Annotated in this window: 228 protein-coding genes, 1 tRNA gene and 1 riboswitch (2 of these 230 cut by a window edge); of the genes, 104 read left to right on the top strand and 125 right to left on the bottom strand. The window is 55.7% G+C overall.

Annotation, left to right across the window (positions count from 1 at the left end):
* The 4 genes from dnaA to mutM all read right to left on the bottom strand — a co-directional run.
* A protein-coding gene (gene dnaA, locus ACXAIA_RS00515; protein ID WP_475347620.1) for a chromosomal replication initiator protein DnaA crosses the window boundary here: on the bottom strand, positions 1-438 show its 5' portion. 1125 nt of this gene lie to the left of the window's left edge; 438 of the gene's 1563 nt are visible here — the first part of the coding sequence; it begins with the start codon at positions 436-438; the stop codon falls past the left edge of the window.
* Between the two features lie 392 nt (positions 439-830).
* Positions 831-1091, bottom strand: a complete 261-nt coding sequence (gene rpsT / locus ACXAIA_RS00520; protein WP_475347621.1) for a 30S ribosomal protein S20 — start codon at positions 1089-1091, stop codon at positions 831-833.
* 185 nt (positions 1092-1276) lie between these two features.
* On the bottom strand, positions 1277-2053 hold the full coding sequence (locus ACXAIA_RS00525) for an enoyl-CoA hydratase (protein WP_475347622.1): 777 nt from the start codon (positions 2051-2053) through the stop codon (positions 1277-1279).
* Between the two features lie 269 nt (positions 2054-2322).
* Complete coding sequence (mutM, locus tag ACXAIA_RS00530) at positions 2323-3162, bottom strand: bifunctional DNA-formamidopyrimidine glycosylase/DNA-(apurinic or apyrimidinic site) lyase (protein ID WP_475347623.1); 840 nt, start codon at positions 3160-3162, stop codon at positions 2323-2325.
* Positions 3163-3338: 176 nt separating this feature from the next.
* Here mutM and ACXAIA_RS00535 point away from each other — a divergent pair, with 176 nt between their 5' ends.
* Positions 3339-4142 carry a TSUP family transporter gene (locus tag ACXAIA_RS00535; protein WP_475347624.1) on the top strand — a complete coding sequence of 268 codons (804 nt, stop codon included), beginning with the start codon at positions 3339-3341 and terminating at the stop codon, positions 4140-4142.
* A 75-nt stretch (positions 4143-4217) separates the two neighbouring features.
* Here the strand turns inward: ACXAIA_RS00535 and ACXAIA_RS00540 are convergent, their stop codons facing one another.
* The 8 genes from ACXAIA_RS00540 to aroA all read right to left on the bottom strand — a co-directional run bounded on the left by ACXAIA_RS00540 (position 4218) and on the right by aroA (position 12767).
* Entirely contained in the window at positions 4218-5426 is a 1209-nt protein-coding gene (locus tag ACXAIA_RS00540) for an MFS transporter (protein WP_475347625.1), read from the bottom strand.
* Between the two features lie 195 nt (positions 5427-5621).
* Positions 5622-6344, bottom strand: coding sequence for an orotidine-5'-phosphate decarboxylase (pyrF, locus tag ACXAIA_RS00545; RefSeq protein ID WP_475347626.1), 723 nt, complete (start codon positions 6342-6344; stop codon positions 5622-5624).
* A gap of 238 nt (positions 6345-6582) precedes the next feature.
* Positions 6583-6891 carry a LapA family protein gene (locus ACXAIA_RS00550; protein WP_475343500.1) on the bottom strand — a complete coding sequence of 103 codons (309 nt, stop codon included), beginning with the start codon at positions 6889-6891 and terminating at the stop codon, positions 6583-6585.
* A 239-nt stretch (positions 6892-7130) separates the two neighbouring features.
* Positions 7131-7406 (bottom strand): integration host factor subunit beta, encoded by a 276-nt coding sequence (gene ihfB / locus ACXAIA_RS00555; RefSeq protein ID WP_475343498.1) that lies wholly within the window; start codon positions 7404-7406, stop codon positions 7131-7133.
* 71 nt (positions 7407-7477) lie between these two features.
* The gene (gene sppA / locus ACXAIA_RS00560) at positions 7478-8401 is read right to left on the bottom strand and encodes a signal peptide peptidase SppA (protein WP_475347627.1); all 924 of its coding nucleotides are present in this window, start codon (positions 8399-8401) and stop codon (positions 7478-7480) included.
* Positions 8402-8760: 359 nt separating this feature from the next.
* Complete coding sequence (rpsA, locus tag ACXAIA_RS00565; RefSeq protein WP_475343494.1) at positions 8761-10464, bottom strand: 30S ribosomal protein S1; 1704 nt, start codon at positions 10462-10464, stop codon at positions 8761-8763.
* A gap of 232 nt (positions 10465-10696) precedes the next feature.
* On the bottom strand, positions 10697-11341 hold the full coding sequence (gene cmk, locus ACXAIA_RS00570) for a (d)CMP kinase (protein WP_475347628.1): 645 nt from the start codon (positions 11339-11341) through the stop codon (positions 10697-10699).
* An 82-nt stretch (positions 11342-11423) separates the two neighbouring features.
* Positions 11424-12767, bottom strand: coding sequence for a 3-phosphoshikimate 1-carboxyvinyltransferase (gene aroA, locus ACXAIA_RS00575; RefSeq protein ID WP_475347629.1), 1344 nt, complete (start codon positions 12765-12767; stop codon positions 11424-11426).
* A 361-nt stretch (positions 12768-13128) separates the two neighbouring features.
* On the opposite strand from aroA, the gene ACXAIA_RS00580 reads away from it, so the two are divergent.
* Positions 13129-13434 carry an FYDLN acid domain-containing protein gene (locus ACXAIA_RS00580; RefSeq protein WP_475347630.1) on the top strand — a complete coding sequence of 102 codons (306 nt, stop codon included), beginning with the start codon at positions 13129-13131 and terminating at the stop codon, positions 13432-13434.
* A gap of 96 nt (positions 13435-13530) precedes the next feature.
* A tRNA-Ala gene (locus ACXAIA_RS00585) sits at positions 13531-13606 on the top strand.
* A 52-nt stretch (positions 13607-13658) separates the two neighbouring features.
* Here the strand turns inward: ACXAIA_RS00585 and ACXAIA_RS00590 are convergent.
* A complete protein-coding gene (locus tag ACXAIA_RS00590) occupies positions 13659-14141 on the bottom strand; it encodes a hypothetical protein (RefSeq protein WP_475347631.1) in 483 nt (160 codons plus the stop codon).
* Positions 14142-14321: 180 nt separating this feature from the next.
* Here ACXAIA_RS00590 and ACXAIA_RS00595 point away from each other — a divergent pair, with 180 nt between their 5' ends.
* Positions 14322-14786, top strand: a complete 465-nt coding sequence (locus ACXAIA_RS00595) for a YtoQ family protein (RefSeq protein ID WP_475347632.1) — start codon at positions 14322-14324, stop codon at positions 14784-14786.
* A 32-nt stretch (positions 14787-14818) separates the two neighbouring features.
* On the opposite strand, the gene ACXAIA_RS00600 is transcribed toward ACXAIA_RS00595, so the two are convergent.
* From ACXAIA_RS00600 to ACXAIA_RS00610, 3 genes are all read right to left on the bottom strand, one after another.
* Positions 14819-15988, bottom strand: a complete 1170-nt coding sequence (locus ACXAIA_RS00600; protein WP_475347633.1) for a pyridoxal phosphate-dependent aminotransferase — start codon at positions 15986-15988, stop codon at positions 14819-14821.
* Positions 15985-16692 carry a TetR family transcriptional regulator C-terminal domain-containing protein gene (locus ACXAIA_RS00605; protein WP_475347634.1) on the bottom strand — a complete coding sequence of 236 codons (708 nt, stop codon included), beginning with the start codon at positions 16690-16692 and terminating at the stop codon, positions 15985-15987. The genes ACXAIA_RS00600 and ACXAIA_RS00605 overlap by 4 nt, the downstream gene beginning before the upstream one ends.
* A gap of 126 nt (positions 16693-16818) precedes the next feature.
* A complete protein-coding gene (locus ACXAIA_RS00610) occupies positions 16819-17775 on the bottom strand; it encodes an NAD(P)-dependent oxidoreductase (RefSeq protein ID WP_475347635.1) in 957 nt (318 codons plus the stop codon).
* Between the two features lie 163 nt (positions 17776-17938).
* Between ACXAIA_RS00610 and ACXAIA_RS00615 the strand changes: the two genes are divergently transcribed.
* The 3 genes from ACXAIA_RS00615 to ACXAIA_RS00625 all read left to right on the top strand — a co-directional run bounded on the left by ACXAIA_RS00615 (position 17939) and on the right by ACXAIA_RS00625 (position 20749).
* Positions 17939-18727 carry a class II aldolase/adducin family protein gene (locus ACXAIA_RS00615; protein ID WP_475347636.1) on the top strand — a complete coding sequence of 263 codons (789 nt, stop codon included), beginning with the start codon at positions 17939-17941 and terminating at the stop codon, positions 18725-18727.
* Positions 18728-19337: 610 nt separating this feature from the next.
* A complete protein-coding gene (locus tag ACXAIA_RS00620) occupies positions 19338-19556 on the top strand; it encodes a hypothetical protein (RefSeq protein ID WP_475347637.1) in 219 nt (72 codons plus the stop codon).
* A 275-nt stretch (positions 19557-19831) separates the two neighbouring features.
* Positions 19832-20749 (top strand): class I SAM-dependent methyltransferase, encoded by a 918-nt coding sequence (locus ACXAIA_RS00625; protein WP_475343476.1) that lies wholly within the window; start codon positions 19832-19834, stop codon positions 20747-20749.
* An 87-nt stretch (positions 20750-20836) separates the two neighbouring features.
* Here the strand turns inward: ACXAIA_RS00625 and ACXAIA_RS00630 are convergent, their stop codons facing one another.
* From ACXAIA_RS00630 to ACXAIA_RS00640, 3 genes are all read right to left on the bottom strand, one after another.
* Positions 20837-21811, bottom strand: a complete 975-nt coding sequence (locus ACXAIA_RS00630) for a class I SAM-dependent DNA methyltransferase (protein WP_475347638.1) — start codon at positions 21809-21811, stop codon at positions 20837-20839.
* A gap of 146 nt (positions 21812-21957) precedes the next feature.
* Positions 21958-22617 carry a hypothetical protein gene (locus ACXAIA_RS00635; protein WP_475347639.1) on the bottom strand — a complete coding sequence of 220 codons (660 nt, stop codon included), beginning with the start codon at positions 22615-22617 and terminating at the stop codon, positions 21958-21960.
* Entirely contained in the window at positions 22614-23273 is a 660-nt protein-coding gene (locus tag ACXAIA_RS00640) for a hypothetical protein (RefSeq protein WP_475347640.1), read from the bottom strand. Before ACXAIA_RS00640 ends, ACXAIA_RS00635 begins: the two co-directional genes overlap by 4 nt.
* A 419-nt stretch (positions 23274-23692) precedes the next feature.
* Here ACXAIA_RS00640 and ACXAIA_RS00645 point away from each other — a divergent pair, with 419 nt between their 5' ends.
* The 6 genes from ACXAIA_RS00645 to ACXAIA_RS00670 all read left to right on the top strand — a co-directional run bounded on the left by ACXAIA_RS00645 (position 23693) and on the right by ACXAIA_RS00670 (position 28664).
* Entirely contained in the window at positions 23693-24130 is a 438-nt protein-coding gene (locus ACXAIA_RS00645) for a YeeE/YedE family protein (RefSeq protein WP_475347641.1), read from the top strand.
* Positions 24130-24555, top strand: coding sequence for a DUF6691 family protein (locus ACXAIA_RS00650; protein WP_475347642.1), 426 nt, complete (start codon positions 24130-24132; stop codon positions 24553-24555). Before ACXAIA_RS00645 ends, ACXAIA_RS00650 begins: the two co-directional genes overlap by 1 nt.
* Positions 24556-25076: 521 nt before the next feature.
* Positions 25077-25802 (top strand): glutamine amidotransferase-related protein, encoded by a 726-nt coding sequence (locus ACXAIA_RS00655; protein ID WP_475347643.1) that lies wholly within the window; start codon positions 25077-25079, stop codon positions 25800-25802.
* A 212-nt stretch (positions 25803-26014) separates the two neighbouring features.
* Positions 26015-27685, top strand: a complete 1671-nt coding sequence (locus ACXAIA_RS00660) for an adenylate/guanylate cyclase domain-containing protein (RefSeq protein ID WP_475347644.1) — start codon at positions 26015-26017, stop codon at positions 27683-27685.
* 198 nt (positions 27686-27883) lie between these two features.
* Positions 27884-28381 (top strand): Hsp20 family protein, encoded by a 498-nt coding sequence (locus tag ACXAIA_RS00665; protein WP_475343372.1) that lies wholly within the window; start codon positions 27884-27886, stop codon positions 28379-28381.
* Positions 28382-28397: 16 nt separating this feature from the next.
* On the top strand, positions 28398-28664 hold the full coding sequence (locus tag ACXAIA_RS00670; protein WP_475343370.1) for a DUF1150 family protein: 267 nt from the start codon (positions 28398-28400) through the stop codon (positions 28662-28664).
* A gap of 89 nt (positions 28665-28753) precedes the next feature.
* Here ACXAIA_RS00670 and ACXAIA_RS00675 read toward each other — a convergent pair whose 3' ends face one another.
* The 7 genes from ACXAIA_RS00675 to cobA all read right to left on the bottom strand — a co-directional run bounded on the left by ACXAIA_RS00675 (position 28754) and on the right by cobA (position 36517).
* Positions 28754-29506: an MBL fold metallo-hydrolase gene (locus ACXAIA_RS00675; protein ID WP_475347645.1), complete on the bottom strand. Its 753-nt coding sequence runs from the start codon at positions 29504-29506 to the stop codon at positions 28754-28756.
* Between the two features lie 200 nt (positions 29507-29706).
* A complete protein-coding gene (locus ACXAIA_RS00680; RefSeq protein WP_475343365.1) occupies positions 29707-31197 on the bottom strand; it encodes a methyl-accepting chemotaxis protein in 1491 nt (496 codons plus the stop codon).
* Positions 31198-32050: 853 nt separating this feature from the next.
* Entirely contained in the window at positions 32051-32515 is a 465-nt protein-coding gene (locus ACXAIA_RS00685; protein WP_475347646.1) for a YcgN family cysteine cluster protein, read from the bottom strand.
* 88 nt (positions 32516-32603) lie between these two features.
* Complete coding sequence (locus ACXAIA_RS00690; protein ID WP_475347647.1) at positions 32604-33929, bottom strand: cobyrinate a,c-diamide synthase; 1326 nt, start codon at positions 33927-33929, stop codon at positions 32604-32606.
* A 104-nt stretch (positions 33930-34033) separates the two neighbouring features.
* Complete coding sequence (locus ACXAIA_RS00695) at positions 34034-34648, bottom strand: SCO family protein (RefSeq protein ID WP_475347648.1); 615 nt, start codon at positions 34646-34648, stop codon at positions 34034-34036.
* 114 nt (positions 34649-34762) lie between these two features.
* Positions 34763-35545 carry a sulfite exporter TauE/SafE family protein gene (locus ACXAIA_RS00700; RefSeq protein ID WP_475347649.1) on the bottom strand — a complete coding sequence of 261 codons (783 nt, stop codon included), beginning with the start codon at positions 35543-35545 and terminating at the stop codon, positions 34763-34765.
* 117 nt (positions 35546-35662) lie between these two features.
* Positions 35663-36517, bottom strand: coding sequence for a uroporphyrinogen-III C-methyltransferase (gene cobA, locus ACXAIA_RS00705; RefSeq protein ID WP_475347650.1), 855 nt, complete (start codon positions 36515-36517; stop codon positions 35663-35665).
* A gap of 223 nt (positions 36518-36740) precedes the next feature.
* On the opposite strand from cobA, the gene ACXAIA_RS00710 reads away from it, so the two are divergent.
* The 3 genes from ACXAIA_RS00710 to ACXAIA_RS00720 all read left to right on the top strand — a co-directional run bounded on the left by ACXAIA_RS00710 (position 36741) and on the right by ACXAIA_RS00720 (position 41210).
* On the top strand, positions 36741-37859 hold the full coding sequence (locus ACXAIA_RS00710) for a cobalt-precorrin-5B (C(1))-methyltransferase (protein ID WP_475347651.1): 1119 nt from the start codon (positions 36741-36743) through the stop codon (positions 37857-37859).
* A 96-nt stretch (positions 37860-37955) separates the two neighbouring features.
* Positions 37956-38741 carry a cobalt-precorrin-6A reductase gene (locus ACXAIA_RS00715; protein ID WP_475347652.1) on the top strand — a complete coding sequence of 262 codons (786 nt, stop codon included), beginning with the start codon at positions 37956-37958 and terminating at the stop codon, positions 38739-38741.
* Positions 38742-39062: 321 nt separating this feature from the next.
* Complete coding sequence (locus ACXAIA_RS00720) at positions 39063-41210, top strand: methyl-accepting chemotaxis protein (RefSeq protein ID WP_475347653.1); 2148 nt, start codon at positions 39063-39065, stop codon at positions 41208-41210.
* A gap of 76 nt (positions 41211-41286) precedes the next feature.
* On the opposite strand, the gene ACXAIA_RS00725 is transcribed toward ACXAIA_RS00720, so the two are convergent.
* Positions 41287-42294 (bottom strand): complex I NDUFA9 subunit family protein, encoded by a 1008-nt coding sequence (locus ACXAIA_RS00725; RefSeq protein ID WP_475348227.1) that lies wholly within the window; start codon positions 42292-42294, stop codon positions 41287-41289.
* Between the two features lie 208 nt (positions 42295-42502).
* Positions 42503-43408, bottom strand: coding sequence for an SDR family oxidoreductase (locus ACXAIA_RS00730; RefSeq protein ID WP_475347654.1), 906 nt, complete (start codon positions 43406-43408; stop codon positions 42503-42505).
* A gap of 289 nt (positions 43409-43697) precedes the next feature.
* On the opposite strand from ACXAIA_RS00730, the gene ACXAIA_RS00735 reads away from it, so the two are divergent.
* Together ACXAIA_RS00735 and ACXAIA_RS00740 are read left to right on the top strand one after the other, a co-directional pair.
* A complete protein-coding gene (locus ACXAIA_RS00735; protein WP_475347655.1) occupies positions 43698-44513 on the top strand; it encodes a tetratricopeptide repeat protein in 816 nt (271 codons plus the stop codon).
* Positions 44514-44565: 52 nt separating this feature from the next.
* Entirely contained in the window at positions 44566-45648 is a 1083-nt protein-coding gene (locus ACXAIA_RS00740) for a substrate-binding domain-containing protein (RefSeq protein WP_475347656.1), read from the top strand.
* A 49-nt stretch (positions 45649-45697) separates the two neighbouring features.
* On the opposite strand, the gene ACXAIA_RS00745 is transcribed toward ACXAIA_RS00740, so the two are convergent.
* From ACXAIA_RS00745 to cobU, 9 genes are all read right to left on the bottom strand, one after another.
* Complete coding sequence (locus ACXAIA_RS00745) at positions 45698-46510, bottom strand: class I SAM-dependent methyltransferase (protein ID WP_475347657.1); 813 nt, start codon at positions 46508-46510, stop codon at positions 45698-45700.
* Positions 46507-47181, bottom strand: a complete 675-nt coding sequence (locus ACXAIA_RS00750) for a glutathione S-transferase family protein (protein WP_475347658.1) — start codon at positions 47179-47181, stop codon at positions 46507-46509. The genes ACXAIA_RS00745 and ACXAIA_RS00750 overlap by 4 nt, the downstream gene beginning before the upstream one ends.
* A 206-nt stretch (positions 47182-47387) precedes the next feature.
* Positions 47388-48911, bottom strand: a complete 1524-nt coding sequence (locus ACXAIA_RS00755) for a cobyric acid synthase (protein ID WP_475347659.1) — start codon at positions 48909-48911, stop codon at positions 47388-47390.
* Between the two features lie 39 nt (positions 48912-48950).
* The gene (gene cobO / locus ACXAIA_RS00760; RefSeq protein WP_475347660.1) at positions 48951-49577 is read right to left on the bottom strand and encodes a cob(I)yrinic acid a,c-diamide adenosyltransferase; all 627 of its coding nucleotides are present in this window, start codon (positions 49575-49577) and stop codon (positions 48951-48953) included.
* Positions 49578-49630: 53 nt separating this feature from the next.
* A complete protein-coding gene (locus ACXAIA_RS00765; protein ID WP_475348228.1) occupies positions 49631-50443 on the bottom strand; it encodes an endo alpha-1,4 polygalactosaminidase in 813 nt (270 codons plus the stop codon).
* 137 nt (positions 50444-50580) lie between these two features.
* Positions 50581-51282 carry a hypothetical protein gene (locus ACXAIA_RS00770; protein ID WP_475347661.1) on the bottom strand — a complete coding sequence of 234 codons (702 nt, stop codon included), beginning with the start codon at positions 51280-51282 and terminating at the stop codon, positions 50581-50583.
* A gap of 186 nt (positions 51283-51468) precedes the next feature.
* Entirely contained in the window at positions 51469-55233 is a 3765-nt protein-coding gene (cobN, locus tag ACXAIA_RS00775) for a cobaltochelatase subunit CobN (RefSeq protein WP_475347662.1), read from the bottom strand.
* 99 nt (positions 55234-55332) lie between these two features.
* Positions 55333-56373: a cobalamin biosynthesis protein CobW gene (cobW, locus tag ACXAIA_RS00780; protein ID WP_475347663.1), complete on the bottom strand. Its 1041-nt coding sequence runs from the start codon at positions 56371-56373 to the stop codon at positions 55333-55335.
* A gap of 44 nt (positions 56374-56417) precedes the next feature.
* Positions 56418-56957 carry a bifunctional adenosylcobinamide kinase/adenosylcobinamide-phosphate guanylyltransferase gene (gene cobU, locus ACXAIA_RS00785; RefSeq protein WP_475347664.1) on the bottom strand — a complete coding sequence of 180 codons (540 nt, stop codon included), beginning with the start codon at positions 56955-56957 and terminating at the stop codon, positions 56418-56420.
* Positions 56958-57015: 58 nt separating this feature from the next.
* Positions 57016-57206: riboswitch (cobalamin riboswitch) on the bottom strand.
* 520 nt (positions 57207-57726) lie between these two features.
* On the opposite strand from cobU, the gene ACXAIA_RS00790 reads away from it, so the two are divergent.
* On the top strand, positions 57727-58401 hold the full coding sequence (locus ACXAIA_RS00790; protein WP_475347665.1) for a hypothetical protein: 675 nt from the start codon (positions 57727-57729) through the stop codon (positions 58399-58401).
* Positions 58402-58411: 10 nt separating this feature from the next.
* Here ACXAIA_RS00790 and ACXAIA_RS00795 read toward each other — a convergent pair whose 3' ends face one another.
* On the bottom strand, positions 58412-59014 hold the full coding sequence (locus tag ACXAIA_RS00795; protein ID WP_475347666.1) for a histidine phosphatase family protein: 603 nt from the start codon (positions 59012-59014) through the stop codon (positions 58412-58414).
* A 32-nt stretch (positions 59015-59046) separates the two neighbouring features.
* Positions 59047-59871, bottom strand: coding sequence for an adenosylcobinamide-GDP ribazoletransferase (gene cobS / locus ACXAIA_RS00800; protein ID WP_475347667.1), 825 nt, complete (start codon positions 59869-59871; stop codon positions 59047-59049).
* A 194-nt stretch (positions 59872-60065) separates the two neighbouring features.
* Between cobS and cobT the strand changes: the two genes are divergently transcribed.
* Entirely contained in the window at positions 60066-61100 is a 1035-nt protein-coding gene (cobT, locus tag ACXAIA_RS00805; RefSeq protein ID WP_475347668.1) for a nicotinate-nucleotide--dimethylbenzimidazole phosphoribosyltransferase, read from the top strand.
* A 45-nt stretch (positions 61101-61145) separates the two neighbouring features.
* Here cobT and ACXAIA_RS00810 read toward each other — a convergent pair whose 3' ends face one another.
* Positions 61146-62375, bottom strand: a complete 1230-nt coding sequence (locus ACXAIA_RS00810; protein ID WP_475347669.1) for an EAL domain-containing protein — start codon at positions 62373-62375, stop codon at positions 61146-61148.
* 232 nt (positions 62376-62607) lie between these two features.
* On the opposite strand from ACXAIA_RS00810, the gene ACXAIA_RS00815 reads away from it, so the two are divergent.
* Genes ACXAIA_RS00815 through rfaE1 form a run of 3 tightly spaced genes read left to right on the top strand, consistent with a single transcriptional unit; the run spans position 62608 to position 65707 of the window.
* Positions 62608-63564, top strand: a complete 957-nt coding sequence (locus ACXAIA_RS00815; RefSeq protein ID WP_475347670.1) for a UDP-glucuronic acid decarboxylase family protein — start codon at positions 62608-62610, stop codon at positions 63562-63564.
* A 31-nt stretch (positions 63565-63595) separates the two neighbouring features.
* Entirely contained in the window at positions 63596-64180 is a 585-nt protein-coding gene (locus ACXAIA_RS00820; RefSeq protein WP_475347671.1) for a D-sedoheptulose 7-phosphate isomerase, read from the top strand.
* A 54-nt stretch (positions 64181-64234) separates the two neighbouring features.
* On the top strand, positions 64235-65707 hold the full coding sequence (rfaE1, locus tag ACXAIA_RS00825) for a D-glycero-beta-D-manno-heptose-7-phosphate kinase (protein ID WP_475347672.1): 1473 nt from the start codon (positions 64235-64237) through the stop codon (positions 65705-65707).
* On the opposite strand, the gene ACXAIA_RS00830 is transcribed toward rfaE1, so the two are convergent.
* Both ACXAIA_RS00830 and cbiB read right to left on the bottom strand, forming a co-directional pair.
* Positions 65704-66339 carry a nucleotidyltransferase family protein gene (locus ACXAIA_RS00830; RefSeq protein WP_475347673.1) on the bottom strand — a complete coding sequence of 212 codons (636 nt, stop codon included), beginning with the start codon at positions 66337-66339 and terminating at the stop codon, positions 65704-65706. The two genes, rfaE1 and ACXAIA_RS00830, sit on opposite strands and share 4 nt — an antisense overlap.
* Positions 66336-67379, bottom strand: coding sequence for an adenosylcobinamide-phosphate synthase CbiB (gene cbiB / locus ACXAIA_RS00835; RefSeq protein WP_475347674.1), 1044 nt, complete (start codon positions 67377-67379; stop codon positions 66336-66338). The genes ACXAIA_RS00830 and cbiB overlap by 4 nt, the downstream gene beginning before the upstream one ends.
* A 429-nt stretch (positions 67380-67808) precedes the next feature.
* Here cbiB and ACXAIA_RS00840 point away from each other — a divergent pair, with 429 nt between their 5' ends.
* The 10 genes from ACXAIA_RS00840 (at position 67809) to ACXAIA_RS00885 (ending at position 78366) form a co-directional block, all read left to right on the top strand.
* Complete coding sequence (locus ACXAIA_RS00840) at positions 67809-68831, top strand: sirohydrochlorin chelatase (RefSeq protein ID WP_475347675.1); 1023 nt, start codon at positions 67809-67811, stop codon at positions 68829-68831.
* Positions 68832-68864: 33 nt separating this feature from the next.
* Positions 68865-69548: a precorrin-8X methylmutase gene (locus tag ACXAIA_RS00845; RefSeq protein WP_475347676.1), complete on the top strand. Its 684-nt coding sequence runs from the start codon at positions 68865-68867 to the stop codon at positions 69546-69548.
* Positions 69545-70798, top strand: a complete 1254-nt coding sequence (gene cbiE, locus ACXAIA_RS00850) for a precorrin-6y C5,15-methyltransferase (decarboxylating) subunit CbiE (protein ID WP_475347677.1) — start codon at positions 69545-69547, stop codon at positions 70796-70798. The genes ACXAIA_RS00845 and cbiE overlap by 4 nt, the downstream gene beginning before the upstream one ends.
* Entirely contained in the window at positions 70795-71532 is a 738-nt protein-coding gene (cobI, locus tag ACXAIA_RS00855; RefSeq protein ID WP_475343300.1) for a precorrin-2 C(20)-methyltransferase, read from the top strand. Before cbiE ends, cobI begins: the two co-directional genes overlap by 4 nt.
* A complete protein-coding gene (gene cobJ / locus ACXAIA_RS00860) occupies positions 71529-73478 on the top strand; it encodes a precorrin-3B C(17)-methyltransferase (RefSeq protein WP_475347678.1) in 1950 nt (649 codons plus the stop codon). Before cobI ends, cobJ begins: the two co-directional genes overlap by 4 nt.
* Positions 73478-74239 (top strand): precorrin-4 C(11)-methyltransferase, encoded by a 762-nt coding sequence (gene cobM, locus ACXAIA_RS00865; RefSeq protein WP_475347679.1) that lies wholly within the window; start codon positions 73478-73480, stop codon positions 74237-74239. Before cobJ ends, cobM begins: the two co-directional genes overlap by 1 nt.
* A gap of 173 nt (positions 74240-74412) precedes the next feature.
* Positions 74413-75816 carry a circularly permuted type 2 ATP-grasp protein gene (locus ACXAIA_RS00870; RefSeq protein WP_475347680.1) on the top strand — a complete coding sequence of 468 codons (1404 nt, stop codon included), beginning with the start codon at positions 74413-74415 and terminating at the stop codon, positions 75814-75816.
* 17 nt (positions 75817-75833) lie between these two features.
* On the top strand, positions 75834-76781 hold the full coding sequence (locus tag ACXAIA_RS00875; protein ID WP_475347681.1) for an alpha-E domain-containing protein: 948 nt from the start codon (positions 75834-75836) through the stop codon (positions 76779-76781).
* A 1-nt stretch (position 76782) separates the two neighbouring features.
* Positions 76783-77601 carry a transglutaminase family protein gene (locus tag ACXAIA_RS00880; RefSeq protein WP_475347682.1) on the top strand — a complete coding sequence of 273 codons (819 nt, stop codon included), beginning with the start codon at positions 76783-76785 and terminating at the stop codon, positions 77599-77601.
* Positions 77602-77616: 15 nt separating this feature from the next.
* The gene (locus ACXAIA_RS00885; protein ID WP_475347683.1) at positions 77617-78366 is read left to right on the top strand and encodes a proteasome-type protease; all 750 of its coding nucleotides are present in this window, start codon (positions 77617-77619) and stop codon (positions 78364-78366) included.
* Positions 78367-78436: 70 nt separating this feature from the next.
* On the opposite strand, the gene ACXAIA_RS00890 is transcribed toward ACXAIA_RS00885, so the two are convergent.
* Complete coding sequence (locus ACXAIA_RS00890; protein WP_475347684.1) at positions 78437-80923, bottom strand: plasma-membrane proton-efflux P-type ATPase; 2487 nt, start codon at positions 80921-80923, stop codon at positions 78437-78439.
* Positions 80924-81051: 128 nt separating this feature from the next.
* On the opposite strand from ACXAIA_RS00890, the gene ACXAIA_RS00895 reads away from it, so the two are divergent.
* Positions 81052-81705: a GntR family transcriptional regulator gene (locus tag ACXAIA_RS00895; RefSeq protein ID WP_475347685.1), complete on the top strand. Its 654-nt coding sequence runs from the start codon at positions 81052-81054 to the stop codon at positions 81703-81705.
* Between the two features lie 535 nt (positions 81706-82240).
* On the opposite strand, the gene ACXAIA_RS00900 is transcribed toward ACXAIA_RS00895, so the two are convergent.
* On the bottom strand, positions 82241-82810 hold the full coding sequence (locus ACXAIA_RS00900) for a CHAP domain-containing protein (protein WP_475347686.1): 570 nt from the start codon (positions 82808-82810) through the stop codon (positions 82241-82243).
* A gap of 59 nt (positions 82811-82869) precedes the next feature.
* Entirely contained in the window at positions 82870-84084 is a 1215-nt protein-coding gene (locus tag ACXAIA_RS00905) for an MFS transporter (protein WP_475348229.1), read from the bottom strand.
* A gap of 401 nt (positions 84085-84485) precedes the next feature.
* Between ACXAIA_RS00905 and ACXAIA_RS00910 the strand changes: the two genes are divergently transcribed.
* The 3 genes from ACXAIA_RS00910 to ACXAIA_RS00920 all read left to right on the top strand — a co-directional run bounded on the left by ACXAIA_RS00910 (position 84486) and on the right by ACXAIA_RS00920 (position 88072).
* Complete coding sequence (locus ACXAIA_RS00910) at positions 84486-86846, top strand: alpha/beta fold hydrolase (protein ID WP_475347687.1); 2361 nt, start codon at positions 84486-84488, stop codon at positions 86844-86846.
* 143 nt (positions 86847-86989) lie between these two features.
* On the top strand, positions 86990-87604 hold the full coding sequence (locus ACXAIA_RS00915; RefSeq protein WP_475347688.1) for a GntR family transcriptional regulator: 615 nt from the start codon (positions 86990-86992) through the stop codon (positions 87602-87604).
* Between the two features lie 9 nt (positions 87605-87613).
* Positions 87614-88072 (top strand): OsmC family protein, encoded by a 459-nt coding sequence (locus ACXAIA_RS00920; protein ID WP_475347689.1) that lies wholly within the window; start codon positions 87614-87616, stop codon positions 88070-88072.
* A 3-nt stretch (positions 88073-88075) separates the two neighbouring features.
* On the opposite strand, the gene ACXAIA_RS00925 is transcribed toward ACXAIA_RS00920, so the two are convergent.
* Positions 88076-88870 carry a class I SAM-dependent methyltransferase gene (locus ACXAIA_RS00925; RefSeq protein WP_475347690.1) on the bottom strand — a complete coding sequence of 265 codons (795 nt, stop codon included), beginning with the start codon at positions 88868-88870 and terminating at the stop codon, positions 88076-88078.
* Between the two features lie 164 nt (positions 88871-89034).
* Here ACXAIA_RS00925 and ACXAIA_RS00930 point away from each other — a divergent pair, with 164 nt between their 5' ends.
* The 5 genes from ACXAIA_RS00930 (at position 89035) to eutC (ending at position 94377) form a co-directional block, all read left to right on the top strand.
* Positions 89035-90165, top strand: a complete 1131-nt coding sequence (locus tag ACXAIA_RS00930) for an ABC transporter substrate-binding protein (protein WP_475347691.1) — start codon at positions 89035-89037, stop codon at positions 90163-90165.
* Positions 90165-91226, top strand: a complete 1062-nt coding sequence (locus ACXAIA_RS00935) for a FecCD family ABC transporter permease (protein ID WP_475343265.1) — start codon at positions 90165-90167, stop codon at positions 91224-91226. The genes ACXAIA_RS00930 and ACXAIA_RS00935 overlap by 1 nt, the downstream gene beginning before the upstream one ends.
* Complete coding sequence (locus tag ACXAIA_RS00940; RefSeq protein WP_475347692.1) at positions 91220-92044, top strand: ABC transporter ATP-binding protein; 825 nt, start codon at positions 91220-91222, stop codon at positions 92042-92044. Before ACXAIA_RS00935 ends, ACXAIA_RS00940 begins: the two co-directional genes overlap by 7 nt.
* Before the next feature lie 167 nt (positions 92045-92211).
* A complete protein-coding gene (locus ACXAIA_RS00945; RefSeq protein ID WP_475347693.1) occupies positions 92212-93603 on the top strand; it encodes an ethanolamine ammonia-lyase subunit EutB in 1392 nt (463 codons plus the stop codon).
* Positions 93604-94377 (top strand): ethanolamine ammonia-lyase subunit EutC, encoded by a 774-nt coding sequence (eutC, locus tag ACXAIA_RS00950; RefSeq protein ID WP_475347694.1) that lies wholly within the window; start codon positions 93604-93606, stop codon positions 94375-94377.
* Here the strand turns inward: eutC and ACXAIA_RS00955 are convergent.
* The 30 genes from ACXAIA_RS00955 to ACXAIA_RS01100 form a co-directional block, all read right to left on the bottom strand.
* Complete coding sequence (locus ACXAIA_RS00955; protein WP_475347695.1) at positions 94374-94658, bottom strand: YciI family protein; 285 nt, start codon at positions 94656-94658, stop codon at positions 94374-94376. The genes eutC and ACXAIA_RS00955 overlap by 4 nt on opposite strands.
* 89 nt (positions 94659-94747) lie before the next feature.
* Positions 94748-95182 (bottom strand): rubrerythrin family protein, encoded by a 435-nt coding sequence (locus tag ACXAIA_RS00960; RefSeq protein ID WP_475347696.1) that lies wholly within the window; start codon positions 95180-95182, stop codon positions 94748-94750.
* A gap of 214 nt (positions 95183-95396) precedes the next feature.
* Positions 95397-95837, bottom strand: coding sequence for an iron response transcriptional regulator IrrA (gene irrA / locus ACXAIA_RS00965; protein ID WP_063086087.1), 441 nt, complete (start codon positions 95835-95837; stop codon positions 95397-95399).
* Between the two features lie 190 nt (positions 95838-96027).
* Positions 96028-97422, bottom strand: a complete 1395-nt coding sequence (locus ACXAIA_RS00970; protein ID WP_475347697.1) for an NAD(P)H-dependent flavin oxidoreductase — start codon at positions 97420-97422, stop codon at positions 96028-96030.
* A 98-nt stretch (positions 97423-97520) separates the two neighbouring features.
* Entirely contained in the window at positions 97521-99644 is a 2124-nt protein-coding gene (gene pnp / locus ACXAIA_RS00975) for a polyribonucleotide nucleotidyltransferase (protein ID WP_475347698.1), read from the bottom strand.
* Positions 99645-99854: 210 nt separating this feature from the next.
* On the bottom strand, positions 99855-100124 hold the full coding sequence (gene rpsO / locus ACXAIA_RS00980) for a 30S ribosomal protein S15 (protein WP_062957144.1): 270 nt from the start codon (positions 100122-100124) through the stop codon (positions 99855-99857).
* 17 nt (positions 100125-100141) lie between these two features.
* On the bottom strand, positions 100142-101068 hold the full coding sequence (gene truB, locus ACXAIA_RS00985; RefSeq protein ID WP_297018396.1) for a tRNA pseudouridine(55) synthase TruB: 927 nt from the start codon (positions 101066-101068) through the stop codon (positions 100142-100144).
* Positions 101068-101487 carry a 30S ribosome-binding factor RbfA gene (gene rbfA, locus ACXAIA_RS00990; RefSeq protein ID WP_475343243.1) on the bottom strand — a complete coding sequence of 140 codons (420 nt, stop codon included), beginning with the start codon at positions 101485-101487 and terminating at the stop codon, positions 101068-101070. The genes truB and rbfA overlap by 1 nt, the downstream gene beginning before the upstream one ends.
* Positions 101488-101504: 17 nt before the next feature.
* Complete coding sequence (gene infB, locus ACXAIA_RS00995; RefSeq protein WP_475347699.1) at positions 101505-104177, bottom strand: translation initiation factor IF-2; 2673 nt, start codon at positions 104175-104177, stop codon at positions 101505-101507.
* 80 nt (positions 104178-104257) lie between these two features.
* A complete protein-coding gene (locus tag ACXAIA_RS01000) occupies positions 104258-104848 on the bottom strand; it encodes an RNA-binding protein (protein ID WP_475347700.1) in 591 nt (196 codons plus the stop codon).
* Positions 104849-104860: 12 nt separating this feature from the next.
* The gene (gene nusA / locus ACXAIA_RS01005; protein ID WP_475347701.1) at positions 104861-106423 is read right to left on the bottom strand and encodes a transcription termination factor NusA; all 1563 of its coding nucleotides are present in this window, start codon (positions 106421-106423) and stop codon (positions 104861-104863) included.
* Positions 106424-106432: 9 nt separating this feature from the next.
* Complete coding sequence (gene rimP, locus ACXAIA_RS01010; RefSeq protein WP_475347702.1) at positions 106433-106933, bottom strand: ribosome maturation factor RimP; 501 nt, start codon at positions 106931-106933, stop codon at positions 106433-106435.
* Between the two features lie 200 nt (positions 106934-107133).
* Positions 107134-107730, bottom strand: coding sequence for a biliverdin-producing heme oxygenase (locus ACXAIA_RS01015; RefSeq protein ID WP_475347703.1), 597 nt, complete (start codon positions 107728-107730; stop codon positions 107134-107136).
* 134 nt (positions 107731-107864) lie between these two features.
* Positions 107865-109214, bottom strand: a complete 1350-nt coding sequence (locus ACXAIA_RS01020; protein WP_475347704.1) for an HlyD family type I secretion periplasmic adaptor subunit — start codon at positions 109212-109214, stop codon at positions 107865-107867.
* A complete protein-coding gene (locus tag ACXAIA_RS01025; protein ID WP_475347705.1) occupies positions 109211-110893 on the bottom strand; it encodes a type I secretion system permease/ATPase in 1683 nt (560 codons plus the stop codon). Before ACXAIA_RS01025 ends, ACXAIA_RS01020 begins: the two co-directional genes overlap by 4 nt.
* A 167-nt stretch (positions 110894-111060) precedes the next feature.
* Complete coding sequence (locus ACXAIA_RS01030) at positions 111061-111789, bottom strand: calcium-binding protein (RefSeq protein ID WP_475347706.1); 729 nt, start codon at positions 111787-111789, stop codon at positions 111061-111063.
* A 180-nt stretch (positions 111790-111969) separates the two neighbouring features.
* Entirely contained in the window at positions 111970-114696 is a 2727-nt protein-coding gene (locus tag ACXAIA_RS01035) for a TonB-dependent receptor (protein WP_475347707.1), read from the bottom strand.
* A gap of 173 nt (positions 114697-114869) precedes the next feature.
* On the bottom strand, positions 114870-115778 hold the full coding sequence (locus tag ACXAIA_RS01040; protein ID WP_475347708.1) for a FecR family protein: 909 nt from the start codon (positions 115776-115778) through the stop codon (positions 114870-114872).
* Positions 115779-115918: 140 nt separating this feature from the next.
* A complete protein-coding gene (locus ACXAIA_RS01045) occupies positions 115919-116428 on the bottom strand; it encodes an RNA polymerase sigma factor (protein ID WP_475343218.1) in 510 nt (169 codons plus the stop codon).
* A gap of 231 nt (positions 116429-116659) precedes the next feature.
* Positions 116660-117379, bottom strand: coding sequence for a tRNA (guanine(46)-N(7))-methyltransferase TrmB (gene trmB / locus ACXAIA_RS01050; protein WP_475347709.1), 720 nt, complete (start codon positions 117377-117379; stop codon positions 116660-116662).
* Positions 117380-117521: 142 nt separating this feature from the next.
* Complete coding sequence (metK, locus tag ACXAIA_RS01055; protein ID WP_475347710.1) at positions 117522-118694, bottom strand: methionine adenosyltransferase; 1173 nt, start codon at positions 118692-118694, stop codon at positions 117522-117524.
* A gap of 307 nt (positions 118695-119001) precedes the next feature.
* Entirely contained in the window at positions 119002-119472 is a 471-nt protein-coding gene (locus tag ACXAIA_RS01060) for a helix-turn-helix domain-containing protein (protein ID WP_475343210.1), read from the bottom strand.
* Positions 119473-119583: 111 nt separating this feature from the next.
* Positions 119584-121161 carry an apolipoprotein N-acyltransferase gene (lnt, locus tag ACXAIA_RS01065; RefSeq protein ID WP_475347711.1) on the bottom strand — a complete coding sequence of 526 codons (1578 nt, stop codon included), beginning with the start codon at positions 121159-121161 and terminating at the stop codon, positions 119584-119586.
* Positions 121154-122140, bottom strand: a complete 987-nt coding sequence (locus ACXAIA_RS01070) for a hemolysin family protein (protein ID WP_475347712.1) — start codon at positions 122138-122140, stop codon at positions 121154-121156. Before ACXAIA_RS01070 ends, lnt begins: the two co-directional genes overlap by 8 nt.
* Positions 122141-122185: 45 nt before the next feature.
* Complete coding sequence (gene ybeY, locus ACXAIA_RS01075) at positions 122186-122782, bottom strand: rRNA maturation RNase YbeY (protein WP_475347713.1); 597 nt, start codon at positions 122780-122782, stop codon at positions 122186-122188.
* Positions 122766-123869: a PhoH family protein gene (locus ACXAIA_RS01080; RefSeq protein WP_475347714.1), complete on the bottom strand. Its 1104-nt coding sequence runs from the start codon at positions 123867-123869 to the stop codon at positions 122766-122768. The genes ybeY and ACXAIA_RS01080 overlap by 17 nt, the downstream gene beginning before the upstream one ends.
* Positions 123866-125257, bottom strand: a complete 1392-nt coding sequence (miaB, locus tag ACXAIA_RS01085; protein ID WP_475347715.1) for a tRNA (N6-isopentenyl adenosine(37)-C2)-methylthiotransferase MiaB — start codon at positions 125255-125257, stop codon at positions 123866-123868. The genes ACXAIA_RS01080 and miaB overlap by 4 nt, the downstream gene beginning before the upstream one ends.
* A 169-nt stretch (positions 125258-125426) precedes the next feature.
* Complete coding sequence (locus ACXAIA_RS01090; RefSeq protein WP_475343194.1) at positions 125427-126332, bottom strand: lysophospholipid acyltransferase family protein; 906 nt, start codon at positions 126330-126332, stop codon at positions 125427-125429.
* Complete coding sequence (locus tag ACXAIA_RS01095; RefSeq protein WP_475343192.1) at positions 126329-127123, bottom strand: GNAT family N-acetyltransferase; 795 nt, start codon at positions 127121-127123, stop codon at positions 126329-126331. The genes ACXAIA_RS01090 and ACXAIA_RS01095 overlap by 4 nt, the downstream gene beginning before the upstream one ends.
* A gap of 162 nt (positions 127124-127285) precedes the next feature.
* Positions 127286-127708 carry a Fur family transcriptional regulator gene (locus tag ACXAIA_RS01100; RefSeq protein WP_475343191.1) on the bottom strand — a complete coding sequence of 141 codons (423 nt, stop codon included), beginning with the start codon at positions 127706-127708 and terminating at the stop codon, positions 127286-127288.
* 252 nt (positions 127709-127960) lie between these two features.
* Here ACXAIA_RS01100 and ACXAIA_RS01105 point away from each other — a divergent pair, with 252 nt between their 5' ends.
* Positions 127961-128209 carry a sulfurtransferase TusA family protein gene (locus tag ACXAIA_RS01105; protein ID WP_475347716.1) on the top strand — a complete coding sequence of 83 codons (249 nt, stop codon included), beginning with the start codon at positions 127961-127963 and terminating at the stop codon, positions 128207-128209.
* 167 nt (positions 128210-128376) lie between these two features.
* On the opposite strand, the gene rimI is transcribed toward ACXAIA_RS01105, so the two are convergent.
* A complete protein-coding gene (rimI, locus tag ACXAIA_RS01110; RefSeq protein ID WP_475347717.1) occupies positions 128377-128895 on the bottom strand; it encodes a ribosomal protein S18-alanine N-acetyltransferase in 519 nt (172 codons plus the stop codon).
* On the bottom strand, positions 128892-129641 hold the full coding sequence (gene tsaB / locus ACXAIA_RS01115; RefSeq protein ID WP_475347718.1) for a tRNA (adenosine(37)-N6)-threonylcarbamoyltransferase complex dimerization subunit type 1 TsaB: 750 nt from the start codon (positions 129639-129641) through the stop codon (positions 128892-128894). Before tsaB ends, rimI begins: the two co-directional genes overlap by 4 nt.
* A gap of 70 nt (positions 129642-129711) precedes the next feature.
* Between tsaB and ddpX the strand changes: the two genes are divergently transcribed.
* A complete protein-coding gene (gene ddpX, locus ACXAIA_RS01120) occupies positions 129712-130272 on the top strand; it encodes a D-alanyl-D-alanine dipeptidase (RefSeq protein ID WP_475347719.1) in 561 nt (186 codons plus the stop codon).
* A gap of 93 nt (positions 130273-130365) precedes the next feature.
* Here ddpX and ACXAIA_RS01125 read toward each other — a convergent pair whose 3' ends face one another.
* The 4 genes from ACXAIA_RS01125 to ACXAIA_RS01140 form a co-directional block, all read right to left on the bottom strand.
* On the bottom strand, positions 130366-131439 hold the full coding sequence (locus ACXAIA_RS01125; RefSeq protein WP_475347720.1) for an ABC transporter ATP-binding protein: 1074 nt from the start codon (positions 131437-131439) through the stop codon (positions 130366-130368).
* A 5-nt stretch (positions 131440-131444) separates the two neighbouring features.
* Positions 131445-132299, bottom strand: coding sequence for a carbohydrate ABC transporter permease (locus ACXAIA_RS01130; protein ID WP_475347721.1), 855 nt, complete (start codon positions 132297-132299; stop codon positions 131445-131447).
* A gap of 2 nt (positions 132300-132301) precedes the next feature.
* The gene (locus ACXAIA_RS01135) at positions 132302-133252 is read right to left on the bottom strand and encodes a carbohydrate ABC transporter permease (protein WP_475347722.1); all 951 of its coding nucleotides are present in this window, start codon (positions 133250-133252) and stop codon (positions 132302-132304) included.
* Positions 133253-133343: 91 nt separating this feature from the next.
* Complete coding sequence (locus ACXAIA_RS01140) at positions 133344-134588, bottom strand: ABC transporter substrate-binding protein (RefSeq protein WP_475347723.1); 1245 nt, start codon at positions 134586-134588, stop codon at positions 133344-133346.
* Positions 134589-134827: 239 nt separating this feature from the next.
* On the opposite strand from ACXAIA_RS01140, the gene ACXAIA_RS01145 reads away from it, so the two are divergent.
* Together ACXAIA_RS01145 and ACXAIA_RS01150 are read left to right on the top strand one after the other, a co-directional pair.
* Positions 134828-136159, top strand: a complete 1332-nt coding sequence (locus ACXAIA_RS01145; protein WP_475347724.1) for a GH1 family beta-glucosidase — start codon at positions 134828-134830, stop codon at positions 136157-136159.
* A gap of 50 nt (positions 136160-136209) precedes the next feature.
* Entirely contained in the window at positions 136210-137250 is a 1041-nt protein-coding gene (locus ACXAIA_RS01150) for a LacI family DNA-binding transcriptional regulator (RefSeq protein WP_475347725.1), read from the top strand.
* Positions 137251-137288: 38 nt separating this feature from the next.
* Here ACXAIA_RS01150 and ACXAIA_RS01155 read toward each other — a convergent pair whose 3' ends face one another.
* Both ACXAIA_RS01155 and ACXAIA_RS01160 read right to left on the bottom strand, forming a co-directional pair.
* Positions 137289-137816 carry an MgtC/SapB family protein gene (locus tag ACXAIA_RS01155; protein WP_475343158.1) on the bottom strand — a complete coding sequence of 176 codons (528 nt, stop codon included), beginning with the start codon at positions 137814-137816 and terminating at the stop codon, positions 137289-137291.
* Between the two features lie 95 nt (positions 137817-137911).
* Positions 137912-138799, bottom strand: a complete 888-nt coding sequence (locus ACXAIA_RS01160) for a LysR substrate-binding domain-containing protein (protein WP_475343155.1) — start codon at positions 138797-138799, stop codon at positions 137912-137914.
* Positions 138800-138916: 117 nt separating this feature from the next.
* On the opposite strand from ACXAIA_RS01160, the gene ACXAIA_RS01165 reads away from it, so the two are divergent.
* Positions 138917-139597 carry a LysE family translocator gene (locus ACXAIA_RS01165; protein WP_475347726.1) on the top strand — a complete coding sequence of 227 codons (681 nt, stop codon included), beginning with the start codon at positions 138917-138919 and terminating at the stop codon, positions 139595-139597.
* A 12-nt stretch (positions 139598-139609) separates the two neighbouring features.
* Here the strand turns inward: ACXAIA_RS01165 and ACXAIA_RS01170 are convergent, their stop codons facing one another.
* The 7 genes from ACXAIA_RS01170 to ACXAIA_RS01200 form a co-directional block, all read right to left on the bottom strand.
* Positions 139610-140041 carry a DsrE family protein gene (locus tag ACXAIA_RS01170; RefSeq protein WP_475347727.1) on the bottom strand — a complete coding sequence of 144 codons (432 nt, stop codon included), beginning with the start codon at positions 140039-140041 and terminating at the stop codon, positions 139610-139612.
* Complete coding sequence (locus ACXAIA_RS01175) at positions 140031-140834, bottom strand: HesA/MoeB/ThiF family protein (protein ID WP_475347728.1); 804 nt, start codon at positions 140832-140834, stop codon at positions 140031-140033. Before ACXAIA_RS01175 ends, ACXAIA_RS01170 begins: the two co-directional genes overlap by 11 nt.
* Before the next feature lie 213 nt (positions 140835-141047).
* The gene (gene cysK, locus ACXAIA_RS01180; protein WP_475347729.1) at positions 141048-141998 is read right to left on the bottom strand and encodes a cysteine synthase A; all 951 of its coding nucleotides are present in this window, start codon (positions 141996-141998) and stop codon (positions 141048-141050) included.
* A gap of 203 nt (positions 141999-142201) precedes the next feature.
* Positions 142202-142657 (bottom strand): RrF2 family transcriptional regulator, encoded by a 456-nt coding sequence (locus ACXAIA_RS01185; RefSeq protein WP_008888834.1) that lies wholly within the window; start codon positions 142655-142657, stop codon positions 142202-142204.
* 94 nt (positions 142658-142751) lie between these two features.
* Complete coding sequence (gene dut / locus ACXAIA_RS01190; RefSeq protein WP_475347730.1) at positions 142752-143216, bottom strand: dUTP diphosphatase; 465 nt, start codon at positions 143214-143216, stop codon at positions 142752-142754.
* Between the two features lie 86 nt (positions 143217-143302).
* Positions 143303-144535 carry a bifunctional phosphopantothenoylcysteine decarboxylase/phosphopantothenate--cysteine ligase CoaBC gene (coaBC, locus tag ACXAIA_RS01195; protein ID WP_475348230.1) on the bottom strand — a complete coding sequence of 411 codons (1233 nt, stop codon included), beginning with the start codon at positions 144533-144535 and terminating at the stop codon, positions 143303-143305.
* Positions 144536-144720: 185 nt separating this feature from the next.
* Positions 144721-145968 (bottom strand): polysaccharide deacetylase family protein, encoded by a 1248-nt coding sequence (locus tag ACXAIA_RS01200; RefSeq protein WP_475347731.1) that lies wholly within the window; start codon positions 145966-145968, stop codon positions 144721-144723.
* A 252-nt stretch (positions 145969-146220) separates the two neighbouring features.
* Between ACXAIA_RS01200 and ACXAIA_RS01205 the strand changes: the two genes are divergently transcribed.
* Both ACXAIA_RS01205 and ACXAIA_RS01210 read left to right on the top strand, forming a co-directional pair.
* Positions 146221-146802 (top strand): malonic semialdehyde reductase, encoded by a 582-nt coding sequence (locus ACXAIA_RS01205; RefSeq protein WP_475347732.1) that lies wholly within the window; start codon positions 146221-146223, stop codon positions 146800-146802.
* 272 nt (positions 146803-147074) lie between these two features.
* Positions 147075-148484 (top strand): ATP-binding protein, encoded by a 1410-nt coding sequence (locus ACXAIA_RS01210; RefSeq protein ID WP_475347733.1) that lies wholly within the window; start codon positions 147075-147077, stop codon positions 148482-148484.
* A gap of 17 nt (positions 148485-148501) precedes the next feature.
* Here the strand turns inward: ACXAIA_RS01210 and ACXAIA_RS01215 are convergent, their stop codons facing one another.
* The 3 genes from ACXAIA_RS01215 to hslV all read right to left on the bottom strand — a co-directional run bounded on the left by ACXAIA_RS01215 (position 148502) and on the right by hslV (position 151164).
* Positions 148502-148981 (bottom strand): GNAT family N-acetyltransferase, encoded by a 480-nt coding sequence (locus ACXAIA_RS01215; RefSeq protein WP_475347734.1) that lies wholly within the window; start codon positions 148979-148981, stop codon positions 148502-148504.
* A gap of 130 nt (positions 148982-149111) precedes the next feature.
* Complete coding sequence (gene hslU, locus ACXAIA_RS01220; RefSeq protein WP_475343129.1) at positions 149112-150422, bottom strand: ATP-dependent protease ATPase subunit HslU; 1311 nt, start codon at positions 150420-150422, stop codon at positions 149112-149114.
* Positions 150423-150603: 181 nt separating this feature from the next.
* On the bottom strand, positions 150604-151164 hold the full coding sequence (hslV, locus tag ACXAIA_RS01225) for an ATP-dependent protease subunit HslV (protein ID WP_475343127.1): 561 nt from the start codon (positions 151162-151164) through the stop codon (positions 150604-150606).
* A 240-nt stretch (positions 151165-151404) separates the two neighbouring features.
* Between hslV and ade the strand changes: the two genes are divergently transcribed.
* From ade to ACXAIA_RS01280, 11 genes are all read left to right on the top strand, one after another.
* The gene (gene ade, locus ACXAIA_RS01230) at positions 151405-153135 is read left to right on the top strand and encodes an adenine deaminase (protein WP_475347735.1); all 1731 of its coding nucleotides are present in this window, start codon (positions 151405-151407) and stop codon (positions 153133-153135) included.
* Positions 153136-153277: 142 nt separating this feature from the next.
* Complete coding sequence (locus ACXAIA_RS01235) at positions 153278-155413, top strand: cache domain-containing protein (RefSeq protein WP_475347736.1); 2136 nt, start codon at positions 153278-153280, stop codon at positions 155411-155413.
* A 157-nt stretch (positions 155414-155570) separates the two neighbouring features.
* On the top strand, positions 155571-156170 hold the full coding sequence (gene hisB / locus ACXAIA_RS01240) for an imidazoleglycerol-phosphate dehydratase HisB (RefSeq protein WP_475347737.1): 600 nt from the start codon (positions 155571-155573) through the stop codon (positions 156168-156170).
* An 82-nt stretch (positions 156171-156252) separates the two neighbouring features.
* Positions 156253-156696: a DUF2628 domain-containing protein gene (locus ACXAIA_RS01245; protein ID WP_475347738.1), complete on the top strand. Its 444-nt coding sequence runs from the start codon at positions 156253-156255 to the stop codon at positions 156694-156696.
* Positions 156693-157343, top strand: coding sequence for an imidazole glycerol phosphate synthase subunit HisH (gene hisH, locus ACXAIA_RS01250; protein ID WP_475343114.1), 651 nt, complete (start codon positions 156693-156695; stop codon positions 157341-157343). The genes ACXAIA_RS01245 and hisH overlap by 4 nt, the downstream gene beginning before the upstream one ends.
* Positions 157340-157894, top strand: coding sequence for an N-acetyltransferase family protein (locus ACXAIA_RS01255; protein WP_475347739.1), 555 nt, complete (start codon positions 157340-157342; stop codon positions 157892-157894). Before hisH ends, ACXAIA_RS01255 begins: the two co-directional genes overlap by 4 nt.
* The gene (hisA, locus tag ACXAIA_RS01260) at positions 157891-158619 is read left to right on the top strand and encodes a 1-(5-phosphoribosyl)-5-[(5-phosphoribosylamino)methylideneamino]imidazole-4-carboxamide isomerase (protein ID WP_475347740.1); all 729 of its coding nucleotides are present in this window, start codon (positions 157891-157893) and stop codon (positions 158617-158619) included. Before ACXAIA_RS01255 ends, hisA begins: the two co-directional genes overlap by 4 nt.
* 22 nt (positions 158620-158641) lie before the next feature.
* A complete protein-coding gene (gene hisF / locus ACXAIA_RS01265) occupies positions 158642-159403 on the top strand; it encodes an imidazole glycerol phosphate synthase subunit HisF (protein ID WP_475343109.1) in 762 nt (253 codons plus the stop codon).
* Between the two features lie 4 nt (positions 159404-159407).
* On the top strand, positions 159408-159746 hold the full coding sequence (locus ACXAIA_RS01270; RefSeq protein ID WP_475347741.1) for a phosphoribosyl-ATP diphosphatase: 339 nt from the start codon (positions 159408-159410) through the stop codon (positions 159744-159746).
* Between the two features lie 207 nt (positions 159747-159953).
* Entirely contained in the window at positions 159954-160325 is a 372-nt protein-coding gene (locus ACXAIA_RS01275) for a histidine triad nucleotide-binding protein (RefSeq protein WP_475343100.1), read from the top strand.
* Positions 160326-160407: 82 nt separating this feature from the next.
* Entirely contained in the window at positions 160408-160893 is a 486-nt protein-coding gene (locus ACXAIA_RS01280; protein ID WP_475347742.1) for a DUF6314 family protein, read from the top strand.
* A 48-nt stretch (positions 160894-160941) separates the two neighbouring features.
* Here the strand turns inward: ACXAIA_RS01280 and ACXAIA_RS01285 are convergent, their stop codons facing one another.
* Complete coding sequence (locus ACXAIA_RS01285) at positions 160942-161889, bottom strand: LysR substrate-binding domain-containing protein (RefSeq protein WP_475347743.1); 948 nt, start codon at positions 161887-161889, stop codon at positions 160942-160944.
* A 119-nt stretch (positions 161890-162008) separates the two neighbouring features.
* Here ACXAIA_RS01285 and ACXAIA_RS01290 point away from each other — a divergent pair, with 119 nt between their 5' ends.
* The 3 genes from ACXAIA_RS01290 to ACXAIA_RS01300 all read left to right on the top strand — a co-directional run bounded on the left by ACXAIA_RS01290 (position 162009) and on the right by ACXAIA_RS01300 (position 164211).
* Positions 162009-162437: a VOC family protein gene (locus tag ACXAIA_RS01290; protein ID WP_475347744.1), complete on the top strand. Its 429-nt coding sequence runs from the start codon at positions 162009-162011 to the stop codon at positions 162435-162437.
* 168 nt (positions 162438-162605) lie between these two features.
* Entirely contained in the window at positions 162606-163553 is a 948-nt protein-coding gene (locus tag ACXAIA_RS01295; RefSeq protein WP_475347745.1) for a 2-hydroxyacid dehydrogenase, read from the top strand.
* 151 nt (positions 163554-163704) lie between these two features.
* On the top strand, positions 163705-164211 hold the full coding sequence (locus ACXAIA_RS01300) for an SRPBCC domain-containing protein (RefSeq protein ID WP_475347746.1): 507 nt from the start codon (positions 163705-163707) through the stop codon (positions 164209-164211).
* Here the strand turns inward: ACXAIA_RS01300 and ACXAIA_RS01305 are convergent.
* The gene (locus tag ACXAIA_RS01305) at positions 164197-165114 is read right to left on the bottom strand and encodes a LysR family transcriptional regulator (RefSeq protein WP_475347747.1); all 918 of its coding nucleotides are present in this window, start codon (positions 165112-165114) and stop codon (positions 164197-164199) included. The two genes, ACXAIA_RS01300 and ACXAIA_RS01305, sit on opposite strands and share 15 nt — an antisense overlap.
* 126 nt (positions 165115-165240) lie before the next feature.
* Between ACXAIA_RS01305 and ACXAIA_RS01310 the strand changes: the two genes are divergently transcribed.
* The 5 genes from ACXAIA_RS01310 (at position 165241) to ACXAIA_RS01330 (ending at position 168226) form a co-directional block, all read left to right on the top strand.
* Complete coding sequence (locus ACXAIA_RS01310) at positions 165241-165981, top strand: SDR family oxidoreductase (RefSeq protein WP_475347748.1); 741 nt, start codon at positions 165241-165243, stop codon at positions 165979-165981.
* Between the two features lie 265 nt (positions 165982-166246).
* Entirely contained in the window at positions 166247-166729 is a 483-nt protein-coding gene (locus tag ACXAIA_RS01315; RefSeq protein WP_475347749.1) for a GNAT family N-acetyltransferase, read from the top strand.
* A 115-nt stretch (positions 166730-166844) separates the two neighbouring features.
* On the top strand, positions 166845-167138 hold the full coding sequence (locus tag ACXAIA_RS01320) for a phosphoribosylpyrophosphate synthetase (RefSeq protein WP_475343082.1): 294 nt from the start codon (positions 166845-166847) through the stop codon (positions 167136-167138).
* 70 nt (positions 167139-167208) lie between these two features.
* Positions 167209-167505 (top strand): phosphoribosylpyrophosphate synthetase, encoded by a 297-nt coding sequence (locus ACXAIA_RS01325; RefSeq protein WP_475347750.1) that lies wholly within the window; start codon positions 167209-167211, stop codon positions 167503-167505.
* Positions 167506-167638: 133 nt separating this feature from the next.
* On the top strand, positions 167639-168226 hold the full coding sequence (locus ACXAIA_RS01330; RefSeq protein ID WP_475347751.1) for a class I SAM-dependent methyltransferase: 588 nt from the start codon (positions 167639-167641) through the stop codon (positions 168224-168226).
* Between the two features lie 32 nt (positions 168227-168258).
* Here the strand turns inward: ACXAIA_RS01330 and ACXAIA_RS01335 are convergent, their stop codons facing one another.
* Positions 168259-168828 (bottom strand): AraC family transcriptional regulator, encoded by a 570-nt coding sequence (locus ACXAIA_RS01335; protein WP_475347752.1) that lies wholly within the window; start codon positions 168826-168828, stop codon positions 168259-168261.
* Between the two features lie 33 nt (positions 168829-168861).
* Positions 168862-169452, bottom strand: a complete 591-nt coding sequence (locus tag ACXAIA_RS01340; RefSeq protein WP_475347753.1) for a TetR/AcrR family transcriptional regulator — start codon at positions 169450-169452, stop codon at positions 168862-168864.
* 80 nt (positions 169453-169532) lie between these two features.
* On the opposite strand from ACXAIA_RS01340, the gene ACXAIA_RS01345 reads away from it, so the two are divergent.
* On the top strand, positions 169533-169943 hold the full coding sequence (locus ACXAIA_RS01345; RefSeq protein WP_475347754.1) for a DUF4345 domain-containing protein: 411 nt from the start codon (positions 169533-169535) through the stop codon (positions 169941-169943).
* Between the two features lie 56 nt (positions 169944-169999).
* Here the strand turns inward: ACXAIA_RS01345 and ACXAIA_RS01350 are convergent, their stop codons facing one another.
* The 5 genes from ACXAIA_RS01350 to ACXAIA_RS01370 all read right to left on the bottom strand — a co-directional run bounded on the left by ACXAIA_RS01350 (position 170000) and on the right by ACXAIA_RS01370 (position 173860).
* Positions 170000-170689, bottom strand: a complete 690-nt coding sequence (locus tag ACXAIA_RS01350) for an AbiU2 domain-containing protein (RefSeq protein ID WP_475347755.1) — start codon at positions 170687-170689, stop codon at positions 170000-170002.
* Between the two features lie 30 nt (positions 170690-170719).
* The gene (locus ACXAIA_RS01355; protein ID WP_475347756.1) at positions 170720-172231 is read right to left on the bottom strand and encodes a YifB family Mg chelatase-like AAA ATPase; all 1512 of its coding nucleotides are present in this window, start codon (positions 172229-172231) and stop codon (positions 170720-170722) included.
* Between the two features lie 105 nt (positions 172232-172336).
* Positions 172337-172816 carry a GNAT family N-acetyltransferase gene (locus ACXAIA_RS01360; protein WP_475347757.1) on the bottom strand — a complete coding sequence of 160 codons (480 nt, stop codon included), beginning with the start codon at positions 172814-172816 and terminating at the stop codon, positions 172337-172339.
* Between the two features lie 119 nt (positions 172817-172935).
* Complete coding sequence (locus tag ACXAIA_RS01365; protein ID WP_475347758.1) at positions 172936-173166, bottom strand: hypothetical protein; 231 nt, start codon at positions 173164-173166, stop codon at positions 172936-172938.
* A gap of 94 nt (positions 173167-173260) precedes the next feature.
* Positions 173261-173860 (bottom strand): TetR/AcrR family transcriptional regulator, encoded by a 600-nt coding sequence (locus ACXAIA_RS01370; RefSeq protein WP_475347759.1) that lies wholly within the window; start codon positions 173858-173860, stop codon positions 173261-173263.
* Positions 173861-173976: 116 nt separating this feature from the next.
* On the opposite strand from ACXAIA_RS01370, the gene ACXAIA_RS01375 reads away from it, so the two are divergent.
* Positions 173977-174543, top strand: a complete 567-nt coding sequence (locus ACXAIA_RS01375) for a carboxymuconolactone decarboxylase family protein (RefSeq protein WP_475347760.1) — start codon at positions 173977-173979, stop codon at positions 174541-174543.
* Between the two features lie 148 nt (positions 174544-174691).
* Here the strand turns inward: ACXAIA_RS01375 and ACXAIA_RS01380 are convergent, their stop codons facing one another.
* Both ACXAIA_RS01380 and ACXAIA_RS01385 read right to left on the bottom strand, forming a co-directional pair.
* A complete protein-coding gene (locus tag ACXAIA_RS01380) occupies positions 174692-175348 on the bottom strand; it encodes a glutathione S-transferase N-terminal domain-containing protein (protein ID WP_475347761.1) in 657 nt (218 codons plus the stop codon).
* Between the two features lie 24 nt (positions 175349-175372).
* Entirely contained in the window at positions 175373-176830 is a 1458-nt protein-coding gene (locus tag ACXAIA_RS01385; RefSeq protein ID WP_475347762.1) for an alkaline phosphatase D family protein, read from the bottom strand.
* Positions 176831-177051: 221 nt separating this feature from the next.
* Here ACXAIA_RS01385 and ACXAIA_RS01390 point away from each other — a divergent pair, with 221 nt between their 5' ends.
* Positions 177052-177345: a cupin domain-containing protein gene (locus ACXAIA_RS01390; RefSeq protein ID WP_475347763.1), complete on the top strand. Its 294-nt coding sequence runs from the start codon at positions 177052-177054 to the stop codon at positions 177343-177345.
* Between the two features lie 83 nt (positions 177346-177428).
* On the opposite strand, the gene gshB is transcribed toward ACXAIA_RS01390, so the two are convergent.
* Complete coding sequence (gene gshB, locus ACXAIA_RS01395) at positions 177429-178373, bottom strand: glutathione synthase (RefSeq protein ID WP_475347764.1); 945 nt, start codon at positions 178371-178373, stop codon at positions 177429-177431.
* A 234-nt stretch (positions 178374-178607) separates the two neighbouring features.
* Here gshB and ACXAIA_RS01400 point away from each other — a divergent pair, with 234 nt between their 5' ends.
* The 8 genes from ACXAIA_RS01400 to ACXAIA_RS01435 all read left to right on the top strand — a co-directional run bounded on the left by ACXAIA_RS01400 (position 178608) and on the right by ACXAIA_RS01435 (position 187078).
* On the top strand, positions 178608-179306 hold the full coding sequence (locus ACXAIA_RS01400; RefSeq protein ID WP_475347765.1) for a LolA family protein: 699 nt from the start codon (positions 178608-178610) through the stop codon (positions 179304-179306).
* 514 nt (positions 179307-179820) lie between these two features.
* Positions 179821-180498, top strand: coding sequence for an EI24 domain-containing protein (locus tag ACXAIA_RS01405; protein WP_475347766.1), 678 nt, complete (start codon positions 179821-179823; stop codon positions 180496-180498).
* 283 nt (positions 180499-180781) lie between these two features.
* Positions 180782-181279 carry a bactofilin family protein gene (locus ACXAIA_RS01410; RefSeq protein ID WP_475347767.1) on the top strand — a complete coding sequence of 166 codons (498 nt, stop codon included), beginning with the start codon at positions 180782-180784 and terminating at the stop codon, positions 181277-181279.
* A 12-nt stretch (positions 181280-181291) separates the two neighbouring features.
* A complete protein-coding gene (locus tag ACXAIA_RS01415; protein WP_475347768.1) occupies positions 181292-181804 on the top strand; it encodes a hypothetical protein in 513 nt (170 codons plus the stop codon).
* A gap of 225 nt (positions 181805-182029) precedes the next feature.
* A complete protein-coding gene (locus tag ACXAIA_RS01420; RefSeq protein ID WP_475343066.1) occupies positions 182030-182593 on the top strand; it encodes an invasion associated locus B family protein in 564 nt (187 codons plus the stop codon).
* Positions 182594-182825: 232 nt separating this feature from the next.
* Positions 182826-184082: a dual-specificity RNA methyltransferase RlmN gene (gene rlmN, locus ACXAIA_RS01425; RefSeq protein ID WP_475347769.1), complete on the top strand. Its 1257-nt coding sequence runs from the start codon at positions 182826-182828 to the stop codon at positions 184080-184082.
* Positions 184083-184274: 192 nt separating this feature from the next.
* Positions 184275-185129, top strand: coding sequence for a phosphate/phosphite/phosphonate ABC transporter substrate-binding protein (locus ACXAIA_RS01430; RefSeq protein ID WP_475347770.1), 855 nt, complete (start codon positions 184275-184277; stop codon positions 185127-185129).
* Positions 185114-187078 (top strand): sensor histidine kinase, encoded by a 1965-nt coding sequence (locus tag ACXAIA_RS01435; protein ID WP_475347771.1) that lies wholly within the window; start codon positions 185114-185116, stop codon positions 187076-187078. Before ACXAIA_RS01430 ends, ACXAIA_RS01435 begins: the two co-directional genes overlap by 16 nt.
* Positions 187079-187173: 95 nt before the next feature.
* Here the strand turns inward: ACXAIA_RS01435 and ACXAIA_RS01440 are convergent, their stop codons facing one another.
* The 3 genes from ACXAIA_RS01440 to ACXAIA_RS01450 form a co-directional block, all read right to left on the bottom strand.
* Complete coding sequence (locus tag ACXAIA_RS01440; protein WP_475347772.1) at positions 187174-187539, bottom strand: Dabb family protein; 366 nt, start codon at positions 187537-187539, stop codon at positions 187174-187176.
* Positions 187536-188816 carry a murein transglycosylase A gene (mltA, locus tag ACXAIA_RS01445; protein WP_475347773.1) on the bottom strand — a complete coding sequence of 427 codons (1281 nt, stop codon included), beginning with the start codon at positions 188814-188816 and terminating at the stop codon, positions 187536-187538. The genes ACXAIA_RS01440 and mltA overlap by 4 nt, the downstream gene beginning before the upstream one ends.
* A 170-nt stretch (positions 188817-188986) precedes the next feature.
* Entirely contained in the window at positions 188987-189682 is a 696-nt protein-coding gene (locus ACXAIA_RS01450) for a Tim44/TimA family putative adaptor protein (protein ID WP_475347774.1), read from the bottom strand.
* Positions 189683-190059: 377 nt separating this feature from the next.
* Between ACXAIA_RS01450 and ACXAIA_RS01455 the strand changes: the two genes are divergently transcribed.
* Both ACXAIA_RS01455 and secB read left to right on the top strand, forming a co-directional pair.
* On the top strand, positions 190060-190662 hold the full coding sequence (locus ACXAIA_RS01455; RefSeq protein ID WP_475343059.1) for an FxsA family protein: 603 nt from the start codon (positions 190060-190062) through the stop codon (positions 190660-190662).
* Between the two features lie 553 nt (positions 190663-191215).
* On the top strand, positions 191216-191716 hold the full coding sequence (gene secB, locus ACXAIA_RS01460) for a protein-export chaperone SecB (protein WP_475343058.1): 501 nt from the start codon (positions 191216-191218) through the stop codon (positions 191714-191716).
* 124 nt (positions 191717-191840) lie between these two features.
* On the opposite strand, the gene hemJ is transcribed toward secB, so the two are convergent.
* The 3 genes from hemJ to hemE form a co-directional block, all read right to left on the bottom strand.
* Positions 191841-192269 carry a protoporphyrinogen oxidase HemJ gene (gene hemJ, locus ACXAIA_RS01465; RefSeq protein ID WP_044829906.1) on the bottom strand — a complete coding sequence of 143 codons (429 nt, stop codon included), beginning with the start codon at positions 192267-192269 and terminating at the stop codon, positions 191841-191843.
* Between the two features lie 360 nt (positions 192270-192629).
* Positions 192630-193745 carry a ferrochelatase gene (hemH, locus tag ACXAIA_RS01470; protein ID WP_475347775.1) on the bottom strand — a complete coding sequence of 372 codons (1116 nt, stop codon included), beginning with the start codon at positions 193743-193745 and terminating at the stop codon, positions 192630-192632.
* Between the two features lie 200 nt (positions 193746-193945).
* Positions 193946-194986, bottom strand: a complete 1041-nt coding sequence (hemE, locus tag ACXAIA_RS01475; protein WP_475347776.1) for a uroporphyrinogen decarboxylase — start codon at positions 194984-194986, stop codon at positions 193946-193948.
* Between the two features lie 691 nt (positions 194987-195677).
* On the opposite strand from hemE, the gene ACXAIA_RS01480 reads away from it, so the two are divergent.
* The 10 genes from ACXAIA_RS01480 (at position 195678) to ACXAIA_RS01525 (ending at position 204022) form a co-directional block, all read left to right on the top strand.
* A complete protein-coding gene (locus ACXAIA_RS01480) occupies positions 195678-196502 on the top strand; it encodes a pyruvate, water dikinase regulatory protein (RefSeq protein WP_475347777.1) in 825 nt (274 codons plus the stop codon).
* A gap of 47 nt (positions 196503-196549) precedes the next feature.
* Complete coding sequence (locus tag ACXAIA_RS01485; protein ID WP_475347778.1) at positions 196550-197155, top strand: Maf family protein; 606 nt, start codon at positions 196550-196552, stop codon at positions 197153-197155.
* Between the two features lie 44 nt (positions 197156-197199).
* Positions 197200-198066 (top strand): shikimate dehydrogenase, encoded by an 867-nt coding sequence (locus tag ACXAIA_RS01490; protein ID WP_475347779.1) that lies wholly within the window; start codon positions 197200-197202, stop codon positions 198064-198066.
* 21 nt (positions 198067-198087) lie between these two features.
* Positions 198088-198672 (top strand): dephospho-CoA kinase, encoded by a 585-nt coding sequence (gene coaE, locus ACXAIA_RS01495; protein ID WP_475343052.1) that lies wholly within the window; start codon positions 198088-198090, stop codon positions 198670-198672.
* 18 nt (positions 198673-198690) lie between these two features.
* Positions 198691-199404, top strand: coding sequence for a DNA polymerase III subunit epsilon (gene dnaQ / locus ACXAIA_RS01500; RefSeq protein ID WP_475347780.1), 714 nt, complete (start codon positions 198691-198693; stop codon positions 199402-199404).
* Between the two features lies 1 nt (position 199405).
* Complete coding sequence (locus ACXAIA_RS01505) at positions 199406-200347, top strand: substrate-binding periplasmic protein (RefSeq protein WP_475347781.1); 942 nt, start codon at positions 199406-199408, stop codon at positions 200345-200347.
* Positions 200348-200575: 228 nt separating this feature from the next.
* Complete coding sequence (locus ACXAIA_RS01510; RefSeq protein WP_475347782.1) at positions 200576-201226, top strand: Smr/MutS family protein; 651 nt, start codon at positions 200576-200578, stop codon at positions 201224-201226.
* Entirely contained in the window at positions 201223-201582 is a 360-nt protein-coding gene (locus ACXAIA_RS01515) for a helix-turn-helix domain-containing protein (RefSeq protein ID WP_475347783.1), read from the top strand. Before ACXAIA_RS01510 ends, ACXAIA_RS01515 begins: the two co-directional genes overlap by 4 nt.
* 342 nt (positions 201583-201924) lie before the next feature.
* The gene (gene rho, locus ACXAIA_RS01520) at positions 201925-203190 is read left to right on the top strand and encodes a transcription termination factor Rho (RefSeq protein ID WP_475343048.1); all 1266 of its coding nucleotides are present in this window, start codon (positions 201925-201927) and stop codon (positions 203188-203190) included.
* A gap of 181 nt (positions 203191-203371) precedes the next feature.
* Entirely contained in the window at positions 203372-204022 is a 651-nt protein-coding gene (locus ACXAIA_RS01525) for a LysE family translocator (protein ID WP_475347784.1), read from the top strand.
* A gap of 32 nt (positions 204023-204054) precedes the next feature.
* Here ACXAIA_RS01525 and ACXAIA_RS01530 read toward each other — a convergent pair whose 3' ends face one another.
* A complete protein-coding gene (locus ACXAIA_RS01530; protein WP_475347785.1) occupies positions 204055-204213 on the bottom strand; it encodes a hypothetical protein in 159 nt (52 codons plus the stop codon).
* Between the two features lie 131 nt (positions 204214-204344).
* Here ACXAIA_RS01530 and ACXAIA_RS01535 point away from each other — a divergent pair, with 131 nt between their 5' ends.
* Complete coding sequence (locus ACXAIA_RS01535) at positions 204345-204938, top strand: HD domain-containing protein (protein WP_475347786.1); 594 nt, start codon at positions 204345-204347, stop codon at positions 204936-204938.
* 50 nt (positions 204939-204988) lie between these two features.
* Here the strand turns inward: ACXAIA_RS01535 and ACXAIA_RS01540 are convergent, their stop codons facing one another.
* The 3 genes from ACXAIA_RS01540 to ACXAIA_RS01550 form a co-directional block, all read right to left on the bottom strand.
* Positions 204989-205963 carry a quinone oxidoreductase family protein gene (locus ACXAIA_RS01540; RefSeq protein ID WP_475347787.1) on the bottom strand — a complete coding sequence of 325 codons (975 nt, stop codon included), beginning with the start codon at positions 205961-205963 and terminating at the stop codon, positions 204989-204991.
* 125 nt (positions 205964-206088) lie between these two features.
* A complete protein-coding gene (locus ACXAIA_RS01545) occupies positions 206089-206592 on the bottom strand; it encodes a methylated-DNA--[protein]-cysteine S-methyltransferase (RefSeq protein WP_475347788.1) in 504 nt (167 codons plus the stop codon).
* Between the two features lie 18 nt (positions 206593-206610).
* Positions 206611-208650: a thioredoxin domain-containing protein gene (locus ACXAIA_RS01550; protein WP_475347789.1), complete on the bottom strand. Its 2040-nt coding sequence runs from the start codon at positions 208648-208650 to the stop codon at positions 206611-206613.
* A gap of 604 nt (positions 208651-209254) precedes the next feature.
* Here ACXAIA_RS01550 and ACXAIA_RS01555 point away from each other — a divergent pair.
* From ACXAIA_RS01555 to ACXAIA_RS01585, 7 genes are all read left to right on the top strand, one after another.
* Positions 209255-209512 carry a DUF6489 family protein gene (locus ACXAIA_RS01555; RefSeq protein WP_475347790.1) on the top strand — a complete coding sequence of 86 codons (258 nt, stop codon included), beginning with the start codon at positions 209255-209257 and terminating at the stop codon, positions 209510-209512.
* A 20-nt stretch (positions 209513-209532) separates the two neighbouring features.
* Positions 209533-209856 (top strand): (2Fe-2S) ferredoxin domain-containing protein, encoded by a 324-nt coding sequence (locus ACXAIA_RS01560; protein WP_475347791.1) that lies wholly within the window; start codon positions 209533-209535, stop codon positions 209854-209856.
* A gap of 292 nt (positions 209857-210148) precedes the next feature.
* Positions 210149-211522 (top strand): tRNA uridine-5-carboxymethylaminomethyl(34) synthesis GTPase MnmE, encoded by a 1374-nt coding sequence (mnmE, locus tag ACXAIA_RS01565; RefSeq protein WP_475347792.1) that lies wholly within the window; start codon positions 210149-210151, stop codon positions 211520-211522.
* A 133-nt stretch (positions 211523-211655) separates the two neighbouring features.
* Positions 211656-213557: a tRNA uridine-5-carboxymethylaminomethyl(34) synthesis enzyme MnmG gene (gene mnmG, locus ACXAIA_RS01570; RefSeq protein ID WP_475347793.1), complete on the top strand. Its 1902-nt coding sequence runs from the start codon at positions 211656-211658 to the stop codon at positions 213555-213557.
* 383 nt (positions 213558-213940) lie between these two features.
* On the top strand, positions 213941-214576 hold the full coding sequence (gene rsmG / locus ACXAIA_RS01575) for a 16S rRNA (guanine(527)-N(7))-methyltransferase RsmG (protein WP_475347794.1): 636 nt from the start codon (positions 213941-213943) through the stop codon (positions 214574-214576).
* On the top strand, positions 214573-215400 hold the full coding sequence (locus tag ACXAIA_RS01580) for a ParA family protein (RefSeq protein ID WP_475347795.1): 828 nt from the start codon (positions 214573-214575) through the stop codon (positions 215398-215400). The genes rsmG and ACXAIA_RS01580 overlap by 4 nt, the downstream gene beginning before the upstream one ends.
* Positions 215397-216599, top strand: a complete 1203-nt coding sequence (locus ACXAIA_RS01585) for a ParB/RepB/Spo0J family partition protein (RefSeq protein ID WP_475347796.1) — start codon at positions 215397-215399, stop codon at positions 216597-216599. The genes ACXAIA_RS01580 and ACXAIA_RS01585 overlap by 4 nt, the downstream gene beginning before the upstream one ends.
* Before the next feature lie 255 nt (positions 216600-216854).
* On the opposite strand, the gene holA is transcribed toward ACXAIA_RS01585, so the two are convergent.
* The 4 genes from holA to ACXAIA_RS01605 are packed head-to-tail and all read right to left on the bottom strand — an operon-like array spanning position 216855 to position 219703.
* Positions 216855-217886, bottom strand: a complete 1032-nt coding sequence (gene holA / locus ACXAIA_RS01590) for a DNA polymerase III subunit delta (RefSeq protein ID WP_475347797.1) — start codon at positions 217884-217886, stop codon at positions 216855-216857.
* A gap of 59 nt (positions 217887-217945) precedes the next feature.
* On the bottom strand, positions 217946-218452 hold the full coding sequence (gene lptE, locus ACXAIA_RS01595; RefSeq protein ID WP_475347798.1) for an LPS assembly lipoprotein LptE: 507 nt from the start codon (positions 218450-218452) through the stop codon (positions 217946-217948).
* 4 nt (positions 218453-218456) lie between these two features.
* On the bottom strand, positions 218457-219134 hold the full coding sequence (locus ACXAIA_RS01600) for a hypothetical protein (protein ID WP_475347799.1): 678 nt from the start codon (positions 219132-219134) through the stop codon (positions 218457-218459).
* A 5-nt stretch (positions 219135-219139) separates the two neighbouring features.
* On the bottom strand, positions 219140-219703 hold the full coding sequence (locus tag ACXAIA_RS01605) for a DUF3576 domain-containing protein (protein ID WP_475347800.1): 564 nt from the start codon (positions 219701-219703) through the stop codon (positions 219140-219142).
* A 250-nt stretch (positions 219704-219953) separates the two neighbouring features.
* Between ACXAIA_RS01605 and ACXAIA_RS01610 the strand changes: the two genes are divergently transcribed.
* Together ACXAIA_RS01610 and ACXAIA_RS01615 are read left to right on the top strand one after the other, a co-directional pair.
* Complete coding sequence (locus ACXAIA_RS01610; protein ID WP_475347801.1) at positions 219954-220973, top strand: porin; 1020 nt, start codon at positions 219954-219956, stop codon at positions 220971-220973.
* A gap of 502 nt (positions 220974-221475) precedes the next feature.
* The gene (locus ACXAIA_RS01615) at positions 221476-222498 is read left to right on the top strand and encodes a porin (protein WP_475343024.1); all 1023 of its coding nucleotides are present in this window, start codon (positions 221476-221478) and stop codon (positions 222496-222498) included.
* A gap of 93 nt (positions 222499-222591) precedes the next feature.
* Here ACXAIA_RS01615 and ACXAIA_RS01620 read toward each other — a convergent pair whose 3' ends face one another.
* Positions 222592-223821, bottom strand: a complete 1230-nt coding sequence (locus ACXAIA_RS01620) for a glycosyltransferase family 9 protein (protein WP_475347802.1) — start codon at positions 223819-223821, stop codon at positions 222592-222594.
* A gap of 18 nt (positions 223822-223839) precedes the next feature.
* The gene (locus tag ACXAIA_RS01625) at positions 223840-224490 is read right to left on the bottom strand and encodes a thiamine phosphate synthase (protein ID WP_475347803.1); all 651 of its coding nucleotides are present in this window, start codon (positions 224488-224490) and stop codon (positions 223840-223842) included.
* Between the two features lie 66 nt (positions 224491-224556).
* On the opposite strand from ACXAIA_RS01625, the gene ACXAIA_RS01630 reads away from it, so the two are divergent.
* Entirely contained in the window at positions 224557-225252 is a 696-nt protein-coding gene (locus ACXAIA_RS01630; RefSeq protein WP_475347804.1) for a YggS family pyridoxal phosphate-dependent enzyme, read from the top strand.
* 228 nt (positions 225253-225480) lie between these two features.
* On the opposite strand, the gene ACXAIA_RS01635 is transcribed toward ACXAIA_RS01630, so the two are convergent.
* The gene (locus ACXAIA_RS01635) at positions 225481-226170 is read right to left on the bottom strand and encodes a response regulator transcription factor (protein ID WP_475347805.1); all 690 of its coding nucleotides are present in this window, start codon (positions 226168-226170) and stop codon (positions 225481-225483) included.
* Positions 226171-226550: 380 nt separating this feature from the next.
* On the opposite strand from ACXAIA_RS01635, the gene ribA reads away from it, so the two are divergent.
* Both ribA and ACXAIA_RS01645 read left to right on the top strand, forming a co-directional pair.
* The gene (gene ribA, locus ACXAIA_RS01640; RefSeq protein ID WP_475347806.1) at positions 226551-227708 is read left to right on the top strand and encodes a GTP cyclohydrolase II; all 1158 of its coding nucleotides are present in this window, start codon (positions 226551-226553) and stop codon (positions 227706-227708) included.
* 170 nt (positions 227709-227878) lie between these two features.
* Positions 227879-229336, top strand: coding sequence for a hypothetical protein (locus ACXAIA_RS01645; RefSeq protein ID WP_475347807.1), 1458 nt, complete (start codon positions 227879-227881; stop codon positions 229334-229336).
* 84 nt (positions 229337-229420) lie between these two features.
* Here the strand turns inward: ACXAIA_RS01645 and trpS are convergent, their stop codons facing one another.
* Both trpS and murJ read right to left on the bottom strand, forming a co-directional pair.
* Positions 229421-230422: a tryptophan--tRNA ligase gene (trpS, locus tag ACXAIA_RS01650; RefSeq protein WP_475348231.1), complete on the bottom strand. Its 1002-nt coding sequence runs from the start codon at positions 230420-230422 to the stop codon at positions 229421-229423.
* A gap of 161 nt (positions 230423-230583) precedes the next feature.
* Positions 230584-230686: the final stretch of a murein biosynthesis integral membrane protein MurJ gene (gene murJ / locus ACXAIA_RS01655; RefSeq protein ID WP_475347808.1), read on the bottom strand. The gene runs 1448 nt beyond the window's last position; the window shows 103 of its 1551 coding nt (coding positions 1449-1551); its start codon lies off the right edge, out of view; it ends in the stop codon at positions 230584-230586.

Consider the following 230686-nt stretch of genomic DNA (forward strand, 5'->3'; position numbering starts at 1 on the left):
TGATTTGGCACGCGACGCGACCGGGGCAGCATTTGACGCCGGGGCGGGGGAAGATGCGCCCTGCTTGCTGCCATTGGTGGCGGTGTTACCGGTGGCGCCGGATTTGGTGCCCGATACGATGTTGATTTCAACGAAATGCACATCGGAATCTTCAGCGTGCCAGAATTTCTGGATACGGTCGAGATAGTGCTGGGTCACCCAGTCGCGCATGGCACGGGTCGGCGCACCCAAACGCGCCACACCGGCCTCAACTGCGATCAAGGCAACCGGTTCAAGCCAGTAGCGATAGGCCGTTGCGCCAAATTCAGCGCGCAGCTTTTCGCGTACCACCTGCCAGGTTGCAACTGCATGATCGTCAAGTGCTGCGTGCTGGTCACCCGCAATCCCCCCGCTGGATTGCCCAAGTGCCGATTGTGTGTCCCTCACGGCGTGCTGCACTGTTAAACCTTTCCCCGAATATCCCTATTTTACCACCACAAAGACCGCAAAAGACAAAATGGTACTGCGTCGCGTTGATCACCGCGGTGATCAACACGCTGGCCTTCCACAAAATCAGGGAAGTGTACTCGCGCCTTTTGTTTTTTTGGTTCTTCGTTGCCAGTCGCTTTGCGCGACCTGCAAAGTCCAAACACTGTACTGATGTGACCCACATCAGGCAAGGCGATCTTTAACAGAACGTTAAAAGGATTTCGCAACCAAAACGGCCCTTGTTTTCTGCGGTTTCTTGCACCCGCGCAACCAAGGAACAAAAGGTGATTCTGCGAAATCCGGGCAGCGAAAAGGCCGCACCAGAGGTGCGGCCTTCGACTCGCCATCCCGTAAGGGATAAATTAAAGCGCGGCGATGCGTGCGGTCAGACGCGAAACCTTGCGAGCAGCGGTGTTCTTGTGCAGAACGCCAAGCTGTGCGCCACGTGCCAGTTCCGGCTCGGCGATTTTCATCGCAGCCTGAGCAGCATCTTTGTCGCCAACGTTCAGCGCAGCCTCGACCTTCTTAACGAAGGTACGAATGCGACCGATACGTGCACCATTAACTTCTGCACGTGCGGCGTTGCGGCGAATGCGCTTCTTGGCCGATTTATGGTGAGCCATTGCGAACCTGTCTCTTCAAACAAATGTTACGTAATTCGGAGCGCGGCTTATAGCTCCGTCCGACACCCCCGTCAACCCCCGATACAGCCATAACGCCTCAATTTCTGCGGCTTCTGAGTCTTTTGCCCCGCAACACAGATATGCGCACGCGGAATCAGGGGTCAAGTTGACCGGTGATTAAACAATCAACGGTGCTTGAAATCTGCCTTGCGCTTCTCGCTGAAGGCTTTCATGCCCTCGGCGCGGTCTTCAAGCGCGAAGGTCGAATGGAATTCACGACGCTCGAACATCAGGCCTTCGGTCAGGGTCATCTCATAGGCCTTGTTGACCGATTCCTTGACCTTCATCGATACCGGACCGGAGAAGGAGGCGATTTTTTCGGCCAATTGCATGGCCTCGTCCAGAAGCGAGTCGGCCGGGACGATTCGCGCGACCAGGCCCGCACGTTCGGCTTCCTCGGCATCCATCATGCGTCCGGTCAGACACATTTCCATCGCCTTGGCCTTGCCTACTGCGCGCGTCAGGCGCTGGGTCCCGCCCGCACCGGGGATGGTGCCGATGGTGATTTCCGGCTGCCCGAACTTGGCGGTGTCAGCCGCAATCATGATGTCGCACATCATCGCCATTTCACAGCCACCGCCAAGCGCAAAGCCGGCAACTGCGGCAATGGTCGGCTTGCGACACGATGCAACACGCGTCCAACCCTTGGTGATGAAGTCGTTTTTATAGACATCCATATAGTCGTAATCGGCCATTTCCTTGATGTCTGCCCCGGCAGCAAAGGCCCGTTCCGACCCGGTAATGACAATCGCGCGGATGTCTTCATCGGATTCGAAATCATCAAGAGCAGCCCCAATATCCTTGATCAGCGCCTCACACAGCGCATTGAGCGCCTTGGGGCGATTAAGCGTGATCAGGCCTACATTGCCCTTTTTCTCGGCGATGATGTTTTCATAAGACATGTACGTGATCCTTTATGCGCTGTTCGGCCCGGGGGACTCCGATTGCGGATTCCTGTGGCGTGACCGGACCGATTCGGCTGAAACCATATTTTGATACTGTTTTACCGATTTTGCCCGCGCGCCGCAACCAACCCTGTCAGTGATTTCGCCACGTTCGGATGCGTGACGGCCCTGGTGAGATCCCCACCAGCCAGAATGCCGCTACGACAGTCTGGCACATTGGCCGGCACATAACGTGTGGCAATCCCAAAAAGGTTTTGAGGCGCCGCCTATTTCTGGCAGCCGGGGCAGAAGAAGGTTGATCGTCCAGCCTGAACGATACGTTCAATCGTGGCATCACAGCCATCGGCGATGCAGGCTTCGCCTTCGCGGCCATAGACGCGGAAATTATGCTGAAAATAGCCAAGCTCGCCATCGCTTTGGCGATAGTCCTTCAGGCTTGAGCCACCCGCAGCAATCGCATCTTCAAGGACAAGGCGAATTTCGCGGTAAAGCCGATCAATCTCGCCGGGTTTGAGATCCTTTGCCAGACGGTCGGGTGCGATGCCGGATCGAAACAGGGCCTCGCAGACATATATGTTGCCAAGACCGGCAACCAGTTTCTGATCCAGCAAAACGGTCTTGATCGGGCTCGCGCGTTTGGCGATCCCGGCAGCCAGCACGGTGGCGTTAAACGCATTGCCCAGCGGTTCGGGCCCGATGCCCGCCAGCATCTTGTGGGTGGCGACCTCATCGCCATCGATCAGGGTGATGACACCAAAGCGCCTTGGATCGTTAAACCGTACCACCGCGCCATCGGCCATGACGAAATCGACATGGTCATGCTTGCCCGGTTCCGGCACGCCGACCGTCGGGTCATTATGGATGGTCATGCGGCCAGACATGCCAAGATGAACCAGCAGCACCTGACCATCATCAAGATAACCGAGGATGTATTTCGCGCGCCGGGTCAGCTGATTGATCCGGCGCCCGGCCATGCGATCAACAAACCCGTCGGGAAATGCAAAACGCAGGTTTGCACGCCGTTGCACAACATGATCGACAACCCGTCCTTCCATGACGGGGATCAGACCACGGGTGACTGTTTCGACCTCTGGCAATTCGGGCATATCTGGAACTCATACAAAGAATGGTATGACGCTTTTAGACCACTGGTTCATGGCAATTCAACGCCTGAAATCAATCCGACTGGACGTGGGGGTGCAAAGCCATATGATGTGCGCTGTTTTGACAGACTGTATCGCCCCCACCGTGCAGTCGCGCCCCCTTTTGTGAAGGCCCGCCGATGGAATTTGGTTTTGATCTTCTTGTGATCCTGTTTGCCGTTGCCACCTTTGCCGGCTTTGTCGATGCCATTGCCGGCGGCGGCGGGTTAATCACCATTCCGGCCCTGCTGTGGGCGGGCGTCACCCCGGCCCAGGCATTGGCGACCAACAAACTGCAAGGCAGTTTTGGCAGTTTCAGTGCGTCACTGAACTTCATTCGCAAGGGGCATGTTGATCCGCGCGACATGGTGCTGGCGATTGTTTTGACCTTTGCCGGGTCGGCCGTGGGCACGGTTCTGGTGCAGATGCTGGACCCCGGCATTCTGATGACCATCCTGCCGGCTCTTTTGATTTTGATTGCGCTTTATTTCCTGTTTTCGCCGCGCGTGGGCGACATTGATGCCCATCAGATCATTGGCAAGACGACCTTTGCCTTTACCGCCGGGTTTGCCATTGGCTTTTATGACGGCTTTTTCGGGCCGGGCACCGGGTCGTTCTTTTCCATCGCCTTTGTCGCCCTGCTTGGTTTCAACATGACCCGGGCGACCGCGCACACCAAGATCCTGAACTTCACATCCAACTTTGCGTCGCTTGTGATGTTTATTGCCGGGGGTGAGGTCGTGTGGATCGTTGGCGGGGTGATGGCGGTTGGTGCCCTGATCGGCGCGCAGGTCGGATCGCATATGGTGATGAAGGTGGGCGCGCGTCTGGTACGGCCGCTGCTTGTCGTGACCTCGATCGCGATTTCGATCAAGCTGATCATTGATCAGTACGGAACGACCATCAGCCAAAGCTGGGATCAACTGCGTCACTGGATCGGTTAAAGAAAACACGGACCGGCCAAAGAAAAACCCGTCAGCCATTTGGATGACGGGTTTTGCATTTGATCGGGCAATTTATCAGGCGCTGGCGCCGTTTTCGGCAAAGACCTCGTCACGGCGATCCAAAAGATGACTCCAGACCGTGAACAGCAGGGCCAGAACAGAAATTGCTGCCCCCAGCCACGGGATATGCTGATAGGAGACGCCCTGGGTGATGGCGATACCGCCAAACCACGCCCCCGCCGCGTTGCCAAGGTTAAAGGCCCCCTGATTAAGGGTGGAGGCCAGGTTGGGCGCATCGGATGCTTCGTTCACGACGCGCATCTGAAGCGGGGAAACCAGTGCAAAGGCCACCACACCCCACAGCATCACGGTTGCGACGGCCGGAATGACCGAGGTCAGGGTTTCGGTAAACATGGCAAGGATGGCGATCAGCAACACAAAGGTCATGATGATTGCTGGCATCAGACGCCAGTCTCCCAAACGGCCACCGATATAGTTACCCAGCGTCAGACCGACACCAAACAGCAACAGCACATAGGTCACCTGACGCGGGGTGATGCCGGTGATTTCCTGGAGCATCGGGGTGATATAGGTAAAGACGCTGAACATGCTGGCCGAGGCCAGCACCGAAATCAGCATGGCCAGCAATACCTGCGTTTTGCCAAGCGACTTGGCTTCAAGCCAGAGACTGCCGGTCGATGCGGCAATCTTGCGCGGCAGGGCGATATAAAGTGCGCTGGCCGCAAAGACACCGATGGCGACCACCGCCCAGAAGGTCGACCGCCAACCAAGTTCCTGCCCGAGTGCAGTTCCAAATGGCACACCCAGCACATTGGCCAAGGTCAGGCCGGAAAACATCAGGGCGATTGCCTGCACACGTTTATGGGGCGCGACAAGGTTGGAGGCAACAACCGCCCCCAGACCAAAGAAGGCGCCATGGCAGAACGCGGTCACCACACGGGCAGCCATCAACAGCCAGTAATCCGGGGCAATCGCACACAGAAAGTTGCCAAGAATAAAGATCGAGATCAGCAGCAGCAAAGCTCGACGACGATCCATGCGCGCCGTGGCAATCGCCAGAAACGGGGCACCAAAGGTCACACCCAGCGCATAACCCGTCACCAGCAGTCCGGCATCGGGAATGCTGACACCAAGATCCAGGGCCACATCGGGCAAAAGCCCCATGATGACAAACTCGGTGGTGCCGATCCCGAAGGATGCGAGGGCGAGCGCAAGAATCGGCAGGTTCCCGAAAAATCCGGGGCGGGTGGCGGTAGTCGTCATGTCAGAATTTCCAGATCAACATTGGCCCGCGCGATGCTGGTGGCGCAAACCGCACGGCCAAGTTTTGTGCAACTGCGAGATACGCATCATGCACCAATTTTTGAAACGATTCAATTCTGGGGTAATGCCTACCCGCAAATCCATCGCGAAATTTGCATGGCAGCCTGTTACCGCCAGGACGGATCAAAAGATGGATCAGGAAAGTTCGGCGACGATTTTCTTTGCCGCCGCGACTGGATCATCGGCCTTGGTGATCGGACGGCCAATTACCAGAACATCACTGCCCATGGCAACCGCATCAGCCGGGGTAACGATGCGTTTCTGATCGTCGGTTTCCGCCCAAGCCGGGCGAATACCGGGCGTGATCAGTTTGAAATCAGGGCCCAGGGCCTTGCGCACCGGGGTGATTTCCTGTGCGGAGCAAACAACCCCGTCCAGACCGGCCTTTTGCGTCAGTTCGGCCAGTTTAACGACGCGATCCTCGATCGGGCCTCTCAGGCCAACATCATCAAGGTCACCCTGATCCATGCTGGTCAGGATGGTGACAGCAATCACCCATGGCACATCAACGCCGGCCTTGTCGGCGGCTTCGCGCGCGGCTTCACCGGCACGTTTCATCATTTCCAGACCGCCGGCCGCATGAACATTAACGATCTTGAGCCCAAGCGGCGTTACCGCCCGCACGGCCCCGGCCACCGTATTGGGGATATCGTGATATTTGACATCGAGAAAGATCGGCATGCCGGCCTTGGCGACCGCTTTGACACCCTGCGGTCCGTGGGCGGCAAAGAATTCCTTGCCCAGCTTGGCCCCGCCAATGATGCCCGAAAGACTTGATGCCAGATTGATCGCGTGATCAAGGTCGGTGGTATCAATCGCACAGAAAATGCGGTCTTTGGCGTCAAGGGTCTGGGTCATGCGGTCCTCCTTCATGCGGGCAGTGGCAAGCGTGCAGAAAGCTTGCAGTTTATCGGCCCACAACTGTCAGGATGACGGACAGATTTCCCTGCGCGGGCGGACCGGAGATGGCTTAGCCGATTTGAGCGCAAAGGCCAATGTCAAATCGGGGCGATGTACGCAGGGGCGCCATGCAGCACGGGATCCGGATCGGGTCGGGCAGATAGCAAAAGGGCCCCGAAACGGAGCCCTTTGACGATTAGCTGTGACCGATGGCCTTTTGATTGCTATCGGGTGCGTCGTGTACTGTGTCATCGGTTTTGATGCGCTTGAGTTCGCTATCCATCCGTCGGGCGGCCCGTCGGTGCTTGCCCTGGAGCAACCATTCAAAAGCAAAGCCGATTCCAAGCCCAATCAGAAGTGCGATCATGATCGGCAGGAACAGTGGCAGGTCGACTTCAAACGGCAACGGCCAGAGGGAAATCGTTACCAAGGCCCGGTTGGAAACAGCAAAAACCGCAATCAGTACAGCAAGCGGAATGGAAATAATCCAGTACAGGAAGCGCATTACTTAAGCTCCTTGTGCCGCCCCCGACCCTCCCCCGCAAAGGATGGTTCAGGACCCGGCAGAGGTCACGTTTGATGATCAGGCTGATCAGTATGGGGTAAGAACCGGACAAAATCCATGGCGACAGTCACACAGATTTTGTGAGTCGCACACAGGCCAGATCAGGCGGATTGCGGGTGACGCAGGTGACTCTATTGCCATACACGCCCGATCACCGGTCAGAAAAGATCAGACGGAAATCAATTCAAACGTTCGCGAAGCTGCTTACCGGTTTTGAAATAGGGAACCTTTTTCTCACCGACAGGGACGGCTTCCCCGGTACGCGGGTTACGGCCGACACGTGCATCGCGCTCCTTGACGGAAAACGCGCCAAAGCCGCGAAGCTCGACCCGGTCGCCGCGCGCAAGCGCATCGGTGATCTCGTCAAAGATCGTCGCAACAATCCTTTCAACGTCGCGCTGAAAGAGATGCGGGTTCATCTCGGCAAGGCGGGCGATCAATTCAGATTTTGTCATTTCCAGTCCCCATCCTGTTGATGCTGACAGTCTCACTCAACCACAGATTAGATTATGTCTTAGAAAAGCTATCACTCAGGTTGCCAGACCGTCAGCAAACCGTCAAGTTTAAGCCCCTCAGATGACAGTACTTTTCCAAGGTTTCCCTCCAGAACAGCACTCATAAAATCGTCTTCCGGGTACTCGATTTCAAGTGGCACTACCTGCGCATCCGTCGTGACACCGGATTCCTCTTCCAGCCAGCGCAAGGCTTCACGACGGCCTCCAATTTCGTCAATCAATCCGTTGGCAACCGCCTGCTGACCGGTATAAACACGGCCATCAGCAAGGGTCGTAACGGTGTCCACCGGCATATCGCGGCGGGTTGCAACCATCTCAACAAACACATCAAACATGTCCGAAATCAGGCCCTGCATGGCCGATTTTGCAACATCATCAACGGGTTCGAACGGGTTGGGTGCAGCTTTCAGCGGACCGCTTTTCACGGTCAGTGGCTCAACGCCGAGTTTCTCAAGGGTTCCATTGAAATTCATCGACTGGAAAATAACCCCGATTGACCCGGTAATCGTGCCACGCCGCGCAATGATGTGGTCTGCGGCAATCGCCGTCATATAACCGCCAGACGCCGCAACCGTTCCCATTTCAGCAACAATCGGGCGGGTTTCACCAATGCGGCGCAGCGCTTCAAACAGCGTTTCACCGCCAACCATGGTGCCGCCCGGGCTGTTGATATGAACGATCACACCGACAACGTCGCTGTCTTCTTCGATCGCGCTCAGCGCATCAAGAAGATAGGGGTCTTCGGTAATCACACCTTCGATGGTGACTTCAACAATCCGCGGACCCAGTCCGCCCAGAACACTGTCCTTCACACCGGTGCCCGACAGGCCGACCACGATCACCGCAAGCACGGCAATCACCGCCACCACGCGCCAGCGAAAGATGGATTTTTTCAGTCGACGTCGATCCAGCAGGATATCGGCATCCAGCGCCATAGAGGTATTCCGGTTCTAATTGTTCAATCAAATACTTAGAAGAGTGTGACCCCTTAAACCTGTCTCTTCAAATGGTTTTTCTCGCCCCGGAAGGCAAGAACAAAAAGCGTTTAAAATCAAAATTTTCGCGAAATTCGCCGATATCAGCAGAGTCGGGCGAAAAATCCGGCCCATAAACCTGATGATATACAATTTCGGCAGGTAAAAATGCCCGTCCGGCTCGGGACAAGATATGCGTTGATGGCACCCGGAGGATCAGGCTGCAGACGCAAAAGTCAGGCAAAAGAAAACGGGCCGCGCAAAGCGCGACCCGTCTTTTCGTTCTGCAAGACTGCAGAGCGTATTTCGTCGGAAAAGGCTTATTCGCCGGTTTCCTGTTTCTTGCGCAGAGCTTCGCCGAGGATATCGCCGAGCGATGCGCCGCTGTCTGCCGAACCGTAATCCGCCATTGCTTTCTTCTCGTCAGCAACTTCAAGAGCTTTGACAGAGAGGGAAACCTTGCGGGTTTTGGAATCGATCGCGGTAACGCGTGCGTCGACTTTTTCACCAACTGCAAAGCGTTCCGGACGCTGCTCAGAACGCTCACGCGCCAGCTCAGCTTTACGGATGAAGCCTTTGAGTTCGGTGTCGCCAACGGAAACCTCGATGCCACCGTCGTTTACTTCGGTAACTTCACAGGTTACAGCGTCGCCACGTTTGATGCCGGTGACGGCTTCTTTGAACGGATCGCCAGCAAGCTGTTTGATGCCGAGCGAGATGCGTTCTTTTTCGACGTCAACATCAAGAACCTTGGCTTTGACGATGTCGCCTTTTTTGTATTCCTTGATGACTTCTTCACCAGCGCGGTCCCAGGACAGGTCCGAAAGGTGAGCCATACCGTCGATACCGCCCATGAGGCCGATGAACAGACCAAATTCGGTGATGTTCTTGACTTCGCCTTCGATCTCGGACTCGACCGGATGAGCTGCCAGGAAGGCATCCCACGGGTTCGAGGTGCACTGCTTGAGGCCAAGCGAGATACGACGCTTCTGGGCATCGACGTCGAGCACCATGACTTCGACTTCCTGCGAGGTCGAAACGATTTTGCCCGGGTGGATGTTTTTCTTGGTCCAGGACATTTCGGAAACGTGGACCAGGCCTTCGACACCAGCTTCGAGTTCGACGAATGCGCCGTAATCGGTGATGTTGGTGACACGACCTTCGAATTTCGAACCGACCGGGTATTTGGCTTCGACGCCTTCCCACGGATCAGCTTCAAGCTGCTTCATGCCAAGCGAGATACGCTGGGTTTCGCTGTTGAAGCGGATAACCTGGACTTTGACAGTCTGGCCGATCTGAAGAGCTTCGGACGGATGGTTGATACGTTTCCAAGCAATGTCGGTAACGTGCAGCAGGCCGTCAACGCCACCAAGATCGACGAATGCGCCGTAATCGGTGATGTTTTTGACAACGCCGTCAAGAACCTGACCTTCCTGAAGGTTCTGGATCAGTTCAGCACGCTGTTCTGCACGGGTCTCTTCGAGAACGGCACGACGCGAAACAACGATGTTGCCGCGCGAACGATCCATTTTCAGGATCTGGAACGGCTGCGGGTTGTTCATCAGCGGGGTGACGTCACGAACCGGACGGATGTCAACCTGGGAACCCGGCAGGAACGCAACAGCGCCCGACAGGTCAACGGTGAAGCCGCCTTTAACACGACCAAAGATGGTGCCGTCGACGCGTTTGCCATCGGAGAACTGTTTTTCCAGCTCAACCCAAGCTTCTTCGCGGCGCGCTTTTTCGCGCGACAGGACGATCAGGCCATCCTTGTTTTCATAGCGGTCGACATAAACATCAACGGTATCGCCAATGTTTACTTCGCCTGCGCCAAATTCTTTAAGCGGAACGCGGCCTTCGGATTTCAGGCCGACATCGACGATGGCATCATCGTCAGTTTTCTTAACGACCGAACCGGTCATTACGCGGCCAACAAAACCTTCGTCTTCAGAACCAAGGGTTTCAGCCAGCAGGGCGGCAAAATCTTCGCCAGTTGAGAATTGTGCTTCTTCAGCGGTGGTCATAAACCAGACTTCCTTTCGAGTATCGTCACTATATTCTGGCCAACCGGTTGTGTCCGGTGGTCTTTGCCGCAAAATCGCGGCGATTTGTCATTCACTGTTCAAACCCGAACGCATGTGAAGGCGAACCTTCCATACACGAAAAGGTGAACGCACAAGTCGTTCACCTTAGGGACAGGCCATAGGACCGGTACCTCGGAGTTGTTCAACGCCTGACGGTTAAAACGCCCTTTGATCAGTCATCCGCACCCATATGGGTATGGATATGTGCCATGACGGCATCGAACACTGCGTTGGCATTCAGACGATCCGTATCAATATGGATTGCGTCACCTGCCATCTTGAGCGGTGCGACATCGCGAGCACTGTCTCGGGCATCCCGTTCTTCAAGCTCTTTAAGAACGCGCTCGTATATAGCAGCGGGATTTTTATCCTGCAACTGTTTGAACCGACGGTTTGCACGTTCTTCTACACTGGCGGTCAGGTAAAACTTGATCGGCGCATCCGGACAGACCACGGTTCCGATGTCCCGACCGTCCAGAACAGCCCCGCGCTTGCCGCCCGGTGGCGTGCTGGCAAGGGTGCGTTGGAAATCAAGCAATACGGCGCGAACCCTTGGAATCGCTGCAACTTTCGAGGCAGCCGTGCCGACTTCCTCGCTGCGAAGCGCGTCGCCTTCGAGATCAGCAGCACTGAGATTTTCTGCCGCATGAACTGCCGCGGCCTCGTCGGCCGGGTCGCCATTTTCGGCCAGAACTTTCGCACCGGTCGCACGATAAAGAAGGCCGGTATCAAGATAGGCATAGTCCATTGCGTCTGCGACTCGACGCGCCAAGGTCCCCTTGCCGGACGCGGCCGGCCCATCAATGGCGATGATCATGTGGGTCACTCCCTGTGATTAATTCTGCTTATATAAGTGCCGGTCAGTATTGCCGCTGTGACTTATATATTGGTCGGCCGGGTCAGGAATGCAGGGCGAATTTTGCGCCCATGTCATCCATCAAGCCTTCGAAGTTCGGGAAGCTTGTCGCAATCGGGTTGGCATCATCGACCGCAACCGGCTTTTCAGCACCCAGCCCCAGAACCAGGAACGACATCGCAATACGATGATCCAGATGGGTTTCCACCAAGCCACCGCCCGGCACAACACCGCCGGTCACGATCAGATCATCACCTTCGATCCGGTGGATCACGCCATTGGCTTCAAGACCAGCCGCCACCGCCGCCAGACGATCCGATTCCTTCACGCGCAGTTCTTCAAGATCGCACATGCGGGTTTCGCCCTCGGCATAGGCTGCTGCCACCGCCAGCACCGGATATTCATCAATCATCGATGGCGCGCGTTCGGCCGGAACGACAATGCCCTTGAGCCGGTTCTTGCCGGTGACCACCAGATCGCCGATGGTTTCGCCGGCTTCTTCGCGCTCATTGGTGATGGTGATATCGCCGCCCATTTCAACAAGCGTCGTGATCAGACCGGTGCGCAGCGGGTTCAGGCAAACATCACGAATGGTGACGTTGCTGTCGGGGTTGATCAGGGCAGCCACCAGCGGGAAGGCTGCCGAGCTTGGATCGGTCGGAACGACAATGTCGGCGGCCTTCATTTCGACCGGGCCGGTCAGACTGACGGTGCGGCCACCATCGTCATTGACCTTCACATCGACATCCACGCCAAAGTGACGCAGCATACGTTCGGTATGATCACGCGACGGTTTGGGTTCGATCACGGTCGTGGTGCCCGTGGTATTGAGACCCGCCAGCATGACGGCCGACTTCACCTGGGCGGATGCCATCGGCAGGGTATAGGTCACAGGCTTTGCTTCGTCGGTGCCAATCACCGCCATTGGCGGACGGCCACGATCCCGGGTGATGAACTTTGCACCAAATTCGGACAACGGATCGGCAACACGGCCCATCGGGCGTTTGCACAGCGACGCGTCACCCGTGAAGAAGGTCGTGATCGGATGGGTGGCCACAATACCCGCCATCAGACGAATACCAGTCCCGGCATTGCCCATATCAATCACACTGTCAGGTTCGCGCAGCGCGCCAACACCGACGCCGGTGACATGCCAGGTGCCATCGTCATCGCGGGTGACGGTCGCGCCCAGTTTGCGCATCGCATCCGCAGTTGCCAGAACGTCTTCGCCTTCGAGCAAGCCGGTCACCTTGGTCGTACCGATTGCCAGACCACCAAACATCAGGGAGCGATGAGAAATAGATTTGTCACCCGGCACCCGGATATCACCCGTAAGCGGCCCGGCCTTGGCCGAGGAAAGCGGGCGTTTGGTTTGCGAAGAACTCATGGTTCGTACCTGCCAATCACTGTTTTACCATCAACAAAAAGGCTGATTGAAAAAGCACTGCGCAGCGGCCACATTTTCAGGCGCGCGCGGGCCGTTCAATCAGGGGACCAATGCTCTAGCACAAGCGGTTGGCACGCACCAGTATCGAACCCGAAATTCGGGATGGGAATTTGCCGCAATGTGAGGCAGATTTATCCTAGGGTCAGGACCCTAGGATAAATCGCGCAATTTCCTTTTGACAAGGGGCCGACAAGATGGCAATTGGGCCTTTCAGACAAGACGCTGTGCGCAGCCTTGCTGCGCGTTTGCGACACACAGTCTTTTTCTTAATTGATAACGGTAATTAAGAGGATTTGCCGTAATGTCAGCACGCGGTAAGAAACGTCACTGCCTCGCCTGTGATACCAAGTATTACGACCTGAACCGGACCCCGGTTGTCTGCCCGAAATGCAAGACGCCCGACGGGCTCACCAAGGTCAAGAAATCCGCGGTTGCCAAACCGGCACCGGAAGAAGACGAAGACGTTGATGACGTCAACGACCTTGATGATGATGTGGATGGCGATATCGACGAAGATATCCTGGAAGATGCATCTGATCTTGGTGAAGACGACGACGATCTGAACGAAGTTTACGAGCACGTCGAATCTGAAGACGACGAACGCTAAGAAATTTTGAAAAAGGGTCTTGCCAACATTTGGCGAACCTTCTAAATATGCGCCGCACCGCAGAGCCTGCTTGTCAGACTGCGTCGCGGACAAAGTGGGGCCGTAGCTCAGTTGGGAGAGCGCTACAATGGCATTGTAGAGGTCGTCAGTTCGATCCTGATCGGCTCCACCATTCAAAACCCGTTGCCTTTGGCGACGGGTTTTGTCGTTTTGAAGCCGAATAGTTAAACTAGCGCTCTTACATCAACAACAGATGCAAGCAAGACAGAAAGCCAGATAAGAACAAAGAGATAAGCTACGTACTTAAATACGCTGCTGCAATTGAAGACCTTAGGGTCGGACGCACTCCAAATTCCATCAACCTTTTTATAGAATGCTCCTTCGAAAGAGTTCTCTGTTGCAATACCAACATCAATACAAACACGTAAGTAAGCAATGAACTTGCCAATTATGTGAATTGAACCAATGCTAGAAATTAGTCCAACACAGCATATTGAAGAAATTGCAACAGCGACCGTATTTTTTCCCAACAGCAATTCGGTTTCTCTGACATTTAGCGCAATTGCACCGTAGATAGCGAACAAAACCCCTTGCATAAGCAAATATGTCTTAGCCACCGAGAAGAGAGTAGAAAAACCAACCCCAAACAGTTCTGAAACGGACTGGTACTCGACAATCTGCGATTGAACGTCATTATCTGAACTCATAGTTCTTCACTCCGCCTTGGCTCAAGCATTACCATTAATTGCATTAAATTCTAATTAAATCAACTTTTTGCCAGATTGGTGACCAATGAAAAACCCAAAAAATGAGCAAGCGATATTGCACTAGCATAAAATATTGTGTGCAGATCGTCCCATCGCTACGAACAAGTACAGGAGAGAAAGATGAGCAAAGTCTGGACCGTTTATTTGTCGGGCGAAATTCACAGTGACTGGCGCGAGCGCATTGAAACCGGTGTGAAAGAAGCCGGCCTTCCGGTTGAGCTGGTTGCCCCGATCACCGTACATGAAGATTCCGATGATTGCGGCGTTGCCGTGTTTGGCGCCGAAGAAAACAAGTTCTGGCATGACCGCAAGGGCGCGCAGCTAAATGCCATGCGCACCAAAACCCTGCTTGAGGGTTCCGACCTTGCCGTTATTCGCTTTGGCGAGAAATACAAGCAGTGGAACGCGGCCTTTGACGCCGGTCAGGCGTCGGCCCTGGGCATTCCTTATATTACGCTGCATCCGGCCGAGCATGATCACGCGCTTAAGGAAGTGGATGGTGCGGCCAATGGTGTCGCCCGCGAACCCGAACAGGTGGTTGCGGCACTGGCCTATATCATCCGTGGTGACATGCCCAAGGCGTAAGCCAAAGCATTGATTGAGTCCGGGCCTTTACTTTAGGCCGATTTTTCGGCGAAGGCCCGGATGCGTTTGATGGCTTCGCGGAGTTCGTCGTCAGGCACCGTGAGCGCCACGCGGATCAGGTTTTTGGCGTTTTCGCCAAAGGATGCGCCGGGCATGACCGCGACGTTTTGGTCATCAAGAAGGCCCCAGGCAAATTCTTCGCCATTCATACCGGTTCCGCCAACATCGATCATGGCGAACATGCCGCCTGATACCTTGCCCGGTTTCAGGACGGTGCAGCCGGCCAGTTCCGTTTCGATCATGTCGACGCGTGCGGCGTAGCTTTTGCACATGCGTTTGGCGGTATCGAAATTGCCACGAAGGGCAACTTCGGTCGCATCGGCAATGAACGGCTGATTACCAAACAGGATGGTTTCGGAAATCGGCAGCACCTTGGTGCAGAGTTCTTCGGGCCCAACGCACCAGCCACTGCGAAAGCCGGTGGCGGCATAGGTTTTCGAGATCGAGGATGTGACGATGGTGCGATCACGCAGCTCTGCGATTTCAAGCGGGGAGGCAAAACTGCCTTCAAACACCAGATCCTCATAGACCTCATCACAGACAATCCACAGATCATGTTCAATGGCGATCTTGCCAAGTTCGACCAGCGTTGCACGATCAAGCAGCGCGCCGGACGGATTGTGCGGCGTATTGAGCAGCAACACGCGGCTGTCCTTGGTAATCGCGGCGCGCAAATCATCGGGCTGCATGATAAAGCCATGCTCGATCGACAGCGGAACCGATTGCAATTCCGCCCCGGATGCGCGAATCACCCCGGCATAGGTCGCATAATAGGGGTCGCCCACCAGCACCCCTTGCCCGGCATCCACAAGGGCTGTCATCACGGTATAAAGGGCGGTCTGGGTACCCGGGAAACACAGGATGTTTTCGGGGGTAATTTCGGGCCAGACGGGTTTGTATTTTTCCACCAGCGCATCGAGCAGGCCAACCTCACCCCGGCCATTGGAATAATGCGTGCGCCCGCGGCGCATGGAGGCCTCGCAGGCGTCAATCAGGGCCGGATCGACCGGGATATCGGGCTCGCCAATCGTCAGCTCGATGATTTTCGCGCCTTCGGCTTCGCGATCGCGCGCGGTGTTGTGAACGGCCCATTTCGCCCCGCCCAGTTCGGCAAGACGGTCGGTAATTTTCGCATATCTCATGACGGCTTACTTTGTTGTTCGGGGTGGGTGGGATGTGTGGGATGTTGCGCGGAGTGCGGTGCAAGTTCGGACGCGGACAACGCCCCGGACGGCAATTCAAGCAGGCGTTCGGCAGCACCCGTGATCAAATCGGGCAGGATATCCTGAGCATACAGACCGGAATTGAGCGCCCCTTCCATCCAGAGCCCGTCAATCAGACCATTGAGCGCAATCGCATGGTTACGGCAAATCGCCACACTGTAGGGGCAGCCGTGATGGATCAAGACCGGCTCGATCAGGGTTTCAAGGGCACTGAGAAATTCGCGATAGCCATCGCGATGAATTTCGGCAAAACCCGGATCATGACGCACCCGGCCAATGAAGGTCGCCCAAAGCGACACGGTTTCTTCGTCCATGTTGGGCATGGTCATGTTGGCGCGCAGGAAGCTTGCCAGTTTGGCTTCGGGTGTGCCTTCGGTCGCACGCGCACTTTCACTGGCCTGCGCTGTCAGCTGCCCGACCAGATAGGCATAGGCATTGCGGATCATGTCATCCTTGCTGCCGAAATAGTGGCGCACCAACCCGACAGTGACCCCGGCCTCCTCGGTAATCCGGCGCACCGATGCCCCGTGCAGACCATAGCGGGCAACACAGGTCAGCGTTGCCTCCATCAAACTGCGGCGGCGCACATCAAGCGACAGACGTTGAAATGTTTTTCGGCTCATTCCCGGTTCCCGGATGGCTGACAGGGCACGTGCCGACATCATCCTGACGGCACCTTGTTATACAATTGAATAATTTCAATTTTGTTTCAAGCCCGCAGTTTCATGCAAGCCAGTCAAACGCGCCGGTCAGTAGCCCTGACCGCGGCTGACAGCAAGGCTGAGCGGTTTGCCGGCGTGCAGTTCGCGGGCCGATTGCAAGGCCTGCTCGGCGACGATATGCGGGGTCGTATCACTGGCGATATGCGGGGTGATGCGCAGGCGCGGATCCGCCCAGAAGCGATGATCGGACGGCAACGGTTCAGTGCGAAAGACATCAAGGGTCGCCCCGGCAAGCTGTCCGCTATCAAGGGCGGCAACCAGATCATCCTCGACCAGATGTTCGCCGCGCCCGATCTGGATCAGCCAGCCGCCCTTGGCCATTTTGGCAAACAGATCGGCATTCAGGACATCTTCGGTCTCAGCCGTTAGCGGCAGGACATTGATGACGACATCCTGCCCAGCGACCGATTGCAGGACCGAGTCGTCGCCGGTGAAATACTTTACCCCTTCAACCGGATCACTCGGATCCCGTCGGCAGGCAACGGAAACACTAAAGCCAGAAGCCGCCAACGCCTGAACCACCGCAGCCCCCATGGAGCCATGGCCAAGCACCGCGACCTTAAGATCACGTGGTGGACGAATCGCCGGGGGCGCCCATTCGGCCTTGGCCTGGCTTTGTTGCATCTGGGCAAAGCCGCGCTCGACATGAACGACTTCATGCACCGCATAGCCCGCCATCAGATCGGCCTGATTGGGATCGCGGACTCGGCAAATCGCGATGTCTTTGCCCAAGCCCGGATGTTTGAGCAAATCATCCACCCCGGCGCCGACCGACATCGCCATTTCGATATTGCGATAGGGCGAAAAGGCTACCTGTCCCGGCAGCCAGCACACGGCAAACCGGATCAGATCCGGGTTGGTGACTTCATCGGGATTGAGAAGGCGGACATCCGGGGCCGCATCCCCGAAATCAAGCGAATAATAGCTTTTGAGATCCATCGAATCGCTAAGAAGAACACCGTAAATCGGTTCTGCTGCCGCCATCAGTCAAAGCCCCCTGAACAGTCAATTTCTGCGCTTCTGATCCCTGTCACGGCACCCGGTTTGCGAGCAGGATGACAAGAAAATTTGCGCTTTGGTTTCATCCTCAGTTAAACAAGTGTATATCAAAGAGTAAAGCCGTTTGATCAGATCAATGGAGTCCGGGATGCATATCGCGACACAAAAGGACGCCGACACCAGCGTCATGAGCGACACCGAAATCAGCGATGCTGAAAAGCAGTGCCGTATCGAACTCGCCGCCTGTTACCGGTTGGCCGCCCACTACAAGATGACGGACACGATCTATACCCATATCTCGGCCCGGGTGCCGGGCGAGCCGGGTCATTTTCTGATCAATCCCTATGGGCTGATGTGGGAGGAAATTACCGCCTCCTCGCTGGTCAAGATTGATGTTGATGGTAACAAGGTCGCAGACAGCCCCTATCGGGTGAATCCGGCCGGCTTTACGATCCACAGTGCCGTGCATATCGGGCGCCATGATGCCGCGTGGGTGATGCATACCCACACACGGTCGGGATTTGCGGTTTCCTGCCTCGAAGAAGGTCTGATGCCGCTGAACCAGATCGCGCTGCAGTATTATGGCCAGATCGGCTATCACGATTACGAAGGCATCGCGCTTGATCTTGATGAACGCGAGAGAATCGTTGAAGCGCTTGGCACGAAAATCGCGCTGATCCTGCGCAATCATGGTCTTTTGACCGTGGGCGCGACCGCCGGACAGATGTTTTCGAACATGTTTTATCTGAACCGCGCGTGCGAGATTCAGGAATCCACGCTGGCGATGGGGCGCCCGCTTCGGGCCATTGCTGACACCATCATCAAACGCGTTTCCGATCAGTTCAGCCAGATGGCCTATGACGATGGGGATGTTGCATTGGAATGGGACGCACAAATGCGCCTTGCCGACCGACTGGACCCCGGCTTCCGCGCGTAGAGTTTCACGCCACCGCACTGCAGTCCGGCCTTTCGCAGGCGCGGTAAATGCTTGCGGGTTTTCACATTTTTGACACCACCGCTTGGCCGGTCCAACTCCCTGGACCGGGACAGGGAGAATTGTGATTAAAATTTAATCTTTGTGGTGAATTGCGCAAAAGATAATCAAATCGCTGCTTGACACCCTGCCGCCGACTGCTACGATTGAATTCAACAAGGTCGATCCGGAGAATTTTCCGGTGTGTTTTGGTCAGGGTTCGAACAGCGATCACGCAAGGTGATTTTGGGATCTACCGCATTGAAAATAATGACTTGTGCTGATGCGCGACAGTCGCAATGCGATACGAGATTTAAGGCCAAAACGGGTTAATTGCCAAAATTGACCCTCGAGACCGCCCAGCCGACAGCGTTGACCTTTTGATCAGGTCGCCTGTCACGCCAGAGACACCGCCCAAAGGGTGGCTTGATGCTGGAATCGCGCAAAGGTCGAAAGTGTTTCTGTTCGTCTGCCCGCATTTGATGTGGGCATTGGGAACACGTCATGCTGCGGCATTTCTTACCGTCCCCGGCGGTGTGCCGAAGCTCCTGCTCGCCAGACAAGGAGAAGACACATGCAAGTATCGAACACAATTGATTGTAACGGTTTGTCCCCGGCCCCGACCCTTCTGCGGATCATGCAGGCACTGGTCGGTCGCGAAGACGGCGCATCCCCGCTCAATGTTCTGGTCGGATCAGATTGCAATTGTGAACGCCTGGCGGACTCGCTTGGTCCACTGGCCGAAGAGGTTCAGCTGGCAAGTGATGCAAAACAGTTTGCGACGGTAAACTGAGCGGCGCCAAGCAGCGCCTTGCCCATGCCGGCACATCGATGCCGGCAAACTTTCCCGTCCATGATGCCAAAAGGGCATCCCGTCGCTTTGAAGTGGGCGCGACGGTCCTAAAATAAAGAACTGCGCATCGGCACAGGAGTGTCGATCACGGCTGCCCGCCACACGGGCCTGTCACACCAAAGTATCTGGTTGCCTTGTCGCCACGTCCTTTGGTGGTTTTGACATGCCCGCTTGTGTCCCGCGACCGGCTGATGCGCAAGATAACAGGAAGCACCATGTTAGAAGATCCCACTGACGAGAGCAGCGAGACACCCAGTCGATACGAAAGTGACCCCGAACGACCCGACTTCGCCTTTGATCCCGATGATCCGTGGACACAAACCTTTCAGGAAGGCCTTGCACGGTCCAACCTGAAGGGAAAGACCGTCTATGAGGTCGGTGTCGGGACAGGCATCAATGTGGCGTTCATTTTGCGCAATTGCGGGGCAGCCACCGTTTATGGCAGCGATCTTGATCCCCGCCTTGTGGTTCTGGCAGAGCGCAATATCAAAAGCCTGTCCCCCGAACATGCCAAACATTTCAAACCGGTCCATGGCAGCGTCAGCCTTGTCGATACCGACGAGGCACGCGAAAAAGTCGGCAAGACCGATGTGGTGATCGCCTGCATTCCACAGGTGGGCGAACCCAGTGACGAACGCCTGACCGCCTTTCGCGAAGCGCAATCGATTGAACTGGCCGAAGGGGCCGGCGATGAGGCCGAAGACCACATCGCGCATTACTACCCCTGGAGCCTGTTTGACGAGTATCCATACAACTCGGTCGGGCTTGGCCTGAACGAGGCGCTGATGCGCCGTATTCGCGAACATGCGCCGCAGGCCGAACTGGTGATGAATTTCGGCTGCCGCATCGGCACCGAGATCATTTGCGAATGCTTCAAAGCCAATGGCTATCGCCCAGAGAAAATCGCATCGAAAATCGTGCTGCAACATGCTGGCACGGATATCTCGTTCTTTGTGATGCTCGAAAAGGCGCTGAGTGGCACCGGGCTTGAAAAGCAGCTGGTCTGCAAATTCTATGGCGACCCGGAAGGCAAACAACCGCTTTCGGCCACCAAGGCCCAGGAAATGATCAATAAGGATCCGAATGTGCCGCTTTATCATGAAGTGGCGGTCATTCGCGGCGTGCCGGTCTAGGATCGATCACAATTCAGATCAAAAACAACAACACCCCGCAGCCCTAGGTTGCGGGGTGTTGTTCGTTGGAACCGACAGGCTGGTACCTTAATGCAGGGTCTGGCCAGAGGTCTGATCGGGTTCACCCGGTATGATCAGATCGCCTGCCAAAAGCTCCAAATTGTCACTGGCGCGCGCAACGATAATCCGGCCTTCGACCGGGGTACTTTTTTCCTGTCGCAGAACCCCAAGCGTGTCTGAAACCACATCAAACCCGCATTCAGCCAACCATTCGCCAATGGCGCGCTGGTGATGGCGGAACCGTTGCCCGGGGCCAAGGTCAAACGGGAAGGCATCGCCATGTTCGAGCGTGAAGACCAGAAGCGCGCCGGGCCGCATCCGCGCATGCGCCGCCCGCAGGGCCGGCGCCAGATCGCCCAGATAGTTCAGAACATCTGCGGCAATCACCAAGCTGTAATCAGTGCCGATTTCAGACGGCATCTCAGTGATGTCACCGGCGACCAGGGTTCGATACAGCCCCTTGGCGCGCGCCCGGTTGATCATGCGCGGCGACAGGTCGATACCATCAATCGCATCGACATGGGCGGCAAAGATCTCGGCCACGAGGCCGGTGCCACAGCCAAGATCAAGCACTTCAAGCGGGCGCAACATATCGGGCAAAAGAGGCCGGATGGCCTCAAACAGCAATTCCGGACCACGATAGGCCAGACGATCCCGCAGGCTGATTTCAAAGCGCGGCGCATAGTCATCAAACAGGGCGCGGACATAATCGGGCGGCAAGCGATCGCGAAGGGCGGCGGCGCCCAGCAAGGTCAGGCGGACTTCTGCGCCCATGCGATCCTTGGGATCGAGTATAAGATACTGACGGAAAGCCTCGATGGCGTTTTCGGTTTCGCCGGCACGTTCATAGATGTCGCCCAGTGTAAAATGGGCTTCGTCCCATTCACTGTCCGCAGCCAAAGCGGCACGCGCAACCTCAATCGCAGCGACATGGTCGCCCTGCGAGACCAATGCCAGTGCGACATCAAGCCGCCGACTGGCCGACAGACGATCTTTGCTCATCTATGTACAGATTTCCGAAAAAGGGGGTTTAGGCAACATGCCGAAACCACAACCAAAGATAACGCTATATCTGCCTATTTCCGGAATTTGGCAAGATAGATAAAATCGTTCAAATTCAGATTGTTGTCTGACTCACAGATTTTGTCTCAGGCCAAATCAGCCTTGGCGTCCAGTGTTCGGCGAATCCAGGGGATAAAACCATAGAGAAAGCGTGTGGTTGCTGGCATGAACCACGCACCGTGGTGATACATCGGATCGAGTGAGGTCACGACAAGATGACCGGCAAAACTGGTGGTGTCTTCATACAACACCGACCGCCCGTCCTTGAAATCGACCAGCGATTGCGCACTCGGCGGGACATCAAACAGATCATGCAGATGCCAGCTGACATCACCCTTGCCAAGATCGGTGAACATGTCGTGCTCGGGTGCTGCGATTTCGAGGCCAAGGTCAGCCCCCGGTTCCAGCCACCACCAGAAATTGGTTTCGACCTGTTCGCGCGAGACATCCGGCAACCATTTTTCCTGCTCCGTATCGCCCATGGCGACCACCATGCCGCCGCGACCAAGAAATGCCCGAATGCGCTTGGCGTGCGGCACGATGACCTCGGCCGGGGTTCGGCATGAAATGATCAGACCGGCTGCATCTTCAAGGTCTTCATCGCCAAGATCGCGGATATAGATGACCTCATCGATATGCGGCGCAATCTGGGGATCCTCTAGCGTTGCCTTGTGATAGCCCATGCCCCCGTCAAGGGCGATCAGCTTGGGGCGGGATGGGTTTGCAGTCTTCATGGTCGTGCTCATACCCGTTCCTCCTGCAGTGCTGTTGCTTGCACCTGACCGGTCAGCCATTTGGCGAAGTTGGGCGCAAGCCGGTCGGCCGTCGTGCCGACACCGGCCTGGGCAAAGATCAGAAAATCGTTTCCGGCATGGCAGATGACAATCCCGCCGCCCGGACGTTCCCAGATCCAGTCAATCGGGGCCTGTTCGGGTTCTGCGTCCATCCCGTTGAGCAACACGGCCCCGTCGGGTGCGGGGTTATGGCCGCGGCCCCAGAAACCGGCAACGCCGCGCCGAAATGTCAGGTCTTCGTCGGTTACGCCATCAAACAGCGGATGTTCGGCCAATCGGGTAATCTTGAGCCCCGCCAGATTGCGTTTCGGGCGCGGGATGAATTCGCCAACACCGTCAATCACCGGATAGGCCATCGGGCCGCTCCACAGGATGACACCCCCCTGATCAAGGTAGCGGGCCAGGACATCCTTGTTGGCGAGCAAAAAGCGCAAATCGGCATGAATGGAAATCGCCAACGCGGCATAGTGCGCAAGATCAACATCGGGCAGGTCATATTGCCCCAGACGTTCAAAAATCACCGGTGCGAAGCGGTCCCGATCGGCAAGTGACGGCGCCATCTTATCGGGCCCGATACAGGCAACATGGATGTTCTGATCCGGATGCACGTTTTATATCCGCCTTGTTGAAATGCCCGCCCGGCCTAATAAGCGAGCGCAGTCAGTAAATCATGGTACCCGCACATATGGCGGAGACTTTCGGGGTAGCATCGGCATCGCAATATTGCAATTTATTTTGCGAACCATTCGCATATTTAAACATCAATATGGTCTGTTTTTCATACGGTATTGAGATATGCTGACCGGTTGATCAGGTCTGCTGCGCGGTTTGAATTTCTGGGACAATTATGGACAAGACCGCGCGGCGGAGATGCGGAATTCCACAACAGCTCGCCCGTTTAAAACGGTTCTTAAAATCGCCTGTACATTAGTCTTTCCTTGGCGTTGCGATAAAATTTTATCCTGCCCCATTGATAAAATTAATGCATGCGAATACATTAATATAAATTTTGATTTCGATGGATTGAATGATGGAAAACTTCACGCCGATTTCCGCCCTGATTGGCGGCGGACTTATTGGTCTGGCATCGGGCCTTTATCTTTTGCTTAACGGCAAGATTGCCGGCATCAGCGGCATTCTTGGTGGGTTGCTGACCCCGACCAAGGGTGGCTCGGCCGTGTTTGAACGCCTTGCCTTTGTCATTGGTCTGGTTGTCGGGCCGCTCATCCTGATGAACGCAACCGAAATTGCCGCCCAGAGTGTCGTGACCAGTTCACTTCCGGTGATCATTGTGGCCGGCCTTCTGGTGGGTCTTGGCACCACGATCGGCAGCGGCTGCACCAGTGGCCATGGCATTTGCGGCCTGTCACGCTTTTCGCTGCGGTCGCTGGTTGCGACCCTGTCCTTTATGGCGGCGGGCTTTGTCACCGTTCTCGTCACCCGTCATATGATGGGAGGCATGTAATGCGTACGCTTGTTTCCCTGATTTGCGGCACGATTTTCGGCTTTGGGCTTTATATTTCGGGCATGATCGACCCGCAAAAGGTTCTGGGCTTCCTTGATATCTGGGCGATTGCCGATGGCGGCTGGGATCCGAGCCTGGCCTTTGTCATGGGTGGCGGTCTGGCGGTTGCCATTCCGATCTTCCAGTTTGCCAAAAATCGAAGCCAAGCCGTGTGTGGCGGCGAAATGAGCCTGCCGACCAACCGCTCCATCACCACCAAACTGATCGCGGGTGGTGTTTTGTTCGGCACCGGTTGGGGTCTTGTCGGCTATTGCCCGGGCCCGGCACTGAGCGCGCTGGCATTCGGGCATAGCGACACGATCATTTTTGTCGTCGCGATGATTGTCGGCATGGGTGGGGCCCGTGTTGTTGGCCTGAACAAATAAGTCTGATCACATCATCTGTGGCCGGTCTGGTCCCCCCGACCAAATGGCCGCAGGTTTTGCAACCGCCCGTGCGTCACGCCGGGCGGTTTCGCATTTCCGGTCAAGATTTGCCTAGGCTCAAGACCTATTAATTTGGTTTGAATGGTCGCTCAGATTTGTGCGGATACGCGGAGCGAAGCCGCCGAAAGATATATATCTTTCAAGGTTTTGCGACAAAGTGGCCCGTGCAAATCTGAGCGATCCGAAGGACAGAGTTCATGTTTGCAAACTCCGACGTTAAACCCCTCGCGCGGGATACCAACCCGCCCAGCGGGCTTTTCCTTGGATTTCACAAACATAAACTCTGCCATTCCAATCAAATTAATAGGTCCTGACCCTAAATTCTCGCAGCACCGGGCTTGTCTTTGGCGCTAAAATCCCATAACTGAGCTTCAGGGTTGAAACGCATGCACATGGTCGCCTAGCGCTTATGTGCAGCATTTTGACGCTAGCGCCACATTGACGTCCAAAAAGGTTTCCGCATGAAGATCGGCATTCTTGAAACTGGGTTCGCCCCGGAAGAACTTCGCAAAGATTTCGCATCCTACCCCGGCATGCTTGAAAAACTGCTTGGTGATGTTGACCCGAGCCTTGAATTCGAAACCTGGACGGTGCTTGAAGACGTATTTCCGGCTTCGATCCATGATGCGGATGGCTGGGTGATCATGGGCTCCAAACACGGGGTTTATGAAAACACGCCCTGGATGATCCGCCTGCAGGACTTCCTGCGCGATGCCGTTGGTGCTGGTCAGCCGGTCTTTGGCATCTGTTTTGGTCATCAGATTCTGGCCACGGCGCTCGGCGGCAAGGTGATCAAGTCTGATAAGGGCTGGGGCGTTGGCGCCCACGACTATGCGGTTGATGCCAGCAAAAGCGACTGGCTTTCAGATAGCCCGGCAACCATCCGTATCAATGCCTTTCATCAGGATCAGGTTGTCGAACTGCCGAAAGGTGCCACGGTCTGGGCAAGTTCGGATTTCTGCCCTTATGCCGGTTTGCAATACGGGGAAAATGCCGCCTCGATCCAGCCGCATCCGGAATTCATGAAACCCTATGAAGAGGCCCTGTTGCAGGCGCGCAGTGACCTGATCCCGGAAGATGTGCATCAAGCCGCGGTGAAATCGCTTGAAACGCCAATCACGAGCGTTGATTTCGCGCGTTCGATGGTGAAATTCATGACGCGAAAGCGGGTGAAATCCGCGGCCTGACCACAAACCGTTCCGACACCATATACCAATGAACAGAAGCCATCAGAAACTCTGATGGCTTTTTTCGTGCCTGAAGACATAAAACACTTTATCAACCAAAGGTGTTGCATGATCCTGTCAAAACAGGACTGTACCAGCCGGCACCGGTCGACCGCAGAAGTCGACGCCCGATTGGGACGCTTAGGGACAAATGAAAACGGGCACCCGAACCGATGATCCAGAATTTGCGGCTGTATTCCGGCCTGACCATGTTTGCCTATGTGCTGACTCATCTGTTGAACCATGTCGCAGGCATCGTTTCACCGGAATTGATGGAGATCGTTGGCGACTACACCACCGGGATCTGGAAGTTCCCGCCGCTTGAAATCCTGTTGCTGGTCGCACTTGTCACGCACTTCTTGCTGGCAACCGGCCGCCTGACCAGCCGTCGGACCTTGCGTCTGCGCAAATCCGAATGGGCGCAGATGATTTTGGGTCTGTGTATTCCGTTCCTGTTGTTTCGTCATATCATTGCGACCCGGGTCATTGATCTGGGCTTTGACGTGGCATCGCCATATGAACGCGTTCTGCTTGATCTGGCGGTCTTCATTCCGTTTCAGGGGGTGTTGCAGGCGATCACGGTCATTGTCGTCTGGGCCCATGGCTGCATCGGCATTCATTTCTGGCTTCGGGTCAAACCGTTCTATCCGAAATGGCGCAACACACTTGGGACGCTATCCATCCTGATCCCGACACTGGCACTTGCGGGTTACGGCGCAGCCGCAGCCGAAATTGCCCGTCGTGCCGAAGAAGGCGGGCGCAAATATGTGTTTGGCGTGCTCGATGCCGCCAATGTCAATCAGGCCGCCATCACGTTCTATGAAAACGCCATTCTGCCCTTTACGATTGTCAGCATCGCACTTGCGCTTGCGCCCTTTGGCGTACGGCAAATCCGCCAGACCATTGACCGGGTCAAACGCGGCCCGATGCTGAGCCTGCCAAACGGGCGGTTTATTCGGGTTCCACCGGGTGCCACAGCCCTTGAAGCCCTGCGCGATGCGGGCGTTCCTATGGCATCGGTTTGTGGCGGCCATGGGCGCTGCACCACGTGCCGCATTCACTGTGGGTCTGGCACCGATCAGCTTGCCGCCCCAGGCCAGATCGAGGCCGCCGCCCTTAAAAGCATTCAGGCGCCCAAGGGCATGCGCCTTGCCTGTCAGATCCGCCCGCAAAATGATCTGGCGGTTGCACCGCTGTTGCCGCCAAACGCCACCGCGCGAGACGGAAGACGCCCCGGCGGGCTTTCAGGCAGTGAAAGACAGGTTGTCTGCATCTTTATCGATTTGCGCGATTCGACCAAGCTTGGCGAAAGCAAGATGCCCTATGACGTGCTTTTCATCTTAAACCAGTTCTTTGCCGAGATGACCGAAGCCCTGCGTGCCACGGGTGGGTATTACGCGCAGTTTACCGGTGATGGCCTGATGGCCCTTTACGGGCATGAAAGCGACGATACCGAACGCACCATCATGCAGGCCTTTGAAGGGGCGGCCGAAATGCTGCGCCGGATTGAGGGGCTTAACGAGCATCTGGAATCGGAATTGCCCCACCCGCTTCGCATCGGCATTGGCATTCACATGGGCAAGGCGATTGTCGGTGAGATGGGCCCGCCCGGCCGCGAAAACATCAGTGCGATCGGCGACACCATCAACACAACCGCCCGGCTGGAGGCCCAAACCAAGGGACATGGCGTGCCGCTGGTGATTTCCAAGACGCTGTTTGATCACGGGCCGATTCCCTTGCCGGAAAATGCGGTGATGCATGAGGTTGCCCTGCGCGGCAAGGACCAGTCGGTGGCGTATTATGCGCTTGATACCATGCCGGATCTGACACAGACCGGCAAATAGGCCCCATGCGGGTCACGCAATGCAGGCAAGGCTTGACTATTGGCGGGAAAACCACATTTATTTGTTTAAGGTTTGGGTTTAAACCTAGATGAAACGTCCGGTGCCGAATGGCTCGGGTCGGACACCCGGATGCCCAGAACGCAGATTGCGTGGGATCCGAATATAACCACACTCGCTCTGACGGAGGAGGTGCTGCAAATGTCGCGAATTTCAATGTTCAACAGCCCGTTGCTTTTGGGTTTTGATCAGATCGAACGCGTTCTTGATCAGGTCTCGAAAACCAAGGCCGAGGGCTATCCGCCCTATAACATCGAGCAGATCGGTGAAAACAAACTGCGCATTACGGTCGCGGTTGCCGGATTTGCCGAAGACGATCTGTCGGTAACCACCGAAGACAATCAGCTGATCATTCGGGGCAAACATACCGATGATGACAGCGAACGTGTCTATATCCACCGTGGCATCGCGTCACGCCAGTTCCAGCGCTCCTTCGTTCTTGCCGAAGGCATCGAAGTTGTCGGCGCGCATCTGGATAACGGTCTTCTGCATGTTGACCTGAACAGACCCCTGCCGGAACCGGTCGTGCGTGAAATCGCGATTGGATCGAACAAGAAAAAAGCTGTGCCTTCCAAGACCATTGACATGAAGGTCTCCGAAGAGGACAGCGCTGCCGATAAAGAAGACGGCAAAGCCTAACCAAGGAGTGGTTCAAATGACAAATCGAACAGCCAACCACGATACCAAAAGCGATCAGCGGATCGGCCAGGATACCGGGCTTCTTTCCAATGGTGATTTTGCCCTGCTGGGTATTCATGACTTTGCCTATGTCCGTCAGGTCCCCAATACCGAGGAAGACAGTGACGAACTGGTTTATGGCGTGTTTACCGCAGACGGCACCCATATCGCATCGTTTGAAAATCATGCCGTCGCGGATGCCGCCATCCGCCAGCACGATATGGAACCACGCGCCGTTCATTGATCAGAAGCGCGCCTGAGAGAAATGCAAAATGCCCGGCTGTGTGCCGGGCATTTTTTTGCTCGATCCTTCTGGCAGGCAATCGCGAAACGTCAGCGAATTTCGATGACCTCGCCCGGAACGGCGATGCGGACCTGTTCATTGCCCTGAATAACCTGGGCCATTTCGGCCCGCACATCGCGTTTGACATGATAAAGCCAGAACCGGGCACCGGGCATGTCGGATGCCAGCTTCAATACGGTTTCCAGATCACAATGGGCGGCATGCTGGGGATCATGTTTCAAAAGATAGGTTTCCTGAAACACAAGATCGGCACCGGTAAACAGGGCAGCGGTATCAGCCGTCACATTACCATCACCGGAATAGGCAAATCCCTTATCGGCATACCGCAGCAGGATGGCGTGGTTCTGAACACTATGGTCCGAGCGGGCAAAGCGGCATTCAAACGGTCCGATCTTTGATGTATCGGCAATTGAATGCCAGATGATGGTAAAGGGCCAGGCCGACCCGAGACCGGTAAAGCCAAGCTCCATCAGTTTTTCAAGATGGCTGCGCAATTGGGGCGAACACAGAATGCGCAGCGGTTTGGACCGCCCGTCATCGCGCCAATTGAGCATGATCGGCACCAGACCGAAAATATGATCCGGGTGCATGTGGGTAAAATAGATCGCATCGATCGCGTCTGGATCGGGAAATTTGCCCATCAGATGGCCGGCAACCGTCGCCCCACAATCAATCAGCAGCCGAAAGTCACCCGCCGACACCACAACAGACGAATTTTCAAAATTCGGGTCAAACGCCTCGCCGACGCCCAGAACATCAATGCGCAGATGATCGCTGTTCATTGCCTTATTGCCCCGCCATTGCCCCTATCGGGTTCAACTATACCAGTTTCAGACCGACATTCTTGTGATTTCGAGCATCACAAGGCAAGGGGTTCTGCGTTTGTCACAATGATCATCTTCGAACTGTCATATTCCAAAAGGAAGGGGCGGAACCAAACGGTCCCGCCCCAAAAGGCATTTTCAAAGTGACTTGGCCGGATTTAACGCGCAAGCACCTCGGCAGCTTCACGGGTTCGACGAACCGAAGCAGCTACGGTGTCAGTTGTCGTGCGAATGGCTTCAAGGTTCTGGGACATGCCTTCAACCGAATGTGCCATTTCACGCACGCTTGAGCTGACATTTTCCGTCACGGCAGTTTGTTGAGTGACAGCAGAAGAAATGTTTGTCACGTCATTGCGCACCGTCTCGACCGAGCCACGAATGGTCTCGAGCGCACCAGCGACTTCCGCAGAGATATCTTGAATGCCGCTAATTTCCTGCGTGATGTCCTCAGTCGCACGGGCAGCCTGATTGGCAAGGTTCTTGACCTCGTTGGCGACCACGGCAAAGCCTTTGCCAGCTTCGCCAGCACGCGCACTTTCGATCGTCGCGTTCAGCGCCAGCAGGTTGATCTGGCCTGCAATATTGCGAATAACCTCAACGATATTGCCCATTTCATCGACCACACCGGTCATGCGTTGGGTCATTTCGTTAGCGGTGTTGGTCTGAACATAAGCCCGTTCGGTTTCACCTTGGGACTGCGACATACTCTGCGAGATTTCAGCAATAGATGCCGCCATTTGCTCTGCACTGGCCGCAACATTGCGTGTCAGGTCCATGGTATTGGTCGACGCATCGACGCTTTGTAGCGTACGTGTGTTGAGCTCTTCGATATTATCGTTAATCTCGGAGAAGTTGCCATCAATCATCTGTTTGAGATCAATCAGAAGCTTGGTCTGCTCGGTAATGTCCGTGGCGAACTTGATCACCTTGATCGGATTACCGACGGCATCAAGAACAGGGTTGTAAGTGGCCTCAATCCATACTGGATTGCCATTCTTGCTAACACGCTGGAACTGACCGGCCTGGAATTTACCCTGACTAAGGTTCTGCCAGAATATCCGGTATTCGGAAGAATTGCGCTGATCGGCCGGAACAAACATGCTGTGATGCTTGCCTTTGATTTCATCAAGGCTGTAGCCGAGAACAGACAGGAAGTTTTCGTTGGCAGTCAGAACCGTGCCGTCCAGATCAAATTCGATCACGGCCTGCGACGTGCTGATGGCGTCAAACACGCTTTGCAGCAAAGCACGCTCGTTGCGGCGTTCGGTAATATCAGTCGCAAATTTGACGACTTTAGTAACCCGACCTTTTGAGTCAAAGATCGGGTTATAGGTTGCCTCAAGCCAGATCAAAGATCCGTCCCGACGTTTGCGCGGAAATGCACCGCTCAGAAACTCACCGGCCGCGAGTTTCTTCCAGAAGTCTTTGTATTCTGCCGAATTGACGATTTCTTCGGGAACAAACATCGCATGGTGTTTACCGATGATATCGGACGCCTTGTAACCCATCGTCTTTTCGAAATTTTCGTTAGCGCGTAGAATATTACCGTTGGCATCAAACTCGATGCGCGCCATTGAGCGTCCGAGCGCGGCAGCAACCTGCTGTTCGCTCCGCGCTTCCTTCTCACCCTTAAAGATTCCAATACCCACTTCGATACCCTTTTGGTTGACGGGATTTTCCCGTTTATCCCGTCATTTTTTCCGGGATCGCTTTTGTTCGACCGTTTGGTCAAGATTGTGCTTATGTAAAATCCCGACACACATGCGGGACGTGTGACCGAGATTACAGCAATGCTGTTCTATGCGTCGTTACAGGTTATACGGTTCGTTCTTGCGGGAAGATCATGACTTCTCACCAACCCAAAATAGGTGGCGACCAGTCAGTATCGGGACATTTGACGGTTCTTCGACCTTTGCGCCGGATATCCTGAATGATCTGGCATTCTGTACGAACGGCGGAAAACTGCACCGACGATCAATTACCCTACCCCGGAGCAACTGATCACCAGACAAAATCATATACATTAGTGTAGCGCAAGAAAAATTGAACTTTTGCCCCTTGAAAACCAATCTATGATACCCTTTGGCGGGCGAGAACGAGGTAATTCCAAAAACTATTTCATTTATTACAGCCTGTTGTTTCACAAATTATAGTAATTTAATAAACGGCCTATACCCGTAGAAATCTGCGTTGTTCATCCTGCCGACACAGTCATTTTCCAAAAAACACTTCTTTTGGATAGTACTTCGGTTGCATTAATGAGTGCGGGTCATCTTTGAGGTTGTCCGGGGATTTTTGATCGGGTCGAGTCTTCAGGGATTCGTCTTTGAAATTTGATACCGGCGGCACCCGATTCAAACCACACGCGGCCATGACGTGCCGATGCTTTCAGCCGGTTTTGCGCAGCGTTATGCGGCAAGTACAGCGGCCGCATTCTGGCTATTATTGACCGAGCCCGCATCCTTGGAATGCTATCGAGTTCCCTGACAACGCCAAATCGTATCAGGCCGGCCATTTGACAATATAGCGGGTCAGATCCGGATGCGCTTCGTCTTCGGGGATAGCCATGCCGCGCACCGACATGCCCGCCATGATGGCAGAGTCCGGAAAGCCGGTTTTAAGCGGATGCCAGTCGGGCAGTGGTTTGCCCTCGGCCAGCAGGCGATAGGCACAGGTGGATGGCATCCAGGTCAGGGTTTCGACATTTTCCTTGGAAAGCTGAACGCAATCGGGAACGTGTTCGGTGCGATTGGGATAGTCCTTACACCGGCACGAATGGCAATCAAGCAACCGGCACGCGACCGAGGTATAATAGACGAAATCGTCCTCTTCATCCTGAAGCTTGTGCAGGCAGCATTTGCCACAGCCATCGCACAGGGATTCCCATTCTTCCTGCGTCATTTCAGCAAGTGTCTTGGTTTCCCAGAACGGTTCAGGTCCTATTGCAGCGGGGGCTTTTTTAGTCATGGTCTCTCTCAAACGGGCCGTCGATCAGACATAACACACTCTAACCCGCACGTATGCCCCGATGAAATCACGTCCAATGATGGTGTGATCAACTCTGTGCGATCATATGGAAGAAGGAGCCAAACACTGACCCTTCCACCAGACCGGCCGGGCCCAGATCAAGGCCCGTCGCCGTTTTCATCCGACAAAACGGCATACCGTTTTCAGAAACTGTCGTCGCATAATGAAATTCATGGCCGCGCAGTTTCATGCCCGCCGGACCAAACGGCGTCGGCATGCCAAGCTGCGCCTCGCGATAGCCAAGATGCAGCCGGCGAGAGGCAAAACTGGTTTCAAGCGGCAGCAAACCCAGCATCTCATGACGCGTGCCACTGGCATCGACAAGGCCCTTGCCAAGGGTCATATAGCCCCCGCATTCGCCGTAAATCAGCACACCCCGGCTTGCTGCATCCTGCATCCCGGCCTTAAACGCATCTGCATTGGCGAGTGTTTCGGCATGAAGCTCGGGGTAGCCACCGGGCAGATAGATCGCATCGCAATTGGGGTTGGGGGCGTCGTTTGCCAAGGGTGAGAAGAATGAAACCTCTGCCCCCGCCTTACGCCAGCCATCGAGAATATGTGGATAGCTAAAGGCAAAGGCCGCATCACGCGCCACCGCGATCTTTTGACCAAGCGGGGCAATGGCCGGGGCCCGCACCGCGGGCGCTTCAGTCCGGTCGTCTTTTTGATCGAGCAAACCGATCAGGGCATCCAGATCGACATCTTCGCTGATGATATCAGCGGCGCGACCCAGAAACGCATCCAGTTCGGAATGCTCGCCGGCCTGCACCAGACCAAGATGGCGTTCGGGCAGGATCAAATCTTCGCTGCGTCGGACCGCGCCCAGAACCGGCAGGTCGGGCAGATGTTTGGCGCAGGCATCCACGATCATTTGCCTGTGGCGGTCGCTGCCAACACGATTAAGGATCACACCGGCGACATTGATGTCATCGCGAAACTTGGCAAAGCCCGAAATCACCGCCGCTGCCGAGGCCGACTGGCCTTTGACATCGACCACCAGAACCACCGGCCACCCGGCAAGGGCCGCAAGATCGGCGGTTGAGCCATCGCCATTCGCCGCCCCGTCAAAAAGGCCCATCACCCCTTCACACATCAAAAAGGCTTTGCCTTGGACATGGTCGGAGGCAAGGGCGTTGATCTGATCGGGCGTCATCGCCCATGGATCAAGACTGATGCAGGTGTCGCCACACGCGGCTGCCTGAAAGGCCGGGTCAATATAATCCGGCCCGGTTTTGGCCGCGGCAACCGCATGGCCCTTGCGCGTCAGGGCACGCAAAAGCGCCAGTGTGATTACGGTTTTGCCGCTGTTGGACGCGGGGGCCGCGATTACGACCCCCGGAATGGTGTCAGGCATTTAGGGTCAGGACCTATAAATTTGCTGTGAATGGCTCGCCCAGCCGAATTCATCTGCCATGATCATGGCATTGCGCGGCTTGGGAGCCAAACTCAATCACATCATCAGCCGTTCTTTTTGACGGCCTCGGTTACGCCCTTGGCCATGTCTTCGGGGCTGGTGCCGTAATTGAAATGGCGGACAAACTGCCCATCACGGTCCATCAGATAGACAAAGGACGAATGGTCCATCAGATAGCTGTCGGTATCTTCGGGCTGACCTTCGGGGATCGCCTTGGCGTAATAGACCCGATAGGCCTTGGCAGCCGCCGTCGTCTGTTCGACCGTGCCCGTCAGACCAACCATGCGTTCATGGAAATAGGGAACATATTCGGCAATGGCTTCGACCGTGTCGCGTTCGGGATCAACCGTAAAGAAGACCGGGGTGATTTCATCTGCGATGTCTTTGGGCATCATATCAAGTGCTGTGCCCATGACCTGCAATTCGGTCGGGCACACATCCGGGCAAAACGTATACCCAAAGTAGGTGAGCATGTATTTGCCTGCAAAATCTTCCTGGGTGACGGTTTCACCATCCTGATTGACGAGTTCGAACGGACCACCGATGGATGCCGATCCCGACGAACTGGTTTCCGTACCCATCATCATCAGGCGATAGGTCAATCCGATGCCAAGCACCAGGGCAATTGCCACAATTGCCAGAAGCGTCTTTTTGCTCACGCGTTCACCTCATTTCATAGCCAGCCAAGCACCGCCAGCCTCTGTGCATCACGAACTATTTCCGCACTATAGATATCCTGGTCATTCTTGCAAGCACGCCCCCTGTGGGAAAGCTCACACCCAACCCATTGCCGATGCTGCCAATGCAAACAGGATCAGACCATTGACGATCATAAGCCCGCGCCCAACGGGCGCCATCACGGCGCGCAAACGTTGTGCGGCATATTGCCCGACAAAGCCGATGACAACCATCATCGGCACCGTGCCAAGACCGAAAACCAGCATCACAGCGCCACCATTAAGCGCAGCCCCCGTGGCCGCCGCCAAAACAAGCGCCCCATAAACCAGCCCACAGGGAATAAAACCCAGCATCACGCCAAGCAAATAGCCGCGCAAACCAAAGGGGGCCGCAAACAAAGGCCGCGCATGATTGCCCACCAATTTGTTCCACCAACGGGATTCCCCCGTGGATGGAAACAAACCACCCAGATGGGGCATCAGGCCCAGAACACCGAAAACAAGAAAAAACAGACCGGCTGCAATCAACAATACAGGCCCGATCCACCAGATCCGCGTAAGGGCGGAAATACTGTCTGTGAAATAGCCGGCCAAAACACCCAGCAGGCAATAGGTCGATAACCGTCCGAACTGATATGGCAAAAGGGCCGCCCCGGTAAGGCGGCGGAGCTCGCTCATTTTTTCAAGCGGCACCTGTTCCATCCGGCTGGTGACCTGACTGACAACGAACGGGCCGCACATCCCCGCACAGTGGGTAACGCTACCGACAAGCCCGGCCACCAGGGCCGTCAAAAGCACGCCGCCATCGGTACTGACAATTTCAGCACATTGCGCCCAGCCGCTTTCAATTATCCTTATCAGTACCTGCTGTTCGTCCATGATCCATCCGGCTTAAAGCTGTGCGCGATTGTACAAATGCCTTGCCGGGCGGCAACGATATAAATCAATTCGTTGCCATCATAATTGGAGTCTTTGCGATTAGATTGAACCGTTATTTTAAGGATCAGCCGGTGTCGTGATCAGATCAAGCACCTGTTCGAACGGCACATGACGCACGGCGGTCACATCATCTTGTGGCGAAAGCCAGTTCAGACGATCGCGCAAGCCAACAACCTTGCCCAGAATGCAGACCGCAGGCGGTTCAACGCCTTCGCGTTCGACATCATCGGCCGCCTTTTCAAGCGTGGTGATCAGAATGCCCTGGCCCGGTGTGGTTGCCTGACTGATCACCGCAAGCGGTTCATCCGCCGCCCGGCCATTGGCCATCAGTTCCGAGGAAATCCGACGCAGATGTTTCATCGCCATATACATGACCAGCACCGGTGCACCCTTGGCGAGGGCTGCCCAGTTGATGTTGTCAGGGACTTGGCCACTGGACCCGTGGCCGGTGACAAAGGTGACCGATGAATTGCAATCGCGATGGGTGGTCGGAATACCGGCATAGGCTGCGCCTGCGATCCCGGCGGTAATGCCCGGCACAACCCGGAAGGGCACATTGTGATCGACAAGCGTCATGCCCTCTTCGCCGCCACGGCCAAACACAAACGGATCGCCGCCCTTCAGGCGCAGAACACGCAGGCCCTTTTTGGCCAGTTCGACAAGCTGCAGGGAAATGTCGGTTTGCTTGGATGACGGACGACCGCCGCGCTTGCCGGCATAAATGCGTTCGGCATCCGGGCGCAGCAGGTTGAGGATACGGTCATCGACCAGCGCGTCATAGACAACGACATCGGCCTGTTGCATGGCATTGACGGCATGCAGCGTCAAAAGACCGGGATCACCGGGCCCCGCACCAACAAGCCATACCCAACCCGGCTCAAAAACCGGAAAATCAACACCAAGCTTCGTCATCACGCATTACTTCTACTTAAATGAAATGCAGCCCTCTGTGCAGGACCACATCAAGAAGATATGTTAAACAGCAATCAAACGATACGCACAACATATTTCCGAGATTTTTTCGTATAACTTTTCAAATAACATAAATATTCATGTTTAATTGAGTTTCCGATAGGGATCTCGCCCGCCCTCAATAGCGAAAACACCGGCAGGATTAACAGGAAAAAATCATCTGATGACGCGAAAACCGGACGGACCACTGCGCAAGGGATGGACGACGGGGGCCTGTGCCACCGCCGCAACCCGTGCGGCGTGGCAGGCATTGCTGTCCGGTGATTTTCCTGATCCGGTCACCATCACGCTGCCGCGTGGGGAAACCCCGTCATTTACGCTGATCAAGGCAGAAAAGGGCGATGGCTGGGCACGGGCGAGTGTGATCAAGGATGCCGGTGATGACCCCGATGTCACCCACGGAGCGGAAATCATATCAACCGTCCGCCATGGGAAACCCGGAAGCGGCATAACATTTCATGCCGGTGACGGGGTGGGAACCATCACCAAGCCGGGCCTGCCATTGCCACCAGGCGAAGCCGCGATCAATCCCAAGCCACGTGAAATGATGGTCGGGCAGATCACGGCCCTTTGCGATCAGTTTGGCGCAACAGCGGATGTCGAGATCGAGATTTCCATTCCCGGCGGTGCGGAAATTGCCAAACAAACATGGAACGGGCGCCTTGGCATTGTTGGTGGCTTGTCGGTTCTGGGCACGACGGGGATTGTCATTCCGTTTAGCTGTTCGGCGTGGATTCATTCGATCCATCGCGGCATTGATGTCGCGCGCGCCACCGCCCGCGAACATGTTGCCAGCGCGACCGGCAAAACGTCCGACGCCGCCATTCGCAGCTTTTATGGCCTGCCCGAAGAAGCCATTCTTGATATGGGCGACTTCGTTGGCGGCATGTTGAAATATCTGCGCAAAAACCCCGTACCGTTCGTCAGCATCGCGGGCGGTTTTGCCAAACTGGTCAAACTTGCCCAAGGCCATCTTGATCTGCATTCAAGCCGATCTCAGGTCGATTTCGACCGGCTCGCACAAACCGTGGCAGCATGTGGCGGGGATGAAGGCCTGCAAGATCAGTGTCGCACGGCCAATACCGCCAAGCAGGTTCTGGAACTTTGTCAGGCGGCGAACGTTAAGATTGAAGACACCATTGCCCGTCAGGCCTGCGAATCCGCACGCGCAACGCTTGATGGCGCCTGTGCCGTGGAAATCGTCATCACCGATCGCAGCGGCACCATCATCGCCCGCCATGGCATGGGCGATTTTGAACAGTTCAGGCCAACCGCACCATAGTGGCGCCCGTGCCATCTGGCGGTTAAAATATGGCCCCACGTGCCCGTAAGACAGGTCCACACGGACCCCACAAAGCAACAAAAAGGTTTTCTGCCCATGTCCCTCTCCCGTCCTGCCAGCCGTCCGAAACACATCCTTATTTTTGGCGGGACCGGAGACGCAAATCGCATTGCCGAAGACCTGATGCATGAGTTCGGGCGCGATATTCGCCTGCAGCTTTCGCTTGCCGGACGTACCAGCGCGCCCAGCCTGCCCGATGGCGTGCCGGTGCGGATTGGCGGTTTTGGCGGACCGGAAGGCATCATTTCCTATGTCAAAAGCGAACAGATTGATCTGGTGATCGATGCCACCCATCCCTATGCCACCGAGATTTCGCACAATATCGCTCAGGCCTGCCACGCGGTTGCCATGCCCTGCATTCAGTTCCACCGCCCGGCCTGGGAAAAGACCGAACAGGACAACTGGATTTCGGTGAAATCGATTGAAGAAGCCGCCGAAATCCTGCCCGACGTTGGCACACGCGCGCTGATCGCAAGCGGGGCAAAGAACCTGCATGCCTTTGAGGGACTTGAAAAAACCTGGTTGCTTGTACGTACGGTCGATGCGCCGCGCGACCCGTTCGATCTCGAACATGGTGAATGGCTGTTTGCCCGTGGCCCGTTCAGCGTTGAAAGCGAGACCGAGCTTCTTGAACGTCACGAGATCGATGTCATCGTCAGCAAAAACAGCGGCGGCGATGCAACCTTTGCCAAGATCGAGGCAGCCCGCAATCTGGGCATTCCCGTGATCATGATCGAACGCCCGGGCGGCGAGCCGGTCATTCAAGCGCCATCGCGCCGTGAGATCATTGAAAATGTCCGCCAGATTCTTGATCAGGCCTAATTCGACAGGGTTCCAGTCGAATCTGCGGCATCCAAAGCCCTTCCCCAGATAGAATAGTTCCAGCCCAAAACTCCCCGGGGTGGAATTTCAGTGCGATGAGGGGCGGAATTCTCAAACATTTCACTAAACTCTTCCACGCGAGACGATTAATCTTGCAAGCGCTTCGCGGCTTTTGAATAGTTCCCCCGTGGGGCGGATAACACGTTTCCGCTGCAATCATAATTGCGCGATCTGTTATCCGACATTGGGAAAACGTCCTTAGGTCCGAAGCAAAGGCAAAAGCCGCCGGACAAAATATGTGCCGTTGGGGGAACTTTATAAATGACTGGCAACCTTGGTTTGCGAGGACGCTTGATGATGGCAATTGTGCCCATCGCGTTGCTCGCCGTTATTGCAGCAGCACTGGCCGTTTTTGCCTTTCGCATCACGCAAACACAACAATCCGTCGTCTCGAACGAAGCCATTCCGGCCCTTGTCACTGGACAGGGGCTTTATGCGCGTAGCAACCTGGTCAGCAACATCGCGCGTAACGTTGCGGTCGCCCAGAACGCAGAAGAAATCGAAGCCGTCAGCGCCGAACTGGATCAGATTGCATCTGCACTGAATGAAGATATCGCGGTCCTTGGCGCGCTTGGCGTTGATGCCGGCATTCTTGGCGAGTTTTCCAGTCAGACGGAAATGCTGGTTGGCAATATCCACGACCTTAAAGACATGCAGACGTCCCTGTTTGCCAATGCGGTCGAAACCCAGGCTTTGCTTGAGCAAATCGTCACCGGCGCCAATGCAATCGAAGCATCGGCACGTACACTCAACACCGATGCCAATATGGCGCTGACCAACAGTGCGTCAGCACTTTATGCCTTGGTCGGACGCCCGGAGCAGACAAACGAGGCGTTTGATACGCTTGATAAGCTTCTCGATGTTGATGCGCTTGATGCCCAGAATATGAGCGATCTGCGCGCCATCGCGTTTCAGATCCCGGGCCTTGCAGAACAGGTCGTCGCCGCGCGCGACAATGATGCCCTTGATAAGGTCAAGTTCGCCATCAACCCGATCCTGACCCAACTGCAAAAAGGCATCGATCTGATGCCCAACCCAGAGGCCAAGGAAGCAGCCCAGGCGACCCTGGCCGAATTGCAAGCAGCCCTTGATCCGGCCAAGCCCAAAAACCTGTTTTCGCTACGTCAGGCGGAATTTGCCACGGTGGCCGAACTCAACACCATTCTGAATGAAAATGGGGCGATCACCGAACAGATCGCCCAAACGGCCGAGCGCCTTCTGGGCGACATGCGCACAAAGATCGACGTCGCCAATAGCGGCGTGGCAACGACCATTGCAACAGCCGAAATCATCATGATCATCGTGGCGATTGCCGCCATCGTCATTTCGACCCTGATCCTGTGGCTTTATGTCAGCCGCAACCTTTTGCGTCGCCTGATTGGTCTTAATGGCGCGATGACGCGTCTGACCAAGGGTGACCTTGACGCCGAGGTCAAAGACAGCGGATCGGACGAGATTGCTGATATGGCCCGTTCGGTTGAGACATTCCGTGAAAACGCTCGTGAGGCCGAACGCCTGCGCGCGCAAAACAAGGAAGCCGAGGAACGCGCCGAAGAACAACGTCGTACGGCCCTAAATGAAATGGCCGACGGATTTGAAAGCTCGGTCAATTCGCTGGTGACGGAGCTTCTGACGGCCGTCAATGAAATGCGCGACACGGCGGATAATATGGAACGCAATGCGGGCGATAACGTCACCCGCGCGGCCGAGGTCAACGAGGCATCCCAGAACGCATCAAGCAATGTCAGTTCGGTGTCATCTGCGACCGAGGAACTATCAGCCTCCATCCGCGAGATCGAACGACAAGTTGCCAAGGCCGAAGAGATTTCACAAACCGCCGTCACCGAGGCCCAGAAATCCGATGAAACCGTTCGCCAGATGTCAGAAACGGCCGATCGCATTGGCGAGGTGATCGAACTGATCACCACCATTGCCGATCAGACCAACCTACTGGCGCTGAATGCTACCATCGAAAGTGCGCGGGCCGGGGATGCTGGCAAGGGCTTTGCCGTTGTCGCCAACGAGGTCAAAAATCTGGCGTCGCAAACCCAGCGCGCCACCGAGGATATCAGCCAACAAATCAGCGAAATGCGCGAAGTCAGCAACCAGGCCGTCGAAATGATTTCGACAATTGCCCGAACAATCGGCGAAATTGACAGCATTTCAAGCTCGATCGCGGCAGCCATGAGCCAACAGGGTGCTGCGACGGGTGAAATTGCCAGCGGATCGGAAGAAGCCGCCAATGGTGTGCGCCATGTATCGGAAAACATGGCCAACGTTTCGCGTGCGGCCGAAGAATTCCGCGAAATGTCGGGCTCTGCCCGATCGGTTGCCGAAGACCTTCTGGCCAAGGCACACAGCCTGCAGACAGAAGCCAACAACTTCGTCACCCGTGTGCGCAGCGAATAGAGTTCGCCAAGGGTATCTCAATAAAAAACCCCGCCGATATGTCGGCGGGGTTTTTCGTATCTTTGGCTTTCCGGCCTTAGACGAAACGGCGGAACTCGCCGGATTTGCGCGGCGGGCAGAAACGTTTCAGATAGGACGGTGCAATCGCTTCGAGGCTGTTGGGCGTAATGCCAAGTTCGGCAAAACCTTCTGCGCTTTCGGACACCACGTTATCGGTTTTCAGCAACCGGACCTGATCGGGGGTCAGCGGCGGGACCGGCAGGAATTGCAGGAAGAATGCCTTGATCGAGGCCAGCCAGAACGGAACCGGCATCAGAATGGCGCGTTGACGGGTGAAGCGCAGCATGTCCTGAAGCAGTGCCATGAAGGACAGGGTTTCCGGCCCGCCCAGCTCATAGGTCTTGCCAGCAGACTTGCCTTCGGTAAGCGCAGTAACAAAGGCATCGGCAACATCGCCAACATAGACCGGCTGGAATTTCGGACCACCTTCGCCATGCAGATCGACCTTGCCTTCGCCAAGATCAACTTTTGGCAGGCCCGGCGCACCGACAACCGGCAGAACCGGCGAGAAACGCGCCATTGTGGCGAATTTGTTCAGGAAGTTGTCATTCGGACCAAAAATGACCGACGGGCGGAAAATTATCGCATCCGGGAAGACCTCGCGCACGGCCTTTTCACCGGCCAGTTTCGAAGTCGCATAGTTGGCAGAGGTGTTTTTATCCACACCCAGGGCCGACATGTGCAGAAGCGTTCTTACGCCCGCTGCCTTGGCTTCCTCGGCAATACGTTTGGCCGCCTTGACGTGGATGTTGAGGAAATTCTTGCTGGCGCGCTCATAAAGAATACCCAGCAAGTTAATGACTGCTTCGGACCCTTCGATCGCGTCCTTGATGCTGTCTTCGTCGCGGACATCGCAATGGACCGGAACAACCTGGCCCAGATAGCCCATCGGTTTGAGCTTTTTGACGCGCTCAAAACTTCTGGTCGGGACACGAACGATAAAATCACGTTCCAGCAGACGCTTGACGATATGACGTCCGACAAATCCGGTGCCGCCAAAGACGGTTACAATACGACGATCCATGCTTGCTCTCTCCTTGCCGGTCGGGAAGATGCGGACGATATCCACATCAGGTGCCGATACGCGGTGGCTTTGGGGTTCGGAAGACCACGCCATCCGAACCGAATTTGATCCTGTGGACAATCATATTGTGCCCTAACAGAAGACGATATGAGTGTCCGCAGGCACTTGCGGTTATATACGACGCAAAACCCGCGTCAACAATGCGGTTTTATGAAACAATTTCGTCTTTGACCTGCGATTTGGCCAATATTTCATCATAAAGTGCCATCAAACCGGCCCGATAATCCGGATAACGCAGCTTTACGCCCAGTTCCTGCTTGATCCGTGCATTTGAAACCCGCTTGTTGTCTTCATAAAAGCTTGCCGCCATCGGGCTGAGCTTGGCGGTGGCGAAATCCTGTTCGGGCGGCGGATCCACACCCAAAAGGCCGCAGGCATGGGCAATGACATCCTGCGGCGGGGCCGCCTCATCGTCACAAACATTATAAGCCACCCCGCAATTGGGGTGCTTTAACGCGGCCAGAACCGTCTGGGCGATGTCTTCGACATGGATGCGCGAAAAGACCTGACCGGGTTTGACGATCCGGCGCGCCCGGCCCGCGCGCAAGGTTTCAAGCGCATTGCGCCCCGGGCCATAGATGCCCGCCAAGCGGAAGCTTTGCACACACAAATCGTGACGACGGCCAAGGTCAAACCATGCTTTCTCTGCTGCGACCCGCCTGCGTCCGCGCTTGCCACTGGGGACAAGTTCATCTTCCTCGGTGACTTCGGCACCATCCCAATCGCCATATACCCCGGTGGTCGACAGATAACCAACCCATGTGCCTGCAGGCAGGCTTGCCAGATCGCCACCGTGATGATGGATCACCGGATCCCCCTGCCCGCCGGGCGGGGCCGAGGCCAGAACATGCGTCACGCCCTTAAGGGCCGATGCGATGTCTTTGATCGGGTGGTCGTCGGCAAAGATGAAGGGCTCGATGCCTTCAGCCTTTAGCTGCGCGGCCTTGTCGGTGCTCCGCGTGGTTCCGGCAATTTCCCAGCCGTCCGCCTGCAACGTGCGGGCAACAAGACGGGCGGAAAAGCCCAATCCGAAACAGAACAGCTTATTGGTCATCAAGGCACCTTTTGTAACGGCGAACATAGCGTTTGGGCACAGTAACGGCCCAGCGACTTACAAACAAAACCTTTTGGCAGCATGATTTGTTCCCGAAAACACACACACGTGTCAGGAACAACAATCATGATCTTGCCGTTTTCATGGTGTGAGACATGGTGTGGGACTCTGGGACTGTGAGACTTTCAAACTGTCAGTTTTCAGATATGCGCATTCAGGCATGGTCGATCGACCGACTGATCTTCTATGCTGGCGACCAGCAATTTTTGCCAAAGACGGAGCTTTATTCATGTCACGACTTTCCGGCACCTCGTTCCTTGCACGCGCCACAGGTTTGCTGTGTCTGGCGGGGGTGGTTGGCATCAGCGCTTACATGCCTGATGCCCGTGCCCAGACCGAAAGCAACGGCGGCATGACACAGGAAGAAAGCCAGCAATATCGCGACTGCATCAAGCTGGCCCAGCTCAAACCCGAAGACGGTTTCGAAAGTGCGATTGCCTGGCGCGACCTTGGCGGCGGGGAACCGGCTCGCCATTGCGTTGCCGTGGCCCTGATATCGCTTGGCAAATATGAAGAGGCCGCCACCCGCCTTGATGCGCTGGCCAAAGACAGCACCGCCGGACCGGGCGTGGTTGCCGGGATGCTGGCCCAGGCTGGCCAAGCCTGGATGATGGCCAATAACCTTGAATTTGCCTGGCGTGATCAAAGCCGCGCGCTTGAGCTGGTGCCCAATAACCCGCAGCTTTGGGTAGATCGTGCCATGGCGCTTGGCCTTGCCGGGGAATACTGGGAGGCGATTGATGACCTTAATGCCGCCCTTGATCTTCAGCCAGGCTATACCGAAGCCTTGATTTACCGGGCATCGGCATGGCGCCTGCTTGAAAGTTACGAATTGGCAATGACCGATATCAACAATGTTCTGGGGCAGGAACCCCAGAATGTGCAGGCACTTTTTGAGCGCGGCAAACTGCACCGGATTGCCGGCGATGATGATCTGGCACGGCGCGACTGGCTAACTGTCATAGAACTTTCAAACGGAACCCCTGTTGCCGACGCGGCAAAAGCGAATATAGAGAAGATGGATGTTCGCACCGGATCGGACTGACGGGGAACCGCCGGTTCAGAAAACAGGTTCGCGGTGATCGATTTCCTTGTATATGACCGGTAGAACCATTTACCGGACCATCACCGGCTACGTTTTGGGGGACGAAATGCGTCGCACGCTTGCCTTGGCTACCCTTGCCGCATCGATTGCACTTCTGACAGCACCTGCTGCAGAGGCCCGTGATCAGATCCGGATTGTCGGATCCTCGACCATTTTTCCGCTGACCACCAAGGTCGCCGAGCATTTCGCCAAAACCACCGGCGAACCGGCCCCTGTGGTTGAAAGCACCGGATCGGGCGGCGGTTTCAAGCTGTTTTGTGGCGGCATTGGCGAACAGTTCCCCGATATTGTGGATGCCTCGCGCCCGATCACGGGATCGGAAACGGCGATTTGTGCGGCGAACTCGGTCCGCGATATCAGTGAAATCAAGATCGGCTATGACGGCATTGTCATGCTGGGCTCGCGCGATGCACCAGCCATGTCGCTGACTGCCCGCCAGCTTTATCTGGCCCTGGCACGCACGGTTCCGGTCAAGGGTGCAAGCGTTCCCAACCCGCATGAAAAATGGTCGGATATCGACTCGAGCCTGCCGGATCTTAAAATCCGGGTTTATGGCCCGCCGCCAACATCGGGAACGCGCGATCTGATGGGGCAGCTGTTGCTTGATCAGGGCTGCTCGACATTTTCCGATATCGCAAGCCTTGAGGCATCGGACCCTGACAGCTTCCGCCTGCTGTGCCGCACACTGCGCGAAGATGGTGCCTATATCGAGGCCGGTGAGAATGACCGTCTTGTCATCAGCAAGCTTGAAAAAGACCCGACATCATATGGCGTGATGGGCTTTAACAACTTGGAGCGCAACCGCGAACGCCTGCAGGGGGTTCCGATCAATGGTATCGAGCCGGATTACGAAACCATCCTGGATGGCAGCTATCCGGCATCGCGCGCGCTGTATCTTTACGTCAAGGATGACCATCAGCAACTGGTCCAGAGCCTGGGCGCGTTCATTTCGACCTATGTTTCGGAAGCGGTCATTGGCGATGAAGGTTTGCTTGCCGATAATGGTCTGGTGCCGCTGACCAGTGACGAGCGCACGGAAACCATGACCAGTGCCGCGAAGTTTGCCGGCAACTGATCAGCACACTGATCGACACCGAAGTATATCCAAGATGAGCGGCCGGACATCAGTCCGGCCGTTTTGCCATCCAGACCTGATTGCTGGCATATTTCGGTGGATTGCCCTGAAAATCAGAAAATTCCGTTATCGAAATGAAACCGGACAGTTCCAGCATCAATCGCATTTCACTGCGATGCACCCAGCGCAGATGATGCCAGCACTCCTCACGCTTAATGACATCACCCTCATCGTTGATTTCTTCAAACCGCCAATGTTCGCTGAACTTCTGGGTCAGGGGATCGTTGGTGCGTTCCATCGCCGTGATGCGCAACCGACTGCCCGGCTGGCCGACACCCTCTGGCATCGGAAAGATCGGAAGTTCGACATGCTCCGGATCCCCTTCGGGCAGGCAATAGCGTAAATCCGGATCCATCAGGTCCAATGCAATCGCCCCACCCGGTTTCAGATGGGCAAAGGCGCGTTCAAGGGCGCGTCGCTGATCGGTTGCATCGGTGACTTCCTGAAGCCCGCGAAACGGGATAATCACCAGATCAAATTGCCGGCCCAGATCGAAGTCGCACATATTGCCGAGATGCCATGTCAGATCTGGGTAATTTGCGCGCGCCTGACCAAGCATCGCGGGGGATAGATCAAGCCCCTCGACCGCGATGCCGAGTTTGGCAATTGCGGCACTGATCCGCCCGGTACCACAGCCCAGTTCAAGCACGCCGTTTTCATGCGCAAGGCTTTCTGCCAGACGGGTATAGAAAGGAATGGGATCTTCAAAAATCTTGCGATCAAGATCAGCGCGAAGATCGTAACTGGCCGTATTTAGGCCTCCGGCAGGGTAGAATTCATCTGATACGGATGAATTCGTCATTCAAAATCCAGTTCCGCATAATGGCTCGACGGCGGGAAACTGGCCTGTCGGTCTGCCAGGATATCGCGCATGGCAGGACGGCTTTTGATCCGCATGTACCAGTCCTTGGCACGCGGATGTTTGGACCAGTTGATATCGCCCATATAGTCGATCACGGAGACCTGTGCGGCGGCAGCCAGATCGGCCATGGTCAGATGGTCCCCCGCCAGCCAGTTCCGGCGCTCAAACAGCCAGCCGATATAATCCATGTGATAGGCCGCATTGGTGCGCCCGGCGCGCAAGACCTTGGTATCGGGGGTGCCGGTCGAAAAGAAGCGTTTCAAAAGCTTCTCGCCCAACAAATGCTCGGTGACCTCGCGGTTGAATTTGCCATCAAACCACGCGACAAGACGGCGGATTTCGGCACGTTCCTTGGCGTCGGATCCGAACAGTTTCGGCTCGTCCTCATAGACTTCGTCGAGATATTCGCAAATCACAACGGAGTCACAGAAAACCGCCCCGTCCTCTTCGACAAGAACAGGGACTTCGCCTGCCGGATTAAGCAGCAGGAAATCGTCACGCCGCTCCCAGACCGGTTCAGCTGTGAGTTCAAAATCAAGCTTCTTCTCGGCCAGAACCAGGCGCACTTTGCGCGAAAAAGGTGAAAGCCAAAAATGATATAACTGACGCATAAACGTGAAGATACCCGATCAAGAATGAACGTTTCGCAAAGACCCGGCATGCGGGCGAAAACATTCCAATAACCGCAAATACATGGGTTCGTTTCCAACCCGGAACTGCAAAATATCTCAAACCATGCAACGCGGTTGAAGTAAAGGCTTAGAACGATTGTTGAATGCGAATTTCACGCCGACAGCTTGGAAAAACCGAAAACCCGCTATGACGTGCGGCTTTTGGCCAGTTCCAGCATGCCATCCAGATCAAGGCAGGCTTCCAGATGATCGGCCAGTTCATCGAGGGCGGCATCAATGCCGGCCTCGAAATGCATCGTCTGATGGGCATCCCCCGAGCGCAACCGCCCCAGAAAGGCATGGCGGAAATCATCGCTGCCAAAAAGGCCATGCAGATAACATCCCAAAACCCGGCCACCAGCACTGATGGCACCATCAGAAACGCCGTTGAGATCAAGCCAACTGCGTGCCCGATCCGGCCCATCTGTTTGACCCATATGGATTTCATAGCCCTCAACAGGTGTTCCGGTGGTAAGCCCGGCATGATCGCCAATGGTTATGCCGGTTGTTTTGCGCAGCGTCTTGTCGCCGGCCATGACGGTTTCAAGATCAAGCAGGCCAAGCCCGGCTTCGCTACCCGGGGCGCCTTCGACCCCATCCGGGTCATGGACCATGCGACCCAGCATCTGATAGCCGCCACAAATGCCGATCACATGTCCACCGCGCCGGTGATGGGCGAGAATATCGATGTCCCAGCCTTGTTCTTTCAGGAACCGAAGGTCAGCCATGGTGGATTTTGAGCCCGGCAGCAGCACAAGGTCGCAATCGCCCGGGATCACCTGACCTGGCTTGATCACCAGCAGCTCCACATCATCCTCGGCCGCCAGCGGATCAAGATCATCAAAATTGGCAATGCGGGGCAGATGCGGCACGGCAATGCGCAGAACTTCGCCTGCCTCATCCCCGGCTTCGCGGTGATATTTCCCGGCCTTTTCAAGCGCAACGCCATCTTCGGCCGGCAGCTTGTGTGCATTTGGCCAGTATGTTGCGATACCGTAACTTTTAAGACCGCAGGTGTCATGAATGATGCCGGTCGCCGGCTCAAACAGCGACACATCGCCGCGAAACTTGTTGATCACATAGCCCTTAAGCCAGCGGCGGTCATCGTCAGACAACAGCGCATGGGTGCCAACGATCGAGGCAATTACCCCACCGCGATCAATGTCGCCAACCAGAAGGACGGGAACCTGAACGGCCTCGGCAAAGCCCATATTGGCGATGTCGGATGCGCGCAGATTGACCTCGGCCGGTGATCCGGCGCCTTCGATCAGGACAAGGTCGGCATCACTTGCCATGACCTCGAAGCTTTCGACCACCTTGGGCAGAAGGTCGCGTTTGAGCCGGTAGTAATCACGGGCCTTGGCACTGGTCATGACCTTTCCCTGCACGACGACCTGCGCGCCGATATCACTTTGCGGCTTCAGCAGGACCGGGTTCATATGAACCGTTGTCGCAACGCCTGCCGCGCGGGCCTGAAGTGCCTGCGCGCGGCCAATTTCGCCGCCATCGTCGGTGACGGCAGCATTGTTGGACATGTTTTGCGGTTTGAACGGGCGCACCCGCAGGCCCCGACGCGCGTAAGCCCGGCACAATCCGGCCACCAGCAAGGATTTCCCGACATCGGAACCGGTACCTTGCAACATCAGGGCGGGAACAGATTGCGCACTCATTCCGGGTTCAAAACTTTCATACAAATGATCGGCGTCCGATCAAAATTCGACGCCGATCTGAGCCTTGATACCCTGTTCGCGGAACGGGTGTTTGACCATGGTCATTTCCGTCACCAGATCAGCCGCCTCGATCAGGGTATCCGGGGCATTGCGCCCGGTAAGCACGATGTGCTGATCAGGCAGTTTGTTGGCGAGTGCTTCAAGCACATCCTCAAGCGGCAGGAAATCATAGCGCAGGACGATATTGATCTCATCAAGGATGACCATCGCGTAGCTCGGATCACGCAGCATTTCCAAGGCCTTGTCCCAGGCTTCACGTGCCAGCGCGACATCCTGTGCACGGTTCTGGGTTTCCCAGGTAAAGCCCGCCCCCATGGCGTGGAATTCACAAAGATCGGGGAATTTTTTCAGAAGCTTGGCCTCGCCGGTTTCCCAGCCGCCCTTGATGAACTGAACAACCCCGACTTTCATGTCATGGCCGACACAGCGCATCGCCATGCCAAAGGCCGAGGATGACTTGCCCTTGCCCTTGCCGGTATGGACAATGATCAGGCCCTTTTTATCGATCTTCTGGGCCATCATCTTGTCGCGCGCAGCCTTGATTTTCTTCATTTTTTCATCATGGCGCGCGTTGACATCAACGTCAGCCTGGCTTTTGTCAGTCATTGTTTCTTCCCTTTGAAATGCCGCCCCAGAATGCGGCGAAAGGCCCCCCGGGATCAAGGGCAGTTTTGCGGTGCGTGATCAAGGTCTGTGCGCGCAATCACCCCTTGGAATCCGTGGGCATCCGACGCCGGGCAAAAGGCCGCCGCTTCGGCCCCTTCATCGACGTATTCGACAGCAAAAACCGGCTTTCCCTGCGCGACATAGGGATCAAATTCACCCATGAAACCCAGCCGATGGGCAGATTCCAACAAGGCAAAATCCATCTGATCGACAAGATCCGGCACAAGGTCGGCGGCATTTTTCTGCCCGATGGCAAGGCCGCGCCTGTGGGCTTGCTTGATCAACCAGTTCACATAGCGCAGCTGGTCTTCGCGCGTGATGTCAAAACCGGTTGGCTTGCTGCTTTGATCCGCTTCAAAGGCATCGATGTTATCAGGCTCAACCGCCAGAAACCCCTTGTCACGGCACAGATCAAGACGAGCTGTAATCACATCGGCAAAGCGTTCAAACCGGCTGATATCAAGCCAGTTTTCACCGTCCCATCCCCAATAGGGAGCGCCAATCACATCGCGTGGGTAGTCCCCGGCGTCATCCCTCCAGTCTTCAACCGCCCCGACATTGATATAGCAAATCGGATAAAGCCCAGAGGCCCGCCAGGCCGCGACCTGTTCGGCCAGTGTATCGAAAAGATCGACGCCGACCACGCGGATATTGTCATCCACATTAACCGGTCCTTGCAGTTGCCAGTGAAACGGGCCGCTTGGGATAGAAACCCGTTGCTTTGCATCCTCTGCCTCCGCGACTGCACCATGCGCCAGCAGAACGATACATATCGCTGCCGGTAGCCAAAAGGTTTTTGAAATCAAATTCTTCACGCGGTGTATCTGCCTGACCTGAAATGTTGGAGGCCAAGTTTGCCCGCCCACATCCGCCAAGACAATCCCGCAAACAAAAAGCGCGACCCGGAAGGTCGCGCCTTTGAAGTCGGTGAGAACAACCTGCGTTACAAGCTGACACCTTCACCGGTGGTCAATCCAAGGTCGCCGGTTACCAGGTCGGCCCATTTGTCGGGCTCGCGCATGTCGATATTGCGCAGTTCCGGGCGGCGCATCCGGGCCTTGTTAAACAGTTGCAATCGGTCACCGGGCGACATGCGGCGCAAACGGTGCAGCGCCTTGCGAACTGCGTCATTGCGGGCGGCAGGCGGGCTCTGGAAGCTTTTTTCGACCACCTCAAGGCGCTTTTCGAGCCAGTCACGACTGATTGCCACCTGTTCGATCAGGGTTTTGAAATCCCGTACCACCGGGAAATGATCAAGGCGCAGATGGGCAACGGCAATCGCCGTACGCCAGACCTGGCGTTCAACCCCTTGCAGGTAGCGCCAGTAAATCTTCACCTTGGCATTGATCTCAAATTTGCTCTGATCCGGACCGGGAAGATGGTGGGCAAGTTCCGTCATGCCAGCATGAAATTCATCGAATGTTACCGGGCGATGCACACCGTTAAAGCGTTCGCGGACGTCAAGGACCGCACGAATGGCCCCGCGTGCCGGGCGATAGCGCCCATTGCCGTGCAAGTCTGCACGCAGCCAGTCGGGCATATCGAAATCAGAAAGCAGGAAGTTGATGATATCTGCGTGCCTGCTGTGGGCAGGCATTGGAGTTTGCAGATAATCAGGCAAACGAACGTTGGTCTTGATCTCCATCGCGGCCTCCGATCTGTTCAATCAACCTGCTTCCCATGCAGGCGATCCGATAGGGGTGCCCCGTCCCTCACAACTTATTAACAGTTGGTTAATTGAGATATGGTGCGAAAACGTAACGTTTCAACTGCCCGGTTTGTTCCGACGGTAAAATTCCCGTGATTCCAATAACTAGGAACAGTTGCGCCTTTATCCCCCGAGATCGGCAGAAACACTGTTGCGGCGCGGTTGCCACAGCCCACGTTCAATCGCCTCATTCAGGCGATCCTTGATATCCTGAAGCGCATCGGGATTGTGATCGGCAATGAAATCGCGCACCTCGGCATCGCCAAGATAGGCGTCATAGACCAGATCAAAGTGATGATCGGCGACGCAGCGCGCCGTCGCGGCAAAGGCAAAAAGATAATCAACCGTTGCCGCCATCTCGAACGCGCCCTTATAGCCATGGCGCATCACGCCCTTGATCCATTTGGGGTTCACCACACGTGCCCGCACAACACGGGCGATTTCTTCTTCAAGGGTGCGGATTTTCGGGCTTTCGGGACGGGAATGGTCGCTGTGATAAACTGTGGGCTGTTTGCCCGAAAGGCTGCGCACCGCCGATGTCATTCCACCTTCGAACTGATAATAATCATCGGAATCCAGCAGATCATGTTCGCGGTTATCCTGATTATGGACAATCGCATCAACCTTGGCGAGACGGGTTTCAAACAGATCGCGGGCCGCTGTGCCCTCGGCCCCGTTGCCATAGGCATAGCTGCCCCAGGCAAGATAGGCATCGGCAAGATCGTCTTCGTCTTCCCAAAGCTTTTCGTCAATCATCGCCTGCAGACCGGCACCATAAGCACCGGGCTTGGAGCCGAATACGCGGAAGCCAGCCTGTCGGGCGGCCTGATCATCCGTGATACCTTGGTTGCGAAGTTTTTCGGCCTCGGCCTTTACACGTACGGCAATCGGATTGGTATCAGCCGGTTCATCGGTTTGGTCAGCCACCGCACGCACCGCACTGTCAAACAGATCAATCAGGCCCGGAAAGGCATCGCGGAAGAAACCGGAAATGCGCAAGGTCACATCAACACGCGGACGCCCCAGCACCGATGCCGGCATGATTTCAAACCCGGTCACCCGGCGCGATGCGCTATCCCATGTTGGACGAACCCCCATCAGGGCAAGTGCCTGTGCGATATCATCACCACCCGTGCGCATATTGCTGGTCCCCCAGACCGACAGGCCCAATGCATTGGGCCATTCACCGTGATCCTGCACATGGCGTTCCAGCAACAACTCGGCCGATTTCCAGCCCAACTGCCAGGCCGCCGGGGTTGGCACGGTGCGGGTATCGACCGAATAGAAATTGCGCCCGGTCGGCAACACATCCGGACGGCCACGGGTCGGCGCACCGGATGGGCCAGGTTCAACAAACTTGCCAGCAAGACCACGCAGAAGGCCTTCGATCTCGGCCGGGCCACAGCCGGTTACTGCGGGGCGGATATTTGTTTCGATATCAGAAATAACGTCACATACCGCCGACCAAGCCGGATTGGCCTTCACCGTGCCGTTCACCAGATCGCGTGCCAAAAGCTCAATCCGCTCCACGGTATCGCCGGTGGTGCGCCACGGCCCGATATCCCCCGCATCGTAGGCGGCCAGCACATCAGGCTTGGCACCCGGCCAGAATTCGGCAAAGGCACAATCAAGTGGATCAAAGGCCGGATCAGACAGAATATCCTTGGCAATCGCGCGATGCAGGGACGCCTTGGGACCGGTTTCCAACCCTCGCGGCAAACGGGCGAGGGCGACGAGAAGATCGGTCAGAAGGTCATCCTCCGGGGCCTTGCCATAAATATGCAGGCCATCACGGATCTGCAGTTCCTTGAGCTCGCACAGATAGTTATCAAGCTTCGCTAGCGCGCTTTCTTCGTCTTCGCCCGCTTCGATGCCGCAATCACGATCAAGTCCGATGCGGATCGCAAGTTCAAGGATGTCGCGTTTCAGGATCGCAAGGCGGCGGGGATCAACCGCAGCGGCATCATAATATTCATCGACCAGCGCTTCCAGATCCTTGAGCGGGCCGTAACTTTCTGCGCGCGTCAAAGGCGGGGTCAGATGATCAAGGATGACAGCCTGCGCACGGCGCTTGGCCTGTGTGCCTTCGCCCGGATCATTGACGATAAACGGATAGAAATGCGGCGTCGGACCAAAGACGGCCTCCGGAAAGCAGTCTTCGGACAGCGCCAGTGACTTGCCCGGCAGCCATTCCATATTGCCGTGCTTGCCAAAATGAATAATGGCATCGACGCCAAACACATGGCGCAGCCAGATATAAAAGGCGAAATAGTTGTGCGGCGGCACCAGGTCGGGCGAGTGATAGCTTTCAAGCGGATCGATGTTATACCCGCGCGCGGGCTGCAACCCAACCACCACATTGCCGAGCGGCAAGATCGAAAGGGCAAAGGCGTCCTGACCTGCCAGATAGAATGGATCCCTTGTCGGGTCGCCCCAGGCCTCAAACACCTGATCGCGGATGGATTGCGGCAGGGCATCAAACGCCTTTTGATAGTCCGTCCGGGACAAGGTCACGCGGATTTCACGGGTCGCAAGCGATTTGAAATCGTTGGTCGGCCCGGCCTTGATCGCCGCAATCAGGGCATCACCATCCGCAGGCAGATCATCAAGCGCGTATCCCTCGCCCTGCATGGCACGCAGCGTTTCGATCATGCCAGCCGGGGTATCAAGCCCCACACCATTGCCAAGCCGGGCATCCTTGTTGGGATAGTTCGCCATGACCATCGCAACCTTGCGCGCACTGCTGTCGGTTCTGCGCAAACGCACCCAGTTAGCAGCAAGTTCGGCGGTAAAGGCCACGCGATCGCGCACCGGGATGTATTTCACCAGATCAATCTGGGTCAGGTCATCCTTGCCCGCCGACCCCTTGAATGACACGGCACGTGACAGGATACGACCATCGACCTCGGGCAGGGCGACATTCATCGCGATGTCGCGCGCGGCCAAGCCATTGACGCCATCGCGCCAGGCTTCCTCGCCACCGCCGGACAACACCACCTGAAAGACCGGTGCATCGACCGCATCAAACGGCCCGCCTTTTCGTTCTGATCCCGGAACAGATATGGCAAAGCCGGTGGTATTAAGGATCAAATCCGCACTGGTTTCGGCCAGCCAATCCTCGACCAATGCGGCGGCCACCGGATCCTTGAGGCTGGCGACAAAAATCGGCAATGGATTCAGGCCGTTGGCGCAAAGTTCCTCAACCAGCGCGTCAATGACATCCAGATTGGCGGCCTGCACCAGCGAACGATAAAAGACAATTGGTGTAACCGGTTGATTCTTCACCCAGTTCGCCGTGATGTCATCAAGACTTGCCTGTGCCTTTCCCGGCCAATAGCCACCGGCCTTAACCAGCGGGGCGGCGGGTGACCAGTTCCAATTCACGTTTGAATTCAGGTTTTCATATATAAGGCGCAGTAAATTCTCGGAATTTTGTGGTCCGCCTTCGATCAGGTAGCGCCAGATATTCTGGTATTCACGCCCCTTGATGGTCGAAAGCAACAACAGCTCCGCATCAGGTTGATCATCACCGGGCAACAGGACCAAGGGAATGTCTTTGGCGCGCACAAGGGCAACCAGTTGTTCGATGCCATAATCCCAATAGCCACGCCCGCCCAGGATGCGCACGATGATGAATTTGGCATCAGAAAGCACATCCTCGATATAAAGATCGACCGACATGTTGTGGCCAAGCTGCAGCAAGCTTGCCAAACGCAAGGATGGTGTTGCATCCCCGAACGCCTCGACCAGACGGCCCTGTGCCCCGGCAAGACAGGCCAGCTCAGACTCGGCCGCAGACAGGATCACCACATCGCCGGGTTGCTGTCCAAGGTCGACGGCCTCACTGCCGTCGGTGACCATTCCGGGCTGGGCTGCCAATAGGTGCATTTGGGGATCCGTATCCTTGCGTCGTCAGGTCGAAAAAGGTGCCGAGACCGGATGCATTTTACAGCCGGTCTCAGGCAGGTTTCATCAGATCAAACAGGATCAGGCAGCCTTGATGGCAGCCACGATCGCATCGCGATCCAGGCCATGCAGACCAATCACCACCAGTTCCGACCGGCGCGTTTCCCCATCCGCCCACGGGCGGTCGAAATAGCGCTGGAAACGTTCACCAACACCCTGAACCACATGACGCATCGGTTTGCCCGGCACATCAAGGAACCCCTTGATCCGCAGGACATCGAACTGGCGCACAACATCAATCAGACGCTTTTCAAGGCTGGCCGGATCGCTGATCGCATCAAGGGCGACAACAAAGCTGTCGAAATCGTCATGGTCATGTTCGTGACCATCGTCATGATGGCTGGGCCGGCTATCAAGATCGTCTTCAGCTGCGGCACCAAGGCCCAGCAGGATCGCGTTTTCAACCCGTGAATGGTCGGTGGCGATGATCTTGACCGACGGCTTTTGAAGCTCCGCCCGGATATCGGCTTCGACCTTGCTGCGTTCGGCATCGCTCAGAAGGTCGGTTTTGTTCAGAACCACCATGTCCGCACAGTGAAGCTGCTCTTCAAACAGTTCTTCAAGCGGGCTTTCATGATCAAGATTGTCATCGGCTTCGCGCTGGGCCTGCACCGCATGATGATCATGGGCAAACAAGCCATCGCGCAGGGCGGCGCCATCAAGCACAGCCACCACACCATCGACTGTGACGCGCGAGCGGACTTCGGGCCAGTTAAACGCCTTTACCAGCGGTTTTGGCAGGGCGAGGCCAGATGTTTCGATAACGATATGGTCTGGTGGCGTATCACGATCAATCAGGTTCTGGATGGTTGGCAGGAAGTCATCGGCCACCGTGCAGCAGATGCAGCCATTGGCCAGTTCGACCACATCATCCTCTTCGCAGCCTTCGATGCCACAACCGTTGATGATGCCTCGATCAACACCGAGATCGCCAAATTCGTTAATGATCAGCGCAATGCGTTTGCCATCGGCATTTTCCAGCATGTTGCGGATCATGGTTGTTTTGCCAGCCCCCAGAAAACCGGTAATCACGGTTGCCGGGATTTTGCCCAATTGTGCCATTTCTGAAATCCTTAAAAATCAATTCTTTGAGTTGCTATATGTTGCTATTTGACCTGCATCGGAATGCCGGCCACCACAAGGGTGACCTTGTCTGCCAGCTCCGCGATGCGTTGATGCAGGCGCCCGGCATGATCACGAAAACTGCGCGCCATTGCATTTTCCGGCACGATGCCAAAGCCGACCTCGTTTGAAACAAAAAGGACCGGAACGATAAGTGTTGGCACCAGTTCACACAGTGCTGAGATCTCGGCATCAATGTCGCGATCTTCAAGCATCAGATTGGTCAGCCACAGGGTCAGGCAATCGACCAGAACCGGCTTACCGCCCGCGACGTTACAGGTCTGCAAAGCTGCACAAAGCGCAAGCGGTTCTTCGACAGTCTGCCAAAGATCGCCGCGCGATTGTTTGTGAAGATCGATGCGGTTGGCCATTTCATCATCCCAGGCTCGCCCGGTTGCGATATAGGTTCCCCCGCCCGCCTGATTGATGATGTTTTCGGCAAACCGGCTTTTGCCGGAGCGCGCCCCGCCAAGGATCAGATGCGTCCCGCCAAGGGGTGCAGAGGGGGGTAAAGTCTGGGTCATCCCGTTTATTCCTCGCCATGGCCTCCCACCGAGGCCCGATTGCGTCGCCACCATCAAAAGAATAGTGACACCTTCGGCAGGTTTCCTGGCTGCGGGCATGAAAGCGATCCGCCTTCCCGGTTGCCCGGTGGCTGGTCTGGCGCCATCGCGCCGACCCGGATCTCCCAACCCGATACAGTTGCGGGGGCAGCATCGGCCTTGCACCGATTTCCCATCACCGAACGGTGCGCCGAACCTATCAGGTTTGCCAAAAATGCCAAAGGTCATTCTGGGGACTTAACCCTTCGTTGCGCACACACCCTAATCGGAAGGTCAGTATTTGTAAGAATTGTCTGCTTGAGAGGTCATACCATTTCAGCCAACATCAAAACCGTTGCGCTGGAACTAGGGTCAGGACCTATTAATTTGATTTGAATGGCAGACGTTATATTTGCGAAATCCAAGGAAAAGCCTGCCGGGCGGGTTGGTATCCCGCACGAGGGATTTGACGCTGGAGTTTGCAAATATAACGTCTGTCCTTCGGATTAATCGGATTTGCACGGGCTAATTTGTCGTAAAACCTTGAAAGATAAATATCTTCCTGCAGTTTTACTCCGCGTATCCGCGCAAATCTGTTTAACCATTCAAACCAAATTAATAGGTCCTCACCCTAAAGACGGAAAAATCCGCAATCTGGCGAAAACCCGGGATTGAAAAGCACAAAACCCGGCTGGCAGCAGAAAAATCTGCGCCGAAACTCTTGGGGTAAACTGGAAGTTTGCAAGAACACATGGCTATACGCTCTCACCTATCGAAAATCCGACAGTTGAATGCGCCAACCTGGACCACTTCCTCTCGCAAGGACATGTGGCTGGGTTTGCTTGGTCGTTTGAACAGCCCGAACCCGTCCTTTCAGGACTTTCTTGAGGAATACGCCAACGAGGGCGAAGTCACGCTGGCACGGCGCGATGTCCGGGAAATCTTTGCAAAGGATGCCTCAAAGGGCGTGATCGCGACCATCATCTGGTCCCATGAACGGGGCATTCGGGTGAATGCGCTATCGCTGCTTGTACGCGACATGCCGACCCTTGTGACCCTGATGTCGATTGCCGATTTCGGGCAGGAAGAACTGAACGAACTGCTTTCACAGCCAGGCATTTCTGTTCCGACCGCAAGCAAGATGCTGTCGGCCTGTGGCAAAACCTATTGCGGCATGCCGGCCGCCATCATTGACGACACCATCATTCAGGTGATCGAAAGCGCGTCCTTTGCCGGCGACTTTCCGAATGTCGCCAAGCTCCGCGCAAAATCACGCAGTCGGCCGGTACCATACTATCAGGCCTATCTGCGGGATGTTTTCGATATTTGCGAAAAACATGACCTGAGCCCGGACATGGTGGACCGCTATCTGGCCGAACATGCCCTTGATGACATGGCATCAGACGTCGAACTGGCTTCTGCGTAACACGGCTTGGTTAAAATCGCTGATTAACGGCTGTCACGCGCCAACCGGGTTCTTCGACCTCGTCGATATATTCGAGTGTGGTCAAACCCAGCGTATCGACATGAAACGCCAGTGCCGCTTCAAGCGACAGGCCAAGTGCGTTGGCCAAAACCGCACGCACCGTACCGCCATGAAGAACAGCGACAATATCACGCCCGGCGAACGCATCGTTCAATCGTCCGAATACGGGCCCAACGCGCCCGACAACATCGGCGAAACTTTCACCCTTCGGGGGGTGCTGACGGGCAAAGTCCGTCCAGAAGCGTGTTGTTTCGCCCTTGGGCAAATCATTCCAGTTTTGCAGTTCCCAATCACCGAAATGCTGTTCGGCAAAACCACTTTCGCCCTGTGGGGCGACGTCGATATCCATGAAACTCTGCAGGCTTCGGGCCGTATCATGGGTCCGCGACAGGTGGCTGGTTACCCAAACCGCATCCCTTGGCAACTGCCCGGCAAGGGATGAGAGCGCCTTTTGATCCGTCAGATCAGCGGGCATATCGCTTTGGCCATAAACCAGTCGTTCGGGGTTTTTGACCGGGGCATGACGCACCAGCCACCAGCGTGTTGTTCTCATTGACTTCGTTATCCTTCGTATTCAGCCCACCATCAAATGACAGCGATAAAGGCAATCGCGACAAAAAGCTCGCTTACCAATTGGGTGGCGCCCAACACATCCCCTGTTTGACCGCCGATCTGCCATTTCGCCACCACCGCGACAAGACCAACAGCCAGAACCGCGCCCGCCAGAACCGCGATGGTCGCAATCAAGCCCGCCAAAACGAATGACAGGATGGCTGCGATAAGCACCGCAAGGCACGCCATCACCGGTTTTGGTGATCCCGCACCTTTGCCCAAACCATTGTCGCGCGCCGGCGGCAAAACATGCATCACAGCCGGCATGGCTGCGCGTGATGTTATGGCCATGACCAGAAACAGGATCGCTGCCTGTCCACTGTCACCGGCAGCAGATAACAGAACGATGCGCAGCCCAAAACACAGGATCACGGCAACGACGCCATAAGTCCCAATATGGCTGTCGCGCATGATTTCGAGTTTGCGCGCGCGTTCAAACCCGCCGCCAAACCCGTCCGCACAGTCGGCCATGCCATCTTCATGCATAGAGCCCGTCAAAAGCACCATACCTGCCAAGGCGATGATTGCGAAAATCAGGAGGTTGTCGGTCAATTGATAGACCAGCATTGCCGGCAGCATCGCAAACCCGGCCAGCAACAAGCCGACCAGCGGCCAGGACCATACCGATCTTGCGATCAATTCGGGGCGAAAGTCATGAATGCCGGTAACTGGCACCCGGCTCAGCAACGCCAGCGCCCGCCAAAAATCAGAAATAGGAGATGTCTTGATCGCGGCATCAGATCCTTTGCCAATATCCGCATCCGGGCCATTGCTGGCCTTCGAATCTGCGCTTTGCAAATTTGTTTCGTTTTGGTTATGATCTTTGGACACCATAAATTTCCGATTTTCAAACTGGCAATCTGTTGCGCCCGGGCCTAGTTTGGGCTGACTTCCTGAACCGCTTTAAACAATTGGTTTCCGAGCCTAATCCTTACCATCGCGGAAGCCAAGCGGAACACATCAAGCACCGATGCCGCCAGCCGGAGACCCACATGTTCAACCCGAAACATCCGCCGCAAAATCTTGCGGAAATTCGTGCCCTTCTCGCCGAACTTCCCGATGTCGACCAAGACGCGCAGGCCGCCGTTGCCGCGCGTGAACCGACATTGACCAAGCCTGCCGGGTCGCTGGGTCGGCTTGAGGATTTCAGCAAGTGGCTGGCCGGTTGGCAGGCCACTTCACGCCCGCGCATGTCACGCCCGCGCGTCACGGTCTTTGCTGGCAGTCATGGTGTGGTCGCCCAGGGCGTTTCGGCTTTCCCGGCCAGTGTGAACCAGCAGATGGTGGAAAACTTCATCAATGGCGGGGCGGCAATCAACCAGATTTGCAAATCGGTCGATGCGGAACTGCGCGTGATGGAAGTCGCCCTTGAAATACCGACCAACGATTTCGCCACCGAGCCGGCAATGGATGACGAAGGCTGTGCTGAGGCGATGGCCTTTGGCATGAGCGCGATTGAAAAGGGGCTGGATCTTTTTGTGCCCGGGGAAATGGGTATTGGCAACACCACCGCAGCGGCGGCAATTTCGCACGCGCTTTATGGCGGCGATGCCGCCGACTGGACCGGGCGCGGCACAGGGATTGATGACACGACCCTAAATCGTAAAACCCGTGTTGTGGGCGATGCCATCATTCTGCATAAAAACCAGATGCATGACGGGCTTGATGTTTTGCGCTGTGTCGGGGGTCGTGAAATTGCTGCCATGGCCGGTGCCATCATTGCCGCACGTTTTTCACGGGTTCCGGTCTTGCTTGATGGCTATGTTTCCTGTGCGGCGGCGGCGGTATTGGCCGCGATGCGCAATGACGCCCTTGATCACTGTCTGGTTGGGCATGTATCGGCAGAACCCGGTCATGCGCGCCTGATCGAGAAGCTCGGCAAGGAAGCGCTGATCAATTTCGGCATGCGTCTTGGCGAAGGATCGGGTGCAGCCCTTGCCATCCCGCTTTTGCGTGCATCGGCAGAATGCCACACCGGCATGGCAACCTTTGAGAAAGCCGGGATCGATGGCAAGGAAGATGCCTGATTTTCGGTTTCGATAGATCAAAAACCAATAGCGCCGTTACCGGCGCTATTTTTTTGTCCGTTCGTTCATCAGATGCTCGACATGGCGGCCCTGAAACATGGTGATGTTGATCGAATGGCCAAACTTGATGGCCCGTTCGTCATCACATCGGCACAGAATGACGCGGGTATCCCCAGATTCTGCCACGGCGGCGCGCATCGTTTCACGATGTTCGTCATCCATGTTTTCCATTTCCGGGTCCCACAGCATCTTGATCATATCAACGCCAAGCTTGTTGCGGTTGATATAGGGCAGGGACAGATGGCTGATGCCATCAATACAGATGCGATAACCACGATCCCGGCAGAAATCGCGGGCAAAGAAGAACGCCCCAAGGTCGGCAAAGATATCGATCTTTTGCAGCTCAAGCACAATCGTGCCGCGCTGACCGGCCTTGACGTTACTGTCAAAGGTCAGGAAATCCGGCGACAGCAGGGTAGATACATTCAGATTGATACTGACCGACCCGGTCACGGATGCGTCATTCGATCGCGTCAGAAGCGACAACATCCGACGATCCAGAATTTCGGTCAGATGCTGAAACAGCCAGCGGTTTGACAGCACATTGACGTCAGGCAGCAGAGTTTCCTGCAAATCCTTGATCGAAATGAACAATTCATGGAACACCGGCGTTGGATGGGCATCACCGACCACCGCACAAATCGCCTGGCGCCGCATCAGGTTGGACAGATCTGCCCGACGAAGCGATTCATCGATGCGCCCCAGAATTTTCGGGGTCAGCGGCGCGCGATCATCACTGAGTTCCGGGTGATCATTGTGACGTTCGGCGGCCTTGCTGACGATTTTGGGTCGATTGGCATTGGCGCGCACCAGCATCTGGGTCAGATGCAGGAATTCCTTATATTGCTGACCGACATCGTAATAGTCGGTGAAGGTTGCGGGAGCACCGCTTTCGTCCTTGCCGTCACTGATCAGCGGATCGTCATTGAACAGGAATTTCAGCCGGAAGATGACGGCATTGACCTCGTCCATCTCGGCTGCATCAAAGATGAAAATCAGATCCTGGTTGGACAGGGTGAAAATGCGTCCGGTGACTTCCGGCACGATTTCTTCAAACGCGCCAATGGCTGTCCGGATGTGATGGTCACGCCGGTTAAAGGGCAACAATTTGGAAAAATGCACATGGATCGCACCAACACCTTCCTTGCGCCGCTCAAGGCGTCGCACATAGTCAACGAGGAAGGCTTCGGGCGATGGAATTGAGCTATCAGACATGAATGCAATAACCAGAAGGTTGTTTTGACGGAATCACAGCCGCTAATCTGCCCGAACCACGATAACGCCCGTCCATTAACAGGTTATGTATTAGCATTCATAACCTTTGAAACCAAACGTGAATATCGGGCAATTTCGGACATATCGAGGAAACGATAAGTCGTAGCTTTCCGCCAACCAAGCTGCTAGTTTCAGCCCGTTTTGATGTCAGAGCGATAAGGTTAAAGACGATATGTGGCGACGCAAGCGCGTTTTGGTGACCGGTGGCGCAGGTTTCCTTGGTTCTCATCTGTGTGAACGCCTGCTTGAAGAAGGCAATGACGTCCTGTGCGTCGACAATTTCTTCACCGGCACCAAGGACAATATCGTCCATCTGCTCGACAAGCCGCATTTCGAGCTGATGCGTCACGATGTCACCTTCCCGCTCTATCTGGAAGTCGACGAGATTTATAACCTCGCCTGCCCGGCATCACCGATCCATTACCAACATGATCCGGTTCAGACGACAAAGACCAGCGTGCATGGTGCGATCAATATGCTTGGGCTTGCCAAGCGTGTTGGCGCAAAGATTTTCCAAGCCTCGACCAGCGAAGTCTATGGTGACCCGGAAATCCACCCGCAGACCGAAGATTACCGTGGCAACGTCAATCCGATCGGGCCGCGCGCATGCTATGACGAAGGCAAGCGCTGCGCAGAGACGCTGTTCTTTGATTACCATCGCCAGCACGGCTTGGATATCAAGGTCGCCCGCATCTTCAACACCTATGGCCCGCGCATGCATCCGCAAGACGGCCGTGTCGTTTCAAACTTCATCATTCAGGCACTGCATGGCGAAGACATCACCATTTATGGCGATGGTGAGCAGACACGATCCTTCTGCTTCTATACCGATCTGATCGAGGGATTTGTGCGCCTGATGGCGACGGATAAATCTGTTACCGGCCCGATGAACCTTGGCAATCCGCATGAAATCACCATTCGCGAACTGGCCGAACGTGTGATCGAAATGACTGGTGCCAAGTCCAAGCTGATCTTCAAGGATCTTCCGGCGGATGACCCTTTGCAGCGCAAACCCGACATTACCTTTGCGCGCAATACCCTTGATAGCTGGGAACCGACCGTGAAGCTTGAAGCGGGTCTGGGATCAACCATCGAATATTTCCGCGATTTGATTGCGAAACACGGCTGAGACGATTTAGCGAGCAGGACCTGAATTACCCATGGATATCAAAGCCTTTTTCGAAGCCGAGTTTGACGAGCATCTTGATCTGGTCAACAAGACCCGCGAAGCCACGCGCGATGCCTTTATCGAACTGGTCGAGATTTGCACCGATGCGCTCAATGACGGCAACAAGCTGTTGTTTTTCGGCAATGGCGGCTCTGCTGCGGACGCTCAGCATATCGCAACTGAATTTACGGTTCGCTACATCAATGATCGGCGTGCACTTCCGGCAATTGCACTGACCACCGATAGCTCCGCCCTGACCGCGATCGGCAATGATTTCGGGTTTGATCATCTGTTTTCGCGCCAGATCGAAGCGCTTGGCAATCCAGACGATGTCGCAATTGGGATTTCGACATCAGGCAACAGCAAGAACGTCAACCTTGGTCTCGCCAAAGCCAAGGAAATGGGTCTGATTGCGACCGGCTGGACCGGCAAGACCGGTGGCGACATGGTGGGTCTGTGTGATCCGCTGATGATCGTGCCGAGCAACACCACTGCACGCATTCAGGAAATGCACATTCAGATTGGCCAGATGCTGGTCGGTGCACTTGAACACACGCTTGGCCTGACCAAAAACTAGCCTGCAAGCAACCAAAACCACCTGAATACTCCGACAGAACAAAGAATTGCGACCATGACCGATCTTAGCCATCTGGCCCGCCAGGTTGAACAACTGACCGATGCCAAAGTACTTTGCATTGGCGATGTCATGCTTGACCGGTTTGTCTATGGATCGGTCAACCGCATCTCTCCCGAGGCCCCCATTCCGGTTATCCGGGTCGAGCGCGAAAGTGCGATGCTGGGCGGGGCGGGCAACGTCACGCGCAATGCCACCGCCCTTGGCGCGTCAGTGCAGTTCCTGTCGCTGGTCGGGGATGACTTGCCCGGCCGCGAAGTCATGGAATATGTCGCAAATGACACGGGTGTTGAGCCCTATATCCAGACGGAGCGCAACCGTCCGACCACGATCAAAACCCGCTATATTGCGGGCGGACAGCAATTGTTGCGATCTGACAACGAAACCACAAGCGACATTACACCTGCCACCATCAGCAACATCTCGACCCTAGCCGGTCAGTTGGCCCCGGATGTTGCGGCAATTGTTCTTTCAGATTATGGCAAGGGCGTTTTGCATGCCGATGTCGTTGCCGCAGCGATTGAGGCGGCACGCGCCGCCGGAAAGCCGGTTATTGTTGACCCAAAGGGTCATGATTACAGCATCTATCGGGGGGCGACTGTCGTCACCCCCAACCGCGCAGAAGCCGAAGCAGCAACCGGTATTGCGGTTAACAGCGACAAAGATGCGGTTGCGGCTGCGACCAAAATCATTACCGAATGTGGCATCGAAAATGTCCTGCTTACCCGCAGTCAGGATGGCATGACACTTGTTACCAAGGACGGCGAGGCGCTTCATCTGCCGACAGAAGCCCGCGAAGTTTTTGATGTTTCAGGTGCTGGTGACACGGTCGTGGCCTGCCTTGCATCGGCCGTTGCGGCCGGGTCAAGCCTTGCTGATGCCGCCCGCATCGCCAATGTTGCCGCCGGGATCGTGGTCGGCAAGATCGGCACCGCAGTTGTCTATCCGGACGAGCTGATTTCGACCCTGCATCATCATGATCTGATGATTGGCGAAGCCAAGCTGATGCCGCTTGACCGCATGGTGGATCGCGCAGAGCGCTGGCGGCGCAAGGGATACACCGTCGGGTTTACCAATGGCTGCTTTGATCTGCTGCATCCAGGGCATCTCAGCCTGCTGAAACAGACGCGGGCAAATTGTGATCGCCTGATTGTCGGGCTCAATTCCGATGCATCGGTCAAACGTCTTAAGGGCGAAGCCCGCCCCGTTCAATCCGAGGCCGCACGTGCCGCCGTTCTGGGGTCGCTTGAAACCGTCAGTGGGGTGGTGATCTTTGACGAGGACACGCCGATTGAACTGATCTCGACGATCAAGCCTGACATTCTGGTCAAGGGTGCGGATTACACCATCGACAAGGTTGTCGGCGCCGAAATCGTTCAGGCCTATGGTGGCAAAGTGGTTCTGGCCAATCTTGAAGATGGCTTTTCGACCACATCGACCATCGCCCGGATGAACAAGGGCAAGGATTAAGCGTCCGTTCCCAAGTCATCCTCTTCCGGCCAAGGTAAGATGATCAGATCAGGCCAGGTTTTCTGCCACCGGGCCACCTTGGCTTCATAAACCGTTTTGGTCGGCGAAACCGTGTTTGGGATAACCCGGCCTTCCATCACGGCCGAAAGGCCGAACGGTGCATAGATGCGATAGGCATCGATCCCGTCCTTGTCCGCATCCTTGCGAACGCCAATCGCACTGGTCTGATAGGCAAAGCGATCTATGCCGTCGCTGGCAGCATACACGGCACCATAGGGCACACCAAACTTTTCCGGATACCAGATCGGGACGCGTGCCTGATTGCGGATCTCGACCGATACCGCGAGCTCGGCAAATATCTCAGCACCTTGGGCGATCACGCGATCTTCGGCCTGCCACAACGTATCGGGATCGAAATAAAAGAGATCATAGTCGGCAATATCAGATTCCGGGACGCGGTTTGCATTGATGTTCCAGATGCTCTGGGCAAGACATCCTGCGGTCAGCCACCAGTCTGCGATCCCGAATTTTGCAAACCGGTCAAGGATCATACGATTGATCGGATTTTGCAGGATGCCTTCGAGAAATTCGGCTCCCAGCGGAATGTTACTGGCGCGTTGCCTACTACTCATAGCGCGACCCAAATCACTTTAAGAACAATCGGCCAAGCCCCATTGATCAAACAGGACGTGGTGAAAAGCCGCAATGCGCGGTCGATATCAAGGGCTGTCAGATCGCGGCGCCCATTGCCAATATAAGGATCATCCACGACTTCGGTGCCATATTGGCGGGGTCCGGCAAGGGCGATTTCAAGCGCCCCGGCAAAGGCCGCTTCCTGCCAACCGGCATTGGGGGATTTGTGTTTTTTGGCATCGCGCAACATGGTCTGCCAAGCAGATTTGCCACTGGTTTTCCTGCCAATCCACGCGGCAAGGCAAATCACACCCCCGGCAATCCGGGCGGGGATGAAGTTCACCGCATCATCAAGGCGCGCGGCAAAACGTCCAAAATAAAGATAGCGGTCGTTGCGATGGCCAATCATCGAATCAAGCGTATTGATCGCCTTATAGACGCAAATTCCAATCGGCCCACCCACCACATACCAGAACAGTGGTGCGACCACCCCGTCCGAGAAGTTTTCCGCACAGCTTTCAATCGCCGCCCTGCTAACCCCGGCCTCGTCCAGCGTATCGGGATTGCGCCCGACAATCATCGCGACCGCCTTGCGCCCACCCGCAATGCCATCCTTCTTGAGCGCGACCGAGACGGCTTTGACATGCTGATAAAGCCCTTTTTGCGCGATCAGAACCGCGACCAGAAGAACTTCGGGCGCCCGGAAAACATCACCCATTGAGGACACGAACTGCACCAGACCACCCGCTGCCGCTGCGACCGCGATGACGGCGATACTTGTCATCGTGCCGCGCAGCAGCCGGTCAGCATTGCTGCGATCTGTGCGGTTCAGGCGTTTTTCAAACCACGCAATCAGGTTGCCAACCCAGACCACCGGATGCCCGATGCGTGAAAACAGCCACGGGAAATCACCAAACACCGCATCCAACACCAGTGCCAGCACCAGCATTGTAAAAAGCGGCCCGAAAAATGCGGGTTCCGGGATGAGAAAATCGGTGAAGTTCGGTTCCATGGCGGCAATGTGCGCGGTGATCGCCAAAGCGTCAATCACAATGACGGGGAATACAGGTAAGTGCCCGTCTGATCACGAAATTTGCCATCGGGTTTTGGCTTTGCTAGAAATAAATTCATACGAATTTTTATTTTATCATAATTTCTTCTTGCAAATCTGCCTGCCAAGAACTGCGTATGCAGAACATCATCAATCGGTCCCCACCAGTCCGGCCGCACAAACCACCTCAACAACCAAAGGTCTGAACACCACCCCACAATATCTTCGATATCGGGCCAATAGCGACCCACAATAAGTAGTATTTTCGTCGCCCATGCCCCTTGCACATCATCTTGGCGTAGCTGCCGCTTGCATTCCGCAGGCCAATCGGTGAAAACGGGGGTGGCATCGGGTACCGCATGGCAAAAAATGTCGTGCGTGGAACACCATCAGAGAGAGACAAAGGAGCAGCCTTTTATGTCCCCCAAAGGCGCAGTACTGATTTGCGGTCACGGTTCGCGCGACGAACGCGCGGTTTCACAGTTCAACGCCATGGTTGAAGCGATGAAACAAACCCACCTGGCTGAATACGATGTCGAAAGCGGCTTTCTCGAATTTGCCCACCCGATCCTGCGTGACGGCTTTGAAAAGCTTAAAGCCATGGGCCACAAAAAGATTTATGCCCTGCCTGGCATGCTGTTTGCCGCCGGTCACGTCAAAAACGACCTGCCGAGCGAAGTAAACAATTTCGCCCACGAAAACCCGGATATCGAAGTCCTGTTTGGCCGTGATCTTGCCATTGATCCCAAGCTTTTGATGGCAGCAAAAGAGCGTATCGAAGAAGCACTGGTCGACGCTGATGACAGTGTTGCGCGTGAAGACACCCTGTTAATGGTGGTCGGGCGCGGCACCAACGATCCGGACGCCAATTCCAATGTCTACAAGGTCGCGCGCATGCTTCAGGAAGGCATGGGCTTTGGCCGGACCGAAATCAGTTATTCTGGTGTTGCCCATCCGCGCGTCAATGCCGGCCTGCGCGAAGCGATGAAGCTTGGCTACAAGCGCGTTGTCGTTTTCCCCTATTTCCTGTTTGCCGGCATTCTGATTGACCGCATCTACACACATACTGACGAGGTCGCCGCAGAATTTGCTGATGTCGAATTCATCAAGGCGGGTTACCTCAAGGACCATCCGATGGTGCTTGAAAGCTTTGCCGAGCGCCTGGCCGAGATTGATACCGGCGACAACAACATGAACTGCCAGCTGTGCAAATATCGCGAGCAGATCATTGGCTATGAAGGCGATGTCGGCACCCCGCAGGTCGGCCATCACCATCATGTGATGGGCATCGGCACGGATGGACACAGCCACGATCATGGTCACCACCATCATCATGGACACGGACATCATCATCACGGTCATAGCCATGCCCACAGCCATGATCACGGGCACAGCCATAGCCATGATCATGACGATGCCAAAAAGCCGACCGGTTCCTGACCGGTCGATCCTTGTCCCCTGAAAGGCGCGGTAATGTTTGACTATCTGCGTGACCCGCAGGAAATCTACGCCAAAAGCTTTGCCACCATCGAGGCCGAGGCAAAGCTTGCGCGCTTTTCAGAGGATGAACGCCCGATCGCCATTCGCATCATCCATGCCTGTGGCATGGTCGAGATGGCCGATCAGATTGCCTTTGGCCGCGATGTCGCCGCTGCGGCAACCGCATCACTCCAGGCCGGAAAACCCATCCTGTGTGATGCGGAAATGGTCCGCCACGGCATCATCACCCGGCTTCTGCCCGCCGAAAACCAGGTGCTTTGTACCTTGAATGACGGCGACACACATGGTCTGGCAGCGGAGTTGGCAACCACACGATCCGCCGCGGCTGTCGAAAGGTGGAAAGATCATATCGAAGGCGCAATAGTTGCCATTGGCAATGCCCCAACCGCGCTTTTCCATCTGCTTGAAGCCATCCATGATGGCCGTATGGCCAAGCCAGCTGTCATCATCGGCATGCCGGTCGGGTTTGTCGGTGCGGCAGAAAGCAAGGAAGCCCTGATTACCGACGCCAACGGCATTCCGTTTGTCACGCTGCGGGGTCGCTTTGGCGGCAGTGCCGTAACTGCGGCCACGGTCAATGCACTGGCCCGCATGGCGCGCGACGATAACACCACCCCGGACGGCACGCTTGATCGCAAGAAAGGTGGGGTGTCATGAACGAACAATCCCCGATCAAGGGCCGCATCACAGTGATTGGCATCGGCGAGGATGGCTATGACGGACTTTCGCCGATTGCCCGCCAAATCCTGGAGAAAGCCAGCATCATCTTTGGCGGAAAGCGCCATATTGCCATGCTGCCCGGCACCAACACCGCCACCCAGAATAAATGGATCACACCGTTTGAAGCCAACCTGCCCCTGATCGAGGATTGCCTTGATCAAAACCCGGTGGTGCTGGCCAGTGGCGATCCGATGTATTTCGGGGTTGGCAATACGCTGATTAAATATTTCGGACCCGAACCGGTTTATGCCATCCCGGCACCTTCCAGTATTTCACTGGCGGCGTCGCGCCTTGGCTGGCCGCTTTCCGATTGTGATGTCATTACCCTGCATGGCCGTGATCCCGAAAGCCTGCGTAGCCATCTGCGCCCGCATGGCAAGCTGATCGCGCTCAGCGCTGATGGATCGACCCCGGCCCTGGTGGCCGTGATGCTGTGTGAGGCTGGGTTTGATCAAAGCCGCATGTCGGTGTGCGAACGCCTTGGTGGGGCTGAAGAACGCATTACCACCCAGACCGCACAAACCTGGCAGTCACGGGCAACATCCATGCCCGATATCAAACCGATTGATCCGCTCAACCTGATCATGATTGATCTCGAAGCTGGCCCCAACGCCAAGCCACTGCCCAAGGGCCCCGGTCTTCCTGATGATGCCTTTATCCATGATGGCATGATCACGAAATCCGAAATTCGTGCGCAAACACTATCCTCGCTTGCCCCGTTTGCCGGGGGCGTGCTTTGGGATCTTGGCGCTGGATGTGGCTCCATCTCGGTTGAATGGAAACGTATGGGCGGTCTGGCGGTTGCGATTGAGCGCGATGCCGAACGCTGCGACCTGATCCGCAAGAACGCCATTCGTCTTGGCGTGCCGACCCTGGCGGTCGAGCAGAAATCAATCGAAGAGGCCCTTTCCTTTGCCGATCGTCTGCCAAAACCCGATGCGATTTTCATCGGTGGCGGGATTACGATTGATGGCCTGCTTGATACCTGTTGGGATCTATTACCACGGCATGGTCGACTGGTCGCCAATACGGTCACGCTTGAGGGCGAAGAAAAATTATTACGGTTTTACAATAAAAACGGTGGCAGCCTGACGCGCCTGTCGGTTTCCCGACTGGTGCCGCGCGGCGGTTTCAAGGGGTGGAGCAATCTGGCCCCGGTCACCCATTACCTCGGAGTAAAAGCATGAGCAGTGCGGAAAGTCCAGCAACGGCCCTTCCGGTGGCTGGCACGGCCTATGGGCTTGGTATCGGGCCGGGCGAACCGGATCTGATCACGCTCAAGGCCTACAACGTTCTGCAAAAGGCCGATGTTATTGCCTATCCCGCCCTTGAAGATGGTGTCAGCCTAGCCCGCCAGATCGTTGACCCGCACATCCCAAACGGCCGGATTGAAATCGCCATTCGCATTGAAATGGGCAAGCCCGCCGATCCGGTCTATGACGCAGCAGCGATGGAAATCGGCAAGCATCTGGCAGATGGCAAAACCGTCGCTGTGCTCTGCGAAGGCGACCCGTTCTTTTATGGCAGCTTCATGTATCTGTTTGGCCGGCTGGCCGAGGCCGGATATCCGGTCAAGACCGTGCCAGGGGTCAGTTCCATGATGGCTTGCGCCGCCCAGCTTGGCGCACCACTGGCCGCCAAGAACGACGTCTTGCAAGTCATCCCCGGCCCGCTGGATGCCGATCGGCTGCGCGAACAGCTGGCTAAGACCGATGCGGCCGCCATCATCAAACTAGGCCGCCATTTTGCCAAAGTGCGTGCTGTGATCAATGAACTGGGCCTGACAGACCGGGCGCGCTATATCGAACGCGCGACGCTTGAAACCCAGAAGATGGTCCCGCTTGGCGAATTGCCAGAGGATGCCAAGGCACCATACTTTTCCATGATCCTGATCCACCGTCGCGGAGACGCATGGCGATGACCGCCCAAAACAACAATAATAATCCGATACTGCCGACCGATCCGATTGCCCCGATTGCGGTGATCTGTCTCACCCAGCGCGCCCTTCCGACCGCGCGCAAGATTGCATCCAGCCTGCAAGGGGCGACTGTGCATGGCCTGCGCACGCGTGTTTCGACCGGTGATGTCGATTTCGCCTTTGATGATACCATTGCACATCTGCAACAAACCTTTTCAACCGGGCATGTCATTATCGGTGTCTGTGCATCGGGCATCCTGATCCGCGCCTTGGCACCGCTTCTAAGTGGCAAGTGGCAGGATGCGGCTGTGATCGCTGTTGATGAAGCGGGTGATACCTTTATCCCGCTCCTGGGTGGGCATCACGGGGGCAACCGGCTGGCGCGCGATCTGGCCGACCGGCTGGGGGGCTTTGCCGCGATCACCACACCGGGTGATGCGATGCTGGGTCTTGCCCTTGACGAGCCGCCGGCAGGCTGGAAACTCGGAACTCCTGAAACTGTCAAACCGGCGACCGCCGCCCTGCTGGCAGGGGCATCTGCCCGGTTTGAGATTGAGGCGGGATCAGCCGCATGGTTGACCAACAGTGCGATTGCCCAATCTGATGACGGCAGTGTCGTAATCACGGCGACTGCTCGCGCCACCGACCAAACCGACTCTGATGACTCCGGACCGGAAACCGCCATCACCTATAACCCGCCGGTTCTGGCATTGGGTGTCGGTTGTGAACGCGGCTGCCCGGTCGATGATCTTTATGATCTTGTGATGGAAACACTGGCCGGACAATGTCTGAGCCCCAAGGCAATTGCCTGTGTCGCCTCGATCGATCTCAAGGCCGATGAAGCGGCCGTGCATGAACTGGCAAACCGTCTTGGTGTGCCGGCACGGTTCTTTGATGCCAAAACCCTTGAGGCCGAGGCAGATCGCCTTGTCACCCCGTCTGACGTCGTCTTCGCCGAGACCGGCTGCCACGGCGTTGCCGAAGGTGCGGCACTGGCCACGGTGGGTGCCAAGGGCAAACTGATCGTCCCCAAACACAAGACCAAGAAATCCACCTGTGCCGTTGCCCTGTCTCAGGATGACATCATCCCGGAGAATACCGGAACCGCACAGGGCAGGCTTTCGATTGTCGGCATCGGCCCCGGTCAGATCGGCTGGCGCAGCCCCGAGGCCACCGCGTTGATCGGCCGCGCCACCGATATTGTCGGTTATCAGATGTATCTGGATCTACTGGGGCCGCTGATTGATGGCAAGAATTGCCACCATTCCGATCTGGGTGCCGAAGAAGCCCGTGCACGTCATGCACTGGAACTGGCTGCGACCGGCAAGGACGTTGCCCTGATCGGGTCGGGCGATGCCGGGATTTATGCGCTTGCGACCCTGGTGTTCGAACTGCTTGATCGCGAAGATCGCACGGATTGGAACCGGGTTGCGGTGCAGGTGTCACCCGGCATTTCCGCCCTGCAGGCCGCTGCATCGCGGATCGGGGCGCCGCTGGGTCATGATTTCTGCGCGATCTCACTTTCGGACCTTTTGACCCCGCGCGAAGATATCCTGCGCCGGCTCAAAGCCGCAGCCGAAGGCGATTTCGTGATTGCCTTTTATAACCCGGTATCGAAACGCCGCCGCGATCTGCTGACCAAAGCACGCGACATCCTGCTTGAACATCGCCAGGATGACACACCGGTGGTTCTTGGCCGTCAGCTTGGCCGCCCGGATGAGGAAATCACAGTCGTTCCGCTTTCGAAACTAGAAGTCGACATGGTCGACATGCTGACCACCGTGCTGGTCGGATCCAGCAACAGCCGCCACATCACACGCGGTGAAAACGAATGGGTTTACACCCCGCGCGGCTATGCCAAAAAGGGCCCGGATGCGGCAAAGGCCCCGGTACTTAGCACATCTGCGCATAGCACCTCTGACACCTCAAAAAACGACAAGGCAGACTAATGACTGTTCATTTTATCGGCGCCGGTCCCGGCGCCCCGGACCTGATCACCGTGCGCGGCTTGCGCCTGATCGAAAAATGCCCGGTCTGTCTGTATGCCGGATCACTGGTGCCCGAGGAAATCGTCACAGCGGCCCCCGATGGCGCGCATGTGATTGATACCGCGCCGATGAACCTTGATGAAATCATGGCCGAGATCGAGGCCGCCCATGCCAAGGGGCAGGATGTTGCGCGCGTCCATTCCGGTGATCCGTCAATTTATGGCGCAATTGCCGAACAGATCCGCCGTCTTGATGATCTTGGGATTGCCTATGACATTACGCCGGGTGTTTCGGCCTATGCCGCAACAGCAGCGGAAATCGGGGCGGAGCTGACCCTGCCTGATATTTCCCAAACCGTGATCCTGACCAGAACCGCCATGCGGTCGTCCAGCATGCCTGATGGTGAAAGCCTTAAGGAACTTGGCAAATCGCGTGCGACACTGGCCGTGCATCTGTCGATCAACAATCTTGTCAACGTGGTGCGTGATCTGACTCCGCATTACGGTCAAGACTGCCCGGTTGTAATTGCCTATCGCGCCACCTGGCCTGATCAGCAATATATTTTCGGCACCCTTGGGGATATCCGGGCCAAGGTCAAAGGCAGCGGCATCACGCGCACCGCGCTGATCATGGTTGGCGAAGTTTTCGGTCGCAAGGATTTCACCGACTCTAGGCTTTATGCCGCCGATCACACCCATGTTCTGCGCCCGGCAAAAGCATGATTGGGGCGGGCGGATGGGAAGTCCGCCCGTTTTTTGTACAAACCCTTTAATCACCAAGTTTATTTTTTCATCAGATCAGTAGTTTGCTGAAAAATATGTCATTTCAACTTTGAACATCCTTGACCGTCCCCACCCCGCACCCTTTAATCAAAGGGTAATAAAGGGGAGTATGCATGTTCAATGAGATGAGTGTAGACGACCAAATTCGCGAGCCCTATCGCGCTTTGGTTGACTGGATGGAAGCAAGCGGCCCCGAGGTTCTCGAACAAAAGCGCCTTGAAGCCGAAACCCTTTTCCGCAAGATCGGCATCACTTTTGCCGTCTATGGCGAGGGTGGCGATCCTGAACGGCTTATTCCCTTTGACCTAATTCCACGCATCTTCACATCCCAGGAATGGCGCAAGCTTGATCGCGGCGTCAAACAGCGTGCCCGGGCACTGAATGCGTTTCTGTACGACGTCTACCACAATGCTGAAATCATCAAGGCCGGCATTGTCCCGGCGGATCTGGTGTTTCGCAACGAGGCGTTTGAGCCGGCCGTGATCGGCATTGATCCACCGCGCAATGTCTATAGCCACATTGTCGGCGTCGATATCGTCCGTACCGGCCCCGAAGATTTTTATGTTCTCGAAGATAACTGCCGCACGCCATCGGGCGTGTCCTATATGCTTGAGAACCGCGAAATCATGATGCGCATGTTCCCCGATCTGTTCAAAAGCCTGCGGATCGAGCCGGTTGAAAGCTATCCGGACATGCTGCTTAAGACCCTTAAAAGCATCGCGCCGCGCAAATGTGACCGCGACCCCAACATTGTCGTTCTGACCCCGGGTGCGATGAACAGCGCCTATTATGAGCATTCCTTCCTGGCCGATCAGATGGGGGTTGAGCTTGTCGAAGGTCAGGACCTGTTTGTTCATGAAGATCGGGTCTATATGCGTACCACACGCGGCCCGGCCCGGGTTGATGTGATTTATCGTCGTATTGATGATGCCTATATCGATCCGCTGTGCTTCCGGTCTGACTCGGTTCTGGGCATCCCCGGCCTGATGAATGTCTATCGGTCCGGCGGGGTGGCGATCTGTTCGGCACCGGGGGCCGGTGTTGCCGATGACAAAGCGGTTTATACCTTTGTGCCTGATATGATCCGCTTTTATCTCGGCCAGGAACCGATCCTTAATAACGTCCCGACCTGGAAATGCGGCAAGCCAGATGACCTGAAATACGTTCTTGAGCATCTTGGCGAACTGGTGGTCAAGGAAGTCCACGGGTCGGGGGGCTATGGCATGCTGGTCGGACCGGCATCGACCAAGGAAGAACAGGCGGCCTACGCCAAACGGATCGAAGCTGATCCCGGCGATTTCATCGCCCAACCGACTTTGTCACTTTCGGCCTGCCCGACATTCGTTGAAAGCGGTATTGCCCCCAGACATGTCGATTTCCGGCCATTTTGCCTTGTGGGTGATGATGTCCGCCTGACACCGGGCGGGTTGACCCGTGTTGCCATGCGCGAAGGGTCGCTTGTCGTGAACTCGTCGCAGGGCGGCGGAGTCAAAGACACCTGGATCATGAGCGATTAAAAGGAAAGGGTTGAGAGATGCTTAGTCGTACCGCAGACAACCTTTTCTGGCTGTCGAGATATGTTGAACGGGCCGAAAATATGGCCCGCCTGATGGAAATGGGCTATCGCATGGCCCTTATGCCCGCAGCGGCAAGCGGCAACCGGTCGGAATGGGAATCTGTCCTGTCAGCATCGGGTTGCGCGGCGGGGTATGATCCCGATGCGCCGCTGCGTCAGGAAGAGGTCGCCAATTTCCTGATCTTTAACCGTGACAACCATTCATCGATCATCAATTGCTTTGAATATGCGCGGGCCAATGCGCGCGCCATGCGCACCGCCATTACCGCAGAAATGTGGGAAGCATTGAACAATGCGATCATGGAGCTAAGGCGCCCGTCGATGCACAATCTGGCCAAGAATGAGCTGCCGGAATTCATCGACTGGGTCAAAAAGCAGGGCGCGCTGTTCCGTGGGGCCACAGATTCCACCATTCTGCGCAATGACGGGTATGACTTCATCCGTCTGGGCACCTATATCGAGCGGGCCGATAACACCGCCCGGCTTCTTGACGTCAAATATTACGTCCTGCTGCCGGAAACCAGCATGGTTGGCGATGGTGTCGATAACTATCAATGGACGACGGTCTTGCGTGCGGCGTCATCACTGCGCGCCTTCCACTGGGTTTATCGCGATGATTATTCGCCGCACCGGATTGCGCATTTCCTGATCCTTAATCCGTTCAGCCCACGGTCGCTGGCCCATTGTGCCGAACAGATTACCCAGCATCTTGAACGGCTTGCCCGCCATTATGGCCAACGCCATAGCGTGCATCGTCAGGCGGTCGAGATGTATTCCCTGCTGACGCAAAGTGACATGGACGAGATCTTCTCGACCGGACTGCATGAATTCCTGAACGATTTCCAGGGCCGCAACCGCATCCTGTCGCTGGCGATTGCTGATGCCTATCATTTCGGGGGGCAGTAAGATGCGCTTGAACGTCGAACACAGAACCCATTACCGCTATGAAAGCCCGGCCTATCATGCGGTGCAAAGCCTGAAGCTGACCCCGGCTGAATTCGAAGGCCAAAAAATCATCAACTGGTCGATCACGGCTGAGGGATGCGCCATCGGATCGGAATTCACCGATGGCAATGGCGATGTCATCAGCACGCTGACCTCAAACGGCCCGGTCGAGGCGATTGAAATCGTTGTGAAGGGTGAAGTGGAAACAACCGACACCGCTGGCGTTTTGCGCGGTCACAAGGAACGTGCCTTTCCGGCCGTGTTCCTGCGCACCACCCCAATGACCAAATCAAGTGCCGCCATCCGCAAACTTGCCGACAAGGTCGCCAAAAAGTCCAAGGATGGCTCGATGCTTGATCTGGCACACGGTCTTGCCGGTGCCGTGGCAGAGGCCATTGAATATGCCCCGGGCACAACCCACGTCCATACTACGGCGGCCGATGCGCTTGCCGATGGTAAGGGGGTTTGTCAGGATCATGCCCATGTTCTGATCTCTGCGGCCCGCCATCTTGGCATTCCGGCGCGCTATGTATCGGGATATCTGTTTGCCGATCACGAAGGCAAACCGCATGAAGCATCCCATGCATGGGCGGAGCTGCATCTACCGGAATTTGGTTGGGTGGGGTTTGATCCGGCCAACAAGTGCTGCCCGACCGATTATTACATCCGGCTCGGAGCGGGACTTGATGGACAGGTCGCAACACCCGTGCGTGGTGTACATACTGGTGGCGCGAATGAGAATTTGGATGTAACAGTCGTCATTTCGCAGTCACAACAATAATCGGACTACAAAAAGATGACCTACTGTGTCGGGTTGATGCTGAACGAAGGGTTGGTTTTCCTTTCGGACACGCGGACCAATGCGGGCCTTGATAACATTTCGCGTTATCGCAAGATGTTCACTTGGGAAGTCCCCGGTGAACGCGCGATTGTCGCGCTTTCGGCTGGCAATCTTGCCATCACTCAGGCGGTAATGAGCACCCTGCACGAGGCCATCGACGATCCCGACACCGAACCGGGCAACTGCATCCTGAGCGCGCCCAGCATGTTCCGCGTCGCCGAACTGGTCGGCGAAGCCATGCGCAAGGTTCAGCTGAAATACCATGACACGCTTGAACAGCATCATGAAAGCAGTGCGGCCTCGATCATGATTGGCGGGCAGCGCAAGGGCGGGGACCAACGCCTGTTTCTGGTTTATGCCGCGGGCAACTTCATCGAAGCGACATCCGACACGCCGTATCTTCAGATCGGCGAGCATAAATACGGCAAACCGATCCTTGATCGCGTAATCACACCCGACACACCGATACAGGACGGGGTCAAGGCGGTGTTGCTATCGATGGATTCAACGCTGCGCTCCAACCTGTCGGTCGGCATGCCGCTTGATCTGGCGGTACTGCCTGATGACATCTGCCAGTTTTCCGAAATCCGCCGCATTGAGGCCGATGACCGGGGTTTCCGTGCGCTGTCGGAAGCCTGGTCAAATGCACTGCGCGATGCCTTTGCCGATATGCCTGATGAGCATTGCGACATCGCCGCCGAATAAGCGAAATCACGATCACCCTTCAAAGCCGGACCGACATGGGTCCGGCTTTTTGTTTATGGGCATGCCAATATCATCTGCCGCGATGCAGGAACCCTTCAACCCGGGCCAGATGGCTGTGATGGCTTTGATGCCGGTGGGTCAGAAGACGATAGACCCAGACCTTGATGATGCCTGCAACCACAAACCAGCACAGCGCATAACCCCAGACGACCAGCGCGTGATACCAGCCAATCGGCGGCACGAACCAGCCATAAACTGCAGCCAGCGTGCCAATAACCTGGGTTATCTCGGTTGCCAGAAACAGTTTCATGCTTGGATAGGGCTTCTGCCAGAAGAACCCCTTGTGCCGGGTGAGATAGATTGTCAGATGCCCTGCCACCAGAAGCTTGAGGAACACCAACGTCTGGACCTCTTCCGGGGGCAGGTGCAGCCAGATTTCCGAAACCCATAGCAAGGTGAAGGACGAAACCACCCCGATGGCCCCCAGAAGCGATGCCATGGTCAGCGTATTGCCCATATTCCATCGCACGGGATGCTCGGCAACATCGGCATTGTCATAGGCGATCATCATGATCGGAAAATCATTGAGCAGTGCCAGCAACACGATCATCACCGCTGTCACCGGATAGAAATCGAACACCAGGATCGAAATTGTCATGAACAGCAAAACGCGGATCGTTTCGGAAATACGGAAGGTCGCGTAACTGCCCATGCGTTCGAAAATACGCCGCGATTCTTCAATCGCACTGGTAATCACCGAAATCCCCGGCGCGGTCAGAACAAGATCGGCCGCCGCACGCGCCGCATCGGTGGCATTGGACACGGCAATACCGATATCGGCCTGTTTGAGCGCGGGGGCATCATTCACCCCGTCGCCGGTCATGCCGACAATGTGTTCGCGGTCCTGAAACTGACGGACAATCGCGTATTTATGTTCGGGAAAGACACGGGCAAAGCCATCCGCGTGCTCGATCATAACCGGATCGCGAGCCTGATTGTTGCGGTCAAACACCGCATCCGCCGGCAAGATATTCTGCCCCAAGCCCAATTCGCCAGCAACTTCACGACCAATCGCCTCGTGGTCGCCGGTAATCATGCGGATATCAACACCCTTGCTGCGCAGCTCGGCAATCGTCGATGCCGCATCTTCGCGCGGCGGATCAAATAGCGGCAACAATCCCAGAAAGCGCCAACTGCCGTCTTCATCCGTGCTGGCCACACCAAGGGCACGGTATCCGTGATCTGCCATGGTTTTGATTGCATCCATCACCGGACGATAGGCCGCGACACTTTCAATATCGGATGGCTCATCCCCACACAGAAGGGCAAGGACCGCCTGTGGAGCGCCCTTGGCCACCAGAATGGCCTTTCCGTCCCGGGTGACTTCGGCCTCGGCCCGTTTGCGAACCGGATCAAACTGGCGGAAGGTGGTGACGTCATAACCATCAAGCTTTGCCGTATCGCCAAGGGTGGCAAAGACCGCGCTATCAATCGGGTCGTGACTGTCAGCCTCTGACGCCAGGGCAGCCGCACGTATGAGCGCATCTTCATCTTCGGCATCAATCAGAACCGGCGTTCCAACCGTCAGATGGTTTTGCGTCAAGGTGCCAGTCTTGTCCGAATACAGGATATCCATACCTGCCAGTTCTTCGATCGAGACCAGCCGTGAAACAATGGCCTTCATCCGGGCCAGTTTTTCCGCCCCGACCGCCAGTGTCACCGACAGAACCGCTGGCAAGGCAACCGGAATGGCCGCCACAGCCAGGATCAGGGCAAACAGCAGCGTTTCCATCAATGGGTCGCCGCGATGCAGGGCGACGGTCATGATCAGCGCAATCAGGCCCAGCGTGATCAGGATCAGGAAGTTACCAATGCGCAAAACTGCGCGCTGAAAATGTGATTGCTTGCCCGCCCCTTTGACCAGGCTTGCCGTTCGACCAAGATAGGTCGCCATGCCGGTCGCTGTCACCATGGCGGTCATTTGGCCCTGACGCGCCACCGCGCCGGAATAGACCTCATCGCCGACCTTCATATCAATCGCCAGCGACTCACCGGTCAGAGCCGACTGATCAACCCGCAAATAATCGCCCGCCAGAAGTTTGGCGTCGGCGGGGATGATATCACCAAGCTTGGTGCGGATAATATCGCCCGGCACCAGTTCCCGTGCCGGAAGATCCGACCATGCGCCATCACGTAACACACGCGCATCAGGGGCAAGGCGCTGCTTAAGCGCCGCGATGGCGTTATCGGCCTTGAATTCCTGCCAGAAGCCAACCCCGGCATTGAGCACCAACATCACCATAATGATTGTAAAGTCCGACCAGTGCTGCACCACCGCTGACAGAATGGCGGCCCCTTCGATCATCCACGGGATCGGCCCCCAGAAGAATGACAGAAGTTTCTTGAGCGCGCTGGTCTGATCATCCTTCAGCCGGTTTTCGCCGAACTGCTCGGTCCGGCGTTTTACGTCCTCTGCGCCAAGACCCGTTTTCGGGTCTGTTTGCAGCAGGGATGGATCAATTTCGGGAAAATCACGTTTGGTCGTCTGTTCCATCATGATGGTGCCCTCTGAGGCCCGGTTGACGATATCGGGAACGCCAATAGTTCTAGATTATATTGCACCGCACAACATTGTTGCACATCAATCTGGTCGACAAATCAATTGTCACAAATTATCTATAAAACATGACAAAACGCAGCACAGACACCACGGTCGCAGGCCGCATTACCCGCGCCCTGGCCGAGCGGATTATTTCCGGTGAGTTTGAACCGGGAATGAAACTGCGTCAGGACCATTTCGCCGAGGAATTCGGCGCCAGTCACGTTCCCGTCCGTGAGGCTTTTCGCAGGCTCGAAGCCCAAGGTCTTGCTGTCAGTGAACCGCGCCGTGGCGTTCGGGTTGCCAGCTTTGACATTGCCGAAGTGCGTGAAGTTGCTGAAATGCGGGCATCCCTTGAAGTGCTGGCTCTTCGCCATGCGGCCCCCAATCTGACACCCGAAATTCTCGATCAGGCGGAATCCCATAACCGGGACGGCGAAAACGCCGCCGACGTTCAGGCGTGGGAACAGGCCAACAAGGCATTTCACCGGGTGATTCTGGAACCGTGTGGCATGCCGCGCCTGCTGGCATCAATTGATGATCTGCATGCCGCCAGCGCGCGGTTTCTGTTTTCAGGCTTTCGCATGGAATGGGAAGCCCCAACCGATCAGGACCACCGTGCGATCCTCGCCGCACTGCGCAGCAATCAGATCGACGTCGCCGCTGCCACCCTTGCCCGTCACGTCAAATGGATCGGCAACAAACCTGGCAAGGTCGGGCGCCCCATGGCGCCAAACTAAGACCGACCGTTCCCCGTTATCTGACCCCCAAAACCGGCAAATGTACGTGTAATGCCACCCGATTCAGAACGAACGGGCGCCTTTACGCACGACCAAGCTGTCACAGTGGCCAAATTACGATATTTTATAGATAATTTTTATATATAAAAATCAAGTATCTAGATTGAATCATCTAGAAATATGCCTCTAACTGCTTCTAAAAGATAATTTTGACGTTGATTTCAACGCGGGATCGCGGCGTAATTAACGCAGAAAACGTCATTTTATAGATAGTATTGAATTCAAGCTGCGTCGAACCGGATCGGAATGGCATTTGCGTAGCGGTCACCGCACAGAAATGCGCTGTAATCATCGCACTGCGCAATGATGCCCGCCGGGCCACAACGGCCCTCCGAACAGCTTGTCGGGTTCAACCCCCGAACCCGTGCCGCCCGCACGGGTTTAATTGGCGAAGCTCTCTATCCGTGGGGGCTTCGCCACTTTTCTTTGTAATGCGGGGAGTATGTGGTGCTCGCTGAACACCGGGACCGAAGGCCTAGTTTGCCTCGGCGGTTTCGCGCGGCTGATAGATAAAGCCGTGGGCCGGATAAACACTGCCGAATGACCCAAGCGTGTTCATCATCCGGACCTCCGACCAGTCATTATTGGGTGACACATCCACCACCGGCTGACGGTAATGCACCTTGCCACGCGTACGCGAATCGCTGCCCCAGTTGGCGTGATTCACAAGGATCTTGCGATCATCAAGGATGGCGGAGACCACCGCCACATGACCGAGCTTGAGACGCGATGTCTTGCGTAGCGCAAGAACGGCACCGACTTGCGGACGATTGCCGCGTTGGAAGTTTTTCTGGCCCGCCTGGCCCCACCAGGTCCAGGCATCGCCATAAATCTGAATGCCGGAAACTTCGCGCGCATAGGGCACGCATTGCAGGAACTTGTTGGTCGGGGCGAAGTTGTTCAGCGGTGAGGACGGGATGGTGACGCTGGCAACCGATTGCACCGTATCACTTGGCATCGGGCCCGTCGGACGACTTGCGGTATTGCCCGTACTAAAACAGGCCGAAAGCAACAAACACAGTCCGACAACACCAACCAAACGCATCTGGAAATCCCCATCTTCTCGCGATGGATCACCATAGGATGGCAGGCCTTAAGAATCCTTTACCGCAACACACCGGCACGCGGCAGCGCACCGATGCGATAAAGTCGCCAAAACCCGACGCAGGCCGCGCACAGGATCAGGACACCGGAGCCGCGCGCGGTATATTGAATATGACCCGCTTCGGAAATCGCACCCAACAACGTCCCACCAAGCGCCATGCCGCCAAAGCTGGTCGCGCTCCAGAAACTCATCACCCGACCGCGCAGGCGATTGTCCACCGTAAGCTGCAAGGCGGTTTGCGACCCAACCCCGACCAGCGTCAAACCACCCCCGGTAAGCGCCACCAAAACCACCGCAAGCTCATACCTTGGCGCAAAGCCAAGTCCCGTCATACCGATTGCGGCGGCGAAGGCCCCGATAATGGTCACCCGTTGATAGGCGATGGCATCCGATGCAATCCGCGACAGGATAAAGGTCGATGTCACCGCCCCGATCCCAGCACTCGATGCCAGCATGCCAAGCCCGGTCACACCGCGATCATAGACCGCCTCGGCAAAGACCGGCATCAGTTCGACCATGCCAGTCCCGACCAGCGAAACGAAACAGGAAAGCGCCAGCACCGAGCGGATCATCGAATGGTTCAGCGCATAACGTGCCCCATCAACAAGCGACGTCCAGATACGTCGGCTTTTGGCATCCGGTGCACGTTCCATGTGAATGGTCACGACCGAGATGACAAACACCATCGGCAGATAGCTGATCGCATTGATCATAAACGCCGCCCCGGTGCCCCAGGTGGCAATAACAACACCACCCACCGCCGGCCCGACCAGCCGCGAAATATTGAAATTCATCGCCGCATAGGCCACCGCCCGGTTCATGAAGGCGCGCGGCACAATCACCGGCACGAGTGACAGGCGAATTGGGGTCATCGCACTGCCCAGAATCCCCATCGATCCGGCCAACACCACCATCCAGGGCAGGGTCATCATGTCGGCAAAGGACAACCCCATCAAAAGGAACGAAACACCCGCCTGACCAAGATTGATCAGCATGGCTGTGCGCCGCAAATCGACCCGGTCCGCCATCACCCCGAAAATAGGCCCCAGGAAAAAGGCCGGTGCGAAATTAAGCGCTGCAATCACCCCGGTCCAGAAGGCAGACCCGGTCAGCGACCATGCCAGCCACGACATGGCAATTTTCTGAATCCAGAGCCCCTGGGTCGTGATGCATTGCCCGACCAGAAACAAAAGGAAATTGCGATCAGAAAAAATCGATCCTTTCGCCGCGTCCGGCTTGGCAGCTTGGTTGGCTTGGTCGGGATCTGGGGCAGGGTCGGAGTCAGGAACGGGCACGAGGCCTCCTTGTCGGTGGGCGGGGTAAACCGGGTTTCTTGATCATCAATATGGTGCCAAGTTGGTGACGCGGCGATGATGACCGATCCGGTTTTGACAGGTGCAGGCGGGCAGGGTGCGGCCCGAAAGATCCGGGAACTATACGAAAGACAGATCGTTGTGGCACCAAATCTTCGCAAATCGAATACGGTACGCCTTCCAAAACCGCGACGTGCGACACATATCTATCTTAAGCACAAAGTCATGAATAACAGATAAAATCGTCCAAGAAACCAACGCCTTATATCAGGGTTTCCGCCCTGGCCGGGATATTGCCAAGCATGGTTCAGACATTCCGCGACATCGAACGTGAAAAGTTCGCCATCAGCCCGAAGACCTGCGAATGGACCATTCGCGCGATGACGGCATTGCGGGCCAATATTGACATCAATATCAAGATGCACGGCCCGCGCGATCATCTGTCGCAGGGCGACATTTTCATGTTCAACCATTTCGCCCGGTTTGAAACCTTTATCCCGCAATTCCTGATCGCGCTTGAAACCGGGGTCTATTGCCGCTCCATCGCATCGGGCGAGTTTTTTGCCCAGGACAACAGCTTTTCACGTTATCTGCGCGCGCTTGGCGGCGTGCCCAATGACTATGAACGCCTGTTGCCGTTTCTGGCCGAGGAAATCCTGCGCGGCGGCAAGGTCGTGGTCTTTCCCGAAGGTGGCATGGTCAAAGATCGCCGGGTTCTGACCGATACCCGGCCACACCCCAAACGCCCGGATTACAGCATCTATTCCAGATCGGCTGATACAAGACGCGCACATCACACCGGTGCCGCCCTGCTTGGGCTTTGTATTGATGGCTTCAAGATCGGGCTTTCCACCCTGATCAAGAAGGGCAAAACCGATGAACTCAAACGCTGGGCGGCCCTTCTGGAGCGCAGCGAAGATGATTTGCGCGCAACCCTAGCCAAGCCGACCCTGATGTTTCCGGCCAATATCACCTTCCATCCACTGCGTGTGGATCAGAACCTTTTGGCCCGCGCCGCCGACATGTTTACCGGCGGGCTCAGCCCCAAAATGGCCGAGGAAATGATCATCGAAGGCAATCTGATGTTCAAGAAGACCGATATGGACATCCGCCTTGGCAATCCGGTCGATCCACGCGATCAGTTCAACTGGCTTGATCGGCGGTTGCTGGCCAAGCGGGTGGAACAGGCCGCCTGCATGGATGATCTGTTCAAACCGGCCAAGACCCTTGAAAAGATCACCGAGCGCATCCCGCAATTTGCCATTACCCACAATATCAAGCCCCTGCGCGATCATTGCATGTCAGTGATGTATTCGAACCTCACGATCAATGTCAGCCATCTGGCGTCGCGCCTGATCATGATGTGGCTTGAGGATGGCGTGACCGAGATTGATATCAGCCATTTTGACCGCACACTTTATCTGGCCATCAAGAACATCCAGCAGGCTGAAAATGTCCATCTGCATCGCGGTATGCGCAATCCGGCCGATTATGCCGGCATTTTCGAGCTCAATTGCCCGCAAATCCGCTTCTTTATCGATAGTGCTGTTCAGCTTGGCCTGATAGAGCGCCGCGATCATGAATATTGCTTCCTGCCAAAATTGCAGACCGAAGCCAGCTTTGATCAGATCCGCATGGACAATCCGATCATGGTCTATGCCAACGAAATGGCACCGATCCATGCAGCCTGGCAGGCGCTCGAACGCGCGCGGATCGAGGTGGATCATCTACGCCCGACCGACATCGCCCGGCGTCGCTTTGATGATGAAATTCTCGCTTGGCAATGGAACCACAGCAAATTCCAGAAACCGAAATACGACGCAATCAACAGTCAGGAAACCGCGACCGCCGATAGCCGCCCCTATTTGCTGCTGCCCAACGGGCAGACGCGTTTTGCCTGTGGTGTGTTGCTGGTGCATGGCTTTCTGGCGTCACCGGCGGAACTCCGCGATCTGGGCGACAAGTTTGCGGCCATAGGTCATGCGCTGATGGGGGTTCGGCTTGCCGGGCACGGAACATCACCGCATGAGTTGCAAAAGCGCAAATGGACCGATTGGCTGGCATCGGTCCGGCGCGGCTATGAAATCCTCAGCCCGTTTTGCGAGCAGGTGATCATTATCGGTTTTTCGACTGGCGGCGCACTTTCTGCCATTCATGCCGCCGACAGGCCCGAAAAACTGCGCGCACTTGTTCTGGCGGGCACGCCGCTTAAATTCCGCAATCGTAATCTGATGTTTGTGCCGTTGCTTTATGGTGCGAACAAGCTGATGGGCTGGATGCCGTCCGCACAGGAATTGCTGAGTTTCCGACCCAACGAATCCGAACATCCCGACATCAATTACCGCAATATTCCGATTGGCGGGCTACACCAATTGCGCCAAACCGTGGCCGAGATGCAGCGACGCCTGCCCGATCTCGATTGCCCGACCCTGATCCTGCAGGGGGACGGGGACAAGGTCGTCGACCCCGCCAGCGCCAGCATGATCCGGCGCCTTGCCACCAGCAAAAACAAAACCGCCGAGATCGACGTCCAGATGCTGAAATCCGAGCGCCACGGCATCGTCAATGAGGATATCGACGGTGCCCATACCCGCATCATCACGTTTGTCCAAAATCACTGCGATACAGCGGATCGGGAAACGGAAGCCATTCCCGCCGAGTGATCGCGGATGGCATCCCCGTATTGGCACACCCCCCCTAACGACCGCACGACTCAACCCTTCGCCGCCCCATCACCTTCGGCCGGCACGCAGTTCTTCTTGACGCAAAACCCGCCCTGTCATAGTTTGGATCCATGGATCCAAATATGATCACACATGCACTGCGTGAAGAAATCGAAGCCGGGAGCTTGCCGCCCGGAACGGTGCTTAAGCAGGAGAGCCTCGCCGCGCGCTTTGGCGTCAGTCGCCAGCCGATCCGTCACGCCCTTGAACGGCTCCATGAATCCGGCCTGCTTGAAAAACGCCCGGACAGAAGCCTTGCTGTCACCGGCCTAAGGCGCGAGGACGTGCGCGAGCTTTGTCAGATTCGCATCTCGCTTGAGGTGACGGCCCTTGAGCTGTCCGCCCCCAATTTGAGCCCGTCGGCATTGCGCAAGGCCAAACGCCTGAACGCGGATCTGTTTGAAGAAGACGATCCCGACATGCTGGCGGAGCTCGATCAGGAATTTCACGCGACCCTCTATGGCGCTTGCGGCAATCAAAGGCTGCTTGCGATGATTGAGGGATTTCGCGGCGAGGCAAAGCGCGCCTATGCCCTGCAGCCCAAGGGATCGCGGCCGCGACGCGCGTTTTATGAAGAACATCAACAGATCCTTGCTGCCCTTGAGGCCGCCGATATCGCCACCGCGTGCAAGGTTTTGAGCACCCATATCGGCGTCACCGCCGGAACCCTGATCCCGATTGATCAATCCAGACCTTAGGAGCCCCACATGAGCAGTTTTGGCGCAGAAGTCATCTGGCAGCGCAAGGACAGCGAAATTTTCACCGACCGGCGTTATTCACGCGGTCATGTCTGGCGCTTTGATGGCGGGGTCGAGGTCGCGGCATCTTCATCCCCGCATGTGGTGCCGCTGCCATATTCCCTGGAAGAAAATGTCGACCCGGAAGAAGCCTTTGTCGCCGCCCTTTCAAGCTGCCACATGCTGTTTTTCCTGCATTTCGCATCTGATGCCGGGCTTGTGGTCGATCATTATGCCGATGCGGCGATGGGCGAGATGAAAAACGTCGATGGCAAAACCATGATCACCAAGGTGACACTGCGCCCCGATATCCGCTATGGCGGCAGGGCACCCGACGCAGAACTTGTCGCCGACCTGCATCACCGCGCACATGAGGCCTGCTTCCTTGCCAATTCGGTCAAAACTGAAGTCGTCGTCGAAACAGCTTGAAAGTCAGTTTGAAACTGGCTTTTGCGCGCAGATGGCATAGCGGTGCTGGGCACCACGCTCCAGCCCCTTGGCAAAGCTGATGTGCTTTTTCTGGGCGCTGTGAATCTGTTTCAGATCGAAATCCACGGTAATCGGGTCAAACCCGGTCTGACCCAGCATAGCTTTGACGTCATCGGCCCGTGCCCCGTTTGAAAAATGCACGCGGGCGAGAATGTCATGATGGGTCTGCATGTGTGCGACCGGCTCAACCGGTTCGCGCAGGCCCAGGTTTTCAAGGAAACCTGCCATTGCCTTGTTGAATTTCGTCGCCCAGGTCGGGGAGACGAAATCACCATCGACCACCAGAAGCGTGCCACCGGGTTTAAGCACCCGGAACCATTCGGCAAAGGCCGCCGCCGGATCAACCAGCGTCCAGACCAGATGACGGGTGACGATCACATCATAGCTGTCGTCATCTTCAAGGGTACTTTCGGCATCGCCCAGCAGGAAGCGGATATTCGATCCGCGCTGCTTTGATTTTGCGCGTGCCTTTTCAAGCATGGTTTCCGACCAGTCCATGCCGGTCACATCAAAACCAAGATCATGCATCAGATGGCTGATCACGCCAGTACCGCTGGCCAGATCAAGCGCCTTGCGCCCGTCACCCTTGCCAAAATGGCGTTCAAACAGGGCATGCCATGCACTGCGCTCGGACTCTGAAAAGATTTCGTGTCCGGGCTGCTGATCAAAGGTTTCTGCGCGCATCGACCAGTATTCCTTGATCTCTTCGCGCAGATCGTAGTTGCGAGCCTGATTCATGTTTTGCTCTGCTCTCGGCGAAACTATGGTTTTTTTACTATCACAAAGAAAACTGCGCATCCCAACGAACAAATGATTTGCATTTTCATTGCGAAAAATATTGATTTTCATTCTCAATAACTGGTAAATCCCTCCGCAGGCAATCCTAATCTGAGGAAACGGGAATGAAATTTTTGGGTGTATTTGCTGCGCTGACAATGCTGGTTACCGGCACTGCACAGGCAGCAGAATCGGTCACTGTAACCGATGTTACAGGACGCGAAGTCAAAGTCGAAGTACCAGTCCAGAAGGTCATTCTGGGCGAAGGTCGTCTGGTCTATGGTCTGGCAACGCTTGACAGCGAAGACCCATTCCAGCGTGTCGTTGGCTGGCGCGATGACCTCAAAAAAGCCGACCCGCAAGGATACGGCCTTTATGCTGCGAAATATCCGCGCATTGACGACATTCCGACCTTTGGCGGCATGAAAGACGGCACGTTCGACATCGAACAGGCCATTTCGGTCAATCCGGACGTCGTGATCATGAACCTGGAAGCCAAAAGCGCCACCGAAGATGGCGGTTTTGACGAAAAACTCGCCGCTGTTGGCATTCCGCTGGTCTATATCGACTTCCGCGAAGCGCCGATGAAAAATACCGACACCAGCATGAAAATCCTTGGTCTGCTGACCGGCAAGGAAGACCGTGCGGCGGAATTCATCAAGTTCCGTGCCGACAGCATCAAGAACGTCACCGATCGTATTGCCAAGGCAAACCCGGAAAAGCCGCAGGTCTTCATTGAACGTGCGGCAGGCTATTCCGAGGAATGCTGCATGTCCTTCGGGAATGAAAACTTCGGCAAAATGGTCGAAATCGCTGGTGGCGTGAACATCGCAGCATCAATTATTCCGGGCACATTTGGCACCATCAACCCTGAACAGGTAATCGCATCCAACCCGGACCAGTTCGTTGGTACCGGCGGTGACTGGGAAGCCTATGCACCGGGCATGGGATGGGTTCCGGTTGGACCGGGCGCTGATATGACCGAAGCAAAGCGCAAGCTTGACGGTTTGATGGACCGTCCAGCCTTTACCGGCATTGATGCCACCAAGAACGGCAACATTCACGTGGTCTGGCACCAATTCTATAACAGCCCGTATCAGTTCGTGGTGATCGAACAGATGGCAAAATGGTTCCACCCTGACCTGTTTGCTGACATCGATCCCGAAGCAACTTTCAAAGAGCTTCATGATCGCTTCCTGCCGCTCGATTATACGCCGGGCTATTTCATCTCGAGCAGCGATACAGCCACAAACTAATGGCGACCAACCAACTCAGCGTCGAAGCCGGGAGCGTGCATTACAAGGCACGCTCCCTGCGTCGTTTTCTGCTCCTGCTTGCAATGGCGGGGGCATTGTTTCTTTCGTTTGCCATCGATCTGGCGACGGGCCCGGCGAACTATCCGTTATCGGACGTGATCGCCACCCTGCTTGATCCATGGTCAGCCACCGATCAGATGCGCGTGGTGATCTGGGATATCCGCATGCCGGTCGCACTGATGGCGCTGACTGTCGGTGCGGCCCTGTCAACCGCCGGCGCACAGATGCAAACCATCCTTGCCAACCCGCTGGCCAGCCCGTTTACGCTGGGCATTTCGGCCGCTGCCGGGTTTGGCGCGGCACTGGCATTGGTCCTTGGTGTGGCGCTTCTGCCGGCCTTTGTGGATTTCATCATTCCGCTTAATGCCTTCATCATGGCGATGGGCACGGCACTGATCATTCATTTCTTTAGCCGCCTGCGCGGTGTGACGGTCGAAACCATCGTGCTGCTTGGCATCGCGCTGGTCTTTACCTTCAACGCGCTTTTGGCCCTGTTGCAGTATCTGGCAAGTGAACAGGCGCTGGCGGCTGTTGTCTTCTGGACTATGGGGTCACTGGTCAAGGCAACCTGGACCAAGGTGGCTGTCACTGCCGTTGCGGTCGTGATTGCCATTCCGCTCTTTACCCGTCAGGCATGGGCATTGACCGCCCTTCGTCTGGGCGATGCAAAGGCGGAAAGCTTTGGCGTGAATGTGCAGGGGCTTCGACTGCGTACCATGCTGATCGTAAGCCTTCTGGCCGCCATTCCGGTCTCGTTTGTTGGTACGATTGGGTTTATCGGCCTTGTCGGGCCGCATATTGCCCGCATGCTGGTCGGTGAAGATCAACGCTTCTTCCTGCCAGCATCGGTTCTGTGCGGGGCTTTGATCCTGTCGGCCACTTCGGTGCTGTCGAAATTGCTGATCCCGGGTGCGATCCTGCCGATCGGGGTGATTACCGCCCTTGTTGGTGTCCCCTTCTTCTTCTCGCTGATCTTCGCAAGTCGGAGGAAATCATGGTAACGCTGCGTCTTGAAGATATCGGAACCCGCTATGGCAAGGTGCAGGTGGTATCCGGTGTCACCACTCCGACCATCCAGCCGGGCACGGTAACCGCCGTCATCGGCCCGAATGCGGCCGGTAAATCCAGCCTGTTTCGCCGTGTCGCCGGCCTGGCCCAAGGCGGCGGCGTTGTCGATCTTGGATCACATAGCCCGGATCGCAACACGATCTGCTATATGCCCCAGGATACCGGTTCGACCGCGGTTCTGTCGGTCTATGAATCGGTTATTCTCGCCGCCAAGCAGGGCTCAAGCCTGCGTGTGCGCGCTGAGGAACTGGCTCGCATTGATGATATTCTGTCGGCTTTGCGCATTGGTGATCTTGCCGGGCGTAATCTGGGTGAGCTGAGTGGCGGGCAGCGCCAGTTGGTCGCCATTGCCCAGACATTGGTGCGTGATCCTAAGATCCTTCTGATGGATGAGCCGACATCGGCCCTTGATCTGCATCGGCAGATGGAAGTCCTGTCCTTCATGCGCGACGTGGCAAAAAATCAGAACATCATCGTCCTGATCGCCATTCACGACCTGAACCATGCCCTGCAATATTGCGATCAGGCCATGGCCATTCGCGATGGCAGGATGGTGGCGTTTGGCCCGTGTTCGGATGTCATCGACAGCGATCTTCTGCGCGATGTCTATCAGGTCGACGGCCATGTCGAGCTCAACTCGCTTGGCCATCCGCATATCGTGCTGCGCGGCCCAAGCGATGAAACCAACAGCCGTCACAATACCGCCGTTGGTCACAACGAACTGGCAGACACCGCATTGGCTGCTCAATAGGAAGGCGCAGCTTTCCTTGTGATTAAAAACTTTGCATTTAAGGCATTTTCTGCTTCCATGGAAGAATGATGATCATGCATCGCAACAGCGTCATGTTTGGCGCTGTTTTCCTTTGCGGACAGGGGGAAATTCCCTTGCGATGTTTTTCATGCTTCAGGAGGCAGAATTTGCAGACCGGCGCGCCATTCAGTTTTGAACGCTTTACCTTTCCCGACCTGAAAACCTTGTTGGCGAAGGCAAGTCCGCTTCGGTCGGGCGATGTGCTGGCGGGGCTTGCCGCAAGCTCGGATGAAGAACGGGTGGCGGCACGCTTTGCGCTGGCCGAAGTACCGCTTAAACGGTTTTTAAACGAGGTCCTTGTTCCTTATGAGGATGATGACGTCACCCGCATGATCATTGATGATCATGATCCCAATGCCTTTGCGCCGGTATCGTCCATGACCGTGGGTGAATTTCGCAACTGGCTTCTGACCGATGATGCCACCCCCGAAGCGCTGAAACATCTGGCCCCCGGCCTGACGCCGGAAATGGTGGCGGCTGTTTCTAAGCTGATGCGCAATCAGGATCTGATTGCGGTGGCCAAGAAATGCCATGTCGTGACGGCCTTTCGTAATACGGTCGGCTTGCCCGGCCATCTTTCGGTCCGGCTGCAGCCCAACCATCCGACCGATGATCCGGCTGGGGTGGCCGCCTCGATCCTTGATGGGTTGATGCATGGCAGTGGGGACGCGGTAATTGGTATCAATCCGGCGACGGATAGCCCGGAAGCCATGATCGAGCTTCTTAAGCTGATTGATGAAGTCCGCGAACGGATCGATATCCCGACCCAGTCCTGCGTTCTGGCCCATGTAACCACGGCAATTGATGTCATGGCGCGCAATGCACCGGTTGATCTGGTGTTCCAGTCAATTGCCGGCACGCAAAAGGCCAATGAAAGCTTTGGCATCAATCTGGCCATGCTGGCCGAGGCCGAAGACGCCGCCAAGGGCCTTAAACGTGGCACGGTTGGCGACAATGTCATGTATTTCGAAACCGGACAGGGGGCCGCCCTTTCGGCCGATGCCCACGAAGGCATTGATCAGCAAACCGTCGAGGCACGCGCCTATGCGGTCGCACGCAAATACTCGCCGCTTCTGGTCAATACGGTGGTCGGCTTTATCGGGCCGGAATATCTGTTTGATGGCAAACAGATCACCCGTGCGGGCCTTGAGGACCATTTCTGTGGCAAGTTGCTTGGTGTGCCGATGGGGTGTGATGTTTGCTATACCAACCATGCCGAGGCCGATCAGGATGACATGGACAACCTGCTGACCCTTTTGGGTGTTGCCGGGTGCAACTTCGTCATCGGGGTGCCGGGTGCGGATGACATCATGCTCAATTACCAAAGCACAAGCTTCCACGATGCGATGTATCTGCGCTCTGTCCTGGGGCTGCAACCGGCCCCGGAATTTGCCGCCTGGCTGCGCAAGATGGAAATTCTTGATCAGAATGGCCGCACCCGTCCGCAGCTTGACGGGCAGGCCGCCCAGAACCTTCTGGCATGGTCGGGGGCCGCTTAGATGAGCAACCTGACCGACAAGAAAATCCCGAGCGGCCTTGATCCGTGGAACACATTGCGCGTGCATACCGATGCCCGCATCGGCCTTGGCCGGGTGGGCGACGGGTTACCCACCGAACGGTTGCTGGAATTCCAGATGGCGCATGCGCGCGCCCGGGACTCGGTGCATATGGCCTTTGATGCCGGATCCGTCCGTGCCCAGCTTGATGGGTTGGATCAGCCGATCGTTGATGTCCATTCCGCCGCCCCGGATCGCCCGACCTATCTGCAGCGTCCCGATCTGGGTCGTTTGCTTGATGACGAGTCGACTGCGGCGCTTGGCAAACATGCCGGGGAATATGACGTCGCCTTCATTCTGGCTGATGGCCTGTCGGCACGTGCCACCCATGACCACGCGGCCAATACCCTGTCGCTGATCCTTGATCAATTGGGTGAAAGCTGGTCGGTCGCACCGGTGACACTCGCGACGCAATCACGCGTCGGTCTGGGCGATGAAATCGGTGCGGCGTTGGGGGCAAAACTTACGGTGATGCTGATCGGTGAACGCCCGGGTCTGTCGAGTGCAGACTCGCTTGGTTGCTATCTGACCTGGGGACCCAAGCGCGGCCGTTCGAACGCGGATCGTAACTGCGTATCAAACATCCGCCCGGCCGGCCTGAACCCGCAAAAGGCTGCGAAAAAGATCGCCTATCTGATGAGCGAGTCGCGCAAGATGGGCCTGTCGGGTGTGGCTCTAAAGGACAATTCATCCAACCCCGACCTGATCGAGGGCTAAGCCCTAAGCGGTTCAAGACCGTCTGCGACCATCACCGGATCAAATTCCGTGATGTGATAGTCAGCCAGATCATGCTGGTGAAACGGATCGCGTGTCAGTTCGTCTTCCAGCGCTGCGCGGTCGCCCTTGGCCAAAATCACCCCGCCATCGCGCGGGATCTTGCGCCCGGATGCCAGAAACATGCCCTTGGCATAGGCCTGCTTGAGCCACGCGATATGGCCTTCAATATGGGCATCAACCTGATCGAGTGGAACCTTGTAGCTCAGCGAAACGACAAACATCGGTTTTCCTGTCTTCGGTTTTGGATGCTCCAAAACTCTGTGGTTTTACACTTGATCACAAATCACGTTCTGGCGATCAGAACCGGGGATCAGGTCGCATCCGCCTGACTTCCCATCCGGGCAAGAAGGCGTTCAATCCGATCCGCATGCGCACTTTCGACCCGCGCCAGGCTTTCAAACCAGGCAGCGACATCTTCAAGGCCCTCTTCACGGGCAATGCGCGCCATTTCCGGATAGGCCGTTTCGGCCTCATCCTTTTCCTGTGCGATGGCAGCTTCAAGGTTAAGGCGCGTCGTGCCCATATCCTTGCCCGTCAGCGGATCGCCCGCGGATTCGAGAAATTCCAGATGGCCGAATGCATGGCCTGTTTCCGCCTCGGCCGCGGTGCGAAACAGCTCAGCAGCCTCGGCCTCGCCTTCGATATCGGCCTGCTGGGCAAAGTAAAGATAGCGTCGGTTGGTTTGCGCCTCGGCGGCGAAGGCCGCGCGCAGGTTTGCCTCGGTACGTGTTCCCTTGAGCGCCATGTGCGCTGATCCTTGTTATTGTTCGCCCGTTACACTGACGGTGTAAGGGCAAAAGTCGCAAAAAATAAGGCGGCAGAACCAAGTGGTTCTGCCGCCCTTTATTTGTTGTCAAATCCACCGTCGTCAAGCAGAGCAGGGGCAATTGCACTGATCAGACGTCAGATTTCATCTGCCTGTCACCTGCGCAAGAGTACGCAAGGGACGGCGCATTATGTCAGGCCGCGTCTTTTGCCGCCTGATTGCGACGCAGACGGAAGACCAGATCGACCGATGCCAATTCCGTACCGTTCGGCATGTTCGGAATATTGGCGATCTTGACGTCACCAGCCGGGATATCGGACAGCATGCCGTCTTCTTCGCAATAGAAATGGTAATGCGGTTCGGTGTTGGTATCGAAATAGGACCGACCCGAATCAATCACGATTTCATTGAGAAGGCGGGCATCGGTGAACTGGTGCAAAGTGTTGTAAACCGTTGCCAGCGATACCTTTATATTGTTGCTCATGGCTTCGGAATGCAGCTGTTCTGCCGTGACGTGACGATGACCATCATCAAACAGCAAACGTGCCAGTGCCAAACGCTGACGCGTGGGACGCAGATTGGCATCCTTGAGCCGGTTAAGCGCGTTGGTATATGGACGCGATGTATGTCCCATAGCTTTGCCCCTTTGTCGTGGTCGGGCCAAAATCCGCATGGCCCTGTTGAATTCTTGGCATAGACTAAAGAACCCCGACGCGTTGTTCTTTGATTTTGATCAACTATAATCGCAGGGTGAAATAACGCTAAATACAAACAAAAAGGGCCGGTAAAAACCAGCCCTTTTTTTATTTGATCCGAGATCAGGATCAGTCGCCCGTCATGATGCGATCGACCAGTTCCTTCACGGTCGGAATATTGCCGTTGGCATAGAACGGATCTTCGCCAAACTTGTAGGCATTGTGACCGGCAAACATCAGCTCATGTTCGACATCGGCACCATGCGCAATATTCTGCAGCGTCTTCTGAATGCAGAAGGAGCGCGGATCGGCACGCTTACCGGTGGTGCCTTCATGCTGTTCCCAGTTGGAGAACTGGCACTGCGACAGGCAGCCCATGCAATCGATCTGGTCTTTCTTGATCGTCAGCGCGCTTTCCGGGGTGACAAACACCATGGTGTCATCCGGGGTCGGCATGCCTTCGGTATAACCGGCTTCAAGCCAGCCCTTGACCTTGTCGGCATCATCTTCACGCACATAGATCGGACGACCGCGACGGCCCAACGGAATACCGACATGCAGATCTGCCTCGGCGGTACGCGAATAGCGGACCTGACGATCAGAACGCTGATGCAGATCTTCGAGGAAGTCGTTGCGTACAGCCGAGCTATAGAAGCCCGTCGGGCTGAATTTATGCAACGACACATCGCCGTTCTGCAGACTGGTCAGACGGGATTTCCAGTCATCGGAAATCTCGCTTTCCTGGGTCAGAAGCGGACGCGTCCCAAACTGGAAGGCCACCGGGGCGACTTCCGGATTGTCGATCCAGTCTTCGAAATCGCGCAGGTACCATACCCCACCGGCCATGATGATCGGAACATCATTGAGGCCAACGGAATTCATGAATTCACGAAGGGCGGCCACACGCGGGAACGGATCTTCGGGGACCAGCGGATCTTCGGAATTCGAAAGGCCATTATGGCCACCGGCACGCCACGGATCTTCATAGACCACGCCGCCCAGCCATTCCGGGATCTTTTTGTACGAACGCAGCCACAACGCACGAAACGCACGCGCCGAAGACACGATCGGATAATAATGCACGCCATACTGTGCAGAAATCTGCGCAATCTTGTATGGCATACCCGCACCACAGGTCACACCGTGGATGAGACCTTTGGCACCTTCGAGAACACCATGGAGAATGGGTTCAGCACCGCCCATTTCCCACAAAACATTCATATGCAAGCGGCCTTCGCCATTGCGCATTTCATGTGCAATCTGCGCCTGCGCAATCCCGCCACGAATGCCATAGGCGATCAGTTCCTGATGACGGTCACTACGGGTTTTTCCTGCATATTCGATCGGGACCAGATTGCCGTTCTCGTCATAAGAATCGGCATTCACAGCGGAAAAAGTCCCGATACCACCGGCAGCAGCCCATGCGCCGGAACTTCTACCCGTCGATACAGCAACGCCTTTGCCACCTTCAATAACTGGCAAGACTTCTTTACCCGACATGACGAGCGGTTTAAGGGCTTTCAAATTCGTCTCTCCCATTCGGCATTTGCCCGCGACACCAAGGTATCGCGCAGAGTGCCGGACGACGTCGCGTTTTTATCGTCGTCCGGCATCCCGTTAGCTTATTCGGCGTCGCCTGCTTCGAGGTCGGCACCGGTTTCCTGGTCAACACGTTTCATCGACAGTTTGATTTTGCCGCGATCATCGAAACCGATGACTTTGACCTTAACCTGGTCGCCTTCTTTCACGATGTCCGAAACCTGTTTGACACGCTCAGGTGCCAGTTCCGAAATGTGAACAAGACCGTCGCGCGCACCGAAGAAGTTTACGAATGCACCGAAATCAACAGCCTTAACGACCTTACCGTCATAGATATGATTCAATTCAGGTTCCGCAACGATGGATTTGATCCAATCCACTGCCTGCTTGCCTTTGGCACCATCGGTATGTGCGACAGTGATCGAACCATCATCTTCGATGTCAACTTTTGCACCGGTTTCTTCGCAGATTTCGCGAATGACCTTGCCGCCCGAACCGATGACGTCACGAATTTTGTCTTTCGGGATCGAGAACTGGGTGATGGTCGGTGCGTTGCCCGAAACTTCACCACGTGCTTCCGGCAGTGCCTTGGACATTTCGCCAAGGATGTGCAGTCGGCCATCACGTGCCTGTTTCAGCGCAATCTGCATGATTTCCGCAGTCACCGAGGTGATCTTGATGTCCATCTGCAGCGAGGTAACGCCGTTCTCGGTACCGGCAACCTTGAAGTCCATGTCGCCAAGGTGATCTTCGTCACCCATGATGTCGGACAGGACAGCAAAGTCTTCGGCTTCCTTGATCAGGCCCATGGCGATACCGGCAACCGGACGTGCCAGCGGAACACCGGCATCCATCATCGCAAGCGAGCTTGCGCAAACCGTCGCCATCGAGGACGAACCGTTTGATTCGGTGACTTCCGAAACGATACGGGTGGTGTACGGGAAGGCATCCTTGCTCGGCATCAGCGGATGCAGCGCACGCCATGCCAGTTTACCGTGACCGATTTCACGACGGCCCGGCGAACCCATACGGCCAGCTTCACCAACCGAATAGGGCGGGAAGTTGTAATGCAGCATGAAGCCTTCACGGTATTCACCGTCAAGCGCGTCAACGATCTGCTCGTCCTGACCGGTACCAAGGGTAACAACAGCCAGTGCCTGGGTTTCACCACGGGTGAAGATCGAGGAACCGTGCGAACGCGGCAGAACCGAAACTTCGCCCATGATCGGACGAACGTCGGCACCGGTACGGCCATCGATACGCTTGCCGGTTTTCAGGATCGCACCGCGAACGATGTCTTTTTCCAGATCCTTGATGATCGAGGAAACCTTGCCTTTGAGTTCGTCAGGAACCTCATCACCAAGTTTTTCAACGATGTCGGCTTTCGCCGCAGCAACAGCAGCTGAACGCTCCTGTTTTACAACGTTTGCGTAAGCTGCGGTCAGGCCTTCGGTGCCCAGTGCAGCAACTTTTTCGACCAGCGCGTCATAGCCATCCGGAAGACCGGCAACTTCGCGCGGCTCTTTGGCAGCTTCTTCAGCCAGATCGATGATCAGGTCGAGAACGCCCTGGAACTGTTCGTGACCGAATTTGACCGCGCCAAGCATGACGTCTTCGGACAGTTCGGATGCTTCGGATTCAACCATCATCACGCCGTCGCGGGTACCCGCAACAACAAGATCAAGGTCGCTTTCCTTAACCGCTTCGGTCGACGGGTTGAGGATGTATTCGCCATCCTTGTAACCAACGCGGGCCGCACCGATCGGGCCGAGGAACGGCAGACCGGAAATGGTCAGTGCCGCCGAGGTACCGATCATTGCAACCACGTCCGGATCGTTTTCCATGTCATGCGACAGAACGGTACAAACGATCTGGGTGTCATTGCGATATTGCGGGTGGAACAGCGGACGGATCGGACGGTCGATCAGACGCGAAACAAGGGTTTCTTTTTCGGACGGACGGCCTTCACGCTTGAAGAAGCCACCCGGGATTTTGCCGGCAGCAAATGCTTTTTCCTGGTAGTTAACCGTCAGCGGGAAAAAGTCGACATCCGGGCGCGGCTGTTTTGCGCCAACAGCAGTACACAGGACAACGGTTTCACCGTAGGTGACCTTGACGGCACCATCTGCCTGACGGGCAATTTTACCGGTTTCAAGAACCAGTTTGGCATTGCCCCACTGCATTTCCTTACGGACGACATTAAACATTATTTTCTCTTCCTCTTACAAACCTCTGGCGGACCCGAAAGTGTACACGAGTTCCGAACACATTACTCATGAGGCTTGCATGACAGCGTCATGAGTAATGGGTCCGGCGTAAGCATCGGGTCGGCCCATCCGACCCTGCTTCTCGTGCTCCGATCCACCGGAACAATAAAAAAAACGACGGCGGAGGTCACCCTCCGCCGCAGTTCGATATCAGCGGCGAATACCGAGGCGTTCGATAACGCTCTCGTAACGCGACTGGTCTTTGCGCTGCAGGTACTTCAGCAGGCGGCGACGCTGACCAACCATCATGAGAAGACCACGACGGCTATGGAAGTCGTGGTTATGTTCTTTCATGTGCTCGGTAAGGTTCTTGATCCGTTCGGTCAGGATAGCAACCTGGACTTCGGGGGAACCGGTGTCACCGTCTTTCTGAGCGTATTCCTTGATCAGCTCAGCTTTGCGTTCAGCAGTAATCGACATCAGGCATCCTTTCGCCTTTAGAGATTAAAAACACGCACAGGACGGATTTCGCCACCATTGATCTCAGCCAACGCTACCGCGCGGTCATCGAGCATGGCACAGACGATTTCGTCCTGCACGACGGGGTTTTCAAGGGCATTGCGCTTTGCCACCGGCAACAGCCCGACAGGCTGGCCAGAGGAAAGGCGTTGCGCCTCGACTTCGGTCAGGGCCAGCGCCGGGATGTCGTCCAGCGCGGTCTCAACCGGAAGCAGTTTCTTCATCACCTCGTCCGGGTCCATATCCAGCAGTTCCTGCAGGGGAATGGCGTTCCCTTCCGAAAACGGCCCCGCCGAAGTCCGGCGCAGCGCGGCGATATAGCCGACAGTCCCAAGGCGCAGCGCGATATCGCGCGCCAAAGATCGCATATACGCACCTTTGCCCGACACAACGTCAAGCACGGCATGATCGCGATCTGGCATGTCGACCAGTCGAAGATCCTTGATCAGAATCGGACGTGGCTGCAACACCACATCTTCATCGCGACGGGCAAGATCATAGGCACGCTTGCCATTGACCTTGATCGCCGAAAACTTTGGCGGCACCTGCTGGATTTCACCGATGAATTCACCCAGCACAGCCTTGATTTCGTCTTCAGTCGGACGATGGTCGGAAGTTTCGATCACCTCGCCTTCGGCATCATCCGTACTGCGCGCTTCGCCGAATTTCAGCGTCACGCGATAGCTTTTACTGCCATCCATGACATAAGCAACCGTTTTGGTTGCTTCGCCAAAGGCAATCGGCAGAACGCCGGACGCCAGCGGATCAAGTGTCCCGCCATGTCCGGCCTTGTTGGCATCCAACAGACGGCGCACCTGATTGACCACGGTTGATGACGTGATCTCCAGGGGCTTGTCGACCGCCAGCCAGCCATTAATGCTTTTACCGCGACGGCGACGCGCCATCAGTCGTCCTCATCTTCCGGGTCACCCGACCGGTCATCCACAAGATCCTGCGCGACATGCGGGTCACGAAGGAGGGCACCTATATGGTCAGCGACATCAAAACTCTTGTCTTCGACAAATCGCAATGCAGGCACATATTTCATATGGACCGTATGGGCCACATGATTGCGCAGGTGTCCTTTCTGACGCATCAACGCCTTCATCGACGTTTCCGCTTCACCGCCGCCAAGCGGGGTAAAGGATACCATTGCATTACGCATATCCGGGGAAAGATTGACACCCGTGATGGTCACCGGGCGCCGGGTCAGTTCCGGATCGTAAATGTCTCCACGCTCCAATGCCTGCGACAGCGCCTGACGGATTTCTTCCGCCACGCGGAGCTGTCGCTGACTTGGTGCTTTGGCCGGTTGCTTCGCCATTTCAGTTCCTCACCGTCTTACAGTTCGACGGCAATTTCCTCGTTCTCGAAGCACTCGATGACATCGCCAGCCTGGATATCGTTGTATTTGGCAAACGACATACCGCACTCATAGCCCTCGCGGACTTCCTTGACTTCGTCCTTGAAGCGACGGAGCGTCGAAAGTTCGCCGGAATGAATGACGACATCGTCGCGCAGCAGGCGCACACCTGCGCCGCGTTTGACGATACCCTCGGTGACCATGCAACCGGCAATCTTGTTGCCAGAGATGGTGAAGATGTCGCGGATTTCTGCGTAACCCAGGAATTTCTCGCGAACTTCCGGGGAAAGCATGCCCGACAGCATCTTTTTGATGTCATCAGCAACATCGTAAATGATCGAGTAGTAACGAATATCGACGTTGTCACGGCGGGCCTGTTCACGGGCCTGCTGGTTTGCACGCACGTTAAAGCCGATGATCAGCGCATTGGATGCGCGCGCCAGCGTAACGTCGGATTCGTTGATACCACCGACACCGCTATGCAGAACGCGGACCGAGACTTCCTCGTTACCAAGTTTCTGCAAGGTGCCGATAAGCGCTTCGACAGAACCCTGCACGTCACCCTTGATGACGATCGGGAGTTCTTTGACCTCACCGCTCTGCGAGAACATGTTCTCGAGCGCGGATTTCTTCATCGCGGCAGCCTGGGTTTCACGAATGCGGCGCTGACGGAAGTCAGACACTTCACGTGCCTTGGCTTCGTTTTCAACAACCACAAAGTCGTCACCGGCAGACGGCACACCGTTCAGACCGGTCACCTCGACCGGCATCCCCGGGATGGCTTCGCCAACACGGTTACCGTGATCATCGATCAGGGCACGGACACGACCCCATTCCGGGCCGGTGACAAAGATGTCACCCGTGCGCAGCGTACCGCGCTGAACCAGAACGGTTGCGACCGGACCACGGCCTTTTTCCATACGGGCTTCGACAACAACACCATCGGCAACACGTTCCGGGTTGGCTTTAAGGTCAAGCACCTCGGACTGCAGCAGAATGGCTTCTTCCAGTTCGGTCAGGCCAGTGCGCTGTTTGGCTGAAACTTCAACCGCTTGAACGTCGCCACCCATTTCCTCGACCACAACTTCATGCTGAAGAAGTTCGGTTTTCACCTTGTTGGCATTCGCGCCCGGCTTGTCGATCTTGTTGATCGCGACAATCATCGGAACGTCGGCTGCCTTGGCGTGGCTGATCGCTTCAATCGTCTGCGGCATGACCGAGTCATCGGCAGCAACAACCAGAACCACGATATCGGTAACCTGTGCACCGCGCGAACGCATTTCGGTAAATGCGGCGTGGCCCGGGGTATCGATAAAGGTAATTTTCGAGCCGGTTGCCATGGTGACCTGATAGGCACCAATATGCTGGGTAATGCCACCGGCTTCGCCACCGGCAACGTCGGTAGAACGCAGCGCATCAAGCAGCGAGGTTTTACCGTGGTCAACGTGGCCCATGACGGTCACGACCGGCGGACGACCGACCAGCTGTGCGTCGTTGTCGTCAGCACTGACCAGTGCTTCTTCAACGTCGGCATCGGAAACACGGCGCATGTTATGGCCAAATTCCTCGACCACGAGCTGTGCGGTATCTGGATCAAGGCTCTGGTTGATGGTCGCCATAACGCCCATGCTCATCAGGGTCTTGATCACGTCTGCCGCACGTTCAGCCATACGGTTGGCGAGTTCCTGGACAGTAATAACGTCCGGGATAACCACATCACGCACGACTTTTTCCTTCGGTTTCTGCGGCCCTTGGGCACGCGCTTTTGCTTTGGCCTGCTGGCGCTTGATCGATGCCATGGAACGACGGCGACCACCTTCGTCACCGCTCATTGCATTGTTGATCGAAAGCTTGCCACGGCGGCGGCCATCGTCACCCTTGCCGCGCGCTGCGCGACCGGCTTCTTCTTCTGCACGCTTGCGCGCTGCCACACGGGCGTTCTCTTCTTCAATTTCCTTGCGGCTTTTGGACTTGCCATCTGCCGGGGCAGCACGGCGACGCTCTTCGGGGACGAGCGGCTCTGCCGGCTCACCCTGAATAACGTTTTCCTCAGCCTTCGGCTTGGCAGCCGGTTTCGGCTTGGAAGTCTTGCCCTTGGCGGTCGAGGCAGCAAGCTGCTGTTCAACTTCTTCCACAGACGGGGAGTCGCCTTTGGCCTCAGCCGGTGCTTCTTCCTTCTTGGCCTCTTCTTCGGCCTTTGCCTTGGCTTCTTCTGCCTTGCGGGCTTCTTCCTCGGCCTTGCGTGCCGCTTCTTCACGAGCGCGAATTTCGGCGCCCGCTTCGTCCTGCTTGCGGCGCTCTTCAGCAGCCTTCAAAGCAGCCATGCGGGCAGCACGTTCGCTATCGGTCAGATTGCCGTGATCATCAACGGTCGGACGCGATTTCGGCTCTTCAACCGGCTCTTTCTTGACTTCCGGTTCCGGCTTTTCTGCCGCCGGTGCCTGCTCTTCAACGAGATCCTTCTTCACTTCACGGAAGCGACCGGATTCGTTCTTTTCGAATGTACGCTTCTTACGCACTTCGACGGTCACAGATTTTGACCGTCCATGCGAGAAGTTCTGGCGAACCTGCCCGGCCTCGATCGTCTTGCTCAATTCAAGCTTCGATCTGTTGAGGCTCAGCGGTTTCTTCTCCTGTTCGCGATCACTCATAATCCGTCCAACTTCCTCATTTCCTGCGGGATCGGGCACATCTGCCGATCCTGTCCTGTCCGTCTGGCGCTTGTCTGATCTCAGACAGCGCGAAATCCTTCAAGCCGCTTGCATGAACGCCCCAACCGGTTGGCAAGGCCTCCTGGCGCAACGGCCACATGTACTGCTTTTTCGCGACCAAAAGCCGCGCCGATTTCAGCAGCATCCAGAACGGAATAAATCGGCAGATCCCGGGCCTTGGCCTCGATCTTGGATTTTCCGTCTGCGGCACCATCGCGTGCCGCCAATATCAAGGCTGCGCCCTCGGCAATCTGGGCACGGGCCTTTTCAAATCCTGCAACAGCCTGTCCGGCACGTCGCGCCAGCGACAACAGATCGATACATTTGCGCGTCAGCAATTCCTCGATCCGGTCTGCAAGTGCGGTGTCGACCACGACTTTTTGCCGGGCCGCCCGGGCAAAGGCGTTCTTTGCACAGGCGGTATTTATCACATCCCGCGACGGGCACAACCATAATCCCCGTCCCGGCAGCCGTTCCTCAAGGTCGGGAACAACCGAACCATCCGGCCCGATTACAACCCTGAGAAGATCTTCCTTGTACCGGACTTCGCCGGTGACAATGCACCGGCGTTCCGGAACCTCGGCTACCTTGCCGCCTTTACGATGCGACATGGCATCCTCCGATCAGGCTTGCGCCTCTTCGCCTTCGGCAGTTTCTTCGGTCTCTTCTTCAAGACCATCGAACCAGCCAAGCTTGCGACGGGCTTCCATGATCATGTCGTTGGCCTGATCCATGGTAATGGTATCGGCATCTGCGACATATTCGATCAGCTCGTCACTGGCGAGATCAGCAAAGTCTTCAAGGTTTTTGACGTCGTTTTCGCCAAGGCGAACAACAACGGCAAGCGACAGCCCCGGGAATTCGACCAGATCGTCGGCAACCTTGAGCTCCTCACGACGCTTCTGAAGGCGCTCTGCCTCTTCGGAAAGGAAGGTACGTGCGCGGTTGCGCAGTTCTTCGGCGATTTCTTCTTCGAAACCTTCGATCTCGGCCAGTTCTGCCAGCGGCACGTAACCGACTTCCTCGATCGAGGTAAAGCCTTCGGCAACGAGGAGATGGGCTATAACTTCGTCAACATCAAGGGCCTTGATGAACATTTCCGCACGCTTGCGTGCTTCTTCCTGACGACGTTCGCTTTCGTCTTCCTCGGTCAGAATGTCGATATCCCAACCGGTCAGCTGGGAAGCCAGACGCACGTTCTGACCGCGACGGCCAATGGCGAGGCTCAGCTGATCGTCCGGAACGACGACTTCGATACGGTTGGTTTCTTCATCAATAACAACCTTGGTGACCTCGGCCGGGGCCAATGCGTTCACAACGAAGGTCGCCGGATCTTCCGACCACTGGATGATGTCGATTTTCTCGCCCTGCAGTTCGGCAACAACAGCCTGCACGCGCGAACCGCGCATACCGACACAGGCGCCAACCGGGTCAATCGAGTTGTCCGAGGACAGAACCGAGATTTTGGCGCGCGAACCCGGGTCACGGGCAACCGACTTGATCTCGATAATGCCGTCGTAGATTTCCGGAACTTCCTGGGCAAACAGTTTTGCCATGAAGGTCGGGTGGGTACGCGACAGGAAGATCTGCGGGCCACGCTGTTCACGACGGACATCAAGGATCAGGGCACGTACCCGGTCCCCCTGACGCACGGTCTCGCGCGGGATCAGTTCTTCACGGCGCAGGATCGCTTCGGCACGGCCGATATCAACAAGAACGTTGCCGAACTCGACACGCTTGACGACGCCGTTGATGACTTCGTCTGCACGGTCCTTGTATTCCTCGAACTGGCGTTCGCGCTCTGCGTCGCGCACTTTCTGCACGATGACCTGCTTTGCGGTCTGGGCAGCGATACGACCAAAATCGATCGGCGGCAGCGGATCAACAAGGAATTCACCAAGATTGATGTTCTCGTCACGGATACGCGCCTGTTCGAGCGACATCTGGGTGAAATCGTTTTCGATTTCATCGGTGACTTCGATGTAACGGGCGAGTTTGATTTCGCCGGTTTTACGGTCGATATGCGCACGAATGTCATGCTCGTGACCATATCTGGAACGACCGGCCTTCTGAATGGCCTGTTCCATGGCACCGAGAACTTCGTCACGATCAATGCCCTTTTCACGGGCAACGGCATCAGCGACCTGCAAAAGTTCCGGCCGCGGCATTCCCGAAGTTGCTTCCATATCCAACCTCTATTCTGCGTTATCGTCAGTCCGGCGATCACCGGTGACGTGCGCGATCAATTCATCTGTCAGCACCAATTTCGCTTTCGCGATATCGGCCAACGGCAACAAGACACGTTCGCCATCCACAATCAGGGCGACCGCATTATCTTCAATCCCATCCAGCACACCGCTGAAACGGCGACGACCATTCATGGCCATCACCAGCTCGACCTTTGCCTCAAATCCCTTCCACACATCAAAATGCGCGGCACGGGTCAGCGGGCGGTCGATACCCGGGGAACTGACTTCAAGGTGATAGGCACCTGAAATCGGATCCTCAACATCCATCAGGGCAGAAACCGTACGGCTGATTTCGGCGCAATCTTCAACATTGATGCTGCCTTTGGCATCCGGACGATCCGCCATGATCTGCAGGATATTGTGGTCCTGCCCGGTCATCGAAACGCGAACCAGCTCAAAGCCCAGCGCGTTGAGTGACGGCTCGATAATCTCTGCGATTTTCGCCATCAACGGGTCTTTTAACTGTTGTCCAATCAGCTCAGCCATAAAGCGATGCCATACCCCAAAAAGCACAAAAGAGCGGGCGCGAGGCCCACTCTTTGTCAGAATTTACAAAAAGCTTGGCGGCTTTATACAGCCGGTTTGCGCAGAAATCAAGTCAGGATACCGGCACACAACGCCATTCAACCCAAGGATTCCGGGCGGGTTCAAACCGACGGCTGCGGGGCGGCCAAACCACGGAAGAAGGCAAAGGCATTCACAGCCCCGTCACGCACGGCTTGCTCGTCCTTTGCATCAAGCGCCAAGCCATTGACCTGCTCTGCAAATTCACGCCAGTGCTTGCCACGGCCTTCGACATGACCGGCCAGATGGCGGGCGCCAAATTGCGCATGAAGGCCGATCTTGTCAGCCGCCTTAAGCAAGAAGGCCGCGCCCAGTGATGACCCCTCACAAACATAAAGCCAGCCCACTCTTTCTGCACCATCGGCGTTAATCGGCATCCGACTCCAGTCTTCTTCCGCATCATACCCAAGGTCCGCCATATCGGCACAGACAGCATCATATCGGCTGCGCTCTACCAGGCCCGGAATGGCATCATTCAGATCATCTGCCGCATAGAGTGATTTCATCCGGCCATGAAATATATGTTGCAAGCGCAAGAAGCGCAGATAGTTGTCGCGGCTGTCGAACGGTTCCATGGCCATAACCATGTCATCCACCGACTGATGTGCGCTGCGCGTCGATTGCTTGAGTTCTTCGAGACGGGTCATGTCCGCCAGTGCCTGACCTGATACAGCATTCATTGCCGTTGCCCTTTCCTTAAGTCCGGTCCTAAGTCCAGCCGAATGGTTCATTGCCGTTCGGCTCTCTTTTCCCAAGACGGGTCAGGCGAGCTGATATCTGAAACTCACCGTGCGAAATCATTCCACGGGAAAGATCAGTCCTCGCGAAACGCGCGGGCAAACTGATCAGATAGTGGTTTGAACAGATAACTCAGCGCAGAGCGCTCCCCGGTTGCGAGGAATGTCTCAACCGGCATGCCGGGCACCAGTTCGCGACCTTCAAGTTTGGCCACTTCACCGGCTTCGATGCGCACACGTACATTATAATAGGTCTCACCGGTCAGTTCATCGCGATCAAGATCAGCCGACACAAAGGATACCTGACCGTTAAGTTCCGGGGTGGTTCGCTGATTAAAGGCTGTGAAACGCAGCATGGCGGTCTGGCCGACCACGACCTGTTCGATGTCACGCGGATTGACCTTTGCTTCGATCACCAGTTCATCGCGATCCGGCACAATCCCCATGATCCTGTCACCCGGTCCAATGACGCCACCAACCGTGTGCACGGCAAGCTGATAAACCGTCCCGTCATAGGGTGCGCGAATATCGATCCGGCGCAACTGGTCACGCAGCGCGATTTCACGCTGCATTAATTGGGCGATCTGCTGATCAATATCGGTCAGTTCGCCAAGAACCTCCGTCTGCCGATCACGATCAAGCTGCAGGATTTGCATCTCGGTTTCCGAAATCTGCATGCGTGTTGCGGCGATCTGGGCGGTCAGTTCGCCATGCCGGCCATCAAGGCTTGCGCGTTCGCGGCGCAGGGCAGCGACCCGCGTGATCGGCACAAGTTGTTTGGCAAACAGGGTTTCAAGCCCGGTCAGTTCATCAACGATATGATGGCGCTCTTCCTCATTGGCGTTTTTCTGCGCGGTCAGGCCCACAACCGTTTCTGAAAGCTGGGAAAGCTTTTGGCGCAATTGTTCCTTTTCACCTTCCAGACTGTTTTTACGGGCCGCAAACAGACTGACTTCAGCTGCGATCAGCTCGGATATCTTCGGTTCCGACTTACGGTCGACAAAGGCTGCAGGAACTTCAAGAGCAGGCAGGTTGTCACGTTCACCGGTCAGACGCATGCGTCTGGCAATCAAGGCCGACAATTGTGTTTCGACAATCCCGAGGCTTGCGCGTGCCATCGTATCGTCAAGGCGGATCAAAAGATCACCCGCCGCAACCCGGTCGCCGTTTTTCACATTGATCTGGCCGACAATGCCACCTTCTGAATGCTGCACATCCTTGACGTTGCTTTCGACAACGAGCTTGCCCGTGGCAACCACCGCACCGGACAGCTGCGCAAAAACAAGCCATAACACACAGCTGGTAAACAGCACGGCAACGATGCCGCCCCCCCAAACAACATGGCGGCGCAGTGTTGCAATCGCTGGCGACATCACCTGGGGATCTGCCGATCCGCTTGGCCCGGTGGCAAGCTGTAATCTGGTCATGCGGTTTCTCCCACCTGTCTGACGGTTTTGCGCATGATGTCGTCACGTTTGCCAAACGCCACCTGACGGCCATCCTGAATAACGGTCGCAAGGTTCACGGTTGCAAGCGCACTGGGCCGGTGCGCGATCAGAACGACAATCGCCCCGCGGGCACGCGCATCCCTGACGGCTTGAAGCAAGGCTTGCTCGCCGAGGCTGTCGAGACTGGCATTGGGTTCATCAAGCACAATCAGGAACGGATCGCCAAACAAGGCACGGGCAAGGCCAATACGTTGCCGCTGCCCACCTGACAGAACAACACCGCCACTGCCAATCCGGGTGTCATAACCATTGGGCAGGGACAGGATCATTTCATGGGCGCCAGCTGCCTTTGCCGCCGAAACAATGGCGCTGTCGGTCGCGTCACTCTGCAACCGGGCAATGTTGCGCGCAATTGTATCGTCAAACAGCGCCACATCCTGGGGCAAATAGCCGATATGACGGCCAAGATCGACCGGGTTCCAGTGGGAAAGCTCCGCCCCGTCAAGACGGATATTGCCACCGCGAAATGCCCCCATACCAACCAATGCTCGGCCAAGGGTCGACTTTCCCGAGCCGCTTGGCCCGATCACACCAAGTCCGTCGCCAGCCTTGAGAACAAGTTCGCCAACCCGCAACAGGACCTTGTCTTTGCCGGCTTTCTGATTGCCGGGCGTGCCGATCACAAGACCGGAAACCGAAAGGCTCTCAGACGGCGCTGGCAGAGTTGTTGTGTCCGCTTTATCGGAAATATCTGGCAGAAGCGCATCAAGACGCCCCCATGCTTGTCGTGCAGCTACAAATCCGCGCCAATTGGCGATGGCCTGCTCAACCGGTGACAAGGCACGCGCGGTTAAAATTGATGCAGCGACCATCGCACCGGGGGTGACTTCCTGCTTGATCGCAAGATAAGCACCAAGTGCCAATACGCCGGACTGCAGCGCCAGACGAATGACCTTGATATAGGCCGAAAAGGTCGACGTAACGTCACCAACGGCGGTGTTGTCGTTCAAATACAGATTGTTTTGTTTGGCCCATGCCCCGCGAAAGGCATCTTCCATGCCCATCGCACGAATGGCCTCGGCATTTTGCCGTCCGGCTTCAATCAACGCATTGCGCCTGACAATCTGACTGTTCATCCGCGCGACTTTCTTCCGCGTCACAAATTCACTGATCAGGGTCAGGACAATCAGGACCATCCCACCAACAAGGGCCAGCACGCCAAGCCAAGGGTGGAAGGCAAAAACGATCCCAAGGAAAAGCGGCATCCACGGCAAATCACATATCGCCACAGGCCCGGAACCGCCAAGAAACTGTCGGATCTGATCAAGATCACCAAGCGGCTGAGAGGTTTCGCGGCCGTTTTTCAGGCGCAGATCCAAGGTGCTCGAAAGAGCCATGGGTCCGGTCTGTTCATCGACCCGCCAGCCAACCCGGACCAACATGCGCGCACGCAGGGCATCAACCGCACCAAGAAACAGATAAAGACCGACCACAAGCCCGATCAGGGCAATCAAGGTCGGGATGCTCTGGCTTGCCAGAACACGGTCATAGACCTGAAGCATGAAAAGCGGGCCGGTCAGCATCAAAAGATTCGACACGCCACTCATCGCGCCGACGGCCAGAAAGGCACCGCGCAATGCGCCAAGGGCACGACTCATCGGTCCGGAATGCGTCGAAGGCTGGGTGGGGCTTTGGGATGCTTTGACAAACACGCTTTTGATACACCAGTCATCTGAGTTAGGTTTGGGTGGGTGCCGCTGTTACGCGGCACCCTGCAATCAAGACTTTGTGCCCGTTCCGCGGCTTGCGGGACGGGCCGTTTTCGTTAAACGAAGTCCGTTGCATCAAGGTCGTTGAAATCAACACCGGTCAGGGTGACGGCGCCATTGGCATGGGTGATCACGGCATTGCCTGCGCCATCATCACCGATGGTGACCGAGTTGTAATCGATATCAAGAAGGTCGGTACCATCGGTGAAGTCGGTGATGGTGTCGTCACCAAAGCTTGACGAGGTATCGAACTCAAAGGTGTCCGCCCCGCCGTTGCCGGTCAGAACGTCATCACCAGCCCAACCGCCGATCACGTCATCGCCAGTGCTGCCGTTGATTTCGACACCTTCGGAATCAAAAACAGACTGCAACTCGGAACTGTCACCGCCGTAAAGAGCGGTCAGAACCGTACCGGTTTCCGAACTGCTCAGGTCCAAGCCAGAAATATCAACCGACGAGTCGCTCAGGGAGTAGTCGCCGTTGCCATCCTGCACCAGAGTCTCACCGAAAGAGAGTTCGTCGAGATTTCCGACGATCTCGTGGGTGCTGATGTCATAAGTGAATTCATCACCCCCGCCGGTGGTTGCGAGGAAACCATCGGTGTAGCTCGAAGAACTATCTTCATCGCTGAGGTAGTATTGCGGACCGTCAAAAAGGCCACCATTCAGGAACTGACCCCAGTTGAACGTACCTTTGGAAAAATTGGCATCGAAATCTGCTAGCAGACCGTGCAGATCAACACCGTTACCGGAACCATCTGCGTTCAGATCAATTGCAATAGTCATTTAGACATCTCCTATTTTTTCGCCCCAACCATTGGAACGATATAGTGAGGATGACTCTTATTCTCACTATGAGTCAACAAAATAATGTTTAAAATCAATACGTTAACGAAATCCAAAACAAGTTTATCCGGTCAGATCAATGATCTGACCGGTGAGTGGCATTTTTCCTTTTAAAACGGCTTAGAAGTTGCCGCTAAGGCTGATGATCGCGGTACGTCCCGGTGCCGGCGCATACGTTCCTCCGCTTCCTTGAACATACCCCTCATCAAACAGGTTATTGACGGCAAACCGCAGCTTCACAGCATCGTTAATCTCGTAAGAACTGTAGAAATCGAAGACACGGTATTTGTAATACTCGCCACCAACGGTCGACAGGCTCACCGACCCGACTTGAGAACCATAGTTTTCTTCCGGGTAAACAAAGGTCGCCCGCATCCCCAATACAAGATCCTGATTGAAAAGACGGAACCCGCCATCAAGCGTATATTTGCGTTTGGGCGGAGCATAAATGCCGAACAAGCCACCCACGGTACCGTAAGTACCTGCACTCTGCGCAGCGGCAGAATAGGTAGTATCAAGAATGAACTGATTGTAATTCCCGATCAGATCGATGTCTGATGTGGTCAGTGTGCCGCCGAAATAGTACTCGCCAGCATCATAGAAAGCCTCGAGCTCGGTACCGGTCATATAAACAGGATCGGTAAGGTTGACCATGCCAGCCCCAACTGATGGCCAGTTGGCAGTCGGAAGGGATGGAAGTGGCACAAAGCCCACAGTCGTGTAATTCTCGATTGTTGAGCGATAGTAAGACAATTTAGCCCTGAACCCGTCACCCTGTTGAATGACGTTATCAAACATCAGGTTGACACCAACTTCCTTGGTTTCAACCTCTTCGGCCTTGAGATTGGCGTTCGAGAAATAGGTAACCGGCTGTTCACCAATATGCATCCCCTTGAACATGGTTTCCATGATCGTAGGGGCCCGCAGGTTTTCACGATAATTGGCAAAGAATTGCAGACCTGGATACGGCGTCACGCTTGCGCCGATAGATGGAGAAATCCGGTCCTCTGACAGATCAACGTCAATGGGAACATCATTTCCACTGCCACACTGCTGCGATGTGAAACCACCGGGTAATGCTTCACACCAGTAAGAGTCACCCGTCAATTCGTAGCGATCATAACGAAAACCACCATTAATCTGAAACATGTCGTTCCAGCCATAAGTCGCAGTCACATAGCCGCCATAAACGTCACGCTCGCCAGAAGGCGTTGTCCCTTCTGCCTGATAGGCGGCACCAGACCCACCAAGATCTTCGACTTCCGAAGTTGTCTTTGCCCGGTCATGATAAAACTCGGTTCCATAGTCAAAACTGACATTGCTTAAACCATCCCCCACCGAGAACAGGTCAAATCTGCTGGTATTGGCCAGATCAAGACCCGTCGTATCAAGTTTGTAGTCGGTGTCGTAGGGGTTTTGGTTGACCGTACCATTGCTATTGAATCTGGTCGGTCGATATTGGTTGCTTTCCGTTCGGGTCCAATAGGCATTGGTATCCAGATCGACCATATCACTTGACGGATTCCAGTTATGTTTTGCAGTCAAGGTATGGGTTTTGGTTTCGTTCAAATCGGGCTTTGTGTTCGTGACATCATTGGTCTTGGTGTAATTGCTCTTTGAACCGACATAGCCAAGATTGAGTTCCTGATCATCTGTCAGGAAGACATTGGCTTTCACCAGGCCGGATGTCTGACGAAGAAAGGTATATTCGGGCCGGGAACTGTAAACGTCATGAAAATTGTCGTTTCCATCAGTAAACAGCGCCGGGTTATGTTTGCCCGGACTGTAGTTACCAATGACTTTCCGGCTTACCGCAGCCGAAATATCAAACCGCGGCGCAACCCTGACTCCTGCCGCGACGTCGCCGGCAAATTCGTACTCATTTGTACCGTGACTGACATTGACCTTGCCGCCCCATTTTTCACCATCATCCAGAATGTCTTGGGTATTCAGGGTACGCATTGTGACAATACCTGCGGATGAACCAGCGCCACCATTCTGGTTAAGGTTGGATTTTTCGATCTCTACTTCTGCCAACAAGGCGGGATCGAGATACACACGCGAAGATGTGCCATGTGTCGTCTGGTTATAGTTCTGACGTGCACCGTCGATATTGACGTTTACACGCCCCATTTCCTGCTGGCCGCGCACATTTACAGTCAATCCCGGGTCACGGGCATCATTTGAAACATCAACACCAGCAACCTGGTTGAAGATGTCGCGTGCCTCACGCACCGGGGCTTTGCGCATGCTTTCCTGGGTGATCACCGCCACAGAGCCGGGGGTGGAATAAACCTCATCGGGAACACCATTCGGCCCCATTACGCGACGTCTTGCCGTCACGACAACAGGTGCTGTCACGAAGTCATTATCATCATTGCTTACACCGCTTGGATCGATGACCGAGATCGTCGTCGCGTTCAGGGCTTCCCAGCTGAGACCGCTTTGCGACAACATTCTGTCCAATGCGTCGGTCGCGCTCATCTTCCCTGATACAGCGGTGCTTTGAACCCCGTCGGGCAAAGACCCGTCAATTGCAACATCAACTCCGGAAATTCTCGAAAAGGCCACCAGTGCCATCGCAAGCGGCTGTGACTCAATGTCAAACGCATGGATCTCGTTTGAAAGGCCGGAAGAAGATGAACTGTTTTGTGCAATCTCAAATGCTGACGGCATGTCAGCGGTAGATTTTTCGATTGATTGTGCAGTCGCCCCTGCAGGCGCCATTGCAATCAATCCATAGCCCAGCGCACCAATCGCCAGAACCTTCACACCCCCCAAGGATGTGCCCGATTTGAGAGTTGTCTTTCTGGTATCGCCGAGGCGACCCACCCCATCTGAAGGCATTTTATTATGGTCTCCTGATTTCACGAATGCAACTTAGTCGCATTGTTGTTTCGCTACTTTCTCAGACGAGGGGATTTTGCACTTATCTGAAACAAAATGATATTTTTTGAAAATAATTGTTATTTGCAATTATATACCCGCTGACCTCTGCGAGACAGAGCCAGACATTTGGCTCACACGTCCCGGATAACAGTCAGATAATCGGTGAAACGGGTTACATCGACATGCAAGACATCTGCAAGCACGGGCACGACATCACGCGACCGGTCCAGATCGACGACCAGTGTCACCGGCCGTCTTTTCAGTGCGTCGCCCATAATAACGATCTTGCCCGGCTGCCAGCGCTCAAGCACCGTGGCAACATGCCCAAGCGGTTCGCCCATGAAGATCAATTGACCCTGACGCCAGGCCAGCGCGGATTGCACATCAACCGGATGCGCAGACCTTGAGACACCTGTGGCATCGTATGTGATGGCATTTCCCTGTGCGAGGGTATTGCGCCCACCGGCAATATCGACCACAAGCGGATTGGTTTCGGCGATTGTTGTGACCTCACTATCATAGGCGGCGACATCAAACGTCCCGCCGGTCGACAGGGTTCTGCCGTTACGCGCCCGAACGAAAAAGGCACCATCACTGCCTTCATGTTCGAACCATGCTTCACCCTGATGTATTTCGACCCCGGTCATGCCGCCATCAGAAACGAAAGACAGAATGCTGTTGCTGGCGACAATACTGCGCCCACGTTGTCCGGGGATGCTGATTTCACGTCGCTGACCGGTTTGCGTTCTGATATTGGCCAACGGATGGTAGCGATACGTCCCCCAGCCACCTGCAAGCAGAATGGCAGCCAGAGATCCGCCCAACATGGCGCGCCGCCCAATATGGTTCGAAGACGTGATATTAAGGCTTGAGCTACCACTCCACAGACGCTCGATATCGGCAAATGCCTTTGCATGCGCCGGGTCTTTCGCCACCCATTTCGCAAATTCTTGGCGATCTTCTTCGCTTTCACTGCCATCAAGCAGCAAGGCGAACCAATAGGCTGCTTGCTCTGATACCGGATCTCGCAAAGAGTTCATGCTGTTTGCTCGTGCCATTGTCTGGTTATTTTCAGGTTTCAGCTGTGCTGGGCCGGTTTTCCCGCGTCATTCGAACACAGGGAAAAAATCCGCTCTCTTGGTTTTTAACGAACGAGCCTGCGAGATATCCGAAGTCCCGATCACTTTTTTTCGGCCTGATCCATCGCTTCCTTGATAAGGCCGAGTGCGCGGACCATGCGGCTAAAGGCCGTCTGGCTCGGAATCCCGAGTTTTTCGCCGATCTGCACATATGTCAGACCCTCGATGCGGGCCAGAATGAATACATCTCGCTGATGCTTGGGAAGTTTTTGCAGGATTTTCTGCAATCGTTTCAGTTCCTGACGTGACCATGCGATTTGCTCGGGCGACGGGGTATCGTCTGCCAGCATTTCAAATGCTTTATCCGGATCGGGGACAAAGCTCAGGATCCGTTCACGCCGGAAATGATCAATCACCAGATTATTCGCGGTGCGATACAGATAGGACTTGGCAAAATCCTGTTCAGGCAGTGACGGCGTTGCAATGATGCGCAGGAACGTGTCCTGCACGATGTCGTCTGCCATATGCCATGAAAGCTTGCGCCGCCGCACAAACTGCAGAAGCCGCGTATGGTAGGTACGAAAGAGCTTGTTTACATCCCAATGTGGCACGGGTCGGACCTTTGGACTGATCTGCAAACCGGCATAAAGGTGGGGCCAAAACGTGCCGGTTTGACTTCGACATCAAGAAGATGAGCGACCCACATTATCGCACATGACAATCATTCTCAATAAAATCCTGTTTATGCTGACGTACAGGGGTACAATCATCCCACGTAATCACAAAAAGAAACCCGCCTCAAACGGGCGGGTTTCTCAATATAGATTGTCAGATGGAGTGGTTCAGGCCGCGCGTTTTTTACGACGGAAACGCAGATAGTTGCATTTCTTGCCCTGGCGCAGCGCCTTCTGCTCATAGCGGGTTTTCACCCAGTCGCCGGGTGGGGTGCGCCAGTCATCGGGTCCCTCGGCCAGCCATTCGAAATCCGGGTGGTTGTGCATATGCTGCAGGGTCCAGGAAATATACTGCATATCATCGCTGGCAACCCGGAACTCTGCCCCGTCTTTGAGAAGACGTGCAAGCAGCGCCAGGTTCTTGGGGCCGATAAAGCGGCGTTCTGCGTGGCGTTTCTTGGGCCACGGATCGGGAAACAGCAAAAACGCCCGATCAAAGCAGGCATCGACCAGCTTATAAAGCAGCGGGCGCGAATCATCGGCGATGACACGCACATTGCTGAGGTTGCGCTCATCAAGATGGCGCAGCAGGCTTCCCACCCCGTCCATGAACGGTTCCGCGCCGATGATTCCGACATCCGGATTGGCTTCGGCCTGCCCTGCCAGATGCTCCCCGCCGCCAAAACCGATCTCAAGCCAAAGCTGCTTTGGCTTTGCGCCAAAATAGCTGTTGGGGTCTACCCCAGCCGCATCGGGGTATGTAATCCCGATTTCAGGCAGCATGGCATCGACAAGGGCCTTACGGGAATCCTTGAGCGGGCGGCTGCCGCGACGGCCATAGAAATTTGGTCGGTCAGCGGTCGGAATCGGGCGGTCTTTGTTGCGCATGGTCGTTTCTGTCGATCAGGGTCGGATAAAGGGTCGGGTCGTCTGAAAATCAAAACGGGCGGCCCGATTTTTTCGGGCCGCCCGCCTCTTATCACGTCATGCGATTTTGGCAAATCGCACTTTTCAACGCGTTTTCTGCCAATCAGGCACCGAAGGCCGATTTCAGTTCGCTAACCAGATCGGTGCGCTCCCAGGAGAAGCCACCATCGTCGGTCGGCTGACGGCCAAAGTGGCCATAAGCAGAAGACGGCGTGTAGATCGGACGGCAGAGCGAAAGATGCTCACGGATGCCACGCGGGCTGAGATCCATCAGCTGACGCAGAACGTCACCCAGCTTCAGCTCATCAACATTACCGGTATCATGGTTGTTGACATAAAGTGCCAGTGGCTTGGACACGCCGATCGCATAGGCAAGCTGGATGGTGCATTTTTCAGCAAGACCAGCTGCCACGACGTTCTTTGCAAGATAACGCGCAGCATAAGCCGCCGAACGGTCAACCTTGGTCGGGTCTTTGCCCGAGAACGCGCCACCACCATGCGGGGCCGCACCACCATAGGTATCCACGATGATTTTACGACCGGTAAGACCGGCGTCACCATCAGGACCACCAATAACGAAACGACCCGTCGGGTTGATGTAGATTTCATCTGCCGGTGGCAGCCAACCTTCCGGAAGGGCGGCTTCGACATATGGCAGAACCAGTTCGCGGACGGCGTCCTGGGTCAGACCATCGGCATGTTGGGTCGAAACAACCACAGAGGTCGCTGCAACCGGCTTGCCATTGGCATAACGCAGGGTGACCTGGCTTTTGGCATCCGGGCCGAACTGCGGGGCTTTGCCCGAGTGACGGTCCGCAGCCATGGCACGCAAGATACGGTGCGAAAACTGGATCGGTGCGGGCATAAGTTCATCCGTTTCGTCACAAGCGTAACCAAACATGATGCCCTGGTCGCCAGCGCCAAGGTCTTTTTCACCAGCGGAATCCACACCCTGTGCGATGTCTACGGACTGTTCGTGCACATGGCAGTCGATTTCAGCCGTCTCCCAATGGAAGCCATCCTGCTCGTAGCCGATGTCACGGATTGCCTGGCGGGCCTTTTCGATCATGACCTCTTTGGTCACGCTCTCGGGGCCACGTACTTCGCCTGCTAGGACCACACGGTTGGTAGTAGCAAGCGTTTCAACAGCAACGCGCGAATCTTCATCCGCAGCAAGAAAAGCATCAACGATGGAATCGGAAATGCGGTCACAGACTTTGTCCGGATGACCTTCCGAGACGGATTCACTGGTAAATAGATAATCGGAAAGAGACATATAAGACCTTCTCCGGTAATGGGTTTCCAAAACTGGACCGGAGGGCTCCCGATACGAGGCCGTATCGTTAGCGCCCACTTAGCCTTTTTTTGTGTGGTGGCAAGCGGTCCAAATCCGTCCACATTGATCAGTTCTTGAGCGAACTGTCTTATCGGTTGTGCCTGATCGCTCTGTGAAGGTCAAGCATCATTGCCGCAAAACTGTAACCCGAAAGACCTTGTTTCGGCGAAGGTTATGGGCAAAAGACAAAGACGTGATTCACTGCATGCAAACCACGTCTTGTGCCCAAATCGTCCGGTCAATCGGGTTATTTCTGATCGGAATCAGTGCCCTGCAATGCACCCATCGATTTGACGAGTTCAAAGATTTTCTTGCGCTGGTTCGGATCGGTAATCCGGTAGTAGGCACGCACCAGCTCCAACGTTTCACGACGGTTCATCGGGTCGTTGTCGAACGGGTCCGGGCTTTCAGACATTTCACGACGTTCATGCACCGATTTCGATGAAATCTCGTCAGGCATGTCGTCAAAGAAGAATGATACAGGCACGTCAAGAACGCGTGACAGGTCATACAGACGCGACGCACCAACACGGTTGGCACCACGTTCATATTTCTGCACTTGCTGGAACGTCAGGCCGATTGCTTCGCCAAGCTTTTCCTGGCTCATGCCAAGAAGTGTCCTGCGCAGGCGAACACGTGCACCAACGTGAATATCGACAGGATTTGGGGCGCCACTTGCAGTCCGGCCACGACCCCGACCGCGTGTGTTCTTTACCATCGTGTTTTCATCCTTAGGCGACATTTAAGGTAGTTCCTTCTTTCACTCCGACCTATCCGTCCGTGATTTTGTGGGACAATTTCCGGACGGTTTGGCAAATTTTTCAGCCGCCTAGAGGGATTTTAATTTGCGTCTATATCCCATAGCGAGAACGGCGAAGAAGGTAACAATACCGTAAAATAGCAAGTCACGCCACAAATAATATACTGTTGTATGGTTTTTATCGCTCAAAAGGGGGAGCAGAAGGGTAGCCCTCTCCCGTAAGGGCAGGTCTGCAACCTTACGCCCGTAGGCGTCAAAGACTACCGATACTCCTGTATAGGCTGCCCGCACCAATGGCCGACCCTCCTCCAGAGTCCGGAAACGGGCTGCTGCCATATGCTGATATGGGCCTGCGCTGCGACCAAACCACCCGTCATTGGTCAGATTTAACAACCAATCGGGCTGATCTGTGACATCGATCACCGCGCCGGGGAAGATGACTTCGTAGCAAATCAGCGGCGAAAAGCTTGGCAGCCCATTGACCGACAGCGTCTGGGGGCCCGGTCCGGCGGAAAAATCGGTTCGCCCTTCGGTCAGCTTGGGAAAAGGCAAGATCGAACGAAACGGCACATATTCGCCGAATGGCACCAGATGAAACTTGTCAAAGCTCGCGACAATTTGACCACTGGCATCAATCACCTGAATGGCATTCCAGACCTTGTATTCATCGGTATCGCGGGGATAGGTGCGCGGCGCCCCGGTAATCAGGATGTCATTCGGCCCAAGAATGTTGGCCATGTCCATACGGGCGTGGGTCTGGGTTTCAACAAAAAAGGTCGCAGCCGTTTCCGGCCAAATAACAATGCGCTTTTGATCCGGGCGCAAATCGTCCGGGCGGCGCGACATTTCAAGCAACAGGGAAAAATGCTGGTTTTGCAGTTCCGGGCGCCATTTTTCCCGTTGGGCAATATTGGGCTGAACAATCTGCAGGATTGGAACGTCACTCGGTAAATCCGATAGCACGACATCGAATGTATCCGGGCCTGCCATCATCAGGCGCACCGTACCGCCACCCCACAATGCAACCGCAATCATCACCCCACCCAAGGCGGCCATTTTTCCCTGCTTTCCGGCAATGAAGGCCGCAGGCAAGGTCGCAAACAGTGCGGTAACAAAAGAAAGGCCATAAACCCCGACGACCGAGGCAAACTGCATCGGGGCGGCATCAATCGCCCAGACATGGCCCAGAAGGTTCCAGGGAAAACCGGTCAAAACATGACCGCGCAGATATTCCACCACCGCCCAGAACACGGCGAGCAGCGCCGCCCGACGGATCAGACCATCGCCAAGACGCCAGCTTGCCCAGACCGCCAGCATCGGGAAAATCGCAAGTCCCCCACCAAGCCCAAGTAGGGCAAACGGAATCATCCAGCCATAAACTTCCGGCTGTACCAAAAAGGCATGACTGACCCAGTAAAAGCCTGCCGCAAAGTGGCCGGTACCAAACCACCAACCAGCCGAAAGCGCACCCTTGTTGCAGCGAACGCCTTCAAGGCTCCATAGAAGAACGGCAAAACAGACCGGCAAAACAGGGATGATAAAGAAGGGCGGCAGGGCCAAAACCGCCACCGCCCCGGATAACAACCAGACAAAACGCCTGCGCCAGCCCGAAAGACCGGCAAACCGGCGCGCCATGGCTTCAATCATCCGTTTTTTCCTGCGTTTCTGTGCCCTCGACCTCGGCAGCGGTTTGATCGTCCCGCCGCACCATGTGAATGCGCAGACGGCGAATGCGCCGTGGATCGGCATCAAGAACTTCAAACTGAATGCCGCTTGGATGTTCGATCAACTCGCCCCGTGCCGGAACACGCCCAGCGAGCGAGAAGACAAGACCACCAAGCGTATCGATGTCTTCGTCTTCATCCTCATCGAGCAAGCCAAAGGACAGCTTTTCTTCAAGGTCCTCGACCTCAAAACGCGCATCGGCAATATAACACCCGTCCGAAAGACGGATCAGTTTGGGGGTCTGATCGATGTCGTGCTCGTCATCAATCTCACCGACGATTTCCTCGACCAGGTCCTCGATCGTGATCAGGCCATCAATGCCGCCGAACTCATCAACCACAAGCGCCATGTGGGTTCGCGACAGCCGCATTTCCGAAAGCAAATCCAGTACCCGAATGGCCGGCGAAACGAATAGTACCCGACGCAGCAATGACTGCAGGCTAAACTCGCGACCGGCGGCAACACAGCCCAGCACATCCTTGATATGCACCATGCCGGCAATGTCATCGAGGGTGTCACCATAAACCGGCAGACGGGAATGGGCCTTCGTGACCATTGCATCGACCAGGTCCTGCAGCTCGATATTCTTGGGCACCGCCACAATATCGGCACGTGGGATCATGACGTCCTCTGCCGTCATGTCACGAAGGGCAATAATGTTTTCAAACAGGGAACGTTCGTGCAGCGAGACCGGCTCGTCATCTTCTTCGGTCCGCTCGGCAAGTTCTTCGAGCGTATCAGAAAGCGATGCTTCGCCATTGCGCGACTTGCCCCGCTTCAACCCCAGGGCAGAGGCCACATTGTCCCATAAGGAGCCGTTTTCGGCGTCCTGATTTATATCCTCGCCGTTGCGAGGGCGCATACTCTCGTGGTCGTCGTCGCGTTGACTAGAGTCGTTCATGGGTCGGTTTCGACATCCTTTTGTTCAAACAAACCGGTTACTGGGTCAAGTTATCGTTGGGTCATCTTCAATCGGCGCATAGGGATCATCGATCCCGAGTCCGGCAAGAATTTGGCGTTCAAGCTCTTCCATCTCTTCGGCTTCATCATCAACCATATGATCGTAACCGACAAGATGTAGCGTGCCATGAACCGCAAGATGAACCAGATGATTTTTCAATGGCTTTTGCTGTTCGATGGCTTCACGGGCACAGGTTTCGCGCGCAATCACGATATCACCGAGCATCAAGGGCATGTCCGGCGCCATCATGAAGGCCTCAGCATCCTCGGCACTTTCAAGGGCGGCAAAGGACAACACATTGGTCGGCTTGTCCTTTTCACGGTAGTCACGGTTCAGGACCTGAACCGATGCATCATCGGAAAGCCGCACCCCAAGTTCGATCACCGGCGCAACAGATAAAAGCGATGCGCCATCGCCTTCGTCCTTTGTGCCATCACTCGGAACAGCGTTGTCATCCCAAAGCGCGCCATCGGAAAGCGCACCATCAAGGGTCGCGATCACGGCGGCTTCGATTGCCGCAACCTCTTCGCTTTGCCAGTCGCCTGCTTCGACCTCAAGGTCCAGTTCAAGCGGTGCTGTCATCGCCCGCATCCTTGGCTGCACTGTCCTTTTCGCCGCGATAGCCTTTTTTCAGACGATCACGCAGGGCATCAGCCGCGTCATAGGCCTGCACAATCCGGGTCACAAGGTGATGGCGCACGACATCGCGCTGATCAAACTTGATCGTTGCAACCCCTTTGACATCGCCAATAGTTTCAAGCGCATCGCGCAAACCCGACTTGGTGCCGTCTGGCAAGTCGATCTGGGTCATGTCACCGGTCACGACCATGCGCGATCCTTCACCCAGACGGGTCAGGAACATTTTCATCTGCATGGGCGTGGTGTTCTGGGCTTCGTCCAGAATGACAAAGGCATGCGACAGTGTGCGACCACGCATGAATGCCAGCGGGGCGACTTCGATCTCGCCACTTTCCATGCGTTTTATCACGACATCACCCGGAAGCGTGTCATGCAGCGCGTCATAAAGCGGGCGCAGATACGGATCGACCTTGTCTTTCAGATCACCAGGCAGGAACCCAAGGCGTTCACCGGCTTCGACCGCCGGACGGGACAGGATGATGCGATCCACCTGACCAAGGATAAAAGCCTGCACCGCCATCGCGACCGCAAGATAGGTCTTGCCGGTACCGGCCGGGCCAATGCCAAAGATCAGCTCGTTATCAAGGATCGCCTCGACATAGTCTTTCTGGCGTTTGGAACGCGGGGAGATACGGCGCTTCTTGGTCTGGATCGTCAGACGCGAACCCCCAAACATGTCCTTGGTCTGGCCGCTCCATGGATCGGCATCGTCCGGCTCGGAAAGGCGCACGGCACCGTCCACTGTTTCGACATCGATATGATCGATTTCCTTATCACGCAAACGCGCATACAGCTGGGCAAGAACCTTTTTGACCTGGGCGACCTTGGCCGGATCACCGGCCAGCATCACCACCAGCCCGCGGCTGGAAACCTGAACCCCGGTGCGTTCAGACAGCCGTGTCAGGTTTTCGGCCTGCGGTCCGTACAAAACCTGCGCAAGCGCGTTGTCCTGAAACTCGATCTGATCGGAATCCTTGGGGGCATGTTTGGTTTTGCTGTTGGTCTTGCTTTTCGTGGGGGTGCCGCTCACGCAACGTTCCTTTCAGATTTCTGGTCGCTACGGGTGGCGTCGACCAGTTCGCCGCCAAGGGAATTAGGCAGCGCTTCATTGATTTTCAAGCGCACAATCTGTCCAAGTGCTGATTCCGGCAAACCGCTGACATGGACCGGCTGCATATAGGGGCTTTTGCCCACCAGCTGGCCTTCATATTTGCCACGCCGTTCCAGAAGAACATCCATCTCCTTGCCGACGCTGTTCTGGTTAAATGTCAGTTGCTGTTCAGCCAGAAGTGCTTGCAGACGCATGATGCGTTCGGTTTTGACTTTTTCGGGTACCTGCAATTCCATTGCCGATGCCGGGGTGCCCGGACGCGGGCTGTATTTAAAGCTGAAAGCCTGAATAAAGGTGATATCGCGGACGATTTCCATCGTGTCTTCGAAATCCTTGTCGGATTCGCCGGGGAACCCGACGATAAAGTCCGATGACAGCGCAAGGTCCGGGCAGGCATCCTTCAGCCGTTTGGCGATCTCGCGGTAGTCCTCGTTGGTATGCTTGCGGTTCATCGCCTGCAAAACCCGGTCGCCCCCCGCCTGAACCGGCAGATGCAGGAACGGCATCAGCTTTTTCAGATCGCGATGGGCAGAAATCAGGTCTTCATCCACATCGCGCGGATGCGACGTCGTGTAACGAATGCGATCCAGCCCGTCGATTTCGGCAAGCTCGCGCAACAAGCGGCCAAGCGTCCATTCCCCGCCATTGGGGGCCTCACCGTGATAGGCATTCACATTCTGCCCCAGAAGGGTCAGCTCACGCGTGCCCTGGGCCACCAACTGCTTGGCTTCGCGGATGACATCGGCACCAGGGCGTGAATATTCCGCCCCACGGGTATAGGGCACCACACAGAAGGTACAGAACTTGTCGCAGCCTTCCTGAATGGCGAGAAACGCCGAATAGCCCTGTTTTGAAACCTGCTCTGGCAGGTGATCGAATTTTTCCTCGGCCGGAAAATCGGTATCAACGATGCGATTGCGGCCAACCGCGCGGTTGGCGCGCGCAACCATTTCCGGCAGGCGATGATAGGTCTGCGGACCAAACACCATGTCGACCATGGGTTCGCGCTTCATCAATTCCGCGCCTTCGGCCTGGGCCACACAGCCCGCTACCGCGACAATCATCTTGTCGCCGCCCTGGGCTTCTTTGGCTTCCTTGTGCTTGCGCACGCGCCCCAGATCGGAAAACACCTTTTCGGCAGCCTTTTCGCGAATATGGCAGGTATTGAGGATGACCATATCGGCCCCCTCGGCACTGTCGACCGACTGGTAACCCAGTGGCGCCAGAACATCCTGCATGCGCTGACTGTCATAGACATTCATCTGACAGCCATAGGTTTTTACAAAAAGTTTCTTCGCTTCCGTCACGCCAGATCCGTTTCGCTCTCTCAAAACGCCGAAAAGCGGTGTGATCGCTCACACCGCGCTTGAGTTCCGCATACGCACTCACCGGAACCCGTCGGACATCTCGTTATCTGAAATCCCGGTCAGGTGAAACCGAATTTCACATCAACCGGTGCATTATACGGCAAAACGGTCAGGAGCCGAACTGTCGATCCGGACCAAACAGTCGAAAATCTTCCGAAATGATCGCAAGTGGCGAGCTGCCAATCAGTTCACCGGACAGATCGCTGTCAATCAACTGAACCGGCACACCCTGATGCAGACCACGCAAAGCTGCCTGATGTCCCTGGGCAACGCGGGTTTCACACATCCGGGCAAGCTCCTTGCGCGACCCGGCTGCATCTGCCAGCGTCACGGGCGGATGGACCACAATCTCCACCGTCACCTTGCCGAGCGCGAGAAACTGCCACAAATGCGGGGCCAAGTCCATATCCCCGTACCAGGAATAAAACGCCCGCAAATCACGGCCAATCGGCGCCCCGTCAAGACGGGTGGCGGCAATCGAAATCGGCTGGAAGCGCACTGGTGACCCGTCAGGCATCACCCGCTCGGCCGAGGCAAACAGCGTTGATTTGAACGGCAACACCCGGTTGCCATCATTGCTGGTGCCTTCCGGGAACAGGATCAGCTTGTCACCATTGCCCAAGCGTTGGCTGAGCTGATCATTCTGTTCACGGGAGCGCGCCGCGCGACGTTCGATGAACGTAGTGCGCGACAGTTTGGCAAGCAAACCAAAGACCGGCCAGTCGGCGACTTCGGTCTTGGCAATAAAGCTGCCCCGCGTTAAAGCACCGAGTACCGGGATATCAAGATAAGATGCGTGATTGGCGACGATCACGCCGGGCCCGTCCATCATATCAACGCCGGAAACCCGGACCTCGATATGTAGGATGCGCAGGCAAAGCGCGTGATAGAAGCGCGGTAATTCATCAGCCAGTTTCAATCGCGCGGCAATTGCCACCATCTGAACCGGCAACAGAACCAGCGTCAGAAGCGCATAGGCCATCAGGCGGATGGCAGCACACACATAGCAGTTCACGATACCCTCGCGGTACGTTCGTAATGCTTGTAATAGCGATCGGTGACCTTTTCGGTCGGCAACACGATGCAAATATCGGTGGTGTTGAATTGATGATCAATCACCGCCCCGTCACCAACGAAACCACCCAGCCGCAGATAACCTTTGATCAGCGGCGGCAGATCGCGCAGCGCCTGGCGCTGGTCAATGCCGTCGATCTCGGCGCGCATCATCGGCTCGTAGCGATCGGCAATCGCGCGCGGGCGCATGTCTTCGGGGGCAAGGTGATTGTGATGCAGGTACGTCAGCACATCCTTGAAGGCATCCGGGTCCGTCCCGTGGAAAGACGCACAGCCAAACATCAATTTGATGTCGTATTTGAAAACATAGGCCGCGATCCCCTGCCACAAAAGCTGCAAGGTCGGCATGGTGCGGTATTCGGCTTCGACACAGGAACGACCCAGCTCCATGATTTCGCCGGTTTCCTTCACCGCATTGAGCATGCTTTCGATGTGGTATTCGTCCGCGCTGTAAAAGCCGCCATGTTCATTGGCAACCGACTGGCGCAGCAAACGATAGGTGCCCACAACCGCATCGGCACCAACGCCGCGGCTGTGATCAAGAACAAGCAGATGGTCGCACAGCGGATCATAGTGATCGAAGTCGCGCTTTTCGGCCGCCATTTCGTCGCTTGGTTTCGCGCCGCGCTCTTCATAGAACACTTTATAGCGGAGCTTCTGGCTGGCGAGAATTTCATCCTGATTCTCGGCGAGGCGCACCTCAAGCCGCTGAAGCTGTTTTTCGTCACGCATGACAACACCCTTTCGTTCAACTGCACGGATTTTGCGCAAGAACAGCGTGAAGAGCGAGTGAAGGCTTTGTGAAGAACAGGTAACAAAAATATGAAGGCCACTTGCCGAGATCAGCAAGTGGCCTTGAAAATCAGAAGTCGCGTGCGCGATTGAACGGAAGAATTACTTGCCGTCTTTCAAAGGAACACCATAAAGCTCAAGACGATGGCCAACCAGGCGGAAGCCCAGTTCGTTGGCGATCTCTTCCTGAAGCTTTTCGATTTTTTCGTTCGAAAACTCGATCACCTCGCCCGAGCGCATGTCGATCAGATGATCGTGATGCTCTTCGGTCAATTCCTCGTAACGGGCCCGACCGTCACCGAAATCGTGCTTTTCAAGGATGTCGGCCTCTTCGAACAGGCGCACGGTGCGATACACGGTCGCAATCGAAATCTTCGGATCGATTTCGGTCGCCCGACGATAAACCAGTTCGACGTCCGGGTGGTCTTCGGACTCAGAAAGTACACGGGCAATCACCCGGCGTTGGCCGGTCATTTTAAGACCCGCGTCGATGCATTTCTGCTCGATAGTTGATTCTGCAAGCATTGTCTTGTTTCTCGTTTCCGTTTCCGGTTCCACCTGTCCCCAGCCGAGACGTGTCTCAAGCGTCGATCTCTTGTGGCTAAATATCGAAAAATCCGCCACATATCGCAAGGTCGAATTCGCGATAAATTCCGCTTCCTGTAAATCGCCGGTATCAATCACCAACAATCACAATCATATCGGCATTCTCGTGGCCACTTGCCACCCGCGATGAAGGACGCTACTTCAAAGTCACGCATCAAGGCAGGAGACCGCATGGCCACCACAATCCCGGACCAGAAACTAGACATCACTTCCGATGTCTGCCCGATGACATTTGTGCGCACCCGCCTCAAACTCGAAACCATGACACCCGGTCAGGTTCTTGAAGTTACCCTTGGCGCAGGAGAGCCGCTTAAAAACGTTCCGCGCTCGGTAACCGAGATGGGCGACGAAGTCATCGAACTGGTCGAAATCGCTGACACACCGGGCACCTACCGGCTTACAATCCGCAAGGGATCGTGAAACCGCCAGTTCCAATGCAGGCTTACACTACAACAGGTTGGCGTTCAAAACCACACTATTTATGTGGATATAGCGGATTAAAATTACTCCAAATTGCCTAAGACCCTATTGGGAAACCAAACTTCCTATCATATGTCGGATCGCAAATCCGTGGGCCCGAAAATCTTCTAGAGCAAACGTTCAAGAACCAGTGCGTCAACTTTACGCCCGTCCTGGCGGGCATAATAGCCTTTGCGGCGTCCGACCTCGGCAAAACCGTTCTGCCGATAAAGCGCAATCGCGCCGTCATTATCGACCGCCACTTCCAGCGACATGCGGGTTACCCCCGCTTCCTGCAGGCGCTCCTCAACGGCTTTCAGGAGTGCCCGTCCAACCCCCATCCGGCGCGCATCGGGATCGACCGTAATGGTATTGATTTCCGCTTCGTCCAGAACGGTTTGCATCAGAACAAAGCCAAGTGGTTCGTCCTGGGCATTTTGCGCCGGATCACCGGGACGATACGCCAAAATGCCAAAGGCACCAGGCACATCAAGCAGGCGAATGATCGCGTCCGAGTCCCACGCATCCTCAAACCCCTTGGCATGCAGCGCACTGGCCACCGACGCAAAGGCTGCTGTTAGCGGCACCACTGCAATATCCGGGGTGTCGCCATCAGAACGGCCATCGGTGGGGCTGGGTGGGGTCATTTCTTTTTCTGCGGCCCCTGATCTTCGATGCGTCGTGCATCGGGGGCCCGCAGATAAAGTGGCACCGGCGCCAGATTTTCTTCGCTTTCCCAGCGTTCCGCCGCGATCCGTGCCACATTCCCCGCCCGTGGCAGACCGGGGGCGGTGCAATCATAAAACGCATCCGGGGCATGTGCAGCCGCGGTCAAAAGACGCGGGGTCGCATCACCGGCCAACAACGTATCACCCGGCGGCGCCATCATCAGCGCCTGACGCGGCGCGACACATTCCGGGGTACTGAGCGGGCGTTTCTTACCATCAAAGGCCTGGGCGAAAATCTCGTTTCGTTTGCTATCAAGCGCGACCAGGATATTGCGACCCTGCTGATCGCGCTCGGACACGCCATAGGCCACCGCTTCAAGCGAACTGACCCCGACCACCGGGATCTTGCGCGCCAGACCAAGGGCGCGCGCGGTCGAAAGGCCGATGCGCATGCCGGTAAAAGCACCCGGCCCCACCGTTACGGCGATGCCATCAAGATCGCCAAAATCGACTTTGGCGACCTCTAGGCTTTTGGCGATAAAGCCGATTAAATGTTCGGCCTGACCGCGTTCCATATCTTCATAGAGCTCGCCCTTGACCGCGCCATCAATCAGAACCGCAGTCGACAGCGACGTTGAGGCGGTATCAATCGCCAAAATCGTCGGCCCGGACCTTTCGGCCTTTGGCTTTGCCGCATCGGATGCGCTATGGTCGGCCTTATCCAATCGGTGCGACTGTCCAGTCAGCATTTTCTTTATGTAATCGGTGAACGACAAGAACAGGGGGCCTCCGGCGATGGCGCTGGTCGAAATTACGCCACAAGAATATGATGTCGAAATTGATATCGTCTATGCCACGGATCGCAATTTCACCGGGGCACCGATTTATACACGACCTGCCTGCTATCTTCATGCGGATGCGGCCAAGTGCCTGAAAAAGGCCTCTGCCATGGCGCGCCGTCAGGGTGTGAAGCTCCGCATTCTTGATGCATTCCGGCCCCAGGAAGCACAACGTGCGCTTTGGAACCATACGCCCAACCCCGATTTCGTCGCCCATCCGGATTTCGGATCGCCACATGGTCGTGGTGTGGCCATTGATCTAACCCTGATTGATCAAAACGGCAAGGAACTGGATATGGGGGCAGGGTTTGATGAAATGCATATCCGCTCCTATCACGGGTCTGATCTGATCTCCAAACAGGCCGAAGCCAACCGGTTTTTGCTGCTCGGTATCATGGTCAGTTCAGGGTTTGAATATTATGATCACGAATGGTGGCACTATCAGCTGCCCAATGCGCGCGTGCTCTATCCGCTGTTTTCCGACAGCTCGCTGCCCGAACCAATGATGATCAAATAAGCAAAACGGCGGTGCACTACGACGCCACCATTATCCAATATCCAGGATTGAGGGAAATTCAGTACGCCGATCAATCCGTCATTCAGACCCACCTTACAAAAGGGCCCGGCCATTTTGCCGATCAAAAAGTGACATTCGCGCACCATCAATCACAACCCCGATATTCGTATTCGGCTTGAAATACTGTTCCGGTCCGCTTCGTGCCGTCATCTCCGTGCCCGCAACCGCAAGACGCACATACTGATCAGGACCGGTCGGCTCTGCCAAAACCACTCGTGCGGAAATTCCGGCATCATCAAACATCAGATGTTCCGGTCGTGCCCCCAATGTCATCGAACGCCCAACCATTTCATTTGCCTGGGCAGGCACATCGACCAGCGGCAATTTGCCTTTGCCAGTATCGAAGAACATTTGATCGCCTTCGCGCACCAATGCCCCATCAACGAAATTCATTGTCGGTGCACCGACAAAACTGGCGACAAAGCGGTTTGCCGGACGGCGATACACATTTTCCGGGGTGTCGGCCTGCTGAATGCTGCCCCGATCCAGCACGACAACCTTGGTTGCCAGTGTCATTGCCTCGATCTGATCGTGGGTGACATAGACAATCGTCCGACCAAGACGTTCGTGCAAACGCTTGAGCTCGATCCGCATATCCGCACGCAGCTTGGCATCAAGGTTCGATAGCGGCTCATCAAAGAGGAAAACAGCGGGTTCGCGGACAAGGGCCCTACCAATCGCGACACGTTGTTGCTGCCCACCCGAAAGCTGGGACGGCTTGCGATCCAGAAGCGGCGTGATCTGCAAAAGCTCGGCAACTTCGCTTACCCGATCTTCGATCTCAGACTTGGGCATCCCTGCCATCTTAAGGCCAAAGCCGATATTTTTGCGCACCGACATCGTCGGATAAAGTGCGTAGGACTGAAATACCATCGCGATATCGCGTTCATCGGGCTCAAGCCTGGTCACGTCACGCCCGTTAATTTCGATGAATCCCGCTGTTACCGGCTCCAACCCCGCAATCATGTTCAGCAAAGTCGACTTTCCGCACCCCGATGGACCCAGCAACACCAGAAAATCACCGTCGGCAACCTCCAGATCGATGTTTTCCATAACCGTGATCCCGGCATAGGCCTTTGTCACATTGCGAAGTTCGACGCCATTCATTCCCGTTATCCTTTCACTGCACCCGCAGCAATACCGCGTACAAACAGCCGCCCCGAAAGCAGATAAACCGCCAGTGTAGGCAAGGCCGTCAGCATGGTTGCAGCCATATCAACATTGTATTCCTTCTCGCCGAACTGTGATCCGACAAGGTTGTTCAGTGCCACTGTCATCGGCTGACCCGAACGTCCGCCAAATGTCAGCCCCAACAGGAAATCGTTCCAGATATAGGTAAATTGCAAAATCATCGCGACACCAAGGATCGGCAACGACAATGGCAACATCACATGCCAGAACAATCGCCAGAACCCGGCCCCGTCAATGCGGGCCGCCTTCAAAAGATCCTGCGGAACGGTTTTAAAGAAGTTGCGAAACATCATCGTGGTAAACGCAACACCCCAGATGACATGCACCAGAATTAGACCCGGAATGGACCCGAAGATCCCCAACTCGCGGATCATGATGATCAGCGGATAAAGCGTTACTTGCGGGGGAATGAACATCCCGACCAGAAGGGCAGCAAACATCACATTCGCCCCCTTCATCTTCCAAACAGCCAACGAATAGCCCGTCACCGCCCCGAGCCCGACAGACAGGAACAAGGCCGGGATGACGATCTGTACCGAAGTCATGAACGAAGATGACAACCCGCCGCATTTTTCGCCAAGTGTCTTCGTACAGTCACCGAACCAGGCTTTGCTCCAGGCGGCAAAGCTTGGGTCTGCCGGCAGGGTAAAGATGCTGCCGTTTCTGATTTCATCCATTGATTTCAGTGATGTCGAAATCATGATGAAAACCGGGGCCATGATCATAATGGCCGCCAGGCAAAGCAATCCGTAAAGGGCCCATCGATTATATCGCATGATCAATGCTCCCGCCCGCCGCGCTCTTTTTTGAGCTCGAAATAGATATAGGGGGAAATCACGGCTATGACGGTGCAAAGCAAAACAAACGCCCCCGCAGCCCCCAAACCAAGTTCCTGACGGTTCAGGATATGATCGACAACAAAACGTGCCGGCAAATCCGATGAAAAGCCCGGCCCCCCGCCGGTCAGCGCCACAACCAGATCAAACGCCTTCATCACAATCGCACTCATCAGAATAAAGACGGTGAAGAAAACGGTGCGCATCAGCGGCGTGATGATATGCAGATAGACCCGCCACACCGGGATGCCGTCAACGCGCGATGCTTTCCAGATATTGGGATCGACATTGCGAAGACCGGCCAGAAACAGCGCCATGCAAAGTCCGACCTGCTGCCAGATTCCGGCAATCGCCAGCGTATAAATTGATCGGTCAGGCCGCACGATCCAGTTGAATTCGAAACTGGCCCAGCCAAGGGCTCGTACCGCCTCTTGCAGGCCAAGCCCCGGATTCATTACCCATTGCCAAATTACCCCTGTGACAATGAATGACATTGAAAGCGGCAGCATAAAGAGCGTTCGAAACATGCCCTCTGCCTTGACCCCACGATCAATCAGGATTGCGAGTAAATAGCCAAAAACAACGCAGCCACCGATAAACAAAAACCCGTGAATCGCCAAGTTCTGCATCGCCGTCCACCAACGCTCATTGGCAAACAGGCGGACATACTGATCAAAACCAGTGAATTTATAGACAGGCAAAAGCCGCGAACGGGTCAGTGAGATGACGAACGTCCAAATGATAAACCCGTAAAAGCAGACAATCGTGATTGTCATTGCCGGGATCAGTGCCACACCAGCACTCCATTGCGGCCGCCAGCGCTTTTTTCCAGACTTGGCTGTGATTTTTCGATCTTCGGAACGCTGCAACACGTCCGGTGCCGGTTCGGCCATGACATTCTCGCCTATTTATGGAGGCGCCGCTGCACCCAAATCCGGGGCATCAGCGGCGCTTTTCCGCAATATCCGGAATTTCGCAAAATCGTTATTTTGCGTAGGAAATCGCTTGCTGGAATTGTGCCTGACCCTCTTCCGGGCTCATATCTGCACTGTTCCAGAAATTGGAGATGCTGTCATCAATCGCACCCGACACCGCACTTGGCACACCGAACAAGCCGGTGCTGACAAGGTGCGTTTTCTTGTCCTGAAGGGTCTTGATTGCGGTTTGCGCACAGACGTCAAAGCTGTCTGCAGCAACATCAAGACGGGCCGGAATCGATCCCTTTTTCTTGTTAAAGGCAATCTGCACATCAGGTTCAAGCATCACCTGCGCCATCAGCGCCTGTGCCGGAGTCGCATCTTCACCATCCATGGCCGAGAACGCAAAGGCATCCACCGTCATGATATAGGCTTTATCAATTGCCGGTGCGAAGGCACAGCCGACAGTTGTGCCGGGCTCGATCCCGGCTGCAATGATTTCACCCTTGGCCCAGTCGCCCATGAACTGGAAGGCAGCATCACCCTTGGCAACCATGTTGGTTGCTTCGTTCCAGTTCCGTCCCGGGCTTGCTTCATCGACAAACGGCTTCAACGCGGCAAAGGTTTCAAACACTTTGCGCATCGTATCTGATTTCAGAAGGTCATCATCAAGCGTGCTGTAAAGCTCGGCATAAAATTCACGGCCCGCAACACCCAACAGGACGCTGTTGAACATGATCCGTTCCTGCCAGGGCTGACCACCAAGACCAATCGGGGTCACGCCAGCGGCCTCAAGCTTTTCTGCCGCAGCAATAAAGTCGTCCCAGGTTTCCGGGACCTCAACGCCAGCTTCTTCAAGCACAGACGTGTTGTAGAACATCCAGTTCTCGCCATGGATGTTGATCGGTGCGGCAATATAATTGCCGTCATATTTCGCCGCTTTGACAATCAGCGGCGGCAGCTTTTCATCCCAGTTTTCTGCCGTTGCGACCTCACCGACATTGGCCAAAAGCCCCTGATCGGCCAATTCACGCAGTTGCTGACCAATGGAAAACTGGAAAACAGCCGCCGGATCGCCGCCCAGCATGCGGTTAACCGCCGCTGCACGCGCATTGCCACCACCGGCAATCGGGGTATCGACCCAAGTGCCGCCTTTGGCCTCAAACGCCTTTCGGATTTCGCCAAGGGCTGCCTGTTCACTTCCAGACGTCCACCAATGCAGGACTTCTGCAGTCTGGGCATGAAGTGCACCGGCGGATACACCGACGCTCAGAAACGCCGCACATGCGGCAAATTTTGAAAATTTCATCATAACGGATGTTCCTCCCTAAAGGACACGTTCACGCCCGACTTCTTATTAATGTGCACGGTCGGAAAATCGTAACGTTACGATTTTTTTGATAAGCGCTTTATTCACCCTTGTCAATCACCAAAACCTTATCATAATGGGTGACGATAAAAATACGGAGTGTACTTTTCTGTATTTTCCGAAACGTTACGATTTTGGATGCATTCAACAAAGACATCCAAGGCTAGGGCAAGGAAGCGAACATGACCAAACCATTTCCTGATGGTTTCCGCTGGGGTGTCTCAACATCAAGCTATCAGATCGAAGGTGGCACCCCTGATGACGGACGCGGTGCCAGCATCTGGGACACATACTGCGCGACGCCGGGCCGGGTTGCCAATGGCGATGACGGCAGTGTCGCCTGCGACCATTATCATCGCTGGGAGGAAGACCTTGATCTGATCAAGGGACTGGGCGCGAAACATTACCGTTTTTCCGTGATGTGGCCGCGCGTGATCCCAGACGGTACCGGCAAGGTGAATGAAGCCGGTCTTGATTTTTACAGCCGCCTGATCAACGGCATGCTTGAACGTGGCCTTGAACCCTGGCTGTGCCTTTATCACTGGGATTTGCCGCAGGCTCTTCAGGATCGCGGTGGCTGGACCAACCGTGACATCGTCGACTGGTTTGGTGACTATACCGAACTTCTGGTAACCCGCCTCGGCGACCGCGTGAAATCATGGATCACCTTTAACGAACCCAATGTCGTGGCGTGGATTGGCCACGAAGAAGGCCGCCATGCGCCGGGGATTACCGATCCGCGCGCCGCAATGCGCGCCGCCCATCACCTGAACCTGTGCCATGCACGCGCAACTGAGGTGATCAAAAACCATTATCCCGATGCCCCTGTCGGCTTTGTCTTGCCAATGCACAAGGGTTATACGCTTCCGCACCGCCGCGAACAGGATGCGCATCTGATTGATCTGTTCGAAGCCAAATGGAACGGCGTGTTTCTTGATCCGGTATATTATGGCCGGTATCCCGACCTGATTATGGATCGCATGGCGCCCCATATTAAGGATGGTGATCTTGAAGCCACCAAAACCAAGGTCGATTTCCAGGGATTGAACCAGTATTTCCCAAGTTATATTCAGGCCGCCGAAGGTGAAGCATGGCCCTTCAAGCATGCCCAGCCGCCCAATTATTTCCGTCGGACCGAAATGGGCTGGGCAATTGACGGGGATTGCTTCTATCGCACGATGAAGATCCTGCAGGATGATTATGGCAACCCGCCTGTTTTCATCACCGAAAACGGCGGTGCCTTCACCGATATCCCGCAGGCAAACGGCCAAATTGATGATCAGGACCGTATCGCCTATTACACCGAATATCTTGAAGCATTGCTTCGCGCGTCCTCCGAAGGTGCGGACATTCGGGGTTACATGCCTTGGTCACTGCTTGATAATTTCGAGTGGGCGTATGGCTATGAAAAGCGTTTCGGTCTGGTGCATGTTGACTACACCACCCAGAAGCGCACCCCCAAGGCATCCTATGATTTCATGCGCAAGGTGATTTCACAGAACGCATTGCCATAGGCCAACCGGGCGCTTAGATTGTCCGAAATTTGAATGGAACGGACCTGTATATGTCTGCTGCTCGCCCCAATTTGCGCACGATTGCCGATCGGCTTGGATTGTCGATCACGACAGTCTCGCGTGCGCTTAAAGACGGGCCGGAAGTCAAAGCCGATACCGTTGCACGGGTAAAGGCAGCCGCAGCAGAAATCGGTTATCAGCCAGATGCCCGTGGCGTCATGCTTCGAACCGGCAAAACCATGCAGGTCTGTTCTATTCTGTATTCCCCCGAGGTCGGTGATTACGGCGATCCGGGCTTCCTGGCCCAGGTCGAAAGCATGACACAGGGGCTTGAAGCCGATAATTATTCCCTGCTGGTGCTGGCCCAGACCCGCGGCGAAGATCCGCTTGATCCGGTGCGCAAAGTCCATACCCAGCGTCTGGCAGATGCTGTCGTGTTTTCGCGCACAACCTTGCAGGACAGCCGCGCGAAATACTGCCTGCAACATGACTTCCCGTTTGTCAGCTTTGGCCGTACCGAACTTCTGACACCGCACGCCTTTGTCGACCACGATGACGAAAAGGCCGCCTATGATGCTGTAAAACGGCTTCTGGATGATGGCCATCGCAAGATCGGCATGATTGATCCGCCCGAAGCCCTGACCTTTTTCGGATACCGCAAGCAGGGTGCAAGACGGGCCATGATTGATGCCGGACGTGATCCGGACAGTCTGATCTGGATGCCGTCGGACATCTCGGTTCGGGCTGCACGCGAATCAATAACAAAGCTTTTTAGTTCTGAGCGCGACGTCACGGCTGTTGTCTGCGCAAGTCAGATGACGATGATTGGCGCGCTTGAAGCATTGATGGAGCTTGGCATGGACACCATCCGCGACGGGATTGGTGTTGTCGGGTTTGGCGGCATGCCGTTCCGTATGCTGTCTCGGCAAAAGCTTGCCTATTACTACCAGCCGCAGCGACATGTCGGCGAAGTCCTTGCCCGCCATCTGCATGATCTGATGAACTGCACGCCGCCCGAAAACCTCCAGACCCTTCTGCCGTATCACCGCATTGACGACCTTGCCGCCTTCCGCGAGGGCGAGGATTTCTAGGTACGGACCGGCTTAGTCGGTCTGCACCGGCTATCCTTCTAGCTGTCCTTGGCGTCCTTCTCGGCCTCTTCATTGGCGACCCAGCGCACCAGCATCAGCTCAACCGGCTTCAGCGCAATCAGAACAATAAAGGTCAGCACGGTCGCAATCACCACTATGTGCCAAGCGGCAAGCGCGCAGGCAATGCCGAGGGCTGCCGTAATCCAAACGGTCGCCGCCGTGGTTAGCCCTGAAACCGACATGCTTTCGGGTTGGCGCAAGATCACACCCGCGCCAATAAAGCCGATACCGGTTAGAACACCCTGCAAAATCCCCTGAACAACGCGTGACAGCGCATCGGGATGATCAATCAGATCCTGAAAATGAACCGCCACCACCGAAACAACGGCCGCCCCCAGTGACACAAGAGCCAGCGTGCGCATGCCGGTCGGCTTGCCATTCACATCACGGTTCAGCCCGATCAGCATGCCAATGACCGTTGCCGCACACAGGCGTGCGATCATATCGATCACGCCAATATCAAAGTATTTTTCCGCCGTCGCAAAATAGGGAAGGTCGGTCAACATGGCCGGGCCTTTATGGTTTCAGGAACTCCCTAAACGCCTGGAATTCTGTAAATGTTCCCCACAGCGATCCAAAGCCCGATACCAGCACGCGATGATCAATCAGCTTTTGGCGGCAACTCCATCTCATGCGCTGCCGTCATCAGCCAATTGAAAAACACTGCAATGCGCGGGTCGCGCTTTGGCGCGTCCAGTGTAATCAGGACATAATCATATCCGGTCGGCACCATGCCATGCGGCGCGATCAAACGCCCCGCGGTCAAATCATCTGCGACCAGGGGAAGTGGCCCAATCGCCGTTCCAAGTCGGTTTACCGCCGCCTGCAGGGCAAAGAAGAAATGATCGAAATACTGCTCACTCGCCGGGGATGCGTCGCTGCCACTGGCACGTTTCCAGTCGTCCCATGCCTCTGGGCGGGTCCGGGTGTGAAGCCAGCGGGCGTTTGACAGATCGCGCTCAAGAATGGTGTTCCAGCACTCGGGGTCGCAGACCGGGCCGGCATATTCAGCCCACAAGTGGGTGGTGATGTAATGCTCGGCAATGCCGTAATCCGCGCGGCGAATGGCCACGTCACAGCTATCAGATAGCAAGTCCACCGGTCCGCCGGCCAGACGCAGATCGATATGCAAATCCGGATATGCCTCACGAAACGCCCCAAGACGCGGCATTAACCAGCGCATCGCAAGGCTGGGTTCGCACGACACCGTCAGGATTGGTGAATTTCCATCATGGCGATGGATATCCTCAACCGCGTGGTCAAGTCCATCAAACGCGCGACCGGTTGCCAGAAAGAGCCTTTCCCCAGCGGGTGTTAGCCATACCCTGCGATTGCGCCGCACGAATAGCTTGACCCCAAGGCGGTCCTCAATCTGGGCCACGGCCCGGCTGACCGCCCCATGGGTCAGGTTCAGTTCTTCGGCAGCGCGCGAAAAGCTCTGATGGCGGGCAGCTGCTTCAAAGGCGGGCAAGCTTGCAAGCGGTGGCAAGCGGCGCTTTCTGTGAATATTACTCACAATAAATACCGATATTTTTCGATTTTATGGGCCAAACAATAGATTGATACTGAATTTATTCACAGATCAAGACGAAACCGGATAAATATCATGCTTGAAAGCGCGCCCGCCGCCCTGTCCATCGAAATCATTGCTGTTGGCATCATCACCATTCTGGCAGTGATCAGTCCGGGCCCCGATTTTGCGATGGTCACCCGCATTGCGCTGGCGCGCCGACGTCGTGCAGGTGTGTTATGTGCGCTCGGGATTGGCTGCGGGGTTTCAGTCCATCTGGCCTATACACTGATCGGGATGGGAGTGTTGTTTGCCAACAATGTCTGGGTATTGAGCACACTACGTTATTTTGGCGCGGCATATTTGATCTGGCTTGGTGTTTCCGCACTCTGGCCCGATATTCGCGCCCTGTTTTTGGCCCCAAAGCGGCCCCGCTACAATGACGCCCGCAATAGCATCACTGAAAAATCGCCAAAACCAGACCGCGGCGATGGATCGGCTTTCTGGATCGGGTTTGCCTGCAATGCCCTTAATCCGAAAACGATGCTGTTTATCGTCTCGCTGTTCAGTCAGGTAATTTCACCAGATACAGGACTGGTTCAGGAAATCGGTTACGGATTTTATATCGCCGCCTGCCATATGGGCTGGTTTGCGCTGGTGGCGATTGCGCTTACCCTGCCATCCGTGCAAGCGCGCATTGCAAACTTGAAAACATGGATCGAACGCGGGGCCGGACTGTGTCTGGCAGGGCTTGGCATCAAACTGCTTTCAAGCTGACAGTCAGCCATATCAGATAAACAGCATCTCGCCGTTTTGTTTGGCATCATTAAGAAACGTCACCACGCCGCCGGTTTCAATCGACAGGTCTTCACGCTTGGCCTGATCTTCGAGCCCGAGCGCACGCAGCCCCATTTCGCAGACCATGAATTTGGCATTGAGGCCAGCACAGGCCGACAGAAGCTCTTCAAACGTCCCGATGCCGCGCGTTGAATAACTCAGATCAATCGAGGTGGCGGTTGCCCCGTCAACCTCGGTGCGCAGATGACGCCACCCTGACGGCGCAAACAATGCCCGGCTGGCATCCATGGTAAAGAACAGGGTCACGTCCCGCCCGGATGCAAGCGCTGCAGACGCCATTACGAGGGCGTAATGAACTTTTTCATAAGTCCCGGAAAACACCACAAGGGACAGTTTTTTGGGCGTATCAAGCTCAGTGCTCATGAATAGACAGGTCCTTGATTGTGGCGTTTTCTGAACAGGTCGGGCAGCCCGGATCGCGCGGCACCTTGATCTTGCGGAAAGACGCCGACAGCGCATCCATAATCAAAAGCTGCCCTGACAGGCTATCACCGATACCCATCAGCTCTTTCAGCACCTCGGTCGCCTGAACACCGCCAACCATACCGACAACCGATCCCAGAACACCACCCTGCGCACAGGACGGAATGGCGTCTTCAGGCGGCGGTGCGTGATAAATACAGCGATAACAGGGATGGGGGGCACCCAAATGGGCCTTGAAGGTCGAGACCTGTCCATCGAAGCGAAGGGCAGCACCCGACACCAGCGTCTTGCCCGCCAGATAGCAGGCATCATTCAATAAAAAGCGCGTCTCGAAATTGTCCGAGCCATCGGCAATCACATCATAATCGGCGATCAGATCCATGACGTTTGCGGCATCCAGGCGGGTATTGTGGGCATGAACCGTCACTTCCGGGTTCATGTCCGTCATGGTCGCCTTGGCACTGTCGACCTTGGGCGTTCCGATATCGGCCATGCCATGCGCGATCTGGCGTTGCAGGTTGGAAAGCTCGACCGTGTCGGCATCGACAATGCCGATTGTGCCAACCCCGGCAGCGGCCAGATACATGGCAAGTGGCGATCCCAGCCCGCCAGCACCGACGATCAGAACCCGACCGCGCTTGAGCTTCATCTGCCCCGTGCCGCCAACCTCCTTAAGGACGATATGGCGGGCATAGCGTTGCACTTCATTTTCGTTGAAATCGAAATCACTCACGCGGGCAGGCTTCCTGTCAGAACGGCGCTGATTAAATCATATGGCTTTTGCATATAGCCCATGGAACCGTCGCCTCAAGGAAAGATTTCAATGCTATATCGAAACAAAATACTTTCCGCGCGCCGCTATCCCCAAGAAAGCCAGAGGCCCCTCAACAAAAAAAAGGCCCGGCACATCGTGCCGGACCCTTTGAAATATATGTCTTGTGGCTGCTTATTGCAGACCTTCGAACAGCGGGGTCGAAAGGTAACGTTCGGCAAAGCTCGGTACGATCACAACAATGCGCTTGCCTTCGTTTTCCGGCTTCTGACCAAGCTCGATACCGGCCGCAACAGCCGCACCCGACGAAATACCGGTCGGCAGGCCTTCGATGCTGGCCAGTTTGCGTGCGGTGGCAAAGGCGGTTTCGTTGCCAATGGTCATCACGGTATCAATCACATCGGTATTGAGGTTGCCCGGAATGAAGCCGGCACCGATGCCCTGGATTTTGTGCGGGCCCGGTGCGCCACCGGAAATGACCGGGCTGTCTTCCGGCTCGACCGCGACAATCTGAATGTCCGGGTTATGCTTTTTCAGCACTTCACCCACACCCGTCAGGGTGCCGCCGGTGCCCACACCCGAGACAAAGATATCAATCTTGCCAGCCGTATCCTTGATGATTTCCTCAGCCGTGGTGTTGCGGTGGATGTCCGGGTTGGCCGGGTTGTCAAACTGCTGAAGCATGACGGCACCGTCAATTTCCGACACCAGTTCCTCGGCACGGGCAACCGCACCCTTCATGCCCTTGGCCGCCGGGGTCAGGTCGATCTGTGCCCCCAGAAGCATCAGCATCTTGCGACGTTCCAGCGACATGCTTTCAGGCATGGTCAGGATCAGCTTGTAGCCCTTGGCGGCCGCCACAAAGGCAAGCGCAATACCCGTATTGCCCGAGGTCGGCTCGACCAAGGTCGCACCCGGCTTGAGCTTGCCGGATTTCTCGGCATTTTCGATCATCGCAAGGCCGATACGGTCCTTGACCGAGGCCAGCGGGTTAAAGAATTCAAGCTTGCCGATCAGATCGGCTTTGACACCTTCGGCCTCCGCCAGGCGCGAAAGGCGCACCAGCGGGGTTGCACCAATGGTGTCGATGATGCTGTCGTAAATCTTGCCGCGAAACTCAGTCATGTTTTCCTCGCACGTTTCTGTATTTTTGCCATCAAGCACATGTTTCACATGTATTTATCTCGCTATTCATCCAGGTCAAATGGATAGAAGAATTTTTTACATGTCCGGTGCCCGGCAACGTTCCATAAACTTGTAGTTTTACCGTCAATAGCAGCAGTTTCTTGTTGAATGACGATACACCAAACCGCTGCATCCCGATAAGATCAAATGATGAAATCAGGGGACTCTTCGATCCCGCTGCGCAGGCCGGCATCACGCGCGCGGTTGCACAGGTCTTCGACCGTGATCTTTTCAAGCTGCTTCATCATTTCGTCCTGCAATTCCCGCCACAACGGCCGCACGACTTCCTTGCCGAGCGGCGATCCAGCCGGATCCTCGATCGGGTCATCGGATGTTTCCATCGAGCGGATGACCGACACGATGTCGGCCAGCGTGATGCGACGACGTTCGCGCGCCAGCCGATATCCGCCGCGCGGGCCGCGCACACCAACCAGAATGTCTGCGCGCACCAATTGCTGCAGGGTCTGTTCGAGATAGCGTTTCGGAATGCCCTGACGCGCGGTGATGTCCCGGCTCTGAACCGGCTCACCCGCCGCGTTATAGGCAATGTCCACGACCGCCTCGATCGCAAACAACATTTTCTTAGAAAGCTTTAGCATCTTTTCACTCAACTCCCCTTGCGGCTCTGCCATCCCCCCAGACGACAGCACCAGACAACGTCAAACTTGATCGATCCGTACGTAATCGCCGCAGCTATTTGGCCGGGCTGGCCGTTCCGGTCGATCCAAAACCACCCGCACCGCGCGCGGTTTCATCCAGGTCTTCTACGGCATTCCAACGCACCTGCGTCACCGGGGCGACAACCAGCTGGGCAATGCGCATGCCGCGTTCAATTTCAAAGGCTGCGTCACCATGATTGATCAGAATGACTTTGATCTCGCCGCGATAATCGGCATCAATCGTGCCCGGGCTGTTTAAAACCGTGACCCCGTTCTTGGCGGCAAGACCCGAACGCGGGCGAACCTGCGCCTCAAAACCGGCGGGCAGGGCAATGGCAATCCCGGTTTCAACCATGGCCCGTTTGCCCGGTTCCAAAACAAGCTTCCCGTCAATCGCGGCCTGCAAATCAACGGCGGCTGACTGTGCGGTGGCATATTCCGGCAACGGCAAATCCGCGCCATGGGGAAGCTGTTTCAAATCAACGCTTAAAAGCGACATTCCTTATCCTTGTCTTTATCCGGCAGGATCATCTGCCGGTCGTGTCTTTATCATTGCCGTCCGGATCACGGTCTCGACCACACCCGTCAGGAAAAATGTTTGATGATGCGGGCACTTAGCGCACGGGCAACCCCGGCCTTGCTTTGGCGTTCCCAACGCTCATCAGTTGTTTCGTCGTCACCTGAAATCAGGCAAATCTCGTTGTCATCACCGCCAAAGGTGCCGGTTGCCGGCGCCACATCATTGGCCAGGATCCAATCGCAGCCTTTGCGCGCCCGTTTGGCACGCGCATGATCGGTGACATTTTCGGTTTCGGCGGCAAACCCGATGACAAGACCCGGGCGTGTTGCCCCGGCCTTGCTGATGGTCGCCAGAATGTCGGGATTTTCCGAAAGTTTCAGGTCCGGGATGACACCCGACCCATCTTTCTTAAGCTTCTGCCCGGCCTCATCCGCGGTGCGCCAATCGGCCACCGCAGCGGCACAAATTGCAATATCAGACGGCAAAGCGCCCTGCACGGCACCAAGCATCTCGCGCGCAGTTTCAACACGCACAACCTTGACCCCGGCGGGATCCGGCAGGGTCACAGGCCCCGTCACCAGCGTCACGTCCGCCCCGGCCGCTGCCAGCGCCTCGGCAATGGCATGGCCCTGCTTGCCAGACGACCGGTTGGCGATATAGCGCACCGGATCAATCGGCTCATGGGTCGGGCCACTGGTCACCACCGCCTTTTTGCCCGAAAGCGGCTTGGGCGCGTCCTGTTGCTCAAGGAAATCAACAACACTTGCGATAATCTCGGCCGGTTCGGCCAGACGCCCGGACCCGGTTTCGCCACAGGCAAGGTCACCCGCAGACGGGCCAACGCGCAATACACCTCGGCTTTCAAGGGTTGCGATATTGGCCTGTGTTGCCGGATGGTTCCACATTTCGACATTCATGGCGGGCGCAATCATCACCGGCTTGTCGGTGGCAAGTAGCGCCGTGGTCGCCAGATCACCGGCCTGTCCGGTCGCCATCTTGGCCAGGATATCGGCACTGGCGGGTGCAACCAGAACAAGGTCGGCCGCGCGCGACAGGCGGATATGGCCCATTTCGGCTTCATCGGTCAGGGAAAACAGATCCTGATAGACCTTGTTTTCCGTCAGGGCAGCAACCGAAAGCGGGGTCACGAATTCCGCCCCGCCCTTGGTCAGGATGGCACGGATATTGATCCCGCGATCACGCAGCCGACGGATCACCTCAAGCACCTTATAGGCGGCAATGCCACCCGAGATGATCAACAGGATACTTTTTTGATTTAAGGCACCTGACACTGTGATTACCAATTAATTACGGTTAAGAAGTGTGGTTAACCTACATTGTCCCCCAAGCGCGCGCAAGAACCCAATGAGCAGCAAATGCAGCTTCGAAAAACGCCATGCCCGACAGTCGGACATGGCGTTGATTTTATTGGTATTTTGATCGCGGGGTTAAACTGGCTATTCACCAGTTAGCAAGCCGGTTCTTACGGCACGGTATAAAGCATCCCGAACCAGTGCCAACGTGAATCCGCCCCCATCGCGGTGCAATTGATCCGCCAACGCCCGCTTGAAATCGGGCCATCAAGGCGAATTTCAACCCGCTCCTCGCCCAGGCGCGACATGGTCGGGGTCCCTTCGGACGGGTAGCAATTCATTCCAGGTGCTGGTTCGGCCAGCGTAAAGCCAAATGCCGGCGGATTGCGGGTCAGGGTATAGTCGCTTGGTGTAATATCGCTAACCACGAGCGGCAGGGAATTGGCCGCCAGATCAAAGCGATCCATCGCCCCGTAATGCTCATTCAGCGCAAAGCGCGGCAAATACATGAAGTCCGATCTGGTATGCATCGCGCCACTTTGCTGACCAAAGGATGCGCGGTATCCGGCTTCCTTGACCGCCGCGATGACCTCTGAACTGGCTTCACCGTAAGGGTAGGCAAAGATTTCAGGCACATAGCCCAGCTCGGCCTCAAACCGCTCGGCGGAGTGGGCAAGCTCGGCCTTGACCGTCTCGATATCAAGATCAGGCAGATGGGAATGGTTCTGGCTGTGGCCACCAATGGTCACACCCGCCTCGGACAACTCACGCACCATGTCCCAGGTCATGTAGTTGGCATAACCCGAATCAAGCTGTTCGGTCGAGACAAACACCGTGAAAGGCATGTCGTTTTCGCGAAATACCGGCCAGGCTTTTTCATAAACAGAGCGATAAGCATCATCAATCGTGATGCCAATGGTCCGATCCGGCAGTCCGTTGCCATCTGCAAGCGCACTGACGATCTGCGGAACGCCCATCACGGTATAGGGGCCGCTTGTCAGTTCTTTTACATGGGCGGTGAACTGTTCCATCGTGATGTTGGTCGACGGATAGTCACCCTCGCCAAAGCGATGATACATGAACACCACGGCCGAACTCGCGTCACCGCTAACCTCGACAACTTGTTCGTCGTCCGGTTCGTCTGCGCTTTGCGCCGTATCTGCGGGTTCAGCATCTGGCGCCGTGGCTTGGGCGTCATCCATTGCCGCAGGTTCGGATGTCGTTTCCTCGACCGTTTCCGTGGTCGCCGGCACGTCATTCGTATCGGTATCCGTTGCCGTCTGGGCAAAACCCGTTGACGCCCCAACAGTAAGTCCAACCGCGAAAGAGACACCAAGAATAAGGCCCTGCAATCTGCGCGGCGACGTCATCTGCATGAATGCCGAAATCGCGCTGTGCCCGTTGGTCTCAATTGCCATATCTGCTTCCAGTATCTTGCGATTCACCCACGCCGCGACGCAACCCGTTTGCGCCTCGGGTCTCCCCCCAGTAGAAAACCCGTCTCCTGCCCAACGCAGAGCGTTATGCAGGGTCATTTTGACTTCGAAAATACCAGTGAACTGATTGTTTTTCCACAGTTCATATAGGGTCTTGCCAATTGTGCATTGCGTCATAAGCGATAAGCTCCCTATATCGATAGTTTGCCGACCTCATATTACGAAAGAAGCCCCATGCTTGATTCCGATGGACTAGACCTTCTGTTCCGCAATGGCCGTACCCACAATGTCTGGCAGGACAAACCGGTTGATCCGGCCCTGCTCAAACAGGCCTGGGACCTGACCGTTCTGGCACCGACCAGCGCCAATTGCGAACCGATGCGCATTACCTTTGTCACCACCGATGAAGCGCGCGAACGGCTTAAACCGTGCCTGGCCCCGGGTAACGTCGAAAAAACCATGACCGCCCCGGTAACCGCCATCATCGCCCATGACATGGAATTTTATGAAAAGCTGCCCGACCTGTTCCCGCATACCGATGCGCGTTCATGGTTTGCTGGCAAGGACGAGGCCATCAAGGCCACCGCGTTTCGCAATGGCACCCTGCAGGCGGGCTATTTCATTCTGGCCCTGCGTGCACTTGGCCTCGATAGCGGGGCGATGTCGGGCTTCGACAACGCAAAGGTTGATGCCGAATTCTTTGCCGGTACGCCGTATAAAAGCAACTTCCTGCTTAATATCGGCTATGGCGATGGCAGCAAGCTTTTTGATCGCCAGCCGCGTCTCGGTTTTGATCAGGGTGCTGAAATCATCTGATCAAACGCCCATCTGGTATCTGTCGGCGGGCCGCAAAACACACGCCCGCCGACAGACGGAGTCCGGATGTCCCGACCACTACCGTGACCGTCGCAAGCCGATGATCAGCCACCTTGAGGACGCCGGACCCGACAGATATTTTCAATCACTTCAAGGCTCAGAAAACTGTCATCAAACTTTTATTTGATCTTTACCGGCGCATAACCATTTTAGGTCCACTTTTTAATACGCGCGTGCTAAACCCCCGCCACACATTTAAACAGGAGCGTTAATTGGGTTTCCGCCAATTGATACTTACGGCTTTGGCCGTCGCCTTTCCGGTCGGCATTGTCTTCATCGTCCTTGCGGCGATGGGGCAGCTTGGCGTGGGAACGGCGCTCCTGTCGGCAATCCTGTCCTTTGTTGGTGTGGTGGCGATGTTGCGCATCTATTTCGGCGATCTGCGCCGCGTGGCCCGCTATGCCACTGATTTGCGCGACCGATATAAAGGCACCCCGCCGCAACACATTTCCTTTGCCGCCGCGTCCGAGCTGTCTTCGCTTTATACCCAGATTGCCGCGGCCTTCCGCGATCGCATTGCCCTGCTTGAAGCGCAAACCAGCACCGATGCCGAAATCCTTGATCACCTTCCGAACCCGGTTGTGATGGTCAATCGCCAGCGCGTGGTGACCGGCTTTAACCGGGCTGCCAAGGGGCTGTTTCACAATCTTGAACTCGGGCGTGACCTGACCCGGTTCATTCGTGACCCGATCCTGCTGGATGCCTTTGATGACGTCGCCAGCGAACGTCAGACCATGAAACATGCAGAGTTTGTTCTGGCATCTGACGCGCACCGTCACTTTGACGTACTGACTGCACGCCTGCCAGCTGCCACCGGCGACCGCAACTATGTCCTAACATTCTCGGACCTGACCGAACTTCGCAAGCTTGAGCAAATGCGTGCGGACTTCGCAACCGACGCCGGGCATGAGCTGCGCACCCCGCTTTCGGTTTTGCTTGGCTTTATCGAAACGCTTGAAGGCCCGGCCAAGGATGATCCGGACGCGCTCAACCAGTTCCTGCCGGTCATGCGCGATCAGGCCCAGCGGATGCAGCATCTGATCGAAGATCTGCTGTCACTGGCCCGGATCGAGCTGAATGAACACACCCCGCCATCCGAGGAGTGCAATGTCGGCAAGATCATTGGCAAGGTCGCCGAAAGCCTTGCCATGAAGGCGCAGGACAAGGGCATGAATATCCGTGTCACCAGCACGCTTGATGACACCGAAATGGTCGGTGAGGAAAAGGAACTGACCCAGGTCTTTGTCAATCTGGTCGAAAACGCCATCAAATACGGCCATGCCAATTCCGATGTCGAAGTCTCGATCAGTCTGGCCAAAAACCCGCCGGGTGCGCTGGCCCGTTTCCGCCATGACCGCATCATGGCCGTTGCCATCCGCGATCATTCCGATGGCATTGCTCGTGAACACCTGCCGCGCCTGACCGAACGCTTCTATCGCGTCGATACCGCCCGTTCGCGTGCGGTTGGTGGTACGGGCTTGGGCCTCGCCATCGTCAAACATCTGGTGCAACGCCACCGCGGCACCATGCAGATCGAAAGTGAACAGGGCGTGGGATCGGTCTTTACGGTCTATCTGCCAGCCAAAACCGGCGGAAATGTTCGTAAGCTCCATAGCGCCTGATCTGTTTTGAATAACAGTCAGACATCCTTGCAAAACAGGATTTCATGACCGGCGGCGGCCGTATCCGTGTCTCTTCGGTCGATTTCATTAAACCCGAATTTTCGATACATCTCGGCCGCACTTCCGGCTTTCAGGTAAACCATATCGAAGCCAAAACGTTTAGCTTCTTGCAGGATGTGGTCAACGAGCGTTGTCGCAATGCCAGCCCCCCGATATCGGTAAAGCACATAGACCGCGGCAATCCATGGAGTTTTGTCGGGCCATTCATGCCCATCCTGTGGCCAAAGGCTGATCATCCCGACCGGCAGGTTGGTATCACGGTTAATCGCCACAAGGGTCAGTGGCAGATCATCCTTTTGACGACATTTGGCGAAATACGCCCTGGCATTCTCAAGACTGCTTTCAGGCTTCTGCACGCCCCAACGCCCATATGCCCAAGCGGCGCAGGCGTCTACGCAATCAGGCCTGTCTGCCAGATAAACGATGTCATATGCCATGGCCGCACCCCCAATCGATACATTCCCAAGGCCGTATCATAAACCAAATTGCGGTGACTGAGGGTTAAAGTAAAAAGGCCAGCAACAGTGTGCTGGCCTTTTTCATATCTGATCTGATCGAACGTTTCGGTTACAAAATAAACTTCGAAAGGTCGGTATCCTTGGCGAGATCCTCGACCTGCTCACGCACGTAAGCCGCATCAACCTTGAAGGTCTCGCCAGCACGGTCGGTGGCGGTAAAGCTGATGTCATCAAGCAGCTTTTCAAGCACCGTATGCAGGCGACGGGCACCGATATTTTCGACCGTCTCATTCACATTGGCCGAAATCTTGGCAATTTCGTCGACCGCATCGTCGGTGAAGTCGAGTTTGACGTCCTCGGTCTGCATCAGGGCGATATACTGCTTGATCAGGGATGCTTCCGGCTCCATCAGGATGCGGCGGAAGTCACCCTCGGTCAGCGCCTTCAACTCAACGCGGATTGGCAGGCGGCCCTGCAGTTCCGGCAGAAGGTCGGATGGCTTGGCCAGATGGAATGCGCCCGAGCAGATAAACAGGATATGGTCGGTTTTGACCGTGCCATGCTTGGTCGACACGTTCGTGCCTTCGATCAGCGGCAGCAAATCACGCTGAACACCTTCACGTGATACATCGCCGCCGCGTTCCTGACGCGCGGTGATCTTGTCGATCTCATCGAGGAACACGATGCCGTTCTGCTCGACATTTTCGATCGCCTCGGCAGTGACCTTGTCATTATCAAGAAGCTTGTCGCCTTCTTCGTCGATCAGGCGTTCAAAGGCTTCTTCGACCGTCATGCGCTTGGGCGTCGTGTTATTGCCAAACGCTTTGCCGAACATGTCGTTCAGATTCATCATGCCCATCTGTGCACCGGGCATGCCCGGGATATCGATGGTCGGCATCGAGGCCGAACTGCTTTCCTGAACGTTGATTTCGATCTCTTTTTGCTGAAGCTCGCCCTCGCGCAGCATCTTGCGGAACTTCTGACGGGTTTCCGGCGAGGCATTTTCACCGACCAGACCATCGAGAATGCGTTCCTCGGCCTGCATTTCCGCCTTGGCATGGACTTTCTTGCGCATGCTTTCGCGGGTCAGGTCGATGGAAACTTCCACCAGATCACGCACGATCTGTTCAACATCGCGCCCGACATAGCCAACTTCGGTAAATTTGGTCGCTTCGATCTTGATGAACGGCGCCTCGGCCAGTTTGGCAAGGCGGCGTGCGATTTCGGTTTTACCGACACCGGTCGGACCGATCATCAGGATGTTTTTCGGCAGGACTTCATTGCGCATGGTTTCGTCAAGCTGCTGACGGCGCCACCGGTTGCGCAGCGCAATGGCGACCGCGCGTTTGGCATCCTTCTGACCGATGATGTGACGGTCCAGTTCGGAAACAATTTCGCGCGGGCTGTAATGTTGGGTCATAAATTTATTCCGTATCTTTTTGCGACGAATGCAGAAGCGGCCCATTCAATTTAAACGTCGATTTTCGTGGCGAAAATGATGGAGCCCGAGAACCGGAGCGCAGCGCACTTTGATGTGCGTGAGCACCGGAAGCGCAGGTCTTCGTTATTTGCAGCCCGAAAGGCGACGTTCGTTGGCACCGCTATTTGGCATCCTCGATATCGATTTTTTCAAGAAGGACATTGCCGTTGGTATAGACGCAAATCTCACCGGCAATCGCCATCGCCTTGCGGGCAATTTCCTCGGCACTGAGATCCTGATCAATCAGGGCGCGCGCGGCAGAAAGCGCATAGTTGCCGCCCGATCCAATGGCAATGATGCCATCTTCGGGTTCAAGAACATCGCCCTGACCAGTCAGAACCAGTGAAACATCCTTGTCGGCCACCGCCATCATGGCTTCGAGCTTGCGCAGATAACGATCGGTCCGCCAGTCCTTCGCCAGTTCGACACAGGCGCGCATAGTCTGACCCGGATGACGGTCCAGCTTGGCTTCAAGCCGTTCAAGCAGGGTAAAGGCATCTGCCGTTGCCCCGGCAAAGCCCACCATGATCTCGCCCTTCTGGCCGATCCGGCGCACCTTGCGCGCATTGCCCTTGATCACCGTCGGACCAAGCGAGACCTGACCATCACCGGCCACCACGACTTCGTTGCCCTTGCGCACGGACAGGATCGTCGTGCCATGCCAGCTTTGTTGTTCGCTCATGAATAATCCTTGAATCTTCTCGATTGCTTCGCCCAAGAGTTAGCACGGCAGACGCCCCGGTCAAGGGCAGAAGCCACCCGCACCTGGGCCTGCCGCCGGGCCTGCGACCTTCATCACGGACAAAACACAGTTTCAATGCCGCGATACCCAAAAAATTCAAGGCATCCCAGCGCCACATGCTTTACCCTTGGGCTCATAAAAGAATTCCAAGAACAATCCGAGCCAAAAGGACCAGAACCCATGACCAGCACCGACCTTACCCAAACCCATCTTGGCAAATGCATCCTTGCCGGTCAGGGCAAAATCAAGGCGGACCTGGTCCTGCGCAATATCGGGTTGCTCGATGTCATCACCGGCAAAGTTACCGAAACCGATATCGCCATTGTCGGCGACCGGATTGTCGGCACCCATGACAGCTATGCTGGCGAGACCGAGATTGATTGCACCGGCAAGTTCGCCGTTCCGGGCTTTATCGATACCCACCTGCATATCGAAAGCTCGCTCGTTACCCCGCTGGAATTTGATCGCTGCGTGCTGCCGCATGGCGTGACCACCGTGCTGTGCGACCCGCACGAAATCGCCAATGTGCTGGGCGCCGAGGGCATCAAATACTTCCTGGATTGTTCTGAGCAGACCGTGATGGATGTGCGGGTCAATCTGTCGTCTTGCGTTCCGGCCACTGCGTTCGAGACCGCCGGTGCCCGGCTTGAAATCGAAGACCTTCTGCCGTTCCGCTCGCACGAAAAAGTCGTCGGTCTGGCAGAAATGATGAACTATCCCGGCGTGCTCAATCTTGATCCGGGCATCATGGCCAAGCTCGAAGCGTTTCAGGATGGCCACATTGACGGTCACGCGCCACTGGTGCGCGGATCGGACCTCAATGGCTATATGGCTGCAGGCATCCGCACCGATCATGAAGCCACCTCTGCCGAGGAAGCCCGCGAAAAACTCGCCAAGGGCATGGCGATCCTGATCCGCGAAGGATCGGTGTCCAAGGACCTTGAGGCACTGGCCGAGATTTTGGATGAAAACAGCTCAAGCTTCGTGGCACTCTGTACCGATGATCGCAACCCGCTTGATATCGGCGAAGAAGGTCATCTTGATAGTCTTGTTGCGCGATTAATTGGGCATTTGAAGGCCCGTAATTGCCCGATCCATCATGCCTATCGCGCCGCGTCCCATTCGGCAGCCCGGATTTTCGGCCTGCGCGACCGCGGTCTGATCGGGCCGGGATGGCGGGCTGATATCGCCATTCTTGATGATCTTGAGAGCTGCAACGTCACCGATGTGATTGCCGGTGGTCGCCTTGTCACCAAGGACCTGTTCGCCAAACGCAAAACCATCGACCCTGTCGGTCTAAGCTCAATGAAAGCCACCCCGGTCTCGGCACAGGCATTTGCCTGCGACCCCAAACCGGGGCAGAACCAGACCCCGGTGATCAAGGTCAAGCCGGGACTTATCCTGACCTTCCGCGATGAAGCCACACTTGAAATTGGCGAAAACGGCCTCAAACCCGATCTTGATAATGACGTCATCAAGGTGGCCGTCGTCGAACGCCATGGCATCAACGGCAATATCGGACGCAGCTTTGTGCGCGGCTTTGGCCTGAAACGCGGGGCGATTGCCTCATCCGTCGGGCATGACAGCCACAACATCACCGTGGTCGGCGCAAATGATGCCGACATGGCCGCCGCCGTCAATCGCCTGATTGAAATGGGCGGCGGCTTTGCAGTTGCCGATGGCGGCAAGGTCACCGCTGAACTGGCACTTCCCGTCGCAGGCCTCATGAGCCTTGAACCGTTTGAAACCGTCGAAAAACACCTGATTGATCTGCGCAAGGCGGCCAAGGATCTGGGATGCGTTTTGCCCGAACCGTTCCTTCAGGTCGCCTTCCTGGCCCTGCCGGTGATCCCGCACCTGAAAATGACCGATCGCGGCCTGTTTGACGTTGATAAATTCGACTTTGTTTAGAACAACTCCAAGTAACCATTATGATTTTTTTCACCTGACTACTCAACTTAATGTTGTTTTTCACCCATCGCGGCTTAATCTAAAGGTATGATTATACGAACAGGTGGCACTCCGCTGCCTGGCATGATGGACATTCTATCAGGTGAAAATCAGGCTTCAGATTGGCGTTACCGCTGCGTTTACGACGATTGCGGTTGTGATGCTGGGTGTGACGGTCGCCTTTCTCTATGAAAGCAATCGTAACCTTGCGCTGCAAACCGCACGTGCCGAGATGGAAAATGCCCGGCAGAAAACCATTGATGGCCTGATCAACGTCATCGTGCCCGTTGGGCAGGTTGTCACCACCACAGCCGATATGATCAATGCCTTCCCTGATACGATATCCGAGCCCACCGGTGGATCGGTCATGGCAAGCCAGATCAAGGGTCTGTCACAAGTTTACGGCCTGTTTTTCGGGTTCGAAGACGATGGGCGGTTCTTTCAGGTTGTCCAGATCCCCGAGGAGCTGAAAACATTCGGCCCGAATAATAGCCCCATACCCGATCAAAGTCGGATCATCTATCGCACGATTGATTACGCAATGTCGGGCAGCAAGCTTGATACCTACCTTTATCAATCGGACTGGGGCACAGTTACCGGCACGGAATATAGCGAGGTCACCTATGACCCGAGACGCCGCACCTGGTACGAGGGCGCAAAGCAAAAAGACGACGTTTTCGTGAGCCCGTTCTATACGTTTAACAGTACAAACAAACCAGGTGTAACCTTTGCCAAGCGGGTCATGAACCCGGATGGCTCTCTGATGGGCGTTCTTGGTATCGATCTGACACTCGATAGCGTGACGAAAATTTTGGGAGATATTCGCATTGGTGATGAGGGCCGAGTCTTCATGCTCGGCAAGGAAAACCGGGTACTGGCCTATAGCGGCCCCTATGGAAGTAATACAAACGAGACGTTCTTTAAGATCGGCAATCGCGAAATCAAAGATCCGATTGTCAGTCGCGCCATCACACATTGGAGCAACCATCCCGACACCTTCTTTGAATTTGTCGATGAAACCGATGGTAAAAAGTACCTCGCTTCTACGGCGGCGATCCCGGAAACATTTGGCGTATCACCGGTTCTGGGCCTGATCGTGCCCGAGGACGAGTTTGTCGGTGATATCAAGGCAACCACGCAAAACGTCCTTAAGATCGCAACTGCGATCCTTGTCTTCACCATCATTCTGATCGCCATCATTTCGCGCATGCTGAGCCGGCAAATCAATGCCGTCGCCAAAGAAGCCGAAAAGATTGGCCAGTTTGATTTGGGCGGCGATTTCAATATGGAATCGCATATCTACGAGGTCGATGCCCTGTCCAAGGCAGTGGCAAACATGAAGCTCAGCCTGAAAAGCTTTGGCGCCTATGTCCCGGCGGATGTGGTGAAATCAATCATGTCAGACGGCAATCCGGTGGAAATCGGCGGCGAATCGCGTGAGCTGTCGATCATGTTTACCGACATCGAAGGCTTTACCGCCAAAACCGAAAACTATTCACCGACCGATCTGGCCCATGAGCTTTCGAACTATTTTGCCGCAATGGACCAGCAGATCATCATCAACGGCAATGGCACCATCGACAAATATATCGGCGATGCCATCATGGCATTCTGGAACGCGCCAACCAGCGATCCCGACCATGTCGATCATGCCTGCAAGGCAGCACTGGCCTGCCGTCTGGCCGGAAGGCGGCTTAATTCCATCTCGCAGGATTCAAGCCTGTTTCCACTTTACACCCGCTTTGGCCTGCACACCGATCAGGTGGTTGTCGGCAATGTCGGCTCCGAACATCGCCTGCAATACACAGCCCTTGGCGAGGCGGTGAACCTTGCCTCGCGGATCGAGGGACTTAACAAGATTTATGGCACTCGCATCCTGGTCAGTGATGCCGTCGCAAAACGAGCATCCGACAACTTCCTGCTTCGATACGTCGATCGTGTCGTCCCGATGGGCACCAGCCTGCCGATTGATATCTATGAATTGATCGGGAATCGGGATGATACGACCAATGCCCTTGTCGATATCGCCGCACAGGAAAGCGAAATCGCGGCATGGGATGCCTGTATGGACCTCTATCACGATCAGAAATGGGCCGAGGCACATGATGCATTCAAGGCCCATCTGGGTGCGGCAACTACATCAAAACTGGTTGAAATCTATATCGAAAGATGCCGGGAATTTATCGATCATCCGCCAGAACAAAACTGGGATGAAGTCAATCATCTGACCCGGAAATAACCCCAAGATAACCGCCCAGCCCGATGAGCTGTCCGATGCAAGCGGAAAAACCGATGATTGCGGCCAATAGGTAGGCACCTAAAACTGGCTTTTGGGCAGCTTTATTGCTACATACGACCCGTCATATGCATCAATATCTGCAGGAAAGGAGCTTTGCATGCGCAAGGCCCGCGTTGAGCGTAACACAAACGAAACCCAGATCATGGTCGAAGTGAACCTTGACGGGACCGGCGTTTATGACGTCGAGACCGGGGTCGGGTTCCTTGATCACATGCTCGAACAGCTTTCGCGTCACAGCCTGATGGACCTTAAAGTCCGGGCCAAAGGCGACCTGCATATTGATTTCCACCACACCACCGAAGATAGCGGCATTGCCATCGGCGAAGCCTTTGCCAAGGCGCTTGGCGACAAGAAGGGCATCACGCGCTATGGCAGCTGCCTGCTTCCGATGGACGAAGCGCTGACCCGTGTCGCACTTGATATTTCAAGCCGTCCCTATCTGATCTGGAATGTCGAATTCACCCGCGACAAGCTGGGCGATATGGATACCGAGCTGTTCCGCGAATGGTTCCAGGGCTTTGCCCAGGCGGCCGGCATCACGCTGCATGTCGAAAACCTGTATGGTGAGAACAATCACCATATCATCGAAAGTGCCTTTAAGGCGCTTGCACGGTCGCTGCGCGTGGCGATTGAAATTGATCCGCGCAAGTCCGATGCCATTCCCTCGACCAAGGGCACGCTTGGCGGCTCCTTGTAAGCAGGTCAGTTCGATCTGATCGAAAAGTAACCGGTGGCAGAACTGATACCAAACTGCCACCGGCCCAAAGAACCGGTTTTCGATGAAGGTTTACACAGTCCATACCCATCCCGGCGATGCCGATCCGATGGAGAACGCCATCCTGATCCGCGAAGGCTTCAATTTCTGGGCCTTTCTGCTGTCGGGCCTTTGGGCGTTGTATCATCGCCTGTGGCTGGGCTTTATCGGCCTGGTCGTGGTGTCGCTTCTGTGCACCTTTGCGGTCGAGTTGTTTAACGGCGGGCCGGAAATGGACTTTGCCCTGGCCCTTGTGACCGGGATCGGCTTTGGCCTGATCGCCAATGATTTGCGTCGTCGCAAACTCGCGGCAAATGGCTGGCAGATGGTTGATATCGTCGCAGGCCACGATGAAACCGACGCCGAACATCGCTGCTTCGAGCGGTCAAAAAATTCCCGGCTGCGCGTCCCACAGTCCGCAGCTGCCCTTACCTCCACCCCCTCAATCGGGAGCCCATCCTACCCATGAGTGTTGCGATTATTGATTACGGTTCCGGCAATCTGCGCTCTGCCGCCAAGGCGTTCGAGCGTGCTGCGCGTGAAACCGGCTTTTCTGACGAGATCATTGTCACCGATGACCCGGAAAAGGTCCGCAACGCCAGCCATATCGTGCTTCCGGGCGTTGGCGCCTATGCCGATTGCCGGGCCGGTCTGGATGCCGTCACCGGCATGGTGGATGTCCTGACCGAACAGGTGATTAAGGGCGGCAAACCGTTCTTTGGCATCTGTGTTGGCATGCAGCTGATGTCGACCGTCGGCCGCGAATTTGTCGTCACCGACGGCCTTGACTGGATTGCCGGCGAAGTCGTTGCGATCGAACCCAGCGACCCGTCGCTTAAAATCCCGCATATGGGCTGGAACGAGCTGGTGCTTGATCCGGCGGGCAAGGCGCACCCGGTGCTTAACGGCATTTCCGATGGCGATCACGCCTATTTCGTGCACAGCTATCACATGCATGTCACCAACCCGGACCAGCGTCTGGCATCGGTTGCCTATGGCGGGGATCTGACGGCCATGATCGGGCGTGACAACATGATTGGTACCCAGTTCCACCCGGAAAAAAGCCAGAAAACCGGGCTTACCATCATAGGGAACTTTCTGGGGTGGAAGCCATGATCGCACCATCAGATACCATTGATCCGGGTGTAAGTGCCGAACGCGTCACCGAACTGACCGCGGGCGAGCTTTCCGACATTGTCGATGCCTGTACCCAGGCGATTGTCGAAGGGGGCGGCTTTGGCTGGCTGACCCCGCCGGATCGTCCGGACATGGAAAAATACTGGCGCGGCGTTTTGCTGATGCCAGGGCGTCATTTGTTTGTGTCGCGCGTCGATGGCATCATTTCCGGTGCCGCCCAGTTGATCGAAACACCGGCCAACCTCGAAGCACAGCGCCATTCCGCCCAGATTTCCGGCCATTTCGTTGCCCCCTGGGCGCGCGGGCGCGGCAACGGCAAGGCGATCGTGCGGTCGATTGAATATTTCGCCCGTGAAGCGGGCTATAGCGTTTTGAAACTCGACCTTCGCGAAACCCAGCAGGCCGCCATCGCACTTTATAACGGGCTTGGATATGTCCGTTGGGGCATCAATCCCTATTACGCGATGATCGATGGCAAGATGGTCGAAGGCTATTACTACACCAAGAAAATACAGGACACCGATCAGTGAACCTTTATCCCGCAATTGACCTGAAAGACGGCGCCTGTGTGCGCCTGCTGCGCGGCGACATGGACAAGGCAACCGTGTTTAACGATGACCCGGGCTCACAGGCCGGCGAATTTGTCGCCGCGGGCTGCCACTGGGTTCATATCGTTGATCTGAACGGCGCCTTTGCCGGTGAGCCGGTCAATGGTGCAGCAGTGGATTCCATCCTTGCCGCCGTATCGGGCAAGGCACAGACGCAGCTGGGTGGCGGCATTCGCACCATGGAAACGGTTGATTATTGGCTCAATAAAGGCATCACCCGTGTGATCCTTGGCACCGTGGCGCTTCGCAACCCGGATTTCGTCAAGGAAGCCTGCGCGAAATGGCCGGGCCGGATCGCGGTCGGCATTGATGCCCGTGATGGTTATGTCGCAGTCGAAGGCTGGGCGGAAACGTCCGAAGTCACCGCCCTGGAACTGGCCAAGAAGTTTGAAGATTGCGGTGTGGCTGCGATCATCTTTACCGATATCGACCGGGATGGTGCGATGGGCGGCCCGAATATCGAGAGCACCGTGGCTCTGGCATCGGAAATCTCGACGCCTGTGATCGTCTCGGGCGGGGTTTCGTCGCTCGATGATCTGGTCGCGGTCAAGAAACACACAAGCTCGGGCATTGATGGCGCGATTTCCGGTCGTGCGCTTTATGATGGTCGCATCGATCTGGCAGAGGCCATCGCGGCCCTTTCGTAACCGACCCAACAGGAAACAGACCATGCTGAAAACCCGTGTCATTCCCTGTCTTGACGTCAAGGACGGCCGCGTCGTCAAAGGGGTCAACTTCGTTGATCTGATCGATGCCGGTGACCCGGTCGAACAGGCCCGCATCTATGATGCCGAAGGCGCAGACGAGCTCTGCTTCCTTGATATCACGGCATCAAGTGACAACCGCGATACCATCTTTGATGTGGTTGCCCGCACGGCTGAGGCCTGCTTCATGCCGGTGACCGTCGGCGGCGGTGTGCGCACCCTTGAAGACATCCGAAAGCTGCTTCTGGCCGGTGCGGACAAGGTTTCGATCAATACCGCCGCGGTGAAAAACCCGGATTTCGTGCGCGAAGCGGCGCGCAAGTTCGGATCCCAATGCATTGTGGTCTCGATCGACGCCAAATCGACCGGCCCGGACAAGTTTGAAATCTTTACCCATGGCGGACGTGAACCCACCGGGATTGATGCCGTTTCGTTTGCAAAACAAATGGTCGAATACGGTGCGGGGGAGCTTCTTGTCACCTCGATGGATCGTGATGGCACCCAGTCGGGCTTTAATATCCCGCTGACCAAAACCATCGCTGATGCCGTGCATGTGCCGGTTATTGCCTCAGGCGGGGTGGGGACGCTTGATCATATGGTCGAAGGGGTGCGGGATGCCCACGCATCGGCGGTTCTGGCCGCCTCGATCTTCCATTTCGGCACCTATCGCATTCGCGAGGTCAAGGACCACATGAAAGCCGCCGGTATCCCGGTGCGCGAGGACTGAAATCATGCCCGATACGGATAAAAGCCAACATATCCTTGATGCGCTTTACGCAACCGTCTCTGCCCGCAAGGGTGCAGACCCGGAAACCAGCTATACTGCCAAGCTGTTTGCCAAGGGCACGCCCAAAATCGCCCAGAAAGTCGGCGAAGAGGGCGTTGAAACCGTGATTGCCGCTTTGGCCGAAAGCCCGGAAAAGGTCGCATCGGAAAGTGCCGACCTTCTCTATCACCTTACCGTGCTTTGGGCCGATCAGGGGGTGAACCCCGAAGATGTCTGGAAGATCCTGGCTGAGCGTCAGGGCATTTCAGGTATCACTGAGAAGGCATCGCGCAAAAGCGACTAAGGATTACCCCAACACCCGTCATGCCCGCGCAGGCGGGCATCCATATCGATACAACCGCTACCATGGATTCCGGGCCTCCGCCTTGCTCCGCCCGGAATGACGGAAATTGGAAAATGGTCGCACTTTCGCAAAATCGAAATTGCACCGGGCGACAAGCCTGTCCAATATGACGATCAAAGTTGAGAAATAGCGTTCAGGAGCATCATCATGGCCGTTCAGCCCTACGATCCGGAAAACATCTTCGCCAAAATCCTGCGCGGTGAAATCCCGTGCACCAAGGTCTATGAAGATGACCATGTGCTGGCCTTCAATGATATCGCGCCCCAGGCCCCGACTCATGTGCTGGTCATCCCCAAGGGCGCCTATACCAGCTATGACGACTTTGCCCAGAATGCCTCGGATGCCGAAATCATCGCCTATACCCGCGCGATTGGCAAAATCTCCAAGGAAGCCGGCGTGGTCGAGGACGGCTACCGCCTGATCGCCAACACCCGCGAACACGGCCGCCAGGACGTCCCGCACCTGCATGTGCATATCCTGGGCGGTGAGAAACTGCCGCGGATGCTGCCGGGCGCCTAAGCGACTGAAATCCCATTCAAAAGGCAGGGCCCCGCATTTTGCGCCCTGCCTTTTTTGTCCCGACACAGACCTGAAATCACCAATGGCATCCAACATCCCCACCGCAGCCGAGATTTTCCAGGCCCTTACCGGCAACTGGACGCTCATGCGCGATCTGGGAGAGGCCGGGCAGTTTACCGGCGATGTCACGTTTCATGCCGCCGATCCCAACCAACCCAACGTGCTACGCTATCGCGAGGAGGGGTTTCTGACCCGCCCGGACGGCAAGCGGTTTGATGGCTACCGGGAATATGACTTTGTCCTGCACGAAGACCCGGCGGCGATCGAGCTTCTGTTTCGTGATCCCTTGAGTTTCGGCAATCGTTATGTGCTGCTGCAATTTGGTGAGGAGAGTGAGCAGGGTGAAGCAGGTGAAACCGATCTTTGTGCGCGTGACATTCACCCCTGTGGGGATGACTTTTATCACCATTGCATGATCTGGAACGGGCCAGATCATTTCGAAACAAAAATAAAAATCACCGGTCCGAAGAAAGATCACCTGTTGCACAGCATGTATCGCCGCGCCTAGCGTCCCGAAAGTTGGACAATCCGTCCATAATTTCAAATACTTGCCGGGTTATTCTGACAAACCGGATTCACTTGCCAAACCGAGCACCCAGTCACGAAAGGCGCGGACTTCCGGCCCGTCCTGACGGCTTTCGGGCGTGATCAGGTAGTATGCCCCACGTGATTTCAGGCGGGCTTCGCTGATGATTTCAAGGCTGCCTTCTGCCAGCGGTCCTTCGATCAAAACCCTTGGTAACAGGGCGATTCCCATGCCGGCCTTGGCCGCCTCGATCAACATGAAGAAGTGCTCAAACGCCGGTCCGGGTGCCCCGGTTATGGCAATCCCGTTGGCCTGCGCCCAGTCATGCCATGCCTTGGGCCGGGTGGTGTGGACCAGTCGCGGGTAGCGTGCAATGAGGTCTGACGGATCGACGGGGCTGTTTTCACCCGTCATCTCACCTGAAGCAACATATCCGGGTTTGGCGACAACCACTTGAATTTCATCAAAAATCTTGTCGCATACCATCCCGGGCCAGCGACCATCACCAAAATAAAGCCCGACATCGATCTGGCGCGCGCCAAGGTCCGGGCTGCGTTCCGGAGTGGCGAAATTAAGCGCCAGGGTCTCGATCACCGGGCGGATATCAGGATATTCGTTTTGGAATCGATTTAATTTTGGAATAAGCCAACTGCTGGCCAGGGTATGGAGCGCGCCGATGACCAGTTTCCGCTCCCCCGCGCCATGGGTGACCAGATCAAGGGTGGCGGCCTCGATCTCGTCGAGGGCCCGGCGCAGACTGGGCAAATAGGCCCGTCCGGCTTCGCGCAAGCTCAGTTTCGGGCCATTACGCTCAAACAAAACCATGCCAAGGCTGGCTTCAAGATTGGCGACCTGCTGGCTGATGGCGCCGGATGTTACCGAAAGTTCCTCGGCCGCGCGGGCAAAACTGCCAAGCCGGGCGGCGGCTTCGAACGCACGCAGGGCATTGAGCGGCGGAGTGGTCGGGCGCAGCGCCATAGCATTAGCTTTCCTGTTGATAGGTCCAGAACTTCTGATTTTACCCGCCGCATTCTGACGTATTAGAGTAATTCCAACAACACATCGTTAGATAATCTGGATAATCTTGGAGATCGACCATGTCTTCGCCGTCCCTGCCACCGTTCCACCTGGCCTTCCCGATCAAATCGATTGCTGATACCCGCGCGTTCTATATCGACATTCTCGGCTGTGACGAAGGCCGCTCGACCGAGGCCTGGATTGATTTTGATTTCTTTGGTCATCAGCTGTCCGCCCATGTCCGCCCGGAAGCAGGCCAGAACAAGGGATCGGGCGATGTCGATGGGGATGCGGTGCCAATCCCGCATTTCGGGGCGGTTCTGGAATGGCAAAAATGGCATCAGCTTGCCGACAAGCTGAAGGCCGCCAACGTCAAATTCCTGCTTGAGCCCAAGATCCGCTTTAAGGGTGAACCGGGCGAGCAGGGTACCTTCTTTGTCGAAGATCCAGCGGGAAATGGCCTTGAATTCAAGACCTTCCGCGATCCGGCCATGATCTTTGCCCACTGATTTTGCCGCTTAAAAGCACGCAACCGGCCTTGTGAAACCGGGCCGGTCCATGACAAACTGTATTGACCGCGCCGGAACGCTTTGCGCTCTGGCGCGTTTGATATGTGCAACCTTAATAGTTGCCCCGTTTATCGCCCCAACATTCAAAGCTTTGACCAGGAGTCCCCGATGTCGACCACCAACGCCCCGCTCAACATTCTGATTTCCGCTGCCGGCGATGATGAGAAGTGGAAAAGCGTGATGGTCGATCGTCTGCCGGACGCCAATATCGTGACCGAGGACGACAATTACGATCCTGAAACGATTGACTATGCCCTGTTCTGGAAACAGCCGCAGGGTCTGATCAAGACGCTGCCGAACCTCAAAGCCATCTTCTCGCTCGGTGCCGGGGTAGATCATGTTGTGTCATCGCCAAGCCTGCCGACGGAATTGCCGGTCATTCGCCTGGAAGATGCCGGCATGGCCGACCAGATGGTGCAATATCATCTTTATGCCGCGCTTCATTTCATGCGCGACTTTGATGTCTATAGCGCCCAGCAGGCCAAGGCCGACTGGACCCAGCATGACGTCGCACGCATTTCGCAATGCCGGGTTGGCGTCATGGGGCTGGGTGCGCTCGGCTCTGCCGTTGCCGTGTCGCTTTCCAATCTCGGCTTCTCTGTTTCGGGCTGGAGCCGCTCGATGAAGGCGATTGAAGGCATTTCCACCTTTGCCGGTAAGGAAACGCTTGGTGAATTCCTCGGTCAGTCCGATATCCTGATCTGCCTGCTGCCGCGCACCTCGGAAACCGAAAATGTCCTTAACAGCAGCACGCTGTCCTTCCTACCCAAGGGGGCTGCGATCATTAATGCCGCGCGGGGTGCCATGATCAACGAGGCCGATTTGCTGCGCGCGATTGATACCGGCCATCTGCGTGGTGCGTTTCTTGATGTTGCCGCGACCGAACCGCTGCCCGAAAGTCATCCGTTCTGGGATCATGCGAAAATCCGCATCACGCCGCATATTGCCGCAGCCACCCGGTTTGAAGAATCCGTCGATCAGATTGCCGAAAACCTTGATCGTCTGGCGCGCGGTGAAACCCCGCGCGGTTTGGTCAATCGCGAGATCGGCTACTAAGGCCTCCGACCTCACACGTGACCCTCAAGTAAACCCGATCCGGCGCAAAATCCCCGCCGGGTCGGGTTTTGCTTGTCCGCATGCGGGCTTTCTGCAAAAGAAGGAGGATTACCCGCCAAATTACTGGCGGTGCCGCTAAACAGGATGATCGATGTCAGCCAAAACCTTTGTTGCGCTTCGCGTTGAATGTGACGCCGCCACCGCCTTTGAGCAATTCACCAGCGAGATTGATCACTGGTGGAAGCAGGGGCCGCGCAACCGCCTGATTGGCAATCGTCCGGGCATTATGGAATTTGGTGAAAGTGATGGCGTCCGCTATTTGCAGGAAGTCGATAAACGTCGCCCCGATTTCATCGTCCGTGCCGGCAAGGTCACCAAGTGGGAACCGGGCAAGCGCCTTGCCTTTGAATGGCAATGGCCAATGGCCGACCCCAAGGAACCGGCGACATTGGTTGATATCCGCTTTAGCCCCCAGGGCGATTACACCCGCATCACGTTGGAACATCTGTCTCTGGAAAAACTTTCGATGGCCCATCCCGGCCGCAATGGCCTGAATGACAACCGCTTCAAGCCGATGATGACCCATTACTGGCAGGCGCATCTGGTTTCATTGCGAAACCGGATCAAAATGCTTGCCAACGAATCACGCCCGGCCTGACCCGGCAAAATCAATCTTCGCAAACAGCGCGCTCAGCCAGTCGACAAATATCCGCACCCGCACGGAAAGCTGGCGGTTCTGCGGATAAAGTATCGAGACCGGCATAGGGTCCGGCGGAAATTCCGGCAGGATTTCCATCAGCTTACCCGATCTTAGGTCCTCGGCCACGCGATAGCGCGGCACCTGCACGATCCCCAATCCGGCCGCCGCACAGGCGGCATAGCTATCCGCCCCGGTCACCGAAATGCTCGCAGGCAGCATGACCTCACAGACCTTGCCATCCACGGTGAAATCAAGCGGGATCGGCTGGTCATCGGCGCCTGACAGAAAGCAAACCATCTGATGACCCTGCGCTTTAAGGTCATCAATTGTTTCAGGCATGCCAACGCGCGCAAAGTAATCGGGGCTTGCCACAGTCGCCTCATGCAAAAGGGCAAGCCTCCGCCCGATCATGGAGGAACTCGCCAGATCGCCACTGCGCAGCACACAATCAAATCCCTCATGCACCAGATCGACAAACCGGTCACCATCGGCCAGCACCAGCTCGATCCCCGGATAACGATCCCGAAAATCTGACAAGGCCGGGATGATAAAGGTCCGCGCCAGCGTGCCCTGCAGGTTTACCCGCAACAATCCCTTGGGATCGGCATTGGTAAAGCTGCCATCGGCTTCTTCAAGATCGGCGAGAATCCTGACACAGCGCTGATAATAGGCCTCCCCATCATGGGTAGGATTGACAGTCCGCGTCGTACGTTCCAGCAACCGGGTGCCCAGCCGCTCTTCCAACCGCTGGATGGAATTGGTCATCGTGGCACGCGGGATCAAAAGATCACTGGCCGCCTTGGTAAAACTTTTGCGCTCCACCACGCGCACGAAATTGCGCATTTCCTCAAACCGGTCCATACAGGTGCCTATTGTTATCTAATTTCGAATAATAAATTCCAATATAGGCTAATTATCCGAAAAGTCATCTTGGGCATATTGGCGCCATCGCACTCAACACGCCACACAAGTCCAAGGAGACTTTGAATGTCTGCCAATGAAAACAGAACGGCCATCATCACCGGCGCATCACGCGGTATTGGCGTTGCCCTTGCCAAACGTCTGGCGGCGGATGGCTTTGCCGTTGTCATCAACTATGCCAATTCCGCCGAAGCCGCCGAAGAACTGGCTGAAAGCCTGAAATCCCAAGACCACAAGGCGATTGCGGTAAAGGCCGATATCGCCCGCCCGGATGCGGTCACCGCCCTGTTTGACAAGACCATCGCCGAGTTTGGCGGGGTTGATGTCATTGTGAATAATGCCGGTGTCATGACGACCAGGCCGATTGCTGACATGGATGACGCCACCTATGACGCGATGATGGACATCAATGTCCGTGGCACCTTCAACATGCTGCGCGAAGGGGCCAAGCATCTGCGCGATCATGGCCGGGTAATCAATTTCTCGACCACCGCCCTTCATCTCAAACTGCCAGGCTATGCCGTCTATAACGCCACCAAGGCCGCGGTCGAGGCGATGACGGGCGTTTTCGCCAAGGAACTGCGCGGTCGTCAGATCACGGTCAATACCGTCGCCCCGGGGCCGGTGGCAACCGAACTGTTCCTCAGTGGCAAAACCGACGAGCAGATCGCCCAGTTTTCCAAAATGCCACCACTTGAACGGCTTGGTGAGCCCGATGACATCGCCGGTGTCGTGTCCTTCCTCGCCGGACCGGATTCCGGTTGGGTCGATGGCCAGACCATTCGCGCCAATGGCGGCCTGGCGTAAACCGGCCAAACGACCCAAACCGCTCAATATCATGTGATTGCGGGGACCGTTGACCTGGGATCGGCATCATCCCCCCATCCCCGTGCCGGTTTCTTCTGATGGTTCCTGCAGTACACGCAATGATGTCGCCTCGCATATCAGCAGGCGGCATCATTGCCGTTTGGCGGGCACCCCATGCGCCAAAAGTGAACAATCCCAGACCTTTGGCTGATTGTGCGAACGCCCGACTTTGCCCATGATGTCCCGCCATCAGGAAAGGGATATCATGACACAATCATCAGACGTCACGTTTCGCTATGCCACCCGCGATGACCTGCCCGCCATCGTCGCCCTTCTGGCCGATGACGAAAAAGGCAAAACCCGCGAGGAATTTACCGATCCGCTGCCAGCGGCCTATTTCGACGCGTTTGACGCCATGGAATCCCAATCCACCGACGCGCTGCCCAACAAATACCTGCTGGCCCTTCAGGAAGCCGATATTGTCGGGTGTTTGCAGCTGACCCTGATTGCCGGATTGTCCCGGCGCGGCCAGCTGCGCGCCCAGATCGAAGGGGTCCGGGTCGCCAGCACCGCACGCGGTCAGAAGATCGGCGAGAAGCTTATTGCCGAGTCTGTTTCGATTTCGAAATCACTGGGGGTGGTGCTGGTGCAGTTCACCACCGATAAAACCCGCAAGGATGCCCATCGCTTCTATGAACGGCTTGGCTTTGTCGCCAGCCACGAAGGCATGAAGATGCAGATTTCCTGAGGATTTTGGCGACTTTCGCTGCCCATTCTTGCTGTTTTGCGCTTGCGCAATCACAACGATGCCAAACTCTGATAGGATGTATCTTGAAGCACACAGCACAAGATCGGAGGCCCCCATGAACTTGATCGAACTGCAGGATCTCGCCCGCGAGCGCGGCTTTTCCCATGTTTTCAGCGCATCGGACAATCACGTCATCTGCGATGGCCGCGAAACGCGCTATCACGCCGATGATCTGAGCATCATTGATTGCCGATCAGTCGATACCGGCACCGATCCCGGCGATGACGCCACGCTTTATATGATCGAGGCCAAGGATGGCACGCGCGGCATGCTTATTGTCCCTGACAGCTTCCATACCGACCCGGACAAGGCCGAACTGGTCGATCATTTGCGGCGCAAGCAGGGCTGATCTCGGAACAACAAGCAGGTCTTTGCGTTTTACCCCTAGTCAGACATTTTTTTGATCAAGGAGGCCCGCAATGACCTTGGCTGATCTTCAGGCAAACGCAAAAGACCACGGTTTTGAACATCACTTCATGGCCGAGGAAGACGGTGTGCGCAGTGACGGCACCGGCAAGCTTTATCGCCCGGACGAGCTGCGCCTTGTTCATTCCAACAGCACCGATCATGGTACCGATCCGGGTGACGAGGCAACGCTGTTCATGATCGAAGCCAATGACGGCACCAAGGGTGTCATCATCATGGCCGATGCCTTTCATGCCGACCCGCACAAGGCGGAAATCATCGATATCCTGCGCCGCAACCGTGCGGCCTGATCACGCGATATAATTGCCACCGCGCAGACCTGCGGCGTGGCAATTCGCAAAATGAACACAAACATGCACCTGTAGCGACATAAAAGGCGGGCTCACTATCCCCGCCTTCTTCGCAACCAAAACAGGCCAGTCGATGTCGGATTTGTTGCCGTTTATTCGTGCCTGGGTCACCGATCCCAGAAAAGTATCAGCCATCTCGCCCTCAAGCCCGGCACTGGCGCGGCTGATCACGTCCGAGGTCACCGCTCAACGCACCCCGGTTCTCGAACTTGGACCAGGGACAGGTGTGTTAACCAGGGCTTTGCTGGATCGCGGCGTCCCCCAGAACGACCTGACCCTGATCGAAGCCGGGCCGGATTTCTCGCGCCTTTTGGCCCAACGCTATCCCAAGGCCCGCATTCTGCAAATGGATGCCTGCCGACTGGGACGCCAAAGCCTGTTTGGCCCGGGTGAGTTGGCAAGTGCGATCAGCGGCCTGCCGCTCCTGTCGATGAAGCCGCGTCAGATCATGGGGATTTTGTCGGGCAGTTTCGAATATCTGCGCGAAGACGGGGCGTTTTACCAGTTCACCTATGGCCCGCGCTGCCCGGTCCCCGCAGCCATCCTTTCCCGCCTTGACCTGCAGGCCACCCGGATCGGCACCACGGTTCGCAATGTCCCGCCCTCATCGGTCTACAAGATCGAACGCAAAAGCCGTCCGGACATCCTCCAAACCGCCTGAGCCCCCCGCAAAACCAGTCAAAACAGCTCTGCCTATTCTGCCGCCTGCATCAGTGATTTGATATCGCGCGACGGGGGCAGGCCGAAATGGCGGCTGTATTCGCGGCTGAACTGCGACGGACTTTCATAGCCGACCTCAAAGGCCGCCGTGGAGGCATCCATGCGCTCAAGCAACATCAAACGACGTGCTTCATTCAGCCGCATGCGTTTCTGGAACTGAAGCGGGCTCATGGTGGTAATATTGCGGAAATGGTTGTGAAAGGCCGAGCTGCTCAGCCCCGCAAGATCTGCCAGATTCTCGACCTTGCACGGCTGATCATAGTTTTTCTTAAGCCAGTCAATCGCACGCGCAATCTGATAGCTATGGCTTTCCGACGACGTGATCTGGCGCAACCTGGCGCCCTGTTCGCCCATCAAAAGCCGGTAAAAGATTTCCTGTTTGATCAACGGGGCCAAAACCGGGATATCGCGCGGCGTATTGATCAGATCAAGCAACCGGTTAAACGCATCGAGCAACGGATCGGACACCGCACTGACCGCAATGCCGCGCCGGTTGACCTGGATGCGCAATTGCCCGAATTCCCGCGCTGGTGGGAAGATCAATAAGGCTCCGCCTTGCCTTCGGGCTTGCCGACCTTACGCCGCAACAAACAGCTTAACCGCCATCGCCTTGGCGTGATCAACGAACTGTTGCTGTGACCAGCCGCAGGTTTGCGTCAGCTGCTCCCACGTCTGGACCGACAGTAACGACATCAAAAGGTCGGTGGCCTCACGCGCGCTGTAATCGGCGGACAATTTTCCATCCTTTTCCAACGCTGTGATGGCGGCGTCAAACCCTTGGCGCAGGCCGCGCATGCGATCCACCCAGGCCAGTTTGGCCGCCTCGTCACTGTCCTGCATTGCCATCAGGGCACGCGCAACCCCGTGGATCTCGGGGATGTAATTGCCCCATGCCTCGACAAAGGCCACCAGCCTGTCGACACCCGACTTGGCTGTGCGGCTGGCCAGCAATCGCGCATCGACATCCTTGATCTCATCAATATGGCGGGTGGTCGCCACCAGCAGTTCAACGCGCGTCGGAAAGTGCAGATAAACCGCCTGACGGCTGATTTCTGCGGCTTTGGCGATGTCGCTCATCCGGACTTCTTTGCCGGGACGAGCTTCAAGAAGCTCCCACGCGGCGGTGAGGATGCGGGTTCTGGTTTCAGTGTTATCTCTTGACATCATGTAAAGTAACCTGTACTTGACACCATGTCAATTGACACAATGTCAAGTTGGCAATTCAAAACACCCAACCTTCGGAGGCCATGATGAATACGGTTTCGCAACGAATTGATTTGCCGTCACGGGCCTCACGGGCCCTGCTGGCGGTATCTGGCGCCATTGCCATCGCAATTGGGGCCGGACTGATGTTTGTCCCCGCGCAGTTTCAGGCATCTGCGGGGATCATCCTTGGCCCTGATATCAACCTGCTGAGCGAGGTCCGCGCGCCGGGTGGATTTCTTCTGGCAACCGGCATCATGATCCTGCTTGGCGCCTTCCGGCGTCAGATGGCGCGCCTGGGCCTCATGCTCTCAAGCCTGCTCTATCTCTCATACGCGCTCGCACGTCTCGTCGGAATCCTGATGGATGGTATGCCAAGCAGCACGATCCTCACCGCCCTTGGCATTGAAGTCGTTATCGGCGGTCTTTGCTTGGCCTTTCTCGTCAGAAGGTAAGTCTCGACTAGTTTGCTTACGAAAACCGAGGTTCGGTTCTCGTAGCGCGGTTTTAGCTAATGACCAGTTTTGGCAAGGTTTTCCAACATCGATTCAACATCTGCATGCACCCTGGTTTCTTCGCTAAAATCGTAATCTCCGATGTTCTGCAATTTTCCATTATGTAGTAAATCAAATAAAACGTTTTCGAGTTGAAAAGTAAAATTCAGGATATATTCGATTTCTGCAATATTTGTTTTTGCAAATAAATCGTTTACGTTTGATATCGTCGACCAATCCTTATGTGCCATTATTTTACTTCTAATAGGTGCATATACACAGCGATACAATTCCTTATATTCTGTTGATTGGGCGAGCAAATTATCCATATCATCTGAAGTGGCTATGTATGCATTTTCAATATATTGATCTAGCCAGCTTGGGTTGGGGTCGGATGTCTGTGACAATTTTCTATTTCGCAGTGCTTTATGATCAAACATTTCTAAATTCGACTTGCATTTCTTTATTATTGTTTCAACCGTCATCGAACGATCATCACTGTCAAACAACCTACCTAAACTTATGAAGAAGGTTGTCTGCAAAGAATGGGTAATCACTCGCCAACTCAACGCGTTTTTGTTTATGGCATCACGTACATCGTTGTTCTTAGAAGCAATATTATCGATATGCTTCCAAACAAAGAACGACCAAGAAACATTGGTAACGTCTTTTCCGAATTCATCTAAGGCTTCCACTAGTTCGTCCAAGACTGCTCCTTTTTTCGCAAAAATGCTTATTCAGCGTCGATAGACCATCTGACGGTAATTCAGCGCCTCGGCGATATGGCCGCGCTTGACCGCGCCACTGCCCGACAGATCAGCAATCGTGCGCGCCACCCGCAGAATCCGGTGATACCCACGGGCTGAGAGCTTCATCTGATGCGCCGCATCCTGCAGCAAGCCGCGACTATCCGCATCAAGTCCGGCGGCATTTTGCAGGATTTCGCCATCGGCCTCAGCATTGGTTGATATTTTTTCGTTTTTATATCGCAACATTTGGAGTTCACGGGCCAAAAACACCCGTTCGCGCACCGTCTGGCTGGTTTCACCTTTGGCTGGCATATCAAGGTCTTCGGGTTTGACCGCCGGAACCTCGATCTGGATATCAAACCGGTCCAGCAGCGGCCCGGAAAGCCGCGCCTGATATTCCTCGCCACAACGTGGCGCGCGGGTGCAGGCCAGTTCGTTATCCCCCAGATAACCACAGCGACACGGGTTCATCGCCGCGACCAGCTGCACGCGTGCGGGGTAAGTCACATGCGCATTGGCGCGCGCGACCGACACCTGTCCGGTTTCAAGTGGCTGGCGCAGCGCATCAAGCACATTGCGCTGAAATTCTGGCAATTCATCCAAAAACAGCACCCCGTTATGGGCCAATGAAATCTCGCCCGGCTTCACCCGGTGACCCCCGCCGACAAGGGCTGGCATGGATGCGGAGTGATGCGGCTGGCGAAACGGGCGGGTACGGATCAGGCCGCCTTCCGGCAACATTCCGGAAACGGAATGTATCACGGTGGTTTCAAGTGCTTGTCTGGCATCAAGGTCGGGCAAAATGCCCGGCAAGCGTGCAGCCAGCATGGATTTTCCTGATCCCGGCGGCCCTGACATCAAAAGGTTATGGCCACCGGCTGCCGCGATCTCAAGCGCGCGTTTGGCACTTTCCTGACCCTTGATATCGCGCAGATCACCATGAAAATCATGGATCGCATCGCTGTCGCGGCGAACCGGACGCGGCAGGATTTGCGTGCCCTTGAAATGATTGATCAGCCGAACAAGGCTGGGGGCGGCCAGAATTTCAAGATCCCCGGCCCAAAGGGCCTCGGCCCCGTTGGCCTCGGGGCAAATCACCCCGCATTCCTGCATGCCGGCTTCCATGGCGGCGGGCAAAACCCCGCCCACCCTAGTGATGCTGCCATCAAGCCCCAATTCGCCCAGCACAAGAAACCGCTCGATATCGTCATGGCCGATGACATCCATTTCGGCAAGGATGCCCAGCGCAATCGGCAGATCGAAATGCGATCCTTCCTTCAACAAATCAGCCGGGGCGAGATTGATCGTTATCCTTTTGGGCGGCAGCGCCAGGCCCATCGCCGAAAGCGCAGAACGCACCCGTTCGCGCGCCTCGGACACCGCCTTGTCGGGAAGGCCGACCACGCTAAAGGTCGGCAGACCACTTGCCATCTGCACCTGGACATCAACGGCAATCGTCTCAATCCCGGCAAAGGCAACCGTCATCACCCGCGCTGTCATAGGCCCCCGCATACAAAACCAATGGTTGTTTATCTTGGCGGTTTAATCGGGATTGCGCAACGCATGGTTTAATTTCAGGGAATTAGACAGGGAAATTTCGCGCCTTCACGACGTTGGAAGCCGAAAACGCATAAACATTTCGTTTTCATAATAAATGGATTTCTCAAACACCGCACCGATGCGTTTGAGGGCTGCCAGCTTGGTGCGGGTCGGCGGCAGAAGGAAGGTGACCGACGGTATGCGGGGATCAGATCGGGCGAATTCCAACGCCTTTTTGGTAATTGCCATGCCAAACCCGAACCATTCGGGACGCAGCACCAGGCCATAATCCCAATCCTCACCTTCTTTCTGAAAGCCGCCCCAGCCGACATAGTCCCGGTTATGGAAAATTGCCCAGTGGCCGAGGCCATCCCGCTTCCAGCAGGCCTGTTTGGCCGCCACGAACCGGGCGACGTCATCCTGACCCCACGGACCGTCAAGCAACGGCATATGCGCCGCCATGCGCGGATCGGACATATGGTTAATCAGGGCTGCGGGCGCGACATCAGTGAGGTGTCCAAACGAAATCGTATCGGATTGTGTCATCGGGGCAAGACCAGTTGGGCATAAAAAAAGGCGCAAGAACCATCGGTTCATAGCGCCCTTGATCAGTGGCCGTGTCAATTCACCTGACCGGCAAGCCCCATCACATTTGCGATAGGCCGTTATTGCGAAGCGTCAGACTCGCGCGGCGGCAGGAATTCCTTGCGGCAGGGCACGGCTTCTTCGTTCACCACGGTCCAGCCGAAATTGCGGAACTTGCCGAAGCTGGCCTTTTTCATGGTGATGCCGCTGGCCGCGTGTTTGCGGACTTCCTTGGGGTCTTCACCCTCAATCCGTTCAGCGCGGACCCAGGCGCGTTCGCGCATGGCTTTGGTAATGGTCGGTTCACTCATCGGCTTTCGCAGTTCCGTTGGCAATTAGCGCGTTAAAAGGCGGCGATAGCACGTCTGGCAGCGTTTGTCGCACCCAATCAACACAGATGGGCACTCAATGCGCCACCCGCAAACGTTCCATATCCGCAATGATATCATCAATCAGGTTTTGAACATCGTCCGCCGGAAGGCCGCTTTCGATCATGCCGCGCAGGCCGGTGATGCTGGTTTGCAGTTTGAGTGCTGCGCGATGCGGATCGATATCTGGGGCGATTTCGCCTTTTACCCGGGCTTGTTCAAAGGCGCCGGCAAACAGTTTGGCCATACCCGCCAGTTTCTGTGCGGCCAGGTCTTTCAAATCAGACTCGTCATTGGCCAACTCAAGGGCCGTCTTGAACACCATGCAGGCATTGGACGGCATCTTGTTCATGCCACCTTGCGTGATGCTGCGCACATAGCCGATCAGCCCCGAAAGCGGGGAGCCCGATTGCGCCATGAAGCTTTGAAATTCGCCTTCGACCCCGCGCGCATAATAGTTCAGCGCTTCGGAAAACAGCTCTTTCTTGCTGCCAAAGGCGGCATAGATGCTGCCGGGCTTAAGTGCGAGGGCCGCTTCGATATCCTTGAGCGAGGTCGCATGAAACCCCTTGCGCCAGAACAGGTTACGCGCATTGGCCAGGGCATCTTCACGATCAAATGAGCTTGGTCTCGCCACGATATTTCCTTGTTTATTGAGCAGTCACTCAAAAATAACTTGCCAATGTCAAATCGTCAAGGTAGCGTCGGTCCATCGTTATTGAGCAATCACTCAACAATTCTGGAGATACCGCCATGTCCGACTTCAAAATTTACGACAAAGATTCCGCTCCGGCCGAGTCCAAACCGCTTTTGCAGAACTCGCTCGATGCCTTTGGCATGATCCCGGGCCTGCACGGCGTCATGGCCGAAGCCCCGGCTGTGCTTGAAGGCTATCAGGTGCTGCATGACCTGTTTCAGAAGACCAGCTTTGATGCCAATGAACTGACCGTTGTCTGGATGACCATCAATGTGGAGCACGGCTGCCATTACTGCGTTCCGGCCCACACCGCCATCGCCCATATGATGAAAGTCGATGCCGACACCATCAATGCGCTGCGCGATGAAACCCCGCTTGCCAACGCAAAGCTCGAAGCACTCCGCACCTTTACGCTTGCCATGACCCGTAGTCGCGGCAATGTCACGGCCGATCAGCTTGATGCGTTCTATGCGGCCGGATACAGCCAGCAGCAGGTCCTTGAGATCATTCTCGGTCTGGCTCAGAAAGTGATGTCGAACTACGTCAACCACGTTGCCGAAACGCCGGTCGATGAACCGTTCCAGCGTTTTGCCTGGGAAAAATCCGGCGAAAAAGCCGCCTGATTACAGCCCACCTCAACCCGTTATCAACGCAAGTCTTTGGCGTGGACAGATTTTCCCCATCCCCCTGCGTCATATCCATGCGTTGTCCTGCACCGCCCGTTGTCCCCGGGCGGTGCTTTTTTATCTGACGCGCGCGTCGCCGATCAGATCAATCATCATCATGGGGCAGGTGGAAGGTGGTCTCAGTAAAGGATTCGCGTTCGGACATGATCGCCATCCAGTCGCGCACGCGCACCGGGATATCAAACCGCCGGTCCGGCCAACGGAAATCAATGTAATAAAGCGCAACCAGAACCGACCAGGTGCCAAGATGCGGTTCCTCGGTGCGCAAGCTTGGCAAACCATCCAGGATTGCCGCAATGCCCGAGGTAATGGCTTGCGCCTGCCGTTCCATTACGATTTCCGAACGATCACTGGCGCCCCGGTTTGAATCGGCATAAAGACGGCCGGTCGCCACCATCATGCCATCGGCCAATCCCTGCCATTTAAGGGCGCTCAGGCGCCCCGGGCCGCTTTCGGGAATCACACCCTCGGAAATGCCTTTGGATTTGGCAAGCTGATCAAGATAGTCACAGATCACAGCCGACTCAAAAACCGCCATCCCGTCTTCAAGGATCAGGGTCGGAACCTTTGACAGCGGGTTATGGGCGCGCAGCGCTTCATCCGTCCACGGATCAATCAGAATCTCGTTGATCTGTTTTTCCAGACCCAGTTCACGCAAAATCACGCGCACCTTGCGCGAAAAGGGTGAAGTTGGCGCGTAATAAAGCTGCATCATGATCCAAAGCCCCTTGCCATCAGCCACGATCCCGTTGGTCCCTCAAGGCCGTCAAACCCGTAAATCCGGTGTCCAGCCGATGCCTTCGAGATGCCATTTGGCATGCCAGTTGGTGTCGCTGCGTGACAGTGTAAGGTAATTTCGCGCCGCACAATAGGTACCTTTGCGTTCGGGCAGCGGTTTTAACTTTGTCGGCCGATCGGGAAGCGGGTTGTCCCCGATCCACGCCAGAAGCCCCAACGCCCGCGCAAAAGCAGGCGGCGGTGCCGTGTGCGAGATGCCCGATGCCACCAGCTGATGGATGGTTTTGCCCCGCGTTTCAAAGGTGCCCCGCGTTGCCACGTGAATTTCGCCCGACAGCAGGGTGATCTCATGGTCATGCTCGTTGGCGATCTCTTCGATCAGCTCAAGGAAGCGGCACCATTCCCGTCGGTGCCAGCGGCTTTGCCACTGATCGCGCAGGTCATCTTCGTATTTCTGCGCCTTGGGCCAAAGATGCATCATCATCTCGACCAATGACAATCGCGGTCCGATCACCGGCACACTCGACATCAGCAAAATCCGGTTGCCACCCGGCACGGTTTCAAGTGCCTTTGGCAAATCACGCCAGCCATTTTCGCCCATCACCGCATTTGGTGTGCGCTCAGACCTGAGGTCCGGCGCAACGATGCTGACGCCGGGAAAATCAGTGCGCCAGGCAAGGCTTTTACCGGCACGATCCATCACCATGTCTGGCAACTCATCCGGCGCACAGCAAAGCTGCATCAGGCAAAACGCCTCGCGCGCACAGGCAAACATGCCCTTGGCCACTGCGGTTCCCTGAAACCACTTCTTGTGACTGCCCCAGCCATCAAAAATGTCATGGTCATCCCACATCATCAGCGACGGCACCCGCGCCAGCATATGGCGGATCTGCGGTTGACCATAAATCGCCAGATAATGATCAAGATAGAATTTCAAAACCGCATCACGCAGGGCATCGGAAAAGGCCGTCGCCATCCGCTCGCGGCGCCCGGCCTTGTCCCAGGCGATGATATCAGGATGGCATTCCCACACCCCGTCGGCATAAATCTGATCACCACCATGCAGCAAAAGCGAGAAGGGCTGGGCGGCGTGTTCGCGCCCCAAATCGGCCCACAGCGCATTGCGGTCTTCCAGCGGCCGGTCAAGATCACCGTCCTCCTGACCATTGCACGACACAAACCCGATACGCAGATCCGAACCGAGATCGGTACAAACCTCATATGTTTCGTTTCCGAAACTATAACTGGCTGTCGTGTTTGCCGGCAGGTCAAAATCAAACCGCCAATAGCACCGGCCAAACAGCTCCGTCAGCTTGACCGGGGTGACAATATCGCTGCCATTGGCCTTGAATTCCGGGATATCCGTGCTGCTATCGGCAACAACAAGTGCTGCCAGACGCGCGGTTTTCTCATCGGCACCCCGCGCAAACAAGTACGGCCCGAAAAGGTCTTGATCGGTGATTGTCTCTGCCTCTGTCTTGGTCATGCGCGTCTGATACCTGTCAATTTTGTCCTTAAATCATACGTTTGAACGCGGTTTTGGTTCCCTTGGACCCGAACCTTGATCACCGAGTGTACGATCCGTCCTACGATTAAAATCAATTGGGCCGGGAATTTCGAACAAAAAGACCGGCGATTGATTAAATGCTGCAATGCGTTAGTCTTTTTTACTCTCGCATTTCAAACGCCACCAAAAGGAAAAGCCCCATGACAACAGAGCGCTCCAAAGCCATTCCCACTGTTCAGGTCGATGATGACACCTTCCGGGTCACCGAATGGCATTTCCCCCCGGGATCGGAAACCGGCGACCACGTGCATGGCATGGATTATGTCGTCGTGCCGATGACCACGGGAACCCTGACCATCGTAAACGATGACGGCACAACCTTTCCCTCGGAAATGACGGCCGGGCAGTCCTATTCCCGCAAGACCGGGGTGGCGCATAACGTGATTAACGAAAACGATTTCCCCATCACGTTTGTTGAAATCGAAGCCAAATAAACGGCCCGACCAGATGACAAATAAAACGGGCAGGTGTTGATCACCTGCCCGTTTTCGTCTCAAAGCACTGCTAAATCAGGGACTTACCCAAGACGCTTGTCGATCGCGTCCCAGATCAGGCCTTCAAGCTTGGACCCGTCAAAGCGGTTGATTTCCTGCAGGCCGGTCGGCGAGGTGACGTTGATTTCCGTCATGTAATCGCCAATCACGTCAATCCCGACAAAGATCAGATCCCGTTTCTTGAGCTCCGGCCCGATGCGATCGCAAATCTCGCGTTCGCGCGGGGTCAGCATCGATTTCTCGGCAACCCCGCCAACATGCATGTTCGAACGTGCCTCACCCTCGGCCGGGACACGGTTGATCGCACCCACCGGTTCGCCGTCAACAAGGATGATGCGTTTGTCACCCTTGCGCACATCGGGCAAATAGGCCTGCACCATCAGCGGTTCACGCGACTGGGCGGCAAACAGTTCAAGCAGGGAATTCAGGTTCTCGTCACCCGGTTTAAGGTGGAAGACGCCCGCCCCGCCATTACCAAACAACGGCTTGACGATGATGTCCTTGTATTCCTCGCGGAAATCCTTGATGCGCGCACCCGATCGCGTGATCAGGGTCGGCGGCATCAGATCCGGGAACTCGGTGACAAAGATCTTTTCCGGCGCATTACGGACATGGCCCGGATGGTTGACCACAAAGGTCTCCGGGTGGATCGACTCAAGCAAATGGGTCGCCGTGATATAGTTCATGTCAAAGGGCGGATCCTGACGCATCAGGATGACGTCGGTTTCACGCGCCAGATCGATCACGCGCGCAGCACCCAGATCATGGTGATTGCCATGCTCGTAGCGCAGGGTCATCGGGCGGACTTCTGCCTTCACCCGGCCCCGGTCATAAAACATGTCATCGGGATGATAATGCAAAAGGTCATATCCGCGCGCCTGGGCTTCAAGGCCCATGACAAAGGTGGAGTCCCCCTTGATGTCGATACTTTCAATCGGGTCCATCTGGATGGCGACGATACGGCTCATTATAAAGCGTTCTCCTTTAGACCGTTGATCAAGCCGGCCTTTAATCCGCAAATATGGCCCAAACCGGCCAAATAAGGTCATTTGCGGGCATGGCTTGACCCGGCTGGCCTTCCCGGCCAAATGATGCGATATGTATTTCGCGTAATAGATGGCACGATTTTTATCATTCGCCATTCACCTTCTGCAATCGCGATGATTGCGATCAACGAATTGTTACGGATACCAGTAAGGCACATGACCCGTTTGACCCAGAAACAAGAGACCCGCTGGAAAACACTTGGCAAAAAAACCCGCGCCTTTGTGGCGGCCGGTGCACTTGCCACTGCCATTGGTCTGGGTGCGGTGACCAGTCTGACCCTGTTGCCAAGCCCGGCAACCGCGCAATCAAGCGATCAGATCAGCCCCGAGATGGTCAAAAAGATCGAAAACTATCTGGCCGGAATCACCACACTCACGGCCGATTTCGTTCAGATCTCATCGGATGGCGGTGCAGCCGAAGGCAAACTGTTCATGGAACGCCCGGGCAAGATGCGGTTTGAATATAACCCGCCCGCACAAATCCTGCTGGTCTCGACCGGCCATGATTTCATCTATTATGACAAGGAAATCAATGCGCCGACCTATTTCGACATTGATGAAACCCCGGCTGGCATCATTCTGGCCGAAAACATCTCGCTGACCGACAAGGTCAAGATTGTCGATTATCGCCGCACGGCTGAAACCATCCGTGTCGAGCTGGTGCGCAAAACCGATCCCGGTGCCGGCAGCGTCACCTTGGTCTTTTCCGAAAAGCCGATGCAACTGCGTCAATGGATCGTCACCGATCCGACCGGCATTGAAACCACTGTGACCTTGTTTAACGCCAAGGCCGGCATGAAGCTCGATCCCGAACTGTTCAAGTTTGAACGCATCTGGCCAAAGCAAGGCAGCTAAGCCGGAATTTTTTCGAACCCTGTCTGACAGTGCAAAACCGTCTGAAACCGGCTTTTGGATCAAGAATATTTTCTGATTCAAGTGCTTGGCAGACGCGCGATCTTATTGTGGTTTCGTAATGAAATGATCGCCGGTTTGGAATCATTATAAAGTTTTAAAATTTGTTGGTTTTTCGGGCCCAACCCCATGGCAGCAAGCCCGATCAATTCCTATATGTGAGTCTGTCACAAGGTTCCCCTAAACGACGGGAACCCCGTGTGAGGAAAAGGTCTCCCCTACCTTTCCTCACGCTCCAGATCATCGGAGCGCTGGCGTCCGGTTCTCCCCCCTGGCCGGACGCCTTTTTTTTGCCCAATGCCTAAGCTAAAACGCGCATTCTCAGCGAATCCACAAAACCAGGCCATGATTTGGCAGGGATTTCACAGGCTGTTAATTTTAATTGCCTACTAAAGTCAGGCATGATTCCCTGACGGGACTACATTCAACACACGAGACGACAGGACCGACGCCTTCTATGATCAATGACTTTCTGAAATCCGTTGCGCAGTTTTCCGACCCGCGTTTTCGCAAAGTCGTCCTGATTGGCGTTGCCGGTGCGCTGGCCACCATCATCGCCCTTTGGGTGATGATCTGGTTTGGCCTGAATTCCATCACCTTCTTTACCGATGGTGGCTGGCTTGAAACCGCTGTTGACTGGGTGCTTGGTATTGGTCTGACCCTGCTGGTCCTTTTGCTGTTTCCCGCAGCCACGGTTCTGATCTCGAGCCTTCTGCTCGATCAGATTGCCGATGCGGTCGAAGACAAGCATTACCCGACACTGCCTGATACCCGTCCGCAGCCGATCATGGATGCGCTGATCAGTGGCCTTAAATTCGCCCTGACAGCGCTTGCACTTAACATTCTGATTCTGCCGCTTCTTCTGGCCGGGCCGCTTTATGTCATCGCGTTTTACGCCATGAATGGTTATCTTTTGTCGCGTGAATATTTTGAACTGGTTGCCGCACGCCGTTATGATGCGCGCACGGTTGAAGCCATTCGCAAAAGCCGACAGAAAAAGCTCTGGATCGCAGGGGTTGGCCTGACCTTCCTGATGACCATTCCGGTGGTCAACCTGGTCGCGCCGATCATCGCCACGGCCTTTATGGTCCACTATTCTGTGCGTCTTGGAACCTATGTGCCTGAAACCGTATAACCGGTGAACACACGGTCCTGACCCGAGACCAAAACCGAAACTGCAACTTTAAGGATCTGGTCATCCCATGTTTGGAAAGAAAAAAGCCAATAAAACAGTCGACAGCAGTGCGACTTCGTCAGATACATCTCGCCCGGATGCATCAGACGCGCTTTCCGGGACCATGACCACGGCCTCTGAACCCGCAGCCGAAAAACCCGCTTCTGGCGGGACGACCGAAAAATCAGAAAATCGAAGTGAGCCGCGACTCTTCACCCAGCCGCGCACAAAGGATGAACCGCAAATGTCCAGTAAACCGCACTCCACCAACTTCCGCCCGGAAATCCCCAAGCGCCCGCTTGAAATTCCGACCCGTGGCAGCTCGGGCCGTCCGGCAGGCCAGGGCGGCAACGCCGAAGGCAAAAAGCTGACAGTTGGTCGCGACATCACGCTAAAAGGTGAAATCGGTTCCTGTGACATTCTGGTCGTCGAGGGCGTTGTCGAAGCCCAGATCCAGGAATGCTCGCGCCTCGAAGTGTCCGAAGGCGGCAGCTTCATCGGTTCGGCCCAGGTCGACGAGGCCGAAATCAGCGGCAAGTTCGAAGGCGAACTGACCGCAGGCCGCGTTGTTGTCGTAAACTCGGCTGAAATCAGCGGCAAGATCACCTATAGCGCGCTTCAGATCGAAAACGGTGCCCGCATCAAAGGCGAACTCGACTATGTCGAAGGCTCGGACACCGGCATCAACCGCTCTGGCAATAGCGGTGCGATCACCATCCCGCGCAAATCAGACGATTCCTGATTTTTGCTGCGCATGATTGATCTGACCCGAAACACACCCCGAACGGACATCACCCGTCCTTTCGGGGTGATTTTGCTTCTGGCCGCCATGGCCATGGGTCTGGTCGCGTGTGGCGGGGCATCTGTACCACCGGGTTCGACAAACACCAATTACGGGCAGCTTGACGCCCAGGGCAATGTCATCACAACCCAACCCGATACCCGCCAGAAACCGGAAAACTCCCGAACCCGCAGATCGGCGGCCATTCCGTTCAAACCCGTTCCCAACGCAACGCTCAAGGGTCTGTCCGAACAGGAAGTCGAAGCCAAGATCGGCGCGCCGGAAATGATCCGCGGCGAAGGCGATATCCGCGTATGGCAATACCGCTCGGACCTCTGTTCCTTTGATGCCTTCTTCGCCCCCGCCACCGAAGGCGCACCGCGCGAACTGCGCCACATGCTGGCCCGCATGCGTCGGGGCAATCAGCCGATCACGGTGCAGGACTGCCTTGATCAGGTGGTCAAACAGCATCTCGCCCGTGGCTAGAGTGCAAAGCGCGTCGACGTCGTGTTTTTTTCCGATCTGCAGATTAAAAACTTTCCAAAAATCCGGCTCTGATCAGCATCCGGATGCATTCCTTGGTTTAATCTTTACCTTTTGGCGGCAATCTCGGAAAACGAGCCTCATAAATTTGCCATATCCTTTGGATTTTATGCATCCAAACGCGGTCCGCCGGACCATCCCGAAACTTCAGACACGATACGCGACCTCATGAAAAAACACGCCCATCGTCTCGTCAGAAATTCGTTTGCCGCCGCTTTTGGCGCCATTGCCTGCCTGCTTGCCCTTGGTCTGCCGACCAGCGGTGCACAGGCGCAGAACTCCCCGCAGCTGATTGATGTCTACAGCAAGTGGGAAGCCTACACCTATTCCGAAGACGGCCAGAAAGTCTGCTATATGGGCAGCCAGCCGACCTCGGCCAAAGGCGACTACACCCAGCGCGGCAAAATCTATGTCATGGTCACCCACCGCCCGGCCCTGAAACTGCTCAATGAAGTCAGCTTCATCACCGGCTATACCTATAAATCGGGCAGCGAGGTGGATCTTCGAATCGATTCCAAGCGCTTCAAGCTGTTTACCCATGACGATTCTGCCTGGGCGACCAACAGCGAAGAAGACCGCAAACTGGTCAGCTCGATGAAAGCAGGATCGACCATGGTTGTGGTTGGCTATTCCTCGCGCGGGACCAAGACCACCGACACCTATTCACTGTCGGGCTTTACCGCCGCCTATAACGCGATTTCAAAGGCTTGCAACACCAAGCCGGTCAACTGATCACACGCCTGATCAAACCGTATGGTGGGGCCGCACCGGCCCGATTTGCAACCGCAACTGCACTGCTGTGATAGCAGCAATGTGAAATTTATCGTTTCTAAATCGACCCGGCCCCGCTATATGCGGGGCCAAGCATTTTTGCATCATTTCTGGTATAGTCCCGCGGACGCCAGAAAGAGACGGTCGAAAAACCGTCCGGCAAACCCACAATACTTAAAAGAGAGAGCCCGGGATGACCGACGTCCTGACCGAAAACGCACCCCAGACCGATGCCCCTGCAACGCAGGACGGGCCATCGCTGTCCGACTTCGTTTCGCGCGCCGCCAATGGGCAGGCTGCCGACGGGCGTCGTGATCTGGTGGGCATCACCCGCGAAGAGCTGACCGAAATCATGGCCGGCATGGGTGAAAGCAAATTCCGCGTCAAACAGCTCTGGAACTGGATCTATAACCGCGGTGTCACCGACATCGAGGACATGACCAACATTTCCAAAAAGCTGCGCGATCGCCTGAGCCAGGATTTCTATGTCGGTCGCCCGCTTCTGACAGCCGATCAGAAAAGCTCGGACGATACCCATAAATGGCTGATGAAATTCCATGACGGCAATGAGGCCGAGACGGTCTATATCCCTGATCGCAACGAAGATCGCGGCGCTGTCTGCATTTCATCCCAGGTTGGCTGCACGCTGACCTGCAAATTCTGCCATACCGGCACCCAGCTTCTGGTGCGCAACCTGACGCCTGGCGAAATCGTCAGCCAGTTCATGGTCGCACGTGACAGCTACGGCGAATGGCCGACCCCGGCCAATGGTATCCGCCGTCTGTCAAACATCGTCATGATGGGCATGGGCGAGCCGCTGTTTAACTATGAAAATGTTCGCGATGCGCTGCGCATTGCCATGGACGGCGAAGGTATTTCGATCTCGCGCCGCCGTGTCACGCTGTCGACCTCGGGCGTGGTGCCGGAAATCGTGCGTTGTGGGGAGGATCTTGGTGTTGGTCTAGCGATTTCGCTGCATGCACCCGATGATGATCTGCGTAACGAAATCATGCCGATCAACAAGAAATATCCGCTGAAAGAACTGATGGATGCCTGCCGGAACTATCCGGGCATGTCCAATGCGCGTCCGATCACCATGGAATATGTCATGCTCAAGGGCGTGAATGACAAACCCGAACATGCCCGCGCACTTGCCAAGCTGGTCAAAGGCGTCCACTGCAAGTTCAACCTGATCCCGTTCAACAAATGGCCGGGTTCGGATTACGAATGCACGCCGACCAACGACATCAAGAAATTCGCGCAGGTTCTGCTCGATAACGGCTACGAAGCCCCGATCCGCTGGCCGCGCGGCCGCGATATCCTGGCGGCCTGTGGTCAGCTTAAATCCGAAAGCCAGCGTCAGCGCAAATCACGCGTTGGCGGCACGGGTGACGCTGGCGGCTGTGGAAAAACCGGTACCGGTGACGACAAGGTCGTTGCCGCCCAGTAAAAACGCACCGCCTCGACAAACACACGAAACCCGCTGGAAACAGCGGGTTTTTTGTTTTTCGGCCCCAGTTTCGCCCGTCCGCTCAAGGCCAGGTTAAAAGCCTCGTTAACGACACTCCCCAAATTGGGATATTGGGCGATTTTCCCATGGCGTAATTTCGGCACCATCAAGGAACCCTGCCGGAGACCGGAAATGGCTGCTCGTAAAACCGCCCTGATGGCCTTTGCCCTGACCATCGCCACCGTCGTGCCCAGCAATGCACAGGCAAATGACCATACATCGCTCAGTTTCGGGGTCGTCCCGCAACAGTCGGCCAGCCGTCTGGCCCGCATCTGGCTGCCGATCCTTGAAAAGCTTGAACAGAAAAGCGGCCATCAGATCAAATTCGCCACCGCCAAGGACATCCCGACCTTTGAGGCCTGCCTGGCGCAGGGCGCGTATGACATCGCCTATATGAACCCGTATCACTATGTCGTTTTCAGTGATGTCAGTGGCTATCGCGCCATCGGCCGCCAACAGGATCACCGCCTGCGTGGTCTTCTGGTCACCCGCAAGGACAGTGCGATTGAAACCCTTGATGATCTCGATGGTCAGGAAGTGGCCTTTCCATCCCCGGCGGCCTTTGGCGCCAGTGTCATTCCCCGCGCCGAAATCGCCGGACGCGGTATTTCCATAAGCGAAAACTACGTCAATTCGCACGATTCGGTCTATATGGCGGTCGCCAATGGTTTGACCGTTGCCGGCGGCGGCGTCAAACGCACCTGGAACACCATCCCTGAAGCCATCCGCGATCAGCTGCGCGTGTTTTATCAAACCGAACCCTATTCCCCGCATGCCTTTGCCGTACATGCACGCCTGAGCAATGACGAGGCCGCAAGTCTTGGCGGTGCCTTGACCACGCTTGATGCCGAAACCCTCGCCCCGCTGGGCATGAAGGGGATCGAGGCGGGTGTTGATGGTGATTGGGATGATATTCGCGGGCTTGGCCTGACGAAAAAAGACACCGGTGTCGTTGTTGAGGACAGCAACCAATGTCATTCCGACTAAAAACAGTCATCGGCATCGCCCTGATTGAGATTGTCCTGCTGGCCATTCTTGTCATCAGCGGGCTTGGCTATCTGCGTTCCTCGAACGAATCCCGATTGATTGAACAGGCCCGGACGTCGTCAAAACTGTTGGCCACCATGACGACCGATGCGGTCGTCGCCCTGGATCTGGCAACCATCAGCGAGCTGGTCACCCAGGCGATTGATAATCCCGGCATAACCTATGCTCGCGTGCGCCATGCTGACGGGGATGTTCTGGCCGCAGCCGGGGATGCCTTGATTCTCAAGCGTCCCTTTGTTGCCGATGACAGCATTCCTGCTGCCGAACTCGACAATATCTATGATGTTTCATCGCCGATTGTGATCGGCAATACGGTGTTTGGCACTGTCGAACTCGGCCTGTCGACGACACAGCTTCATGAAACCATTGCCGAAGCTGGCGAATGGATGCTGGGCATTGCCGCGGCTGAAATCCTGCTGGTTGCCGCATTTGGCAGCATGCTGGGCGGTTTTCTCACCCGCCAGCTCAGCCGGCTTCAGGACGCAGCCGCACGTGTCGCGGCGGGTGATTTCGGCTATACCATGGAGCTGCGCGGACAGGATGAACTGGCCGATACCGCGCACAGCTTCAATACCATGTCGACGGCGTTGCTCGCCTATCGCAACCGGGCCGAAACTGTCCTGCGCGAAACCGATAACCGCCGCGTTCAGGCCGAAGACCGCCTATATGCCGCCCTGCAAAACATTCCCCAAGCCGTCACCATCATCAATGGCGCAGACGAAGTCATTCATATCAACCGCGCCTGTCGTGAGATGTATGAGCTTGATGCCATCCCCGAAGGCATGTCGATCCCGCTTGATCGCATGGTGTCCGAACAGGTTCATAATGTCGGTCTGATGCCGTCTGTCGATGTCTCGATCAATAGCCGCACCGTGTCTGAGGAAGACCGCATCCGCATTCAACTTGAACAGATGGCCGGGCAAGACGCACAGGCACAATGGGAATTTCAGCTGTTTGATCAGCGCATTATCCTTAATCACATGTGCCGCTTGCCCGATGGCGGGCGGGTGATTGTCTCGACCGATGTTTCGGAACTTCATCGCAAGGCCGAAGACCGCCGTCGCGAAGAATTCACCGAACTTGGCAAGCAACGCCTCGAAAGCCTGGGTACGCTTGCCGGTGGCATCGCGCACGAACTCAACACCCCGATCCAGTTTGTCGATTCCAACCTCGGCTTTATCAAGGATGCCGCCAACCGCCTGTCCGCCTACGCCAAGGATCTTGAAGACGAGCTTGTCAAAACCAAGAAACAAGCCGTCATTGCCCCGCTCAATGAACGCTATGATGTTGATTTCCTGCGCGAAGAAATGCCCGATGCGCTCGAACAGACCGAAGACGGCCTCAAGCGCATTACCGATATCGTCAAGGCGATCAAGATTTACTCCCATCCGGGGCAGGGCAACGCCCAGCTGACCGATCTCGCCGAAGTGATCCGCAATGCGGTGACGGTCACCACCAATCAGTGGCGCTATGTCGCCGAACTCAAGACCGAGATCGACGACACTATCGCCCCGCTTGTCGTCAATTCCGGCGAGTTGGGGCAGGTTCTTGTCAATCTGATCATTAATGCGGCTGACGCCATCAAGGAACGTTGCGATCAGGGCGATCCACAAGATGGCCTGATCACCATCACCGCCTGTCAGGATGAAGAATCGGTCTATATGGTCGTGACCGACAATGGCACCGGCATGCCCGAAGAGGTCCGCAAACGCATCTTCGATCCGTTCTATACCACCAAGGAAATTGGCAAGGGTACGGGGCAGGGCTTGTCGATCTCACGCGCGATCATTTGCAAGAACCATTCAGGCAATCTGGCTGTCGACAGCAAACCGGGCGAAGGTACACGCTTTGTCATCCAGTTGCCGCGTGATGCAACGGTTGCCGCATAAAAGAATTGATCAGAGAAATGATTCAGTATCGGGATGTCAGGCGCAGATATCTGAATAATTCACCAAATTAAGAACAATCAAATATTTCTGTTTTGTTATTCCCAGCGCAGTTGCGGCTTCTTCGCCAGGTCCTTTTGCGGGGTGGTGATATTGTCGATATTGATGTTCATGATCAGAATGCCGCCCAGGCCGCCTTCGGTCATTTCGGACAATCTGCTGCCCACCCGGTCGCGATCCAGTTCCGCAAGATAGGCATCGCGCGCGGCCTCATCGACAAAATCGATATTCACCGCGTGGGTAAATCCCTGACCCATCCAGCTTCCGGGCAGCTTCGCCCCGCCACAAAAAGCCACCATCCCCGGTACGGCAAGGGCGGCCTGTTCAAGTTGGCGGAACATGGTCTCGACCTCGGTCGGGTCGGCGTAGGTTGGAATCTGCAAAAGAACGATATGACGGATCATGAACTGTCCCCCCTCGAGCCATCTGCAACCTGCCAGCTTCCCGGATCGATGGTTTTGGGCAGCAGGACATATTTCTGACCGGGCCGGTTCATATGCCCGGCATAAAGGGCGGCGTCCTCGCCCGGGCCAAAGAAGATATCACCGCGCACCGGCCCGCGAATGGCGCCGCCGGTATCCTGGGCGATCATCAAACGCCGGAATTTGCGGTCTGCATTCATCGGATCGCTGGTTTCAAGCCAGACCGGCACACCCATGGCATGGAACCGCCGATCTACCGCCAGTGACCGCCCCGGTTCCAACGGCACGCCTTGCGATCCCAGTGGTCCGGCCTCGGGATCATTGGGATCCACCTTAAGCGGTTGGAAAAACACATAAGATGCGTTGGTATTCATCACCGCATCGGCTTCATCGGGGTTGTCATGCAGCCATTTTCGGATCGATTGCAGCGAAACGGTTTCACGCGTTAGCACCCCGCGCGCAATCAATTCCCGCCCGATGGCAAAGTATGGATGGCCATTGGTTGCGGCATAGCCCACCCGCAGCACACTTTCATCAGGCAGAACCACCCGGCCAGATCCCTGAATTTGCAGGAAAAAGGCATCCACGGCGTCATCGACCCAGACCAGCTCAAGATCGCGCTCGGATAACGCCCCTTCCTCGATCGCTTCGCGGTCGTAATAGGGTTTTACCGAACTGCCCGACAAACGCCCGACCAGCTTGGTGCCTTTCAGATCATCACGAAACTCGCCAAGATCAATCGACACCATGTCATCAGGCTTAAGATAAAGCGGAGTCTGATAGGCGCCGCCACGGGCCAGCTGGCCTTGCAGTTCCGGCTCGTAATAGCCCGTGAACAGGCCTTCTGGCTTATCGCGATTGCCACTGAGATACGGTCTGAAGCCGCTTTCAAAGAAGGTTCGTGCATCTTCCTTGCGCAGATTTTCGACATCAAGTGCGACCGCCGTCTGGCACAGATCGCGCCACTGGCCAATGGTTCCCATCCGCAGATCGGGGCCAACGGCCCGGTCATCATCACGCCTGAGCATCGCCTTGCACGACCGGGCAAAGGCGCGCACGGATCCGCGCATGTCATCGCCTTGCCAGCCATCAAGTTCCCCAAAGCTCGCCGGGCGGAGCGTCAGTTTGTCTTCGACCTCGGCCGGGGGTTCGATCTGTCCGGTGATTTGTGGCCAGAACATCCAGATCAGGGCCGCCGCCGCACCCACCAGGACGGAAATCAGCGAAAGGCTGCGCGATAAAACCAGTCGTCTTTTCAAGATGGAATCCGTTTTTCAGAACAGTTCAACGAAAATCCGATCTTGCCCCTGACATGCTTAACAAGGCGATAATTGCCCGCAGCGCCGTGTCTTCCGGACATGAAAAAGGCGACCCGGTTTGTCGGATCGCCTTTGATATCTGTGATCTTTAAAGCCCGGATCGGATGGGATCAGTCGGTGGTTTCTTCTTCCGGGGTTTCGGTTGCCACCAGCTGCCAGTTCGGATCGCGGCTTTCGATATTGCGCGCGAATGTCCAAAGGTCTTCGGCCTCGACCACCTGATTGGGATCACCATCAACCACATCGCCTTCGGCATTGCGGATGACCGAAACTTCCTCGGAAACGAATTTCACCGTGACATAGGCCGTGCGGCCTTCAAGGCTGGCGTCATGGATCGACGCGCTCTTGATACCGACCAGGGTGGTTTCCTCGTGCTCGCCTTTTTCAGCGCGGGCATCAATGGCGGATGCGAAATTCTTGTACACCTCGGCCGAAAGCAACGGGTTCAGGCCGTCCTTGTCGCCCTTGGCAAAATATTCGACGATCATTTCGAACGCCATGCGCGCGCCATTCAGGAAGTCCTGCTGGGTGAAGTTCGGATCGTGTTTCTGTATTTTCTGCAGGGTCGCAAACGTGCCGGACGGAACATTTGCGTCTTCCTGATCGTTACCGGAGTCCGGCAGGCGATAAACGTTATCGGTCTGAGGAGCGGTGTCGTTCTGACCTTCATTATCATGGGTCTGACGGCCAAAGATATCGGACGGTCCCTGTTTTTCATTACCGGTACGCCGGCCCAGAACGCCGCGCAAACGCAGCACAAGGAAAACCGCAATCAGAGCGAATAAGAATATATCGAAATACTGCAAGACCGGTCTCTTGATCCTAGTGGTTTCAAACTGGTTGCACTTATATCACAACCGTGGTCGAGAGATGGTATGAACTTAACCAAATGCAAGGGCAACTGCCGATCGCGCCCGAAGATGTGATCATCTTCACCCTTCACCTGCACCATCCGCAGGCATATGGGGCCAAAGGACGATCTGCCGCATTTTTGTCGCGTTGTCGTTTTAGCGTCCCGACCATCTATAAGGACGACAGTCTGCAGATTAATGAGAAATCACTGAAATCCAAGTTGTTTTCTGCAATAGTTTCAGCAAGACGTCAGCTTTGAGCACAAACATCATGTGTTAAAGCGATACTTGCGGGCCGCTGTGCTAAAAAATCGCCAGTAAACGGAGAAGAAATGGGCTTTTATTTTCTCGCGATATTCGTCGCCATGCCGATCATCGAGATCGCGGTCTTTATCCAGGCCGGCGAACTGATCGGGCTGTGGCCGACCATTGGTGTGGTTGTCTTGACCGCGATCATTGGCACGTCGCTGATGCGCGCCCAAGGCCTGCAGACTCTTGCCAAGGCACAAAGCCAGATGGATCAGGGCGAAATGCCCATCGGGGCGATGTTTGACGGAATCTGCATTCTGGTGGCCGGTGTGTTGTTGCTAACGCCTGGGTTTGTCACCGATACGTTTGGCTTCCTGCTTCTGGTGCCGCCACTGCGTCAGCTGATCGGGGCCAAAGTCATCATGAAGCTCGTCCAGTCGGGCAATATCCGCACCAATTTCGGCGGCGGATTTGGCGGATCACATCCCGGCGGTCCACATGGACCACACGGCGCACGTGGTCCGGGCGCAGGCGGGACCCGCCGACCCGGTGCGGGACCGATCATTGATGGCGATTTCGAAGATGTCAGCCCGCATGATCCGTCCAACGATACCGGGCAGGGTGACGATACGGAAACACCGCGCAATCTGCCGCCCCATAACGATCCACGCGACGAGACGCGCTGATTTCACGGGAAAATCACAAAATCAGAAGGTTGGCTGATATGTTAGAGCACGTCGCGTTTAATCTGCGCCATTTTGCCGGAGACAGTCTTCTGTCGCACAAGGAAAGATCCGCAGAGCGTAGCGGCGCTACGGTCAAGGATCCTGACGCAGTGGGGCGAAAGACTGTCCCGGCCCGAAGGGTTTGATTTTGGCGGCGTTTCGCGGCGTTACACCGTTTGACCGATGCGCCGCATCGCTCTGCACGCCGTGCCTTGCCAAACGGCACGCCAAAATCAAACAAAATGATGCAAATTAAGCGCGACGTGCTCTAGTCAACCTTCTTTGATTCTAGGGGTCTGATGGCAAATGACATCAGGCAAACCCGCAGAATTAAGCGCTTTGCGCGTCTTGCGATTGGCTTGCCCGTCTCTGTCAGACGTGCTAGGCCAACAAGTCCAATTCACCTGCCGCGATCGGGCGGCGTCAGTAACAAGCATTTCAGCATGGCCGGATGGCAAGGCTGAAAGCTTTTTTCTGATCAAGACAAAATGACCTCTAAGGGAGCTAGACTTTAATGGCCGACGAGAATACCACCGGTGCAGAAGGCGCTGCAGACCAACAGCAGCAGCAGCCGTCAAACCCGATCACGATCCATACCCAGTACATCAAGGATCTGTCGTTCGAAAACCCGAACGCACCGGAAAGCGTTGCCCTGCAGCAGCAGCCGCAAATCAATATCGACGTTGATGTCGAGGCCCGCACCACCCAGGACCAGAAACTTCACGAAGTCACCATCAAGATCAATGTCAAAGCCGACGTTGCTGAAAAGGTCGCCTTCATTGCCGAACTGCAGTATGGCGCTGTGGTAACGCTCAATGTTTCTGACGAACATCGCCTGCCGGTCCTGATGATTGAAGTACCGCGCATGCTGTTCCCGTATGTCCGCAAGATCATCTCTGACCTGACCGCAGACGGCGGCTTCCCGCCGCTGATGATGCAGCAGATTGATTTTGCTGATCTTTTCCGCAAGAAATTCGCCAAAAAGATGGAAGGTCAGCCGGCCGGCAACGCTTGATTGACCCCATCCAATCAGGTTTTGATTCGATTCCAAAATGATATAAGATCAAAGGCCGCCAGTTTGGCGGCCTTTTTATTTTAAAATCGTAATGAAATCGATCAGATCGTATGACCGGTAGCAATCAGAACGGTTTTGCGATCACCATGAAGACGACGATGATCATCAGAACCGTCGGTACTTCATTGAAAATACGATAGAATTTCTGCGATTTGGTGTTGGCATCTGCCTCGAACGCGCGGCGATAGCGGGCCAGCATCATGTGCGAGATGGTCATCAGCACCACACATAAAAGCTTGGCGTGGAACCAGCCCTGCGACAGGGCATCAATGGCAAAGACCAGATGGCCGCCAAACAGCCAGGTGGCAATCATCGCCGGGTTCATGATCGCACGCAGCAAACGGCGTTCCATCACCTTGAACTTCTCGCTGGCTTCCGATCCCGGCGCTACTTCGCAGTGATAGACATAAAGTCGCGGCAGATACAGAAGCCCCGCCATCCAGGCGATCACGCTAATGACATGCAGGGATTTGATAATGCTGTAGCTATCCATCTCTCTCTTCTTTCGGGTCCAAACTCAGTCACATAATCGTCCCGGTCTCCCGGATTTGTGCGGATATGCGGAGCAAAATCGCAGGAAGATCTATATCTTTCAAGATTTTGCGACAACATAGCCCGTGCAAATCCGGGTGATCCAAAGGACAATTGATATGAGAGAAAGCCTCCGCGTCAAAACCCTTGACCGGGGATCACCCCGCTCTGCGGGCTTTTCCTAGCTTTTTCTCTCATATCAGTTGCCGGGGCGGTCATGTGACTGAGTTTGGACCCGATGTTTAGCGTGCGGTGCGCCAACCTTAGCAGCAAAAAGGCCGATCCCCCAATGGAACCGGCCTGATCGGCTTGCGATGTGAGACTAGGCCCCGGCGGGCTTCAGACCGGGCTGCTTGGCCGCAGCACAGGAATGTTCATCCGGGCACCACCAGCCGCGCGTCTCAACCGACGGGTCATCGGCACCCTTTTCATCAAGTTCTTCCTGAGTTTGTTTTACAACCGAAACAAGACCGTTGATGAATTTCGGATGGGAGCACACCGTGCGCACCCGCTCATAGACCGGCACATGTTTTTCATGCGCCAGCTCACCATATTCGATGTCGAGTTCGACCAGGGTTTCCGAATGCTCGGTGACAAAGGCAATCGGCACAACGACAATCGCCTTGTTTTCTTTGCCGGCACGCTCGATCTCGTCCTCGGTCGATGGGCCGATCCATTCCATCGGTCCGACCCGGCTTTGATAGCAGACATTCCAGTCTAGCCCGTCGATTGCCATCTTCTCGACCACCGCGGCCGAGGTTTTTTCGATCTGCGACTGATAGGGATCGCCACGCTTGGTAATCACGGCTTTCGGCACGCCATGGGCAGAAAACAGGATACGCGGCTTATCAATGCCAAGCTCGCTTGCTTTCTCACATGCCCGTTCATAGCCGGCTTTGATCATTTCGGCCGATGCATCCACAAAGCCCGGATTGGTCGGATAGCAGCAGGCGGTCTTGATCGGGGAGTTAAGGCCTATCTTCTTGCAGGCCAGTTTCCAGTCCTTGACCGACGATCCGCTGGTTGTCGTGGAAAATTGCGGATAAAGCGGCAGCAAAATCTGTTCATCCGCGCCCCAGGCCTTCACCTGGGCCGCGGTATCATCGGCAAACGGCTTCCAGTAGCGCATGGCAATGAAGCAACGGTTTTCATAACCGTCATCTTCGCCATTGAGCGCTACCTGCAAGGCATCAGCCTGCTCCTGGGTCAATTCCAGAAGCGGCGATTTACCACCGATATGATCATAGATCTCGCGCGCAATCGGGGCGCGGCGGCGTGAAATCAGCTTTGCCAGCAAAAACCGGAACGGATTGGGCAGGCTGATGATCGCCGGATCATTAAACAGGTTGAACAGAAACGGCTCGACAGAGGCCGGACTGTCCGGACCCCCAAGATTGAAAAGAACAATGGCGCGTTTCTTGCGCGTCGTTTCGGACATTTGGCTATCCTTCATGGCACAGCGTGTTTCAACCGGTTCCCGACAAACCGGAAATTTGCGTAAATCCGTCGCGCTCCGGGGCCTATTCTGGTCAAACAGGTGCGGAGCGCAACAAACTTAGGCCACTATACGCATTGAATTTTTCAATCGATTTGATTGATTTCAAAAATCACAAAATAAAATGTAGCAATTGCCGACATTTATCCTTTGTAATCCCGAATGAAGTTCACCAGCTGGCCAACATGTTCCGGCGGGGTTTCCGGCGTGATGCCATGGCCAAGGTTAAAGATGAACGGTCCTTTGCCCAGCGTATCAAGGATGCGTTTAGCTTCATCAAACATCGGATCACCGCCCGTGATCAGCAGCATCGGGTCAAGATTGCCTTGTACGGGGCCTAGTGTCTGAAGGTTTTCGGCCACCCAATCGAGTTTCACCCCGCTATCAAGGCCAACCGCGGTCACACCGGTTTTCTGTTTGAAATCGACCAGATGCAAACCACAACCGCGCGGGAAGCCGATTATCGGCAGATCCGGGTGTACGGCGCGCAAATTGGCAACGATTTGTTTGGTCGGCTCGATCGCCCAGCGATTAAAGCCGGTCTCAGAAAGAACCCCGCCCCAGGTTTCAAACAGCTGAATGCATTCTGCGCCAGCTTCAACCTGTTTGAGCAAATATTGCGTAGTCGCCTCAACCACAATGTCGATCAGTTTGGCAAAGCCATCGGGATCGCCATAGGCAAAGCGGCGGATATTGGCAAAGTCCTTGGAGCCTTTACCCTCGACCATATAGGTCGCAACGGTCCAGGGTGAGCCCGCAAAGCCGATTAGCGCTGTGCTGGACGGGATCGCGGTCGAGAGTTTGGAAACCGTCTCATAGATCGGACCAAGGGTGTCATGAATGCTATCAAGTGAAAGCTTGCCCAGGCCCGAAGCATCTCTGATGGCCTCAAGCTGTGGGCCTTCACCCTGCTTGAATGCCAAATGCTGACCCAGTGCCTGCGGTATAACGAGGATATCGGAGAACAATATTGCCGCATCGAAGTTATAGCGCCGTAGCGGCTGCAACGTAACTTCGCAGGCAAGATCGGGATTATAGCAAAGATCAAGGAAAGAGCCTGCTTGTGCACGCGTGGCCTTGTATTCTGGCAAATAGCGGCCAGCCTGCCGCATCAGCCAGATTGGCGGTGTGGCAAGAGTTTCACCGGCAAGGGCACGCAAGAAGGTCTTCTGGGTGTTGGGCATCTGGTTTCCTGTTCGTCTGTCCCGATCGCTTTTAAAGCTTGGCTCCGGTTCTGAGCGGATCGTTAGAAGGGTCCGGAACCGGTTTTGTTATTTCGTGAAATGTGTCCTGGGGCCTTTGCCCGAACGTTTTCCACGTTCTGCCTAACAAAACCTTATTTAAGAAAAAAGGATGTTGTTTGTGAGTGGTTCCCTGTGGATAACAGGGATTAAATTTCGCGCACAGTTTATCCACATTCCGACTCGGGAAAAATGATTCATCTCAAGCGGTCTTGGGGAAAACTGTGTACGACTCCGAACGACTCTCAGACTCTGCCTTGGGAAAAGACGTTTTTGAATATCGGGGATAAGGTGAATAAGTCTGGTTTTCGCATTCTTATCCCTGCTATTACGGGAAAAAATCGGCACTTATCCCGCTCGGGACAGAGCGTTTGAGAAAGTTTGTATGAGGAGGAGGATAAATTCTGTGGAAAAAACCGGGTCGGAGTCGCTCCCGTTATCCACAATTATCCACAGGCCCGACTCCGATCTGCTAACTTCGGGTTGCGGCAAAAATACTATACATTCAGATAGTGATCGGTATTTTGAACAGCCCGGTGGGCGTTTGAACAAATTTTGAAAAATCGCTTGGCGCGCAAAAAGTGGATAAGATTCTGCTTGTGGGCCCGGATTTTGGCCAAAGAAACGGACAGGCATGGTCGGGACGGACAAAATTTTTCATCTTCATCTGGTCTCGGACTCAACCGGGGAAACCGTCGATGGTATTGCGCGCGCCTGTGTCGCGCAGTTTCCAGATGTGCGGGCCCATGAACATGTCTGGTCGCTGATTCGCACCGACGCGCAGCTGGCCCGTGTTTTGGCCGATATCGAACGCAATCCCGGTATCGTCCTTTATACCGTCTTTGACAGTGACATCCGCCGCAAGCTCGAAGAAGGCTGTCGTCGTCTGCAGGTCCCGCACAGCCATGTGCTTGATAATACGGTGACCATGATGGCGGGCTATCTGGGCCAGCAATCGCACGGCCGGACTGGTGCGCTCCATAAAATGGACGAGGAATATTTCAGCCGGATCGAGGCGATCGATTACACGCTGTCCCATGATGATGGCCAGTCCGGTTGGGATCTGGAAGAAGCCGATGTGGTGATTGTCGGTGTCTCGCGCACCTCGAAAACGCCGACCTCGGTCTATCTGGCCAATCGTGGCATCAAGACCGCCAATATTCCCTTTGTGCCGGGCTGCCCGTTGCCACCCGAACTTGATCAGCTGAAAAAGCCACTGGTGGTCGGGTTGATCAAGGATGTTGATCAGCTGGTTTCGATCCGTAAAAACCGCCTGCGCCAGATCGAACGCGGCGAGGGCGGGGATTACGTCGATCCCGTTGCCGTGCGTGATGAAGTTCATCAGGCCCGGCGTTACTTTACCGAACGCGGCTGGAAGATCATTAATGTGACCCGCCGCTCCATCGAAGAAACCGCGGCCATCATTCTTTCAACCATGTATGACCGGCGCGGTCACTAAAAGTGCTACCGATAAACAAGGTCGCGCCCACCAATCAGGATAAAGCCATGCCCAACACCCATCGTCTTATTCTCGCCTCAAGCAGCAAGGCTCGCCATGCCATGCTGACCAATGCGGGCGTTAATTGCGAAGCCGTCGCCTCGATGATTGACGAGGATGGCTATAAACAGGCGATGAAGGCTGAAGGGGCAAGTGCTGCCGAAGCCGCAGAGACGCTTGCTGAAATGAAGGCGCTGCGCATGTATCGTCAGCAACCTGATGCCATCGTCATTGCCGCCGATCAGATGCTCGAATGCAATGGCATCTGGTTTGACAAGCCGATGGATCGTGACAATACCCGTGCCCAGCTTCTGGCGCTTCGCGGCAAAAGCCACAAGCTGGTTTCGGCCGCTGTTATATATAAAGAGGGCTCGCGCATCTGGGGCACGATCGATACAGCCCATCTGACCGTGCGCAACTTCACCGATGAATGGCTCGAAGACTATCTCGATGCCGCCGGCGAAGAGATTTATCACTGTGTTGGCGGCTATCAGCTTGAAGGTCTTGGCGCGCAGCTCTTTACCGAGGTGCGCGGGGATTATTTCACCGTTCTTGGCATGCCGCTGTTGCCGCTGATCGGCTTCTTGCGTGATCATGGCGTTCTAAAAGCATAGCAAAAACAAACCGATAATAAGAATTCAGGCAGGAAACATCATCCATGACCCCGCGTAATCCCTATCGCACATTGACCGGAACCTCGCGCCTGGCGGGCGTGATGGGCTGGCCGGTCTCGCATTCGAAATCACCGCGCCTGCATGGTTACTGGTTGGCGAAATACGGCATTGATGGCTGCTATATGCCGCTGCCCGTCCAACCGGAAAACTTTGAAACGGCGCTTAAATCCCTGCGCGATCTTGGCTTTGGTGGTGTCAATGTCACCATTCCGCACAAGGAAGCGGCGATGGCGGCCTGCGATCAGTTAACCGATCGGGCCAAACGCGTCGGGGCGGTCAACACAGTCGTTTTCGGCGAAGATGGGTCAATCACAGGTGATAACACCGACGGGTACGGCTTTATCGAAAACCTTCGTCAGGAAGCCCCGGATATCGCCTTTGCCTCTGGCCCGGCCGTTGTGCTTGGCGCCGGTGGGGCGTGCCGCGCGGTTCTGGTTGCTTTGCTCGATGAAGGCAGCCCGGAAATCCGCCTGGCCAACCGGACACGTAAACGTGCCGAAGACCTTGCGACCGAAATCAATGATCCCAGGATCAAGGTTGTTGACTGGCCGCTGGCACCCGATGCGCTTTCCGGTGCGGCGCTTGTTGTGAACACGACAAGTCTTGGGATGGTCGGTCAGCCGAAGCTTGAAATTGATCTGACCGGCTTGCCGCAAACAGCCCTTGTCACCGATATTGTCTATGCACCGCTGATGACCGATCTTCTGGTGCAGGCAAAGGAGCGCGGCAATCCGATTGTTGATGGTCTGGGCATGTTGCTGCATCAGGCACGACCGGGTTTCCATCGCTGGTTCGGCATTGATCCGGAAGTCACCCAGGAACTGTGCGACTTCGTTCTTTCGCCTGATTAAGAATATATTGGTGATCTTATAATGAAAATTCTTGGGTTAACCGGCTCTATCGGCATGGGCAAGTCAACCGCGGCGGCGATGTTTCGTCACCTTGGGGTGCCGGTCCATGATGCTGATGCGACCACCCATGAATTAATGGCGCCAACCGGACGGGCGTTTGATCCGATTGCGGCGGCTTTTCCCGATGTGATCCATGATGGCCGGATTGACCGCCAGGCATTGGGCAAGATCGCCTTTGCCGATCCGGGTGTCTTGAAAAAGCTTGAAACCATTTTGCATCCACTGGTGCGCGACGGTGAAAACCGGTTTCTGGCCAAACAACGGCGTCTGGGTCGCAAATTGGTTGTTCTCGACATCCCGCTTTTATACGAAACCAATGGTGAAAAGCGCTGTGATCATGTTGCGGTTGTGTCAGCGCCGGGGTTTATTCAACGCCAACGTGTTCTTTCGCGACAGGGGATGACGGACGCAAAATTTTCCGCCATTCTGTCCAAACAGATGCCTGATATCGAAAAGCGAAAGCGTGCCGATTTCATCATCCCGACAGGCTTGGGACGTGCGGTCACTTTTCAATATATTCAGGGCATTATTGACCAACTGCGTTGATCACTGGACCCAGAATAGATGCGTGAGATTGTCCTCGATACCGAGACCACCGGCCTTGATCCGTATGCCGACCACAGGCTTGTTGAAATTGGCTGTATCGAACTGATCAATCACATGCCAACGGGCCGTCAGTATCACCAATATATCAATCCCCAGCGCCCGATGCCCAAAGAGGCATTTGATGTTCACGGTCTGGGTGATGATTTCCTCAAAGATCAGCCGGTCTTTGCCGAGGTCGCCGATGATTTCGTCGAATTCATTGGCGAAGATTCGGTTCTGGTCATTCACAATGCCAGCTTTGACATGAAGTTCCTTAATGCGGAACTTGAATGGCTGAGCAAACCCCGCATTCCCATGGACCGCGCCCTTGATACGGTTCAGATGGCGCGCAAGAAATTCCCGGGCTCCCCGGTCAGTCTTGATGCGCTCTGCCGTCGTTTCAAGATCGATAACTCCAACCGTACCCTGCACGGCGCGCTGCTTGACTCCGATCTGCTCGCCCAGGTTTATCTGGAACTTCTTGGTGGGCGTCAGCATGGCCTGTCACTTGATCCCAATGCGTTAAATAACGATCAGGACGATGAAAATGGCGGTCGGCGGGTTCTGGGGCCAAAAGGCAACCGGCTTGAACCCAGGCCGCACGTGATCAGCGACGAAGAGCTCGCCGCCCACGAAGCCTATATCGAGGCCAAGGTCAAAGATGCCCTCTGGCTTGCAAAGCAAGAGGCATAAGATGGGAAAACGGCAGTGGCCAACATTGCGTTTTCGAGATCTGTATTTCAAAAGATGCGCCCGACGCCTTGCCAAAGCCCTGTTGGTGGCGATGGTTCTCAATGCAGCCCCTGTTGGTGTTCATGCCCAGCAAACTGGGGCGAAAGACCCATCTGACCCGACCGTCTTTGATGGCACCTATATTATCCATCTCTCTGAAAGCGCACGTGTAAGGTCAAGCGGCCGTCCGGAGCCCGGCTATTTCGATAGCCTTGCCATTGAACTGTTCGCCCAAACCGGTCTTGCGGTTGAAATCGTGCCGCAGATGCCGTGGAAACGTCAGATGGAGCTGGCCGAACGCGAAACCGGCCATGTCGTGTATCCCACCACCCGCATTGATTATCGCGAAGACGTTTTCAAATGGGTCGGTCCGGTCAGCCGCACCATCTGGAACCTGTATGGCTTTGAAAACACAGGCTGGCGAGACCTGACGTTTCAAGCGCTGTTGCGCGATGCCCGGATCGGGGTTCTGATGGGATCTGCGCGCGAGGCCTATTTGCGTGATCGCGGTGCGGAACAGTTGATCACGGTGCCACGCGAAGAGCTTTTGTTGCCAATGATGATGGCGGGCCGCGTTGATCTGATTGCGGTGGGTGGCAATATCCTGCGCCATTATGTCAATCAGGCCCGCAGCCAATCGCCCAAAACGACGGTGCCCGACATCGCCGGGGCCGTGCCATATCGAACCTGCTATCTTTACATCGCGATTAGCGGTGATGTGCCCGATGCGGATGTCACAAAGCTCCAGACACAGCTTGATAACTTCAAGACCAATGGCTTCTTCATTGAAAACCGTCGTTCGCACGGTCTTTCGACCAATCTGGAAAGCTCGTTCCTCAAGGCGATGCTGAACCTTGATAATAACGGCGTGACCTGTGTCGATCTCAACGGCGTCGGGCCGTAAGCGCGCAGTTCGCAAGGACCCAAATCCCCGCGCCCAACTGTTTTTCAAACCAACATATTGTCGTCCCGATACCGAATTCGGGTATGGGCGCGGTTGCGCGAAAAGCTCGGACACGGCAATATGCCGCGAACATTCCTTGGGTGACCGGGCTGTTGCGAACAGGCACTATCGAACCGTCGATACAGCTTGGCGCATATGGACCGCGCCGGCTGCATATCGTTCTGGTGGATGACAAGTAAAAGACCCAATAAGCGACGCCGTACCATCACGGAAGATGAAAAGACCCTGTGGGAGGTCTTTACCCGTGACGTCAAACCCTTGCGCAACAAAAAGCGTAAGGGCGGCGATGATGATATGACCGCATCCGACGATGAAATCCACACCAGCGACACCGCGATCACCCTGCCGGACAATCTTGGTGACAAGCTCGAACAGTCCGAACAAAGCCGGGCGGCGCGCAATCTGCCCTCGGCCCGTAATGCCGACCGTGGCCCGCAGATCAAGAACCGCCAGCTTGGTGAACTTCAACCCGGTGTGACTGACGGCATTGATCGATCGACGGCCAACAAATTCCAGAAGGGCAAGATGTCGATCGACGGGCGCATTGACCTGCATGGCATGACCCAGGATGTCGCGCATAATGCGCTCAATGCCTTTATCGAAGACAGTTGGCGGGCCGGAAAGCGCTGCGTTTTGGTGATTACCGGCAAGGGATCGCGCGCTGATGAATATGGCCGCACCGGTCTGTTGCGCGAACGCACCCCGCAATGGCTGAGCGCGCCGCGCCTGCGCAACCGTATCCTTGCCATCAATCAGGCCCAGATTCAGCACGGCGGGGCCGGGGCCTTTTATGTTTTGTTGAAACGGAGACGCCCGTGACACCTTTTGGCAATCGCATCAGGGAACTCCGGGCGCGGGGGAACGTCACACTGACCGATATGGCAACCGCCCTTCAGCTCTCACCGGCCTATCTGTCCGCCCTTGAGCACGGCCATCGCGGGCGGCCGAGCCCCGGTCTGGTGCAGCAAATCTGCGGCTATTTCAATCTCGTCTGGGACGAGGTCGATGACATCAAACGTCTTGCTCAGCTGTCCCATCCCAAGGTCACCGTCGATACCGCCGGGCTTGAACCAGCCGCGACTGAGCTTGCCAATCTGCTGTCGGAACGCATTGCCGGCCTGAGCGACGATCAGCTTGATCGCATGCTTGAAATCGTGCGCGAACGCCCGGCCTAGGGCGTCTTTTTCGCAACGCTTGAGCCCATATTTCCGTAACTGTTGATGGAATTTAGGGTATTCAGCCGCCAAAAACGTGTTTTTTGTACAACGTGAGGGGGAAAATAGCCGATTTCATCGAATCACGGTTTGACTATTGCGATTTTCAAGGGTATCAATCGGTGGTGTTTCGATCCAGAAACATGAAAATACCTGCCTTTCTTGCAACTCCAAGGTTTTTGATCCGTCCGCACGCACCAGCAAACGCCTGAGCGCCTTGCCTGACGGTCAACCGCACATCTTCTTTTCTATCTCCATTAAAATATTCGCCCCTTCGGCAACCACAGATCATTAAACGCACATATGCATCTTCAGGACCTTAAAAAGAAATCTCCGACCGAGCTGCTTGCCCTGTCAGAGGAACTCGAAATCGAAAATGCCAGCACGCTCCGCAAACAGGAGCTGATGTTTGCCATCCTCAAGCAGCTGGCCGAGAACGACCACGCCATTTTTGGTCAGGGCGTTCTTGAAGTTCTGCCGGATGGTTTCGGCTTCCTGCGCAGCCCCGAGGCAAACTATCTTGCCGGCCCCGACGACATTTACGTCAGTCCGAGCCAGGTGCGGCGTTTTGGTCTGCGTACCGGTGATACGGTCGAAGGCCAGATCCGTTCGCCCAAGGAAGGCGAGCGTTATTTCGCGCTGCTGAAAGTCGACAAGGTCAACTTCGATGCGCCGGAAAAAGTCCGTCATCGCATCAACTTTGACAACCTGACCCCGCTTTATCCCGATCAGCCCCTGCATATGGAGCGTGAGTCTGATCAGGAAGGCACGAACAAGGACACCACCAACCGCGTGATCGAGCTTGTCTCTCCGCTTGGTAAAGGTCAGCGTGCCCTGATCGTGGCACCGCCGCGCACCGGTAAAACCGTGATGCTGCAAAACATTGCGCACGCGATCGAGGAAAACCACCCGGAAGCCTATCTGATCGTTCTTCTGATTGACGAACGCCCGGAAGAAGTGACCGACATGGACCGCTCGGTGAAGGGTGAGGTGATTTCCTCGACCTTTGATGAACCGGCCCAGCGTCACGTTCAAGTCACTGAAATGGTTCTGGAAAAGGCCAAACGCCTGGTCGAGCACAAGCATGACGTTGTCATCCTGCTGGACTCCATTACCCGTCTGGCACGTGCCTATAACACCGTCGTGCCAAGCTCGGGCAAGGTCCTGACCGGTGGTGTTGATGCCAATGCGCTTCAGCGTCCGAAGCGCTTCTTTGGTGCGGCGCGTAACATCGAAGAGGGCGGGTCTTTGACCATCATCGCAACCGCTCTGATCGATACCGGTTCGCGCATGGACGAGGTCATCTTTGAAGAATTCAAAGGGACCGGTAACTCCGAACTGGTTCTGGATCGCAAACTGTCTGACAAGCGTATCTTCCCGGCGATTGATATCCTCAAATCGGGGACCCGTAAGGAAGAGCTCCTTGTCGACAAGGGCGTTCTGTCCAAGATGTGGGTTCTGCGCCGTATCCTCAACCCGATGGGCTCGCAGGATGCGATGGAATTCCTGCTTGGCAAGCTCAAGGGTACGAAGAACAACGACGACTTCTTCGATTCCATGAATGGCTAACGCCAACCGAGCCTGATGGCTCGGCAAGTTGGATCGACCAAATCAAACGGGGCCCGCTGTGGCCCCGTTTTTTTATGTGCGGATCCGATCGGCGCGATGTTTCACATGAAACTGTGCGTGCTTGCGATCTTTGATTTACCCGTCATACTTGTATGTCGAAAATGATCGGAAAGGGAGGGCGATGACGGGCTTGGAAATCGGTACGGTCATGCTTGGCATTGTGCTGGCGCAGGTGTCACCGGGCCCAAACATGATGGCGGTGTCTGCCGCTGCCCTGTCGGGTGGACGACGGGCCGGGATGCTGACGGCATCGGGTATTGCGACCGGCGTGTTCGTCTGGTCGATCCTGTTTTCTTTCGGTATCGGAACGATTATTGACGCCTTCCCGCAAACCTTGACCGCGATGAAGATTTTAGGCGGCACGTACTTCCTGTATCTCTCAGCCAAATCCCTGCGCAGTTGCCTGAAACGCCCGGGCAATCAAGCCGCTACATCCGATCCCCAAATCATCCCAAGACTGGGCTTTGTCTCCTGGCGGACCGGTCTTCTGGTGGTGTTGACCAATCCCAAGGCGGCGATGATGTGGGTGGCGGTATCGATGTTTCTGGCCTCTGCCCATGATGGGGCGCATTCGTCGCTGGTCTTGATCGGTGTGATGGCCGCCATTTCCGCGATGATGGTCTATGGGACCTATGCCGTGCTGTTTTCAACCGGTGTTGCTGTCAGAACCTATCAGCGCTTTTTCCGCGCCATTGATGCCAGTTTCGGGGCGATTTTCGGCCTGATTGGCGGGCGGTTGCTGATCGACGGGCTGCGCTCCTTGCGCAACTAACCAGCACAATATCGGCCAAGCGACGCGCACTCCTAAGCCAGGGCCAAAATCACCTCTGCGACATTCCCGCCTAGCTTCTGGCGTTCGACGCGGGCATCGCCCGGCTCGATGCTGAAACTGTCATCGCTCAGCTGCAGGGGACTGTCATTGTCGTTGCGCAGTGTCAGTTTCAGGCGCAATTCCTGTGACATGGTCCAGATCTCCCTTTAAATCGCGTCGCAGTGATGGGGTTGATACTACCCTGTTTGCGGCGGTTTTTCATGGCTTTGCATGATTTTCAGCCGCCCGGCCCGATGAAGGCTTGAAACCGGGCAAAAGCCGTGTGAATCTGGCCCTTCTGTTCACGACTGTATTGCGCTTTATGCAGCTTCTACTCAAATCTGTTGATTTCGCCGCCCGCGCCCATCGCGACCAGCGTCGCAAGGGGGCCGCACAGGAACCCTATATCAATCACCCGATTGAGGTTTCCCGCCTGATTGTCGAATGCGAGCCCGGCACGGACGAAGATATCCTTTGTGCCGCCGTCCTGCATGACGTGATCGAGGATTGCGGTGCGACGCGTGATGAAATCGCTGCCTGCTTTAACGATATTGTCGCTGACATCGTGCTGGAAGTCAGCGATGACAAGGCCCTGCCACGTGATGAGCGCAAGGCAAAGCAGATCGAAACCGCCCCAAGCCTGACCAACGGCGCCAAACTGGTGCGTCTGGCTGACAAGGTCGCCAATGTCGGCGCCATGCTGACCGACACGCCGATTGGCTGGGATGAAAAACAGATCCTCGCCTATGTCGACTGGGCCGAAGCGGTGGTCGCCCCATGCCGCGAAGTCAGCGACGGCCTGTCAGAACGCTTTGATGCCATCGCCCGCGATGTGCGGATCTTCCATCAGAACGAACTGAAAGAGGCAGGGAAATAACCCTGCCTCAATCATGATTTACATATAAATATCAGCGCTATAGCGCCAAATCAGACCGTAAAGACGATTGAGCCGTTGGTTTTGCGGCTTTCGAGGTCGTCATGGGCCTGTGCGGCATCGGCAAGCGGGTAGGTCGCGGTGATGTCGATGGTGACGATGCCTGATTTCAGCACGTCAAACAGCTCACCGGCACTCGCCAGAAGCTCTTCACGGGTGGCGTTATAGTGGAAGATGCTTGGGCGGGTCAGGAAATAGGCGCCCGGGGCAAGCTGGGCCAGCGATACCGGCGGCACCGCACCCGATGACTGCCCGAAGCTGACCATCATGCCCAGACGTTTGAGGCATTTAAGCGAATCGTCAAAGGTGTCTTTACCAACCGAATCATAAACAACTTCAACACCTTGGCCGTTGGTGATTTCCTTGACCCGTTCGGAGACGACCTCTTCGCGATACAGGATCGGGTAATCGCAGCCCTTGGCCTTGGCGATTTCGGCCTTTTCCTTGGAGCCGACTGTCCCGATCACGGTCGCACCGAGATGTTTGGCCCACTGGCAGACAATTTGGCCAACGCCGCCCGCTGCCGCGTGGATCAGGATGGTGTCGCCCTTTTTGACCTCATAGGTCCGGCGCAGAAGGTATTGCGCGGTCATGCCCTGAAGCATGGCGGCCGCGGCCAGTTCGAAACTGACATCATCGGGGATTTTGACCAGACCCTTGGCCGGCATCACGCGTGCCTCGGCATAGGCACCAAGCGGCTGTGCGGCATAGGCCACGCGATCACCGACCGCCAGATCCGTCACACCCGGACCCACTTCTTCAATGATACCAGCACCTTCCAGCCCAAGGCCCGAGGGCATGCTGGGTGCGGGATAGACCCCGGAACGGAAATAGATATCGATATAGTTGAGCCCGACCGCCTTTTGCGACAGGCGGACTTCGCCTTCGCCCGGGGTTCCGACATCGACATCTTCAAATTTCAGGACATCGCTGCCGCCGGTTTCGTAAAATCGGAATGCTTTGGTCATCGGGGACCTCCCTTGATGCGCTGTGTCGCGCCTGTTTGATCAATGGGGGGAGTGTAGGGCAGATATCAGCGATTTGCAGCAGGCGAAGTTATATATTTCGCAGAGTAGAAATACCGGGCGCCACCCTAAAGTTCGAAGCTGCCCTGATCGCTGCCAAGCGGCAGGTCAACGCCTTCAATCTTTAAAAGTGCGCGTTTGGTTTCAAGCCCGCCCTGGCCGGAATAGCCGCCCGGCTTGTCGCCCGCGGCCACAACCCGGTGACAGGGGATGATGATCGGGATCGGGTTCAGGCCACAGGCCGTGCCGACCGATTGAAACGCCTTGGGGGATCCCGCCCTGGCCGCCAGTTCCTTATAGGTCGCTGTTTTACCACTCGGAATCTGGCACATCGCATCCCAGACCGTCTTTTGGAAATCCGTGCCATCCGGGGCGAGTGGCAGGTCAAAGCGCGTCAACTCACCCGCGAAATAGGCGGTCAGTTGCTTTTTGGCGTTTTCCAGCACGGCTGTGCTTTCAATCTCGTCAACAAACCCCCAATCAAGCGCAACGATTTGATCTTCAAAGGCGAAAACCGTAATTGCGCCGATGGGTGTGTTGATCGAGATTTGCGGCATGGTGGCGTCTTTCATAAAGGCGGCGCTTGGGTGTTATGCCGCCTTGGTTGGCAAATCGGCAAGCAGGCTGGTCAGATCCTCGACACTTGTCACGGGGGCGGAGCAAACCGGGCCTTGGCAGACATAGGCGGTTTCCTTGCCGTCAATCGCGGTTTTGCCCTGGGCCGGGTGGCCATCGGGCAGGGCATCCCCGTCTGCGAGGATCGTGATCGCGCGGTTGGGCAGGTAACTGCCAAAGATCGCACGGCGCATATCCAGATAGGTCTGGCTGCGATCCTTGGCGATCAGAACGATCTGTACCGGGTTTTGCAGCATTTCTGCCGCCATCATCAGGCCCGGCATATTGGGGAACTGCTCGCCAATCCGTCCGCTAAAGGCGGACAGGGTGATTTCGGCGTGATCACGGTATTTGGTGTCCCCGGTCAGGGCATAAAGCTTGGCAAGGTTCTGGGCCATAATCGCATTGCCGGACGGCACCGCGTTATCCATGAAGGGTTTTTGGCGCACGACAAGGTCACTGGCATCCGATGCCGACTGGAAATACCCACCCTTGGCATCGGCAAACAGGGTTTCCACGGTCTCTGACCATTGGATGGCTTCATTAAGATAAACATCCTCGCCAAAGCATTCATAAAGCCTGAGGGCCGCGCGGATCATATGCGCATAGTCTTCGAGCATCCCGGCATGCTGGACGCGACCATCGCGATAGCTGTGCAAGAAGCGATCACCCTCCATCAGGGTATTGAGCACAAAGCCATAGGCAAGCTTGGCGTAATCCAGCCAATCGGCGCGGTGGAAGGTCATGGCGGCCTCGGCAAAGGCGGCAATCGTCATGGCGTTCCAGTCGGTCAGCGCCTTGTCATCCCAGCCCGGACGAATGCGTTTGGCGCGCTCGCTCAAAAGCTTGGCGCGAAGCTCAGCCAGCTTTTCCTCGGTCGCGTCATCGGAAAGTGCCAGCCCCGAAGCCGTGCGGTTGAGGATATTGTGCCCTTCCCAGTTGCCGTCTTTTGATACGTCATAGAATTTCTTGAACAGTTCGGCATCCGCGCCAAGGATCTGATCAATCTCGGTTTCCGACCAGACATAGAACTTGCCTTCGACCCCTTCGCTGTCGGCATCGAGGCTTGCGGTAAAGGCACCGCCGGGGATGCGCATTTCGCGCAAGATCCAAGTAATGGTTTCCTCGACCCGTTTGGCATAAAGCGGATTGGGATCGACCCGCCAGACATCACACAAAAGATCAATCAGCTGGGCATTGTCATACAGCATCTTTTCGAAATGCGGCACCAGCCATTGATCATCGACGGCATAGCGGGCGAAGCCGCCGCCCAGATGATCATAAATCCCACCCTGACACATGCGATCCAGGCTGTGTTTGACGATGCGTTTGAGCCCGTCATCCTCGGTGCGCTCACCGGTTCGCCACAGATAGGACAGCAGGCTGGGCTGCGGGAATTTCGGTGCGCCGGATGTCCCGCCATTTTCCCCATCCATGATCTGCAGGCAGCCATGGCCGCAGCGATCAATCATCTGAAGGGTCGGGATCGCACCCACAGTGGCCCGGTTCATCTTGATCAGCGCATTGGAAATCTGGCTGACATTGTGGCGCACGTCATTGGGTTTTTCGGCGTAGATCTTTGCGACCGTTTTCAGCACATCCCCAAATCCCGGACGACCATAACGCGCTTCCTTGGGGAAATAGGTCCCACCCCAGAACGGCTCCCCATCCGGGGTCAGGAACATGGTCAGCGGCCAGCCACCCTGTTGGCCGAGAAGGGCGAGCGCATTCTGATAAAGCGCGTCAAGGTCCGGGCGTTCTTCACGGTCGAGCTTGATATTGATGAACAGGTCATTCATCAGGGCCGCAATACCCTCATCCTCAAAGCTTTCATGGGCCATGACATGGCACCAGTGACACGCCGCATAGCCAACTGAAAGCAGGATCGGCTTGTTGGCGGCCTTGGCAGCGGCAAGGACCTCGCTGCTCCAAGGCTGCCAATGCACCGGGTTGTCGCGATGCTGAACAAGATAGGGGCTTGTTTCCGAACCAAGATTGTTACGTGCGAGTTCCATTTTGTGTCCTGTGCCATTCATTGGTGAATGACTTTATCGTTTGTTGCGGTGGCGTGATGAGGTTGAACCCTACGACCACGCGCCAGTCATCAATGCTGGCAATGCTTTGCAGGGTCTGAACCCAATTGAATGTTTAAAATGGCATCAGAACAATCAAGAAATGCGAGGAAATCGCAGCAGCGCGGGGCGGCGCCCCGGGCAAGGTGATTGACGAAGCAGGACGAAGATTGTTCTGATGTCCTTTGGATCGGAGGCATTTGCACGGGCTATTGCGTCGTTTTACCTTGAAAGGCAACAAGCCTTTCTGCGTTAAAGCTCCTGATATCCGCACAAATGCCTCGCGACCATTTCAAGCATTCAATTGGGTTCAGACCCTCGTGTGTTTGAACGAGTCTAAGGGTTCTGCCCGCATTCATAAAGGCCAATGGCCGGAATCTTTTATCGCAATATTGTGAAAGTTGCGGTCGCAGCCATGCCTTCGGTCCCATATGGTGGGTGTGGGGAATGTTATTGTGATTGCGGCGGGCTTGCTTGTGGCGATAATGGGCCAGCCAGACAAAAAAGACAGAGACCGAAAAACAGAACAGATCAGGAGATCAGGGCGATGAAAGTAACCGTGAACATTGATTGCACGCCGGAAGAGGCACGGACCTTCTTTGGCCTTCCTGATGTTCAGCCGATGCAAAAGGCGATGATGCAAGACATCGAAGACCGGATGAAAGCCAATCTGGCGGCGATGGACCCGGAAACCATGCTCAATACCTGGCTGCCCCAAGGCATTCAGAACTGGGAACAGCTTCAGAAAGCCTTCTGGGGCCAGTTCAACAGCACACCGGGTAGCAGCAGCGGGAACAAGGACTGAGCCGGGATCAAATGACGTCCATGCGTGAACATTATTATCAGGCACATGTTTTCGTCTGCCAGAACGAACGCCCGGCCGGCCATGAACGTGGCTGCTGCCAGTCCAAGGGTGCGACCAAGCTTCGCAATTACATGAAGGTGCGCGCCAAGGAGCTTGGCCTGCCGCAAACCCGGATCAATACTGCCGGCTGTCTCGATCGCTGCGAACTGGGCCCGGTGATGGTGGTCTATCCGGAAGGTACCTGGTATCGCGTTGATACGATGGAAGACATCGAGGCGATCTTGAATGATCATCTGATCGGCGGGCAGGTGGTCGAACGCCTGCAGCTTACCCCCGATCAATAGGCGACAGATTTTAAAAATGCCGGCCCGCGATATTCTGCGTGGCCGGTTTCTTGATGCGTGGATGATGGATACTGCGCCAGCGCTGGCAGGGCGAAACCATGCCAAGCTCTGCCGTCACCCCGCGAAGGCAGGGGTCCATGGTCGGTAACTGGGCCGGACCGCGCAGGCCGGCAAAGAGCATTCTTCTATTAAATCGATCTTGGTATTTTCAGCGGTAGGTTGACCTTTGCCGCTGTCTGGACGATATCCTCGTCAACCACGCAACCGCTTCTTCAGAACTGACGGACCCGCCATGATTGCCAGCCGAGAAACCATTTTTGCCCTGTCCTCTGGTGCGGGCCGTGCCGGCGTTGCCGTGATCCGATTATCCGGCCGGCAATCCGGGGCGGTACTGTGTGCGTTATTGGGCCGGGATACCATGCCCAAACCGCGCCACGCGATCTATGCCCCGATCCGTGATCCGCAAACCAAGGAGCGGCTTGATGATGCGGTGGCGATCTATTTCGAAGGCCCGGCAAGCTTTACCGGCGAAGACGTAGTCGAGCTGCATGTTCATGGCGGGCGGGCCGTGGTCGAAGGGGTGCTCGATTGCCTGTCGCGCCAGGATGGATTGCGCGTGGCCGAACCCGGCGAATACACCAGACGCGCCTTTGAAAACGGCAAGATGGACCTGACCTCGGCCGAGGGCATTGCCGACCTGATTGATGCCGAGACATCCGCCCAGCGTCGGCAAGCCGTGCGTCAGATGGCTGGCGAATTGGGGACGCTTTATGAAGGCTGGCGCGCGCGTCTGATGAAGGCGCTGGCGCATATCGAGGCCGATATTGATTTTCCCGACGAAGATCTGCCCGATGGTATCGTGCCGGTGGTGCGCGGCGATCTGATGAGTGTATTTGGCGAGGTCAAAAAACATCTGGCTGATAATCGCCGCGGCGAACGCCTGCGCGAAGGGTTTCAGATCGTTATCCTTGGCGCGCCCAATGCCGGTAAATCAAGCCTGCTCAACCGGCTGGCCCAGCGTGATGCGGCCATCGTATCCGAGATCGCCGGCACCACGCGGGACATGATCGAAGTCCATCTCGATCTTGGTGGCTTCCCGGTCACCATGGTTGATACCGCAGGCCTGCGCGAAAGCGGGGATGTCATCGAGTCCGAGGGGGTGCGCCGGGCCACGGAGCGGGCCGAAAATGCTGACCTCAGGCTGGTGGTGATTGATCGGGAAGACTGGCCGAACATCGATCCGGAGGCCGCGCGCCTGATCGATGACAAGACGCTTATTCTGATCAACAAGGTCGATGCAACAGATGCCATTGATGTCCCGGCACAGTGGCAGGGGACATCGGCGGATGGCCGCGCGCTGGAGCTTCCCGTTTTGGCCATATCGGCCATGACCGGGCAGGGGATGGAAAGCCTCTTGCAACTGCTGGAGACTCGCGTAAAAGAGGGGCTCGATTTTGCCGGGCCCGTGCCGCTGACACGGTTGCGCCATCGGCGGGCACTTGAAAGTGCCAGCGATCATCTGGATCGCGGATTGCAGACCGATATCGCAGAACTGGCAGCCGAGGATGTACGCCTCGCTGTTCGCGAAATCGGCAAGATTACCGGACGCGTCGATGTGGAAGATTTGCTCGATATCATCTTCGGAGACTTCTGTATCGGCAAATAGAGTTAGGGAAGAGTCCCTATGGAAAATGTTTCACGTGAAACATTGGTCGTACGACGGGACGGGTAGCCTGTCGGAACCGGATAAGGTTCACGCCCGCTGCATGATAAGTTGCGGGGATTGAGTGAGGAAGTCGATGTCACAGAACGTGCCAAATAACCGCTTTGACGTGATCGTGGTCGGCGGTGGCCATGCCGGATGTGAAGCCGCTGCGGCCGCTGCGCGCATGGGCGCTGCGACGGCACTGGTCACGCACCGCGCCGATCGCATCGGGGAAATGTCGTGCAACCCGGCCATTGGTGGTCTGGGCAAGGGGCATATGGTACGCGAAGTCGATGCGCTTGATGGTGTGATGGGCCGGGCGATTGACCGTGCCGGCATCCAGTTCCGCATGCTCAACCGTTCCAAGGGCCCGGCCGTCCGCGGGCCACGCGCGCAGGCGGATCGCAAACTTTATCGTCAGGCGGTGCAGGATATCCTGGCGGAGCAGGAAAACCTCACCATCCTCGAAGGCGGGGTTGAAGACCTGATCATTGATGACAACAACCGGATCAAAGGTGTCGTCACCGGTGATGGTTCGGAATACACGGCCGGGGCGGTGGTGCTGACCACGGGTACGTTCCTCAATGGTCTGATCCATATTGGCGAAAAATCCGAGCCGGCCGGTCGTATGGGCGATGCCCCGGCAACCGGATTGTCCGAGACGCTGGCGAAATACGAATTCCGATTAGGACGTTTGAAAACCGGAACCCCGGCCCGTCTTGATGGCCGGACCATTGATTGGGCCAGCCTGCAGGAACAGCCTGGCGATACACCACCCGACCCGTTTTCCTTCCTGACCAAGGAAATCACGGTGCCGCAGATTCCCTGCCACCTGACCTGGACGACGGAAGCGACCCACGAAATCATTCGTGCCAATCTAGATCGTGCGCCGATGTATAGCGGCAAAATCCAAAGCAGCGGTCCGCGCTATTGCCCGTCCATCGAAGACAAGGTCGTGCGCTTCGCCGAGAAAAATCAGCACCAGATTTTTCTTGAGCCCGAAGGCCTCGATGATCCGACCGTCTATCCAAATGGCATTTCGACCTCGCTGCCCGAAGACGTCCAGCTTGCCATGCTGGCCACCATTCCGGGTCTGGAAAAGGTCGAGATCTTCCGTCCCGGTTACGCGGTGGAATATGACTTCGTCGATCCGCGCGAGTTGCGCCATACGCTGGAAACCAAAAAGGTTGCGGCCCTGTTCTTTGCTGGTCAGATCAATGGCACGACCGGCTACGAAGAAGCAGCCGGGCAGGGGCTGATTGCCGGTGTGAATGCGGCCTTGATTGCCGGTGGGACGGAACGTGAATTTGTTCTCGATCGTGCCGATGCCTATATCGGTGTGATGATCGATGATCTGGTCACCCTTGGCACGCGCGAGCCGTACCGCATGTTCACCTCGCGCGCAGAATATCGCCTGATGCTGCGCGCGGATAACGCTGATCAGCGTCTGACGGATCGCGGTCTTGATATCGGCTGTATCGCATCGATCCGCGAACAGGCCTGGGATGCCAAGAAGTCGGCATTGAACGCGGCGAAGGCGGAAGTATCCGAGCTGACCGAAACCCCGAATGGTCTGGCCAAGTTCGACATCAAGATCAATCAGGATGGGGTGCGCCGCTCGGCCTATGATCTGCTGGCCTATCCCGATATCGACTTTGATACCCTGACCAAGGTCTGGCCGCAGCTCGGCGCGTTTGATCCGGCAATCACGGAACAGGTGTCGATTGATGCCCAATATAAAGGCTATCTCGATCGCCAGGCGGCCGACATTGCCGCCTTCCGCCGCGACGAGGAATTGCGTCTGCCGCGTGGTCTTGATTTCGATAAGGTCGGGGGTCTGTCCGCCGAGATTCGGCTTAAGCTCAAAGAAATCCAGCCGGAAACCATCGGCGCCGCATCGCGCATCCCGGGCGTTACTCCGGCGGCGGTCACGGCCCTGCTGGGCCATATCAAAAGCCACAAGCATCAGAACGCAGCGGCATCGCGTACCGCCTGATCAACTGCACAATTGATCCCAGATCGGAACACCCGGCCAAACTATCGGCCGGGTGTTGTCGTCTGTGGTGTGTGGATGTGCCGACGACAGCGCGTGAGGAGCGGCACATCCACATATTCATTCACCGACCCCGTCTATGCCGAGTCGCGGAAGGTTTTGCCCCGGTTGTGGGCCGACTCGGCGGATGTCGGGCGAGGGCAGGACCAACTTCCGCGAATATGCGGTGAAATTGGGCTGGGGTGATCGGTTCTGAGCGTGGGAATGTTTCACGCGAAACATTCGAAGTGTTTTATTTTGATTTTATCGCACCCGATGCGGCCAAAAACACAAAATGGTAAAAATCAAGACTGGAGTGTTTTTCTGGGTGGGCCTATAAATCAAATATGCAGACAATTTCCACGCCCGTAAAAACCTGGTTTGAGCAGGATTTGAATGTTTCACGTGAAACATTGGATCGCCTCAACCAATATGCAGACCTCGTCGTGAAGTGGCAGCCACGCATTAATATCGTTGGCGCCAGCACGGCCGAAGACGTTTGGGGACGTCATTTGCAGGATTCCGCACAGCTTTGGCCACATCTTTCCGATGTCGCCGCCGACGGCAAGATCGTTGATTTCGGATCGGGTGCCGGGTTCCCGGGCATCGTTCTGGCGATCCTTGGCGCGAATAATGTGACCCTGATGGAATCCAATACCAAAAAGACGGTGTTTCTGATGGAGGCCGCGCGGGTGTGTTGTGTGTTGGGCCAGACCGAGATTGCCCGCGAACGGATTGAGGCGGCAGCGCCGCGTCAGGCCGATGTGATTGCGGCGCGCGCCTTTGCACCACTGCCCAAGCTTTTGGAATTGGGGCAGCGCCATTTGAAAGAGGGCGGCCATTATGTGCTGCTGAAGGGACGTGCCTTTGAGGATGAACTGGCGGACGCACGCGATGCCGGTTGGACATTTGATGTAACCACGCATGCCAGCCTGGTCGATCCGGACGGTGTCGTGATGATCTTAAAAGGAGTGGGCCGGTGACGGATGTTATTGATTTGCCGCTTTCGACGAAATCAGAGGGTGCCGGAAACCGTCCGCGCATCATCGCCGTGGCCAACCAGAAGGGCGGGGTGGGCAAAACCACCACGACCATCAATCTGGCAACCGCCCTGGCGGCGGTGAACCAGCGGGTCCTGATTGTCGATCTTGATCCGCAGGGCAATGCCAGTACCGGTTTGGGCCTGCGTCCGTCTGATCGCGAAATCAGTTCTTATGATGTGCTGATCAATGGCAATACGCTTGAAGAAGCGCGCAAGGAAACCAGCATTCCGCGGCTCAGCATCGTGCCGTCGGGGATGGATCTTTCCGGGGCTGAGATCGAGCTGGTCGATTTCGAGCGGCGCGAGACGCAGCTTAAGGATTCGCTTGGCAAACTGCCTCAGGATGTTGATTACGTCCTGATTGATTGTCCACCATCACTCGGTCTTTTGACCCTGAATGCGCTGGTGGCGTCCGATGCGGTTCTGGTGCCGCTGCAATGCGAATTCTTTGCCCTTGAAGGGGTCAGCCATCTGGTCCGCACCATCAAGCGGGTTAAGAAGGCGTTCAATCCGAACCTTGAGATCCAGGGCATTGTGCTGACCATGTATGACAAGCGTAACAACCTGTCGGCCCAGGTGGCCAATGATGTCCGCGACTATTTCGGCGATGTGGTTTATCGCACGGTAATCCCGCGCAATGTCCGCGTTTCCGAAGCCCCCAGCCACGGTGCGCCGGTGCTGGTGTATGACATGAAGTGCCCGGGCGCCCGGGCCTATTTGAATCTGGCGAGCGAAGTCCTGAAACGCGAAGGGGTGAAAGCATGAGCGAAGCAAAAAAACGCGGCTTGGGAAGGGGACTGTCTGCACTTCTGGGCGAAGAAGACGAAGATGTTGCGGTTGCCGCAAGCGGCGATGATACCGGCGAGGCTGCCCACCCCGGACCGGGGGGCACGACGCAGCTGATTGCGATTACCGATCTGAAACCATCCCCGTTCCAGCCGCGCAGCAATTTTGATGATGACGCGATTGATGACCTGGCGGCCTCGATCCGCGAAAAGGGCATCATTCAGCCGATTCTGGTGCGTGCATCGTCGACGGGTGAAACCACCTATGAAATCATTGCTGGCGAACGTCGCTGGCGTGCTGCCCAGCGGGCACAGCTGCACGAAGTGCCGGTTCTGGTGCGCGAGTTTGATGACCGCGAAACGGCTGAGATTGCGCTTATTGAAAACCTGCAGCGTCAGGATCTGTCACCGCTTGAAGAGGCCGAAGGCTATAACCGCCTGATGAGCGAGTTTTCCCACACGCAGGAAGCGCTCGGTCAGGCACTCGGTAAAAGCCGAAGCCACATTGCCAACAGTCTGCGTCTTCTGGGTCTGCCGGCACCGATCAAGCAGATGCTCTCGGACAAGGTGTTAAGCTCTGGCCATGCACGTGCGCTTTTGGGCGCAGATAACGCGGTCGAGCTTGCCGGGCAGATCGTCAAGAAGGGCTTGAACGTTCGTCAGGCCGAAAAGCTTGTCAAAACCGATGGTGGTAAGGCGTCGCGTCCGAAGAAATCATCGGGCGGGGCGTCGACGGAGAAAGACCCAGATACAGTGGCTCTGGAGCGTGACCTTAGCAATATGTTGGGGTTGGCGGTCAATATCGACTTTGACGGTGCGTCTGGCAAAATCTCGATCCGCTATGACACGCTTGAGCAGCTTGATGACATCTTGCAGCGCCTGACCCACGGCAAGGCCAGCGAGCTTGGCGAGGATGAAGTCGAGGTGAGTTCAGCGGAGTCGGATGACAACGAATTCGATTCGATGTTTATCGAAGACGATGACGACTCTGATGAAGATGATCTGACCGCAGAGCTTGAAACGATTGCCGATGCCACGTTGCCCGAAAGCGAAGATGATGATTTCGTCATCGAAGGGCCGGAAGGCGATGATCCGATCGAAAGCGAAGAAGTCAGCGAGGATGCGCTTGATGATCTGATTGCCGAGGAGGTTACAGATGGCACGGGAAAAAAGCCGTAACCAAAACCAGCATGAAAGAGCTCGATCGTGCAAAAATCGACCAGCTCAAGAAGCTTAAAGAAGAAGATTCGAAAGCACGCCGGGGATCGGTTGAGGTAAAGCGGGTGCTTTAAGGCGCTCTCGTGCTTCGGTTCCCTGGTCCTGTGGGTGACTCAAATCTTTAAAGGCATGTCACATTGCGTGGCATGCCTTTTTCTTGCGGATCTGCGACAGGCACCGGGATCGATCTGGCGGGGTATGGAGGCTGATGGTGGGTTAGCGCCGGACCTGTTTCTGGCGGGCAACCGCGACCTTGATCATGGCGCGGTGCGCTATGGTTTCGGGGATCGCGAGGCCACTTTTGCAGTCTTTTTCTGCTTCGAGCAGGATTTGCAGGGCGCGCTGCAGGTTGTTGACCGCCCAATTGTTCAGGTTGGCACGGAACTGGTCGGCGGCCTTGAAGAACAGGGGCGGGCGCAGCGATTTCATTGCCTGGTTGGCGTCCATTCCCTGCGACACCTGGCCTTTGACCAGATGCAGTTTTTGAAAATAGCCGATCATCATGCGCAGTGCGCCGACCGGATTAAGCCCTTCTTCAACCAGTCGCGTCAGGGCGGCATCGAGATTGACGACATTGCCCTGTGAAACAGCCTGAATGACATCGTCGTAGTGGCGCGCGGAGCTATCCCCCACGCAGGCCATCGCATCAGCCAGCGTGACCTGGCCGTCTTTCAGGGCATACAGGGCGAGTTTTTCAAGCTCGCTGCGCGAAATCATGCGGTCCGAGCCGAGATTGGCGACGAGATAGCTCGTGGCATCGCGGTCAATGCGAAGTCTATGTTCTTCCATGATCGAATGGATCAGGGTTTCGATGTCTCGCGCGCCATCGGCATAGCAGGGCAGTGCCATGCCATTGTTGGCCTTTTCAACTGCCTGGCGTAGTTTGGAGCGGGTTGGAAGGCTTCCGGCTTCAATGACAATCAGGGCGTCACCGGCAGGGTCGCCAAGGAAGTCAGCAATCACAGGCGCCTGTGCATCGCCGATATCACGGAGTCGGATCACGCGCCGCCCGCCGCCGAAACTCATGGCAGCCGATTCGTCACGCAGACGGCCGGCATCTTCCTTGAGCTGGGCACTGCCAAGCTCTATGGCGCGGAAGGGATCCTTGAGGTCCTCAATCACGGTTTTGGCCAGGCGAATCGCACGTTCGCGTACAAGGCCCTCATCCTCGCCATAGATCAGAACGAGCTGAGCCTTCGCATCCGGGGCACGCAAGAAGTTTTCAACCTGTGCTGCCTTGAGCTTCATGATGCGCCTTGTGGTTCCTTAGGGGAGTCGTGAGTTAATCGAGATGAGCGGGCAGGGGGTTATTGCGAACGCAGGCCAATAGCGACCTGATTGGCCAACTGTTGCGCCAGGTTACTGGCCGCGTTACCGCGTGCGGCATCCTCGGCTTCGATGCTGGCAAAGTCCGAATCGACGATGTTGTAACTGGTGCGGGCGCGGACCTCGCCTTTACGCAAAACCTTTGAGTCAGATCTGCGCACGAGTTGATAGTTCGCATTAATCAGATAATCGGCAATGGTTGCTTCATTATCCTTGGTAAAACCCTGCTCACTTGTCGATTCTGTCAAGGTCACGTTCAGATCATAAAGCGGGTTTGTGCTTTGACCGCGCGGGGTGAGGGTCTCAATCAGGGCATTACGGGTCAGCTGTCCAACGCGATCATTGATCAGCGCGACGTTGACGCGCGCCATGCTGGCTGCGGTGTTATAGTCATCGCCAGCTGTGGCATAGAGCGGGCGAAATCCGCAGGCACTGAGTGTTGTCAGAGCCAAAAGTGCAAGAATCGGAAAAACCGCGCGCAACGTCATTCAATTATACCTTCTTTAGCCTGGCATTAACTTTGGTGCTGGACGACCTGCCTCTTGGATCGCTTTCAATCCATCCCTGGCGCCACAATAGTTCGGTTCCGATAAAAGGGCAAAACAGAGTTAGGTCGTTCAGGAAAGAAAGGTAGAGCTCTGCATCATCTGGTGCTTGCTGAACCTTTTTGAACAGACTGCGCAATTCGGCGATCGCCAGATTGTTCTTACCGTTTTTCAGGGCGTCCTTCACAGGGGTGTGCGTTGTGCATTCCAGAGCTAAGCTTCGGTGCGCCGGACGCAATGCACAACCGCGCCAGACCTCGCGCAGCCATCTCCAATGTCCGATCAGACTGCTGTGTGTCAGATGCAACGGGCGATGGATCGGAACATCGGCCAGCAGGGCAAGCACGACGATATCAAATCCGACTTCCTCGCAAAGGTCATTGCTACTCTCTGACAGTCCATCTGTACTTACCTTTGCCCGATGATCGGGAATCGGGACTACGATTGCTTGGCCTTTGACTGCTGTTCGCACAAGCGATCGGCAAAGTGTTGCCCGAAGTCCGGTCAGATCGCCTATTAATGCTTCAAATATTTCAGAGCGCTCAGGGCATACAAGAAACCCCCAGTCGCGTTTCAGCGAGTGGGGGTTGTATTCCGGTGATATATAAAGCGTGTCTTGCGACATTACCCTTATTCGGAATTCGCGCTATCGATACGCAGCTGACGGGCGCGGGTCAGAATGGCGTCTTCCATAGCGGTTACTGTTCCCGGCTCAACCACTGCATCCTGCCACTGGTTGTGGCCGACGCTGACCTGACGGAAGACAGAAACCTTGATGGCATCAGAACGCAGGGATGTTCCGAGGATATACGTCGTCAACTTGAATCGTTCGTCTGGCGACTCTGGCGGTGTGTACCAGTCAGTGATGATAACACCACCGAACGGATCTGCAGAGTTCAGCGGCATAAAGGAGAGTGTATCAAGCGACGCGCGCCACAGGAAACTGTTCACTCCGATCCCTGAACCACCTTGCTGCGCGTCTTCTCCGCCAAATATGTTAAGGCCTTCAGAACCAAACACACCGCCACGCTCTTTTTCCTGGGCGCGGGTCATTGCCTGCCCGTTGACACGTTCATCGGTATTTGCCGAGCCAGGGAACTGATCGTAATCTACCGTGCCATAAGAGCAGCCCGCAAGAACGAGAGCGGCACCTGTTCCGATAACCAGCGATTTGAACGAAGAAAAGGTTAGCATTTCCTGCCCTTAAGAGAATTGTGTTCAACAAGCAACCCGAATTTTCAGCGAATATAGGGTGGAATTCGCAGATGAGCAAAGAAAACCAGTGTGTTTTTTTTGCCACACCATTTGATCAATGTGCCATTTTGGTCACAGCTTTGGTTGACGTGGGCATCAATTGGTGGCTCCATCCTTCTCGAACCGGGCGGCAAAAGCTGTCCAAATACTTGTATTGCGTAAAACGCATTCAAAGACGTTGAGGGAAAAGATGAAAAAGATTCTGGTAGCTTCCAGCGCACTCGTCGCTGTTGGTTTCGCAGGCGCAGCTCAGGCTTCTGAGCCGATCAGCCTGTCCGTAGGCGGTTACATGGAACAGTGGATCGGTGCTGTTGACGAAGAAAGCGCTTTTGAGCATAAAAACGCAATCCAGTCTGACACCGAAGTTCACTTCTCCGGTTCGACCACTCTCGACAACGGCATCGAAGTTGGTGCGAAAATCGAAATGGAAGGCCAGTCCGCTGGTATCGACGAACAGTATCTGTTCATCAACGGTGGCTTTGGCCAGGTTAAAGTTGGTGCCGAAGACGGCGCAGCAGCTGACATGGGCATCACCGCTCCGTCCGTTGGTCCGGTCGGCGCGAACGATGGCGACCTTGGTAACTGGGTAACTGTTAATGCTGTTCCGGACACCGTTCCGGCTGGTGACGACTCGCAGCGCATCACTTACTACACCCCGGTTCTCGGCGGTTTCCGTGCAGGTATTTCCTATGCTGATGACGACTCGTCAGAAGGTGACGACGACGTTCAGACCGGCGATAACCGCGTTTCTGGTGGTATCGAGTATAAAGGTGACTTCGACGGTGTGTCCGTTGCTGTTTCCCTTGTCGGTGAGCACTTCCAGGAAGGCGAATGGTACGGCGTTGGCGCAAACGTAGGCTTTGGTGCATTCACCGTTGGCGCTTCCGTTTCTGAAACCGACGGTGAATTCGGCGCTGGTCAGTCGACCACCTATGTTGACGACACCACCGACTTCGATATTGGCGTTTCCTACGCAATGGACGCAGCGTCGATCTCCCTTGTCTATGCATATGGTGAGAGCGACGATGACGCTGGTACTTCGGGCGTTGACGAGATCAACACTGTTGACCTTGGTCTTGCTTACACCCTGGGCGCAGGCGTAACCTGGAAATCTTCTGTTTTCTGGTTTGACGACGAAGGTCAGGATGCAGGTACTGCAGACGACAACGAAGGCTTCGGTGCAGTTACCGGTCTCGCACTTTCCTTCTAATCCTTTTCGGATTAGTCGAAAAATTGAAGGGGGTGGATTTTCCACCCCCTTCTTTTTTGTTTGTATCCTTCTAAAAAGTTTAAATAAACCTTCCTGACATTGCTCACAGCATCCAATTAATCCTTTGCCTAAAAGCATTCTGTGAGCCGTTTGGGATTCCTGTTTTTCCTAATCTCAACGGATTTCTGGCAATGGAAATTATACTTTTAGCGCATCTAAATTATGACCAATGCTCATTTAATGTGATCATAGGACAAGAATGGTCTTGCGCTTGTCCGCATAAAAACCAACTACATAGATGAATTACCTTAATAAATCAGGCTTTTGAAAGCCATCCGATGCAAGTGTTGTAAAATCGCAACAGCATTCTTTTTAAATATCCGATGGTCACTTATTATAATTGACCATAATTCATTTAAGTGGCTTTATCACCCTCGACAGAACGAAGGGCCGTCCGGTTCAAACCCCTTCGTCCCGAAACGTCATTCTATTGAGGGTTATGATGAAAAAGATTCTTTTTGCTTCCAGCGCACTTGTCGCTGTTGCCGCTGCAGGCACCGCACAGGCTTCCGAGCCGATCCAGCTTTCGGTTGGCGGTTACATGGAACAGTGGGCTGGTGTTGCTGACCAGGACGTTGGCGAATCCAAAAACGCTTTCCAGTCTGACACCGAAGTTCACTTCTCTGGTAAGACCACGCTTGATAACGGCATCGAAGTTGGTGCGAAAATTGAACTTGAAGGTGAAACCTCTTCGGACCAGATCGATGAACAGTATCTGTTTGTCAATGGTGGCTTCGGTCAGGTCAAGCTTGGTAAAGACGATAGCGCTGCTGACTCACTTGCCATCACCGCACCGTCGGTTGGCCCGGTTGGCGTTAACGATGGCGATCTGACCAACTGGGTTGATGCTTACCTTGTTGACACGGTTCCGTCGAGCGGTGACCAGAAGCGCTTCACCTACTTCACCCCGAACATCAGCGGCTTCCAGGCTGGTGTCTCCTATGCGGATGACAGTGGTTCGAACAACAACGACACCGCGACTGACGGCGACAACATTCTGTCAGCAGGTATCAGTTATCAGCATGACTTCGATGGTGTCGCGGTTGGTGTTTCTGCAACCGGTGAAAACCAGGCTGAAGGCAACTGGTATGGCCTTGGTGCAACTCTTGGCTTCGGTAACTTCGTCGTTGGTTCTTCCTGGGGTCACATTGAAGACGATTACGCGCAGGGTGAAAACTCCCGCACCGCTGGTGATACCGACGCGTTTGACATCGGCGTCTCCTACGCAATGGATGCGGCGACTGTTTCGCTGTCCTACGGTTATGCTGACTACGGAAACCGCACCGACGGTTCCAGCACGACAACTGGCGAAATCAGCACCGTTGATCTCGGCATGTCCTATGCGCTTGGTGCAGGCGTTGCTTGGAAATCGTCGATCTTCTGGTTCGATGACGAAGCTGACAGCGCAAACATCGCCGATAACGACGGCTTTGGCGCCGTTACCGGTCTTGCTCTGACCTTCTAATTCTTCGGAATTGGGATCGATTTTGAAAGGGTGGCTTCGGCCGCCCTTTCTTTTTGTCTGTATCGTGGGAGTGCCGGTTGCCGCCGCCTCTGATCAGGAAGCGAACAGATCCTCAGTTATCGCATCGCGAATTGCCGGGATGTTCTCGCTCAAACGGGCAACGCAGGGGACGGGCGCGTTCGTCACCAACGCCTGCACGAGTGAGGTATCGCCTTTGTCGGGGATATCGGGAAGGTCAGTGATCGGCAGCGCGAGACTTCCCATGCAGCCTATTTTTCCATCAACTGTGGCACGGAGTTTGGCGAGGCCACATGGCGCGGCGCAATGGGGGCCGACAAAATCGCTTTGCCAGGTGCGCAGGTTTTTGTGGCGGCCCTGCAGGGTTTTGGCATCAGCCGAGCTGTAAATACCTAAGCCCGGTGTCTGGAACAGTTTGGAGATATGGGCGGGGCCGCTGTCGGCTACAACCAGGTAATCCTGCTGCCCGACGAACTTGACCAGATCGCCGATGGTTTTGAAGCCATCCACAATCCGGATGTTGTTGCCGTTTCGAATACCAAGATCATTCAGCGCGGCCTTATAAGCCTTCATCATCCCCTGATAGGCATTCAGCACAAGGGTGATGTCGCAATCCTGTTTGGCCAACATTGCGGTAATCTCGGTGACCAGCTTGGGCGGTAACGTGCGCAGTGGCGAGGACGCCATCGGGACGATACCGATTTTACGCCCGGTTGTACTTGGCAATTGGCGTTCTTCGAGCGGTATGGGCGGAATGCCAAATGCCTCGCAGAGGGCTTCTTCCGGGTTGACCGGCATGGTCGCGATATCACGCCAGCCTTCCATTTCACTGAGATCAATCACGTGATCAAAGCGTTTGAGCTCTGTGCTTGAGATAAATAGTTGAAAAATCTCGGTATCTGGCATCAGCGCAAAGATGTCTGATGCGCTATCACTGTTAAGCACCCCAATCCGGATATTGGTAAAACGCTGTTTGAGCGCGCGAAAAAACAGCGCCATGCCGACACAATCGCCGAGCGCATCGTCGGGGATCAGAAACAATACGGATTTGTTTGAAAAATCCCGCTCCCCCCAACAATCGCGTGGCAAAACCTGAAATCGGTAGCTGTCCGACTTGATCTTGACCCCGGGTGCACCCGCCAGCACCTGACGGCGCAGAAGGGATGTCGCGCGGGTAAAATAGATCGGGCTGTTATCAGACGCTTGGGTCAGTGCGGCGCTGACATTGGGCAGGCCAAACTGAAACGGCTGTTTGGAGGCAAAACGGGTAAATGTCTTGCGCGAAGGGTGCAGGGCCCGGGGCATTTTGCGGGAGAACTCCGGTCAACGGGATGGCAGGTGACAAACACCAGAAAACCCGATCCCGGCGACGGAGGCAAGGGCTGAAGTCTGCAGATTTTCGATTGTTTGCGCGGTGATCCCGCCAAGGCCGATCGGGGCCATGTCGGCCTGCTGGCATGCCTGGATCATCTGGTTGGTTTTGCTGCGCGAAAGTGGTTCGGCGTTGGGGTGGCTTTGTGTCGCAAAGATCGGCGAGATCAGGACGCCATCGGGTCGGGAACGCGCTGGAAGCAGGGCGAGTTTTCGGATCGTTTGCTGTGAATGGCAGGCCGAGGTGCGCAAGAAACCCTGCGGGATCCGATGATAGATGCCCGGATCGGTCAGGGCCCGGTATTCGGGAAAATGCATGCCGTCAGCATCGAGCCTGAGGGCGAGCGCGACGTCATCGGCCACCAGAAATGCGATACCTTTGGTGCGGCAGACTGTTCGGAGTTTCTCGCCGATTTGCGCCCGCATCGGATGATCGTAATGGCGAAAAATAACCATGCTGTCACGGGGCAGGGCGTGGATGGCGGCTACCGGATCCGGCATCCTTTGATCGTCGGTCATCAGCACAATCGGCGGGATAAGGCGGTTCGAGCCGCTATTACGTAAATTGAGCCTGCGTGCCTGCTTTAACAGGGCTTTATCCATTGATACTATCCCGATGTGGCAGCTATATCTGAGCCCACGCGCTTTACCGATGAAGGACCATCTTCCATGAGCAGTCTTGATCTGTCATCTGACAAATCCGATGTCGCGGCCAACCTTGCCGAAATTCAGAGCAATATCAATGCGGCATGTGACGCGGCCGATCGTGATCCGGATGATGTGACGCTGGTATGTGTGTCCAAGAACCATGAGGCTGATCATGTGCGCAAGGCGCTGGTCGATGGCAGGCGCGTGTTTGGCGAAAACCGGGTGCAGGAAGCAGCGGGCAAATGGCCGGGACTGCGCGCCGAGTTTCCCGATATCGAGCTGCATCTGATTGGGCCGCTTCAGACCAATAAACTCAAGGACGCGGTGGCCCTGTTTGACGTGATCGAAACCGTGGATCGCCCGAAACTGGCAAAGGCGCTTGCCAAACATCGCGACAATACCGGTGTCTGCCCGGATCTGTTCATTCAGATCAATACCGGCGAGGAAGAACAGAAAGCCGGCATCGCACCAAAGGATGCCGATGATTTCATCAAGATGTGTCGTGAGGAGCTGGATCTTCCGGTCATTGGGTTGATGTGCATTCCCCCGGTTGACGAGGAACCGGCCCCGCATTTCACCCTGCTGGGCAAGATTGCTGATCGCCATGGTCTTAAAATCAAAAGCATGGGGATGAGCGGTGATTACGAGGCCGCAATCCGCTTTGGCGCCACCCATGTGCGGGTTGGGACGGCTATTTTCGGCTCGCGGGGCTATTGAGATCCCTAAAAACACCGAAATTCGGGCTTTTAAATCCACATTCGGGGTAAAAACCTGCAAAAAGTCATAAAATTTATGCGTTATCCGCGTGTTTTGTGGCGATTCGCGTGATCTTCACCTTCCTGTGGATAATCAGGCCGAGAACATAGACGCGCCATCTGACCGTTTGTGACAAAAAAATCCCGCATCAGCGGGATTTTCTTTTGTGGACGTAAAACTGCAGCCTGATCAGGGGTTCAGCTTGTAGCCGCCTGGCTCGGTAATCAGGATCGCCGCGTTTGATGGATCCTTTTCGATTTTCTGGCGCAGACGATAGACATGTGTTTCCAGCGTATGGGTGGTGACACCGGCGTTATAGCCCCAGACTTCATCGAGCAGGGTTTCGCGGCTGACCGGTTTGTCGCCGGCCCGGAACAGGAACTTCAGGATCGAGGTTTCCTTTTCCGTCAGCCGGACTTTCTTTTCGGTCGCGGTTTCAATCAGGATCTTGGCGCTGGGCTGGAAGCTGTACGGGCCGATGACAAAGACCGCGTCTTCGCTTTGTTCATGCTGACGGATATGGGCGCGAATGCGCGCCAGCAGCACATTCAGGCGGAATGGCTTGGTGACATAATCATTGGCGCCCGACTCAAGGCCCAGAATGGTGTCAGAGTCACTATTGGCTCCGGTCAGCATAATGATCGGCGATTTGACATTGGCGCGCCGCATCAGTTTGCAAACATCGCGGCCATCCATATCGGGCAGGCCGACATCGAGCAGGATCACGTCAAAATAGGAATCCTTGGCAAGATCGAGCGCTTCCTTGCCGCTATTGGCAACCACACATTCGAAATCTTCATGAAGTCTGAGCTGCTCTGTCAGAGACTGGCTGAGGGCTGCATCATCCTCAACCACCAGAACCTGTTTACCTGTCGACATTCACCATCCCTTGCTGCTGACCAGTTCTTGTTTGCGAATAGAAGCTGATTTTGGTGGATAATCACACCATTGTTTTTGTGGAACTTCTGATCCGCCCCGCCATATATGTAGTACGGGATCTAGGATCAGTATCTTGCTGTCTATTTTCAAGAACAAACTGTTTTCGCTTTGGTCCTTTAACTCCTGACCAACCCGGATTAGGTAGTAGGGGCGATTTGTCTGTAATGTGATGTCGTAAAATCTTGAAAGATGCGCGTCTTCCTGCGATTTTGCGCATCACCAATTGCGCCGCCTGATGCGCTTATATGAATTAAACCGGGTCTTTATCCAGCCCCATAGCCACCGGATCGCGATGTTGTGATCACAAAGACAAGATGCCGATGACCCAAAGCTCCGCCGTGACGGCCCAAAATGACAGCAATCTGATCCCGGCGACCGACCTGGTAACGGTGTCCCGCGCTGTGGCAGATTTGCGCCGTGGCGAGATCGTTCTGGTCCAGGGGCACGATAATGGCGAAGCCCACAGTGTTGCGGTGATCGCGGCCGAGCCGCTGTCTCAGCATGGTCTGGAGCGACTGTGCGACATCACCGGAAATGATGGCGCACCGGCAATCGTCCTTCCGCGCGTGCGGGCCAAATCGCTTGGTCAGGCATGCAAAAACGATCCGTTCATTGCCTTTGTCTCTGCAAGCCAGTCGGCTGTTAACGCCGATCGTTTGGGCGAGATCGCCAATCCGTTGCTTGATCTTGATGCGCTTCCCGACGGGGACTGGCGCCCGATCAGCATGGCCGAACATGCCGCCATCCGTCTGGCAAAGCTTGCCCGTTTGTTGCCCGCGGTTGTGACCGTGCCGGTCAGTGGAGATCAGCTTGAAAATCTTGCCCGGGCGCAGAATTTACTGGTTCTGCAGTCTGAAAGCATCAATGGCTATGAAAATGCCTCGGCCGCAAGTTTGCGCCAAGTCAGCGAAGCGCGCGTGCCGCTTGAAGATGCCGAAAATGTCACTGTCATTGCCTTTCGCCCCGAAGATGGCGGGCAGGAACATCTGGCCATCGTCATTGACGAACCGGCCAAGGACAAACCGGTGCTTATTCGCCTGCATTCGGAATGCTTTACCGGGGATCTGATCGGGTCGCTGCGCTGTGATTGCGGACCGCAGCTGCGCGGTGCCATTTCCGAAATCGCCAAAAGCGGCCAGGGCGGCATTGTCCTTTATCTGCGTCAGGAAGGGCGTGGCATCGGGCTTGTGAACAAGTTGCGTGCCTATGCCCTTCAGGATCGCGGGTTTGACACCCTTGATGCCAACGAGGAACTTGGTTTTGACGCCGATGAACGTGTTTATCGTCCGGCGGCCGAGATGTTGCGTCAGTTGGGTTTTGAAAGCGTGCGCTTGCTGACCAACAATCCGGAAAAACTCACCGGGCTTGAAAGCTGGGGCGTGACGGTTTCAGAGCGTGTGCCGCACAAATTCCCCTCAAATGGGCATAACGAGTTCTATCTGCAGACCAAAAAAGAGCGGGCAGGACATCTTTTCTAGATCGTTCTTTTTGAACCATCTGCCTGAATGGCCTGATGCGACCCGGCAGAAGATTCCGACGGGCAGATCTGGCGGACGACCGCTCCAAGAAAATCACCCTATTTCAATGTTTTAGAAAGATCGAAAACTGGCACTCCTTTTGCACATCATGTGGCAAGAGGAGGACAGACATGTCGATTGGTGAAAATTGGCGGCAAATTTCGCCCGGTAGCATTACCGGTGGCGCGACGGGCACAGGCGGGGCAGCAGACAGCAAGTTTGCCCAGTCGAATGCGGCTGATGCGCTTTCGGGTGACGGCGAAGGCCGGACATTTTCGCAATACATGTTTGGTGAGGACGGTTTTGAATTCACCGATGTCCTCGATGTCATCAATCCCCTGCAACATATTCCCGGTGTTGGCATGATCTATCGATCGCTCACCGGCGATGAGATCGGCAATGGCGCGCGCGTTGCGGGCGGCGGCCTGTTTGGCGGGGTGTTTGGCCTTGCCGGGGCGGCGATTGACGCCGTGGTCGATGCCGTCACGGGTGATGATACCGGCAGCCACGTCATGGCGTTCATTGAAGACGGTTTTGGCGGTAGTGGTGTTGATGACGGCACGGCGGTGGCCGATGCCACCGATGCACCCAATGACGCGCAGACCACCGTGGCGCAAAACGGGACCTATCAGGGTGATCTGGTTCTGCCCTGGATGAGCGGGGCTTCGGGCCAGGCGGCAAGCCCTGCCGAACAGGCCACCATCGTACAATCAGCCCCGACCGCACCCGTTGATCAGACAGTTTTGGCCGCAGCCGATGCAACAGGTGGTGCCGGGGTGAAGGCATCTGATCTGAATGTGCCGTGGGCACAAGCGGCGCAGGTGGCGCAAGGAACACAAGGTGTTCAGGCATCACAGGTCGCACAAGCCGCCCAAAATCCGGCACCTGCCAATGTGGCGGCTGCTGATGGGGAAATTGCGACGGCCCCGGCCCCTGCATCCGACCCTGCAGAACTGAGCGTTGCCATGGCCTCGGCCGGGACCGCAAACCCGGTTTCGACCCTGGGCCAGACCATATCATCAAGCTCGACCGCCAATGAGCCGGTGCAGCGCCCGGCACCCAAAGATGCCGATACCGTCTGGGCACGGGCCGCAAGCAGTGGGCGGATCAGCCGTCAGAGCAATCAGTTTGCCATTTCTGCTGAAATGGCAGCTCACGAATCCAAATATGCCAAGATAAACGCGGTGAAAGCCGAAGCGGCAGAGCGCAAAGCCTCGGAAATTCAGACCACAGCGCCAGACGGTACCCCGCTTTCGGCCGCTGAGATGGCGGCGCGGTTTAACGCGGCCCTTGGTCGGGACAAGGCACAGACCATGGCGGCTGATGCGGTGGCCAGCAGCAATCCGGTGGCCGATGATGGCCAGATGACAGCACGTGAAACCGCGCGCAGCTCAGAAACCGGGGCTGCCACCGTGGCAAAGGCGTCATCTGCGGAGGATCCGGCCAACCATCCGCTGTTGCAACAGGCATCCCATAACATGAATGGTGATGCGCCGGTGGGGGCGTGGTTCAGCCAGACGATGATGGATGGTTTGAAGAAATATCAGGCGATGCAGCAGAACCCGACACCGTCCGGAGACGCCATCTGATAAGGCTTGTTTCGATATCACAACAAAAAAGCCCGCCTGGTTCACACCGGCGGGCTTTTTGTTGTTCAAATCTTTTTGGCGTGATCAGCCGTTCAAGAAGCCGACGATTTCCTTGACCTCTTTGAGGATCGGCTGGGCGATGGTGTTGGCACGTTCCGCCCCCTTGGCCAGAACTGAATCGATATAGGCCGGATCGGCATTGAGCCGTGCCATTTCCTCGGTAATCGGTGCCAGATTTTCGACCACCACGTCGGTCAGCGCCTGTTTAAAGCCAGAGAACTGCGTGCCGCCATGTTCCGCCAGAACCGCATCGACGGTGCTGTCGGTGAGGGCAGCATAGATGGTGATCAGGTTCTTGGCTTCCGGGCGGCCTTCAAGACCGGCGGCCTCAGAGGGAAGCGGTTCCGGATCGGTCTTTGCCTTGCGGATCTTTTTGGCGAGCGTGTCGGCATCATCGGTCATGTTGATGCGCGCCATATCCGAGGCGTCGGATTTCGACATCTTTTTCGAACCGTCACGCAGCGACATCACACGCGTTGCCGGACCCAAAATCAGCGGTTCTGGCTGCGGGAAGAAACCCTCGACATCGTAATCGGTATTGAATTTAAGCGCGATGTCACGTGCGAGTTCAAGATGCTGTTTCTGGTCTTCGCCGACCGGCACATGGGTTGCCTTATAGGCCAGAATGTCAGCGGCCATCAGGCTCGGATAGGCATAAAGACCGAGAGATGCGTTTTCGCGATGCTTGCCCGCCTTTTCCTTGAACTGGGTCATGCGGTTCAACCAGCCGATGCGCGCGACACAGTTAAAAATCCAGGCCAGTTCGGCATGGGCGGAAACCTGGCTTTGGTTAAACAGCACCTGATTTTCCGGGTCGATGCCCGAAGCGATCATGCTGGCGGCCAGTTCGCGAATGTTGGAACGCAGTTCCTTGGGGTCTTGCCAGACCGTGATGGCATGCATATCGACCACACAGAAGATGCATTCATATTTCTTCTGCAGGTCGACCCAGTTGCGGATCGCGCCAAGATAGTTGCCAAGGTGAAGGTTACCGGTGGGCTGAGCGCCCGAAAACACACGTTCCATAACGTCGTCGTCCATTTCATATCTTGAGTAACGGGACCTGCATACTCCGCCAGGTTTTGGACACCCGCCGGCGGACGAGCATGCAAGCAACGCGCGCGAGTTAAGCCCCGTGGCCGGGGAAGGTCAAGCTGCTTATCGGGAAACGTGCCGAATAATTGCGATCAGGCGGGTTTTCCCCGCTTAAGCGTCGATTTCAGCTCGGAAAAGCTGGTCGCGCCAAGCAGCTGGGCGCTGATGGCATAGACCGCCATGCCGCCACCAACA

This window comes from Thalassospira sp. ABL2_045, from assembly GCF_056161285.1.

Coding starts and splice junctions, on each gene's coding strand:
- rpsT (WP_475347621.1), bottom strand. CDS start 1,091: ATGGCTCACCATAAATCGGCCAAGAAGCGCATTCGCCGCAACGCCGCA.
- ACXAIA_RS00525 (WP_475347622.1), bottom strand. CDS start 2,053: ATGTCTTATGAAAACATCATCGCCGAGAAAAAGGGCAATGTAGGCCTG.
- mutM (WP_475347623.1), bottom strand. CDS start 3,162: ATGCCCGAATTGCCAGAGGTCGAAACAGTCACCCGTGGTCTGATCCCC.
- ACXAIA_RS00535 (WP_475347624.1), top strand. CDS start 3,339: ATGGAATTTGGTTTTGATCTTCTTGTGATCCTGTTTGCCGTTGCCACC.
- ACXAIA_RS00540 (WP_475347625.1), bottom strand. CDS start 5,426: ATGACGACTACCGCCACCCGCCCCGGATTTTTCGGGAACCTGCCGATT.
- pyrF (WP_475347626.1), bottom strand. CDS start 6,344: ATGACCCAGACCCTTGACGCCAAAGACCGCATTTTCTGTGCGATTGAT.
- ACXAIA_RS00550 (WP_475343500.1), bottom strand. CDS start 6,891: ATGCGCTTCCTGTACTGGATTATTTCCATTCCGCTTGCTGTACTGATT.
- ihfB (WP_475343498.1), bottom strand. CDS start 7,406: ATGACAAAATCTGAATTGATCGCCCGCCTTGCCGAGATGAACCCGCAT.
- sppA (WP_475347627.1), bottom strand. CDS start 8,401: ATGGCGCTGGATGCCGATATCCTGCTGGATCGACGTCGACTGAAAAAA.
- rpsA (WP_475343494.1), bottom strand. CDS start 10,464: ATGACCACCGCTGAAGAAGCACAATTCTCAACTGGCGAAGATTTTGCC.
- cmk (WP_475347628.1), bottom strand. CDS start 11,341: ATGATCATCGCCATTGATGGGCCGGCCGCGTCCGGCAAGGGGACCTTG.
- aroA (WP_475347629.1), bottom strand. CDS start 12,767: ATGAGTTCTTCGCAAACCAAACGCCCGCTTTCCTCGGCCAAGGCCGGG.
- ACXAIA_RS00580 (WP_475347630.1), top strand. CDS start 13,129: ATGTCAGCACGCGGTAAGAAACGTCACTGCCTCGCCTGTGATACCAAG.
- ACXAIA_RS00590 (WP_475347631.1), bottom strand. CDS start 14,141: ATGAGTTCAGATAATGACGTTCAATCGCAGATTGTCGAGTACCAGTCC.
- ACXAIA_RS00595 (WP_475347632.1), top strand. CDS start 14,322: ATGAGCAAAGTCTGGACCGTTTATTTGTCGGGCGAAATTCACAGTGAC.
- ACXAIA_RS00600 (WP_475347633.1), bottom strand. CDS start 15,988: ATGAGATATGCGAAAATTACCGACCGTCTTGCCGAACTGGGCGGGGCG.
- ACXAIA_RS00605 (WP_475347634.1), bottom strand. CDS start 16,692: ATGAGCCGAAAAACATTTCAACGTCTGTCGCTTGATGTGCGCCGCCGC.
- ACXAIA_RS00610 (WP_475347635.1), bottom strand. CDS start 17,775: ATGGCGGCAGCAGAACCGATTTACGGTGTTCTTCTTAGCGATTCGATG.
- ACXAIA_RS00615 (WP_475347636.1), top strand. CDS start 17,939: ATGCATATCGCGACACAAAAGGACGCCGACACCAGCGTCATGAGCGAC.
- ACXAIA_RS00620 (WP_475347637.1), top strand. CDS start 19,338: ATGCAAGTATCGAACACAATTGATTGTAACGGTTTGTCCCCGGCCCCG.
- ACXAIA_RS00625 (WP_475343476.1), top strand. CDS start 19,832: ATGTTAGAAGATCCCACTGACGAGAGCAGCGAGACACCCAGTCGATAC.
- ACXAIA_RS00630 (WP_475347638.1), bottom strand. CDS start 21,811: ATGAGCAAAGATCGTCTGTCGGCCAGTCGGCGGCTTGATGTCGCACTG.
- ACXAIA_RS00635 (WP_475347639.1), bottom strand. CDS start 22,617: ATGAGCACGACCATGAAGACTGCAAACCCATCCCGCCCCAAGCTGATC.
- ACXAIA_RS00645 (WP_475347641.1), top strand. CDS start 23,693: ATGATGGAAAACTTCACGCCGATTTCCGCCCTGATTGGCGGCGGACTT.
- ACXAIA_RS00650 (WP_475347642.1), top strand. CDS start 24,130: ATGCGTACGCTTGTTTCCCTGATTTGCGGCACGATTTTCGGCTTTGGG.
- ACXAIA_RS00655 (WP_475347643.1), top strand. CDS start 25,077: ATGAAGATCGGCATTCTTGAAACTGGGTTCGCCCCGGAAGAACTTCGC.
- ACXAIA_RS00660 (WP_475347644.1), top strand. CDS start 26,015: ATGATCCAGAATTTGCGGCTGTATTCCGGCCTGACCATGTTTGCCTAT.
- ACXAIA_RS00665 (WP_475343372.1), top strand. CDS start 27,884: ATGTCGCGAATTTCAATGTTCAACAGCCCGTTGCTTTTGGGTTTTGAT.
- ACXAIA_RS00670 (WP_475343370.1), top strand. CDS start 28,398: ATGACAAATCGAACAGCCAACCACGATACCAAAAGCGATCAGCGGATC.
- ACXAIA_RS00675 (WP_475347645.1), bottom strand. CDS start 29,506: ATGAACAGCGATCATCTGCGCATTGATGTTCTGGGCGTCGGCGAGGCG.
- ACXAIA_RS00685 (WP_475347646.1), bottom strand. CDS start 32,515: ATGACTAAAAAAGCCCCCGCTGCAATAGGACCTGAACCGTTCTGGGAA.
- ACXAIA_RS00690 (WP_475347647.1), bottom strand. CDS start 33,929: ATGCCTGACACCATTCCGGGGGTCGTAATCGCGGCCCCCGCGTCCAAC.
- ACXAIA_RS00700 (WP_475347649.1), bottom strand. CDS start 35,545: ATGGACGAACAGCAGGTACTGATAAGGATAATTGAAAGCGGCTGGGCG.
- cobA (WP_475347650.1), bottom strand. CDS start 36,517: ATGACGAAGCTTGGTGTTGATTTTCCGGTTTTTGAGCCGGGTTGGGTA.
- ACXAIA_RS00710 (WP_475347651.1), top strand. CDS start 36,741: ATGACGCGAAAACCGGACGGACCACTGCGCAAGGGATGGACGACGGGG.
- ACXAIA_RS00715 (WP_475347652.1), top strand. CDS start 37,956: ATGTCCCTCTCCCGTCCTGCCAGCCGTCCGAAACACATCCTTATTTTT.
- ACXAIA_RS00720 (WP_475347653.1), top strand. CDS start 39,063: ATGACTGGCAACCTTGGTTTGCGAGGACGCTTGATGATGGCAATTGTG.
- ACXAIA_RS00725 (WP_475348227.1), bottom strand. CDS start 42,294: ATGGATCGTCGTATTGTAACCGTCTTTGGCGGCACCGGATTTGTCGGA.
- ACXAIA_RS00730 (WP_475347654.1), bottom strand. CDS start 43,408: ATGACCAATAAGCTGTTCTGTTTCGGATTGGGCTTTTCCGCCCGTCTT.
- ACXAIA_RS00735 (WP_475347655.1), top strand. CDS start 43,698: ATGTCACGACTTTCCGGCACCTCGTTCCTTGCACGCGCCACAGGTTTG.
- ACXAIA_RS00740 (WP_475347656.1), top strand. CDS start 44,566: ATGACCGGTAGAACCATTTACCGGACCATCACCGGCTACGTTTTGGGG.
- ACXAIA_RS00745 (WP_475347657.1), bottom strand. CDS start 46,510: ATGACGAATTCATCCGTATCAGATGAATTCTACCCTGCCGGAGGCCTA.
- ACXAIA_RS00750 (WP_475347658.1), bottom strand. CDS start 47,181: ATGCGTCAGTTATATCATTTTTGGCTTTCACCTTTTTCGCGCAAAGTG.
- ACXAIA_RS00755 (WP_475347659.1), bottom strand. CDS start 48,911: ATGAGTGCGCAATCTGTTCCCGCCCTGATGTTGCAAGGTACCGGTTCC.
- cobO (WP_475347660.1), bottom strand. CDS start 49,577: ATGACTGACAAAAGCCAGGCTGACGTTGATGTCAACGCGCGCCATGAT.
- ACXAIA_RS00770 (WP_475347661.1), bottom strand. CDS start 51,282: ATGGAGATCAAGACCAACGTTCGTTTGCCTGATTATCTGCAAACTCCA.
- cobN (WP_475347662.1), bottom strand. CDS start 55,233: ATGCACCTATTGGCAGCCCAGCCCGGAATGGTCACCGACGGCAGTGAG.
- cobW (WP_475347663.1), bottom strand. CDS start 56,373: ATGGCACAATTGGGCAAAATCCCGGCAACCGTGATTACCGGTTTTCTG.
- cobU (WP_475347664.1), bottom strand. CDS start 56,957: ATGACCCAGACTTTACCCCCCTCTGCACCCCTTGGCGGGACGCATCTG.
- ACXAIA_RS00790 (WP_475347665.1), top strand. CDS start 57,727: ATGGCTATACGCTCTCACCTATCGAAAATCCGACAGTTGAATGCGCCA.
- ACXAIA_RS00795 (WP_475347666.1), bottom strand. CDS start 59,014: ATGAGAACAACACGCTGGTGGCTGGTGCGTCATGCCCCGGTCAAAAAC.
- cobT (WP_475347668.1), top strand. CDS start 60,066: ATGTTCAACCCGAAACATCCGCCGCAAAATCTTGCGGAAATTCGTGCC.
- ACXAIA_RS00810 (WP_475347669.1), bottom strand. CDS start 62,375: ATGTCTGATAGCTCAATTCCATCGCCCGAAGCCTTCCTCGTTGACTAT.
- ACXAIA_RS00815 (WP_475347670.1), top strand. CDS start 62,608: ATGTGGCGACGCAAGCGCGTTTTGGTGACCGGTGGCGCAGGTTTCCTT.
- ACXAIA_RS00820 (WP_475347671.1), top strand. CDS start 63,596: ATGGATATCAAAGCCTTTTTCGAAGCCGAGTTTGACGAGCATCTTGAT.
- rfaE1 (WP_475347672.1), top strand. CDS start 64,235: ATGACCGATCTTAGCCATCTGGCCCGCCAGGTTGAACAACTGACCGAT.
- ACXAIA_RS00830 (WP_475347673.1), bottom strand. CDS start 66,339: ATGAGTAGTAGGCAACGCGCCAGTAACATTCCGCTGGGAGCCGAATTT.
- ACXAIA_RS00840 (WP_475347675.1), top strand. CDS start 67,809: ATGTCCCCCAAAGGCGCAGTACTGATTTGCGGTCACGGTTCGCGCGAC.
- ACXAIA_RS00845 (WP_475347676.1), top strand. CDS start 68,865: ATGTTTGACTATCTGCGTGACCCGCAGGAAATCTACGCCAAAAGCTTT.
- cbiE (WP_475347677.1), top strand. CDS start 69,545: ATGAACGAACAATCCCCGATCAAGGGCCGCATCACAGTGATTGGCATC.
- cobI (WP_475343300.1), top strand. CDS start 70,795: ATGAGCAGTGCGGAAAGTCCAGCAACGGCCCTTCCGGTGGCTGGCACG.
- cobJ (WP_475347678.1), top strand. CDS start 71,529: ATGACCGCCCAAAACAACAATAATAATCCGATACTGCCGACCGATCCG.
- cobM (WP_475347679.1), top strand. CDS start 73,478: ATGACTGTTCATTTTATCGGCGCCGGTCCCGGCGCCCCGGACCTGATC.
- ACXAIA_RS00870 (WP_475347680.1), top strand. CDS start 74,413: ATGTTCAATGAGATGAGTGTAGACGACCAAATTCGCGAGCCCTATCGC.
- ACXAIA_RS00875 (WP_475347681.1), top strand. CDS start 75,834: ATGCTTAGTCGTACCGCAGACAACCTTTTCTGGCTGTCGAGATATGTT.
- ACXAIA_RS00880 (WP_475347682.1), top strand. CDS start 76,783: ATGCGCTTGAACGTCGAACACAGAACCCATTACCGCTATGAAAGCCCG.
- ACXAIA_RS00885 (WP_475347683.1), top strand. CDS start 77,617: ATGACCTACTGTGTCGGGTTGATGCTGAACGAAGGGTTGGTTTTCCTT.
- ACXAIA_RS00890 (WP_475347684.1), bottom strand. CDS start 80,923: ATGATGGAACAGACGACCAAACGTGATTTTCCCGAAATTGATCCATCC.
- ACXAIA_RS00895 (WP_475347685.1), top strand. CDS start 81,052: ATGACAAAACGCAGCACAGACACCACGGTCGCAGGCCGCATTACCCGC.
- ACXAIA_RS00900 (WP_475347686.1), bottom strand. CDS start 82,810: ATGCGTTTGGTTGGTGTTGTCGGACTGTGTTTGTTGCTTTCGGCCTGT.
- ACXAIA_RS00910 (WP_475347687.1), top strand. CDS start 84,486: ATGGTTCAGACATTCCGCGACATCGAACGTGAAAAGTTCGCCATCAGC.
- ACXAIA_RS00915 (WP_475347688.1), top strand. CDS start 86,990: ATGATCACACATGCACTGCGTGAAGAAATCGAAGCCGGGAGCTTGCCG.
- ACXAIA_RS00920 (WP_475347689.1), top strand. CDS start 87,614: ATGAGCAGTTTTGGCGCAGAAGTCATCTGGCAGCGCAAGGACAGCGAA.
- ACXAIA_RS00925 (WP_475347690.1), bottom strand. CDS start 88,870: ATGAATCAGGCTCGCAACTACGATCTGCGCGAAGAGATCAAGGAATAC.
- ACXAIA_RS00930 (WP_475347691.1), top strand. CDS start 89,035: ATGAAATTTTTGGGTGTATTTGCTGCGCTGACAATGCTGGTTACCGGC.
- ACXAIA_RS00935 (WP_475343265.1), top strand. CDS start 90,165: ATGGCGACCAACCAACTCAGCGTCGAAGCCGGGAGCGTGCATTACAAG.
- ACXAIA_RS00940 (WP_475347692.1), top strand. CDS start 91,220: ATGGTAACGCTGCGTCTTGAAGATATCGGAACCCGCTATGGCAAGGTG.
- eutC (WP_475347694.1), top strand. CDS start 93,604: ATGAGCAACCTGACCGACAAGAAAATCCCGAGCGGCCTTGATCCGTGG.
- ACXAIA_RS00955 (WP_475347695.1), bottom strand. CDS start 94,658: ATGTTTGTCGTTTCGCTGAGCTACAAGGTTCCACTCGATCAGGTTGAT.
- ACXAIA_RS00960 (WP_475347696.1), bottom strand. CDS start 95,182: ATGGCGCTCAAGGGAACACGTACCGAGGCAAACCTGCGCGCGGCCTTC.
- irrA (WP_063086087.1), bottom strand. CDS start 95,837: ATGGGACATACATCGCGTCCATATACCAACGCGCTTAACCGGCTCAAG.
- pnp (WP_475347698.1), bottom strand. CDS start 99,644: ATGTTTAATGTCGTCCGTAAGGAAATGCAGTGGGGCAATGCCAAACTG.
- rpsO (WP_062957144.1), bottom strand. CDS start 100,124: ATGTCGATTACTGCTGAACGCAAAGCTGAGCTGATCAAGGAATACGCT.
- truB (WP_297018396.1), bottom strand. CDS start 101,068: ATGGCGCGTCGCCGTCGCGGTAAAAGCATTAATGGCTGGCTGGCGGTC.
- rbfA (WP_475343243.1), bottom strand. CDS start 101,487: ATGGCGAAGCAACCGGCCAAAGCACCAAGTCAGCGACAGCTCCGCGTG.
- infB (WP_475347699.1), bottom strand. CDS start 104,177: ATGAGTGATCGCGAACAGGAGAAGAAACCGCTGAGCCTCAACAGATCG.
- ACXAIA_RS01000 (WP_475347700.1), bottom strand. CDS start 104,848: ATGTCGCATCGTAAAGGCGGCAAGGTAGCCGAGGTTCCGGAACGCCGG.
- nusA (WP_475347701.1), bottom strand. CDS start 106,423: ATGGAAGCAACTTCGGGAATGCCGCGGCCGGAACTTTTGCAGGTCGCT.
- rimP (WP_475347702.1), bottom strand. CDS start 106,933: ATGGCGAAAATCGCAGAGATTATCGAGCCGTCACTCAACGCGCTGGGC.
- ACXAIA_RS01015 (WP_475347703.1), bottom strand. CDS start 107,730: ATGAATGCTGTATCAGGTCAGGCACTGGCGGACATGACCCGTCTCGAA.
- ACXAIA_RS01020 (WP_475347704.1), bottom strand. CDS start 109,214: ATGACCAGATTACAGCTTGCCACCGGGCCAAGCGGATCGGCAGATCCC.
- ACXAIA_RS01025 (WP_475347705.1), bottom strand. CDS start 110,893: ATGAGTCGTGCCCTTGGCGCATTGCGCGGTGCCTTTCTGGCCGTCGGC.
- ACXAIA_RS01030 (WP_475347706.1), bottom strand. CDS start 111,789: ATGACTATTGCAATTGATCTGAACGCAGATGGTTCCGGTAACGGTGTT.
- ACXAIA_RS01035 (WP_475347707.1), bottom strand. CDS start 114,696: ATGCCTTCAGATGGGGTGGGTCGCCTCGGCGATACCAGAAAGACAACT.
- ACXAIA_RS01040 (WP_475347708.1), bottom strand. CDS start 115,778: ATGAACTCTTTGCGAGATCCGGTATCAGAGCAAGCAGCCTATTGGTTC.
- trmB (WP_475347709.1), bottom strand. CDS start 117,379: ATGCGCAACAAAGACCGCCCGATTCCGACCGCTGACCGACCAAATTTC.
- metK (WP_475347710.1), bottom strand. CDS start 118,694: ATGTCTCTTTCCGATTATCTATTTACCAGTGAATCCGTCTCGGAAGGT.
- ACXAIA_RS01060 (WP_475343210.1), bottom strand. CDS start 119,472: ATGGTAAAGAACACACGCGGTCGGGGTCGTGGCCGGACTGCAAGTGGC.
- lnt (WP_475347711.1), bottom strand. CDS start 121,161: ATGATTGAAGCCATGGCGCGCCGGTTTGCCGGTCTTTCGGGCTGGCGC.
- ACXAIA_RS01070 (WP_475347712.1), bottom strand. CDS start 122,140: ATGAACGACTCTAGTCAACGCGACGACGACCACGAGAGTATGCGCCCT.
- ybeY (WP_475347713.1), bottom strand. CDS start 122,782: ATGACAGCACCGCTTGAACTGGACCTTGAGGTCGAAGCAGGCGACTGG.
- ACXAIA_RS01095 (WP_475343192.1), bottom strand. CDS start 127,123: ATGCGTGACGAAAAACAGCTTCAGCGGCTTGAGGTGCGCCTCGCCGAG.
- ACXAIA_RS01100 (WP_475343191.1), bottom strand. CDS start 127,708: ATGCTTGCAGAATCAACTATCGAGCAGAAATGCATCGACGCGGGTCTT.
- ACXAIA_RS01105 (WP_475347716.1), top strand. CDS start 127,961: ATGGCCACCACAATCCCGGACCAGAAACTAGACATCACTTCCGATGTC.
- rimI (WP_475347717.1), bottom strand. CDS start 128,895: ATGACCCCACCCAGCCCCACCGATGGCCGTTCTGATGGCGACACCCCG.
- ddpX (WP_475347719.1), top strand. CDS start 129,712: ATGGCGCTGGTCGAAATTACGCCACAAGAATATGATGTCGAAATTGAT.
- ACXAIA_RS01125 (WP_475347720.1), bottom strand. CDS start 131,439: ATGAATGGCGTCGAACTTCGCAATGTGACAAAGGCCTATGCCGGGATC.
- ACXAIA_RS01130 (WP_475347721.1), bottom strand. CDS start 132,299: ATGCGATATAATCGATGGGCCCTTTACGGATTGCTTTGCCTGGCGGCC.
- ACXAIA_RS01135 (WP_475347722.1), bottom strand. CDS start 133,252: ATGGCCGAACCGGCACCGGACGTGTTGCAGCGTTCCGAAGATCGAAAA.
- ACXAIA_RS01140 (WP_475347723.1), bottom strand. CDS start 134,588: ATGATGAAATTTTCAAAATTTGCCGCATGTGCGGCGTTTCTGAGCGTC.
- ACXAIA_RS01145 (WP_475347724.1), top strand. CDS start 134,828: ATGACCAAACCATTTCCTGATGGTTTCCGCTGGGGTGTCTCAACATCA.
- ACXAIA_RS01150 (WP_475347725.1), top strand. CDS start 136,210: ATGTCTGCTGCTCGCCCCAATTTGCGCACGATTGCCGATCGGCTTGGA.
- ACXAIA_RS01155 (WP_475343158.1), bottom strand. CDS start 137,816: ATGTTGACCGACCTTCCCTATTTTGCGACGGCGGAAAAATACTTTGAT.
- ACXAIA_RS01165 (WP_475347726.1), top strand. CDS start 138,917: ATGCTTGAAAGCGCGCCCGCCGCCCTGTCCATCGAAATCATTGCTGTT.
- ACXAIA_RS01170 (WP_475347727.1), bottom strand. CDS start 140,041: ATGAGCACTGAGCTTGATACGCCCAAAAAACTGTCCCTTGTGGTGTTT.
- cysK (WP_475347729.1), bottom strand. CDS start 141,998: ATGACTGAGTTTCGCGGCAAGATTTACGACAGCATCATCGACACCATT.
- ACXAIA_RS01185 (WP_008888834.1), bottom strand. CDS start 142,657: ATGCTAAAGCTTTCTAAGAAAATGTTGTTTGCGATCGAGGCGGTCGTG.
- dut (WP_475347730.1), bottom strand. CDS start 143,216: ATGTCGCTTTTAAGCGTTGATTTGAAACAGCTTCCCCATGGCGCGGAT.
- ACXAIA_RS01200 (WP_475347731.1), bottom strand. CDS start 145,968: ATGGCAATTGAGACCAACGGGCACAGCGCGATTTCGGCATTCATGCAG.
- ACXAIA_RS01205 (WP_475347732.1), top strand. CDS start 146,221: ATGCTTGATTCCGATGGACTAGACCTTCTGTTCCGCAATGGCCGTACC.
- ACXAIA_RS01215 (WP_475347734.1), bottom strand. CDS start 148,981: ATGGCATATGACATCGTTTATCTGGCAGACAGGCCTGATTGCGTAGAC.
- hslU (WP_475343129.1), bottom strand. CDS start 150,422: ATGACCCAACATTACAGCCCGCGCGAAATTGTTTCCGAACTGGACCGT.
- hslV (WP_475343127.1), bottom strand. CDS start 151,164: ATGAGCGAACAACAAAGCTGGCATGGCACGACGATCCTGTCCGTGCGC.
- ade (WP_475347735.1), top strand. CDS start 151,405: ATGACCAGCACCGACCTTACCCAAACCCATCTTGGCAAATGCATCCTT.
- hisB (WP_475347737.1), top strand. CDS start 155,571: ATGCGCAAGGCCCGCGTTGAGCGTAACACAAACGAAACCCAGATCATG.
- ACXAIA_RS01245 (WP_475347738.1), top strand. CDS start 156,253: ATGAAGGTTTACACAGTCCATACCCATCCCGGCGATGCCGATCCGATG.
- hisH (WP_475343114.1), top strand. CDS start 156,693: ATGAGTGTTGCGATTATTGATTACGGTTCCGGCAATCTGCGCTCTGCC.
- ACXAIA_RS01255 (WP_475347739.1), top strand. CDS start 157,340: ATGATCGCACCATCAGATACCATTGATCCGGGTGTAAGTGCCGAACGC.
- hisF (WP_475343109.1), top strand. CDS start 158,642: ATGCTGAAAACCCGTGTCATTCCCTGTCTTGACGTCAAGGACGGCCGC.
- ACXAIA_RS01270 (WP_475347741.1), top strand. CDS start 159,408: ATGCCCGATACGGATAAAAGCCAACATATCCTTGATGCGCTTTACGCA.
- ACXAIA_RS01275 (WP_475343100.1), top strand. CDS start 159,954: ATGGCCGTTCAGCCCTACGATCCGGAAAACATCTTCGCCAAAATCCTG.
- ACXAIA_RS01280 (WP_475347742.1), top strand. CDS start 160,408: ATGGCATCCAACATCCCCACCGCAGCCGAGATTTTCCAGGCCCTTACC.
- ACXAIA_RS01285 (WP_475347743.1), bottom strand. CDS start 161,889: ATGGCGCTGCGCCCGACCACTCCGCCGCTCAATGCCCTGCGTGCGTTC.
- ACXAIA_RS01290 (WP_475347744.1), top strand. CDS start 162,009: ATGTCTTCGCCGTCCCTGCCACCGTTCCACCTGGCCTTCCCGATCAAA.
- ACXAIA_RS01295 (WP_475347745.1), top strand. CDS start 162,606: ATGTCGACCACCAACGCCCCGCTCAACATTCTGATTTCCGCTGCCGGC.
- ACXAIA_RS01300 (WP_475347746.1), top strand. CDS start 163,705: ATGTCAGCCAAAACCTTTGTTGCGCTTCGCGTTGAATGTGACGCCGCC.
- ACXAIA_RS01305 (WP_475347747.1), bottom strand. CDS start 165,114: ATGGACCGGTTTGAGGAAATGCGCAATTTCGTGCGCGTGGTGGAGCGC.
- ACXAIA_RS01310 (WP_475347748.1), top strand. CDS start 165,241: ATGTCTGCCAATGAAAACAGAACGGCCATCATCACCGGCGCATCACGC.
- ACXAIA_RS01315 (WP_475347749.1), top strand. CDS start 166,247: ATGACACAATCATCAGACGTCACGTTTCGCTATGCCACCCGCGATGAC.
- ACXAIA_RS01320 (WP_475343082.1), top strand. CDS start 166,845: ATGAACTTGATCGAACTGCAGGATCTCGCCCGCGAGCGCGGCTTTTCC.
- ACXAIA_RS01325 (WP_475347750.1), top strand. CDS start 167,209: ATGACCTTGGCTGATCTTCAGGCAAACGCAAAAGACCACGGTTTTGAA.
- ACXAIA_RS01330 (WP_475347751.1), top strand. CDS start 167,639: ATGTCGGATTTGTTGCCGTTTATTCGTGCCTGGGTCACCGATCCCAGA.
- ACXAIA_RS01340 (WP_475347753.1), bottom strand. CDS start 169,452: ATGATGTCAAGAGATAACACTGAAACCAGAACCCGCATCCTCACCGCC.
- ACXAIA_RS01345 (WP_475347754.1), top strand. CDS start 169,533: ATGATGAATACGGTTTCGCAACGAATTGATTTGCCGTCACGGGCCTCA.
- ACXAIA_RS01355 (WP_475347756.1), bottom strand. CDS start 172,231: ATGACAGCGCGGGTGATGACGGTTGCCTTTGCCGGGATTGAGACGATT.
- ACXAIA_RS01360 (WP_475347757.1), bottom strand. CDS start 172,816: ATGACACAATCCGATACGATTTCGTTTGGACACCTCACTGATGTCGCG.
- ACXAIA_RS01365 (WP_475347758.1), bottom strand. CDS start 173,166: ATGAGTGAACCGACCATTACCAAAGCCATGCGCGAACGCGCCTGGGTC.
- ACXAIA_RS01375 (WP_475347760.1), top strand. CDS start 173,977: ATGTCCGACTTCAAAATTTACGACAAAGATTCCGCTCCGGCCGAGTCC.
- ACXAIA_RS01385 (WP_475347762.1), bottom strand. CDS start 176,830: ATGACCAAGACAGAGGCAGAGACAATCACCGATCAAGACCTTTTCGGG.
- ACXAIA_RS01390 (WP_475347763.1), top strand. CDS start 177,052: ATGACAACAGAGCGCTCCAAAGCCATTCCCACTGTTCAGGTCGATGAT.
- gshB (WP_475347764.1), bottom strand. CDS start 178,373: ATGAGCCGTATCGTCGCCATCCAGATGGACCCGATTGAAAGTATCGAC.
- ACXAIA_RS01400 (WP_475347765.1), top strand. CDS start 178,608: ATGACCCGTTTGACCCAGAAACAAGAGACCCGCTGGAAAACACTTGGC.
- ACXAIA_RS01405 (WP_475347766.1), top strand. CDS start 179,821: ATGATCAATGACTTTCTGAAATCCGTTGCGCAGTTTTCCGACCCGCGT.
- ACXAIA_RS01410 (WP_475347767.1), top strand. CDS start 180,782: ATGTCCAGTAAACCGCACTCCACCAACTTCCGCCCGGAAATCCCCAAG.
- ACXAIA_RS01415 (WP_475347768.1), top strand. CDS start 181,292: ATGATTGATCTGACCCGAAACACACCCCGAACGGACATCACCCGTCCT.
- ACXAIA_RS01420 (WP_475343066.1), top strand. CDS start 182,030: ATGAAAAAACACGCCCATCGTCTCGTCAGAAATTCGTTTGCCGCCGCT.
- rlmN (WP_475347769.1), top strand. CDS start 182,826: ATGACCGACGTCCTGACCGAAAACGCACCCCAGACCGATGCCCCTGCA.
- ACXAIA_RS01430 (WP_475347770.1), top strand. CDS start 184,275: ATGGCTGCTCGTAAAACCGCCCTGATGGCCTTTGCCCTGACCATCGCC.
- ACXAIA_RS01435 (WP_475347771.1), top strand. CDS start 185,114: ATGTCATTCCGACTAAAAACAGTCATCGGCATCGCCCTGATTGAGATT.
- ACXAIA_RS01440 (WP_475347772.1), bottom strand. CDS start 187,539: ATGATCCGTCATATCGTTCTTTTGCAGATTCCAACCTACGCCGACCCG.
- ACXAIA_RS01455 (WP_475343059.1), top strand. CDS start 190,060: ATGGGCTTTTATTTTCTCGCGATATTCGTCGCCATGCCGATCATCGAG.
- secB (WP_475343058.1), top strand. CDS start 191,216: ATGGCCGACGAGAATACCACCGGTGCAGAAGGCGCTGCAGACCAACAG.
- hemJ (WP_044829906.1), bottom strand. CDS start 192,269: ATGGATAGCTACAGCATTATCAAATCCCTGCATGTCATTAGCGTGATC.
- hemH (WP_475347775.1), bottom strand. CDS start 193,745: ATGTCCGAAACGACGCGCAAGAAACGCGCCATTGTTCTTTTCAATCTT.
- hemE (WP_475347776.1), bottom strand. CDS start 194,986: ATGCCCAACACCCAGAAGACCTTCTTGCGTGCCCTTGCCGGTGAAACT.
- ACXAIA_RS01480 (WP_475347777.1), top strand. CDS start 195,678: ATGGTCGGGACGGACAAAATTTTTCATCTTCATCTGGTCTCGGACTCA.
- ACXAIA_RS01485 (WP_475347778.1), top strand. CDS start 196,550: ATGCCCAACACCCATCGTCTTATTCTCGCCTCAAGCAGCAAGGCTCGC.
- ACXAIA_RS01490 (WP_475347779.1), top strand. CDS start 197,200: ATGACCCCGCGTAATCCCTATCGCACATTGACCGGAACCTCGCGCCTG.
- coaE (WP_475343052.1), top strand. CDS start 198,088: ATGAAAATTCTTGGGTTAACCGGCTCTATCGGCATGGGCAAGTCAACC.
- dnaQ (WP_475347780.1), top strand. CDS start 198,691: ATGCGTGAGATTGTCCTCGATACCGAGACCACCGGCCTTGATCCGTAT.
- ACXAIA_RS01505 (WP_475347781.1), top strand. CDS start 199,406: ATGGGAAAACGGCAGTGGCCAACATTGCGTTTTCGAGATCTGTATTTC.
- ACXAIA_RS01510 (WP_475347782.1), top strand. CDS start 200,576: ATGACAAGTAAAAGACCCAATAAGCGACGCCGTACCATCACGGAAGAT.
- rho (WP_475343048.1), top strand. CDS start 201,925: ATGCATCTTCAGGACCTTAAAAAGAAATCTCCGACCGAGCTGCTTGCC.
- ACXAIA_RS01525 (WP_475347784.1), top strand. CDS start 203,372: ATGACGGGCTTGGAAATCGGTACGGTCATGCTTGGCATTGTGCTGGCG.
- ACXAIA_RS01530 (WP_475347785.1), bottom strand. CDS start 204,213: ATGTCACAGGAATTGCGCCTGAAACTGACACTGCGCAACGACAATGAC.
- ACXAIA_RS01540 (WP_475347787.1), bottom strand. CDS start 205,963: ATGACCAAAGCATTCCGATTTTACGAAACCGGCGGCAGCGATGTCCTG.
- ACXAIA_RS01545 (WP_475347788.1), bottom strand. CDS start 206,592: ATGAAAGACGCCACCATGCCGCAAATCTCGATCAACACACCCATCGGC.
- ACXAIA_RS01550 (WP_475347789.1), bottom strand. CDS start 208,650: ATGGAACTCGCACGTAACAATCTTGGTTCGGAAACAAGCCCCTATCTT.
- ACXAIA_RS01555 (WP_475347790.1), top strand. CDS start 209,255: ATGAAAGTAACCGTGAACATTGATTGCACGCCGGAAGAGGCACGGACC.
- ACXAIA_RS01560 (WP_475347791.1), top strand. CDS start 209,533: ATGCGTGAACATTATTATCAGGCACATGTTTTCGTCTGCCAGAACGAA.
- mnmE (WP_475347792.1), top strand. CDS start 210,149: ATGATTGCCAGCCGAGAAACCATTTTTGCCCTGTCCTCTGGTGCGGGC.
- mnmG (WP_475347793.1), top strand. CDS start 211,656: ATGTCACAGAACGTGCCAAATAACCGCTTTGACGTGATCGTGGTCGGC.
- rsmG (WP_475347794.1), top strand. CDS start 213,941: ATGCAGACAATTTCCACGCCCGTAAAAACCTGGTTTGAGCAGGATTTG.
- ACXAIA_RS01585 (WP_475347796.1), top strand. CDS start 215,397: ATGAGCGAAGCAAAAAAACGCGGCTTGGGAAGGGGACTGTCTGCACTT.
- holA (WP_475347797.1), bottom strand. CDS start 217,886: ATGAAGCTCAAGGCAGCACAGGTTGAAAACTTCTTGCGTGCCCCGGAT.
- lptE (WP_475347798.1), bottom strand. CDS start 218,452: ATGACGTTGCGCGCGGTTTTTCCGATTCTTGCACTTTTGGCTCTGACA.
- ACXAIA_RS01600 (WP_475347799.1), bottom strand. CDS start 219,134: ATGTCGCAAGACACGCTTTATATATCACCGGAATACAACCCCCACTCG.
- ACXAIA_RS01605 (WP_475347800.1), bottom strand. CDS start 219,703: ATGCTAACCTTTTCTTCGTTCAAATCGCTGGTTATCGGAACAGGTGCC.
- ACXAIA_RS01610 (WP_475347801.1), top strand. CDS start 219,954: ATGAAAAAGATTCTGGTAGCTTCCAGCGCACTCGTCGCTGTTGGTTTC.
- ACXAIA_RS01615 (WP_475343024.1), top strand. CDS start 221,476: ATGAAAAAGATTCTTTTTGCTTCCAGCGCACTTGTCGCTGTTGCCGCT.
- ACXAIA_RS01620 (WP_475347802.1), bottom strand. CDS start 223,821: ATGCCCCGGGCCCTGCACCCTTCGCGCAAGACATTTACCCGTTTTGCC.
- ACXAIA_RS01625 (WP_475347803.1), bottom strand. CDS start 224,490: ATGGATAAAGCCCTGTTAAAGCAGGCACGCAGGCTCAATTTACGTAAT.
- ACXAIA_RS01630 (WP_475347804.1), top strand. CDS start 224,557: ATGAGCAGTCTTGATCTGTCATCTGACAAATCCGATGTCGCGGCCAAC.
- ACXAIA_RS01635 (WP_475347805.1), bottom strand. CDS start 226,170: ATGTCGACAGGTAAACAGGTTCTGGTGGTTGAGGATGATGCAGCCCTC.
- ribA (WP_475347806.1), top strand. CDS start 226,551: ATGACCCAAAGCTCCGCCGTGACGGCCCAAAATGACAGCAATCTGATC.
- ACXAIA_RS01645 (WP_475347807.1), top strand. CDS start 227,879: ATGTCGATTGGTGAAAATTGGCGGCAAATTTCGCCCGGTAGCATTACC.
- trpS (WP_475348231.1), bottom strand. CDS start 230,422: ATGGAACGTGTGTTTTCGGGCGCTCAGCCCACCGGTAACCTTCACCTT.